At 71.5% G+C, this 230,686-nt stretch carries 196 protein-coding genes, 1 tRNA gene, 1 other RNA gene and 4 pseudogenes (2 of these 202 running past the window's edge); 82 read left to right on the plus strand and 120 right to left on the minus strand.

Annotated elements, in window-relative coordinates; genetic code table 11:
- From ACFYPD_RS21040 to ACFYPD_RS21050, 3 genes are all read left to right on the plus strand, one after another.
- Positions 1-654: the 3' portion of a formylglycine-generating enzyme family protein gene (locus ACFYPD_RS21040; RefSeq protein ID WP_387115934.1), read on the plus strand. Its footprint begins 306 nt before the window's first position; only the last 654 of its 960 coding nucleotides appear in the window; its start codon lies off the left edge, out of view; its stop codon occupies positions 652-654.
- A 165-nt stretch (positions 655-819) separates the two neighbouring features.
- Positions 820-1,833, plus strand: coding sequence for a LacI family DNA-binding transcriptional regulator (locus tag ACFYPD_RS21045; RefSeq protein WP_387115937.1), 1,014 nt, complete (start codon positions 820-822; stop codon positions 1,831-1,833).
- Positions 1,834-1,870: 37 nt separating this feature from the next.
- The gene (locus ACFYPD_RS21050) at positions 1,871-3,424 is read left to right on the plus strand and encodes an ABC transporter substrate-binding protein (RefSeq protein ID WP_387115940.1); all 1,554 of its coding nucleotides are present in this window, start codon (positions 1,871-1,873) and stop codon (positions 3,422-3,424) included.
- Positions 3,425-3,588: 164 nt separating this feature from the next.
- Here ACFYPD_RS21050 and ACFYPD_RS21055 read toward each other — a convergent pair whose 3' ends face one another.
- From ACFYPD_RS21055 to ACFYPD_RS21075, 5 genes are all read right to left on the minus strand, one after another.
- A complete protein-coding gene (locus ACFYPD_RS21055; protein WP_387115942.1) occupies positions 3,589-5,448 on the minus strand; it encodes a sugar-binding domain-containing protein in 1,860 nt (619 codons plus the stop codon).
- Between the two features lie 93 nt (positions 5,449-5,541).
- Entirely contained in the window at positions 5,542-7,008 is a 1,467-nt protein-coding gene (locus ACFYPD_RS21060; RefSeq protein ID WP_387115945.1) for a sulfatase-like hydrolase/transferase, read from the minus strand.
- Positions 7,005-7,892, minus strand: coding sequence for a carbohydrate ABC transporter permease (locus tag ACFYPD_RS21065; RefSeq protein ID WP_387115948.1), 888 nt, complete (start codon positions 7,890-7,892; stop codon positions 7,005-7,007). The genes ACFYPD_RS21060 and ACFYPD_RS21065 overlap by 4 nt, the downstream gene beginning before the upstream one ends.
- A 5-nt stretch (positions 7,893-7,897) precedes the next feature.
- Positions 7,898-8,863, minus strand: coding sequence for a carbohydrate ABC transporter permease (locus ACFYPD_RS21070; RefSeq protein WP_387115951.1), 966 nt, complete (start codon positions 8,861-8,863; stop codon positions 7,898-7,900).
- Positions 8,864-9,281: 418 nt separating this feature from the next.
- Positions 9,282-10,136 (minus strand): helix-turn-helix transcriptional regulator, encoded by an 855-nt coding sequence (locus ACFYPD_RS21075; protein WP_387115954.1) that lies wholly within the window; start codon positions 10,134-10,136, stop codon positions 9,282-9,284.
- Between the two features lie 100 nt (positions 10,137-10,236).
- Between ACFYPD_RS21075 and ACFYPD_RS21080 the strand changes: the two genes are divergently transcribed.
- The 4 genes from ACFYPD_RS21080 (at position 10,237) to ACFYPD_RS21095 (ending at position 14,888) form a co-directional block, all read left to right on the plus strand.
- Positions 10,237-11,001 carry an SDR family oxidoreductase gene (locus ACFYPD_RS21080; protein ID WP_387115957.1) on the plus strand — a complete coding sequence of 255 codons (765 nt, stop codon included), beginning with the start codon at positions 10,237-10,239 and terminating at the stop codon, positions 10,999-11,001.
- Positions 11,002-11,455: 454 nt separating this feature from the next.
- A complete protein-coding gene (locus tag ACFYPD_RS21085) occupies positions 11,456-13,078 on the plus strand; it encodes an alkaline phosphatase D family protein (protein WP_387115960.1) in 1,623 nt (540 codons plus the stop codon).
- A gap of 10 nt (positions 13,079-13,088) precedes the next feature.
- Positions 13,089-13,946: a discoidin domain-containing protein gene (locus tag ACFYPD_RS21090; protein WP_387115963.1), complete on the plus strand. Its 858-nt coding sequence runs from the start codon at positions 13,089-13,091 to the stop codon at positions 13,944-13,946.
- Between the two features lie 72 nt (positions 13,947-14,018).
- Positions 14,019-14,888 carry an endonuclease/exonuclease/phosphatase family protein gene (locus ACFYPD_RS21095; protein WP_387115965.1) on the plus strand — a complete coding sequence of 290 codons (870 nt, stop codon included), beginning with the start codon at positions 14,019-14,021 and terminating at the stop codon, positions 14,886-14,888.
- 49 nt (positions 14,889-14,937) lie between these two features.
- On the opposite strand, the gene ACFYPD_RS21100 is transcribed toward ACFYPD_RS21095, so the two are convergent.
- Positions 14,938-16,260, minus strand: a complete 1,323-nt coding sequence (locus ACFYPD_RS21100) for an AAA family ATPase (RefSeq protein ID WP_387115968.1) — start codon at positions 16,258-16,260, stop codon at positions 14,938-14,940.
- A gap of 130 nt (positions 16,261-16,390) precedes the next feature.
- Complete coding sequence (locus ACFYPD_RS21105; RefSeq protein ID WP_387115972.1) at positions 16,391-16,603, minus strand: EamA family transporter; 213 nt, start codon at positions 16,601-16,603, stop codon at positions 16,391-16,393.
- A 332-nt stretch (positions 16,604-16,935) separates the two neighbouring features.
- Between ACFYPD_RS21105 and ACFYPD_RS21110 the strand changes: the two genes are divergently transcribed.
- Both ACFYPD_RS21110 and ACFYPD_RS21115 read left to right on the plus strand, forming a co-directional pair.
- Complete coding sequence (locus ACFYPD_RS21110) at positions 16,936-17,277, plus strand: hypothetical protein (protein WP_387115975.1); 342 nt, start codon at positions 16,936-16,938, stop codon at positions 17,275-17,277.
- Complete coding sequence (locus ACFYPD_RS21115; RefSeq protein WP_387115978.1) at positions 17,274-18,410, plus strand: hypothetical protein; 1,137 nt, start codon at positions 17,274-17,276, stop codon at positions 18,408-18,410. Before ACFYPD_RS21110 ends, ACFYPD_RS21115 begins: the two co-directional genes overlap by 4 nt.
- A gap of 527 nt (positions 18,411-18,937) precedes the next feature.
- Here ACFYPD_RS21115 and ACFYPD_RS21120 read toward each other — a convergent pair.
- Together ACFYPD_RS21120 and ACFYPD_RS21125 are read right to left on the minus strand one after the other, a co-directional pair.
- Entirely contained in the window at positions 18,938-19,210 is a 273-nt protein-coding gene (locus ACFYPD_RS21120) for a helix-turn-helix domain-containing protein (protein WP_387115981.1), read from the minus strand.
- Positions 19,211-19,242: 32 nt separating this feature from the next.
- Positions 19,243-19,614 carry a type II toxin-antitoxin system RelE/ParE family toxin gene (locus ACFYPD_RS21125; protein WP_387115983.1) on the minus strand — a complete coding sequence of 124 codons (372 nt, stop codon included), beginning with the start codon at positions 19,612-19,614 and terminating at the stop codon, positions 19,243-19,245.
- Positions 19,615-20,193: 579 nt separating this feature from the next.
- Between ACFYPD_RS21125 and ACFYPD_RS21130 the strand changes: the two genes are divergently transcribed.
- On the plus strand, positions 20,194-22,410 hold the full coding sequence (locus tag ACFYPD_RS21130; RefSeq protein WP_387115986.1) for a choice-of-anchor J domain-containing protein: 2,217 nt from the start codon (positions 20,194-20,196) through the stop codon (positions 22,408-22,410).
- A gap of 108 nt (positions 22,411-22,518) precedes the next feature.
- Here ACFYPD_RS21130 and ACFYPD_RS21135 read toward each other — a convergent pair whose 3' ends face one another.
- Positions 22,519-23,067 carry a hypothetical protein gene (locus ACFYPD_RS21135; RefSeq protein ID WP_387115989.1) on the minus strand — a complete coding sequence of 183 codons (549 nt, stop codon included), beginning with the start codon at positions 23,065-23,067 and terminating at the stop codon, positions 22,519-22,521.
- A 205-nt stretch (positions 23,068-23,272) separates the two neighbouring features.
- On the opposite strand from ACFYPD_RS21135, the gene ACFYPD_RS21140 reads away from it, so the two are divergent.
- Genes ACFYPD_RS21140 through ACFYPD_RS21155 form a run of 4 tightly spaced genes read left to right on the plus strand, consistent with a single transcriptional unit; the run spans position 23,273 to position 28,069 of the window.
- Complete coding sequence (locus ACFYPD_RS21140; RefSeq protein WP_387115993.1) at positions 23,273-24,268, plus strand: NAD-dependent epimerase/dehydratase family protein; 996 nt, start codon at positions 23,273-23,275, stop codon at positions 24,266-24,268.
- Positions 24,265-24,879 (plus strand): PadR family transcriptional regulator, encoded by a 615-nt coding sequence (locus ACFYPD_RS21145; RefSeq protein ID WP_387115996.1) that lies wholly within the window; start codon positions 24,265-24,267, stop codon positions 24,877-24,879. Before ACFYPD_RS21140 ends, ACFYPD_RS21145 begins: the two co-directional genes overlap by 4 nt.
- Entirely contained in the window at positions 24,876-25,601 is a 726-nt protein-coding gene (locus tag ACFYPD_RS21150; RefSeq protein WP_387116000.1) for an ABC transporter ATP-binding protein, read from the plus strand. The genes ACFYPD_RS21145 and ACFYPD_RS21150 overlap by 4 nt, the downstream gene beginning before the upstream one ends.
- The gene (locus tag ACFYPD_RS21155) at positions 25,598-28,069 is read left to right on the plus strand and encodes an ABC transporter permease (protein ID WP_387116003.1); all 2,472 of its coding nucleotides are present in this window, start codon (positions 25,598-25,600) and stop codon (positions 28,067-28,069) included. Before ACFYPD_RS21150 ends, ACFYPD_RS21155 begins: the two co-directional genes overlap by 4 nt.
- Positions 28,070-28,107: 38 nt before the next feature.
- On the opposite strand, the gene ACFYPD_RS21160 is transcribed toward ACFYPD_RS21155, so the two are convergent.
- Both ACFYPD_RS21160 and ACFYPD_RS21165 read right to left on the minus strand, forming a co-directional pair.
- The gene (locus ACFYPD_RS21160) at positions 28,108-28,548 is read right to left on the minus strand and encodes a VOC family protein (protein ID WP_387116006.1); all 441 of its coding nucleotides are present in this window, start codon (positions 28,546-28,548) and stop codon (positions 28,108-28,110) included.
- Between the two features lie 76 nt (positions 28,549-28,624).
- The gene (locus ACFYPD_RS21165; protein WP_387116009.1) at positions 28,625-29,488 is read right to left on the minus strand and encodes an aldo/keto reductase family oxidoreductase; all 864 of its coding nucleotides are present in this window, start codon (positions 29,486-29,488) and stop codon (positions 28,625-28,627) included.
- Positions 29,489-29,751: 263 nt separating this feature from the next.
- Between ACFYPD_RS21165 and ACFYPD_RS21170 the strand changes: the two genes are divergently transcribed.
- A complete protein-coding gene (locus ACFYPD_RS21170; protein WP_387116012.1) occupies positions 29,752-30,564 on the plus strand; it encodes a maleylpyruvate isomerase N-terminal domain-containing protein in 813 nt (270 codons plus the stop codon).
- A gap of 30 nt (positions 30,565-30,594) precedes the next feature.
- On the opposite strand, the gene ACFYPD_RS21175 is transcribed toward ACFYPD_RS21170, so the two are convergent.
- Positions 30,595-31,197, minus strand: a complete 603-nt coding sequence (locus ACFYPD_RS21175; RefSeq protein ID WP_387116015.1) for a hypothetical protein — start codon at positions 31,195-31,197, stop codon at positions 30,595-30,597.
- Between the two features lie 209 nt (positions 31,198-31,406).
- On the minus strand, positions 31,407-32,762 hold the full coding sequence (locus ACFYPD_RS21180; RefSeq protein ID WP_387116018.1) for a hypothetical protein: 1,356 nt from the start codon (positions 32,760-32,762) through the stop codon (positions 31,407-31,409).
- A gap of 950 nt (positions 32,763-33,712) precedes the next feature.
- Here ACFYPD_RS21180 and ACFYPD_RS21185 point away from each other — a divergent pair.
- Positions 33,713-34,537 carry a DUF2637 domain-containing protein gene (locus tag ACFYPD_RS21185; protein ID WP_387116502.1) on the plus strand — a complete coding sequence of 275 codons (825 nt, stop codon included), beginning with the start codon at positions 33,713-33,715 and terminating at the stop codon, positions 34,535-34,537.
- 452 nt (positions 34,538-34,989) lie between these two features.
- The gene (locus ACFYPD_RS21190) at positions 34,990-35,928 is read left to right on the plus strand and encodes a replication-relaxation family protein (protein WP_387116021.1); all 939 of its coding nucleotides are present in this window, start codon (positions 34,990-34,992) and stop codon (positions 35,926-35,928) included.
- A gap of 125 nt (positions 35,929-36,053) precedes the next feature.
- Here ACFYPD_RS21190 and ACFYPD_RS21195 read toward each other — a convergent pair whose 3' ends face one another.
- From ACFYPD_RS21195 to ACFYPD_RS21205, 3 genes are read right to left on the minus strand one after another with little or no spacing between them, the layout of a single operon-like run.
- Complete coding sequence (locus ACFYPD_RS21195; protein ID WP_387116024.1) at positions 36,054-36,314, minus strand: hypothetical protein; 261 nt, start codon at positions 36,312-36,314, stop codon at positions 36,054-36,056.
- A complete protein-coding gene (locus tag ACFYPD_RS21200) occupies positions 36,305-37,462 on the minus strand; it encodes an FAD-binding oxidoreductase (protein WP_387116026.1) in 1,158 nt (385 codons plus the stop codon). Before ACFYPD_RS21200 ends, ACFYPD_RS21195 begins: the two co-directional genes overlap by 10 nt.
- The gene (locus ACFYPD_RS21205; RefSeq protein WP_387116029.1) at positions 37,459-37,680 is read right to left on the minus strand and encodes a hypothetical protein; all 222 of its coding nucleotides are present in this window, start codon (positions 37,678-37,680) and stop codon (positions 37,459-37,461) included. The genes ACFYPD_RS21200 and ACFYPD_RS21205 overlap by 4 nt, the downstream gene beginning before the upstream one ends.
- Before the next feature lie 249 nt (positions 37,681-37,929).
- On the opposite strand from ACFYPD_RS21205, the gene ACFYPD_RS21210 reads away from it, so the two are divergent.
- The 5 genes from ACFYPD_RS21210 to ACFYPD_RS21230 all read left to right on the plus strand — a co-directional run bounded on the left by ACFYPD_RS21210 (position 37,930) and on the right by ACFYPD_RS21230 (position 45,256).
- Positions 37,930-39,171, plus strand: coding sequence for a helix-turn-helix transcriptional regulator (locus ACFYPD_RS21210; RefSeq protein WP_387116032.1), 1,242 nt, complete (start codon positions 37,930-37,932; stop codon positions 39,169-39,171).
- Between the two features lie 44 nt (positions 39,172-39,215).
- Positions 39,216-39,692, plus strand: a complete 477-nt coding sequence (locus tag ACFYPD_RS21215; RefSeq protein ID WP_387116035.1) for a flavoprotein — start codon at positions 39,216-39,218, stop codon at positions 39,690-39,692.
- Between the two features lie 297 nt (positions 39,693-39,989).
- Complete coding sequence (locus ACFYPD_RS21220) at positions 39,990-42,296, plus strand: HelD family protein (protein WP_387116038.1); 2,307 nt, start codon at positions 39,990-39,992, stop codon at positions 42,294-42,296.
- Positions 42,293-43,915, plus strand: a complete 1,623-nt coding sequence (locus tag ACFYPD_RS21225) for a DEAD/DEAH box helicase (protein ID WP_387116041.1) — start codon at positions 42,293-42,295, stop codon at positions 43,913-43,915. The genes ACFYPD_RS21220 and ACFYPD_RS21225 overlap by 4 nt, the downstream gene beginning before the upstream one ends.
- A 297-nt stretch (positions 43,916-44,212) precedes the next feature.
- The gene (locus ACFYPD_RS21230) at positions 44,213-45,256 is read left to right on the plus strand and encodes a hypothetical protein (RefSeq protein ID WP_387116044.1); all 1,044 of its coding nucleotides are present in this window, start codon (positions 44,213-44,215) and stop codon (positions 45,254-45,256) included.
- Positions 45,257-45,444: 188 nt separating this feature from the next.
- Here ACFYPD_RS21230 and ACFYPD_RS21235 read toward each other — a convergent pair whose 3' ends face one another.
- Positions 45,445-46,809: an HNH endonuclease gene (locus ACFYPD_RS21235; protein ID WP_387116047.1), complete on the minus strand. Its 1,365-nt coding sequence runs from the start codon at positions 46,807-46,809 to the stop codon at positions 45,445-45,447.
- 230 nt (positions 46,810-47,039) lie between these two features.
- Between ACFYPD_RS21235 and ACFYPD_RS21240 the strand changes: the two genes are divergently transcribed.
- From ACFYPD_RS21240 to ACFYPD_RS21255, 4 genes are all read left to right on the plus strand, one after another.
- Positions 47,040-48,014, plus strand: coding sequence for a DUF4268 domain-containing protein (locus tag ACFYPD_RS21240; protein ID WP_387116049.1), 975 nt, complete (start codon positions 47,040-47,042; stop codon positions 48,012-48,014).
- Between the two features lie 61 nt (positions 48,015-48,075).
- Positions 48,076-49,122: a hypothetical protein gene (locus ACFYPD_RS21245; RefSeq protein WP_387116052.1), complete on the plus strand. Its 1,047-nt coding sequence runs from the start codon at positions 48,076-48,078 to the stop codon at positions 49,120-49,122.
- Positions 49,123-49,638: 516 nt separating this feature from the next.
- Positions 49,639-49,794: a hypothetical protein gene (locus tag ACFYPD_RS21250; RefSeq protein WP_387116054.1), complete on the plus strand. Its 156-nt coding sequence runs from the start codon at positions 49,639-49,641 to the stop codon at positions 49,792-49,794.
- Positions 49,795-49,926: 132 nt separating this feature from the next.
- Complete coding sequence (locus tag ACFYPD_RS21255) at positions 49,927-50,277, plus strand: flavoprotein (RefSeq protein ID WP_387116505.1); 351 nt, start codon at positions 49,927-49,929, stop codon at positions 50,275-50,277.
- 368 nt (positions 50,278-50,645) lie between these two features.
- On the opposite strand, the gene ACFYPD_RS21260 is transcribed toward ACFYPD_RS21255, so the two are convergent.
- The 9 genes from ACFYPD_RS21260 to ACFYPD_RS21300 form a co-directional block, all read right to left on the minus strand.
- Positions 50,646-53,579, minus strand: coding sequence for a type I restriction endonuclease subunit R (locus ACFYPD_RS21260; RefSeq protein WP_387116057.1), 2,934 nt, complete (start codon positions 53,577-53,579; stop codon positions 50,646-50,648).
- A complete protein-coding gene (locus tag ACFYPD_RS21265; protein ID WP_387116060.1) occupies positions 53,576-54,775 on the minus strand; it encodes a restriction endonuclease subunit S in 1,200 nt (399 codons plus the stop codon). Before ACFYPD_RS21265 ends, ACFYPD_RS21260 begins: the two co-directional genes overlap by 4 nt.
- Positions 54,772-56,265: an N-6 DNA methylase gene (locus ACFYPD_RS21270; protein WP_387116063.1), complete on the minus strand. Its 1,494-nt coding sequence runs from the start codon at positions 56,263-56,265 to the stop codon at positions 54,772-54,774. The genes ACFYPD_RS21265 and ACFYPD_RS21270 overlap by 4 nt, the downstream gene beginning before the upstream one ends.
- The gene (locus ACFYPD_RS21275) at positions 56,262-57,821 is read right to left on the minus strand and encodes an N-6 DNA methylase (RefSeq protein ID WP_387116066.1); all 1,560 of its coding nucleotides are present in this window, start codon (positions 57,819-57,821) and stop codon (positions 56,262-56,264) included. The genes ACFYPD_RS21270 and ACFYPD_RS21275 overlap by 4 nt, the downstream gene beginning before the upstream one ends.
- A gap of 215 nt (positions 57,822-58,036) precedes the next feature.
- Positions 58,037-59,383 carry an AAA domain-containing protein gene (locus tag ACFYPD_RS21280; protein WP_387116069.1) on the minus strand — a complete coding sequence of 449 codons (1,347 nt, stop codon included), beginning with the start codon at positions 59,381-59,383 and terminating at the stop codon, positions 58,037-58,039.
- Between the two features lie 5 nt (positions 59,384-59,388).
- The gene (locus ACFYPD_RS21285) at positions 59,389-61,728 is read right to left on the minus strand and encodes a DUF262 domain-containing protein (protein WP_387116071.1); all 2,340 of its coding nucleotides are present in this window, start codon (positions 61,726-61,728) and stop codon (positions 59,389-59,391) included.
- 61 nt (positions 61,729-61,789) lie between these two features.
- The gene (locus ACFYPD_RS21290; protein ID WP_387116073.1) at positions 61,790-63,304 is read right to left on the minus strand and encodes a hypothetical protein; all 1,515 of its coding nucleotides are present in this window, start codon (positions 63,302-63,304) and stop codon (positions 61,790-61,792) included.
- Positions 63,301-64,434, minus strand: coding sequence for a hypothetical protein (locus ACFYPD_RS21295; RefSeq protein WP_387116075.1), 1,134 nt, complete (start codon positions 64,432-64,434; stop codon positions 63,301-63,303). Before ACFYPD_RS21295 ends, ACFYPD_RS21290 begins: the two co-directional genes overlap by 4 nt.
- Positions 64,431-65,240: a hypothetical protein gene (locus ACFYPD_RS21300; protein ID WP_387116077.1), complete on the minus strand. Its 810-nt coding sequence runs from the start codon at positions 65,238-65,240 to the stop codon at positions 64,431-64,433. Before ACFYPD_RS21300 ends, ACFYPD_RS21295 begins: the two co-directional genes overlap by 4 nt.
- A gap of 93 nt (positions 65,241-65,333) precedes the next feature.
- On the opposite strand from ACFYPD_RS21300, the gene ACFYPD_RS21305 reads away from it, so the two are divergent.
- The 7 genes and pseudogenes from ACFYPD_RS21305 to ACFYPD_RS21335 form a co-directional block, all read left to right on the plus strand.
- The gene (locus ACFYPD_RS21305; protein ID WP_387116079.1) at positions 65,334-67,796 is read left to right on the plus strand and encodes an AAA family ATPase; all 2,463 of its coding nucleotides are present in this window, start codon (positions 65,334-65,336) and stop codon (positions 67,794-67,796) included.
- Positions 67,793-68,209 (plus strand): hypothetical protein, encoded by a 417-nt coding sequence (locus ACFYPD_RS21310; protein ID WP_387116081.1) that lies wholly within the window; start codon positions 67,793-67,795, stop codon positions 68,207-68,209. Before ACFYPD_RS21305 ends, ACFYPD_RS21310 begins: the two co-directional genes overlap by 4 nt.
- Before the next feature lie 19 nt (positions 68,210-68,228).
- The gene (locus ACFYPD_RS21315; protein WP_387116083.1) at positions 68,229-72,197 is read left to right on the plus strand and encodes an AAA domain-containing protein; all 3,969 of its coding nucleotides are present in this window, start codon (positions 68,229-68,231) and stop codon (positions 72,195-72,197) included.
- Positions 72,198-72,443: 246 nt separating this feature from the next.
- Positions 72,444-72,908, plus strand: coding sequence for a hypothetical protein (locus ACFYPD_RS21320; RefSeq protein WP_387116086.1), 465 nt, complete (start codon positions 72,444-72,446; stop codon positions 72,906-72,908).
- 1 nt (position 72,909) lies between these two features.
- Positions 72,910-73,578: a hypothetical protein gene (locus ACFYPD_RS21325; protein ID WP_387116088.1), complete on the plus strand. Its 669-nt coding sequence runs from the start codon at positions 72,910-72,912 to the stop codon at positions 73,576-73,578.
- A 103-nt stretch (positions 73,579-73,681) separates the two neighbouring features.
- Entirely contained in the window at positions 73,682-76,762 is a 3,081-nt protein-coding gene (locus ACFYPD_RS21330) for a DUF3427 domain-containing protein (protein ID WP_387116090.1), read from the plus strand.
- Between the two features lie 106 nt (positions 76,763-76,868).
- Positions 76,869-77,426: pseudogene (locus ACFYPD_RS21335) on the plus strand (HNH endonuclease); the annotation flags it as partial.
- A gap of 85 nt (positions 77,427-77,511) precedes the next feature.
- On the opposite strand, the gene ACFYPD_RS21340 reads toward ACFYPD_RS21335, so the two are convergent.
- Positions 77,512-78,219, minus strand: a complete 708-nt coding sequence (locus tag ACFYPD_RS21340) for a DUF6218 family protein (protein WP_387116093.1) — start codon at positions 78,217-78,219, stop codon at positions 77,512-77,514.
- Between the two features lie 210 nt (positions 78,220-78,429).
- Here ACFYPD_RS21340 and ACFYPD_RS21345 point away from each other — a divergent pair, with 210 nt between their 5' ends.
- Positions 78,430-79,392 carry an exonuclease domain-containing protein gene (locus ACFYPD_RS21345; protein WP_387116096.1) on the plus strand — a complete coding sequence of 321 codons (963 nt, stop codon included), beginning with the start codon at positions 78,430-78,432 and terminating at the stop codon, positions 79,390-79,392.
- 133 nt (positions 79,393-79,525) lie between these two features.
- Here ACFYPD_RS21345 and ACFYPD_RS21350 read toward each other — a convergent pair whose 3' ends face one another.
- Positions 79,526-81,967 (minus strand): M14 family zinc carboxypeptidase, encoded by a 2,442-nt coding sequence (locus tag ACFYPD_RS21350; protein WP_387116099.1) that lies wholly within the window; start codon positions 81,965-81,967, stop codon positions 79,526-79,528.
- Between the two features lie 113 nt (positions 81,968-82,080).
- Between ACFYPD_RS21350 and ACFYPD_RS21355 the strand changes: the two genes are divergently transcribed.
- Positions 82,081-82,593, plus strand: a complete 513-nt coding sequence (locus ACFYPD_RS21355) for an IS607 family transposase (protein ID WP_387116102.1) — start codon at positions 82,081-82,083, stop codon at positions 82,591-82,593.
- The gene (gene tnpB / locus ACFYPD_RS21360) at positions 82,590-83,969 is read left to right on the plus strand and encodes an IS607 family element RNA-guided endonuclease TnpB (protein WP_387116105.1); all 1,380 of its coding nucleotides are present in this window, start codon (positions 82,590-82,592) and stop codon (positions 83,967-83,969) included. Before ACFYPD_RS21355 ends, tnpB (ACFYPD_RS21360) begins: the two co-directional genes overlap by 4 nt.
- Before the next feature lie 119 nt (positions 83,970-84,088).
- Here tnpB (ACFYPD_RS21360) and ACFYPD_RS21365 read toward each other — a convergent pair whose 3' ends face one another.
- From ACFYPD_RS21365 to ACFYPD_RS21375, 3 genes are all read right to left on the minus strand, one after another.
- Positions 84,089-86,242 carry an MMPL family transporter gene (locus ACFYPD_RS21365; protein ID WP_387116108.1) on the minus strand — a complete coding sequence of 718 codons (2,154 nt, stop codon included), beginning with the start codon at positions 86,240-86,242 and terminating at the stop codon, positions 84,089-84,091.
- Positions 86,243-86,394: 152 nt separating this feature from the next.
- Complete coding sequence (locus ACFYPD_RS21370) at positions 86,395-87,066, minus strand: hypothetical protein (RefSeq protein WP_387116111.1); 672 nt, start codon at positions 87,064-87,066, stop codon at positions 86,395-86,397.
- A complete protein-coding gene (locus ACFYPD_RS21375; RefSeq protein WP_387116113.1) occupies positions 87,063-88,154 on the minus strand; it encodes an L-histidine N(alpha)-methyltransferase in 1,092 nt (363 codons plus the stop codon). Before ACFYPD_RS21375 ends, ACFYPD_RS21370 begins: the two co-directional genes overlap by 4 nt.
- A 276-nt stretch (positions 88,155-88,430) precedes the next feature.
- Between ACFYPD_RS21375 and ACFYPD_RS21380 the strand changes: the two genes are divergently transcribed.
- Positions 88,431-88,784 (plus strand): nitroreductase/quinone reductase family protein, encoded by a 354-nt coding sequence (locus ACFYPD_RS21380; RefSeq protein WP_387116116.1) that lies wholly within the window; start codon positions 88,431-88,433, stop codon positions 88,782-88,784.
- A gap of 103 nt (positions 88,785-88,887) precedes the next feature.
- Here ACFYPD_RS21380 and ACFYPD_RS21385 read toward each other — a convergent pair whose 3' ends face one another.
- The 12 genes from ACFYPD_RS21385 to ACFYPD_RS21440 form a co-directional block, all read right to left on the minus strand.
- Positions 88,888-95,076, minus strand: coding sequence for a S8 family serine peptidase (locus tag ACFYPD_RS21385; RefSeq protein ID WP_387116119.1), 6,189 nt, complete (start codon positions 95,074-95,076; stop codon positions 88,888-88,890).
- A gap of 14 nt (positions 95,077-95,090) precedes the next feature.
- Positions 95,091-95,252 (minus strand): hypothetical protein, encoded by a 162-nt coding sequence (locus tag ACFYPD_RS21390; RefSeq protein WP_387116122.1) that lies wholly within the window; start codon positions 95,250-95,252, stop codon positions 95,091-95,093.
- Positions 95,253-95,332: 80 nt separating this feature from the next.
- Positions 95,333-98,287 carry an ATP-binding protein gene (locus ACFYPD_RS21395; RefSeq protein WP_387116125.1) on the minus strand — a complete coding sequence of 985 codons (2,955 nt, stop codon included), beginning with the start codon at positions 98,285-98,287 and terminating at the stop codon, positions 95,333-95,335.
- A 73-nt stretch (positions 98,288-98,360) separates the two neighbouring features.
- Positions 98,361-100,613, minus strand: coding sequence for an FtsX-like permease family protein (locus tag ACFYPD_RS21400; protein ID WP_387116128.1), 2,253 nt, complete (start codon positions 100,611-100,613; stop codon positions 98,361-98,363).
- The gene (locus ACFYPD_RS21405) at positions 100,610-101,281 is read right to left on the minus strand and encodes an ABC transporter ATP-binding protein (protein ID WP_387116131.1); all 672 of its coding nucleotides are present in this window, start codon (positions 101,279-101,281) and stop codon (positions 100,610-100,612) included. The genes ACFYPD_RS21400 and ACFYPD_RS21405 overlap by 4 nt, the downstream gene beginning before the upstream one ends.
- On the minus strand, positions 101,278-101,802 hold the full coding sequence (locus ACFYPD_RS21410; protein ID WP_313722872.1) for a PadR family transcriptional regulator: 525 nt from the start codon (positions 101,800-101,802) through the stop codon (positions 101,278-101,280). The genes ACFYPD_RS21405 and ACFYPD_RS21410 overlap by 4 nt, the downstream gene beginning before the upstream one ends.
- 51 nt (positions 101,803-101,853) lie before the next feature.
- The gene (locus tag ACFYPD_RS21415) at positions 101,854-102,678 is read right to left on the minus strand and encodes a PPOX class F420-dependent oxidoreductase (protein ID WP_387116134.1); all 825 of its coding nucleotides are present in this window, start codon (positions 102,676-102,678) and stop codon (positions 101,854-101,856) included.
- Positions 102,679-102,879: 201 nt separating this feature from the next.
- A complete protein-coding gene (locus ACFYPD_RS21420; protein WP_387116137.1) occupies positions 102,880-103,785 on the minus strand; it encodes a replication-relaxation family protein in 906 nt (301 codons plus the stop codon).
- An 888-nt stretch (positions 103,786-104,673) separates the two neighbouring features.
- The gene (locus ACFYPD_RS21425; RefSeq protein ID WP_387116508.1) at positions 104,674-104,832 is read right to left on the minus strand and encodes a helix-turn-helix domain-containing protein; all 159 of its coding nucleotides are present in this window, start codon (positions 104,830-104,832) and stop codon (positions 104,674-104,676) included.
- A 115-nt stretch (positions 104,833-104,947) separates the two neighbouring features.
- Positions 104,948-105,319, minus strand: a complete 372-nt coding sequence (locus tag ACFYPD_RS21430; protein WP_189194201.1) for a YciI family protein — start codon at positions 105,317-105,319, stop codon at positions 104,948-104,950.
- A gap of 1 nt (position 105,320) precedes the next feature.
- A complete protein-coding gene (locus ACFYPD_RS21435) occupies positions 105,321-105,971 on the minus strand; it encodes a DUF998 domain-containing protein (protein ID WP_387116140.1) in 651 nt (216 codons plus the stop codon).
- A gap of 79 nt (positions 105,972-106,050) precedes the next feature.
- Positions 106,051-107,298: an RNA polymerase sigma factor gene (locus ACFYPD_RS21440; RefSeq protein ID WP_387116143.1), complete on the minus strand. Its 1,248-nt coding sequence runs from the start codon at positions 107,296-107,298 to the stop codon at positions 106,051-106,053.
- A gap of 102 nt (positions 107,299-107,400) precedes the next feature.
- On the opposite strand from ACFYPD_RS21440, the gene ACFYPD_RS21445 reads away from it, so the two are divergent.
- The 3 genes from ACFYPD_RS21445 to ACFYPD_RS21455 all read left to right on the plus strand — a co-directional run bounded on the left by ACFYPD_RS21445 (position 107,401) and on the right by ACFYPD_RS21455 (position 109,557).
- A complete protein-coding gene (locus tag ACFYPD_RS21445; protein ID WP_387116146.1) occupies positions 107,401-107,769 on the plus strand; it encodes a VOC family protein in 369 nt (122 codons plus the stop codon).
- 155 nt (positions 107,770-107,924) lie between these two features.
- Complete coding sequence (locus ACFYPD_RS21450; protein ID WP_387116149.1) at positions 107,925-108,797, plus strand: alpha/beta fold hydrolase; 873 nt, start codon at positions 107,925-107,927, stop codon at positions 108,795-108,797.
- A 25-nt stretch (positions 108,798-108,822) separates the two neighbouring features.
- Positions 108,823-109,557, plus strand: a complete 735-nt coding sequence (locus ACFYPD_RS21455; RefSeq protein ID WP_387116152.1) for a YqjF family protein — start codon at positions 108,823-108,825, stop codon at positions 109,555-109,557.
- A 4-nt stretch (positions 109,558-109,561) separates the two neighbouring features.
- On the opposite strand, the gene yidD is transcribed toward ACFYPD_RS21455, so the two are convergent.
- Both yidD and ACFYPD_RS21465 read right to left on the minus strand, forming a co-directional pair.
- A complete protein-coding gene (yidD, locus tag ACFYPD_RS21460; RefSeq protein WP_387116155.1) occupies positions 109,562-109,774 on the minus strand; it encodes a membrane protein insertion efficiency factor YidD in 213 nt (70 codons plus the stop codon).
- A gap of 92 nt (positions 109,775-109,866) precedes the next feature.
- Complete coding sequence (locus tag ACFYPD_RS21465) at positions 109,867-110,325, minus strand: hypothetical protein (protein WP_387116158.1); 459 nt, start codon at positions 110,323-110,325, stop codon at positions 109,867-109,869.
- 99 nt (positions 110,326-110,424) lie between these two features.
- On the opposite strand from ACFYPD_RS21465, the gene sigJ reads away from it, so the two are divergent.
- The 5 genes and pseudogenes from sigJ to ACFYPD_RS21490 all read left to right on the plus strand — a co-directional run.
- On the plus strand, positions 110,425-111,333 hold the full coding sequence (gene sigJ / locus ACFYPD_RS21470) for an RNA polymerase sigma factor SigJ (RefSeq protein WP_387116162.1): 909 nt from the start codon (positions 110,425-110,427) through the stop codon (positions 111,331-111,333).
- Between the two features lie 110 nt (positions 111,334-111,443).
- Positions 111,444-111,680, plus strand: a pseudogene (locus tag ACFYPD_RS21475) (helix-turn-helix domain-containing protein); the annotation flags it as partial.
- Between the two features lie 60 nt (positions 111,681-111,740).
- Positions 111,741-112,316 carry an IS607 family transposase gene (locus ACFYPD_RS21480; RefSeq protein WP_387116165.1) on the plus strand — a complete coding sequence of 192 codons (576 nt, stop codon included), beginning with the start codon at positions 111,741-111,743 and terminating at the stop codon, positions 112,314-112,316.
- Positions 112,313-113,743, plus strand: coding sequence for an IS607 family element RNA-guided endonuclease TnpB (tnpB, locus tag ACFYPD_RS21485; RefSeq protein ID WP_387116168.1), 1,431 nt, complete (start codon positions 112,313-112,315; stop codon positions 113,741-113,743). The genes ACFYPD_RS21480 and tnpB (ACFYPD_RS21485) overlap by 4 nt, the downstream gene beginning before the upstream one ends.
- Before the next feature lie 3 nt (positions 113,744-113,746).
- Positions 113,747-114,196: pseudogene (locus ACFYPD_RS21490) on the plus strand (GyrI-like domain-containing protein); the annotation flags it as partial.
- Here ACFYPD_RS21490 and ACFYPD_RS21495 read toward each other — a convergent pair.
- Positions 114,145-115,314 carry an aminoglycoside phosphotransferase family protein gene (locus ACFYPD_RS21495; RefSeq protein ID WP_387116171.1) on the minus strand — a complete coding sequence of 390 codons (1,170 nt, stop codon included), beginning with the start codon at positions 115,312-115,314 and terminating at the stop codon, positions 114,145-114,147. The pseudogene ACFYPD_RS21490 and the gene ACFYPD_RS21495 overlap by 52 nt on opposite strands.
- Before the next feature lie 106 nt (positions 115,315-115,420).
- Between ACFYPD_RS21495 and ACFYPD_RS21500 the strand changes: the two genes are divergently transcribed.
- A complete protein-coding gene (locus ACFYPD_RS21500) occupies positions 115,421-116,002 on the plus strand; it encodes a hypothetical protein (RefSeq protein ID WP_387116174.1) in 582 nt (193 codons plus the stop codon).
- 29 nt (positions 116,003-116,031) lie between these two features.
- On the opposite strand, the gene ACFYPD_RS21505 is transcribed toward ACFYPD_RS21500, so the two are convergent.
- A complete protein-coding gene (locus ACFYPD_RS21505) occupies positions 116,032-117,195 on the minus strand; it encodes a hypothetical protein (protein ID WP_387116177.1) in 1,164 nt (387 codons plus the stop codon).
- A 254-nt stretch (positions 117,196-117,449) separates the two neighbouring features.
- Here ACFYPD_RS21505 and ACFYPD_RS21510 point away from each other — a divergent pair, with 254 nt between their 5' ends.
- Together ACFYPD_RS21510 and ACFYPD_RS21515 are read left to right on the plus strand one after the other, a co-directional pair.
- The gene (locus ACFYPD_RS21510) at positions 117,450-118,991 is read left to right on the plus strand and encodes a gluconokinase (RefSeq protein WP_387116180.1); all 1,542 of its coding nucleotides are present in this window, start codon (positions 117,450-117,452) and stop codon (positions 118,989-118,991) included.
- Positions 118,992-119,037: 46 nt separating this feature from the next.
- Positions 119,038-120,555 (plus strand): GntP family permease, encoded by a 1,518-nt coding sequence (locus ACFYPD_RS21515; RefSeq protein ID WP_387116183.1) that lies wholly within the window; start codon positions 119,038-119,040, stop codon positions 120,553-120,555.
- A 48-nt stretch (positions 120,556-120,603) separates the two neighbouring features.
- Here ACFYPD_RS21515 and ACFYPD_RS21520 read toward each other — a convergent pair whose 3' ends face one another.
- From ACFYPD_RS21520 to ACFYPD_RS21540, 5 genes are all read right to left on the minus strand, one after another.
- Complete coding sequence (locus ACFYPD_RS21520; RefSeq protein WP_387116185.1) at positions 120,604-120,921, minus strand: putative quinol monooxygenase; 318 nt, start codon at positions 120,919-120,921, stop codon at positions 120,604-120,606.
- Between the two features lie 18 nt (positions 120,922-120,939).
- Positions 120,940-121,698: a MerR family transcriptional regulator gene (locus ACFYPD_RS21525; protein WP_387116188.1), complete on the minus strand. Its 759-nt coding sequence runs from the start codon at positions 121,696-121,698 to the stop codon at positions 120,940-120,942.
- A 156-nt stretch (positions 121,699-121,854) separates the two neighbouring features.
- The gene (locus ACFYPD_RS21530) at positions 121,855-122,487 is read right to left on the minus strand and encodes a hypothetical protein (RefSeq protein ID WP_387116192.1); all 633 of its coding nucleotides are present in this window, start codon (positions 122,485-122,487) and stop codon (positions 121,855-121,857) included.
- Positions 122,488-122,615: 128 nt separating this feature from the next.
- Entirely contained in the window at positions 122,616-124,880 is a 2,265-nt protein-coding gene (locus ACFYPD_RS21535; protein ID WP_387116195.1) for a putative bifunctional diguanylate cyclase/phosphodiesterase, read from the minus strand.
- 150 nt (positions 124,881-125,030) lie between these two features.
- Entirely contained in the window at positions 125,031-125,549 is a 519-nt protein-coding gene (locus tag ACFYPD_RS21540; protein ID WP_387116198.1) for an ArsR/SmtB family transcription factor, read from the minus strand.
- 56 nt (positions 125,550-125,605) lie between these two features.
- On the opposite strand from ACFYPD_RS21540, the gene ACFYPD_RS21545 reads away from it, so the two are divergent.
- The gene (locus ACFYPD_RS21545; protein WP_387116201.1) at positions 125,606-126,559 is read left to right on the plus strand and encodes a S41 family peptidase; all 954 of its coding nucleotides are present in this window, start codon (positions 125,606-125,608) and stop codon (positions 126,557-126,559) included.
- 21 nt (positions 126,560-126,580) lie between these two features.
- Here the strand turns inward: ACFYPD_RS21545 and ACFYPD_RS21550 are convergent, their stop codons facing one another.
- The 3 genes from ACFYPD_RS21550 to ACFYPD_RS21560 form a co-directional block, all read right to left on the minus strand.
- Positions 126,581-128,080 carry a hypothetical protein gene (locus ACFYPD_RS21550; RefSeq protein WP_387116204.1) on the minus strand — a complete coding sequence of 500 codons (1,500 nt, stop codon included), beginning with the start codon at positions 128,078-128,080 and terminating at the stop codon, positions 126,581-126,583.
- A 31-nt stretch (positions 128,081-128,111) separates the two neighbouring features.
- Positions 128,112-129,191 carry a hypothetical protein gene (locus tag ACFYPD_RS21555; RefSeq protein ID WP_387116207.1) on the minus strand — a complete coding sequence of 360 codons (1,080 nt, stop codon included), beginning with the start codon at positions 129,189-129,191 and terminating at the stop codon, positions 128,112-128,114.
- A 224-nt stretch (positions 129,192-129,415) separates the two neighbouring features.
- Positions 129,416-129,649, minus strand: a complete 234-nt coding sequence (locus ACFYPD_RS21560) for a zinc-ribbon domain-containing protein (protein ID WP_151465241.1) — start codon at positions 129,647-129,649, stop codon at positions 129,416-129,418.
- 121 nt (positions 129,650-129,770) lie between these two features.
- Here ACFYPD_RS21560 and ACFYPD_RS21565 point away from each other — a divergent pair, with 121 nt between their 5' ends.
- Positions 129,771-130,100, plus strand: coding sequence for a YciI family protein (locus ACFYPD_RS21565; RefSeq protein WP_091269466.1), 330 nt, complete (start codon positions 129,771-129,773; stop codon positions 130,098-130,100).
- A 64-nt stretch (positions 130,101-130,164) separates the two neighbouring features.
- Here the strand turns inward: ACFYPD_RS21565 and ACFYPD_RS21570 are convergent, their stop codons facing one another.
- Entirely contained in the window at positions 130,165-131,373 is a 1,209-nt protein-coding gene (locus ACFYPD_RS21570) for an RNA-guided endonuclease InsQ/TnpB family protein (RefSeq protein ID WP_387116210.1), read from the minus strand.
- A gap of 155 nt (positions 131,374-131,528) precedes the next feature.
- Here ACFYPD_RS21570 and ACFYPD_RS21575 point away from each other — a divergent pair, with 155 nt between their 5' ends.
- Entirely contained in the window at positions 131,529-132,731 is a 1,203-nt protein-coding gene (locus ACFYPD_RS21575) for an RNA polymerase sigma factor (RefSeq protein ID WP_387116213.1), read from the plus strand.
- A gap of 3 nt (positions 132,732-132,734) precedes the next feature.
- Here ACFYPD_RS21575 and ACFYPD_RS21580 read toward each other — a convergent pair whose 3' ends face one another.
- The 6 genes from ACFYPD_RS21580 to ACFYPD_RS21605 all read right to left on the minus strand — a co-directional run bounded on the left by ACFYPD_RS21580 (position 132,735) and on the right by ACFYPD_RS21605 (position 138,528).
- Entirely contained in the window at positions 132,735-133,586 is an 852-nt protein-coding gene (locus ACFYPD_RS21580) for an SRPBCC domain-containing protein (protein ID WP_387116216.1), read from the minus strand.
- The gene (locus tag ACFYPD_RS21585) at positions 133,579-134,139 is read right to left on the minus strand and encodes a helix-turn-helix domain-containing protein (RefSeq protein ID WP_387116219.1); all 561 of its coding nucleotides are present in this window, start codon (positions 134,137-134,139) and stop codon (positions 133,579-133,581) included. Before ACFYPD_RS21585 ends, ACFYPD_RS21580 begins: the two co-directional genes overlap by 8 nt.
- Before the next feature lie 84 nt (positions 134,140-134,223).
- A complete protein-coding gene (locus ACFYPD_RS21590) occupies positions 134,224-135,162 on the minus strand; it encodes a hypothetical protein (protein ID WP_387116222.1) in 939 nt (312 codons plus the stop codon).
- Positions 135,159-135,680, minus strand: coding sequence for a SigE family RNA polymerase sigma factor (locus tag ACFYPD_RS21595; RefSeq protein ID WP_387116225.1), 522 nt, complete (start codon positions 135,678-135,680; stop codon positions 135,159-135,161). Before ACFYPD_RS21595 ends, ACFYPD_RS21590 begins: the two co-directional genes overlap by 4 nt.
- A 122-nt stretch (positions 135,681-135,802) precedes the next feature.
- Positions 135,803-137,146 carry a class I SAM-dependent methyltransferase gene (locus ACFYPD_RS21600; protein ID WP_387116228.1) on the minus strand — a complete coding sequence of 448 codons (1,344 nt, stop codon included), beginning with the start codon at positions 137,144-137,146 and terminating at the stop codon, positions 135,803-135,805.
- A complete protein-coding gene (locus ACFYPD_RS21605; RefSeq protein ID WP_387116231.1) occupies positions 137,143-138,528 on the minus strand; it encodes an FAD-binding oxidoreductase in 1,386 nt (461 codons plus the stop codon). The genes ACFYPD_RS21600 and ACFYPD_RS21605 overlap by 4 nt, the downstream gene beginning before the upstream one ends.
- A gap of 93 nt (positions 138,529-138,621) precedes the next feature.
- Here ACFYPD_RS21605 and ACFYPD_RS21610 point away from each other — a divergent pair, with 93 nt between their 5' ends.
- From ACFYPD_RS21610 to ACFYPD_RS21620, 3 genes are read left to right on the plus strand one after another with little or no spacing between them, the layout of a single operon-like run.
- On the plus strand, positions 138,622-139,092 hold the full coding sequence (locus tag ACFYPD_RS21610; RefSeq protein WP_387116234.1) for an aminoacyl-tRNA deacylase: 471 nt from the start codon (positions 138,622-138,624) through the stop codon (positions 139,090-139,092).
- A gap of 39 nt (positions 139,093-139,131) precedes the next feature.
- Entirely contained in the window at positions 139,132-139,416 is a 285-nt protein-coding gene (locus tag ACFYPD_RS21615; RefSeq protein ID WP_313722905.1) for a DUF427 domain-containing protein, read from the plus strand.
- Positions 139,417-139,474: 58 nt separating this feature from the next.
- Entirely contained in the window at positions 139,475-140,194 is a 720-nt protein-coding gene (locus ACFYPD_RS21620; protein WP_387116237.1) for an RICIN domain-containing protein, read from the plus strand.
- Positions 140,195-140,198: 4 nt separating this feature from the next.
- Here ACFYPD_RS21620 and ACFYPD_RS21625 read toward each other — a convergent pair whose 3' ends face one another.
- Positions 140,199-141,494, minus strand: a complete 1,296-nt coding sequence (locus ACFYPD_RS21625; protein ID WP_387116240.1) for an MFS transporter — start codon at positions 141,492-141,494, stop codon at positions 140,199-140,201.
- 52 nt (positions 141,495-141,546) lie between these two features.
- Here ACFYPD_RS21625 and ACFYPD_RS21630 point away from each other — a divergent pair, with 52 nt between their 5' ends.
- On the plus strand, positions 141,547-142,536 hold the full coding sequence (locus ACFYPD_RS21630; RefSeq protein ID WP_387116242.1) for a GlxA family transcriptional regulator: 990 nt from the start codon (positions 141,547-141,549) through the stop codon (positions 142,534-142,536).
- Between the two features lie 37 nt (positions 142,537-142,573).
- Here ACFYPD_RS21630 and ACFYPD_RS21635 read toward each other — a convergent pair whose 3' ends face one another.
- The 9 genes from ACFYPD_RS21635 to ACFYPD_RS21675 form a co-directional block, all read right to left on the minus strand.
- Positions 142,574-143,050, minus strand: coding sequence for a hypothetical protein (locus tag ACFYPD_RS21635; protein ID WP_387116510.1), 477 nt, complete (start codon positions 143,048-143,050; stop codon positions 142,574-142,576).
- A 198-nt stretch (positions 143,051-143,248) separates the two neighbouring features.
- A complete protein-coding gene (locus ACFYPD_RS21640) occupies positions 143,249-143,800 on the minus strand; it encodes a hypothetical protein (RefSeq protein WP_387116245.1) in 552 nt (183 codons plus the stop codon).
- Positions 143,801-144,476: 676 nt separating this feature from the next.
- Positions 144,477-146,429, minus strand: coding sequence for a VWA domain-containing protein (locus ACFYPD_RS21645; RefSeq protein WP_387116248.1), 1,953 nt, complete (start codon positions 146,427-146,429; stop codon positions 144,477-144,479).
- 2 nt (positions 146,430-146,431) lie between these two features.
- Positions 146,432-147,877: a magnesium chelatase gene (locus tag ACFYPD_RS21650; RefSeq protein WP_387116250.1), complete on the minus strand. Its 1,446-nt coding sequence runs from the start codon at positions 147,875-147,877 to the stop codon at positions 146,432-146,434.
- Positions 147,878-147,925: 48 nt separating this feature from the next.
- Positions 147,926-149,020 carry a hypothetical protein gene (locus ACFYPD_RS21655; RefSeq protein WP_387116253.1) on the minus strand — a complete coding sequence of 365 codons (1,095 nt, stop codon included), beginning with the start codon at positions 149,018-149,020 and terminating at the stop codon, positions 147,926-147,928.
- 76 nt (positions 149,021-149,096) lie between these two features.
- The gene (locus ACFYPD_RS21660) at positions 149,097-149,747 is read right to left on the minus strand and encodes a response regulator (RefSeq protein ID WP_387116256.1); all 651 of its coding nucleotides are present in this window, start codon (positions 149,745-149,747) and stop codon (positions 149,097-149,099) included.
- A complete protein-coding gene (locus ACFYPD_RS21665) occupies positions 149,744-150,994 on the minus strand; it encodes a sensor histidine kinase (RefSeq protein WP_387116259.1) in 1,251 nt (416 codons plus the stop codon). The genes ACFYPD_RS21660 and ACFYPD_RS21665 overlap by 4 nt, the downstream gene beginning before the upstream one ends.
- A 57-nt stretch (positions 150,995-151,051) precedes the next feature.
- Complete coding sequence (locus ACFYPD_RS21670) at positions 151,052-151,549, minus strand: hemerythrin domain-containing protein (RefSeq protein ID WP_387116262.1); 498 nt, start codon at positions 151,547-151,549, stop codon at positions 151,052-151,054.
- Between the two features lie 5 nt (positions 151,550-151,554).
- Positions 151,555-152,523, minus strand: a complete 969-nt coding sequence (locus ACFYPD_RS21675) for an aldo/keto reductase (RefSeq protein ID WP_387116265.1) — start codon at positions 152,521-152,523, stop codon at positions 151,555-151,557.
- A 108-nt stretch (positions 152,524-152,631) separates the two neighbouring features.
- Here ACFYPD_RS21675 and mgrA point away from each other — a divergent pair, with 108 nt between their 5' ends.
- A complete protein-coding gene (gene mgrA, locus ACFYPD_RS21680) occupies positions 152,632-153,621 on the plus strand; it encodes an L-glyceraldehyde 3-phosphate reductase (RefSeq protein WP_387116268.1) in 990 nt (329 codons plus the stop codon).
- 10 nt (positions 153,622-153,631) lie between these two features.
- On the opposite strand, the gene ACFYPD_RS21685 is transcribed toward mgrA, so the two are convergent.
- Positions 153,632-154,549: a lytic polysaccharide monooxygenase gene (locus ACFYPD_RS21685; protein WP_387116271.1), complete on the minus strand. Its 918-nt coding sequence runs from the start codon at positions 154,547-154,549 to the stop codon at positions 153,632-153,634.
- 175 nt (positions 154,550-154,724) lie between these two features.
- Here ACFYPD_RS21685 and ACFYPD_RS21690 point away from each other — a divergent pair, with 175 nt between their 5' ends.
- Positions 154,725-157,013 carry a DUF4153 domain-containing protein gene (locus ACFYPD_RS21690; RefSeq protein WP_387116273.1) on the plus strand — a complete coding sequence of 763 codons (2,289 nt, stop codon included), beginning with the start codon at positions 154,725-154,727 and terminating at the stop codon, positions 157,011-157,013.
- Positions 157,014-157,170: 157 nt separating this feature from the next.
- Positions 157,171-158,238 (plus strand): glycerophosphodiester phosphodiesterase family protein, encoded by a 1,068-nt coding sequence (locus ACFYPD_RS21695; protein WP_387116276.1) that lies wholly within the window; start codon positions 157,171-157,173, stop codon positions 158,236-158,238.
- A 53-nt stretch (positions 158,239-158,291) separates the two neighbouring features.
- Here the strand turns inward: ACFYPD_RS21695 and ACFYPD_RS21700 are convergent, their stop codons facing one another.
- Positions 158,292-158,633 carry a VOC family protein gene (locus ACFYPD_RS21700; protein WP_387116279.1) on the minus strand — a complete coding sequence of 114 codons (342 nt, stop codon included), beginning with the start codon at positions 158,631-158,633 and terminating at the stop codon, positions 158,292-158,294.
- A 79-nt stretch (positions 158,634-158,712) separates the two neighbouring features.
- Positions 158,713-159,357 (minus strand): dihydrofolate reductase family protein, encoded by a 645-nt coding sequence (locus ACFYPD_RS21705; RefSeq protein ID WP_387116282.1) that lies wholly within the window; start codon positions 159,355-159,357, stop codon positions 158,713-158,715.
- Between the two features lie 73 nt (positions 159,358-159,430).
- Here ACFYPD_RS21705 and ACFYPD_RS21710 point away from each other — a divergent pair, with 73 nt between their 5' ends.
- Positions 159,431-159,964 (plus strand): winged helix-turn-helix transcriptional regulator, encoded by a 534-nt coding sequence (locus tag ACFYPD_RS21710; protein ID WP_387116285.1) that lies wholly within the window; start codon positions 159,431-159,433, stop codon positions 159,962-159,964.
- A 114-nt stretch (positions 159,965-160,078) separates the two neighbouring features.
- Here ACFYPD_RS21710 and ACFYPD_RS21715 read toward each other — a convergent pair whose 3' ends face one another.
- Positions 160,079-162,775 (minus strand): IPT/TIG domain-containing protein, encoded by a 2,697-nt coding sequence (locus ACFYPD_RS21715; protein ID WP_387116288.1) that lies wholly within the window; start codon positions 162,773-162,775, stop codon positions 160,079-160,081.
- Between the two features lie 625 nt (positions 162,776-163,400).
- Between ACFYPD_RS21715 and ACFYPD_RS21720 the strand changes: the two genes are divergently transcribed.
- From ACFYPD_RS21720 to ACFYPD_RS21735, 4 genes are read left to right on the plus strand one after another with little or no spacing between them, the layout of a single operon-like run.
- Positions 163,401-163,757, plus strand: a complete 357-nt coding sequence (locus tag ACFYPD_RS21720; RefSeq protein WP_387116291.1) for a hypothetical protein — start codon at positions 163,401-163,403, stop codon at positions 163,755-163,757.
- Complete coding sequence (locus tag ACFYPD_RS21725) at positions 163,754-164,203, plus strand: MerR family transcriptional regulator (RefSeq protein WP_387116294.1); 450 nt, start codon at positions 163,754-163,756, stop codon at positions 164,201-164,203. Before ACFYPD_RS21720 ends, ACFYPD_RS21725 begins: the two co-directional genes overlap by 4 nt.
- Positions 164,187-164,495, plus strand: a complete 309-nt coding sequence (locus tag ACFYPD_RS21730) for a hypothetical protein (protein WP_387116296.1) — start codon at positions 164,187-164,189, stop codon at positions 164,493-164,495. The genes ACFYPD_RS21725 and ACFYPD_RS21730 overlap by 17 nt, the downstream gene beginning before the upstream one ends.
- Positions 164,492-164,857 carry a hypothetical protein gene (locus ACFYPD_RS21735; RefSeq protein ID WP_387116299.1) on the plus strand — a complete coding sequence of 122 codons (366 nt, stop codon included), beginning with the start codon at positions 164,492-164,494 and terminating at the stop codon, positions 164,855-164,857. Before ACFYPD_RS21730 ends, ACFYPD_RS21735 begins: the two co-directional genes overlap by 4 nt.
- A 95-nt stretch (positions 164,858-164,952) precedes the next feature.
- Here the strand turns inward: ACFYPD_RS21735 and ACFYPD_RS21740 are convergent.
- Positions 164,953-165,025, minus strand: a tRNA-Ala gene (locus ACFYPD_RS21740).
- A gap of 91 nt (positions 165,026-165,116) precedes the next feature.
- Complete coding sequence (locus tag ACFYPD_RS21745; protein WP_091259972.1) at positions 165,117-165,707, minus strand: YqgE/AlgH family protein; 591 nt, start codon at positions 165,705-165,707, stop codon at positions 165,117-165,119.
- Positions 165,708-165,839: 132 nt separating this feature from the next.
- On the opposite strand from ACFYPD_RS21745, the gene ACFYPD_RS21750 reads away from it, so the two are divergent.
- Together ACFYPD_RS21750 and mdlC are read left to right on the plus strand one after the other, a co-directional pair.
- Positions 165,840-166,643, plus strand: a complete 804-nt coding sequence (locus tag ACFYPD_RS21750) for an S-methyl-5'-thioadenosine phosphorylase (protein ID WP_387116302.1) — start codon at positions 165,840-165,842, stop codon at positions 166,641-166,643.
- A 110-nt stretch (positions 166,644-166,753) separates the two neighbouring features.
- Positions 166,754-168,349, plus strand: a complete 1,596-nt coding sequence (gene mdlC, locus ACFYPD_RS21755) for a benzoylformate decarboxylase (RefSeq protein ID WP_387116305.1) — start codon at positions 166,754-166,756, stop codon at positions 168,347-168,349.
- Positions 168,350-168,352: 3 nt separating this feature from the next.
- On the opposite strand, the gene ACFYPD_RS21760 is transcribed toward mdlC, so the two are convergent.
- The 10 genes from ACFYPD_RS21760 to pruA form a co-directional block, all read right to left on the minus strand.
- Positions 168,353-169,336, minus strand: a complete 984-nt coding sequence (locus ACFYPD_RS21760; RefSeq protein WP_387116308.1) for a hypothetical protein — start codon at positions 169,334-169,336, stop codon at positions 168,353-168,355.
- A 39-nt stretch (positions 169,337-169,375) separates the two neighbouring features.
- A complete protein-coding gene (locus ACFYPD_RS21765) occupies positions 169,376-169,828 on the minus strand; it encodes a hypothetical protein (protein ID WP_387116311.1) in 453 nt (150 codons plus the stop codon).
- A 118-nt stretch (positions 169,829-169,946) separates the two neighbouring features.
- Positions 169,947-170,606: a hypothetical protein gene (locus ACFYPD_RS21770; RefSeq protein ID WP_387116314.1), complete on the minus strand. Its 660-nt coding sequence runs from the start codon at positions 170,604-170,606 to the stop codon at positions 169,947-169,949.
- A gap of 84 nt (positions 170,607-170,690) precedes the next feature.
- Positions 170,691-171,066, minus strand: a transfer-messenger RNA (tmRNA) gene (gene ssrA / locus ACFYPD_RS21775).
- Between the two features lie 104 nt (positions 171,067-171,170).
- The gene (smpB, locus tag ACFYPD_RS21780; protein WP_387116316.1) at positions 171,171-171,650 is read right to left on the minus strand and encodes an SsrA-binding protein SmpB; all 480 of its coding nucleotides are present in this window, start codon (positions 171,648-171,650) and stop codon (positions 171,171-171,173) included.
- Between the two features lie 133 nt (positions 171,651-171,783).
- Positions 171,784-172,659 (minus strand): permease-like cell division protein FtsX, encoded by an 876-nt coding sequence (gene ftsX, locus ACFYPD_RS21785; protein ID WP_387116319.1) that lies wholly within the window; start codon positions 172,657-172,659, stop codon positions 171,784-171,786.
- A gap of 64 nt (positions 172,660-172,723) precedes the next feature.
- The gene (gene ftsE / locus ACFYPD_RS21790; RefSeq protein WP_073832794.1) at positions 172,724-173,404 is read right to left on the minus strand and encodes a cell division ATP-binding protein FtsE; all 681 of its coding nucleotides are present in this window, start codon (positions 173,402-173,404) and stop codon (positions 172,724-172,726) included.
- Between the two features lie 118 nt (positions 173,405-173,522).
- A complete protein-coding gene (gene prfB / locus ACFYPD_RS21795) occupies positions 173,523-174,644 on the minus strand; it encodes a peptide chain release factor 2 (RefSeq protein WP_387116322.1) in 1,122 nt (373 codons plus the stop codon).
- A 45-nt stretch (positions 174,645-174,689) separates the two neighbouring features.
- Positions 174,690-175,205 (minus strand): PadR family transcriptional regulator, encoded by a 516-nt coding sequence (locus tag ACFYPD_RS21800; protein ID WP_357947404.1) that lies wholly within the window; start codon positions 175,203-175,205, stop codon positions 174,690-174,692.
- Between the two features lie 176 nt (positions 175,206-175,381).
- Positions 175,382-177,010, minus strand: coding sequence for an L-glutamate gamma-semialdehyde dehydrogenase (gene pruA / locus ACFYPD_RS21805; protein ID WP_387116325.1), 1,629 nt, complete (start codon positions 177,008-177,010; stop codon positions 175,382-175,384).
- A gap of 414 nt (positions 177,011-177,424) precedes the next feature.
- Here pruA and ACFYPD_RS21810 point away from each other — a divergent pair, with 414 nt between their 5' ends.
- Entirely contained in the window at positions 177,425-178,447 is a 1,023-nt protein-coding gene (locus ACFYPD_RS21810; RefSeq protein WP_387116327.1) for a hypothetical protein, read from the plus strand.
- Between the two features lie 12 nt (positions 178,448-178,459).
- Here ACFYPD_RS21810 and ACFYPD_RS21815 read toward each other — a convergent pair whose 3' ends face one another.
- Positions 178,460-178,969 carry a DUF6912 family protein gene (locus ACFYPD_RS21815; protein WP_387116329.1) on the minus strand — a complete coding sequence of 170 codons (510 nt, stop codon included), beginning with the start codon at positions 178,967-178,969 and terminating at the stop codon, positions 178,460-178,462.
- 206 nt (positions 178,970-179,175) lie between these two features.
- On the opposite strand from ACFYPD_RS21815, the gene ACFYPD_RS21820 reads away from it, so the two are divergent.
- Entirely contained in the window at positions 179,176-179,403 is a 228-nt protein-coding gene (locus tag ACFYPD_RS21820; protein WP_355053957.1) for a helix-turn-helix domain-containing protein, read from the plus strand.
- A gap of 102 nt (positions 179,404-179,505) precedes the next feature.
- Positions 179,506-180,117 (plus strand): Rv3235 family protein, encoded by a 612-nt coding sequence (locus ACFYPD_RS21825; protein WP_387116513.1) that lies wholly within the window; start codon positions 179,506-179,508, stop codon positions 180,115-180,117.
- A 76-nt stretch (positions 180,118-180,193) separates the two neighbouring features.
- Here the strand turns inward: ACFYPD_RS21825 and secA are convergent, their stop codons facing one another.
- On the minus strand, positions 180,194-183,097 hold the full coding sequence (secA, locus tag ACFYPD_RS21830) for a preprotein translocase subunit SecA (RefSeq protein WP_387116331.1): 2,904 nt from the start codon (positions 183,095-183,097) through the stop codon (positions 180,194-180,196).
- A gap of 160 nt (positions 183,098-183,257) precedes the next feature.
- On the opposite strand from secA, the gene ACFYPD_RS21835 reads away from it, so the two are divergent.
- Both ACFYPD_RS21835 and ACFYPD_RS21840 read left to right on the plus strand, forming a co-directional pair.
- Positions 183,258-184,421, plus strand: a complete 1,164-nt coding sequence (locus tag ACFYPD_RS21835; RefSeq protein WP_387116334.1) for a GNAT family N-acetyltransferase — start codon at positions 183,258-183,260, stop codon at positions 184,419-184,421.
- Positions 184,421-185,530, plus strand: coding sequence for a GNAT family N-acetyltransferase (locus tag ACFYPD_RS21840; protein WP_387116337.1), 1,110 nt, complete (start codon positions 184,421-184,423; stop codon positions 185,528-185,530). Before ACFYPD_RS21835 ends, ACFYPD_RS21840 begins: the two co-directional genes overlap by 1 nt.
- 66 nt (positions 185,531-185,596) lie before the next feature.
- On the opposite strand, the gene hpf is transcribed toward ACFYPD_RS21840, so the two are convergent.
- The 5 genes and pseudogenes from hpf to mtrA all read right to left on the minus strand — a co-directional run bounded on the left by hpf (position 185,597) and on the right by mtrA (position 191,441).
- Positions 185,597-186,241, minus strand: coding sequence for a ribosome hibernation-promoting factor, HPF/YfiA family (gene hpf, locus ACFYPD_RS21845; RefSeq protein ID WP_387116340.1), 645 nt, complete (start codon positions 186,239-186,241; stop codon positions 185,597-185,599).
- Positions 186,242-186,492: 251 nt separating this feature from the next.
- Positions 186,493-187,186 (minus strand): annotated as a pseudogene (locus tag ACFYPD_RS21850) (ComF family protein).
- A gap of 7 nt (positions 187,187-187,193) precedes the next feature.
- The gene (locus ACFYPD_RS21855; protein ID WP_387116343.1) at positions 187,194-188,993 is read right to left on the minus strand and encodes an LpqB family beta-propeller domain-containing protein; all 1,800 of its coding nucleotides are present in this window, start codon (positions 188,991-188,993) and stop codon (positions 187,194-187,196) included.
- Positions 188,990-190,630 (minus strand): MtrAB system histidine kinase MtrB, encoded by a 1,641-nt coding sequence (gene mtrB, locus ACFYPD_RS21860; RefSeq protein WP_387116516.1) that lies wholly within the window; start codon positions 190,628-190,630, stop codon positions 188,990-188,992. Before mtrB ends, ACFYPD_RS21855 begins: the two co-directional genes overlap by 4 nt.
- 124 nt (positions 190,631-190,754) lie before the next feature.
- On the minus strand, positions 190,755-191,441 hold the full coding sequence (gene mtrA, locus ACFYPD_RS21865) for an MtrAB system response regulator MtrA (RefSeq protein ID WP_387116346.1): 687 nt from the start codon (positions 191,439-191,441) through the stop codon (positions 190,755-190,757).
- 211 nt (positions 191,442-191,652) lie between these two features.
- Between mtrA and ACFYPD_RS21870 the strand changes: the two genes are divergently transcribed.
- From ACFYPD_RS21870 to ACFYPD_RS21890, 5 genes are read left to right on the plus strand one after another with little or no spacing between them, the layout of a single operon-like run.
- On the plus strand, positions 191,653-192,486 hold the full coding sequence (locus ACFYPD_RS21870; RefSeq protein WP_387116349.1) for a hypothetical protein: 834 nt from the start codon (positions 191,653-191,655) through the stop codon (positions 192,484-192,486).
- Positions 192,483-193,106: a DUF4129 domain-containing protein gene (locus ACFYPD_RS21875; protein WP_387116351.1), complete on the plus strand. Its 624-nt coding sequence runs from the start codon at positions 192,483-192,485 to the stop codon at positions 193,104-193,106. Before ACFYPD_RS21870 ends, ACFYPD_RS21875 begins: the two co-directional genes overlap by 4 nt.
- On the plus strand, positions 193,103-194,395 hold the full coding sequence (locus ACFYPD_RS21880) for a DUF4350 domain-containing protein (protein ID WP_387116353.1): 1,293 nt from the start codon (positions 193,103-193,105) through the stop codon (positions 194,393-194,395). Before ACFYPD_RS21875 ends, ACFYPD_RS21880 begins: the two co-directional genes overlap by 4 nt.
- Before the next feature lie 11 nt (positions 194,396-194,406).
- A complete protein-coding gene (locus ACFYPD_RS21885; protein ID WP_387116518.1) occupies positions 194,407-195,381 on the plus strand; it encodes an AAA family ATPase in 975 nt (324 codons plus the stop codon).
- Positions 195,378-196,688 (plus strand): DUF58 domain-containing protein, encoded by a 1,311-nt coding sequence (locus ACFYPD_RS21890; protein ID WP_387116356.1) that lies wholly within the window; start codon positions 195,378-195,380, stop codon positions 196,686-196,688. The genes ACFYPD_RS21885 and ACFYPD_RS21890 overlap by 4 nt, the downstream gene beginning before the upstream one ends.
- Here ACFYPD_RS21890 and ACFYPD_RS21895 read toward each other — a convergent pair.
- Positions 196,666-197,619 (minus strand): stage II sporulation protein M, encoded by a 954-nt coding sequence (locus ACFYPD_RS21895; protein WP_387116359.1) that lies wholly within the window; start codon positions 197,617-197,619, stop codon positions 196,666-196,668. The genes ACFYPD_RS21890 and ACFYPD_RS21895 overlap by 23 nt on opposite strands.
- Positions 197,620-197,660: 41 nt before the next feature.
- Here ACFYPD_RS21895 and ACFYPD_RS21900 point away from each other — a divergent pair, with 41 nt between their 5' ends.
- Positions 197,661-198,629: an RDD family protein gene (locus ACFYPD_RS21900; protein WP_387116361.1), complete on the plus strand. Its 969-nt coding sequence runs from the start codon at positions 197,661-197,663 to the stop codon at positions 198,627-198,629.
- 5 nt (positions 198,630-198,634) lie between these two features.
- On the opposite strand, the gene efeB is transcribed toward ACFYPD_RS21900, so the two are convergent.
- The 16 genes from efeB to ACFYPD_RS21980 all read right to left on the minus strand — a co-directional run bounded on the left by efeB (position 198,635) and on the right by ACFYPD_RS21980 (position 216,348).
- Complete coding sequence (gene efeB, locus ACFYPD_RS21905) at positions 198,635-199,963, minus strand: iron uptake transporter deferrochelatase/peroxidase subunit (protein ID WP_387116364.1); 1,329 nt, start codon at positions 199,961-199,963, stop codon at positions 198,635-198,637.
- Positions 199,960-201,090, minus strand: a complete 1,131-nt coding sequence (gene efeO / locus ACFYPD_RS21910) for an iron uptake system protein EfeO (RefSeq protein ID WP_387116366.1) — start codon at positions 201,088-201,090, stop codon at positions 199,960-199,962. The genes efeB and efeO overlap by 4 nt, the downstream gene beginning before the upstream one ends.
- Positions 201,091-201,118: 28 nt before the next feature.
- A complete protein-coding gene (efeU, locus tag ACFYPD_RS21915; protein WP_387116369.1) occupies positions 201,119-201,988 on the minus strand; it encodes an iron uptake transporter permease EfeU in 870 nt (289 codons plus the stop codon).
- A 211-nt stretch (positions 201,989-202,199) separates the two neighbouring features.
- Positions 202,200-203,699, minus strand: a complete 1,500-nt coding sequence (gene ahcY / locus ACFYPD_RS21920; protein WP_387116372.1) for an adenosylhomocysteinase — start codon at positions 203,697-203,699, stop codon at positions 202,200-202,202.
- A gap of 308 nt (positions 203,700-204,007) precedes the next feature.
- The gene (gene manA, locus ACFYPD_RS21925; RefSeq protein WP_387116375.1) at positions 204,008-205,159 is read right to left on the minus strand and encodes a mannose-6-phosphate isomerase, class I; all 1,152 of its coding nucleotides are present in this window, start codon (positions 205,157-205,159) and stop codon (positions 204,008-204,010) included.
- A 2-nt stretch (positions 205,160-205,161) separates the two neighbouring features.
- Positions 205,162-206,175, minus strand: a complete 1,014-nt coding sequence (locus ACFYPD_RS21930; RefSeq protein WP_387116378.1) for a cation diffusion facilitator family transporter — start codon at positions 206,173-206,175, stop codon at positions 205,162-205,164.
- A gap of 28 nt (positions 206,176-206,203) precedes the next feature.
- Positions 206,204-207,400: an SIS domain-containing protein gene (locus ACFYPD_RS21935; protein WP_387116381.1), complete on the minus strand. Its 1,197-nt coding sequence runs from the start codon at positions 207,398-207,400 to the stop codon at positions 206,204-206,206.
- Positions 207,397-207,609: a Trm112 family protein gene (locus ACFYPD_RS21940; protein ID WP_151465048.1), complete on the minus strand. Its 213-nt coding sequence runs from the start codon at positions 207,607-207,609 to the stop codon at positions 207,397-207,399. The genes ACFYPD_RS21935 and ACFYPD_RS21940 overlap by 4 nt, the downstream gene beginning before the upstream one ends.
- 184 nt (positions 207,610-207,793) lie before the next feature.
- Positions 207,794-208,774 carry a hypothetical protein gene (locus ACFYPD_RS21945; RefSeq protein WP_387116384.1) on the minus strand — a complete coding sequence of 327 codons (981 nt, stop codon included), beginning with the start codon at positions 208,772-208,774 and terminating at the stop codon, positions 207,794-207,796.
- A 374-nt stretch (positions 208,775-209,148) separates the two neighbouring features.
- On the minus strand, positions 209,149-209,832 hold the full coding sequence (nfi, locus tag ACFYPD_RS21950) for a deoxyribonuclease V (RefSeq protein WP_387116387.1): 684 nt from the start codon (positions 209,830-209,832) through the stop codon (positions 209,149-209,151).
- The gene (locus ACFYPD_RS21955; RefSeq protein ID WP_387116390.1) at positions 209,829-210,077 is read right to left on the minus strand and encodes a hypothetical protein; all 249 of its coding nucleotides are present in this window, start codon (positions 210,075-210,077) and stop codon (positions 209,829-209,831) included. Before ACFYPD_RS21955 ends, nfi begins: the two co-directional genes overlap by 4 nt.
- A gap of 87 nt (positions 210,078-210,164) precedes the next feature.
- Positions 210,165-210,749 (minus strand): DinB family protein, encoded by a 585-nt coding sequence (locus ACFYPD_RS21960; protein ID WP_387116393.1) that lies wholly within the window; start codon positions 210,747-210,749, stop codon positions 210,165-210,167.
- Between the two features lie 53 nt (positions 210,750-210,802).
- The gene (locus ACFYPD_RS21965) at positions 210,803-211,249 is read right to left on the minus strand and encodes a hypothetical protein (protein WP_387116396.1); all 447 of its coding nucleotides are present in this window, start codon (positions 211,247-211,249) and stop codon (positions 210,803-210,805) included.
- A complete protein-coding gene (locus ACFYPD_RS21970; RefSeq protein WP_387116399.1) occupies positions 211,246-213,408 on the minus strand; it encodes a toxin glutamine deamidase domain-containing protein in 2,163 nt (720 codons plus the stop codon). The genes ACFYPD_RS21965 and ACFYPD_RS21970 overlap by 4 nt, the downstream gene beginning before the upstream one ends.
- A 2,164-nt stretch (positions 213,409-215,572) precedes the next feature.
- On the minus strand, positions 215,573-215,929 hold the full coding sequence (locus tag ACFYPD_RS21975) for a hypothetical protein (RefSeq protein WP_387116402.1): 357 nt from the start codon (positions 215,927-215,929) through the stop codon (positions 215,573-215,575).
- Between the two features lie 5 nt (positions 215,930-215,934).
- On the minus strand, positions 215,935-216,348 hold the full coding sequence (locus tag ACFYPD_RS21980) for a YbaB/EbfC family nucleoid-associated protein (RefSeq protein WP_387116405.1): 414 nt from the start codon (positions 216,346-216,348) through the stop codon (positions 215,935-215,937).
- Between the two features lie 80 nt (positions 216,349-216,428).
- Between ACFYPD_RS21980 and ACFYPD_RS21985 the strand changes: the two genes are divergently transcribed.
- On the plus strand, positions 216,429-217,661 hold the full coding sequence (locus ACFYPD_RS21985; RefSeq protein ID WP_387116408.1) for an SUKH-3 domain-containing protein: 1,233 nt from the start codon (positions 216,429-216,431) through the stop codon (positions 217,659-217,661).
- 6 nt (positions 217,662-217,667) lie between these two features.
- Here the strand turns inward: ACFYPD_RS21985 and ACFYPD_RS21990 are convergent, their stop codons facing one another.
- Positions 217,668-219,107 carry an aldehyde dehydrogenase family protein gene (locus ACFYPD_RS21990; protein ID WP_387116411.1) on the minus strand — a complete coding sequence of 480 codons (1,440 nt, stop codon included), beginning with the start codon at positions 219,105-219,107 and terminating at the stop codon, positions 217,668-217,670.
- Between the two features lie 140 nt (positions 219,108-219,247).
- Between ACFYPD_RS21990 and ACFYPD_RS21995 the strand changes: the two genes are divergently transcribed.
- Both ACFYPD_RS21995 and gabT read left to right on the plus strand, forming a co-directional pair.
- Positions 219,248-220,684, plus strand: a complete 1,437-nt coding sequence (locus ACFYPD_RS21995) for a gamma-aminobutyraldehyde dehydrogenase (RefSeq protein ID WP_387116414.1) — start codon at positions 219,248-219,250, stop codon at positions 220,682-220,684.
- Between the two features lie 3 nt (positions 220,685-220,687).
- Positions 220,688-221,956, plus strand: coding sequence for a 4-aminobutyrate--2-oxoglutarate transaminase (gene gabT / locus ACFYPD_RS22000; protein ID WP_387116416.1), 1,269 nt, complete (start codon positions 220,688-220,690; stop codon positions 221,954-221,956).
- An 80-nt stretch (positions 221,957-222,036) separates the two neighbouring features.
- On the opposite strand, the gene ACFYPD_RS22005 is transcribed toward gabT, so the two are convergent.
- Positions 222,037-222,474, minus strand: a complete 438-nt coding sequence (locus tag ACFYPD_RS22005) for a hypothetical protein (RefSeq protein ID WP_387116419.1) — start codon at positions 222,472-222,474, stop codon at positions 222,037-222,039.
- Between the two features lie 110 nt (positions 222,475-222,584).
- On the opposite strand from ACFYPD_RS22005, the gene ACFYPD_RS22010 reads away from it, so the two are divergent.
- The 3 genes from ACFYPD_RS22010 to ACFYPD_RS22020 are packed head-to-tail and all read left to right on the plus strand — an operon-like array spanning position 222,585 to position 224,877.
- Positions 222,585-222,989, plus strand: a complete 405-nt coding sequence (locus ACFYPD_RS22010) for a GntR family transcriptional regulator (protein WP_387116422.1) — start codon at positions 222,585-222,587, stop codon at positions 222,987-222,989.
- Positions 222,990-223,000: 11 nt separating this feature from the next.
- Positions 223,001-223,891 carry an ABC transporter ATP-binding protein gene (locus tag ACFYPD_RS22015; protein WP_387116521.1) on the plus strand — a complete coding sequence of 297 codons (891 nt, stop codon included), beginning with the start codon at positions 223,001-223,003 and terminating at the stop codon, positions 223,889-223,891.
- Positions 223,888-224,877, plus strand: coding sequence for an ABC transporter permease (locus ACFYPD_RS22020; RefSeq protein WP_387116424.1), 990 nt, complete (start codon positions 223,888-223,890; stop codon positions 224,875-224,877). The genes ACFYPD_RS22015 and ACFYPD_RS22020 overlap by 4 nt, the downstream gene beginning before the upstream one ends.
- Positions 224,878-224,925: 48 nt before the next feature.
- Here ACFYPD_RS22020 and ACFYPD_RS22025 read toward each other — a convergent pair whose 3' ends face one another.
- From ACFYPD_RS22025 to ACFYPD_RS22045, 5 genes are all read right to left on the minus strand, one after another.
- Positions 224,926-225,609, minus strand: a complete 684-nt coding sequence (locus ACFYPD_RS22025) for a hypothetical protein (RefSeq protein WP_387116427.1) — start codon at positions 225,607-225,609, stop codon at positions 224,926-224,928.
- 81 nt (positions 225,610-225,690) lie between these two features.
- On the minus strand, positions 225,691-226,326 hold the full coding sequence (locus ACFYPD_RS22030; protein ID WP_387116430.1) for a M15 family metallopeptidase: 636 nt from the start codon (positions 226,324-226,326) through the stop codon (positions 225,691-225,693).
- Positions 226,323-227,456 carry a D-alanine--D-alanine ligase family protein gene (locus ACFYPD_RS22035; protein ID WP_387116433.1) on the minus strand — a complete coding sequence of 378 codons (1,134 nt, stop codon included), beginning with the start codon at positions 227,454-227,456 and terminating at the stop codon, positions 226,323-226,325. Before ACFYPD_RS22035 ends, ACFYPD_RS22030 begins: the two co-directional genes overlap by 4 nt.
- On the minus strand, positions 227,453-229,597 hold the full coding sequence (locus ACFYPD_RS22040; protein WP_387116436.1) for a pyridoxal-phosphate dependent enzyme: 2,145 nt from the start codon (positions 229,595-229,597) through the stop codon (positions 227,453-227,455). The genes ACFYPD_RS22035 and ACFYPD_RS22040 overlap by 4 nt, the downstream gene beginning before the upstream one ends.
- Positions 229,598-229,697: 100 nt before the next feature.
- A protein-coding gene (locus ACFYPD_RS22045; protein WP_387116439.1) for a sensor histidine kinase crosses the window boundary here: on the minus strand, positions 229,698-230,686 show its 3' portion. The gene runs 64 nt beyond the window's last position; the window shows 989 of its 1,053 coding nt (coding positions 65-1,053); its start codon lies beyond the right edge, outside the window; its stop codon occupies positions 229,698-229,700.

Raw genomic sequence — 230,686 nt, forward strand, 5'->3', positions numbered from 1 at the left:
GTCGCGCTGACCGACCACCGGCAGTGGTGGAGGTTCGTGCCCGGCGCGGACTGGCGGCACCCGGAGGGCCCGGACAGCGACATCGACCAGCGCCAGGATCATCCGGTGGTGCAGGTCGCCTACGCCGACGCGCTGGCGTACGCGCGGTGGGCGGGCAAGAGCCTGCCGACCGAGGCGCAGTGGGAGTACGCGGCGCGGGGCGGGCTCGAGGGTGCGCCGTACGCGTGGGGTGAGGAGCTCACGCCGGACGGCCGGGTGATGGCCAACACCTGGCACGGCCGCTTCCCGTGGGAGAACCTGGCCCCGGCCGGCTACCGCGGCACGATGCCGGTGACGTCCTTCCCGCCGAACGGGTACGGGCTGTACGAGGTGTGCGGCAACGTGTGGGAGTGGACCCGGGACCTGTACACCGAGCACCACCCGGCGCCCGCACCGTCCTGCTGCGCACCGGTCGATCCGCGGCGCAACCCCCGCGGCGCCAGCCTCGAGAGCAGCCTCGACCGGAGCACCGGCCTGCCCAGGCGGGTCATCAAGGGCGGCTCGTGGCTCTGCGCACCGTCGTACTGCCTGCGGTACCGGCCGGCGGCCCGGCAGCCCCAGTCCGTGGACAGCGCCACCAACCACATAGGGCTGCGCTGCGTGCGTCTGCCCTGATGCCGGATCAGCGGCACGCAGGCCCGCCGGAGAGGGTTCGGGGGCCGTCACGGGAGGGCTACGCTATGTCTACAGCGATGTAGAGGCCCCGGGTTCGTAGGACAGGTACTCCCTGCCGATGCCACGACGGCCTCGGCGCGTTTCAGGTGCGGGAAAGAGGACGGCGTGCGTGCGACGCTCAAGGACGTTGCCAAGCTGGCGAACGTGTCGACCAAGACGGTGTCCAACGTCATCAACGGCTACGCCTACTTGCGCCAGGAGACGCGGGAGAAGGTCGAGCGGGCGATCGAGCAGCTCAACTACCGGCCCAACCTCACCGCCCGCAACCTGCGCCGGGGCAGCACCGGCCTGATCGCACTGGCACTGCCGGAGATCCGCAACAGCTACTTCGCTGAGCTCGCCCAGCTCGTCGTCGAGGAGGCACAGCGCCACGGGCTGACGGTGCTGATCGACTGCACGGGCGGCGTCGCGGAGCGGGAGCAGCTCGTCGCCGACGGGTTCCACGAGCAGGTCATCGACGGGCTGATCCTGCTGCCCCAGACCCTCCGCATCGAGGACCTGCGGCGCCGGCACGGCGACAGCCCGCTGGTCCTGCTCGGTGAGCGGGTCGCCGATTACGCCGACTGCATCGCCATCGACAGCCAGGCCGCGGCCCGCGCCGCGACCGAACACCTCGTCTCGCTCGATCGACACCGGATCGGGATGATCGGCGGCTCCCGCCGGGATCCCACGATGATCCAGCGGCTGCGCACCCAGGGGTACCGGGAGGCGCTCGAGGATGCGGGTCTGAAGGTCGATCCCGCCCTGATCGAGGCACCGGCGGCGTACACGACGTCGGAAGGGGCGAGCGCCATGGCGCGCCTGCTCGACGCAGGCCGGCCGGTGGACGCCGTCTTCTGCCACAACGACCTGCTCGCGTTGGGCGCCATGCGCACGCTCCTCGCTCGTGGGCTGCGGATCCCGGAGGACGTCGCGGTGATCGGCATCGACGACATCGAGGCCAGCCGGTACGCCACTCCGTCACTGTCGACGATCGCTCCGGACAAGACGTACATCGCCCGCACTGCAGTGCGCATGCTCGTCGATCGGTTCAACCCCGAGGGCGACGGGCCGCCGCGACGGATCACGGTCGGCTTCACCCTGGTCGCGCGCGAGAGCACCGTCGGCGTCAGGGGGTAAGACCCGAAGCGTCCGAACGAAATCGGTACGGCAAGGATTGCCCATCATCTCTTTACATGGTTCGTACAACGATGTAGAACCGTCGGAAGGAGCATTCGCCGACCACACGAGAGGCCGGACCATGACGCAGTTGAGCCGCCGTAACGTCCTCCGCGCCGCCGGCCTGCTCGCCGGTGCCGCCGCCCTGGCTGCGTGTGACACCGCCCCCAAGGGTGGGGCAGAGAGCCAAGGCTCCGGCCGGCTGAAGTGGTGGGACCATTTCCAGCCGCTGAGCGACGTCGAGAAGGAACTGTTCGCCACGTTCGCCCGGACCAAGGGCGGCGTGCCCGTGGACTACACCGTCTACAACCCGAACGAACAGGGCAAGGCGCTGCAGCTGGCCAAACAGAGCAACCAGCTACCCGATGTCTTCACCCTGGCCGGCGTAAGCCTTCCCGCGCCCACACTCGTCAACCTGGGCTGGTTCTCCCCCATCGAGCTCTCCGACGAAGCGAAGAAGCGGCTGCCGGACGGGACCCTGCTCGAGGGCGTAACCACCTTCGACGGCAAGATCTACAGCTTCCCGCAGTTCAACTTCCGCCAGTACGCGACGTTGACCTGGTTCAACACCGACCTGTTCGGCAAGGCCGGCCTCGACCCGAACAGCCCGCCGAAGACGTACGACGAGTTCCGCTCGGCTGCCCGGGCCATCAAGCAGAAGGGCGGCGGCGGTGTGTTCGGCTGGATCGCACCGCTGAAGTTCACCGACCGCATGAGCACCCATGTCACCGAACTGGCCCAGGCCGCCGGATACGCCGGCGCCGCCGAACTCAACGAACAAGTCGACTTCCGCACCGGCGCCTACGCCTTCCACACCGACCCGTTCGTCACCGCGATCGAGTTCCTCCTGTCGTTGAAGAAGGACGGCCTGCTGTTCCCCTCCTCGTCCTCACTGGACGCCCGCACCGGCCGTGCTCGTTGGGCCACCGGGACCGCCGGCTTCTTCTTCGACGGCCCGTGGAACATCGGCGTGGTCGTGGACAGCTTCAAGCCCTTCGCGGACAAGGTCGGCGTCGGCCCGGTCCTCGTGCCGAACGGCGGGGCGAAGCCGACGCTGCACCAGGTGCAGCAGCCCCCGACGTTCTGGGTGAGCAAGGACTCCCAACAGGTCGAGGCCGCGTCCAGGCTGCTCTCGATGATCCTGGAGCCCGACTATCAGGCGAAGCTGGCCGAGAACATGGACCAGCCGCCGTTGGATCTGACGGCCGTGGACAGGGCCGACGTGCACGACACCTACCGTAAGGCGTTGCAGATCTACCAAGACGAGGTCTTCCTCGCCCCTAGCCCGGCGGTCAAAAACCCGGGAGTGGCGGCGGTGCGGGCGGAGATGAAGCCCATCCATCCCAACCTCGGCGAGATCGTCCAGGGTGCCTTCAGCGGAGACATCCCGGATGTCCGGGGCGCGCTCAAGCAACTGTCGGACAAGTCGGAGGCAGAGCGCGAACGGGCGATCGGGGTCGTGGGCCAGAAGGGCACCAAGGTCAGCGTGGACGACTGGCGCTTCCCGGCCTGGCAGCCGGGCAAGGACTTCGGCGCGAAGTTGTACAAGTGATCCGGGTGACCCGCGCGGGCGTCACCCGGTAGGCAGGGCTCCGCAGGTGGTCTCCGCGCCCCCGGGCGGCGCGGAGACCACCTGTGCCGGGGTGGGCGTACCCGGTGGTGGCGGTCCAGCGGGTGGGCGGGGCCATCGCGGCGACCCTGGGCTCGGCCAGGTCCTCACTCACCGGCGCCCGCTCGGCGGGCCGCCCGCCGGGAGAGGTCCACCGCCTCCGCCGGTATCGCTCTGCTGGGGCGGGTCAGCACCTCGCGGATCCGCTCGAGGGGCAGCTTGGGCTTCCGGTACTCGTCGACCAGGCCGTTGCGCTCCTGCAGCGTGTCGGTCAACTGCGTGTAGCAGAAGCCGGCCACCTCGGTGGAGTCCAGCAACGCCGAGACGATGTCGGTGAAGGCGGCGAGCAGCTCGTCCGGCGAGGTCACCGTGCCGTAGCCGAACCACTTCTGGCCAGCCTTCGGCGCGTACGACAGGCCGCCGAACTCGGTGATGACGACCGGCTGGCCGCCGTCGTGGGCGGGATCGCCGGGGCCGCGCAGCAGGACCTTCCGGCGGCCGGGGCCGGGGCCGTGCAGCATCCGGCGCACCGCGTCCGGCCCGCCCCAGCGCTCGCGCAGGTCGTCGCCCAGCGGCGAGTAGTCGTGGACGCCGAAGATGTCGGTCTCGACGAGCTCCCAACCGTCGTTGGAGATCGCCGGGCGGCTCGGGTCGAGCGCCTTGGTGAGGTGGTACAGCGCGCTCGCGTAGTGCTGGCGGTCCGGTTCGGTGACGATGTCCGCCACGCCCCAGCTCTCGTTGAGCGGCACCCAGGTGACGATGCACGGGTGGCTCCGGTCGCGCCGCACCACGTCGAGCCACTCGGGCACGAGCCGCTCCATGGCCCGGTGGGAGAACTCGTACGCGTTGGCCATCTCGCCCCAGACCAACAGGCCGAGGCGGTCGCACCAGTACAGGAAGCGGGGGTCCTCGACCTTCTGGTGGATGCGCGCTCCGTTGAAGCCGAGCGCCTTGATCAGCTCGACCTCCGCACGCAGCGCGTCGGCATCGGGGGCGGCGAGGTGCGACTCGGGCCAGTACCCCTGTTCGAGGACCAGACGAAGGTAGTACGGGCGACCGTTGAGCAGGAAGCGGCCGTCGCGGAAACCGGCGCTGCGCAGGCCCAGGTAGCTGGTGACCCGGTCGACCGCACGGCCGTCGCAGTCGGAGACGGTGACCTCGGCGTCGAGGATCGTCGGCGACTCCGGTGACCACAGCAGTGCATCGCGGCTCATCTGGTGCCGCATGGCGGGCACCGCGACGTCGAAGACGGCCACCTCGTCGGTGACGGTCACCCAATGGCGGGCCAGCTCCTCGGCACCGTGGCGCAGGCCCACCTCGACGGTCACCGGACGCCGGACGGGACGGTTCAGGCGCAGCTCCACGCCGACACGGCAGGCCGGCAGGTCGGGGGTCCAGTGCAGTTCGCTGACGTGGGTGTCGGGCACCGGCTCGAGCCAGACGGGCTGCCAGATGCCGGTGGTGCGGTCGTAGAAGATGCCGTGCGGCTCGGCTCGCCAGTCCTGCTTGCCGCGGGGCTGGGAGACGTCGGTGGGCTGGTCCTCGGCGCGCACCACCACCGTCTGGGGTCGGGCGTTTGTCAGCACCCCGGTCAGGTCAAAGGTGAACGGCGTCTGGCCACCCGTGTGACTGCCGACCAGGGCTCCGTTCACCCAAACCGTCGTACGGTAGTCGACCGCGCCGAAGTGCAGGAGCAGGCGCTCGCCCGCGGCCGGTGGCGCGGCGTCGAAGGTCCGCCGGTACCACACCACGGGGTGGAATCCGGTGTCACCGATGCCCGACAGCTTGGACTCCGGCGGGTACGGCACGACGATCGTCTGCGCGAACGCCGCGGCACCGGCGTCGTACCAGCTATCGGCGAGGCCACGGTCGTCGTCGTCGAAGGCGAACTCCCACTCGCCGCACAGATCGGTCCACCGGTCGCGGACCAGTTGCGGTCGAGGGTGCAGGGCCGTCTGGTCGGTCACGTGGGTCCTTCTCTCCGGCCGGCGCGGCGGCCTCGTCCGCTGGGGTCGTCATCCGGGCCGACGTGGTCGGCCGGCGATCGGCGCCGCGGCCGGTCACCAGTACGCGGTGCGCTCTTGGCTGCGGTCCTGGGTGGCCACCAGGACGTCGATCAGCATCTCCTGCAGCTGGACCCGAATCTGGGCGGCCTCCGGGTCCGACCAGAGGTTGTCCAGCTCGCGCGGGTCGGCCTGGAGGTCGTACAGCTCGCCGGTGCGCTCGCGGTCGGTCGCCGGCGACCCGTGGTAGGTGACGAGCTTCCACCGGTCGTGACGCAACATCGTGGTGTGCACGGGCACCTCGTAGGGGTGACCGCTGTTGCGGTATTCGCACAGCGCCCAGTCGCGGGTCCAGCCGCCGGTGCCGCCGCGGGCCAGCGCGAGGAGGCTCTCGCCCTGGCCACGGGGCAGCGTCGGGGCATCGGCCACCTCGAGCAGCGTCGGCGCGAGGTCGATCCACTGGACCAGCTCGCGTCGGCGCTCGCCGACGGGCAGGACCCCGGGCCAGCGCATGATGAGCGGTACGCGGACCGCGCACTCGTACATCATGGGGCCCTTGAGCATGAGCTGATGGTCGCCCAGCATCTCGCCGTGGTCGCTGGTGAAGATGACGAGGGTGTTATCGGCGAGCCCCTGGTCGTCCAGCGTGCGCAGGATCCGGGCCACCTCGTCGTCCACCAGGGTCACCATGGCGTAGTAGGCCGCCTTGATCTCCTGGAGCTGTTCCTCGGTGTACGAGGTGTAGCCGGGGGCGTGGCCGGCGTAGGACTCGTGCGAGGCCTCGGTGAGGATCGGCGGCTTGTTGTCCAGTTCGCCGCCGCGGGTCACCGGTCGAGACAGCCGCTGCGGGTCGTAGCGGTCGGTGTACTCCTTCGGGGCACCGAAGCCGTGGTGCGGGTCGAAGAAGTTAGCCACGAAGAAGAAGGGCTTGTCGGCCTCTCGTCCGGATCGCAGGAACTCCACCGTCTCGTTGCCGATCCAGCGGCTGTAGTGCGCGTCGGTCGGCATGTTGTCGAAGCTGACGGCCGAGTCGGGGTCGCAGGCGGCCTCGTACAGGTCGGGTCGGCTGGCTTTCAGCCAGCGGTGGTACTGGTTCTCCGACGATCCCCGGTAGGGGTCGTGAGCCCAGCGGAACACCCGGAAGCCGTCGTCGGTGCGGCGTTCGGTGCGTCCGCCGAAGCAGGCGTCGAGGTGGAACTTGCCGACCAGGCCGCAGTCGTACCCGGCGTCGGCCAGGTTCCTGCTGACCAGCCGTTCGCCGTCGGGCAGCCGTACCCCGTTGGCCCACAGGCCGTGCGAGTGCACGTACCGGCCGGTCATCAGGCTCGCGCGCGAGGGGCCGCAGACGGGACTCTGCACGTAGCAGTTCTCGAACAGCACGCCCTGGGAGGCGAGCCGGTCCAGGGCGGGCGTGATGATTTCCTGGTTGCCGTACGTCCGCACCGCGTCGAAGCGCTGCTGGTCGGTGCAGATGAGCAGGATGTTCGGCCGGGTGTGGGCAGTCGTGGTGGTGGCATCGGTCATGACTTGACAGCTCCCGCGATTCCCTCGACGAAGTAGCGCTGCAGGAAGATGAAGAGCGCGACGACCGGCAGCAGCGAGATGACGGCGGCGGCGGCCATTCCGGACCAGTCGACGGAGTTCTCGCCCACGAAGGCGAGCATCCCGACCGACAGGGTTCTGAGGTCCGGACGGCTGAAGGTGAAGACCAGGGGCAGGAAGAAGGCGTTCCAGGTGGCCATGAACGTCAGCAGCGTCACCGTCGCGGTCGCCGGGTTGGCGAGCGGAATCATGACCCGGAAGAAGATGGCGAAGAACCCGGCCCCGTCGACGACCGCGGCCTCTTCCAGTTCCTTCGGCAGCCCCCGGAAGTAGCCGGCGTAGAGCAGGATGGCCGCCACGTTCGCGCCGCCGGACAGGGCGATGATCATGCCGGTCAGCGAGTTCAGCAGACCCAGCTGCCGCGAGATGTCGACCACCGGGATGATGGTGTAGCCGGTGGGGACGAACAGGGTGGCGATGAGCACGCCCAGGACGATCTTCTTCCCCCGGAACCCGTAGCGGCCGAGCACGTAGCCGGCCAGGGCGCAGCGCACGACGACGATCACCACGGTCACGAGCGTCACGATCACCGTGTTCAGCAGGTACTTGCCGAACCCGGCGTCGGTCCAGGCGCGCTGGTAGTTCTCCCACATCGGCGATTCGGGGACGAGTTTGAGCCCGGAGGCGAACACCTCCAGCGGGTTTTTCAGAGAGGCGGACACCATCCACAGGAACGGGTAGATCCACAGGAAGGCGCCGACCGCCAGCACCGCGGCGGCGAGCCACCAGGGCAGACGCCGCAGGATCGACGCGGGACGCCAACGGTTTTTCCGTACCGTCCGCGAGGCGGTACCGGTCCTGCTCACGGCGGTCATGTGAGACTCCCTGCCTTCCGGGCCGCGCGTACGCCGAGCAGCTGCAACACGCCGAAGAGGCAGACGAAGAGCCCGAAGATGACGGCCGCCGCCGAGGCGAACCCGAGCTGCGGCACGGTCGCCGCGAACGCCCACCGGTAGATGTAGATCTCGACGACCTCGGTGGAGTAGAAGGGTCCACCGCCGGTCATGGTGAGCATCAGGTCGAAGATCTTGAGGGTGCTCTCCAGCGTCAGCAGCGTGATGATGACGGTGAACGGCTTGAGCAGTGGCAGCGTGATGCGCCGCATCAGGACGAGGCTGGACGCGCCGTCGATGCTGGCCGCCTCGTACAACTCGTCGGGGATGGTCTGCAGCGCCGCCAGCCAGTAGATGAGGGTGATGCCGAACCACTTCCACACGTAGACCCCGACCACGGTCCATAGTGCCGTCGATGAGTCACCGAGGAAGTTGATGCCCTCGTCGACGATTCCGAGCTTCACCAGCAGCAGGTTGACCGGGCCGCTGGCCGGGTCGAAGACCAGTTGCATCACCACCCCGACGATCGCGGTCGTGGTGACGACCGGCAGGAAGAACGCCGTCCGGAACAGTGATCTGAACGGCATCTTCGGCGAGTTGAGCAGGATCGCCACGAGCAGCGTCGAGATCACCTTGATCGGCACCGTCACGACCATGAACAGCAGGGTGATCTTGAAGGTGTTCCAGAACAGCGGGTCGGCCAGTACTTCCCGGTAGTTCCGCAGACCGACGAACGTCTTCTCCGAGTCGAAGCCGTTCCAGTCCAGGAACGAGTACCAGTAGCTCACGATGATCGGGTAGACCGTGTAGAGGCCGTAGAGGACCACGGTCGGTGTCAGGAACAGCCAGATCCAGAGGTTGGTGCGCCGGTGCTCGGGCCGTTTCCTTCGTTGAACGGTCGGCTCGGCACTGGTGGTGCGTTCCGCGAGGTCCGCCACGCTCATGTCCCGGCCTCGCCGTCCGTGGCCGACGCGGCTGGCAGCACGACTACGCGCCGCTGTCTGCCCTGCTCACGCATGCAGCCACCTCCCTTCGTCGGAGCGACCAGCCAACGCTGGCGGCATGCTGGTTTCCGACCGTACAACGTTGTACTAAGCGCGGTAAAGGCTTGCGGTCCGGAGATCCTGGCGCCCCTGACCGGCCACCCGTCGAACGACGCTCGCCGATCGCCGCTCCCGTCGGCGTGCTCCCGGCTGCTCGGGTGTGGACGGCTCTGCGCCAGCTGCGCGGACGGTAACGGTCGCAGCCGCTGCCCTCGCCCTCCTCGGCAGGATGGGGTTGTCCTGGCTCGCGCACAGCATCCGGACCGGCCTGGGCAGGTACCCGCAGGTGTGGCTCTACAGGCGAGAGTGAGGGCAGGGCCTAGCCGCGTGTCGTGTCGGCGGGGAAGCGCTCGTGCCCCAGCACGGCGAGCAACTGGAGCTTCTCGTAGCCCTCGCTGCGCGGCGGCGCGGTGAGCACGAGCAGGGCCTGGGACTGGTCCTCGGTGAACAGCACCTGGCAGTCCAGCTCGATCGGGCCGAGCTCGGGATGGATCAGCGTCTTGTGGTCGGCGAAGCGCTGCGCGACCTCGTGCCGCTCCCACAGCTCGACAAACTCGGGGCTGATCTTCTGCAGCGCCCGCACCAGCTCGCCGGCCCGCGACTGCGGGCCCATCGACCCGTACGCGGCGCGCAGGTTGGCGACCTGGGCCCGACTCTGCCGCTCGCGGTCCTCCTCCGGATACCGGGACCGCTCGGCGGGGTCGGTGAACCACCGGTAGATCTCGCTGCGGGCGAGCCCCGTGTGGCCCGACCTGTCCCCGAACAGGGCTTCGGCCATCCGGTTCTGCACAAGGATCTCGCCGAGGTTGGACAGGATGAGCGCCGGGGTGTCCGCCAGCCGGTCCAGCACCCGCAGCAGCGCCGGGGCGACGTGCGTCGCCGCGGAGACCGACGCCGGGGCGTTGTGCCCCGCCACCCGGAACAGGTAGTCGCGTTCGTCGCGGGTCAGCCGCAGCGCCCGGGCGAGCGAGGCGAGCAGCTGCGGACTCGGCTGCGGGCCGCGCTGCTGCTCCAGCCGGGTGTAGTAGTCGGTCGACATGGTGGCGAGAGCGGCCACCTCCTCGCGCCGCAGGCCGGGGGTGCGTCGGCGGGCGCCGCTGGCCAGCCCGACATCCGCGGGCTGCAGCGCCTCGCGGCGGCGGCGGAGGAAGTCGGCCAGGGCTGCGCGGTCCATGATCCCAGTATCCGCCCGCCGTGCGGGCCAACCAGGGATCGCCGATCCCCCGATAACCGGTCTCTGCCCCCGAACCGCACCGGTGGGCCAGGCTCAAGGCATGAACGTCTCCGGAAACACCATCTTCGTCCCCGGCTCCACGAGCGGGATCGGCCTCGCCCTCGCCCTCGAACTCAAGGCCAGGGGCAACACCGTCATCATCGGCGGCCGGCGCACCGACCTGCTCGAGAAGGTCGCCGCGGAGCACCCCGAGATCGACACCGTCGCGATCGACACGGCGGACCCCGCGAGCATCGCCTCGGCGGCCGCGCAGGTGCTGGCGAAGCACCCGGACCTCAACGTCCTCGTCACGATGGCGGGCATCATGCGCGTCGAGGACTGGCACCGGCCCGAGTCGTTCCTCACCTCGGCCGAGGAGGTCGTGACCACCAACGTGCTCGGCCCGATCCGGCTCATCGCCGCGTTCATCGAACATTTGCGGGCGCAGCCGGACGCGACGATCATGACAGTCTCCTCGGGCCTCGCGTTCGCGCCGCTCAAGGTCACCCCGAGCTACAACGCGTCGAAGGCGGCCATCCACATGCTCAGCGAGTCGCTCCGGCTGCAGCTCGCCGGCACGAGCGTCAAGGTCGTGGAGCTGGAACCGCCGTCGGTGCGTACCGCGCTGATGCCCGGGCAGGAGACCAGCGAGTTCGCCATGCCGCTCGACGAGTTCGTGGCGGAGGTCGTCGCGCTGATCGAGGCCCAGCCCGACGCCCGGGAGATCCAGGTCGAGCGGGTGAAGTTCCTCCGGTACGGCGAGGCGCGCGGCGACTACGACCAGGTCGTCGCGACCCTCAACGCGGCTGACCCGCACGGCAATTAGCTCGGGCAGCCTGGCGGCGGCGCGGGATCGACGGCGCATCGCCGGCCGGGCCAGGCGCCCGGCCGGCGCCGCTTCCCGTGCACGTCTTGCCGGACCGTTTCACCCGGATCCTCGTAACCGGGCGTCGCCCGGCCAGTTCGCCTTCCCGGCACGGCAAACGCTGGTCATGCCGTGCCGGGGTCCGACGTTGACTGCGGCCGCGACTGGCGACGCCAGACGAAGGCCGAGCCCGGGTGATCCCCACATGTGTACGCCGGGGTAGACGCGCCCCCGGGTGCGGTGCCGAATCCCAAGCGCACGACACATTGCAATATCTGGATTTCTATCGCCCTCTATGCCATGGTCAGATCGGAACACGCGCGCTGGAGCCGCCAACATGCATCTTCGTTGCGGCATGCGCATTGCTGATGCAACCGTCCCTGCACGTCTCTGATCAGCAGGAGGGCACGCACGTATGGCAATCAACCCGCCCGACGCTTTCGGCCGCCGCCGGCTGCTGGCGCTCGCCTCGACCAGAAGGCGATTCCTGACCACCGGTGGAGCCGCCGGCGCGGTGGCGCTCAGCACCGCACTGCTGGGCATCACGGCGAGCCAACCGGCGCGCTCAGCGCCACCACGGTTACCCGACTACCCGTTCCGGCTCGGCATCGCCTCCGGTGACCCGCTACCGGACTCCGTCGTCATCTGGACCCGCCTGGTCACTGACCCGTTCGCGTCGTTCGGCGGGATGGACTACCGCCAGTTCCCGGTCCAGTGGCAGGTCGCCACCGACGAACGGTTCAGAAAGGTCGTTCGCGCCGGTGCTGTCATGGCCAAGCCTGAATCGGCGCACGCCGTGCACGTGGATGTTCGGGGCCTCCGGCCGTGGCGGGAGTACTTCTACCGGTTCCGCGTCGGCTCGTACGTCAGCCCGGTCGGTCGTACCAAGACCGCTCCCCCACCTGGCGCAGCCCTGAACGGCATGGTTTTCGCCTTCGCGTCCTGTCAGTCCTGGACCTCCGGCTACTACACCGCATACGCGGACATGGCGAGCCGGCATCACGACGTGGTGGTGCACCTGGGCGACTACATCTACGAGTACGGTGCCCGGCCCGAGGTGGCCCGACAGAGCCCCCTGCCGCCGCACCTGATGTATCCCGGGCTCTCGGAGACCGTGACCCTGGACCAGTACCGCGACCAGTACGCCTTGTTCAAGGCCGACCCCGACCTCCAGGCCGCTCACGCCGCCGCGCCATGGATCGTCACGATCGACGACCACGAGGTCGAGAACGACTGGGCGGGGCAGGTGTCGGAGCACGATGATCCGTGGGAGGAGGTGTTCCTGGTCCGGCGGGCCAACGCGTTCCGAGCCCATTGGGAACATATGCCGGTCCGCCGGCCGATGATGCCCAACGGTCCCGACATGCAGATCTACCGTCGCTACTCGTACGGCGACCTGGCCGAGTTCAACATCCTGGACACCCGCCAGTACCGGTCGCCGCGGGTCGCGCAGGACGACCCGGCCTGGCAGGACCCCAGCCGCACCATCCTGGGTGCGGAGCAGGAAGCCTGGCTACTCGGCGGTCTCGCCAACACCACCCGGCGGTGGAAGATCATCGCTCAGCAGAACACGATGTCCAGGCTGGACAGCCTGGCCGGGGCGGGTGAGCGGTACGGGACGGACCGGTGGGACGGCTACCCCGCCTCGCGGGATCGGATCCTCGCCGGCGCCTACGCGCGCGGGGTGCGAAACCTTGTCTCGATCGGCGGCGACGTGCATCGCAGCATCGTGTCGGACCTGAAGCTGGACTTCGACGATGCGTCCTCGCCGACGGTCGGAATGGAGTTCGGCGGCACGTCCATCGCGTCCGGCGGGGACGGTGTGGACATCGACACCGCCGGCCTCACCACGCTCGCCGAGAATCCGCACGTCAAGTTCGTCAACGTTCAGCGTGGCTACCAGCGCTGCACGCTCACCCACGACCGGTGGGAGACCGACTACCGGGTGGTCGACTTCATCACCCGGCCGGGAGGCACTACGACAACCCGGACCCGGCTCGTGACGCAGGATGGGGTGCCCGGTGTCGAGGTTGCGTAGAGGTTCGAGGATGCGTCGGGTCATCGTGGTCGCGGCGCTCGGCGGGGCGCTGGCCGTTCCGCCGGCGGTCGCCGCCGCCACCGACGACGGCCGCCCCACCGCGCCGGTCACCCTCTCGGCCAGCCCGCAACGGCTGGACATCGTCGCCGGCCTGCCCTGCCTGCCCGCGCCGAAGATCACACTCGGCATGGCGAACACAATCAGCGAACCCAGCTTCGGTGACGCCATGCTGACGGCACAGGCGCCGCTCGCACTCTCCCGCGGGATGTTCTCCAGCTACCTGCCGGTCGGGAGGACGGTGACCGCGCCACTCACGGTCCGCGCTCCGCACGGGACGACCCCTGGCGAGTACACCGTCAGCCTGACCTCGGGCAGATCGGAGCTCACCGTCCCGGTGCACGTGTCGGCACCGCCACCCCAGCAACCGGGCGACAACCTGCTGCGGGGCGCTCAGGCCAACGGCACCTCGACGTACGTGACCTCGTCGACGGAATTCAACCCATGCGGCGGCACCGACGGCGACCGCCGCTGGACCCAGGCGACCGGATGGCAGTCCGCCGGCAGCGGCCAGTTCCCGGTCTACTACACCGTCACACTGCCCGAACCGGAGACGATGAACCGGATCGACCTCTACACGTCGAACTCCACCGCGGCCAAGCCACAAACTCACGGTGTGCGGGACTACGACGTGCAGGTTCTGACCGCCGGCGGCGAGTGGCAGACCGTAGCGCAGGTCCGCGGCAACATCGTGGTGAAGAGTACGTCAAGCTTCCCCGCCGTCCGGACCACCGGGGTACGCATCGCCGTCCTGGCCTCCAACAACGCTGACTACGCGCGGATCGCCGAAGTCGAGGCGTACCTCGACTGAGGCCCACCCCTGGAGCGCCGGCGCCGGGCGGGTGAGAACTTGCCTGTTCACCATCTGATTCCGGAGGACCCGATGAGACTGAGCATTCACCGCCGCACCCTGCTCGGCGCCGCGCTCGCCGCAGCGCTGGCACCGCTGCCGCTCGCCACGCCGGCGGGCGCGGCCGAGCCGCCGGGCTCGGCCGCGCCGCCCGTGGAGCTGCGGGTGGCGACCTACAACATCCACGCCGGGGCCGGCGAGGACAACGTCTTCGACCTGGCCCGGACCGCCGAGGCGATCCGCGCGTTGAACGCCGACGTGGTCGGCCTTCAGGAGGTCGACGTCCACTGGGGAGACCGCAGCAACTTCGTCGACGAGGCCCAGGAGCTGGCCGGCCGGCTGAGCATGCAGGCCTTCTTCGCGCCGATCTACGACTTCGACCCCCTGACCGCCGGTGCCCCCCGTAGGCAGTACGGGGTGGCAGTGCTCAGCCGCTACCCGATCCTCGAGGCGGAGAACCACGAGATCACCCGGCTCTCCACCCAGGTGCCCAACCCGGTACCCGCCCCGGCACCGGGCTTCGCCGAGGTGACCGTCAACGTGCGGGGTGCGCACGTGCACGTGTACTCCACGCACCTCGACTACCGTGCGGACCCGACGGTGCGGCGCATGCAGGTCGCGGACACGCTGGCCATCCTGGCCGCCGACTCTGGGCCGAAGGTGCTGGTCGGTGACCTGAACGCGGAGCCGGGGGCGCCGGAGCTGAGCGTCCTGTGGCAGGACCTGCGGGACACTGCGCCGACCGGCGCCACAACGTACCCGGCGATCAATCCGGTGAAGCGGATCGACGTGATCAGCGTCTCGCCGGACATCACCGTGGTGGGCACCGACACCGTGGCGACCGCGGCGTCGGACCACCGGCCGGTCGTCACCGATCTCCTGCTGCACCAGCGCGGCAACTGATTTAGGCCCGGGGGTGCTTCGGTCGCGGACCGGAGCACCCCCAGCGTCGTCAGCGGGCCCGGTGCGACGCGAGGTGGGCCAGCATCGTCTGGTTGGCTTCCCAGCCGTCCGGAAACTTGACCGGCACGTCCAGGTGCATCCGCTCGGTCGACGGGTGCGCGTCGAGCAACTCGGGAATCCCGGCCCGCGCCACCACCACGCACGCGTGCCGGTGCCGGGACGCCAGCACGCAGAGCCGCCCCGACTCCAGGTGGAACGCCGTCGCGTCCCGCCGGCCCGAGAGTGGGTGCAGCACGATCGTCACGTCGTACTCCCGGCCCTGGAGCCGGTTGGCCGTGTCGACGGTGATGCCCGCGCCGGCCGCGCCGAGGTGCGACCGGATGGCCGCCACCTGGTCGCGGTGGGCGGCCCCGATGGCGATCCGGTCCGCGGTCACCGGGGCGCCGCCGGGCGCCAGCTCGGAGAACCCGACCGGCTTGCGGTGCAGGACCCGCAGGGCGAGGGCGGCGCAGGCGGCTGCGGCCTCGGAATCAGTACGCGGCGTGTGCCGGGCGGGCAGCTCGTGCAGCGCCCAGCCGCCTGAAGCCGCCACCTCGACCGTCGCGTCGAACCGGTCGCCCGGCCCCGGCTCGGTGAGGGCCAGCGCCCGGTCGGCCGGCCCGGTGCCGGCGCGGAACCCGGTGAACGGGTAGAACGCGGCGGCCACCACCGGCGCGGCGGTGGCGGGCAGCCGCCACGACACCGGCAGCCGGTGCACCGGCAACTCTGGGTTGTGCCGCAGCAGGGTCGCCACCGCCGACTGCATCGGATCCCAGGTCAACCCGGTCCACCGCGCGGTCTCCACGGTGGAGAACGGGTCGAGCTGCCCCGGGTCGCCCACGAACAGCGCCCGCTCGAACCTCCCGGCCACGCGCAGCAGCGCGTCCGACCGCATCTGGTACGCCTCGTCGACGATCGCCCACGGCCAGACGCCCTCGGCGACGGTGGCCCACTTGGCCGCCGTACCGATGACGACGGCCGCACCGCCGAGGTCGGCGACCTTGGCGGCGACCCGGACCGTCTCGTGACCCTTCACCCGGTCGGTGGGCCGGTAGTCGGTGGCGGAGAGCCGGCCGATGGGCAGCTCGGGGGCCTTGCGGGCGAGCCGGTCGATGAGGTCGTCGACCTGCTCGTTGGTCTGCGCCACGACGATCAGCGGCTCGCCGGCGGCGGCCAGCTCGACGGCGGCGCGGACCACGAGGGTGGACTTTCCCGCGCCGGGCGGGGAGTCGACCACCACGCCCCGGTGGTCGCCGGAGCGTAGGTCGGCCAGTACGGCGGTGATCACCCGCTCGGCCGCGACGGCCGGCGGCGCTGCCAGTTGCGCGAGCATGGACCACCTCCCCGAGCCGACTGCCACGCCCCGCCACCATACGAGCCGGGTCCGTCAGCGGCGACGCTGCCCGCCTGCTGACACCTGGGGCCCGGGCAGGTCCTGTTGGTCCTGCCCGGGCCCCTCTCTGTCAGCGGTGCCCGCGGGTGTTCAGCACGATGGCGGTGGTGATCAGGCCAGCGCCGATGAGCCCGGCCGAGCTCAGGCGATCGCCGAGGAACAGGGTGGCCAGGAGTGTGGCGACAAGTGGTTCCAGCAGCGCGACCAGCGCTGCCGTACTGGCCGGGGTGGTGCGCAGGCCCGTACCAGTCGCCGAGCAACGTCGTGGACCGCTCGCCCTCATGCGGGGCGGACTGGCCGATGCGTTGGCGCAGCTTCGCGGTTGCGCGCAGGATCAACATCCGCCCATCCTGCCGCCTGCACGCGTCCGCTTCCCGGTGCCGTCTGTGTCACGCGACGGTTTACGGCACGTCGTCCCGCGTGAGTTGGTACCAGGCGTGACCATGCAGGCTGGGGACTGCAGGCGACAAACCGAGCGTCGCTGTGTTGGCCAGGTGGCTCGTGCTGGTGAGCAGCACGTCGCGGCAGCCCTACGGCTGGCCGCCCCTGGGTAGCGATCGGCTCTGTGGACACGGTGGTTCGGGATGGAATGCGGAGCTGTCGTAGGGTGCCGCGGTGGGTTCACTCAGCCGCCGGGCCGAATTGGATGCGTTGGTCGGCGAGGCGACGGTCGACGCCTACGACGCTGATGAGCAGCTGTCCGGACTGTTCACGATGATCGAGGACAATCTGGCGGTGCCGTTCACGACGCAGGTTCTGGGTGTTGAGGTGACGGTGCGGGGGCTGATCTGCGCCACGGCGCAGTGTTCGCGATCTGCTATCGAGGTCGAGTCCGTCAGGCGATCGGGATTCTGGATTTTCCCTTGCCGGAGCCGGCACCGTCCGGCGCAGCGTGGATCGAGGCGTACCGGCACTGGGCGGGCGGGTGATCCTTATGGCGGAGGGGGTCGGCGGTGAGTGAGTATCAGTACTACGAGTTCGTGGCGGTTGATCGGCCGTTGACGTTGACGCAGCAGCGGGAGTTGCGGGCGTTGTCGACACGGGCGCGGATCACCTCGTCGAGCTTCGTCAACGACTACCAGTGGGGTGACCTGAAGGGTGACCCGCGGGAGTGGGTGGAGCGGTACTTCGACGCGTTCCTGTACCTGGCGAACTGGGGCACGCACCGGATCGCCCTGCGGCTACCGGTCGCGGTGCTGGACCCGGCCACCGCCGCGGAGTACTGCGTCGGGGAGTCGGCCTGTTCCTGGGCAACCCGTTCGCACGTGATCGTGGATCTGCACAGCGAGGACGATGACGGCGACGAGGAGTACGACGGCGGTGGCCACCTCGCCGCGATCCTTCCCGCCCGGGCCGAGTTGGCCGCCGGTGATCGGCGGCTGCTGTACCTGGCGTGGCTGCTGTGCGTACAGGGCCGGGAGTTGGACGACGACGAGCCGGAGCCGCCCGTCCCGCCCGGCCTCGGAGACCTGTCCGGGCCGCAGAGCGCCCTGATCGACTTCCTGCGGCTGGACCCCGACCTGCTTGCTGTGGCAGCCGAGACGAGCATGCCGCTCAAGGAGCAGACGCCGTCGGTGGCGGCGCTCTCGAGCTGGGTGAAGGCGCTGCCCGAGCCGGAGAAAGACGCCATTGTCCTACGGCTGCTGCGCGGCGACGACGCACACCTGCGGTCGGAGCTGCTGGCCCGCTTCCACGGCACGACCCCGAACGAGGGCACCGGCGGTCGCCGCACGGTCGGGGAGTTGTTGGCTGCCGCAGAGGAGCGCTGGTTGCGGCGGCAGCGGCTCGCCCGCGAGCGTGAGGCAGGCGAGCGGGAACGCCGGCAGCGGGCGGCTGCAGCCGCCCGCGAGCAACACCTGAACACGCTCGCCGGACGGGAAGAGCAAGCGTGGCAGCAGGTGGCCGCGATGATCGAGACGAAGAGGCCGAAGGAGTACGACGCCGCCGTCGCGCTGCTGTCGGACCTGAAGGCGCTGGCCGATCGAGACGGCGGTGCCGAGGCGTTTCTGCAGCGAGTGCAGCAGTTGCGGGAGCGGCATGCCCGCAAGCCGAGTCTGCTGGACCGCCTCGACCGGGCCAGGCTCGGCTGATGACCCGGCGCAGTCCCGGCCAGCCGCCGCCTGCGGCGATGGCGAAGCCGAGTTGGGTGCAGGAGCGGGATCGTTGCCACCCGGAGGAGGACGTCCGAGCCACCGCGGCGATCAGCCTCGGCCACCTGGCCCGCATCCACCATCGACTCGACACCGACCGGTCATCCCCGCGCTGCGCGCCCGGGTGCACGACCCCGCGATCGGCGGCACGGTAGAAGACGCCATCGCCGACCTCGAGCAGTTCCTCGGCCTACCGCCCCACACCGCCTGAGATCCATCCCCACACGCCAGTGGAGGGCATGCCCGCCTGACGGACACGGTCCGTCAGGCGTTCGTATGCATGAGGCCCAGGGCCAACAGCGCGGCTGGCACGGCATCGCCGTGAGCGGCGGACTCGCAGGCGGTCAGCGAGATTGATGCCGCAGTCAGCTTCCCGGTCAACGGCGAAGCCCCGGCATCAGCCGAGGCTTCGCGACGTGCACGACAAGCATGAGGGCAACGACAGAGGCGCCCTCATGCCCCGAGCATCAACTAAGGGTCACACGTTCGCCATCGAATTCGGCAACGAACTCAGCCTTGCCGCCAAGGGCAGCAATGTACCGGGCAACCGTGCCGACCTCAGCCTTCGGCAGATCGGCGCTCTCGATGGCGGCGACACGCGGCTGCGAAACGTTCATGCGGTCGGCAACCTGCTGCTGAGTCAGGCCACGCTTCTCGCGCATCTCACGCAGTCGCGCTGCGCGTACCTCGCCGCGCATGCGCTCCTTGTGCTGCTCAACCTTGGCCTCGTCGAGGTTCATGCGGGAGCGGACATCCCGCCAGCTACGCGCCATCAGTCCTGTCCCTTCAGCTCTCGCAGATGGTCGGCGAACTTCTTGTCGGCTTCGAGAATGCTGGTTTCGTACCAGCCCTTCCAGTTGCCGCTCTTGTCACCCGCCACCAGCAGGATGGCTTCCCGCTGAGGGTCGAAGGCGAACAGGATACGGATCTCGGTTCCCCCTACCGAGCCTGGCCGCAGCTCCTTCATGTTCTTGTAGTTCGAGCCCTTGACTCGGTCGACGAACGGTCGACCGAGCGCCGGGCCCTCGGCGGCGAGCAGATCAATGGCCGCAGCGACCTGGTCAGCGGAGTCAGGGTCAGACTTGGCCAGGTCGAGCAGCCAGTCCTCGACGTCTTCGGTAAGGCTGACCTCCCACTCGCCCACACACCCACTATAGCCCACAAATAATGCCAGCGTTATAGGGACGTGGAGTGCAGACGGAGGGCGAAAACGGATGTCAGGGACGGAACCCCCGCTTCGCGCCGGCCATTGGGTACCGGGTGGCCCATCAGTGCCAAGGACCCGCGTCGACGCCCCCGTCAACACCGGCTCACAATCGACCAGGCTGCTCGCGGCCGCGCTCGGGGCGCGGCGGCCGTGGCGGATCCCGCTCTGGATGCTGCGGCCCATCCCCTACGCCCCACGCGATGATGAGCACCTCGATGCGCGTCTCCAACGCGGTGGTACGCCTGCGGACCGGATGACCGGAAGCTATCGACGGAGCCCGGCCGCGCGGTGCCCCGAAAGAGCATTGGCGGTATCGGCTCACCGGACGGGTGACGCCGGAACTAACGTCTTTATGGACGGTGGCCTGAGGACTTCCGGTCGCCGCGATGGTCGGCCGCAAAGCATGCGGTAGGCCCATTGCCAAGGGCAACGATTGCCGATACGAACGTAAATGTCGTGCCGGTGAATGGCGGCCCAGACCCCGTCAACCGGCTTCACCACACCCGAGGGGGGCTAATGGCACGCAGCCGCATCGCCGCAGCAGCAGCCATCGCACTCGTCCTACCATTCCTGGGCGTCCTACCCGCGTCAGCCGCGGCGGCCGCCCCCACCCAGCCGACCGCGAACAAGGATCGGCCCAGCGACGTCCGCGAGCTCACGCGCAAGGACTTCACGCTGGACGGTAAGCAGGTCAAGACGCCGGCCCGATACCAGCCGCGCGCGCAGGCGCGGGCGAAGGCCGCCGCCGCGGCGGCGACTCCGCCGGTCGGCACCGTCCGGCAGTGGCTCGGACTGGACGACTTCCAGGGCCGCTACTACCGCAAGGACTACACGCTGCGGGCCGTCGGCAACAACATCGAAGTGTGGGTCGCCAACGACATCGCCTTCCCGGCCGGCGACTGCCGCACCCAGATCCCCTCCACGACGCAGGTCACCGACGCTCAGGTGGCGGACCTCGTCCACGAGTTCGACACCAACATGTACCCGAAGGAGACGGCGGCGTTCAGCAGGCCGCCGGACCGCGACGGCAGCAACGCCCTGCTCAGGGCGGACGCCAACGGCAACGGCGGCGTCTACACCGGCGGCGGCAACAAGACGGTCACGCTGGTCGACAACGTCCGGGACGACAACTTCTACCAGTTCCCGGCGGCCCCGACCTACATCGCCGGCTTCTTCTCGGCCCAGCTCAACGAGCTGTTCGACCGCAATGTCATGACCATCGACGCGTTCGACTGGCTGCACCGCACCGGGGCCAACCCGCCGAACGAACCGACCGACGACCTGTGCACCAGCCGCCCGGCCCGTCCGCACGTCTACGAGGGCACCTTCGCGCACGAGTGGCAGCACCTGGCGCACTACTACACCGACCCGTTCGAGACGAGCTGGGTCAACGAGGGCCTGTCGGACTTCGCTCAGACGCTGGTCGGCTACGTCGACACCAGGGCGACCGTCTTCGACCGGGGCGCCGACAGCCACCTCTACTGCTACCAGGGCTTCGGCACGGTCCAGACGCCGTTCAACACCAACCCGCGGGACTGCGGCGGCCCGGAGAACTCGCTGACGCTGTGGGGCGAGAGCCCCAACCCGAACGCGGTGCTCGCCGACTACGGCAACGCGTACTCGTTCATGCAGTTCATCTACGACCGGTACGGGCAGGACATCATCTCCCGCCTGCACAACGACGGTGAGCGGCAGGGGCTGGCCAGCCTGGAGGCGGCGCTGAAGGCCGAGGGCGCCAGGAACATGTACCAGGTCATCCACGACTACCAGACGATGACGCTGGTCGACAAGATCGTCGGGGACTCCCGCCACGGCATCATGCTCGGCGTACCGAAGAGCCGGGTGACCACGCCCAGCCTGCGCTCCACGGTCAACCTGGCCAACCCGGCCGCCAACGCCACCCCGGGCGCGGCGCCGAACGGGGCCGACTACGTGCCGCTGCAGAAGGCCAACGGGCAGCTCCTGCGCGGCCGTGACCTGCGGTCGCTGTCGTTCCAGGGCGCCAAGACCCTGCCGCCGCTGCCGCTGGCGTGGACCGTCGTGTCCAACGACCCGGACCGCGCCGGGAACCCGGTGCTGTGGTCCGGCAACGCCAGCAACACCGACGCGGCGGCCGTCACCTCGGTCACCGTGCCGGCGGCCGACCCGACGCTGCGATTCCTCGCCAAGTACGGCGCGGAGCAGGGCTTCGACTACGGCTACGTCACCGTCTCCACCGACGGCGGCGCGACCTACACGGCCATCCCGGGTGACAAGACCGTCGACGGGCCGCTCGGCCCGGCGGTCAACGGGACGACCAACGGGTTCGAGGCGCACTCGTACGACCTGTCCACGTACGCCGGCAAGACCATCCTGCTCGGCTTCCGCTACGTCAGCGACGGCGGCGTCAACGAGGGCGGCTGGCGGATCGACGACATCACCGTGGGCGGCACGACGGTCAGCGACGGCAGCAGCCTCGCCCCGTTCGACTCGCCCACCGAGATCAAGCCGACCGCCGTGCACAACTGGAACGTGCGGCTGATCGGCATCGACGAGCGGCACAAGATGGCGCTGCAGGTCCAGTTCGACGGCAAGTCGAGCCTGTCGCTCAGCCGCGGGCAGCTGGCCCTGCTCAGCCCGTTCGAGAAGGTGGTCGCGGTGGTCGCGTACGACGAGCCGACCGAGCAGGTCAATCAGTACGCGCCGTACACCTTGAAGGTCAACGGAGCGCTCCAGCCGGGCGGCGCGTCCTGACCTGAATCCAGCGAGATTGCCAGGGCACCTGTCACCGTTAGTGGTGGCAGGTGCCCTGGTCTATCTGCTCCCGTGCGTGGCGGCATGGGTGCCTGCCTTGCGTGGCGATCAGCGCGCTTCGTTCGCGGTCGGCGGCTGGGCCGTCAGCCGAGGTTCCACGTCCTCCGGCAGCTCAGCACCGCAGAGCGCGCAGACGTAGTCGTCGTCGCGGACGAGGTTGCGCTCGCCGCAGTCGAGGCAGTGCCGGAAGACGACGGCCGCCGTGAAGCCTTCCGGACGGCAGATGCCCGCCTTGTCGAGGGCGCCCGCCACCGCCGCCCAGGAGCTGGGATCGGGGCAGTACCCGGTGGAGTGGTTGCTCACCTCGGCGACCACCCAGCCGCCCCGCTCGCCGGCGAAGGCGATCTCCCCCGCTCCGAGGACCTCTCCACCCCCGGCACAGGCGACGTGCTCGCTGCGTCTCGGCGCGAGCCGCAACGTGCCGCCGAGGTCGATGACGTAGGTGAACGGCTCGTCACGGTCGCGCGGATCTGCGGCCGCCAGGTAGGTGTCGAGATCGACCGGCGATCGGATGGGCGAGCCCTCGGGGGCGTCGGCGACCGACGCCTGCACGTCCGCCGGGCCGACGTAGCGGTATCGACGCCCCGCCCCTACCACGGCACCGACCCTACGCCCGCGCGGCGGCCGCGGTGGACAATCACGCTGGTCCGGCCCGCTGGACCTGTCGCGGGCGCCGCGTCGGTCGTGGGATTGCCTCACCGGAGTTCACGCCGGCTGTGCGGGACAACACACCGCCAGGTCATCACAAGCCCGACCGGTACCCCGTCCACAGAGGTGAGACCCGCAGGAAGGAACCGAAGCCATGAGAGTTCTGATCGCCGGCGCCTCGGGCGCCATCGGTACGCCCCTCACCCGCCAACTCATCGCCGCCGGCCACCAGGTCGTCGGCATCAGCCGCAGCCAGTCCAACGCCGAGCGGCTGCGCGGCGCCGGCGCCGAGGCCGTGGTGGCCGACGTGCTGGACCGGGAGAACCTGCTCGCCGCGGTACGGGGTGTGCGGGCCGACGCGGTCATGCACCAGTTGACCGCGTTGGGCACCACGAACATGCGGGCGGCGCTTCAGGGCACGAACAGCCTGCGTACCACCGGAACCGCCAACCTCCTCGCGGCCGCCCGGGCGGTTGGCGCCCACCGCTTCCTCACCCAGTCGATCGTGCTCGGGTACGGCTATCACGACCACGGCCCGCACGTGATCACCGAGGACGACCCGTTCGCCGAGCCCGTGAGCGGCAAGGTCGGGGAGGCCGTCGCGGCCATCGGCTCCACCGAGGAACAGGTGTTCTCGGCCGACGAGCTGGAGGGCGTCGCGCTGCGCTACGGATTCTTCTACGGGCAGGACAGCATGACCCGCATGATCGTCGACCTGCTGCGCAAGCGCCGGTTGCCGGTGCCCTCGTCCGGCGGCTTCGCCAACTTCATCTACCTGGACGACGCCGCCGCCGCGACCGTGGCCGCCTTGGAGAAGGGGCGCGCCGGGCAGGCGTACAACATCGTCGACGACGAGCCGGTGCGCTGGGGGGACTACCTGGACACGTTCGCGGCCGAGCTCGGGGCACGCCGGCCGTGGCGGGTCCCGAGCTGGATGCTGCGGCCCATCCCGTACGTCCACGCCATGATGACCACGTCGATGCGCGTCTCCAACGCCAAGGCCAAGCGCGAGCTGGGCTGGGCTCCGGCGGCGCCGACGTACCGCGAGGGCATCCCGCTGGCGGCGAGAGCCAACTCCCTGAAGTGGCTGGACAGCGTGAGTATACCGGGTATAATACCCGGTATACTCACGCTGGATGGTGGACCATGAGCATTCGACATGCGTTGCTGGCGCTGCTGACCGAGGGATCGAAGTACGGCCTGCAACTCCGGCAGGAGTTCGAGGCCCGCACGGGTGAGGTCTGGCCGCTCAACGTCGGCCAGGTCTACACGACGCTGCAACGCCTGGAACGCGAAGGGCTCGTCGAGTCGGACGAGCGCGACGGCGCGCAGCGACGGTTCCGGATCACCGCCGGCGGCGAGCGGGAACTGGACACGTGGTTGCGGACCCCACCCGACGCCACGGCGCCACCACGCGACGAACTCGTCATCAAGGTGCAGGTGGCGGTACGCATGCCCGGTGTCGACGTTCGGGAGATCCTCCAGGTCCACCGCCGGCGCCTGGTCGAGGAGATGCAGCGGTACACCCACCTCAAGGCCGAGGCGGACCCCGAGGACATCGCGCTCGGCCTCGTCGTCGACGCGGAGCTGTTCCGGCTCGAGTCGGTCGTCCGCTGGCTCGACGCGGCCGACGCCCGGCTGCGCCGCCTACCGGCCACGCCCACCACCGGCGCGGCGCCGAGCGACCGGGCCAGGCCGGCCGGTCCCGCGACCCACGGCCCGGCGGAGTCGGCGCCGGCACGCGAGGAGGCCCGCCGATGAGCGCCGCGCTGAGCATGCGCCAGGTGTCCAAGGTGTACGGCACGGGCCACGCGGCCGTACCCGCGTTGCGGCAGGTGGACCTCACCATCGACGCGGGTGAGCTGGTGGCGATCATGGGGCCGAGCGGCTCCGGCAAGAGCACCCTGCTGACGATCGCCGGCAGCCTCGAGGAGCCGACCGACGGTGCGGTGCGGGTCTGTGGTGACGACGTGTCGGCCATGTCGGCCGACGCCCGGGCGAGGCTGCGCCGCCGGTCCATCGGCTTCGTCTTCCAGGATTTGAATCTGCTCGCCGGGCTCTCCGCCGTGGAGAACGTGGCGCTGCCGCTGGAACTCGACGGCGTCGGCGCGCGGGCCGCCCGCGCCGCCGGCCTGCGCGTACTCGAGGAACTGGGGCTGGCCGAGCGGGCCGGCCACTTCCCCGACGACCTCTCCGGCGGCGAACGCCAGCGGGTCGCTATCGCCCGCGCGGTGGTCGGCGACCGGCGGCTGCTGCTCGCCGACGAGCCCACCGGCGCGCTGGACTCGACCAACGGCGAGGCGGTCATGCGGATGCTGCGCGCGGCCTGCAAGCGCGGGATCGCCGGGGTGCTGGTGACGCACGACGCGCAGCTCGCGTCCTGGGCCGACCGGGTGGTGTTCCTCCGCGACGGCCGGGTGGTCGACCAGACCGGGCCGTCGGTCGGCCCGGACACCCTGCTCGCCGGGGACGTGGCCTCGTGACCGCGACCGCCACCCCACCGGCCACCGACCGGCCGGCGCCCCGCCGCGCCCCGGGCGGTGGCCTGCCGGCCCGCCGGGCCGTGATCCGCTGGGCGGTACGGCTGTTCCGCCGCGAGTGGCGCCAACAGCTGCTCACCCTCGCGCTGCTCACGGTCGCCGTCATCGGGTCCACCTTCGCCGTCTCGGCGACCTACAACATGGCCTCGTCGAGCGACGCGACGTTCGGCCGCGCCGACCACCTCCTGCGTCTCGACGGCAGCGACCCGGCCACCCTCGACTCCCGGCTCGCCGCCGCCCAGCAGTGGTTCGGCACGATCGACGCGATCGGTCACCGCTACCTGGAAGTGCCGGGCCTGTTCGACCCGGTCGACGTCCGGGCGCAGGACCCGGCCGGCGCGTACGGCGCACCGATGCTGGCGGTGCGGCAGGGGCGGTACCCGGCCGGCGCCGGCGAGGTGGCGGTCACCGACGGGGTGGCGCGGACGCTGCGCACCGGGCTCGGTCGGCGGGTCACCGTCGACGGGCACGACCGCCTCGTGGTCGGGGTGGTGGAGAACCCGAAGGACCTGACCGACGAGTTCGCCCTCGTCGACCCGGCGCACGCCGACCCGCCGAAGACCGTCACCGTCCTCGTCGCCGGGGACCGGGCCTCCCTGGAGGCGTTCCGGGCGACCATCGACGGTCCCCTCGTGCGCGAGTCGCGGCCCGGCACGACCCGTACCGTGATCGCCGCCACCACCCTGGCTCTGGCCACCGTCGGTCTGCTGCTGGTGTCGCTCGTCGCCGCGGCCGGGTTCATCGTGGTGGCGCAGCGCCGGCTGCGGCAGCTCGGCATGCTCGCCGCGATGGGCGCCACCCGACGGCACCTGCGGCTGGTGATGCTGGCCAACGGCACCGTCGTCGGGGCGGTCGCCGCGGTGCTCGGCACCGCCGTCGGCGTCGCCGCCTGGCTGCTCGTCGCCGGGCGGGTGGAGACGGCCGCCGGGCACCGCATCGACCGGTTCGACCTGCCCTGGCCGACACTCGGCGCGGGGATGGTGCTGGCCGTGGCGACCGCCACCGCCGCCGCGTGGTGGCCGGCGCGGGCCATCGCGCGTACCCCGATCATGAGCGCGCTGTCGGCGCGGCCGCCACGGCCCCGACCGGCCCGGCGCACCGCGGTGGTCGCCGTGGTCCTGCTCGCGGCCGGCGTCACCTGCCTGCTGCTGTCGGGCGGAAAGAAGCCGGTGCTGATCTCCACCGGCACCATCGCCACCGCCGTCGGGGTGCTCTTCGTCGGGCCCACGGCGATCCGGTTGCTGGCCGCGGCGCGCGGCGGGATGCCGGTGGCCGTCCGGCTGGCGCTGACCGACCTGGTCCGCTACCAGGCCCGGGCCGGCGCGGCGCTCGCCGCGATCAGTCTCGCCCTGGGGATCTCGGTGGCGGTCGTCGCCGGCTCCGCCGTCGCCGAGTACCAGGCCAAGCAGGCGGCCGGTCTGGGCAACCTGGCCGAGGGCCAGCTCCTGGTCCGCATCGGCCGACCCAGCCCGGTGATCCCGGTACGCACCCCGGAGCAGCTGGCCAGCCTGCAGGCCCAGGTCGACACGATGGCCGGTAACCTCGGCACGCCCACCGTGACCCCGCTCGACATGGCGGTGGTCGCCTCCTACACCGACCCGGGCGAGCCCGGAGGCCAGCCCGGCCATCCCGCCGTCGAGATCGGCAAGCCGGTTGCCGACCGCCAGCAGATGACGACGTACCCCCTCTACGTCGCCACCCCGGAACTGCTCCGGCTCTACCGGCTGGACAGTGCGGCGGTCGCGGCCGACACCGAGGTGCTCACCGTCCGCACCGGCGCGCTCGAACTGGTGAACATCCCCGAACGCCGCGTCTACCCGAAGACCCAGCCGCTCCCGGACACCCGATACACCTCGATGCCGAACTCGATGGTCACCGCGAGCATGATGGCCCGCCACGGCTGGCAGCCCGCGCGGGTCGGTTGGCTCGTCGCCGCGGACCACCCGCTCACCGAGCGGGAGCTGACCACCGCGCGGAACCTCGCCACCAGCGCCGGCTTCACCATCGAGTCCCGCCACGAGCGGGCCTCGCTCGGGTCACTGCGGACCGGGGCGGTCGCCGCCGGCGCGCTGCTCGCCCTCGGCATCCTGGCCATGACCGTCGGCCTGATCCGCGGCGAGGCGGCCGGCGACCTGCGCACCCTGACCGCCACGGGCGCACCCCGGCGGATCCGGCGCACCCTGACCGCCACGACGGCCGGGGCGCTCGCGCTGCTCGGCGCCCTCCTCGGCGTCGTTGGCGCCTATGTCGGGTTGGCCAGCGTGCTACACCGTGACCTCGACGCGCTCACGGACGTACCGGTCGCGCACCTGGCGGTGACGGTCGTCGGGCTGCCGCTGCTCGCCGCGGTCGCCGGGTGGGTGCTCGCCGGCCGCGAACCACAATGGCTGGGCCGCCGCAGGCTCGACTAGCGCGGCATTGGACAACGTTCCTGGTCTCCAGGCGCTCGCTACCAGCTTCCCGTTGGATCGACAGACTCCCCGCCCCAATCCTCGGGGGCGATGTCGGCGAGGGTCTCCGAGAACGTCCAGTGGTGGCCGGCCGGGTCCTCGGCCTGGTACTGCCGTTCGCCGTACTCGAAGTCGGTCGGCTCCATGAGGATCTGGGCGCCGTGCGCCCGTGCCCGTTCGCAATGCGCCCGCGCGTCAGCTACCCGCGCCATGACCGAGTGGGTGACCTCGCCCGGACGGGGCGGGTGCCGATCCCCCCGCACATCGGCGACGATGACGGCCCCGTCACCGAACCGCAGCTGGGCGCGATGGTTCTCGCCGATCCGCACCCGCTCGACCAACCCGAAGGCCGCGGACAGCCAGGAGACCGCCTCGCGCACGTCGGGATAGGTCAGGACGGGGATCACCGTTGCGGCCGGGATGGAGCGGTTGGCCTTCATGGAAGTTCATTGAACACCGTCCGCACGTCTCGGAGCCTGAACCAGACGGCAGAACGGGCAGCGGAGCGTCGGCCCGTCACGCGATGTTGTTCAGCTCGGCCAGCGCGTCGTCGGGAAGGGTCAGCGCAGCAGCGGAGACGTTCTCGCGCAGGTGCGCGACGGATGAGGTGCCCGGGATGAGCAGGAGGTTCGGGGAGCGCTGCAGCAGCCACGCCAGCGCGACCGCCATCGGGGTGACGCCGAGGCGGGTGGCGACGCCGTTCAGCTCCTCGGACTGCAGGGGGCTGAAGCCGCCGAGCGGGAAGTAGGGCACGTAGGCGATGCCCTGCGCGGCGAGGGAGTCGACGAGGGGGTCGTCGTCGCGGTTGGCGATGTTGTAGAAGTTCTGCACGCACACGACCGGCGCGATGGACTGCGCCTCGGCGACCTGCTCGGCGTTGACGGTGCTGAGCCCGAGATGCCTGATCAGCCCCTGCTGCTGCAGCTGCGCGAGGACCGTGAACGGCTCTTCGATGGTGCCGGGGGTGGGGCGGTCGAACCCGCCGACGCGCAGGTTGACCACGTCGAGCACGTCGAGCCCGAGGCGGTCCAGGTTGTCGTGCACGGCCTGGCGCAGTTGCTCCGGAGCGAGGGCCTGCGGCCAGTTGCCCTCGGCGTCGCGCAGCGCCCCGACCTTGGTCACGATGTGCAGCTCGTCGGGGTACGGGTGCAGGGCCTCCCGGATGATCTCGTTGGTGACGTACGGGCCGTAGTAGTCGGCCGTGTCGATGTGGTTGATCCCCAGGTCGACGGCCTCCCGCAGTACGGCGACGGCGGCGTCGCGGTCGGCCGGTGGGCCGAAGACGTGCGGGCCGGCCAGCTGCATCGCGCCGTATCCGATCCGGGCGACCGGCAGATCCCCCAGGCTGAAGGTCCCGCCGGGAAGGCTGGTCAATGTCATGGGAATTCCTCTCCCTGTTGTCGCAAATCCGCAAGCTTCCCACCAACGGGGCCAACAAACCCTCGCGCCGGCCGGGGAACGCCCCGACTTGCTCGGACCGTTGGCAGCCGCCGCCCGGCAAGATCATGCTCGATCCCGGTGGCGGCGGACGGCGGTACCGACCGACCGCGAGGGCATCCCGCTGGTGACGCAGGCGAGCCGCTGAACGCCCGTTGTCCCGGCGCCCTGGACAGGTGGTTCGGGACCGGTCAAGATTCGCGGTCATGACCCAGACGACGGCTGACCCCACCGAGCGCGGCGAACTCCCCGACGAAATCCTTGCCGTGGCGGGGCGGCTGGCCGACCTGATCGGCGCGCTACCCGACGCCGACATCCCCATCCCCGGCGCGGATTGGACCGTCGCCGAGGCGGCGGCACATCTGGCCATGGCCAACGAACTCATGGCGACGATCGCCGCCGGCCGACCGGCGACGCACGGGGATGGGACGAAGGCCGGGCTGGCCGCCGCGAACGCCCAGGCGCTGAGCGCGGACGGCGAGCGCGACCCCAACGTCCTCGCGCAGCGGATCGCCGGACAGGCTGCCGCGTTTCTCGAGGCGGCCCGCGCCCGACCCGCTGCGGAGATCGTCGACACGCCCATGGGCCCGATGCCGCTCGGGGTGTTCGGCTGCTATCTGCTCGCGCACATGCTGAGCCACGGCAGCGCGATCGCCGCCGCCCTCCGGCAGCCGCCGATCGTCCGGCCGCGGCACGTGGAACTGATCCTGCCGTTCATCCACACCACGATGCCTCGCCTCGTCGACCAGGCCGCCGTGCGGGGCCTGAGCGCCTGCTACGAGCTGCGGCTGCGCGGCGTTTCCCGGTTCTGGGTGCACTTCACCGACGGGGTGGCCGAGGTCAGCGACACGGTGCCGGGGCGCATCGACTGCACCATCTCGGTCGACCCGGTGTCGTTCTTCCTGTTGAGTGCGGGCCTGAGCGGCCAGTGGCCGTTGATCGCGCGCGGGAAGCTGCGGGCGTGGGGACGTAAGCCGTGGCTGGCCTTCCGGTTCCTCGGCTTCTTCGCCATCCCGTGACGGCGTGACACAGCCCCTGGCCGGGACCCGTCAGCGGGGTACGGTCACCTGCTGCTCCGGGGTCGGCTTGCCGGCGCCCGGGAAGTGCACCTCGGTGTCGAAGGCGAGCACGCCGTAGTGACCGCCCGAGGTGTATCCGCTGAATCGGATCGTGTAGGCGTCGCTGCCCGTCGTTGCGGTGACCGCGTGCGGCACCAGCCGGCCGCAGGACGCGGTGTGCCCGGGCCCGTTCCCGCTCGGTGAGGTGGCGGTCAGGGAGTAGTCCTGTTCGGCGGCGTGGATGACCCGGCAGGTGATGGTCAGGCTCAGCGGCTCACGCGAATCCGGGAGCCATCGGCCGCCGTCGAGGAAGAACGGCTCGACGAAGACGTACGGGTTCAGGTAGTAGCTGCCCGTGTCGTTCTTGCGCAGCCGTTGGGTGCAGAAGCGGAAATTCCCCTTCGTTTTGCCGCTGCGCGAGACGTACACCTGCTGGCCGACCTGAAGGGCGCAGGTCTGGGAGAGCAGGGTGTAGCCGCGGGGGAATTCCGGGGCCGGAGTGGCCCTGGCGGCCGGGGCCGGCGGCGGGGCGGCGGCCGAGCCGCCCTCCGCTGCCGCCGCCGGGCGCGGTTTCGGCTTGGGGGAGGCGCTCACGGACAGCTTGCTCGGCGTTGGTGTCACCGCCGCGCTCGTCGTCGCCGCAGCGGCACCCCCCGTCGCTGCCGCGGTGGGCGCCGGGGTGGCCCAGGCGGCGCCAGCTCCGGCCGCACCGGTTCGGGCGCAGCCCGCAAGGCCAGCGGCGAGCAGCAGCAGCGTCAGTGCGCCGCAGCGGACGAGCAGACAGCGGCGCCGGATCGGTGCGCTCACCGCTGCAGCACCGCGGTCGCGTAGCCGTCCGGGTAGAACTGGTAGTAGTCGCGGTACCGGACCGTGAAGGTGGTGGTGCCGCGTGGCAGCGAGTAGGTGAGGGTGTATCTGCCGCTGGCGTCCAGCTTGCCGCGCCAGAACTCCCGCTCGGCCCCGCCGTTGGTCGACGCGGTGATCCACCAGTAGTTGTCGTCGCCGATCGGCGAGCTCCAGGTCACGGTGAGCTGCGCGATGCCCTTCTCCTTGCCGGTCCCCACCTGGGCGGTGACGGCCAGGTCGGTAACCGGCGGCCTCGGCGGGTGCGCCGGCCCGAAGGAGTGCAGCAGCTGCGTTTCCTGGTAGGGGTCGGTCGAGCTGACCGCCCAGGCCCGGGTGCCCGCCTGGTTGACCAGCAGCGTGCCCTCCCAGAGGCTGTCGCCGCTGCGGAAGTCGACGGCATACGTCGGGACCGTGCTGCCCTTGCCGTAGAGGTAGACGTCGGCGTCACCGGAGGCGGTCGAGGCGCGGCCGATGGCGACGGTGGAGCCATCCCCGGACCAGGCGGCGTCCTGCGGATAGACACCGCTGGGATAGACGGTGGCGTCGGCGAGATCCGGCAGCCGGTACGAGTGGTGCTCGTACGGGTGGCCGACCGTCTCCACCACCTCGGTGCCGTCCGGGCTCACGGCGTAGTCGATCAGGTTGCTGCCGGTGTTGTCCCGCCGGGCGACGATCGTCGGACTGTCACCGGACACGTCGATGACGTACGTGGTGACGGGCGAATAGCCGGTGTCGCCGGCGACGAGGAGGCCGGGCGCGCCCGCGCTGGCGTCGATGATCGGGTGGTAGTTGGGGCCCGCGGTGTAGACCACCGGCGGGATGCCGGGCGCGGACCAGATCAGCAGGCCGCCAGAGCCGATGCCGGCGTCGATGAACCCGCCGACGACCTTCCCGCCGGTCGGTTCGACCGTGTACAAGTGGGCGCCGACGGGTGCGGGGTAGCTGGCGATCATGGTGAGCGTGGCGGCGTCCAGCGCGATGATCCGGTTGAAGCCCTGCGCTGCGTACAGGATGCGCCCGTCGTCGCTGAGGACGAGGTCGGAGATGTCAGCGACGGCCGTGACCCGGTTCAGCAGCCGGCCGTCGAGGTCGGTCACCACCAGCGGCAGCCCTCCACCGACCCCCTGGGCGATGTAGAGGCGGCCGCGCGCCTCGTCGAGTTCGATCGCCCGCAGGTCGTCCACTGGAAGCTGGACGCCGACGCTTTTCGGCGGGGCCGTCTCGGCGGCGGCCGGTGCTGCTATCAGTAGGTCCGCGGTGCTGAGCCCGATCGCCGTGAACATCCCGGACGCCAGCAGTTGACGACGCCGCATTGACACCTCCCCGTGTCGGCCAGCCGCCGTACCGACGGCCAGACGAGACCCTAGTACCGGGCTCGCGGGGTTTGGAAGCAGCGCGATGACGTGATCTGGCGAAAGGACCAGGGCACCTGTCGTCGGTCTGTCCGCGGCTGCCCTGGCGGGTAGCACTCCACCGGACTGGCGTCAGGGTTCGGTGACTGAGCTGCACGGAAATCGGGGTTGACTCGGCGGGTGTTCCCGGGGCGTACTCGATATACGTTCCCGCACCGTCGGCTGGCGCGGTCGGCCACAAAGAGGCGCGCGGGCACTCTCCGGACGGGGTGCCGGCTGTTGCTCGCGCTGGCGTTGCGGAGGACATCGAGAGATGGGAGGTCCCGCATGAAGGATCACTCGTCGGCGAGTTGAGCCGCACCACTGTGGCGCTTGTCGAGCGCTGCCGGTGGCGAGAGTCGCGACCCCCTGTGGCTCGGCTTGGCCGTCTGCCCCCGATTTCCGCCCGTTGACTTCAGCCTGCAGTACGGGTTGTGGCGACACCTGCTGCCCGGCTGCCTGCCCCTGCGCAGGGCTTGGGCCGTTCGTCGACTCGAGCATAGAAAGGTATTTGCCAACCCCTGCACGCACAAGGCGTCCGCCTTGCCGGGGTGAAGGCCCTGCGCGCGGCACCGTCGGCTTGCCCGGCATCGGCGAGAGGCATCACCCGGCAGGGGTCGCACCTGCCCGGGACTTGGCCTTGTGCGGGTGGGCGCGACCTCGGCGGCATCCGGCATCGCCCGTGAACCCCTACAAATGAAGCTGGAGCACGAACATGGTCTCAACCCTCATCAATACAAATAGGCCGGCGGCTGCCTTCTCGGTCCGCCTGCCCAGGGCGGCGCCAATCGAGGCTCTACCCGGGCGCCGTGTCGACGGGTGGTGGGCCGTTGGCACCACTTGAGCAGCGGCCGCCTGACCTGCACAACGAGATGCGGTCGGGGCGGGAGCGGCTGGAGAACCGGATCCAGGTGCTGATCATGCTGTTGATCGGCGGCGCGGCCGGGGCAGCCTCGTTCCGCCACGTTCATGACGTCGCGGCGGCGCACGGCCAGCCGGGCTGGCTCGCCTGGGCCGACGCGGTCGTGCTGGAACTGGCCTCGATCGCCGCCGGTCTGGAACTGCGCCGCAACCGGCGCCTGGGCAAGAGCGTCGCCTTCCCGGCGACCGTACTGACAGTGGCGGTGTTCCTGTCCCTGGCCGCGCAGGTCGTGGAGGCCGAAGCGTCGGTGATCGGCTGGGTCGCCGCCGCGCTGCCGGCGCTCGGCTTCCTGACGATGGTGAAGATCGCCCTCGGCCGCGCCGACCCCGCCCCACCCGACCACACCGCCCGACCCATACCGGGCCAGCCGGGACCACCGCCGGTCGTGGACGCTGCGGTCCCGGACAGCCGCGAGCCGGTCCCCGGACTGCCGCTGCCGGTCCCCACGAGGGCTGCCACGGTCCGGGACGTCACCACCGCGGTCCCGGCTACGGCGGACCAGGGTCCGGCGGTCCCGGACCGCCGCCGCGGCGGCCCGCCGGTCCGGGACCGGGGCCCGGAGGTCACCGCGCTGGTCCCGGCCGCCCGGACCGCCGCCCACACGCTCGCCACTAACGGGACACCCCTGTCCCGCAAGGAACTCGCCCGGCAGCTGCGGGCGGACGGGCATCACCTGTCCAACGCCACCGCCTCAGCGCTCGTGCGCGTCCTCCGCGCCGAGGCCACCCCACCGGCCCTGGCCTCGCCGCACCTGTCACGTCAGGAGGCCGCGTGACAGAACCACAACCGGCGACTTCTGACAGAGCACACCGCCCCTGTCAGACCAGCGCCTGTCAGGAAGCCCGCCTCCTGACAGAGCCTGACCGGACCTGTCAGAGCGAACACCGCCCCGCCCGCCACGGCGCCCGCAGCCAGTGCATCTACTGCCCCTCACCCGCACTCCGGTCAGTGAAGGAGCGACGAGCATGCTGACCCAGCTCAACGGCCCCCGCCAGCGCCGCCAGCGCTGTCACCGACCCGCAACACGCGCCCTCTCACACCACGATTGCAGCGGTGTGACCGGCCATGCCGGTGTCGGTGTCGATCCCCGTTTCACCGTCCGCCTTGATACCGACCCCCAAATTGACCCCCGAGACTCGCTGGCAGCCCAGGTGAGGTCCGCTCTCGCCGAGCCCGAGCGGTTCCAGACACACCCTCCTGTGTGGGGTGTCCCCCCAGGGGCCGCCCATGCGTAAACCGCTACCGGTGCCGGATCCGCTGCTGCGCCTGCAGGCCAGCATCACCGCCCGCGACGACCGCCTCCTCGGCTGGCTCTACGACCACGGACTGCTGACCACCGACCAGATCGCCACCGCCCTGTTCCCGTCCCTCGATTTCGCGCAACGCCGGCTACGCCGCCTCACCGTTCTTCGCGCGGTGGACCGGTTCCGACCCAACAAACCCGACGGTGGCTCCTACCCGTACCACTACCTGTTGGACCAGCTCGGCTACGAGCATGTCCGCGCCCAACGCGGACTCGGCCCGCCACGCCGGGACCAGGCCCGCCGCCGCAAACGGTCCCTCACGTCACGACCGGACCTACCCCATCTGCTGGGCGGCAACCGGGTCTTCATCGACCTGGCCGCCCACGCCCGCACCCACCCCAACAGCCGTCTGGACCGCTGGCAGCCTGCGTCCGCTTTCCACGACCCGGGCGTGTTCTACCGCAAAGGCGGGAACCCGCAGGTCATGGTCCACGGTCCGAGCGGCTTGCCCCGCCCGGACGGCGCCGGGGTGTGGACCGAGCAGGACCGTTCGGTGCCGTTCTTCCTCGAATACGACACCGGCCGTGAACGCCTCGACGTCCTCACCGAGAAGATCGCCAAGTACGAACGCTTGTACGCGATGAGCACCTGGGCATGGCCGGTTCTGTTTCACCTACCGTCGGCGCGACGGGAGGCGAACCTGCACCACCGCCTCACCGGCACCACGCCACGAGCGGTCATCGCCACCACCACCGCCGACCTACGCGCCGCCACCGGCGCGAGCCCCGCCGAGCAGGTGTGGCACCTGGTTGGTCTCGGCGCCGCCCGTCGCCGCCTCATCGACCTGCCCTACACCGACACCCACCACGACCAAGAGTTCCCCGCCCGCACCGCGCCCGGCCCGCACGGGCGAGCATCCTGATGGCCGTGACGGTGTGAGCAGTCCGGTTGACCGGGCTGCTCACACCGTCTACTCCACAGCGGCGGGTGCGGTAGGACCGGAAGCCGGGCGGGCACCTGCGACCGGGCGGCGAGCCAGCCGTGAGGTCACGGATCTCGGTACGTCCGCTGCTCCGCCTGCCACGCCCGTAGCGCACTCTTGATCCGCTGGTTCTCCGCCCGCACGTCGTCCCGCTCGCGCGTACGCCGCTGCAACTCGAAGGCAAGGCGGTGCAGCAGGGCATCGACCTCGTCGACCTGGTAGCCGCGCCGCCCTCGTCGGGTCAACGGCAACGGCAGCGCGGCGATCCGATCCGGGGTGAGCGGGCCGCGCAGGGTTTGCCGGCTGCGGTAGACGGTCACCGCCACGGGATCCGATCCGGCAGGTGGATCCGCCCGGCGGGCACCCCGGCGGCGAGCAGCCGCAACCGCGACCCGGACAGCATCAGCGGCGGACCGCACACGTAGACCAGCTGCTCACCGCGCAGATGGTCGAGGGCGACGGTCAACGCGTCGCCCCGCTCCCCCGGCTCGGCGAGCGGATCATGGGAGAACGCCGGCACGACCGTCAGCCAGTCATGGGCCTGCTGAAGCTTGTCGAGGGTGACCGCGTCGTACAGGCTCGCCACGTCACGGCTTCCCGCGACCAGGGTTACGTGCCGGCCGTCCGGGGCGGCGGCGACCTGCTCGACGATCGCGCGCAGCGGTGCCAGCCCGGTGCCGCCGGCGATCAGCAGCAGGTCCCCGTCGTGCAGGCTCAGCCCGGTGTCCGCCGGCGGGCCGAGGTGAAGCAGCTCTCCGGGGCGGACCTGATGGACCAGGCTGGTGGAGACGGTACCGCCGCGGACCGCGCGGACGTGCAGCTCGAGGGTGCCGTCCGGGCGCGGCGCGTTCGCCGGGCACAGCCAGCGCCACCGGCCGGGCCGGCGCGGTGTGCAGACCGGCACCGCCTGACCGGGCCGGTAGGGCAGCCGCCGCCACGGCCGCACCGTGAGGATGGCGACCCCGTCGCAGGCCAGATCGTGGTCGAGCACCTCGACCGGCCACCAGGCCGGGCCGTCCCCGGCTCGTGTGGCTGCCCGCTCGACTTCCTGCCAGGGCACGGTGGTCCGTAGCGCGTCGTCGATGACCGTCTGGTGCTCTGGTCGCAGGCCGAAGCGGTGGTACGTGCGGCCCAGGACGCTCAACAGCGCCAGCTTCTCGGGGCGGTCCGGCCGGTCGGTGAGCCGGCGCAGGGCGGCCTCGATCAGCGGGGCGCCCCGCTCAGGCAGGAGGCCTGGGCAGCGGTCCTCGACCTCCTCCCAGAACGAGCGCCGCCGCAGGTAGCTCTCCGCGCGGCGGTGCTCGGCCTCCGACCAACCGAGGTACGGCAGGTCGGTGCCGGTGACCAACGCTCGTGCCACCTGCTCCGTCAGGCGGTCCCGGTCCACGCCGATCAGGTACGGGGACAGCTCCGCGTCCGCCGCGACCAGGCTGAGCCATCGGACGACCGCCTCGGGCGTCTCCGGTTCCGTCACGCCGGCTCCCCGAACTGCTCCTTGGTAAGGCCCCCGGCGTGAATCATGGCGTGGGCCCAGCGGGCCAGGCCGCACGGGTACGGGACGCTTTCGCTGGGGCGCGCCTGGCCCTGCGGCCAAAGCTCCGGGGCGTAGACGCGGACCACGTGGACGGCGAGCGCTAAGTCCTCTTCGGTGACCGGGGTGAGCACGGGTCTCTCGGCGAGTACGGCGGACATCGGTGGGCGCCTCCGGCGGTGGGGTGCGTGGAGTGGCACCGGGGCGGGCGGGGACGGCCACCGCCGTACGGGGGAACGACGCGGCCGGAGCCCGGCACCCGCCCCGGGCCATGCGTCCAGGCTCGGGTTCAGCCTGAGCAGGTACTACAGCGCCAGAGGGGCCTCAGTGACGCAGAAATGAGGCGTCTGCGTGCCCGCCCAATCGATAGACGGTTACTAAAGTGGCAGCAGAACGAAGGGAGATCGGGCGTGGCCCTGAAGCGGCACCGGCTCTGTCAACGGCGCAAGGCACTTGGGTTCAGCCAGGAGCGCCTGGCCGAACTTCTCGGCGTGGAACGGTCGACCGTGGTGCGCTGGGAGAACGCCGAGACAGATCCCCAGCCGTGGCATCGCACGCGAATCGCCTCCGCGTTGGGGGTTACGCTCGAGCTTCTCGACGACATGCTCGTCGACGTGTCGGTGGCAGCACATCGAGGGCAGGCCATGGGAGACGACGCTCGTAGTCCCGCCTCCGGCCCCGCCTGTCATGAACTGCTGAACGGACTTCGAACCTTCCTCACCAGCTACCTTCCGGCGCCCGCCGGGCCACCTCCCTCACTGGTCGTGGTGCGCCGAGCTATCGGCCGAGTCCACAACCTCTACCAGCGGGCGAGCTACACCTCAGCTGCCCGCTTACTGCCAGACGTGCTGAGCCAGGCAACGGCCCTGACCGATGACGCCGCTGGATTGCATCGCAGCAGCGCATTCCGGCTGCTCGCTGCCGCCTACATCGCGGCGTCGAAGCTGGCGGCCAAGGTGGGTGATGGTGACACCGCCCTGCTGACCGCCGACCGGGCCTCCACCGCCGCCCGGCTCGCCGACGACCAAGCGTTGGCGGCCGTCGCGGCCTATCAGGCAGCGTGCGGGCTCATGCAGCTGCCCGGGAGAGCGGCCGAGGCCGAGCACGTTGTGCGCACCAGCATTGACCGCCTCGCTGGCCCTGCTGACGATCCCGATCTGCTCTCGGCGCAAGGGTCGCTGTTGCTTCTGGCTGCCCTGATGGCGGCCGGACAGGGCAGCCGGAAGGAGACGGGCCAGCTCCTTGCGCAGGCCGGTGAGCGGGCGACGGTCCTCGGCTCAGACCGCAACCGGTTGTGGACCGGCTTCGGTCCGACGAATGTCGTCATCCACGCGGTCTCCGCCGCAGTTAGGGCCGGCAATGCGGAACAGGCGCTGGAGGTCGGGTCGCGGCTCGACACGTCACGGTTGCCGGCGGTACTGGTCGGTCGACGGACGCAGGTGCACCTCGACCTAGCGGCGGCGGCGCTGCTGTCGTCCGGCGACAGGTCTGTATCGGTGCTGCACCTGCTTGAAGCCGAGCGGGTGGGCGCCGAGGTGGTCCACGCAAGCGTGCAGGCGCGGTCGCTGCTGCTCGACCTGTTGGCCAAGGAGCGGCGAGCAGCGACGCCGGGGCTGCGGCCGCTGGCGGAGCGGGCTGGGCTGTTGGCATGACTCAGCGAGGAGTACTGGCTCTGGTCGCCTGTGCCGCTCCTCCCGTGCTGCGGATCGGGGAGCTCATCGAGCTACTGCAGGAGGACGGATGGACGGTCTGCCTCACCGCTACGCCGACGGCGGCGACCTGGATCGATCAGGAGGCGTTGGCGCAGTTGACGGGGTATCCGGTGCGGGTGGAGTGGCGCAAGCCAGGTGAGCCGGAGCCGCACCCGCCGGCGGACACCGTTGCCGTGGTGCCGGCTACGTTCAACGTGATCAACAAGTGGGCTCAGGGGATCAACGACACCATGGCGCTCGGCATCTTGAACGAGGCACTTTGCGCCGGCGTCCCTGTGTACGTGCTTCCGAACGTCAAGGCGCAGCTCGCCGCACATCCCAGCTACGAAAGACATCTGCGGCTGCTGTGCAACGCTGGCGTCATCGCGCTACCGCTGCCAGCCGAGCTGGACTGGCGGGCGATCGCATCCCGGCTTTCTACCCCCGCGGGCTGGCCGCGGACATCCAGTGGGGGTAGCTGAGATCGACGCGCCAGACGTGACCAGATGGGCGGCGGCTTTGGCGGTGTCTTCATCCGTCCCCGGCAACAGCATTGACGTTCCCACCCACCGGAGATGCCACACCCGTGCTGAGGAGCCAAGAAACTACGGCCCTGCTAGCCGAAGGTCCAAGTCCAGCAGTCGGTCCGGCCGAGCCACATCCGCCGTAGCGCCTCATATCGTCGGGAGACCTTGCACCGAGACAATGATCGGCGTCCGTCAACCCGACGTCCGTATGTGTCGGACTGCACGGGAACGAGCGGCAACGGGGAGGCCGGGATGGATGTGCTTTCGGAGGAGCTCCGTCGCGAGCAGAAGTACTTCGACGCGGCGTGGGATCATCGGGAACGCATGCGGAGGACCCTGAGCGTTGCAGCAGGCGCCGCCGCCAACAGCGGGGCCGCAGCCCGTATTAGGCAGGACACGCAGGCCCGGCTGGATCGCATCGGCAGCTCGGATGAGCCGGTGGCCTTCGGGCGCATGGACGATGAGAGCGGCGAGCGTTTCTACATCGGCCACCATGCGATCTTCGATGACGACTCGGAGCTCGTCGTCATGAACTGGCAGGCGCCGGCGGCTGCCCGCTACTACGAGTCAAGCCACGCCGACCCCAAGAGCCTGCGGCTGAAGCGCACCTACGACTGTTCCACGAACCGAATCGTCTCGTTCAGCGACACGGTGTTCGCCCAGCTCGCCGAAGCGGTCGAGGAACTGGAGTCGTACGAAGAGATCAGCGATGCGCTGCTCACCGATCTGGAGGCGAACCGGACGGGAACGATGCGGGAGATCGTACGGACGATCCAGGCATCGCAGTTCGACCTGATCCGCGCGGACGCCGACCAGCTGACGGTGATTCAGGGTGGCCCTGGCACAGGTAAGACCGCGATCGCCCTGCACCGGGTGTCTTGGCTGTTGTTCAACAGTCTCGGGAGCCTTGCCGCCGACGACATCCTCATCGTCGGTCCGACGCCGACCTTCACCCGCTACACCCGGCTGGTGCTGCCCAGCCTCGGCGACACGAACGTTGCCCATGTCGACGTGCATCAACTGCATCCGCCGGTGAAGAGGGGCCGCCACGACGAGCCCGTCGTCATCAAGCTCAAGGGTGACGGCCGCATGGCGGGGTTGGTTCGACGAGCGCTCTACGGTCGGGTTGGACCGGCGGAGGGGCAACAGTGGGTCGAGATCCAGATCGGGAATCGCTCGCTGAGCCTCACGGCCGAGGAGCTGAGACCACTGGTGAACCGATGCCGGGCCAGCGCCGGCACGTACTCTGAACGGCGCTACCTGTTCCGAGATCTGTTGACGCAGCTCGTGGGCCCGAAGGTACGCATGGACCATCGGCGCCTGCGCACCGCCCTCGATCCGGCCATGGACAAGCTTTGGCCCTCTTTCACTCCAGCGTCCTTCCTCCGAGAGCTTTACGGCTCTCGGGACCGGCTTATCGCTGCCGCAGGGGACGAGTTCACGGCACGAGAGGTGTCGCTGCTGCATCGGCGCCCCGCCGAGCGTCTTTCCGACGAGACCTGGAGCGACGCCGATCTCGCGGTGCTCGATGAGCTCGACCACTTGATCAACGGCATCGAGCCTCGTTACCTGCACATCGTTGTTGACGAGGCACAAGATCTCTCGCCCATGCAGCTTCGGGCCATCGCTCGCCGCTCCCGTAACGGCTCTATGACGGTAGTGGGAGACATCGCGCAGTCAACAGGCCATTGGGCACGCGACGACTGGGACGACCTGCTCGACCATCTGCCCGCAGACCTTCCCCACATAATGGAGGAGCTCCGCTACGGCTACCGGGTCCCTCGGCAGGTCTTCGACCTCGCAGCCACGCTTCTGCCGGTCGCGGCCCCCGGTATCGAAGCGCCTCAGGTTGTCCGGGAGGGGCCGGCCGATCCTGTCGTGCAACGAGTCCAGGACGAGGATGAGCGTGCGCCGCTCGCGGTTCGGATGGCCATGGATCACGCGTCGCACGGGCGGTCTGTGGCCATCATCTGCCCCGGTTCAGCGCGGACGGAAATTGAGCGGGAGCTCACGGCCAAAGACGTCGCATGGCGAGCCGCCTCAGCCGGCGAGCTCGGCCCGGGGGTGAACGTCGTCAGCCCGCATGAGTCGAAGGGCCTGGAGTTCGACGCGGTTGTGGTCGTCGAGCCGAACGACATCATCGCGGAGGACGATAGAGGGCATCGACTGCTCTACGTCGCTCTCACGCGCGCCACGAGATACCTCGACATCGTCGCTCTTTGCCTCCCGGCAGAACTGGGTCTCGAGGATGTAGGCCCCAGCACAACGCAGCCTTCAGGTGCGACCGAAGTGGTAAGGCTCGAGGGCAAACCATCGGATCTGGCCCTTCTCGGCGACGACGCCCAGGGACGGCATGCCTTGCTCGCCCCGGCCGCCGTTGACGTCGCACGGCAGACACCGACCAACACGTTGCAGTCGCCTCGCCCGGTTTCGCGGCGCTTTATTGATCTGGGTGCTGAGGAGGTTGTGACCCTGCTAAAGGAAACGGTCGCTCCTAATCTTTGGCACGCGGTCTTGTCCAGGGCTGGCGAGCTGCTGGAGGAGGAAACGAGACAGTGAGCAGCTACTCCTCAACCGTCGCTGCAGGCGATGACGTGCAGCGAGAGTTGATGTGGTCGGCGCTACAGCAACTTCTGGCGGAGCAGCCAGGGCAGAACAAGCGGCAGTTGCTTGCGGGGTTGCAGCGCTTGGGCCTGCCCGCGTCTAACACAAGGCAGGTCAACCGGGCTCTGTATGGCAGCAGAGCAAGGTTCGCCCATGATGACGCGACGCCACCGCTCTGGCGTCTGGCTACTGAAGCACGAGACGACTGGGCGGCGCTCCTCGCGGCGGCGGTGCAACTACCACCCCCGTCCTATGGCGGCAATAAGCCGCGTGCCTGGCAGACCGAGGCGTTGGCCGAGTGGCGCGCCCAAGGCCGCCGAGGCGTCGTGGAGGCGGTCACCGGCACCGGTAAGACTGCCGTCGGAGTGTTGGCAGCTGCGGCGGCCCTGGATGCCGGGGAGAAGGTGCTGGTGCTCGTGCCGTCGCGTGAGCTGCTTGACCAGTGGTACGAAGTCCTACAGCGTGATCTCCGTGTCGACCGAGTGGGACGGTTCGGTGACGGGCATAAGGACACGTTGTACGAGCACTCAGTTCTTGTAGCCACCGTCCAGTCCGCCGCCAAGGAATGGATGCTGCCGCCGAGCACCCCTGGCCTGCTGGTCGCGGACGAGGTGCACCGCTACGGGGCACCAAAATATGCCAATGCTCTTGAGCCGGGCTTCGGTGCCCGGCTCGGCCTGACCGCGACCTATGAGCGCAAGGATCACGGCATAATCGCGCACCTTCAGCCATACTTCGGCAGTGTGGTGGCGGGATGCACCTACGAACGTGGCTTGACCGACGAGATCCTGGCTCCGTTTCGCGTCGGCTTCCTAGGGGTCGACTTCACCCCGGATGAACAAGAGAGGCACAACGAGTACGACGAGCGCGCCAGGGCTCTCCGACGCCGGCTTACCTCCGACCATGGATGCCCAGAGGAACCGTTCGGCGAGTTCATGAGTGCCGTCAACCGGCTTCGCCAGGGCAGCTATGCGGATCCCAGTACCAGAGACGCCCGTAGTTATCTGACGGCATTCAGCAAGCGTCGCCAGCTGTTGGCCGAATGCCGCCGCAAGCAGGAAGCCCTTGCCTCGCTGGCGCCGATCTTCGCTACGGCGGACCGTGGGCTCGTCTTCGGCGAGACCAAGGCCAGTGCAGAACAGGCGGCGGCCGTCCTGCGAGCGAACGGTGTGCAGGCAGAAGAGTTCCACAGCGACCTGCACGCCGACGCACGCAAGAACCGCTTAGCAAGGTTCAGGGAGGGACAACTGAAGGTGCTGACCGCCCCACGGGCTCTGGACGAGGGAATCGATGTCCCGCAAGCAGAGGTAGGCGTGATCCTGGCGGCAAGTCGAAGCAAGCGCCAGATGATTCAGCGGATGGGCCGCGTAATCCGCCCCAAGAAGGACGGACGGCCGGCGGCATTCATTGTCCTCTACGTCAGAGGGACCGGAGAGGATCCGGGCAACGGAGCCCACGAGGACTTTATCGAGGAGCTGACCGAGGTCGCTCGGGAGGAACCCCTTGACTTCGGCCGGCAAGCGTCCGTTGTGGATCTCTTTCGCTGGTATTCCAACGGTAGGCGCCGGAGGTGACGCTTGCCCGCTGTCGGTTCTCAGCCCATCAGGACGGCCGCGTCCTGCACTATGACGCGAAGACCGAGAAAGGCTGGTTTAACGTCCCTCGGGCGAGGGCGTCGATCTGGACATCATCCGAGTCCGAAGCGCACGACGACCCAAGGCCAGCCGCGGAATGAGGACCGGAAGGGCCGATAGCGCCCGAGTCGCTCTGTCATCGCGTGCCGACTCGACCCCTATCGGCGGTGGGCAAGCGGCGATGCGGGATCCCTCGCTCCGGCGAACATCTTCCCCGTTCTCGATGAGAGGCACACGATGACTTATACGTCCCTGCTCGCCGCCATCGTGGCCAGTCGCGGCCTCTCCCCGGAAACCGTCGCCACTGAGAGCCTGGTGCACCTACTCGAAACCAGCGAGGCTGCTCGACGTGCGACCGAGGGGATCCTCGTGCAGCTCTGCCCCGGGCTGCCGCCGAATCTGCACTGGATCCGTGAGGTACGCGGTGACGACGACGCACGCCCTGACCTCGTCGGCATGGACGCGTCAGGGGCGCGAGTTGTGTTGGAGGCCAAGTTCGACGCGGGCTTGACCGAAGCCCAGATGGGGCCGCACTATCGCGAGCGCCTGCAGGAAGGGCGACCAGGGCTCCTTGCGTTCCTCATGCCGGCCGAGCGGGTGACCGGCATGTGGCCGACCCTGGTTGCCGGGCCCGGTGGTCTGGACGGCAGCCTCCCGATCGACGCCGCCAGGGCAGGCGACGGCATGCTGGTCCAGGATCTGGGGGACGGGCGTCGGCTCGCCGCGTTCAGCTGGAACCTTCTGCTGCAGACCATTCGGAGCGCCTGCAAAGACACGGACGAGTCCGACCTAAGGCAGCTGGAGGGCCTGGTCACCTGGTACGCCGACCATGAGCAGTGGCTGCCCTTCGCGCCCGGCGATCTCGACCGCAGGGCTGGGAGGCAGTTCCGAGCGGCCCTCAGCGCGGTCAAGGAGGCTGGCACCTTGCTCGCCAACTCAGGATGTCAGCTCAGGGAGGACCGGACGTACAACAACTTCGGCTACTACCTGACCAGTGAGACTGGGACGTACGTATGGGTAGGAATTTGGCTCGGCCAATGGGCGCGCTATGGCATCTCCCCCGTCTGGGTCAACGCAAAACCGCAGCACAGCTGGTCCCAAGCCCAGTTGCGAATCGTGCTCAGCAGCATTGAGAACGATGAACCAGGGCTCTGGCCGACCCGTGGCTCCGGCTGGGCAAGCCCGGTGGTCTTCCCTCCCGGTGGAGATCGGGATGCCGCCGTTCACCAGATCGTCGAGAGCACCAAGCGGATGTTGGCGCTGCTGGACGCGGCACGCTAACGAGACGCCGTCGCACGGGCCAGCAGAGGCGTGCCATACCACCCGGCTGCCATTGGGGTGTTGCCCAAGGCACTGCAGGGTTGCCGGCCGACTCTAGGTGGACGCCAGGCTCCTGGATTAGATGCGGGCCAGGTCCGGCCAAGACCGCCGGTAAGCGCTGGGCCGTTAACAATCTGTCACCGTTTCCCCTAGGCCGTGGGATCGCCCGCGACCTCGCGCCTGTGACGCAGCAGTGCCTCCTTGTCGGGCCGATGCTGCACGGGCGGGAGTTGGATTCGTTGGGCGTCCCATTCGGCGTAGTGATCGAGGCCCTCCACGACCCGCACGCGATACGAGCCGTCGATCCAAATCAGCCCTCGGTCGAAGAGGTTGTGCAGGTCGGCCCGAAGCAGCAGGCCGTTGCTGACCCGGTTCGTCGCGGGTCCGTTGTACGGGTCGATGTGGGCCGCCTGGAGTACCGCCTCGACGTCGCAGCCGCTGATAGCGCAGCGTCCGCCGTACGCCTCGATGAGCCGGCGGCGGAAGTCAGCCTGGCCCTGCCGGGCGGTGACCTCCGCCAGCCGGCGTCGCCGCCCCTCTGGAAGGTTCTGCGGCTCGGGCGCCTGGTGACCGTCCAGCGCCTTTCTCAGGCTGAGCGCCTCCGCGGATCGCATCGACCGAACAGTCTGAACCGACGAGGTCAAGACATCCGCCGCGGCGATGAAGTTCCGGACCAGGAACCGCGTGAGTGGGCGGTCCCACCGGATCTCCAGCCGCCATTGCCTCGCGTCCCCATCAATCTTCTCGTATGAGTCAGACCAGGCGACGCAGGCGCCGACGAGACGGCTCAGAGGCCTCGTGGCGTAGACCCAGATCCGGTCACCGGCTTTGATCTGGTGAAAGCAGGAGGCCAGATCCCAATCGTCCATGTCGCCGTAGGGCAGTGTCTGGAAGAACTCCAGGACACCCAGGTCATCGTCCCACGCACGGCTTTGCTCATTGACCGGATAGATCCACTCTGCGCTGCGGGAGACGCGCTCCAGCACCTGGTCGGCGAGGGGGTAGCTGTGGCCGCGGCTGTGGATGGTTCGAGACCTGAGCAGTGGCCCGACCAGGTCCCGGACCGCCTCGGCGAAGTCCTCGTCCTCGAGCGCCGCCATCAGGTCATCGTGCCGACCCGAGACCCTCACCTGGTCGGAGCCGGCGTCGACATAGTCGGACTCCTCGACGGTCAGCCCCGGGAACCGGCTCGCAAAAGCCCGTGGCGTGGGCCAGTTTCTGTCGAGGATTGACCGGCGAACGACGACAAAGCCTCCGGCTACCCCTTCGCCGAGCGGCTCAACGGGCTCGTACAGGACGAAGGTCTCCATCGTCTTCATGCTGACCGCCGAGAGCCTGCGGGTGATGGTCCTGGTATTCGGCAGGCAGGAAAGAGCCCAGTGCTCTCGTTCCAACTCGGCGGCATCGGGTACGGCGACGTTCAAGTACGACCGGTTCGCAGCCACCACCGCCTCATAGTACGGACTGGCCATGAGACGATCGAGCCTGCTTTGGCTGTCAACATCGGAACTCATCACCGACTCCTTCCATGAGGGCGTTGGAGGGCTCAGGCCGTAGACGGCGGAAGAATGGTGATCCTAATGAATCCGGCCAGGAAGAGCAGCCCGTGGAACCGACCGGACCGGAAAGGACCCAATCGCCTGACCGGTCAGCGCCACTTAGAGCCTGTTGATCATCCGCAAAGGCTGCTGCTCGACCGCCTCGCGGACACCACAACCAGGCTCGGGCCGCTACCGTCGGCGGTATGACCTCAGCCGATGTCGCCGCCAGTCTGCCCACGCTTGGCAAGCTCGAAGCCGTCGACGTACGTGAAGTCTGGAAGCACGAAGCGCATACCTTCACGCCGTGGCTGCTGGCGAACGCCGACGTTCTCGGCGAGGTGCTGGGCATGGACCTTGCACTGTCGGCGGCAGAACATCCCGTGGGCGGATTCTCGCTGGACCTGATCGGCGTCGACGAGGCGACGAATGAGGCGGTGATCATTGAGAACCAGTTGGCGAGGACGGATCACGGCCACCTGGGTCAGCTGCTGACCTACGCCGGTGGGACAGAGCCGGTGAACGTGGTGTGGATCGCGACCGAGTTCCGGGAGGAGCACCGCGCCGCCCTGGACTGGCTGAACACCCGCACGGACGAGAACACTCGGTTTTTTGGGATTGAAATCAGCGCTGTGCGGATTGGCGAGTCAATCCCGGCGCCTCTCATGCGGCTAGTGGTGCAGCCGAACGACTGGGGCAAGAAGGTCAAGGCGATTGCGAAGGGTGACGCTGCGGCGAGCGACCGGGCTATGGCCTATCAGGCGTTCTGGACGAAGTTCCTGGATACCCTCCACGAGCGCGATCTCGGGTGGACGACGTCGAGCAAGGGACTACCGCAGAACTGGCAGTCGCTACCTGCCGGCATGGGCGGGGTGTCTTACGCGTGCACCTTCAGCAAATCGGGGCTTTCAAGCGAGGTCTTCTTTCAGCATCCTGACCCGTCGGTCAACGAGGCACGCTTCGTCGCCGCCCGCGCGAGGCTGGAGCCCATCTTCGGGGGCACCCTGTCCTACGAACCTCTGACAGGCAAGAAGGGCTGCCGCATCGCCGAGTACCGCAAGGGCGACATCGCGAACAGCGACCAGTGGGTGGAATACGTAGACTGGTTCATCGACGCTCAGACCCGACTCCGCAAGGCGATAGCCCAGGTTGGTGGCTTGTCTTCGTTCACCAACCCCTAGGCCTGCCCCGGGGACCCCAGGGCGGACACATAGAGGCGGGATGTATCGGTAAGGAGGAAGTGTGCCACTCTACGAGATCGACGGGGAGGGCCTGCGGCGGCACGACGCCGCGCGGTTCGCGGCCCTCGGGCTCTACGAGCGAAACGATCTCCAACGGCTTCTCCGGGACGACATCGCCGTGCTCAGCCCCGATCTGCTGGTCGTCGCCGAGGAGTTCGGCAACTGGGAGGACTCAAGACGCCGTATCGACCTGCTCGCCGTTGACAAAACAGGGCACCTGGTGGTTATCGAGCTCAAACGCACCGACGACGGTGGGCACATGGAGCTCCAGGCGCTGCGGTACGCGGCGATGGTGTCGGCCATGAGCTTCGACGAGGTCGTTGCCGCCTACGAGGCGCATCTGGCCAAGACACATCCAGAGGACGAGGTCGACGCACGCTCCGAGCTGCTCAACTGGCTGGATGTCAGCGACGGTGACGAAGCCCCAATCGTCTCCTCAGATGTGCGGATCATGCTGGTCTCAGCGGACTTCGGCCGGGAGCTCACCACCGCAGTGCTGTGGCTCAACCGGTTCGAAGGTATGGACGTCCGCTGCGTGCGGCTCATCCCCTACCAGATCGACGGGCGGATCCTGCTCGACATCCAGCAGGTGATTCCGTTGCCTGAGGCGGCGGACTATCAGATCCGCGTCGGTCGCAAGGTCATCGAGCAGGAGCGGCGGAGCAGCGACAACCGGGACTGGACCCGTTATCACATCGTGGTCGACGGTCAGTTACTGCCGGACGAGAACAAGCGCCGGGCAGTGCGTCTCATGCTTGAGAAGTTGGTAGAGCGGGGGGTGCCTGCGGCGGCCATCGGCAAGGTGCTCACCCCAGGTCGCTTCCGGCCCCTCACGGGTGAGCACCACACCGACGAAGAGGTCCGTGCCGCTCTCGCCGAGCAGTACGAGGGCGTGGATGTCAGCCGCTGGTTCACGGAGCTCGCTTTCGTCGAGGACGGCACGACCTGGGTCGTGCGCAAGATCTGGGGTCGCAACACCGAGCCGACGCTGAACTCACTCCGCGATGCATTTCCAGAAGCAGGAGTCAGCTTCCAGCGCGCCAGGTGACGAGGTTCGGTCTACGTCCCGGGCACCGTCGCTTCATCCGCGCGGGCCATCTCCTGAAGGTCGAGGAGATGCTTTTCGGTGTAGCTGACGACCACGGGCGACCCGCAAAGCTGGATGCGCAGACCGGACCAGCATCGAACGATTGACCTCCGCCGCCTCAGCGAATGATCCCGACCTGCTTTCCGCTCAGGGGGCATTGCTGCTACTGGCTGCGGGTGATGACTGCCGGACAGGGCAACCCAAAGGAAGCGGCTCACTTCCTAGCGCAGGCCGGAAGACTGGCAACGGCGCTGGGCTCTGACCGCAACCGGTTGTGAACCGGGTTTGGTCCCACAAACGTCGATATCCAAGCGGTTTCGGCTGCAGTCCGGGCGGGCAACGCCGAACAGGCACTGGCAATTGGCACCAGGCTCGACACGTCTCGGCTGCCGACAATGCTGGTTGGCCGAAGGGCACAGGTGCACGTCGACCTGGCCGCAGCCGGCGATGATGTCGTCCGGCGACAGGTCGGTCTCGGTGCTGCAACTGCTCGAAGCCGAGCGGATAGCCGCAGAGGTGGTCCGCGCCAACGTCCAGGCTCGCGCCCTCCTGCTCGACCTGCTGGCGAAGGAGCGACGAGCGGCGACACCGGGGCTGCGGCCGCTGGCTGGACGGGCCGGATTGGTCGCATGACACCGCGGGGCGTGCTGTCTCTGGTCGCCTGCGCCGCTCCTCCCGTGCTGCGCATCGGCGAGCTGATCGAATTGCTACAACAAGACGGGCTGGACCGTCTGCCTCACCGCTACGCCGACGGCTGCCAACTGGATCGACAGGAAAGCGCTCGCGCGGCAGACCAGGTATCCGGTCCGGGTCAAGTGGCGGACGCCCGGACCCCACCCTCCGGCGACCGCCGTTGCCGTCGTACCGGCCACGTTTAACGTCATCAACAAGTGGGCTCAGGGGATCAACGACACACTCGCGCTCGGCATCCTCAACGAGGCGCCCGGTGCTGAAATCCCGGTGTATGCGTTCCCGAATGTCAAGGCACAGCTTGGCGCCCACCCGAGTTATGACCGGCACCTGCGGTTACTTCATGGGGCGGGTGTCATCGTGTCGCCACTGCCCGCCGAGCTGACCTGGCGGATGGTCGCGGACCAACTCCAAGTGCCCGTGTAGCCCCTGCCGACACGTCCGCTGCCTTCTGCCAACGGCAAGGCCGGATCCGCTACCTCCAAGAGTTCCGCTCAACCGCTCGATCCTCGCCGAGGCGTCCTGACCTGGCGGCGGTGAGGGCGGCGACTGCCGCTACCCTCCCCAGCCGGCAGGTGCCGCGGCTTCGGCACCTGCCGGCTGAAGAAGCGGGGCTGAGGGCCAGGACCAGGGCCTACTGCATACCCTCCGAACCCGCACCGCCGCCACCCGACGCCACCGCGGACACCTCAACTCCGCTCAACTTCGAAGAGCCGACATTCTTGGAACTGCACACCGGCCTATTCAGCGATCGAGCCACCACGCCGCGCCCACTACTGCGCACAAAGCCGCGATCAGTAGTACTCACGGATGTACCCGAGCGCACGCTCGAACACGTCGTTGTCGTGGATCTTGAACTTGATGTAGAGCGTCTTGCGTAGGGACTGCTGTACCAGGCGGTCGCCGTCGCGCGTGTTCTGCCAGCCCTCGAAACGCACCGCACGGACAACCTGGTCGACCTCGTTGACGACGTTCTCAACGATGATGGGGGTCTCGTCGCCCTTGAGTGACTCGAAGAGCTCCGTCAGCGCCGCCCTGCCCCGCTCCTCGCGTGGGACCTCAGCGGCCGCCTTCTCTGCGGCCACGGTGTCGCGTGCAAGGGCGAACAGTTCCTTGAGGAAGTCCAGGCTGGCCTGCTGGGAGTGCGCGTACTTCTCCCGTAGCGCGGCGAGTCGTTTACCGAGTTCGACAAAGACGGGGTTGCCGATGTGCTTGGCGATACGGGCGGTGATCCATTTCTCGACCTCGACCGGGTCAACGTCCTTCGTCTTGCCCGTCATGAGGTCTTCGATCACCTGGGCGTCCAAGATGATCGTCTCAAGGTCGGTGCGTGGCACCTCGACGATGACGTGTTCGTTGATAAGCTCCAGCGTCTTGGCGCCGAGGGTGCGCCACACAAGCCGGCCGGAGACGTCCGCCGGCCGTACCGACTCGTAGACGTCGGTGAGCCACCGGTAGTCGGCCTCGTATGCCGAGAGGATCGAGTCCGGGCTGAGGGTTTCCCACAGCTGGGCCACGACGCTGAAAGCGCCGCCGAAGGCATCGCGGGCCTCGTCGCTGCTGATGGATGCCTGGGCAGTGATAAGCCCTTCATAGCCACCCACCGTCCGGTCGACGCCGGGAAAGAACGCCAGCGCGGCCTCGACGGCCGGACCGAGCTGCTCGCGCAGGACGGCGATGTTGCTGATCACCTGCTGGACGCTCTTCTCATCGAAGGCGAACGCCTTGGCGACGTCATCGAAGATGCCCAGGTAGTCGACGATCAGCCCGTGAGTCTTGCTCGGCGGGTAGACCCGGTTGGTGCGGGTGATGGCTTGGAGCAGGTTGTGTTCCTTGAGCGGCTTGTCGAGGTACTGCGCGTACAGGATCGGCGCATCGAACCCAGTGAGCAGCTTGGCCGTCACAATAATGATCTTGAGCGGATCGGCCGGGTCGGTGAACCTGGCCGTGATCCGCTCCAGCTCGTCGCGGTCAGGGGTGTACTTCTCTTTCCACTCCTGCGGGTCGCGCGCGTTGCGGCTCATCACGACGGTGGACGCGTCGGGTCCGAGGAGCTGGTCGAGTTCCGCCTTGTAGGCGACACAGGTGGGCTTGTCGTAGACGACCACCTGCGCCTTGAGTCCCTGCGGCTCGACCTTCGTCCGGAAATGCTCGGCGATGTCCGCGGCGATCTTGCGGATCCGCTCGGGCGCCTTGATCAGCGCCTCCAGCGAAGCTGCGTTCTTCGACAGCGTGGTCTTGTCCGCTTCGTTGAGCCGATACCGCTCGGCCAGTTCCTCGAAAGCGGCGTCGATCGCGGCGTCGTCGAGGTGGATCTCCGACAGGCGCGGCTCGAAGTGCAGGGGCAGCGTTGCACCATCGCGGATGGAGTCCTGGAAGGAGTACCTCGACAGGTATCCGCCCGCGTCCTCCTCCGACCCGAACCACATGAACGTATTGCGGTCACGCTTGTTGATCGGCGTGCCGGTCAGGCCGAAGAGGAACGCGTTCGGCAGGGCCTCGCGCATCTTTCGCCCATAGTCGCCCTCCTGGGACCGATGGGCCTCATCGACCATCAGGATGATGTTGTCACGGGCATCGAGCACGCCCGGAGCCTCGCCAAACTTGTGCACCGTGGTGATGATGACCTTGCGCGCACCCGCTCTGAGGAGCTCCTGCAGTTCCTTACGGCTCTCGGTCGAAACCAGGTTCGGCACGTCCGAGGCGTTGAACGTGCCGCTGATCTGCATGTCCAGGTCGATGCGGTCGACGACGATGATCACCGTAGGGTTCGTCAACCCCGCCGTAGCGCGCAGCTTCTGCGCGGTGAAAACCATGAGCAACGACTTGCCGGAGCCCTGGAAGTGCCAGATTAGGCCCTGCTTAATCCGCCCGTGCAGCACCCGCTCCACGATGAGATTCGTCGCCTGGAACTGCTGGAACCGCGCGATGATCTTTATCTTGCGATGCTTCTTGTCCGTGGCAAACACGGTAAAGAATCGCAGGAAGCCCAGCACCACCGACGGCGTGAGCACGACTGCGACGGCCTGCCGCACCGCTGCCAGGCCGGTCGGCACGGGCGCGTCATGGTCGGCCTCTTCCCGCCACGGACCCCACAGGTCGACGGGCATACCGACCGACCCGTACCGGAAGTCCTTTCCCTCCGTGGCAAAGTTGAAGACGTTAGGCACGAAGAACGCCGGGACGTTGACCTCGTAGTCCTCGTTGATCTGTGCGGCCGCGTCGATCCACGTGTACGCCGGGCGCACCGGGGACTTGGCTTCGCCGACGACGAGCGGGAAGCCGTTGCACCACAGCACCAGATCGAAGCGACGCTCGACCCGCCCGACTCTGTACGTCACCTCCGTTGAGATGATCCACTGATTAGCGCTCGAGTGAGCGTTGTCGAAATCAATAAGCTGGACCGTGACATGCTCGCCCGTCGGACCGAACGGCATCGATTTCTGTCCGGTCAGCCACGCGGCGAACTCCTCGTTCGCCACCACCGGATTCGGCGACTGCCGACCTGATATGATCACCGCCCGCAGCTGGTAGATCACCTCGTCCGCGAGACGCGGGTCCGCCCCAATCTCCGGGTTCAGCCGGATCAGCGCCTCCCTGACGTGCGCCTCCAACAGGACCTCATCAGTACGTCGCGGCAGGTTGGCGCCGAGGGCTACCTGGATGTTGTTAGACGCGATCACGTCGCGGACAAAGTCGCGTACCGTGTTCGCCTCGTTGAAGATCATTCTCCGCCTCCGAAGATGTCGGCGGATAATGCGGCCGTCAGGGCCGCAGACGCCAGAACCTCATTTATAGCCGCCTCGCTAGTACGCTCTATCCTTTCGATCGTTGCAACCGCGTGCGTCTGCGCCGCGAGCGGCGGTAGGGCGAGCCGGAAGGCCTCGATTCGAGCAGGACTGGTGTGTCGGACGGTCGAGCCAGCAGCTGTTGAAAGGATGTAGCGGCGGTACTCAGCGGTGCGCAGGATCCACGCCAGGAATCGGGCGGACAGTCGCTTCTCATCCAGCATGATGATCTTCCCGATCCGCTGATTGTGTAGATAGACCGAACCATCGTCCGGTACCTCCGCCGAAAAGCCCAGGGTGTCGCCAGCTTTGCTCAGATCCGTCATAGTGACGATCAAGTCGCCGGGCTCAAGGACGTAGGCTGGGTCGACTTGACCTGCGTAGGTCTTGGGAGCAGTTATCCGAAATCCCCCGCCAATGACAAAGTTCCCGGGAGTCACAACGGTTGGCAGGCCAGGGTCCTCCGAAAAGTACTCGCCAGCGAATGCGAAACCGTGCCTGACCTTCGCGACCTCACCGATGGATACCTGCTCGCCATCCGTAGTAGTCTTTTGTAACAGCAAGTCCGGCAGACTGGCCCGAAGAACTTCTTTCGCCCCACTGACACGTAAAGCAACACTTCTTCTGTGCCGCTCAACCGTCCAAAGGAGGCCGGCGAGACGCTTCTGCTGGTCGAGGGGCGGCAGATCGAACTCGTACCGGGCGATGTCGGACCAGTTCACGTACGGATTAACAGAACCCTTTGACTCCTTAATCGCGAAGGCGTGGAACGGCTCCGATGTCATCACGAAAGGCAGGAAGTCCTGCAGCAGACGGCCTGGGTCCTTCGTCTCGACGACGAACGTGGTGTTGGCGGTAACCCCGTCGAACTCCGCGACCGCAACCTTGCGCAAATATGTCCGCCGTGAGCCATAGAGAACCTGACCCGGGTAGAAGCGTCGGTGGAAGGCAGGGCCGAGGTACCCGTCGCCGACTTCGCCCCAGCGATGGATTTCTAGGTCGTCGGTGTCCATGTGCTCGCCAGCGACGTACCGCTCAACCTCGCCCGACTCGGGATCAACCCTCTCCTTGGAGGCTGCCGCCACGTCTCCGAGCGTCACGCGTTTCCAGGCGCTCTTGTCGAGGTTGAGAGTCACTGGGTCACCTCCTGCCGCAGGAGTGCGAGGACGTCGTTGATCGCGGTGTCGGCCTCGGCGGCCGCGGCTCGCCATGCTTTCACCGCCTCGGTCAGGCTCACCGCCGCGGCTCCGTCAATGGAGGCTGTGCGGGTTACGTAGAGCGGGATCGCGAGGTTGTACTGCTTGTCGGCGATCTGGTCGCGTGTGGCGACAGCGGCGAAGCCCTCGTCGGCGGCGAACGCTTCGTACGCCCTGAGGATCTTCTTCTGGTGGCGGTCCCGCAGGAACGACTGTGCTTGTTCGCGGGCGACCTCGTTGATGGCGTTAATGAAGAGGACCTTGCCGCGGTGTTCAGTGACCTTGCTGGCGCGTAGCGTGACGACCACGGCTTCCATGGGGGAGTTGTAGAACAGCCCGGCTCCGAGTCCGATGACGGCTTCGAGCAGGTCGGACTTCACCAACTTCTCGCGGAGCTCTGCTTCTTCCCGCCGGAAGAGCACCCCATGGGGAAACAGGATGGCCGCGCGACCGGACCTCAGGTCGAGGCTAGCGGCGATGTGCTGGAAGAAGGCATAGTCGGCACGTCCCTGCGGTGGGACACCCCATATGTTGCGGCCGTACGGATCCTTGGCGAACCCGGTACGGTTCCACGCCTTGATGGAGTACGGCGGGTTGGCGAGCACAACGTCGAAGGCGCGCAGCCGACCGCTGCGGTCGAGGAAGGCGGGCTTGGCGAGCGTGTCGCCGTGGGCGACGTGGCCGTCAACGATGCCGTGAAGAAACAGGTTCATCCGGGCGATGGCGGACGTCCCGTAGTTGAGCTCCTGGCCGTAGAGCTTGAGGTTGCGCCACTCCTTGCCCTGGCGGCGCAGCTCCGCAACGGTAGAGATGAGCATGCCGCCGGTGCCGCAGGTCGGGTCGTAGACCGACTCTCCCGGTTCAGGCTTGAGCATCATCGTCATCAGATGCACAAGGGTGCGGTTGGTGTAGAACTCCTGGGCGGTGTGGCCGGAGTCGTCGGCGAACTTCTTGATGAGGTACTCGTACCCCTGGCCGAGTTCGTCCTCGGGCAGGTTGGCCACCGAGAGCGTCTTGGTGGAGAAGTGCTCGATGAGGTCGTTGAGGGTGGCGTCGGGCAGCAGGTTCTTGTTGCCCCAGTCGCCGTCGCCGAACACGCCGGGCAGGGTGTCGGGGTTGGCTGACTCGATCGCGCGCATGGCGGCGAGGATCGCCGCGCCGACGTTGCTCGTGACCTTGCGGATGTCGTCCCAGTGGGCGCCGTCTGGGATGGCGAAGCGGTGGTTCTCCGGCAGGTCGGCCAGCTCGTCGTCGCCGTAAATTTTCAGCGCCGCCGCGTGTTCTTCGTCGTAGACGTCTGAGAGTCGCTTGAGGAAGACGAGCGGGAAGATGAACTGCTTGTAGTCGCCGGCATCGATGAGTCCGCGCAGCCGGACGGCGGCGCCCCACAGGTACGACTCAAGTTCGCGTTGGGTAATGCGGGTGCTCATGCGGTCGTCTCCGTCGGGGCGAGGTCCCACTTGGCAAGTTCGGCTTCCAGGGCGGCGCGGGTGTCGCGGGCGGCGGCGTTGGCGGCTTCGAGGTCGGCGAGGGCCTGCTCCAGCGTGCCCTGTTCACCGTCATCAGCGGGGGCTAAGTACAGCGGGATGTTGAGGTTGAAGCCGGTGGCCCTGATGTCGTCGAGCGCGGCGACCGCGGCCAGGCCGGGTTCGTCAGCGAACGCCTGGTAGGCCCGCAGCAGGGTGTCGGCGTGATCGGGCTCGAGGGTGTTCTGGTTACGGCCGCGCCTGAACAACGTCTCGCCGTTGATGAACAACACCTTGTCCTTGCGATCATCGGGCTTGCGTAGGCGCAGGATCAGCACGCACGCCGCCAGGCCGGTGCCGTAGAAGAGATTGGGCGCGAGCCCAATCACGGCCTCGACCAGGTCCGCATTGAGGAAATGCTCCCGGATGCGCCCCTCAGCACCTTGGCGGAACAGCGCGCCCTGCGGCAGAACCACGGCGACGCGGCCGGTCTCGGGTGCGGCAGACGTGATCATGTGCTGGACCCAAGCCCAGTCGGCGTACCCCTTGGGCGGGACGCCCCCGAGCCTGTTGCGGCCCCACCGGTCCGAGGCCCACGCCTCGTCGCCCCAGTTCTTCAGCGAGAACGGCGGGTTGGCGATGACGCAGTCGAACTGAGCGAGTCGCGAGCCGTCGAAGAAGGCTGGTGAGCGCAGGGTATCACCGCGTTCGATGCGGAAGTCCTCGAATCCGTGCAGGAGCAGGTTCATCCGGGCGATGCCGGAGGTGGCGAGCACCTTCTCCTGGCCGTAGAGCTTGCCCAAGACAGCCTGGGGCCGGCCGCCCTGGCGCTTCACATGCTCGATGACCTCGATGAGCATGCCGCCCGTGCCGCAGGCCGGGTCATAGACCGTCTCGCCTTCCTGCGGATCGAGGATGTCGACGAGCAGTTTGACCACCGAGCGCGGGGTGTAGTACTCGCCGGCCTTCTTGTTGGACTGGTCCGCAAATCGCTTGATCAGGTACTCGTACGCCTGCCCGAACACGTCCGGGGTCACAGCCGCGTTACTCAGCGTCTTCGTGGAGAAGTGCTCGATGAGGTCACGCAGCTTGGCATCGGGCAGCTTGTCCTTGTTGGTCCACGCGGCGTTGCCAAAGATCCCGTACAACACGCCCTGGTTGGCCTTTTCTATCGCGCGGAAGGCGGTCACCAGGGCCTGGCCGACGTTCTCAGTACGGGCCCGGACCTCCTCCCACAGGCTGCCGCTGGGGATCCCGAAGCGGTGGTTCTCGGCAAACGACGCGTACTCGTGGTCGCCGTCCGACTCCACCAGCGCCCGCTCATACTCCTCCGCGTAGACGTCACTGATCCGCTTAAAGAACATCAACGGGAAGATGTACGCCTTGAAGTCCGCCTGGTCGATGCTCCCGCGCAACAGATCAGCGGCCCGAGCAAGGTACTGCTCCAACTCTGACAGGCTCATCGGAATGGCGAGGGTGTCATGGCTTGTCGCGGAGGCTCGCGCGTTGCGGTCGCTCATACTGGGCACCGATCAAAGGTCATCATTTGCTGTTGTCTCCTCGCCAACCTGCGTTCCGCCTCCGGGCGGGCCCAACCGTAGCCGCAGCCTCGAAACCCGAAAATTGCCGGGTCGGTCTGCCGCTGCGGCTGCCTGAACACCACCTGCAGCCCATGAGCTGCGTCTCCACCCTTGCCTCTCTTATCGGTCAAAGAGCCCGTGTTAGCCACCGCCACTCAAGGCACCGTCGTGAAGACCCTTACTTTCGATGCCTTCAAGTGCGCCAACACCGACTGGTTCGCCTCCCAGCCGTCGGGGAACTTGACCGGGACGTTGAGGTGCACCGGCTCGACCGAGGGGTGGGCGTCCAGCAGCTCCGCGATACCGGCCCGGGCCACCAAGATGCAAGCCTGTCGGTGCCGGGATGTCAGCACGCAGAGGCGCCCCGACTCCAGGTGGAAGGCGGTCGCGTCCCGCCGCCCCGACAGCGGGTGCAGCACGATCGTCACGTCGTACTCCCGGCCCTGGAGCCGGTTGGCGGTGTCGACGGTGATGTCTGCTCCGGCCGCGCCGAGCTGCGCCCGGATGGCCGCCACCTGGTCGCGGTGCGCGGCTCCGACGGCGATCCGGTCCGCGGTGACCGGCGCGCCGCTCGGTTCGCGCTCCGAAACCGCGACCGCTCCCCGCTCCAGCACCCGCCGTGCCAGGGCCGCACACGCCGCCGCCGCCTCGGCGTCGGTCCGCAGCGTGTGCCGGGCCGGCAGCTCATACAGCGCCCACCCGGTCGCCGCCGCCGTCTCCACGGCCGCATCGACCGGCCCATGCCCAAACCCAGCCGTGGTGAACGACAGCGACCGCTCACCAGCGGTCGTGCCGGCCTGGAACCCGGTGAAGGGGTAGAACGCCTGGGCCACCACCGGCGCCGCCGAGGGAGGCAGTCGCCACGACACCGGCAGCCGGTGCACCGGCAGGTCGGGGTTGTGCCGCAGCAGCGCCGCCACCGCGGACTGCATCGGGTCCCAGGTCAGCCCGGTCCACCGCTCGGTGTCGACGGTGGAGAACGGGTCGAGCTGGCCCGGGTCACCGACGAACAGCGCCCGCTCGAACCGGCCGGCCACGCGCAGCAGGGCGTCCGACCGCATCTGGTACGCCTCGTCGACAATCGCCCACGGCCAGCAGCCCTCGGACACCATGGCCCACTTGGCGGCCGTACCGATGATGACGGACGGACCACCGAGGTCCGCGACCTTGGCGGCGACCCGGACGGTGGGGTACTGCTTGATCCGGTCAGTCGCCGCGTAGTCGGTCGCCGAGAGCCGCCCGATGTGCAGCTCGGGCGCCTTCTGCGCCAGGCGGTCGATCAGGTCGTCGACCTGCTCGTTGGTTTGCGCGATCACGATCAACGGCTCGCCGGCACGGGCCAGCTCGACGGCGGCGCGGACGACGAGGGTTGACTTGCCGGCCCCGGGAGGCGAGTCCACCACGACGCCGCGGTGCAGGCCGGAACGCAGGTCGGTCAGCACCTCGGTGATGACGCGCTCGGCCTGAACCGCCGGCGCGTCCGGCAGGAGCAGGGTGGTCATGGTGCTCACCGTCGTGCCGTGGTGTCGAAGTCGAACTGCCGCAGGCGGTGCCGGGCGATGTCGAGCTCGTGGGGCGTGAAGATCGACTCGTACTCGTCCTTGACCACCAGGGCCTCCACCGTGAGGTCGAGTCGCCCGCGCTCCCACAGCGCCGCGAACCCGTCGGAAACGACCGGGCTGGCGAGCAGCTTCTTGGCGGTGGCGAGCCCCCCGTGCTCGGCGATCATGCCGAGGAAGTAGGTGGCGTTGTAGCCGGCCTCGCGCCGCGCCGCCTCGTACACCCCGCGCATCGCCCGCTCGAAGTCCGCGACCGTCCCCTGATCGCCACCGGCCTGAGCCGGTACGACCGGCGCATCCTCCGAACCGTTGGTCGTCTCGGCGTCGGCGTCCGGTTCCTCGACGAGCGGCTCAGCGTCGGCGAGTCCCGCCGCCTGCTCGTTGCGCCGGGCGACGTAACCGCGCAGGGCGTCGACCGAGGTGAAGACCTCGTAGCCGAGTTCCTCCATCCGAGCCAGCTCGGGGTTGGCGTCCAGCTCCAGCACGACCGGGTTGCCCAGCCCCGGCTGCAGGCCGTCGGGCCAGTACGCCTCCGCCACGCCCAGCAGCCGACCGGTGGCGGGATCGGCGATCTCGCTGTCGAGGGCGGGCTCGGCGCAACCCGCGGCGACCAGTTCCTCGACGAGGGCCTTCACCTGCCCGGCGCGGACGTCGTCGGCCTCCTCCTCGGAGACAACGACCACCGGCCGCAGCGGCTCGGCCGCCGGCTTCGTGCCGTCCCGCAGGCCGGCGAGGAATCCGTTGGCGGCGTTGGCCAGCAGCTCCCGGCGGGCGGCGAGGAAGTCCAGGTAGCGGTCGGGCCGCCAGAGCTGCGGGTCCGTCGGGATCCACTGGGATTCGAGCGCACCCGGGTGCTTCTGCTCGGTCTCGGCGAAGTAGTCCTCCGGCGGCCGCTTGCCGATCGCGAGGTTGGTCTGCTGGGTCAGGAAGGAGAAGTTGGCGACGGCGTTGACCTCGGACCGGCCGTAGCCGTGCTTGTAGAGCAGCGCCTTGGGGAAGATGTGGTGCACCTGGAGGGATGTGAGGTAACCCAGCATCTGGCTCTTGAGTTCCAGGCCCGAGCCGAAGTCACGCGCGCCGAGCACGCGGGTGAGCAGATAGAGCAGGGGGTAGAAGCGGGAGCCGCGGCCGAAGCCCTCGAAGTCCTGGCCATCGATCGTCAGGTTGCCGCCGCGCCAGCGGCTGAGGCTGGCGATCAGTCCGTCGATGCCGCTGCGGGCGACCGTCTCGTAGTCCTGCGTCAGGATGGTCTCCGTCGAGCCCGCGAAACGTCCCCACAGCGCGGCGTGGATGTACCAGAAGAGCATCCGATCCTGCTCGGTGGCATCGGTGAACGAGCCGCCGTTGAGGTGCAGGAAGCGGGAGACCACCGGGAAGGCGTAGCGACCCATCAGCACTCGGTCGTGGTCCAGACCGAGCCGTCCGGAGACCACGTCGAGGAAGCCGCTGATGTAACGCTCACTCGAGTTCAGAGCCTGCGCGAAGTCGGTCGAGCCGACCCCCTCCAGGAACTCGAACTGGGCCCGGCCCGTCGCTACCGCGTTGACGTTGCGCAGCAGCCAGTCGAGGTTGAACTCGAACCCGGCGGTCGACCAGGTGCCCAGGTGCTTGCGCATCGTCGAGCGGGCCTCGGGCCAGTCGGCGCAGATCTTCGCCAGCGCCAGGTCACCCTTGGAGAGCTTGGTGCCGCCCGAGTTGACCCGGTTGAAGATGTCGACGACCACCTCGACGCCCTTGTCCGCACCGGTGATCTTCTCCTGGTGGAACTCGCGCTCGAGGAGATTGCGCAGCCGGCTGAGCCGGGTCATGTACGCCACGATTCGCGGCGCAATGGAAGGGTGCTCGTTCAGCTTCCCGATCTGCGCTTCCAGGCCCTCGACGAAGAGCGCGGTGACGTCGACCCAGGTGGGGTCGTCCCTCATCTTCGCCGGCGCGTAGAACTCGAAGGTCTCCTCCTCGACGTTGAACCGCAGGCCGGTGAACGCAGACGGATCGCCCTCGAAGAAGGCCGGCGGCTTGCCGCGGACCACCCCGTAGAGGGAGGTGATCCGCTGCTGCCCGTCGAGGAGCAGCAGCTTCACGCCACCGCCGACGTGGTCGCTGCCTCGGACCGAGCCATGGTCGGCTTCCGTCTCCCACACCAGCAGCCCGCCGACGGGGAAGCCGAGGTAGAGCGAGCGCATCAGGCCGCGTACCTGATCCCGGTTCCACACGTAGCCGCGCTGGAACTCGGGCAACAGCACAGTGCCCGAGTCAATCTGGTCGAGGATGGTGCCCAACTTGCTCAACTCAGCTCCCCCACGGATCTGAATGGTTGGTCGTTGACTAGCGATGCTGCGGGCCGAAACGTCACGACCACTCTTCGCGGGCGTCTTCGGCGGTTGGTGCGCTGTCCTCGTATGGTGCCGGTGGGCCGCCGTGGGTCCACGGCGTCTCTTCCCGGGACGGGAAGGCGCCCGGCGGCATGAAGGAGTCACTCAGCGTGGTGTAGCAGATTCGCTTCCCCACCTCCGGCACGCTGCCGGGGGCCGGGGTGAGCGAGCGACCCATGCCGCCGGTCAGCTCCAGCACGACCGCGGTCGTGCCGTCGTCCTTCCGCGCCACCGACATCACCCGCGCCTTCTGCCCGTTGGGCTGCTCGGGTGAATACAGCGTCGTGCCCGGCGTGACCAGCACCGTGTCGGCGGTGGTCAGCGCGACCCAGGGGCGAAGGACCGGCTTCTTCCCGCTGGTATCCACCCGCGTCGGGTGGGCGGCCGTCACGTCGCCCACGAACGCCTCGCCGGTGAGCCGGTAGTCGGCCATCACCATCGGGTCGTCGTAGGCCCGCTGCACGTCGTACGAGGTCAGGGCCCGCTCCATGCGGTGCAGCTTCCTGGCCGCGACGACGGCTCCGTCGCGGCGAGGCTGTGGGAACCCGCCCTCGTCGAGATGCTCAGTGAAGCTGGTGAAGGCGCTCCGGTCCTCAGCCCAGCGTTTGGGCACGTGCGCTCCGGCGGGCAGGTCCCGCAGCAGCGAGATGGCTTGCCACATCAGCCCCCAGGTCGGCTCGAGCTGCGAGCGCAGGATGTCCTCCAGCTCGTCACGACGCCGGGCCACCTGTGAGTCGGTGGCCACCGCCCGGTCGTACGCGGCCATGGCCGGGGCCAGCACCTCGTTGTCGAAGGTCGGGTCGGTGGCCGGACCGGCCGGCGGCCAGGTCACGGGATCCTCGGCCGCGGCGGCCGCTTCGGCGCCGGTCATGTCCGACGGGGGTGTGATCCAGGCCAGGAGGGCGGCCAGCTGCGCGTCCTCGAGCGGGCTCTGTCCGGTGGCCCAGTGCATCGAGAGCGCCTGCGTCATCGCCACCAGCGCCGACGAGCCCGGGTGTTCGGCGCGCTCGAAGAAGTACGTGAGCCAGCGTCCGAGCAGTGGCACCGACGGATCCACCGGGTAGTCGCCGTCGGTGCGGCGGAACCGGGTGGATCGGCCGAAGAGCCGGATGAAGCCCACTCCACCGGGATTGGGTACGAGCAGCTGTGGCGCGTCGGCGTACCGGTGGCGGATGTCCTTGCGCTTGTTCGTGGGCACCGCTTCGACGTCGCTGCGGAAGCTATCGACGTAGGGAACGACGACGCCCGCCAGCTCGGCAGCGAACGTGAACCGCTGGTCGCGGTTCCGGGGCTGCGGCACGATCAGCAACGTCGGATCGTCCGGGTCGTCACCCACCATCGCGGCGAGCGATGCGTTGGCCTCCCCCGCCATGCTGAGGGGGATGAAGACCAGGGGCCGGTCGGCGATGTGCACGTGACGGACGGTAGTGATCCGCTGGGCGATGCCCTCCACCACGGCCTCGGCCCGCGCCAAGGTGGTCAGGGTGCTCATCCGGCCACCCCGCTCATCAGCTCAGCCCGCAGCCGGGCAGCAGCGCGCAGCAGTTGGGCCGCCTCCTGCTGGTCCTCCGCCGGCGCGAGCTGGTTGCGTGCGATGGCCAGCGCCGTTTCGACCCTCTCGATGCCGCCCATCTCCTCTCGGGCGGACTTGCCCAGCGCCGCCGTGCAGCCGCGAGCCTCGTGCCGGCAGAAGTACGCCAGCTCGCAGCTCGCCAGGCACTCCGGCGCGTACCGGGCCTCGACGGCCTCAAGGGCGGCGACCAGCGCGGCCGGCGAGCGGGTGGGCACCCCGTTGCCGTCGGGCGCGAAGTCGAAGCTGAGAGTGGCCGGCAGGTCGGCCAGCAGCGCGTCGATCCGGGTCATCCGGGACAGCTGCCGCCGCAGCACGGCGAGCTGCTTGCGGACGTCGATCCGCACCGCCATCGGCTGGTTGGAGAAGTCGCGGGGGCAGACCAGCACGACGTCGTGCGAAACAATCTCCGGGTCGTGCCCAGCCTCACCGAGCAGCTCGCGCATGGCCAGCACGTAGACAGCCGCCTGGATCGCCGCGGCCGCCACCTTGCCCGAGTCGGCCTGCCCGTCGATGACCGCGAACGACTTGATCTCCACCACGTGGAACTGCCCGTCGTGCTGGAACGCGATCAGGTCCGGTTCCAGGTAGGCCTGCTGGCCGGCGACCTCGAGCCGCAGCAGCGGGTGGTCGAAGAGCGTGCCGGCACCCTCGGCCTGGGCGGCGGCCCGAGTGAGCAGGGCACGCGACCGGGCGTACCGGAGGTCCTGGCTCTTATTGTGGCCGGCGACCGACTCCAGGTCGTCGTAGGAGACCTCGGGGATTTCGAGGTCGAGCCGCTCCCGCAGCAGCCGCAGCAGCTCGGCGCAGCCGTTGGCCTTGACCTGCGCCTCGAAGGTATTGCCGCGGGTGATGGCGAACTGCGACTGACCGAAGCGGGCCGGGTAGTCGATGTAGGCGGCCAGTCGCTGCTTGTCCACGCCGGCGCAGTCGAGCACCTCCCGACGGGCGCAGCCCGGGTTCGTGGTCAGGGCGGCGATGGTCCGGGCGTTGTGCCGGCTCGCGACGCCCCCACCTCGAATCGCGGCCAGCCGCTGGCCAACGTTGGTCATGCCGTCCCCCTGAGTACCCGCAGCTTGCTGCCGAAGAGCTGCTCGGCCTCGTCCATCTGCCGGCGGGCACGGTCGGCCGCCGCTTCCCGCTGCGACTGGTCGGCCACCACGTGCACGTCGAGTTCGGCCCGGGCGGCCTTGATAACGGTGGCCGCGTCTACCGCCCCGTGCGGTTGGGCCGCTCCCGGGATGGTGGTGGCGAACCGCCAGAGCAGCCGGATAACGCCGGAATCTTCCTCAAGCATCCTGGCTGCCCGTTCCGCCACCTTGATGGCGGCTGTCAGAAAGTCGACACGGAGGCTCAGCGGCCCGATGATGCGCCGCTCGAGTGGCCAGGTGGAGATCGCGAGCAGGCCCCGGGCCGGGGCCAGGTGCTCGGCGGTGAGCGCAGAGCAGAGGTAGTACGGCCGGGAGTGGCGTGCCGTGCGGAAGGACCTCTCCTCGTCCCGACGCAGGTGGGTGAGCTTGCCCGCCGCGATCCCAGTGGCACCTGCGCCGTAGAACGCGGTGTGGACCTCGGCGATCAGCTTCGGCGCGGCCGGCACCGACAGCAGGGTGAGCGCGTGGTGGACCTGCTCGCGTACCGGCACCAGCGGCGCTTCAGGCTTCGTCGGCTCGGTGTCGCCCCCCGCCTCGTCGGCGAGGTCCGTGAGGGCCTGCTCCCAATTCCGTTCGGCGCTGCGCAGCTCAGCCCGCATCGCTCGGGCTCGGGCGGGGTCGCGGGCGATCACCGCCCGACGGACTGCTGCTCGCAGGTCTTCGATCCGGCGCTCGAGGTTCTCTATGGACTCGGCCACGAGAGGCATGGTACAAGTTCCAGTGTTTCCCAGCAATCCCCCGCAAGCGGGTTGTTTGTTGAGGCAACAATACTTAGCGTCGTGCCTGGAAGGGAGACCCGTATGGCCCCGGACCAGTCCCTACTTGACCAGGTTTTTGACCGGTTGGCCGAGGACAACGTCGCCGACGAGGTCGTAGATCTTGTGCTCGCCGCATATGTCGGGGACGACCAGCTCGTCGCCGTCCTCGCCGGAGAGCCGGTCGACCTGCCGGAGCGGGACCCATCCACTCGACCACGTCCACAGCCGCTCTACTTGGAGTCCATCACCGTCGCCGGCTTCCGGGGCGTCGGTCCACAGCAGAGCCTGCGGTTGCAGCCGCACGCCGGCCTCACCCTCGTGGTGGGCCGGAACGGCTCCGGCAAGTCGAGCTATGCGGAGGCCGTGGAGCTGGCCCTGACCGGCGACAGCGCGCGCTGGGCCGACCGCAACAGCGTGTTCAAAGACGGCTGGCGCAACCTGCACTGCGGCTCGCCGTGTGAAATCGAGGTGCTGCTCCGGGCCGAGGGAGCCGCGAAACCCATTCGAGTACGCCGTTCCTGGCGCGATGACCACACCGAGGCGCACCAGGGGGTCGGCCACGTCCTGGCGGATGACGGGAACCGATACGCGGACACCACGGAACTGGGGTGGCAGGAGCCGCTCGAGGCCTACCGTCCGTTCCTCACCGCGAGCGACCTCGCTCGGCTCGTCACCTCCACGCCCAGCGGGCTCTTCGACGCCATTGCCCCGATCCTCGGCATGGACCCGATCGTTGAGGCCGACAAGCGGCTGATGCGAATGCGCAAGGATCTGAGTGACCAGGTCTCGGCCGTCAAGACCGCGCGCGAGGCGCTGCGTGCCGCGCTCGCCGGCGTCGACGACCAGCGTGCGCAGACCGCGGTCGCGCTCCTCGCGAAGCGGGCTCCCGACCTCGAGGCACTCGACCAGCTGCTCGCCGACGCCGGTAGCGACACCAACGACCCGGTCGCCGTCGCGGCCCGCCGCCTGGTCGCCGTAGCGCTGCCAGACGCGGCATATGCCACCGAGGTGGCCGATGAACTCACCGCTGCGGCGGCGCACGTCGCTGAGCTCTCCGCTACCCACGCTGGCACGGCCGAGCAGGCAGCCCAGTTGCTCCGGATGGCGGTCACCTTTCACGACGAACACGGCGATCGCCCGTGTCCCGTTTGTGGCACCGGCACCCTCGACGCCGCCTGGCGCACCCGTGCGGGCGACACTATCCATCGGATCCAGCGCGAAACCGTCGCTGTCGAGGAGGGGCACCGGCGGCTCCAGGAGGCGCAGGCCCGGGCCGCGCGGCTGCTCGACCTGGACCGGCACATCAGCAGCGACGACCTCGAGGCGTTGGCCAGCTCACTCGACCAGCCTGAGGTGGTGAAGCGGTTCCGCGCGAAATCCGACGAGCTGCGCTCCGCCGCACCCCAGCTCTCCCCCGACCAACTCGCCGCGCACCTCCGGATCGCCTATCCGCCGCTGCTCGAGGCGTTCACCGAGCTGCAGGACGAGACGAGCGCCTGGCTGCGGCAGCGCCACGACGCCTGGCGTGAGCATGCCGTCTCGCTGCAGGACTGGCTGAATCGGGCGCGGGTCGGTGTGCAGAACGACGCGAAGCTCAAGCGGGTCAACGCCGCCCGAGACTGGCTGAAGACCGCAATCACCAAGCTGCGAGACCAGCGGTTCGAACCCTTCGCCCAGCGCTCGCAGGAGATCTGGGACGAACTCCGTCAGGAGAGCAACGTCGAGCTGAGCGGAATGCGGCTCGACGGCGCCAACACCCGCCGCAAGATCTCCTTCCCCGCCAGGGTCGACGGCACCACCACCTCCGCGATGGCGGTCATGAGCCAGGGTGAGCTCCAGGCCCTCGGTTTGTCGGTGTTCCTGCCCCGAGCCTGCGCCGATGACAGCCCGTTCCGGTTCCTCATCATCGACGACCCGGTGCAGAGCATGGACCCATCGAAGGTCGATGGCCTGGCCCAGGTGCTCGCCAGCCTGGCCGATACCCGACAGGTCGTGGTCTTCACCCACGACAACCGGCTGCCCGAGGCGGTACGCCGGCTGCGCATCGAGGCCACCATCTGGGCAGTGACCCGACGCGATGAATCGGTGGTGGAAATCCGGAAGAACAGCGACCCGGTCGAGCGGTACCTCAACGACGCCACCTCGATCCTGAAGGCGGAGGAGCTCGCCGACAATTCCCGCTATCCCCTGGTGTCCGGCTTCTGCCGTTCGGCCCTTGAGGCCGCCTGTCATGAGCGGATCCGGCGGGAGCGGATCGCGCGCGGTGAGCGGCATGGTGAGGTGGAAGAACTCATCGAAAAGGCGCTGACGCTCAACCAGGTGACCGCACTGGCGCTCTTCGGCGACCTGCACCAGGGCGGCAAGGTGCTCCCGAGGATCAACCAGTTCGGCAGGTGGGCCGGTGACGCGTTCCAGGCCTGCAAGCAGGGCATACATGGACCGGGCACGTTCGACCTCGAGGTGCTGGTCCGAGACGCGCGCCGGCTCGCGGAGCACCTGCGATGACCGCCGGCCCGCTGGGAACCATGCCCCAGAGTTGCCTGGACGCCGCCGATCAACTGCTGTCCAGCGTCGTACGGGGCACCCGTGGCGCCTGGCCGCGCGCCTGTGCCTGGTTGCTCCGGCTCGCGCTCGAGGCCGCCATGGACGACTACTGGCGGCGCTGCCACCCCGAGGTGTTGCCGATGCGCGCCCGCTCGCCGCAATTCCTGATCCTCGACCGCTACGCTGGCCGGCGCATCGCCGCCCGGGCCGGATACACGTGGTCGGCGCTGTCCCGCGCCGGCCACCACCACTGCTACGAGCTCGGTCTCACCGCAGGGGAACTGGGCCGACTGCGGGAGATGGTGGCGACAATCATCAGCGACCTCGCTGCCGAGCAGGTCGTGCGGCAACGGGGGGTCGAGGACGATGCTTGACGTAGAGCGCCTGCGGCGTGTGGCAGCGGCCGCGGACCGCTGGGCCAAGTCGCTCATCGACACCTCCGGCAACAACAGGCTGCTGTACTACCGGGATCTCAAGGCAGGGACCCTCGCCCTGGCCGCGGCCGACCCGACGGCGGTCATCCGGCTGCTCTCCGGCAAGCCGCAGACCCTCGGCCAGCTCTTCCCGTTCCCAGAGTCACGTGCGGACGCGCAGCGCCGCCTTCGGAACATCCGGGCCAAGATGCGGGAGCTGTCCGAGGAGCGCGGTCTCGACGCCGGCTACGTAGTCACCGGCATGGCCACCTGGCGCGAGCCGGACCGCACGCCCCGCGCGCCTGTGATCATGCACCCGCTGCAGATCGACGCGACGAGCGCTACCGAAACTGACTTCCGGCTACGGGTCGAAGCCTCACCCATCGTCAACCCGGTGCTGCTGTTCAAGCTGGCCCGCGACTACGGTCTGACCATCACCGAGGACGAGCTGCTGGCCGAACTGCCCGAGGCCGGTTTCGCGCCAGACGCGCTGCTCAACCGACTCAACCGCGCGGCATCGCGGGTGCCGGAGTTCGTCGCCGCATCGACGCAGGTCATCGGCACGTTCCTCTACGAGAAGCTGCCGATGGTGCAGGACATCGAGAAGAACGGCGAGCTGCTGGCCGCCAGCGACGTCATCGCCGCGCTTGCTGGCGACGTCGCGGCCGGCACTTCGTTGGCCTCGCCGGTCTCGGTCACTCCCTCAACACCAGACACCGTCCCGCTCGGCGACGAATTCCTGGTGCTGGATGCCGACTCGTCGCAGAGCTACGCAATCAACGCGGTGGTCGCCGGCCAGCATCTCGTCATCAAGGGTCCGCCCGGCACCGGCAAGAGCCAGACGATCGCGAACATCATCGCCGCGCTCGCCGCGCGCGGCCGTACCACGCTCTTCGTCGCCGAGAAGCGGGCCGCCATCGACGCGGTGCTCAACCGCCTCACGTCGGTCGACCTGGACGACCTTGTCATCAATCTGCACGGCGGTGGAACCAGCCGACGCGAGCTGGCTCAGGCACTGGGCGGCCGACTGCAGCGCATCGCACAGGAGCGGCAGCCGCAGCTGCAGGACCTCGGCCGGCAACTGCTCGCCCGCCGGGAGCAGCTCGTCGCCCACGACAACATGCTGCACCGGCGGCACGCGCCGTGGGACATGTCAGCGTACGAAATCCAGGAGCGGCTGATCGCGCTCGGAGCTGGCGCCCGCACAGCGTTCCGTTGGCGGGCGCCGATGCTCCAGCGGCTGGACCCGGCCGTGGCCGAGCAGCTGTGGCGAGCCGTGGGCGAGTTGGCGCGGCTCGGCGTATTCGACGGCTCCATGCCGTCCAGCCCATGGCAGGCCGCGACCGTCGAGGCGACAGCGGCGGTCCCGCAGGTCATGGCGGCGGCCGGGCAGGCGGCGTACGAGATCCTTCCCGAATCTCAGCAGTTGCTGCGCACGCTGACCAGTGAATGCGGGCTGCGACCGCCGCAGACTCGGACTGCCTGGCGCGACCTGCTCGCCCTCGTCCATGACGTCACCGGGTCGCTGGACCGCTTCGCGCCGGAGGTGTTCGCCGGGGAACTCGACCGCTGGATCGCCGCCACCGCCGACCGGCGCGGCCGGAAGTCGGCCACGGTGTCGCTCGGTTGGCTGGAGCGGCGGGCGGCGGTGAAGGAGGTTCGCGCCTTCTGGGTGGGTCCAGAGAAGCCGGCCCGTAAGGATCTGCACGCCGGGCTGCTCGCCGTGGCCGATCAGCGGAGCCGCTGGCAGCGGTGCTGCCAGGAAGACAGCCAGCCGCGTGGGGCCGACTGCCTGCCCACGGCGCTCGCCAATGCGGATCACCTGGATCGGTCGCTGGCTGTGCTGGAAGCGGTTCTGCCCGCCACGTTCACCGATGCTCCGGAACGGCTTCAGCAACAGCTCTCCGCCCTGGCCAGCGACCAGTTGGGGTTGCAGCGGGTGGCCCGGCACAACGAGCTGCGGGCGGCGTTGCTCGGGTGGAACCTGCACGCGCTACTAGCCGAGCTGGCGGAGCGCCGGGCCGGGGCTACCGAGGCCGAGCACCTGCTGGAGTACGCCTGGCTGCACTCCATCCTCGATCACATCGCCCTCGCTGACGCCCGCTACGCGGGCCTGAACGCCGAGCTGCTCACAGCGGCAGTCACCGACTTCCAACGGGCGGATCACCAGCACATCGAGGCCACCCCTGGTCGGATCCGGCGCGCGGCGGCGGCGCACCTGGTCGCCACGCTCGACGCCAACCCGGAGCAGCAACAGCTCGTCCGCAAGGAGGCTGTCAAGAAGGCCCGGCACCTGCCCGTCCGAGAGCTGTTCCGGGCTGCACCGGAGGTATTGCTCGCCGTCAAGCCCTGCTGGGCGATGAGCCCGCTGCTGGTGAGCCAGGTACTGCCGGCGCAGCGCCTCTTCGACGTCGTAATCTTCGACGAGGCGAGCCAGGTCGAGCCCGTCGACGGCATCACCTCGATCATGCGCGGCCGGCAGATCGTGGTCGCCGGCGACGAGCACCAGCTGCCACCGACCCGGTTCTTCGACAGCGGCGACGACGACTCCGCCGCTGACGAAGATGGCGAGACGGCGCTCACCGACGACGTGGAGTCGCTGCTCCAGGCCTTCGCCACCGCGCTCCCGCTGTCGCAGAACAAGCACCTCGCCTGGCACTACCGCAGCCGGGACGAGCGACTGATCGCCTTCTCCAACCTGCACATCTACGCGCCGAACGGCAACGAGCTGGTCACCTTCCCGGGCGCCGCCACGGAGGGCTGTCTGACACACGTGCTGGTAGACAACAACCCGGTCGGCTACGGGCCGGGCGACCGGGTGAGCGCCGAGGTCGGCCGTGTGGTCGAGCTGATCCTGGAGCACGCGGAGAAGCGCCCAGACGAATCGCTGGGCGTCATCACCATGGGCATCAAGCACGCCGAGCGGATCGAAGCGGCCCTTCGTCGTGCGTTGATCGACCGCGGCGGCTTCGACGAGTTCTTTCAGGAGCGGGGCGAGGAGCCCTTCTTCGTCAAGAGCATCGAGCGGGTGCAGGGCGACGAGCGGGACGCGATCATTCTGTCCGTCGGCTACGGCAAGGGGCCAGACGGCCGGATGCTCTACCGGTTCGGGCCGATCAACAACAACGGCGGCCACCGGCGCCTCAATGTCGCGGTGACTCGGGCACGGCAGCGCGCCACGGTGGTCAGCTCGTTCAGCGCCCGGGACCTGGACCCGAACAAGCTCAACGCCCATGGCGCCAAGCTGCTGCGCAGCTACCTGGAGTACGCCGAGAGCCAGGGCGAGCGGCTCTCCACCGTCGACACCGCGCCCACACTCAACCCGTTGGAGGCGGACGTGCGGGACCGGCTGACGGCGGCCGGGATTCCACTCGTCGCTCAGTACGGCGCCAGTGGCTACCGGATCGACTTCGCCGCCCAGCATCCCGATCGGCCGGGCGAAATGGTGCTGGCGATCGAGGCGGACGGTGCCACCTATCACTCATCGGCGACCGCCCGGGACCGTGACCGGCTGCGACAGGAGCACCTCGAGCGGCTCGGCTGGCGCTTCCACCGCATCTGGTCCACAGCCTGGTTCCGCAACCAGGACCAGGAGGTCGCGCGGGTAAAGGCGGCCTATGACGCAGCCGTCGCCGAGGCGAGCCGACCGGCGGCGGTGAAGCGGCCGGTGGTGCGGCCGCGGCCGGAGAGTGTCCCGCCGTCGTCCACCGAACCAATCCGCAGCATGCCGAAGCCCCAGCTCTACCCGGGCGCCCCCATCACCGAGTACAGCCGGAGGCAGCTCGCCGCCTTGGTGGCGTGGATCAATAGCGACGGCTGTCTACGTACCGAAGAGCAGATCATCACGGAGGCGATGCAGGAGCTGGGCTTCCGCCGGCGGGGTCAGCGCATCAACGCCGCCATTCGGCTCGCGATCCAGGACGTCCGCCAAAGTGGGACACCTCGCTAGCGCTTAGGAGCGACGCGACGAGGTGGTAAGGGGACGGGCATAACCTCCGACCTCGGACAATCACTCTCGCCGGAGGCATCACCGCTGCTACGAGCTGAGGCCAACCCTGGGGGAGCTCCAACGGCCGCGAGACCGGTCGCAGTAGTCATCATGGACCTCGCCGCCGGACATGTGCTGCAATCAAGAGCCGATGCTGAATCTCCAGCCTCCTGATGGGGACGCTGACTCATAGGGAATTACTCAGACATGCAGTGGTTGGTAGGACAGGACCCGTGGTCCGAACGCCTGGCCGTGGTGCCGTTGGCCCAGGCAGTGCAAGACGTTGAGGCGATCGGGACCATCGGCGCCGCTCAAACTCTGGGCGAGATTCGCCAGTCAGCTCCGGCGCTCGCAATCGTGCGCGAGTGGTACGACCCCGACCGCTGGGACGAGCATGCCGAACTGGACTCGTTGCCAGACGACACACCCTTTGACGTTGAGGATTGGCTAGGAGAATGCACGTGGCAGCCCGTCGTGCGTCTTCGAACGGCCGAGCTGGCGCCGCAAGACTTGCTTGAGGAGTACGGCCGCTTGGATGATGGGTTCGGCATCGACTACGAGCCCGCACCCTGGTTGTCAGTAGAAGACCAGCCGGCAATTGAGGCCCGTCTACGCAAGATGGACTACGAGATCGTCCACGATGATGCACTGCTTACGGCATACCTTGGCTGAGGTGCCGCACACGCTGAAGCATCTGAAGTGGGGGAAGGATCAGCACATGAACCCTCCCGATCCGGAGCAAGCCGCCATCTCGTTTGTCACCCTTCTCAGCAAGGCAGCCGCATTAGTAGACAGCCGTTGGTTCCTGCTCCCGGTCGCGCGGAGTGGCATCAGTGAAGCAGTAACCACCTACCGCGAACGCGTGTATTGCTACGAGCTCTACCACCAGATCCGCTCGCTGAACGAAGCAACGACAGGCCCTGCCGCTGCTGGCGCCCCCGACTACGTGCTGTCGGGAGAGATAGACAAGGCGGGCTTGAACACGGTAATCGACGGGGGGCGGCATAAGCCGGACATGGTTTGGCATATCCCTGGCCGCTGGACTCACAACGCCGTCGTACTCGAGGTGAAGGCTGCGGACCATCTGGGATCTGAGCCATTGCGCAAGGACCTAAAGACCCTGGGCGCGTTCCTCGAGGCGCGACGCGGGTACAAACGCGGCGCCTTGCTCGTCTTCGGCGACACAGACAGCAGTGTGCTCCGGCGACGGGCTCTTGAGGCGGCCAACGACGTCGCGTTACCTGAACGGACGCGGCAACGGATCCTGCTACTTTGGCATCCGGCGGCGCGGATGCATATCGAAGACCTGGGAACTCTAGCCCGCATCGCTGAGGAAGAATGATGTCATCGTGATGAGGGATGCCTGCAAGCTCCTGGCTCGACGGGCAACTGCCTTACAACCGCAGGGGCAGCGCAATGGCACGCCAGATGGTTAGCTTCCCCGCGTGACTGATCTTGAGCCGGGCGTCTATCAGCATCTCATCACTCAGCAGCTCGCTGAGCATCTTCAGCACGTTGATTCCGCTCTGGTCCAGCACGACAAGCTCGACCCCGCCGACGCTCACCACGTCCTCAGCAGACACATCGCAGCCCTCGCCCACCGCGTGCTGCTCGCCCTCCCCGGCGGTGAGGACAAGCTGGCACGCCAGGTCCAGGCGGCTAACCGCATCGCCGAGGCGATCGCGGCGGTTGAACCACGTGCCGTCAGCACGAAGGACCAGGTCGCCGACGCGAAGAACCTCCTGCACGCCATCGCCGCCCCACCCACCCCACCGGCGCAACCGTCCTTCCCGCAGCGCCCGACCACTCCGCTCTCCATCGGCGCGCTTCTAGTGAACGGCAAGCACCAGCCGCGGATTGGCCACGAGGTCACGCACGAGATGGCCTCCGCCGAGCACGTCGACCTGCTCTGCGCGTTCATCAAGTGGCACGGCCTGCGCATCGTGGAGCCCGCCATCCGCGACGTGATCCGGCGCGGCGGCCGACTCCGTGTCATCACCACCACGTACATGGGCGCGACTGACCAACGAGCCATTGATCGGCTCGCCGAGTTGGGCGCCGACATCAAGGTCTCCTACGAGACCCGGACGACCCGGCTGCACGCCAAGGCGTGGCTGTTCCGCCGAGGCAACGGGACCACCACTGCGTACGTCGGCTCGTCGAACCTCTCGAAGTCGGCGCTGGTGGACGGGGTGGAGTGGAACGTCCGGATCTCCAACATCGAGCAGCCGCACGTCATCGACACCTTCACCGCGACGTTCGAGGACTACTGGAACGACCCGGCGTTTGAGGACTACGACGCCGCCAAGGACGCGGAGCGGCTCCGACAGGCGCTCAGCGGTGAGCGCGCTGACGATGCACCGACGCAGATCGCGAACCTGGATGTGCGGCCGTACCCGTATCAGGCGGAGATCCTGGCTGACCTGGATGCGGAGCGGCAGGTGCACGGCCGTCACCGCAACCTAGTGGTGATGGCCACGGGCACCGGCAAGACGGTGGTGGCAGCGCTGGACTACCGGCGGCTACATCGGTCAGGCCAAGTCGACTCGCTGCTCTTCGTCGCGCACCAGCAGCAGATCCTCAAGCAGAGCATGTCAACCTTCCGCCAGGTCATGAATGATGGCAGCTTCGGCGAGATGCTGGTCGGGGGCAAGGAGCCGACCCACTGGACCCACGTCTTCGCCTCGATCCAGTCACTGCACCGCCGGGAGATCAACCCCGACGCGTACGACATGGTGATCGTTGACGAGTTCCACCACGCGGAGGCGCCGACGTACGCCCGGTTGCTGGAGCGGCTGCGGCCGCGCGTACTGCTGGGGCTGACGGCGACTCCCGATCGGGCTGACGGCGGTGATGTGCGCCGGTGGTTCGACGGCCACGCGGCGGTGGAACTGCACCTGTGGGATGCCTTGGAGCGGCAGTTGCTGGCGCCGTTCCAGTACTTCGGTGTGCACGACGACGTGGATCTGTCGCACCTGCGGTGGAAGCGCGGGCAAGGGTACGACCCGGCGGAGCTGGACGGCCTCTACACCGGCAACCACGCGCGGGCACGGATGGTGCTGAAAGCGGTACAGGACACGGTCGATGTGGGTCGGATGCGGGCGCTCGGGTTCTGCGTGAGCATCGGGCATGCCGAGTTCATGGCGGACTGGTTCAACCGGCACGGCGTACCGTCGGCCGCGGTGACCTCGCGGGCGGACCGCGCGGGACGGACCCGCGACGGCCTGCTGCGGGAGTTCAAGGCCAGCGAACTCCGTGTGCTGTTCACCGTCGACCTGTTCAACGAGGGTGTCGACCTGCCGATGGTCGACACGATCCTGATGCTGCGGCCCACCGAGAGCGCCACCATCTTCCTGCAGCAGCTCGGCCGTGGGCTACGGCTCGACGACGACAAGCCCTGCCTGACCGTGCTCGACTTCATCGGCGGGCAAAACGCCAACTTCCGCTTCGACCTGCGGTGGCGGGCGCTGACCGGGGTCAACCGACGGGCCGTCGAGGCGGCCGTCCGGGATGACTTCCCGTCGTTGCCGAGTGGCTGCCATGTCCAGCTGGACCGGGTGGCGAAGGAGATCGTGCTCGCCAACCTCAAGTCGGCGCTGCCGACGTCGCGCAACGGACTGGTCGGCGAGCTGCGCCAGCTCGGTGACGTGAGCCTGGCCGACTTCCTGCGGGAGACCGGCCTGGAGATCGAGGACGTCTACCGATCGGCAAGCATTGGCGGGTGGGCCGGGCTGCGGTGCCTGGCGGGCATCGACACCTCGACCGGCGGGCCGGACGACCGCGAGCTTGGCCGAGCCATCGGCCGGATGCTGCACACCGACGACGTCGATCGGCTGAACCTGCTGGCCAAGGTGGCAAGCGGCGAACACCCCGGCGGCGGACGGCTGCTGGACATGCTGCACTTCAGCCTCTGGGGGCCGTCGGTGCCGCTGACCGAGCGCGATGCCCGGCTGAAGCGGCTCTGGGCGGAGCCAGCGCGCTGCACGGAGCTGCGCCAGGTCGCCGAGGTGCTGCGAGACCGCATCCACCGGGTCACGGTGGAGCCGGAGTCGGCGCGGGTGCCGCTGCGGGTGCACGCACGCTACAGCCGCAACGAGGCGTGCGCGGCCTTCGGGATGGCGAACCCAGGGTCGTTGCGCGAGGGGGTGAAGTGGCTGCCGGACGAGCAAGCCGACCTCTTCTTCGTCACCCTGGTCAAGGCCGAAGAGCATTACTCCCCCACAACGATGTACGCCGATCGGGCTATCACCGACCGCCTTTTCCAATGGGAGTCGCAGAGCACCACGTCGTCGGCGTCGGCGACCGGGCAGCGCTACATCCACCACGCCGAGCGCGGGTCGACCGTGCACCTGTTCGTCCGTGAGACCAAGCTCGCCGACCGCGACCTGGGCGCGCCGCCGTACCTGTACGCCGGGCCGATGACGTACCAGGAGCACAGCGGCGACCGGCCGATGCGCATCCTCTGGCGGCTGCACCACCCGCTTCCCGCCGACATGTACGCCGCCGCCCGGGCCATTGCCGCATGAGCACCGGGCAGGAAGTGCTGGAGCGTCTGACCTCGTTGCGCCTGCACCAATAACGTGGTGGGGCGTCTTGATGCTGCACCGCATCTGTCCTACGCCGGGATCCCGGGTGCGGCGGGTCGCTCACGCCCTGGTGGAACAACACTTCCCGCCCACCACCCACGCCAGACGTCCTTACCGCGGCAAGCCTGGACCCGACGACATCCTCCAGGCGACCGGCGTCACACCGAGCTCCACTCGCCATCGGGACGCAGCCTGGCGGGCCGGCGTGGGACCGGCAGTGCGCGTTCTGCGGCTACGACGGTCAGCTTGCCACGCCACCGTGGCGTAGAGACGGCACACGTGCGCCGGTGGGCCGTCAATGGCCCGGATAACCTCGACAATGGACTTGCGTTGTACGTATTGCACCGCAAGCTCTTCGACGTCGGCGCGCTGGGCCTTGATGCAGGCCTGCGCATCAACGTGTCGGCCGCCTTCAACGCGAGAACGAACGTCGGGCGCAGCGTTTACCGACCTGCACGGCCGGATATTGAGGCCGCGTACGGGCACCGCGTTCCCGCCTATCGGCCATGTCTCCTGGCACCGTTACGAGGTGCTTAAGGGAGAGGTGCTTAAGGGAGAGGTGCTTAAGGGAGAGGTGCTTAAGGGAGAGGCGCTGAACACATAGAGGCAACGGCGTTGCCGGCGGGCAGGCGCGCCACGAACGACATCGCCAGTTGATCAGCGCACGCCCATTCCCTTGGCTCCCTGGATCAGGCAGCCTTGCGTTGCTCCGCGCCCTCAACCGCCGCGCGCAGCCTTGCTAGCCACCGCGGGGGTAGCGGCCGCGGGTCCCCAAAAGACCGAAGATGGGGCCTGCGATACCGCACCTGCTCCGTGTCATGCCACAGCTGAACTATCTGTGCTAGCCCTGTGGTCAGGGCCAAAGCACTCGCCGCCACCGGCGAAGCCGCCGACCTCTGCACCCCAACCGCTCGCGACATCAGCTCCGAGTAATCGGGGATTTCGGTCGGCCACACCAGGGGAGCAACCTTTGACTTCGCCGTCTGACGGTATTCCTCTGCAGCCGCGGCGATCAGCGCCCGATGTTCCGCGACCTCTTCAAGAAGGTCAGCCAGCACAAGGACATTCCTTCGCATCGCGGCGGAGAGCCGAGCCGGCATGTGTCCAGCAAGCTTGTCGAGGACCCCGGCCGACGTGTCACTGCTCCAGACGACCAAACACCGGTCCCGCAGCAGCTCCATCAACCTCTGGAAATAAGAGTTGCGCTCGTCGAGCAGATCCAGGCCAAGAACCCATGCCCCTACCGCTTGGCCCGTTACGCCTAGCCGCCAAATAGCCAGCGCATCGGAGCCGGATTCGTCACGTCCGACGGCAAGGACGGCATGACCGCGTGCACCCGGCACGTAGTCCATCTGTGCAGACAGCTCGTCCTCGTGTGCCTCGACAGCTGAGGTCATACCTGATCCTTGATCGTTTGACGATGGGATGACCACCCTAGCGGTACCTGCCGACAACCTGGACTCAGCTGGGTGGCCACCTCAATCGGGATGCCTGCCCAGCCGGCCGTTGCCTCAGACAACCGACCGAACAGCCGACAGGCAAACGCAGGCGAGGTTTGACCGAAAGGTGGACCAGGGGCCCGCAAGGCGACACTAAGGTAATTGATCATGGGTTCATGGGTCGCGATCGATTTTGAGACGGCTAACGAGTACCGAGGTAGCCCATGCGCCGTTGCCATGGTCGCCGTGCAGGACGGCAAGGTTGTCGAGCGCTGCAACACCTACATCCAGCCTCCCCCCGCAGCCGACTACTTCTCCCCCTTCTGCGTAGCACTGCACGGAATCACTGCTCGACACGTGGAGAACGCACCCAGTTGGCCACAAGCGCTCAAGCAAATCGTCGAGTTCGTCGACGGCCGGCCGGTGGTGGCCCACAATGCCGCCTTCGATCTCGGCGTCATCAGGAGCGCCTGCGATCTGATGGACCTGCCGTGGCCGGATCTGACCTACGCCTGCACCCTCGTGATCGCACGTCGCACCTGGCAGCTCATCTCGTACTCGCTCCCCTGGGTAGCCGACGCGGCGGGTCATCAGCTTCTTGACCACCACGACCCCGCAGCTGATGCTCACGCGGCTGCAGCGATCGCCCTTGCGGCACAGCGGATTCACGGCGTTGAGGAGCTACCCGAGCTCCTAAGCGCCACGCGGATCAGGTTCGGCGCACTCTCCGGCGGCGAGTGGAACGGGTGTCGCTACCACGCCCCGTCGCCCTCGGGGGCTCGATCTTCTCTTCCGGGCGCGAACCCAGATGCAGACCCCGACGGCCCCTTCTACGGCCTCTCCGTCTGCTTCACCGGAACGCTGCTCGCCATGAACCGTGATGAAGCACGCCACCTCGTGGCCGAAGTAGGTGGCCAGCCCGTGGCAGGCGTGTCCAAGAAAACGGACGTGCTGGTTATCGGCGAACAAGATCTCAGGCGGTTCAGGCCCGGGGCCAAGACCAGCAGCAAACACCAGAAGGCCGCCGCGCTGCTTGAGGCCGGTCACTCGATCGAGGTCGTATCAGAACTGGACTTCTTGCAGCGACTTGCAGCCACCGAAGGCGTCTCGCTACGAACCACACAAGCGTGAAGCACCAAAGGCTCCGGACCAGCGAGTCACGCCGCCTGGATCCAGGTTCTGATCCACTCCGCCTTTCGCGATCCGGGGCTGGTGGCCGCCGACGCGTAGTCGACGGCCAACAGCGTTCAAGCAGCAAACTGGCCTATTGAACGGCCACCCTCTGCTTGTTGTAGTTCTTCCCCCCACCCTCCGGCTTGTAGTTGCCCTCCACGTTGCCGGCGATGTCGATCGAGAACCAGTTCACCGTCGTGTCCCGGTTCACCGTGATGCTCTGCACTCCCTCACGCATCCCAGCCAGCGCCAGCTTCGGCGAGCTGTACGTCGGCCGGCTCCCATCAAGCGTGTAGTACACGTTCGCCGGCTCACTGGTGCTGAACGTGAACGCCGTAGCCCCCGCCTCCCGCTTGACGACCTTCAGCGACGTCCGAGGCTGGCTCTTGTCCGTCGCGTACGCCCGGGCCACCTCAAGGATCGCGATGTTGCCGTTGGCGAACTCCATCGCCTCCTCGTGCCCCTCGGCGAACGGCGGCTGGAACCCGACCGCGCTGAACCGCCCGGTCGCCGGGTTGTAGATGTCGGCGCCGACCTCGAAGTCCCAGCCGATGATGCCCCGGTTGTACCAGTGCTCGTCGGCGCTGTTGCCGGCCGCCGAGTACAGCACGTCCGTCACGGGTCCGGTGCGGCCCGGCCAGATGGCGGTGCCGCGATATTCCTGCACGCGGGACAAGATGTAGTCCGAGGAGGTCCAGAAGTACGCCTCGGTGCCCTGGTCCACCCGAGGCAGCACCTCACGCCCCTCCGCCTTGTACGCCCCCGGCGGCCACATGAAGTACCCGCCGTAGGAGTGGGTGTTCATCGAGAGCTTGATGTTCGGGAAGTGGTCGACCAGCCAGACCTCGTTGCGCGCCTCCGGCTCGGACAGCTCGTTCGGCCCGGCGAACGTGTCGCTGGTGCAGCTGGTGGCCGACGCGCCGACGTAGCCGTCGAACACGGAACCGACCGAGAAGTTCCGGTTGATGTCGACGCCCCAAGCGTTGCGGCGGCCCGGGTCCGCGTTGGACGCCGGGCAGTAGTTGGTCATGTTCCGCCGCTGCATGTTGTAGTCGTACATGCTGTAGTGCGCGCCGTCGGGGTTGACGACCGGCAGGATGAAGATGTCCAGGCCGTCGACGATCTTGCGGGTGTTCGGGTCCTTCGCGTAGTTGCGCAGCAGCCGCTCGGCCGACTCCACGCAGACCAGCGGGGTCACCCATTCCCGGGCGTGCTCCTGGCAGTAGAGGAAGACGCCGACCTTCGAGCCGTCGCGGTGCTTGCCGATCCGCAGGACCTTCATCTGGAACGGCTCGCGGGACACGCTCGCCGGCCCCTTCAGGTTGTCGGTCAGCGGGGTCACCGGAGCCGCGGCCACGACGCCCGAGCCGGCGTTGCCCCGGTACGTGCTGGCGGTGAGCAGCTTGGCCGCGTCGGCGTTGCCGTTGACTGCGGCGACGACCTGCGCCGCCGTGCTGGTGATCGCGCCGGAGCCGTCGGTGGCCAGGCTCACCGTGACGGCCTTGCCCGACACGCTGACCGTCAGCGGGGCGTTCGCCGTGCCCGGGTTGACGAGCGACACGGTGATGTCGTTGCCGCCCTCGGAGCCGTACGCCGTCGAGGAGACGTAGACGGTGCTGGCCGCGGCGGTGCCGAACTGTGCCTGTGCCTGGCGACGGTAGCCCTTCGTCTTGTGCGGGAGGTCGATCAGCTCGGTCAGCCTCGGGAACTCCGCAGCCAGGCCGGTGAACCGCGCGGTGACCTCGGTCGGGTCCATGTAGTGGTCGACGAAGTCCGACACGTACGGGTGCTTGCCCGGGTTCTTGCGCGGGCTGCCCAGCCACTTGGCGACGTCGACGGTGGCCGAGCCGCCCTTGTTGCTGGTGATGGTGGCCTTCACCGGTGCGGCGGTGATGGGGACCGGGTTGCTGAACCGGTGGTACATGTACTGGCCGGCGTCGGTGAACCGGGACATGGTGGCGGTGCCGCCGGAGCCGATCTCCGTGCCGGGTCCCCCGTCCCAGCTCGCCGTGAGCACCGTCGTCGAGTCGGTGCCGGCGCTCGACTTCACCTCGATGTTGAGGAAGAGCTGGTTGTCGAGGCTGGAGAACCATTCGGCCCGCAGCACGGTCAGGGTGTCGGTGGCAGCGGTCGCCGCAGTCGCGGCGCGGATCGCGGCGGACCGCTCGGCCATGTTCTGCGCGTAGTCGCTCTGGTCGGAGATGGCGTCCTGGACGTCGAAGCCCTTGTCGCGCAGCGCCTGGCTCTCCTCGGGGCTGAGGATGGCGTGCACCTCGATGCCGTTGTCGACGGGCTTGACGTATTCGGCGAGGTCGACGCCGAGGTTGTTGAGGCGGTCGATGCCCGACTTGTCTGCGACGACGATGCGCATCAGGCCGACGCCCTTCTGTTCGCCGGTCGACGACCGGTCGCGGGCCACGGTGCGGTCCGTCGTCGGGCTGGCGAGGCCGGGTGCGCTGACGGCGAGCGCCAGCGGTAGGGCGAGCAGGGCCAGGAAACGGCGCGGCCCGTTGGATCTTCTTGTACTCCTCATGAGCGCCCATCCGGCGAGACAATGCAGAGGGCCGCGCGGTCGAGGCGTCAGGGTTATGAACTGCTGGGGTGCCGGTGGTCGTTAGCAATATGTAGCGCTCTATAGTTGCTGCTGTGAATTTGAAGGAGTGGGCGGCGGCGACTGGTGTCTCGTATGTGACGGCGCGTCGGCAGTACACGGCCGGGAAGCTGCCCGTTCCGACGTATCGGCTCGGCCGGCTCATCATGGTGGGTGAACCGGTGAAGGGCGCGGCCTTGGAGGCCGGGCAGGTCGTTGTGTACGCCCGGGTTTCGTCGGGCGAGCAGAAGGCGGACCTAGACCGGCAGGTCGCTCGGGTCACGATGTGGGCGACCGGGCGGCACCTCGCCGTCGATCGGGTGGTGACCGAGGTCGGTTCGGCGCTCAATGGGCATCGCAAGAAGTTCCTCGCGCTGCTGCGCGACCCGGCGGTGGCCACGATCGTGGTCGAGCACCGAGACCGGTTCGCCCTGTTCGGCGCCGAGTACGTCGAAGCCGCTCTCGCCGCGCATGGCCGCCGCCTGCTCGTGGTCGATCCCCGGGAGGTAGACGACGCCGCGAACCGCGCCCGCCGCGCCATCGAGGTTGCCACCGAGGATCCGGCGTGAGGACGGTCCAGGCGTACCGGTTTGCCCTCGACCTGACCCCCGGTCAGGAACGAGGCGTGCTCGCGCACGCCGGCGCCGCACGGGTCGCGCACAACTGGGCGCTCGCCCGGGTCAAAGCCGTCATGGACCAGCGGGCGGCTGAACGCACTTACGGTATTCCCGATGGCCAGCTCACTCCGGCTATCTCGTGGTCGCTACCCGCGCTGCGCAAGGCGTGGAACGCCGCCAAGCAAGACGTTGCGCCGTGGTGGGCCGAGTGCTCGAAGGAGGCGTTCAACACCGGCCTCGACGCGCTGGCTCGCGCGTTGAAGAACTGGTCCGATTCCCGGACGGGCATGCGGGCCGGCCGGCCGGTCGGATTCCCTCGGTTCAAGTCCCGCCGCCGCACTACGCCTAGCGTGCGGTTCACCACCGGACCGATCCGCGTCGAGCCGGACCGCACGCATGTGGTGCTGCCGCGGCTGGGACGGTTGAGGCTGCACGAGTCGGCCCGCAAGCTGGCCCGCCGCCTCGACAACGGCACCGCCCGGATCATGTCCGCGACCGTCCGGCGCGACGGCAGCCGGTGGCACGTCGCGTTCACCGTCGCAGTCGAGCGAGCCGAGCGCCGACCCACGCGGCCCGACTCGACGATCGGGGTCGACGTCGGCATCACGAACCTTGCCGTGCTGTCCACCGGCGAAACGGAGCCCAACCCGCGCCACCTGAGCGCTGCCCAGCAGCGCCTGCGGCACCTCGGCCGGGCGCTGTCGTGCAAGACCGGCCCGGACCGCGCAACCGGCCGCCGCCCCTCCAACCGGTGGCAGCGCGCCGCGAACAGGCTCGGCCTCGCCCACGCCCGGGTCGCCAACCTGCGCCGCGACGGGCTGCACAAGCTCACCACCCGGCTGGCCCACGAACACGCCACGATCGTGGTCGAAGACCTCAACGTCACTGGCATGCTCGCCAACCGGCGACTCGCCAGGCACATCGCCGACGCCGGACTCGCCGAACTCCGCCGGCAACTCGCCTATAAAACCCAGTGGAACGGCGGCCGGCTGATGGTGGCCGACCGGTGGTACCCGTCCACGAAAACCTGCTCGGGCTGCGGCACCGTGAAAGCCAAGCTGGCCCTGTCCGAGCGCACCTACCACTGCCAGGCGTGCGGCCTGGTCATGGACCGCGACCGCAACGCCTCACTAAACCTCGCCGCCCTGGCGGCCCAGTACGACACCGCCGGGAGTGGCCCGGTGGCAGCACGTGGAGCCGACCAGAAGACCCGCCAACGCGGGCAGGCGGCCGTGAAACGTGAACCCGGCACGGCACCCGCCGGTCAGACCGGGACCGTCCCACCGCAAGGCGGGACTACCAACCATGTGCTCGCTAAAGCACACTGAGAGGTAACGGTAGGTCACCCCCGGCTGCCGTCGCCCCGGCGCCGCAGCTGCGCAGAGTGTGACGCGCGTGTCGCCATCAGGGAAGATCGATGGGGTTGGGCGGCTCGGTGCGCCGCCCCCTACACCCCCGCCACGCTCGCCGGCTCCGGCGGCGTGTGTCGTCCCCTGGCCGGCCGCTCATCTCCATGCCCCGGCCACCAGGCCTTGTGCCCGATCAGCGCCGTCAACGCCGGCACGAAGAACATCGACATCACGAACGCCGACAGCACGATCCCGATCGCCACCGCGAAACCCATCTGCTGCAGGAACGAGATCGGCGCCAACATCAACACCCCAAAGGTCCCGGCCAGGATCAGCCCTGCCGCGGCAACGGTCGGCCCCGCATGCTCCACGCCGATTGCGGCAGCCTGGTGCGGCTCGTTCCCCTCCCGGGCCTCCTCCCGCAGCCGCGCGATCATCAGGATGTTGTAGTCCGTCCCGATCGCCACCACGAACAGATACAGGATGATCGGCAGCTGGAAGGTCACGCCGGGCTTGCCCTGGAGCCCCTGGAAGAGATAGACCGTCGCCCCCAGCGTCGCCCCGAAGTTGAGCAGCACCGCGATCACCAGGTAGATCGGCGCGACGAGGCTGCGCAGCAGCAGCGCGAGGATGAGCGCGATCAGCGCCGCCGCCACCGGCAGGATCACCGACAGGTCGCGGTTGTTGGCCGAGTTGATGTCCGCGAAGATCGCGGTCGTCCCGCCGACCAGCGCCTTGGTGCCGGACGGGGCTGCCTCGTGCAGGGCGGACCGCAGGTCGTCGCGGACGAGCGTGATCGCCTCGTTGGACACCGGGTTCTCGTTCAGCAGCAGGTTGACCCGCGCCACGCTCGGGTCGCTGCTGCGCTCCGGCGGCTGCACCTGCCCCACGCCCGGGGCCTTCGCCGCGGCCGCCGCGAAGTCGGTGACCTGCTGCTCGGTCAGCGGCGTTCCGTTGCCGGTGGTCAGGTAGACCTCCGTCGGGGCCAGGGCGCCGGCGGCGAACCCGCGCTGCAGGTCGGCGGCGGCCTTCGCCGACTCGGTGTCCTGGGGGAAGCCGGAGCTGAAGTCGTAGTCGGCCTTGTAGCCGAGCACCCCTGCGGCGAGCGCGACCAGCAGGGCGCCGGAGGCGGCCGCGACGAGCGCGGGCTTGCGGCCGACGGCGGTGCCGAGGCGCCGAGACAGGGTGGCCTTGGGGGTACGTTGCCACGCCTTTGACGGCCAGAAGACGTACCGCCCGAGAAGCGAGACGACCGCGGGGATGAGGGTGAGCGAGGTGATCAGCATGACGGCGACGGCGATGGCGAGCGCCGGGCCGAGCGAGCCGAAGAAGCCGAGCGAGGCCAGGAGCAGCACGAGGAACGCGACGATGACGGCTCCGGCGGCCGAGGTGATGACCTCGCCGACCCGCTGGACGGAGACGATCATCGCGGTGCGCTTGTCGTCGCCGGCGCGCAGCCGCTCGCGGTAGCGGAAGAGCAGGAAAAGGATGTAGTCGGTGCCGATGCCGAACAGCACGATCAGCAGGATCGTCTGCAGGTCCTGGCTCACGCTGAGGTCGAACACCTTGCCCGCCGCCGCGACGAGCCCGGTGGTGATGGTCAGCACCAGGCTGACGACCACGACGGGCAGCAGCGCCGCGATGGGGCTGCGGAAGATGATCAAGATCAGTCCGATGATCAGGATGATCGTCGCGACGCCGACCACGGCGAAGGCACTGTTGAAGGTGTCCTCGTTGTCGACGAAGCTGGCCACGTCGCCGGCCACGCCGGCGGTCAGCCCACTGCCGGCCAGCTCCGGGCCGAGGGCGGCCCGCAGATCGCGTACGGCCTTGAGCAGCGCCGGGTCGTCGGGGGCGGTGGCCTCGAGCCCGACGTTGACCACCTGCACCGACTTGTCCGGCGCCACGGCCGGCGGGCCGGTCAGGTAGCCGGACGTCTTCGGGATGTTCCTGGCCTTGAGCGACTGGGCGACCTGGCCCACCTTCGCCTCGTCGGCGGGGGTGAGTTTCTGCCCGTCGGCGCGCTTGACGACGATCGTCGCCGTGGCGGCGGCCTGCTGCGGGAACGCCTTCTGCCCGAGCTCCGTGGCCTGCACGGACTCATACGAGCGGGGCAGGAAGCTCTCCTGGTCGGCGGAGGTGATGTCGCTCAGCGACGGTGTGGTGAGGATGATGGCGGCGGCTGCGATCACCCAGCCCGCGATCACCCACCACGCCTTGCCCACGACGAATCTGCCCAGCCGCTCGAACATGGTTTCCCCCGCGTCTTCGGCTCTCCTGATGTCCAGGCCCGACACATTGGTGCCCGCCCGATCGTCACGTTGGCGGCAGCCTTGGCTACCCCTGGTGCATGCTACCGCCGCCCCGCAATCCTTTTCGGACGCCGCACGGATCGCGACGGTGGCTATCGAGGGCTGCCGGCTTCCCCCGGGCCGCGCGCCCGGAGCGTGGCCGTGGCGAGCGGGGAACTGGCCAGCAGGCCGGCGAGGTGTTCCTGCATCCGCTCCAGTGGACCGTCGGCGCTGTGCAGCCCCTGGTAGAGGTCACGGAGCACGTCGTCGGATCCGTTGGTGAAGGCCAGGATCTCGGCGAGGGAGAGCTGGTGGTTGAAGATCTCCGCTTCGTTGCGCCAGTCGTGGAGCATGCCGGCCAGCGACTCGTCGCGGCGCGGGGACAGCACCGCCGAGGAGAGGGCGGCGTTCACCGCCGACAGGTTCATCCGGGGGTAGACCTGCCGGCGTGCCGGCTGTGCGGTTCCCACGGCGAAGGGCGGCGAGGTGAGGATCTTCCGGTTGTCGTGCAACTCCTCGCCGATGGCCTGGAGGGCCTCCGCGCGCCGCTCCCGGCCTGCCGCCCATCGTTCGGCGACGATGCCGGTGATGCCGCCGAGCAGACCCAGGACCTGCACCGCCGGCTCGAAGCGCGACGTGCCGGTCGATCGGCTCCACCAGACGGCGCTGACCACGAAGGCCACCGCCAGGCTGCCCGCGGTGACCGCCATGATCCAGGTGCGCGGTGCCGTCGCCCAGGACGGCAGGGGCGCCGGGCGCGGCCGCCGCCCCGGTCCACTCGTCATGTGCCGGGACGGCGGAAGACATCCCGGGCGGCCGTGTCGTGGCCGTTGCCGGCGTCGCTGCTCGACAGGAGCATCAGGTCCATGCCGAACCGGCGGGTCCTCTCGTACGCCTGGAACTGCGTGAACGCCTCGCTCTCGACGAACAGGCCGGCCTTGCCCAGCGCGGCCGCGAGGGCCTTGAGCTGGTATTTCCGGGTGATGAGGAGGCGGATGGTGTCGCCGCTCGGGAAGTGGACCTCGCTGCGGTTCGGCAGCACGATCTTCAGGTCCTCGGCGGAGCGGTTGCAGTAGATGACCTTGATGACCAGTGACCGCCCCTCCTCGACCACCCCCTCGAAGCGGACATAGTTCATGTTCACCGAGAGGTCGGTGTTCTGGCGCAGGGCGCTGATGACGAACTCGCGGAACACCCAGCTGGTCTCGTACTCCCGGGCTGCCTGCTGCGCCATCCGCTCGTCGAGTTGGGATGCGGTGGCGACCTCCACCATGAGCCGGTCCTGCGGGCGCAGGAGTTGCTTGCTCAGCCGCTCGACGAGCTCGACGTCCTCGTCGAAGTTGGCCATCGTGTTGCCGAGCAGGGAAAACAGCACCGGCTCGTCGCCGATCAGCCGGTCACGCAGTTCGTTCAGCTCGGTCACGTTCTCCTCGACCGAGAAGTCGAGTTGCACCGGAAGCAGTTGATTTCGGAACTGCCGGAAGAAGGGCAGGGCTTTTATCGGCTTCAGGCCCAGGCGCAGCATCTCCGCGCTCATGTCGACGGGCACGTAGTACATTTCCGGGTTCGCCCGCTGGAGGTCGGCCAGCACCACGGCGTCCTTCTCCCCGGTGCCGGGGCCGAGGCTGATGTAGTGGTAGGGCCGGCCGTTGTGCCGCGAGTGCAGGTTCCGCCAGCGCCGGCTGAAGGTCTCGATCCCGTCCCTCATGACGGGATAGTTGGGGTCCGTGCAGGCCCGCTGCCAGTTGACCGCCGGTTCGATTCCCCAGTACGAATAGCCGGACACGATCCTCTTCTCGTCACCGGTGGACGAGAAGGGACGCTGCAGCTCGGCGGCCAGTTCGTTGAGCTTCCGGGACTGGTCCTCACCCACGAGGCACAGTGACCAGGAGAATTCGGTTTCCGAGATGACTTTTTCGAGTCTCCGCAGAAGCTTCAACTGTTCCCTGGCCGGCTGATCCATGTTGTGCCATCCCCCCGGCGAGGTCCGAGCTTCCCCATGTTCCGCCCGCCAACCTTAACAGCGTCAAGGTCTCCTCAGTGGACCGCGAACCAGGGGTGACTGCCTGCATCGGGTGACAAGGTCGCGGAACACACCGCGGTCGGGCGCGGGAGTGCCTAGCCTGACGGTGAGACGCGAGGGGGCATCGTGGCGAACGCGGTCTGGGACGCGCTGGACGGAGTGCGCGAGGTCGAGATCACCGTGACCGGCCGGAGGACCGGCCGGCAGATCACCCACCCGGTGTGGTTCGTGCTGGACGAGGACAGCGTGTTCCTCGTCCCGGTGACCGGCTCGGACAGCCAGTGGTACAAGAACGTCCGGCAGACCCCGATGATCGAGGTGTCGGCGAACGGGACGGCGCTGAGTTCGAGTGCCACTCCGATCATCGAGGCCGACCGGGTGAACCACGTGGTGGAGCTGTTCAAAGCCAAGTACGGCGCCGACACGGTGGAGAGCTTCTACCCGAAGCACGACGTGGCGGTCCAGGTCCCGCTCGGGTAGCCGGCCTAGTCGTTGCGCGCCGTCTCCGGGTCGTGGTCAGAGCCTCCCCGGCGATCCTTTCCGAGGAGGCTCTGACCACTGCTGGCGGACCGGTTCGGCTAGCTCACAGGCGCGGGTCCTGCTGGATCTTCAGGGCGTTGAGGATCGGGTCGCTCTCGCCCTTCTCGCGGCGAAGCTCGATCTTCAGATCGCCACCGGCGTGCTCGACGGTGACCGTGTTCATGTCCGCGGTCAGCGCGCCCACCTTCGCCTGCACGTCGTGGTCGTAGAGCACGACCTTGCCGTCGGCCAGAACATCGAAGGCACGCTTGCCGGCCTTGACCTTCTCGATCTCCGCGAAGTCGAGGCCGATCCGGTACGTCCCGGCCGGGGCGTTCTTGAACACGTAGCTGAACGTCTCGCCGGTCCGCTGGGTGCGGAACAGCGCGTCGTCCTCGGTGCCGGCGATGTCGGCCTTGGTGGTACGCGCCTTGCCGCCGACGTAGCCCCACGGCCGCGAGCCGAGCTCCTGGTCGGGCGACCAGACGAAGCCGTCGGTGCCGATGTACCCGGATCCGCCCACGTCGACGCCCTGCCAGTAGGCCGAGGTCGCCAGGCGGACCGGCTTGAGCTGGACCTCGCCCTTGCTGGCATTGGACGCCACGAGCACGTCCCCGACGAGCACGCCGGGCTCGACGCCGGCGTTGTCGGCCGTCGCCGTGACCGTGGTGGACTCCCCGGCCGCCAGCGTGACCGTGCCGGTTGCGGCCGCGCCCGTGAGGGTCAGCCACGGAAGGTCGGCGGCCTCGTGCCCGCCGTCGCTGGTGCGCTTCTGCTCGCTGAGCCGCACCTCGAGCGGGGCGGAGCCGGTGTTGGTCACGGTCACGTCGGCCGTCGCCTTCTGGCCCTTGTCGAGGAGCCAGTCGAAGTCACCTCCGCTGACGGTGGCGATGCCCGTGGTCAACGCCGTGTCCACCACCTCGGCCTGGTCCTTCTTGGCGATGGTCACGGGGTGGCTGGCGGTGACGTAGTTCGGCGCCTCGACCTGCACGGTGTTCTCGCCGACCAGCGCCTGGGCCTTCCACCGGCCCTTGGCGTCGGCCGTGATGACCCGCTCACCGTTCGGCCCCTTGAGCATGACGATCGCCCCCTCGATCGGCTTGCCGTCGTTCTTGTCGGTGACGGTGCCCTCGATCGTGCCTGCGGCCGGGAGGGTGTACTCCAGCCCCAGGCCGGCCTTCAGGATGGGCTGGTCGAAGGAGTACTGGCCCGCGGGGTTGCGCGTCAGGCTCTCCACGCCGACCGTCGCCGACGACCCCCGGGTGAGGGGGTTGTCGCCGCCGACGCCGTCGCCGTACCCGATCTGGATGCGGCCGTCGGCGATCAGGGTGACTGAGAAGCTCACGCGAGCCGTCTGGTCGTTGTAGAAGGTGGCGTTGCGCCACTCGATGACCTCAGCGGCTTGGCCGTCCACCTCGGTGGTGCCGAAGTAGATGCCCGCCTCGTCGTCGACGACGAGGTCGTCCCAGAGCGGATAGATCGCGTCGAACGCGTATGGCGACGGCAGTTCCGTGTTGTTTCCCACGGCGCTGGCCTGGTCGAAGATCAGTTGGCCGTTCGTCGTCACGCACACGCCGTCCCAGGCCGTGTCGTAGAACGGGAACAGGAAGCTGGAGTCGAACCACAGCACGCCGCAGACGTCATCGCCGTGCCACCCGGACTCCTCCGTGCCCTGGCGGTAGAGCCCGTCGGTCACCTTCATCGAGTACGAGCGACCGGCGGGGGCCACCGGCACGGGGCCCGGCTCCGGCTGCTCGGGCTGGGGCTCCGGCTCCGCCGTGTCTGCGCGCGGGTCGAGCGTCACACGCAGCGCGGCGATGGTCGGGGCCTTCAGGCCCTTCGAGCCCCGCAGCTCCACGGTCAGCGGACCGCCCTCGTGCTTCACGACGGCGGTGCGCCAGTCGGCGGCGTTCGGCCCCACGGCCGCGGCCGGGTCGTACGCGTAGTCCGTCAGCGTTCCGTCCACGAGGACGTCGAACACCCGTTTGCCCTTGGCCACGTTCTCGATCTCGGCGAACCCGAGGTCGATCGCGTAGGTGCCCTTGGGTGCGTCGGGGAAGCGGTAGAACAGCTGCTTGTCCGGCGTGGTGCGCTGCGACTGGAACAGGGCGTCGTCCGTCGTACGTTCGATCCCGGACGTCGTGGAGGCGACCTTCGTCTTCCCCTCGTAGCCCCACTTCCCGTCGCCGGCGGCGTGGTCGGCGGACCAGGTGTAGCCGGAGCCGTCGGTGAACGAGGTTCCGCCGGCGTTGACGCCGACCTGGTACTTCGTGGTCGTGAGCGTCACCGGGACGTAGGTCTTGGACTGGCGTCCGGAGTCGGACCTCACGACGATGTTCGCGCCGATTACCCCTGGCTTGGTGTCCTTCGAGGAGATGGAGACCTTGACGGTCGTCGACTCGCCCGGGGCGAGGGTTCCGCCGGTCGAGGACAGCGACAGCCACGGCAGGTCGGTGAGCAGGTCGTCCTCGACGTCGACCAGCACGACGTCGTCGGCGACCTGGTCCGCCGCCCACAGCGCTCCGGTCGAGTCGGTTTCGAGGCCGCCGCCCTGGGTCGCCTTCTGGCCCGGGAACCACCACGCGTTCACCAGCGAGCAGTCGTCGGGGTCGACCTGCAGCAGGCGGGTGGGCCGGTTCGAGGTGAGGTCGGTGTACCAGATGGTGTTGGACGCCTGGTTGTAGGCCAGGCCCATCACCTCGGGCAGCGGCGGCGCGCAGAACGACAGCAGCGCACCGGCGTTGTCGTGCGACGTGCCGGCGACGGTGCCGATCATGCCGTTCGCCCGGCCGCCGACGTAGAACACGTCCTCCGTCGGGTTGTAGGCGAGGCCGGTCAGCTGCAGCGTGGACCAGTCACCCTTGATCTGCCGGGTCTCCTTCCCGGTCTCCCGGTTGAAGCAGTGGATGTAGCTGGCCGGGCTGTCCTCCATCTGGCACATGTCACCGGTCTTGGTGTCGAGCGCCATGTCGAACGCCCGGTACGCGGGGTTCCACGACGCGTCGAAGACCTTCCCGGTCGGCTTGCCCGTCACCGTGTAGGCGGTGTTGGTCCGCGCGTTGTAGTCGTGGACCCAGACGTCGCCGTCGTACCCGATGCCGGTGGGCTCCTTCTCCTGGATCGTGCCCGGGATGGGGATCCGGGTGATGACGTCGCCGCCGGAGGTGGGGCCGACCTTGGCGGCCGCCTGTGCTTCCGCCTTGGTCGCCGTCGCAGCCTTGCCGTCGGCGTTCGACGGCTTCATGCCGCTCGCACCGGCCTTCCACGCGGTGAGGTCGATCGTGCTGTCCGCACCCGTCCCGGTGCGAGCGGTGGCGCCGGTGGCGTCAAGCTCGGGGTGGCGCGCGGCCTCGCCCAGGTCGTACGTGAGCGGGGCGGAACCGGTGTTGGTCAGCGTCAGCGAGCCCACACCGTTCTGGTCGGTGCCCAACAGCGCGTCGAGGCCGTCGGCCTTCAGGCCGGCGACGCCCGTGGTCAGCCGTGCGTCGATCTTGGCGTTCGCGTAGAGCTTGTCGAGGGAGAAGGGGTATGCCGCGGTCGTGTAGTTCGGCGCGTCGACCGTCATGGTGTAGTCGCCGACCGGAAGCTGACGGTGCACGATGCCCGTCCCGTTGGTCGTGACGGTCTCGACGAGCCCCAACTTGTTCGTGAACGAGACCTTGGCCCCGGCCACCGGCAGCCCGTCGTTCTTGTCGACGACGGTCGCGTCGAGGTAGCCCCAGTCGGGAAGGTCGTAGGTGACGATCATCCCGTCGTGCAGCACCGGGGCGTTGTCGGAGAACCGGATGCCGTCGACGCCGGCCCAGCCCTGGATGCCGGTGATGGTTTTGGCGCCGGCGGTCACCGGGTCGTCGGTGCCGATGCCGTCGCCGTAGGAGAAGATCACCTTGCCCGAGCGGGTGAGCGTGGCCGAGAAGTTGACCGGCTCCGTGTACTCCGACCGGATCGGGTAGGCCCAGATCTTGGCGTTACGGAACTCGACGACGAACGCGTCCTCGCCGTTGACCTTGGTGGCTGCCGTGAAGACGCCCCCGCCGGGGGCGAACTCGACGGGGGTCTGGACGTAGAACGGGAAGACGCCCGCACCGCCGCTGCCGGGTCCGGTGCCCTCGTCCGGGGTGATCACGCCGCGCAGGCTGATACCGAGGGTGTCGTGGCTGCCGTTGTAGAGCGCGATCGGGAACGGCAGCTTCACCGTCGCCCACACGCCGCTGGTGAACGCGACCGAGTCGGTGCCGCGCAGGTACTCGCCGTCGGAGACGGCGCAGCTGTAGCCGCCCTTGTCGACGACGAGCCCGACCGGGATCTCGCGCGACTCATTCTGCGCGCCGACGGTCAGCGGGACCGTCGTGGGCGAGAAGCAGGCGTTGGCCTTGACGGTCAGCGTGTACGCGCCCTCGGGGACAGCGCTGATCGTGAACGCGCCGTTGGCATCCGTGCGTACCGGCTTCAGCGGCGTGTCCTTGACGGAGACGTCGGCGTTCGGGACGGGCCGCTTCTTGTCGTCGACGACCCTGCCGCTGACGTCGTGCCTCGCGGCGGCCGTGAGCGGCAGCTTGACGGAGGCGTCCTGGCCGAGGGAGATCGTGACGTTGGCGGTCGCGGTCAGGTAGCCGAAGACCCTGGTGCTGAGCTGGTAGTCGCCGACCGGGAGGTTCGTCGTGAACCGGCCGTCCTTGTCGGTTCCGATCGACCGGCTGAACGGCCCGCTGATCGTCACCTCGGCGGCGGGGACCGGAGCGCCGTCGGCGGTGACGACACCGGTCAGGGTGCCGCCCTGCCGGGGCGCGAGCTCGAGCAGGCGGACGAGGTCGAGCCGGCCTTCGCCGTACTTGTTGTTGAAATCGGCGGTGCCGCCGCACTCGGTGTCGTCGACGTCGACGGCCGAGTCGGCGAGCAGACGGCGGGTCTGCTCGACCTGCCCGATGAGGGTCGGGTCGTAGCTCCACAGCGCCGCGACGGCGCCGGCGACGTGGGGAGCCGCCATCGACGTACCGGCCATCTCGACGTAACTGTTGTTCGGGTAGGACGAACGGACGGCGACGCCCGGAGCGGAGATCTCGGGCTTGATCCGTCCACCCTCACCCTCGCCCTTGCGGGAGAACGACGCGAGCGTGCCGTCCGACGCGTAGGCGCCGACGGAGTAGGCACTCTCGGCGGAGCCGGGCGAGGAGACGGTGTCGCAGGCCGCGTACGGCGAGGTGTTGCCCGATGACCAGACGCTGAAGATGCCCGCGGCGCTCCAGGCCTCGTCGATGGCCTGGAAGAAGTCGTCGAAGTTGTGCTCGACGGTTTGGCCCCACGAGTTGTTGATGACGTGGGGGCGCTTGGACGGGTCAGGGTTGTTTCCCTGGACGTCGGTCGGGGCGAGCAGCCACCAGCCCGACCGAAGCAGCGACTCGACGCCGCTGCTGTCGCAACAGCCGTTCGTCGCGATCCACTGCGCGTCCGGGGCGACGCCGACGTGCTCGGTGCCGTCGTCGCCGACCATGGTGCCCATCGTGTGCGTGCCGTGTCCGTTGTCGTCGCACGGCGCGCCCGCGCACGTGCCCCGGGTGGCCATCCAGTTGTAGTTGTGGTCGACGGTGCCGTCGGGCTTCGTGCCGCGGTACTGGTGCATCAGGGCGGGGTGGTCGAATTGGACGCCCGAGTCGAGGTTGGACACGGTGATGCCCGCACCGGTGGCGCCCATGGCCCACGCCTGCGGGGCGTGGATGGCGTCCAGGCCCCACGTGGTGGTGCCTGCCTCTGCGGCGGCCTTCGGGGCGGCGGGGCGGGCGGCCTGGTCGGCCGGGGTCTTCTCGTCCACGGGCTCGACCAGCGCGACCTGCGGCGCTGCGTGGATCTCGGCGACCTGCCCGACCGAGGCGACGTCGAGCGCGAGCTTCTGCGTGCCGCCCTTGACGAGCACGGCGTTGACGAGCGGGTAGGACATGTACTTCACGCCCGCCTCGTCGAGCTCGGCGGAGACGGACGCCGCGGAGCTCTTCGCTGCCGCTTTCAGCGCGTCGTAGACGAACTGACCGCGGGCGGTCCAGTTCGTAATCTTCTTGGCGGGGGCGAGATCGGCCATGGTGTCGAACGTGATCCAGAAGTCGGAAGCCGGCTGCGTGCGGAAGCGATCCTTCAGGTTCGACGCGATCTTGTTGGCGGCCGCGCCGGGATCTGGCTCAGCCGCGGACGCCGGTGTGGGCTGGATCATGCTCAGGCCGACCGCTACGGCCAGCGACGCCGCGAGGGCTTTGAGTCTCATGCGGGGTCCTTCGCCTACAGGGGTTGGTAGGGGTCGTGGCTCTCGTGGCCGTCGGCACCGTCGGCGTCGCGGGCGTCGGAGGCGTCGCGGGCGCCGACGCGCGGCTCGCCCGACTGCTGGAGTGGTGGCGGGGGCTCGACGGCGGAGTCGTCACGCGCGACAGGTCGCTCAGCCATGTATTGGCCTACGGCTATGGATCATGCAGTCATGCTCGGCGGACGAGTGACCGCTCGCTATCCAGCGGATACGTCAATTTTCACGACGCGTCGCCGAGGGAGTCCTCTTCTGCGAACACTCCGGCCTCCACCGCCTTGACCGCGAGCGCGGTCCGGGAGGTCACCTTCAACTTGCGCATCGCCGCACGCAGCTGCTGATCCACCGTGGCCGGCGACTTGGCCAGGACCCGGCTGATCTCCCGGTTCGTCTTGCCGGCGACAACCAGTTGGACCACGTCGAGCTCCCGAGGTGAGAGCTGGTCACCGTACCCTCGTCGGCCGCCGCGCCACAGTCGCGGAACCTCGGCACCGTGTTCGCGAAGCCGCTGCGCGACACGGTCCGCATCGCCGCGGGCTCCGAGCCTGAACAGTTGCTCGTACTGCGCGGCCAGCAGCTCTCGGCCCTGCGCGATCTGGCCTTGCGCGATGAGCGCCTCGGATTGGCGCTCGCGGGCGAGCATGGCGTCGTAGGGACGCGGCAACGCGCTCCAGGCGCGCGCCGCCCGACCATAGGCTGTCGCCGCGCGGGCGTGGTCTCCGGCCGCCGCAAGCAGCAGGGCACGGCATACGGTGAGCGCGGCGCGAGGCGCAGGCGCCGTACGGCCACGCAGTCCTCTGGCGAACTGGTCACCCAGGCGTGTCGCGGCCTTCAGGTCACCCGCGGCGAGATACGCCTCGATCCGGGCGGGGACGAGGTCCGTCGCCCAGACCCAGATGCCCTTTCTCCGGACCGTGTCCATCGGCTCGTTCGTGACCTGCAGCGCCCGGGCGCTGTTTCCGTCCGTCAGCCACAGTCTGGCCAGCGCAGCGGCGGCCTCCATCGTGTCGTCGGCCGCGCCGAGACGGGCAGACTCCTCGAGGACGAGCCGGAACTGCTCCTCGGCGGCGCGCCGCCGTCCGGCCGCGGCTGCCAGCCGGGCCGCGAGGCGAATGCTGCCGAGGTAGTGCGCCGGCCGGTCCCGGTCGGCATCGGCGAGTGCCGCGCTTCGCTCCGCGAGACCCTCCCACCGGCCGGTCAGCCACGCCAGGTTGGCCTGTTCGAGTCGAACGTTGTGCTGCAACCGGGACGCCTGCTCGGCCTCGGCAAGGCCCATGGCCACGGCGAGGTGTTTCTCCGCGTCGGCGTACCGACCCCAGATCAGTGCACCGGTCCCGACATTCGCGTGGATGCGGGCCACGTCGAGACGCTCCGCCGAGCTCGCGCCGTCGACGGGCAGGCCGGCGACGACGTCCCAGGCCTCCTCTTCGCCGAGCATGAGCAACGCCGCGGCTCGGTTGCCGGCCAGGTTCAGCCGCTCCGCGGGAGAATCGAATTCGGCGGTGAGCTCGGCGGCGCGATCCAGCCAACGCCGATGTGTCGACGCCGGCCACGGCCCCGCATAGGCCCATCCCAGATAGGTCATGGCCCGAGCCGCCTCGACCGGGTCATGGTCGAGGTTGGCCACCGCCTGCTCCAGCTCGCCGAGTGCGGCCTGCGCCTCACCCCCGGTGATCAGGAGCCGACCCAGGGGGTTGCGGATCTCGGCCTGCTGGCGGGCGGACAGACCGGGGGTCTCCAGCACCGAGCGCAAGGTACGGATCACGCGGTGGTAGACCTCGTCGACCGGTTCGCGACGGCCCAGTGCGGCAACGCCGGCGATGCGCGCGACTCGTGCCCGATCCGCCGGCGGCAACACCGCCCATGACAACAGATCGACCAGCACGTCGACTGCCTTGGTGTGGTCACCCGAGGCCATGGCCAGCTCGGCAACCTGCTCGGCGTACCGCGCCCAGGACTGCGTCTCGCCCGCCTCACGGAAGTGGTGGGCAAGGCGTGCGACAGGCGGCGGATGGATGTCCTCCAAGGCGCGGCCGGCCAGCAGGTGGAAGTGTCTTCGGTCGGTCATCGGGATCGCTTCGTAGACGGCCGTGGCGGCCAGCACGTGCCGGAATCGCCACCGGTCGCGGTCGTCTCCGTCCAGGACGCCGGCGTCGGCAGCCTCCGCGACAGCGTCTCGACAGGCAGTTGGTGTCAGACCGGCGGTCATCGCGATCGTGGCCAGCGACGACCGTTCAGCCAGCGTGGCCGCGGCTCGCAGCACCTGCTGCGCCGTCGGCGACAGACGGCCCACCCGCTCCCGGGTGGAGTCGCGCACCGTTGGCGGCACCTGTAGCTCGCGCAGCTTCAGCCGGACCCACTGCCCGTCGCGGAAGACGAGGTCGGCACGGTCGCACATGAGGCGAACCGACTCCTCCAGCGCCAGCGGAACGCCGCCGGTCCGCTCGTGCATGAACGTCGCGAACTCCTGGGATATCGGGTTGCCGTCCAGCATTGAGGACACCAGCGCTGCCGTGTCGTCGGGTCGCATCGGCGCCAGGGCGATCCTCAGCTGGGTCACGCCAGCGGGCAACCGGGACGTCAGCCGCAGCAACAGCGACCCGACGTCCACCTCCTCCGGCCGATAGGAGATCACGAGGCTTGGCCCGTCCGATTGCTGTCGGGAGGTGACGAACAGCAGGAACTCCAAGGTCACCTCGTCGGCCCAGTGAGCGTCCTCGAGCACGAGAACGTCGACACGCAGAGCCCGCAGCAGCTCGTCCAGGGCGCGGAACAGGCGATGCCGTGCCGCCTTCGCATCGTCCAGGGGCGGCAGTGCGGGCGGCAGGTCCGAGGACCATTCAGGGAACAGGGGCCGTAACGCGCCCGCAAGCTCGCTGAGCCGCAATCGCGACACCGGGCGGTCGATCCCACGGAACGCGTCGACGATCGGCCCCAACGTCAGCGACTCGCGAAGCGGTGGGCACACCGAGACCAAGGCGGTGTGCTGGTCCGGCGCGGCCGACCACTCCCGCAGCAGTCGGCTCTTCCCGATCCCCGCCTCGCCCTCCACCAGCACGATCGCCGGTGGCCGGGCCAGGGCGCCGCGAAGCGCCGTCATCTCCCGATCACGACCCACGAAATGCGGCGTGGAAACCATCGGTGACGTCCGGTCGTCCTCGGGCGAGGGGTCGAGCATGGGTGATGATCTCTCTTTTCCCTGCTCGGGCACAAGTACCATCGCGCCTCGCCCGGCCCCTCCCCGACCGGACTCACTCGTTCCGCGCGGTCTCCGGGCCGGTGATCCGGCGCAGCAGCGGCAGCGTCGAGGCGACGATCCCCAGCGACACGGCCAGCCCACAGGCCACCATCAGGTAGAACGACCCGTGCGGCGCCAGCAGCGTGTAGCCGAGCTGCGCCCGCAGGAACAGGTGCGCCGCCAGGAATCCCATCCCGATCGCCACCGCCGCGACGAGCAGCAGCGGCACGACGGTCTCCAGCGCCACCACCCGCCGCAGCGTGCGCAGCTGCACCCCGGTGAGCCGCAGCATGCTGAACGGCCGCTTCCGGTCGCTCAGCCCGCCGGCCACGCTCACCGCCAGGCTGCAACCCGCGATCGGCAGGCTGGCCAGCATGATCACGTTGGCCAGCTGCTGGAACTGCACCATCAGCCGTGCGGAGTTCGACTCCCACTCGGCGATGCTGGACGGGAAGCCCGTCGCCGGGAACGCGTTGACCAGCATGGTCCGGGCCTGCTCGAACGCGGCACGGCTGGTGGTGTTGACGACGACCGACCGGATCGGTCGCCGGTCGACCTGCGCGGGGTCCATGTCGGCGGCGGGCCAGACGTAGTTGTCGTTGGTCAGGTCCCACGCGCGCTCGCCGATCAGGTCGTCGGCCACGGCCGCGACCCGCGCGCCGGCGGGGCAGGAGCCGAACACCGCCAGGCGGTCCAGCTCGGCGCAGGTGATGACGCTCGGCCACCACCACTGATAGGCGGCGGCTCCCGCCGGCGTCCCGCGCACCTCCAGCGCGGGCGGTTCCTCGACGGGGTTGGCGTGGACCAGGGTCACGCTGCGTACCCCGGGGATCGTCGCGAGACCGGCCGGGATCTGGTCCGCGGTGGGCGCGGGGCCGTCCTCGGGCGGGAACCGCAGGGACAGGGACGTGGCGGCCACCGAGTCGGTGCGCGGCTCGCCCCGGTTGGCCACGTAGGTGGTGATGATGCCGGTCGCGACGCTGGTCACGAAGAGCGCCACGATCAGCCCGCTGACGGACCGGAAGCCGGCCCGGGGGTTGTCGGCGAGGCGCCGCCCGGCGATGAGCGCCGCCGGCCGGCTCGCCCGCCCGGCCAGCACCCGCGCGCCGACCATGGTCAGCCAGGGACCGGCCAGCACCAGCCCGACCAGGATCAGCAGAAATCCCGAGAGGTACGCGGTGAGCTGCCCGTTGGTCGTCGGCGGGCGCCGGCCGACGAAGTACGCCAGCTCGACGAGCCCGGCGACCAGCGGGATCAGCCGCCAGGCGCGCGGCGGTTTCGGGGTGACCCGGCGCGCGACGCCCAGCGGGGAGATCTGCACCCGGCGCAGCGCCAGCCAGGAGGCCACGACGGCGCCGAGCGGGATGCCGAGCGCGACGGCCAGCACGTCGACGGCGGTGAGCGACAGGTCGCTGGTGAAGAACGGCTCGCCGGTGAACGGGATCGCGGCGATGCCGGGCCGGGCCGCGAGGAACAGGCCGAACCCGGTGAGGGTGCCGGCCACGGCGGCGAGGGTCGACTCGACGGCCGAGATGAGGGAGATCTGCCGCGGGGTGGCGCCGATGAGCCGCATGGCGGCGAAGCGCTGTTCCCGCCGGGTCGCGGCCAGCCGGGTCGCGGTGCCGATGAAGATGAGCACCGGGAAGAGCAGCGCGGCGGCGACGATGGACAGCACGAGAGCCATGCCGTCGTGGTTGATGCCGACGTAACAGCCTCGGGGGCAGCTGTCCGGCGAGGTGGTCATGATCTGGGTGACCTTGCGCGCGCCCAGCGGTTCGAGGTCGGCCGGGGTGCGGCCGATGACGATCAGCAGCGAGTCCGGCGAGGGCAGCGCCTCCCGGCCGATGGTGCCGACGTCCCGGCCGGGGAAGCGGTCGCCCAGTTCGGCGGCCGGGGTGGTGCGCAGCAGCTCGCCGAGGGCGGGTGAGACGTAGAACTGGCCCGGCCCGGGCAGCTCCGGGATGCCCGGCGGGACGGGGGCGTCCGGCCCGGTCGCCGCGACCTCGACCCGGCCGATCGACCGGCCGTGGAAGTAGTCCTCCCGGATCAGCCACCACATCGGCTCCGCCGACGGGTCGGCGGCGGGCGGGGCGACGGCGGTGTTGAGCCAGGCGTACCGCTGGTTCTGCGCGTCGACCGCGTTCATGCCGGCCAGCGTGGTGAGGAGCATGCCGACGCCGAGCGCCACGGCGGCGGCGATGACGACGAGCCGGGTGGCGGCCTCCCGCCCGCCGGCCAGGGACAGCCGCACCGCGAACCGGATCATGCCGACACCAGCGCGTTCACCTTGCCGTCGCGCACGATGACTTGCCGGTCGGCGTACGCGGCGACGCGGGCGTCGTGGGTGACGAGGACGACGGTCGTGCCCTCGTCACGGGCCGAGGAGACCAGGAGGTCCATGACCTGCTCGCCGGTCAGCGAGTCGAGGGCGCCGGTCGGCTCGTCGGCGAACAGCGCGCCGGGGCGGGCGACGAGGCCGCGGGCCAGCGCGACCCGTTGCGCCTGGCCGCCGGACAGCTCCCCGGAGCGGCGCCGCTCCAGCCCGGCCAGGTCGAGCCGCTCGAACCAGGGCCGCGCCTCCTTCAGCGCGGCGGCCCGCTTCACGCCGTTCAGCAGCAGCGGCAGCGCGACGTTCTCCTCGGCGGTCAGCTCCGGCACGAGCTGCCCGGACTGGAACACGAAGCCGAACCGGTCCCGGCGCAGGACGCTGCGCTGGTTCTCGTTGAGGGTGTCGATGCGGCGGCCGTCGAAGTGGATCTCGCCGGCGTCCGGCACCAGGATCCCGGCCAGGCAGTGCAGGAGGGTGGACTTCCCGGAGCCGCTCGGGCCCATGATGGCGACGATCTCGCCGGGGGCCACCGCGACGGTCGCCCCGCGCAGCGCCGGAGTCTCCCCGAAGGACAGCACCACGTCGCGCGCCTCGACGGCCGTCATCCCCGCACCTCCTTGGCGAGCGCGTCCAACCGGGCGGCCGTGGTGTCGATCCAGTGCAGGTCGGCTTCGAGGTGGAACAGGCCGTGGTCGGCGAGCATGGCGTCGACCAGCGAGCCGGAGCGCTTGATGTCGGTGAGTTCCTTCATCCGGCCCAGGTGGGCGGCGCGCTGGCGGTCGAGGTACTCCTCGGCGGGCCGGCCGAGCATGAGCGCCAGCACCACCTTGGTGAACAGGACCGTCTGCAGGTTCGGCTCGGCCGGGACCGGCTCGGTCAGCCACGACTCGACCTCGGTGGCGCCCCGTTCGGTGATGACGTAGCGCTTGCGCTCCGGGCCAACGCCGGGCTCGACCTCGCCGATCACGATCTTGCCGTCGCGGGCGAGCCGACTCAGGGTCGCGTAGACCTGCCCGAACGGCAGTGGCTTGCCCCGGCTGAAGAAGGCGTCGTAGTCGCGCTTGAGGTCGTAGCCGTGGCTGGGCTCCCGTTCGAGCAGGCCAAGGAGGGTCATGGGAACGCTCATGCCGAGACTATAACCCGAGGGTATACCTCGCGTATATACCTCGCGCGTATGTCAGCGGGCGGTCCCGCTGTCGGCACCGGCAGCGGCGGGCTGTCCGGTCGCCGCCGGCAAGGCCAGTGCGAAATGGACGGTGCGGCCGGTCCGGGCCCGCCCGAGCCGGTGGGTCAGCGGCACCAGCACCCCGTGCAGCAGCGGATGCTTGCGGGTCAGGGCCCGGCTGGCCGCCCGGTACTCCGCCCCGCTCAACCGCCGCGCCACCGCGTCCACCGCCTCCCCGGTCGGCTTGCCGAGGGCCGTCGACGGGGCGAGCGTCACGTGCGGGTTGTTGCGGATCCGCCGGGTTTTCCACGCCTTCTCGAAGCTGCGCACGTACGCCCGCTCCCCCGCCACCGCAACGCTCACCGCCGTCGGCACGGCGGTCCCGTCCCGCTTGAACGTCGTCAGCACCACGGTCTTCTGCCGCACCAGCGGCGCCCAGCCGGGCGCCGGCGCGGGATCGACGTACCCGACCACCCAGCCCAGCTGCCGCAGCCGGGCCACCAGCGCGGCCAGGGCCAGCAGGGACGACAACAGGACCAGCCAGGTCTGGGCCGCGCTGCCGCCAAGGTCGGCGTCGAGCACGTGCGACAGGGTGTGCGCCGCCGCGCCGACGACGTAGCCGGCCAGGGCGACTGCCAGGGCATCGGCCCAGATGAGCGCCAGCAGCAGGGTCGTCCCGATGCCGAGCTGGAACGCCCCGACGTCGTGCACGAAGTGCTCGTGCGGCGGGAACCCCACCGCAGAGCTGAACGAATCCGCCCGGGCCAGCGCCCACACCCCGACGATCAGCGACGCCGCTGCGAGCAGCGCAACTGTCCCACGTACAAGTCCTCTCATACTGGCGGGACGGGCCGGCGGCCTGGGATGTGACCGCCGCCGGAGCGGCACGCGGTGAGCCGGCCCTTGGCCGTCCCGGAACGCCGGCCGATGAGCCAGGTCAACTCGGTGAGCCGGCGATCAGCGGCCATGCCGCGGAGGCTTCGGATCACCGCGTCGGTGAGATCTGCACCTGGCGCAGGGCCCGTCTGGACGCCGCGCTCACGCCGATCGGGATTCGGAGGCCGGGCCATCCTCTGCCTCCGTGCCACGGGGGCTGGTGGTGGCGAGGTCGGCGAGGGTGAGCAGGCCAGGGCGGCCATGGAGATGCCACAGCGGACCCGCAGGGCCAGTGCGCACAGCCTGGTCACGGCTCGCGGTGGCGACAGGCACGGGCACCGGCGCGCCGGTGAGGTGCTGGTGCAGGTGGCGGGCACGGGCGGCGGAGTGGAGCCAGAACAGCACCGGCCAGCGGGGTCCGCCAGCGGCGGTGAGGCGGGCGTAGCCGATGAGTTTGCGCATGAGTTCGGTCAGCGGTTCGGTGCCCGTGTCGTATTCGAGGAAGAACGGCACCTGTCCGGTGGGGGCGGTCCAGATGCCATGCCCGTCGGGGCGGATCGGCGTGGCCAGGGCGAGGACGTCGACCGGATCCCCCGGGCTCCCGGGACGGGTGAAGGCGCCAGGTTGGGCGCAGCGGCTCTCGGGCCACCAGCGGGTGAGGGCGTGATCAGGGTGGGTGCGGGCGTGGCCCACGAGGTCGGTGAAGAAGCCGTTGACGCCAAGCCGGTGGCCGAAAGTGCGGGCCGCGGTCCAGCGCCGGCGGTTGGCCTTGCCCTGGCCGGGACGTGGTGGGGGCTGTCCGCGTTGGGCGGCGACGACTTCGACGCCGAGCTGGTCGATGACGTAGTGGAAGGGATAGGAGCCCCCGTCAGGACGGAAGGGCCGGAATCGGTCGACGACCCGCAGCGTGGTGAGACGAGTGAGGCGGTGTTGCGCGAAGTCCAGGGACGGGAACAGGGCGTAGGCGAGCTGCGGTGTGGTGAACACGCCGTGGTCGACGAGCCATTGCAGGAGGAGGTGGTCGCGGGCGGTGAGGATGGACTGCAAGCGCAGGACCTGGTCGGGCACGACTGGCATTCCTTCCCGTTGATGAAGATGCGCGGCTGGGCAGAGATGACACGTCTGTGTCTCTGAGCGGTGGGCGGGATCTGTCACACCGGCCGGGAGCTGCGCTGACAGGCCGCGGTGGGGGTCCGTGTGGGCGTCCACCTCAAGGCGGACGGCACGACGGACAGCAGCGAGGACAGCAGCGGGGACAGCAAGCCGACGTCCGCGAAACGTCATGCTGTTCCTGCCGCTGGCACCCGCCGACCAGCTGACTGCCGACGGCATGGCGCGGGTTGGCATGTCACGTCGTTACTGCGCCACCGGGCGCGGTGTATGTGCATCCGCCGCCGCCCCGGGCCCACCCTTCACCCTCAAACCGGGGTCTGTCAGCTGTGACGGACACCCTTTGTGTCTGACACCGGCCTGACAACCGCTGCCCGGTGTCAGACACCGGTCTGACAATCTCGCGCGGTGTCTGACAGCCCAGCCCGCCGGCACTCTGTCAGGGCATCCCGCGCTGCCATTGACAGATGCGGTTCTGCCCGCCGGGTTCTGACAAATGACCTGCTGGCCTGTCAGCCCAGCGCTGTCAGACATCGACAGACATTAGCCCATCACACGGCTGACACCGCGCGCTGCGGACAGAACCCGCAATGAGCTGCGCGTTGACAAGGCCGCGAGGCTCCGCTGACAGGCGAGAGCGCCATCCGCAGGGCGGACACCCACGTCAGACTCCTCGTGTGGGGAATGACAGCGAGGCGTTGTCGGTCCAGCCGGGTCTGCCAATGGCGCCCGCGTCGGCGATGCCACCACCAATGGTTGACACCCGCCGGTCTGACACATCAGCTTCACCGCGGGTGACATGACATCCCTGTCAACGAGTCAAGAACGGCCGTGACTCTCCAGCCTTCAGCCGAGGCGATCCGAGAATGGGCACCTCCGCCACGGTGGCCTGACAGAAGTCCTCGACACCTGGCACCACGTGGCCTCGGCCTGCCCGAACGCCCGCGCCAGCGCCTGCTGCTGGACGGGCGTTGGACAGATGCGGTACCTGTACCGAAGCAGCACGTCGATCCCCAAAAGTTCAGGGCGCCCGTTGCACAACGGGCGGTACCGGAGAGCCAGGTCCGATACCGCCCGCCCCGCGTCTCGCTAGCACCGCTTCAGAACCCTTGAGGTCCTCTCAGCCCTCGTGCGGCCCCTCACTCACCCGCCGCACATCCACCTCGACGTCGAGCCCGCTCTCGGTGAAGACGTCGACGAACCGCTTCGCCCACTCGACCGCCTCCTCCTTCGACCGGACCTCGATCAGCCCAAACCCGGCGATCAGCTCCTTGGTCTCGGTGAACGGCCCGTCGGTGACGGTCTTCTTCCCCTTGGTCGCGGTGATCCGCGCCGACTCCTCGCTGCTCTTGCAGAGCCCCTCGGCGGCCAGCAGGATCCCCGCCCTGGAGACCTCCTCCATGTAGGCGCCCATCCGCTTCATGAACTCCGGCGACGGCTCGAAGTTGCCGGGAACGGCCTCGTCCAGCTTGTGCATCAACATGAATCGCATCTCAGTGCTTCCTCTCGGTGATCGTGTGCAGGGAAACCGCGGTGAGCCAGCCGAAGACCAGGGCCGAGCCGAGCATCATCCGGACGCTCACGCTGCCCTGGTCCGGCCAGGCCATGACGGCGACCGTCGCCAGGGCGACGAGGACCGACGACAGCGCGCCCACCCGCCCAAAGCGGCGGGCGAAGACCAGGCAGGCGACGGTGAGCGAGCCGAAGGAGAGCATCGCCCCGACCCCGTGGCCGTAGGAGTGCCAGCTCATCGTCTCGGGGTTACCCTCCGGCGCGCCGGCCGGCCAGCCCATGCTCGGGTCGGCGCGGAGCACCCCGGCGACGATGAGCCCGACGCCGAGCACCGCGACCAGCGCCGGCCCCCACGTCGCGGCCGGTCCGCCGCGCAGTGCCCGCCGGAAGCCGGCCGCCCCGGCGAGGGCCAGCAGCCCGGAGACGACGAAGTTGGCGATCTGGATCCAGCCGTGCTCGCCGAGGGCGAGCAGGCTGAGCGGCTGCCGGCTCAGGTCGAAGCCGTCCCGGGTGAACGCCTGGGCGAGGCCCAGCCCGAGGAACAGCGGCCCGGCGGCGGCGCCCGCCGTGAGCAGGGTGGCGGTCGAGACACCCCGTGTGGTGCCGGCCTGGGTGAGCGTCGTACTGGTCATCTCGATCTCCTCGTCATCGGTGCTCTCACCGACGCGTCGATCGGGGCGACCCGGATCCGACATGGGTTTCCAAGATTTTTTACGAGCCGCAGGCGGCGGCCCGGTCGAGCAGCAGGGCCCGCTCGCGGCCGTTGCCGGTCAGCGACGCCGCCCGCTCGAACTCGGCCCGTGCCTCCGCGTGCCGGCCCAGCTTGAACAGCAGGTCGCCGACCACGCTGGGCAGCAGGTGGTAGCCGGCCAGCGCCGGCTCGGACTCCAGCTCCCGGGCCAGTTCGAGGCCGGCGGCGGGCCCGTCGGCCTGGGCGACGGCGACGGCCCGGTTCAGCTCCACCACAGGCGAGGGCACGAGCCGGGCCAGCTCCGCGTAGAGGGTCGCGATCCGCGCCCAGTCGGTCTCTTCCGGGGTACGCGCCCGCGCGTGGCAGGCCGCGATCTCGGCCTGGAGGGTGTACGGGCCGGGGTGGTCGGTGCGGGCCCGGTCGAGGGCGGCGAGGCCGCGCCGGATGAGCAGCTGGTCCCAGCGGCTGCGGTCCTGGTCGTTGAGGAGGATCGGCGTGCCGTCGGGGCCGGTGCGGGCGCGGGTACGCGATGCCTGGATCTCCAGCAGCGCGGCCAGCGCGTGCACCTCGGGCTCGTCGGGCATGAGCCCCTGCAGCAGCCGGGCCAGGCGGAGGGCTTCCTGGCAGAGGGCGGGGCGCATCCAGTCGTCGCCGGCGGTGGCCGAGTAGCCCTCGTTGAAGATGAGGTAGACGACTTCGAGGACCGAGTCGAGGCGTTCGGCGGCTTCGGCCGGGCCGGGCACCTCGAAGGGGATCTTGGCGGTGGCGAGGGTCTGCTTGGCCCGGGTGATCCGCTGACCGACGGTGGGTTCGGTGGTGAGGAAGGCGCGGGCGATCTCGCCGGTGGTGAGGCCGCCGAGCAGCCGCAGGGTGAGCGCGGCGCGGGCGATCGGCGACAGGATCGGGTGGCAGGCCACGAAGATCAGCCGCAGCAGGTCGTCCTCGATGTGCTCGTCCAGCGCGGCGTCCAGGTCCGGGGTGACCTGCTCGTCGAGGTCCCGGCCGAGCTCGGCGAGCGTACGCTGCTGGGTCTGCCCGCGGCGCAGCATGTCGACGGCCCGGCGCTTGCCGACGGTCGTCAGCCACGCCCCGGGGTTGGCCGGCACACCGTCGCGCGGCCACTGCTCCAGCGCGGCGACCAGCGCGTCCTGGGCCAGCTCCTCGGCCTGGCCGACGTCGCGGACCAGCGCCGCAATGCCGGCGACCACCCGGCCGGCCTCCATCCGCCACACCGCCTCGACGGTGCGCCGCGCGTCGGACTCCCCCATGGCCACATCACAGCAGCCCGGTCCGACGTTCGCCAGCAGGCGGGGAAGTGTCGTAGGCCGCTCGTAGCCTGGCGCGGTCAACGACGATCGCTGGGAGGCCATGTGCTCGACCACTTCTCCGTCATGGTGCGCGACCTGCCGGCCAGCGCCGCCTTCTACGACGCGGTGCTCGCCCCGCTGGGCGGCAAGCGGATCATGGAGCCCGGCCCGATCGGCTACGGCGTCGACCGTCCCGACTTCTGGCTGGTGCCCGCGCCCGCGGAGGCCGGCGGGCTGCTGGAGTCGCACATCGCCTTCACCGCCCCGGACCGGGCGGCCGTGCAGGCGTTCCACGACGCGGCGGTGGCGGCCGGCGCGGAGGTGCTGCACGCGCCGCGGGTGTGGCCGGAATACCACCCGGGCTACTTCGGGGCGTTCGTCCGCGACCCGGACGGCAACAACGTCGAGGCGGTCTGCCACCGGCCGGAGTGAGGCGTCCCCGCTTCCCGGCCGGCCTCTTGACCCGGTGCGGCAACACCGGTCCGGCGGCGGCCCGGCGCATCGCGCGCCGGGCCGCCGCACTGCCTCCGGGTTCCGGTCGTTGAACCGGGCGGGTCCACGGGGGCCCGACGAGGAGGCGGCATCCCGTGTTCGACGGCTTCGCGGAGCTGGACATCGTCACCAGCGACACGACGATCCACGGGCGGCGGGGTGGTGACGGGCCGCCGGTCCTGCTGCTGCACGGCATGCCCGAGACGCACCTCATGTGGCACCGGGTCGCGCCCCGGCTCGCGGAGCGGTTCACCGTGGTCGCCACGGACCTGCGCGGTTTCGGCGACAGTGGGGCGCCGCCCAGCGCGCCGGACCACGCCCCGTACAGCATGCGGCGGGTGGCCGCCGAGCAGGTGGAGGTTATGCGACTGCCGGGCTACGACCAGTTCGCGGTCGTGGGGCACGACCGGGGCGGGCGGTGCGCGTACCGGATGGCGCTGGACCATCCCGACGCGGTGAGCCGCCTCGCGGTGCTCGACCTCGTGCCCACCGGCGACGCCTTCGACCGGGCCGACATGGCCTTCAGCCTCGGGTTCTGGCTCTGGTCGTTCCTGGCCGCGCCGGAGCCGGTGCCGGAGCGGCTGGTCGCCGGGGCGCCGGAGGTCATCGTCGAGCACATGCTGGACGACCTGTCGGAGGTGCCGGACGCCTTTCCCGCGGCGGTGCGGGCCGAGTACGTGGCGCAGCTGCGCAGGCCGGAGGGCGTCCACGCGATCTGTGAGCAGTACCGGGCGGCGGCGACACTGGACTACGAGCACGACCGGGCCGACCGGGGCCGGCGGCGGATCGGCTGTCCGGTGCTGGCGCTGTGGGGGCACGCCGGCCCGGTGGCGACCTGGTACCGGCCCCTCGAGGTGTGGCGGGCCTGGGCGGACCAGGTCGAGGGCGGGCCGGTCGCGGCCGGGCACTTCCTGCCCGAGGAGGCGCCCGACGAGACCCTGCGGCACCTGCTGGCGTTCCTCGCGTGACCGCCGCACCGGGCACCATGGACCCGTGGACATCGAGCCGGTCGACTGCGCGCCCGTCCGGGCGTTCCCGCGCGCGTGGCTGCGGCAGCGCTGGCAGGACCTCACCTTCCTGCACTGGGCCGTCGAGCCGCAGGTGGTCGCGCCGCTGCTGCCCGCCGGCACCCGCCCCGACATCCTCGACGGGCTCAGCTACGTCGGGCTGATCGGCTTCCGGATGGTCGGGTTGGGCCTCGGCCGGGGACCGGGGGTGCCGTACTTCGGCACGTTCTGGGAGACCAACGTCCGGCTCTACTCGGTCGACGGCACCGGGCGGCGGGCCGTGGTGTTCCGCTCGCTGGACGCCTCCCGGCTGGTGCCGGTGCTGGTCGCGCAGCTGAGCCTGCGACTGCCGTACAAGTGGTCGGCCATGCGGCTGGACCGGGACGGGGACCGCCTCACCTACCGCTGCCGGCGCCGCTGGCCCGGCCCGGCCGGGGCGTCGAGCCGGATGGCCGTCCGGGTCGGTGCGCCGATCGCCGACCCGACCCCGCTGGAGCACTTCCTCACCGCCCGCTGGGGCCTGCACACCCGGGCGTACGGGCGCACCCTGCACCTGCCGAACTGGCATCCCCAGTGGCCGCTGCACCGGGCCGAGCTGCTGCACCTCGACGACGAGCTGGTCAGTGCCGCCGGGTTGCCGCCGCCGGCCGGGCCGCCGGTGAGCGTGCTCTACTCCCCCGGCATCCCGGTCGTGTTCGGCGGCCCCGCGCGACTGGGCTGAGGCGTCAGCGCAGCGGATCGTGGGTGCCGCGCGGGACGCCGGGGCGGCAGCGGCGGACCCGGTCGGCGGCCAGCCGCCCGCCCACCGCGAGGCCGTACCTCTCCACCGCCGCCAGGCCGTACGCGCTGCACGTCGGGATGTAGCGGCACTGCGCGGGCCAGCGGTGCGACAGCCACCGGCGGTAGCCGACGATGGCGGCGCGGCCGGCGCGGTCCACGGCGGGGCCCGCGTACCACGCCGGCGGCCACCGAGCCGAGGGTCAGCAGCAGGGAGAAGAGGCCAAGGTCGCAGCAGCCCGGGCCGTCACAGTCAGGGACGTCGCAGTTGCACCAGTCCCGGTCCTTCTTCTTGTGGCGCCGCTTCCGCATGATCACCAGGCCATGATGCGACACGCGCGCCAGCGACCTGGGCCAGCGCCAGCACGCTCAGGCCGAACATCAGGACACCCAGGGGGAGATGGACCGACGGGACGTGCGCGATGCCCAGGACGACCTGGACCGAGGCGAGCACGAGGAACCCGGACGCGTGCCAGACCGGCGTCAGCGGGCCGCCGCCCGGCTTCCACGCCAGCACGGCCGCGAGCACGTAGAGCATGGACGCCCCGTACATGACACGGGCTCCGACGCTGTGCAGGGTCTCCCCGTAGGACGAGGTCAGCAGCAGTCCGGCGGAGATGGCCTGACCGAAGATGGTCAGGGTCTGGAGGGCGATCGCGATGCGCAGGAACGTGGAGCTGCGTGGTGCCGTCGCCGTCACCTGGATGGCCATGTCACTCCCCTTGTCCGCCCTGGGGCGGTAGGTCGATAAGGTCTCACCAACCCGACGACGCGGGCCTGCGGAAGGTAAGGCGAGGGGGCGGCGGGAAGCGTGGGGACTGTCGCGACCAGCGCGGATGAGACAGCCGGCGAGCGACGCCAACTGATCAACGTCGCCTACCGGTTGCTGGGTTCGGTGACCGAGGCCGAGGACGCCGTGCAGGATGCCTACGCCCGCTGGTACGGGCTGCCGCCACACCGGCGGGAGGAGATCCGGTCCCCCGGCGCGTGGCTGACGACGGTGACCAGCCGCATCTGCCTGGACCTGCTCGGCTCGGCGCGGGCGCGCCGGGAACGCTATGTCGGCGCGTGGCTGCCCGAGCCGCTGCCCGAACGCACCGAGTGGGACGCCGCGGCCTCCGCCGGCCGGGCGGACCCCGCCGACCAGATCGTCCTGGACGAGTCGGTGGCCATGGCCTTCCTCGTCGTCCTGGAGTCGATGACGCCCGCCGAGCGGGTGGCGTTCGTCCTGCACGAGGTCTTCCGGTACCCGTTCGGCGAGATCGCCGGCGTTCTCGAGCGGACCCCTGCGGCCTGCAAGCAACTGGCGGCCTCGGCCCGGCGGCGGGTGACGGTCGCGCCCGCCCCGGTGCCGGCGACCGGGCAGGCCGACGTGGTGCGGCACGTCAAGGAGGCATGGGAGACCAGGGACATCGTCGCCCTCGTCGCTCTCCTCAACCCGGCCGCCGTGATGACCGCCGACGGCGGCGGCATGGTGGGCACCGTCCTGCACCCGGTCGAGGGTGGCGCGCTCATCGCCCGGTACATGGTCGCGATCGCCGAGCGGGCTCCGGGGCTCGAACTCCTGGAGCGGACGGTCAACGGCGTGCCGGGCCTGGTGGCCCGGCGTGCCGGCGTGGTCGAGACCGTGGCCTCGTTCGACGTCGCCGACGGGCGCGTCACCCGGATCTGGGTGGTCCGCAACCCCGAGAAGCTGCGGCCGTGGGCGCGGGAGGGCTGACCAGCGGCGCCGTGCCGGTACGGCTCAACCGATCGGATCGGGTTCGTCGGGGTCGGTTGGGGCGGATCCCGGATCCCTAGCGTCGAGGGTGTCAACGGAAGGAGCACCGGGTGCTGGAGCGGCTCAACCAGGCCATGGACCAGCTCGAACGCCACCTCGACGAACCGCTCGACGTGGCCGGGCTGGCCCGGATCGCCTGCACGTCGGAGCACCACTTCCGGCGGCTCTTCTCGGCCCTGGCCGGGATGCCGCTGTCGGAGTACGTGCGCCGGCGCCGGCTCACCGTGGCCGGCGCGGAGGTGCTGACCGGTGAGGCGTCGCTGCTGGACGTGGCGGTCCGCTGGGGCTGACAACTGCTCACTCTCCGGTGATCAAGCATGCGAATATATGAGTGTTAGTATCGTTGTGTGAAGCTTGCCGAGTGGGCGCGCCGTAACGGTGTGCACCGGCAGACCGCGTACCGCTGGTTCCGCGAGGGGACCATGCCGGTGCCCGCTCGGCGTCTTCCGTCCGGCACGATCATGGTGGAGGTGACCGACGACGCCCGGCAGGGTCAGGTCGTCGTCTACGCCCGGGTGTCGTCGGCCGACCAGCGAGCCGACCTGGATCGGCAGGTCGCCCGGGTGACCGCCTGGGTCACCGGGCGGGACATGGCCGTCGCGCGGGTGGTGACCGAGGTCGGGTCCGCGTTGAGCGGGCGGGGCGAGAAGTTCCTCGGGCTGCTGCGTGACCCGGCGGTGTCGACGATCGTGGTGGAGCACCGGGATCGGTTCGCGCGGTTCGGTGCCGAGTATGTTGAGGCGGCGCTGGCCGCGCAGGGGCGCCGGCTGATGGTGGTCGATCCAGCCGGGGTGGACGACGACCTCGTGCGGGACGTCACGGAGATCCTCGCTAGTCTCTGCGCCCGACTGTACGGCCGCCGCGCAGCGGCGGACCGGGCCAGCCGCGCCGTGGCCGCCGCCACCGGCAAGGACGAGTCGTGAAGCGGTACGAGCCGCCGGCCGGCTGGACCGTGCAGGCGTACCGGTTCGCCCTCGACCCGAGTGACGCCCAGGTTCTCGGTCTGCGCCGGAACACCGGCGCGGCTCGGTTCGCGTACAACCACATGCTGCGGCGGGTCAGCGCGGTGAAGGCGCAGCGCGCTGCCGAGGCCAGCTACGCAGTAGCCGAGGCGGACCTGACGCCATGGCAGGGCTGGTCCCTGCCGGACCTGCGGCGCACCTGGAACGAGATCAAGCAGTGGGTGGCGCCGTGGTGGGCGCAGTGTTCCAAGGAGGCGTTCAACACCGGCCTGGCGAACCTGTCCGCAGCACTGGGCAACTGGCACGCGTCACGCACCGGCACCCGCAAGGGCCGCCGGATGGGCTGGCCCCGCGCCAAGAAGAAAAACGGCCGTAGGTCGGCCCGGTTCACCACCGGCGCGATCCGGGTCGACCCCAGCTACCGGCATGTGATGCTGCCCCGGCTGGGTCGCATCCGCACCCACGAGTCGACCCGCAAGCTGGCCCGCCGGGTACGGGCGGGCACCGCGACGATCCTGTCCGCCACGGTCACCGAGACCGCCGGCAGGTGGTTCTGCTCGTTGCAGGTCGCGGTCCAGCGCACGGTCCGACGGCGGCCGGCGCACGCGCCGAAAGCGGGCCGGGTCGTCGGCGTGGACGCCGGGGTCAAGCACCTGGCGGTGCTGTCCACCGGCGAGATGGTGCCGAACCCGGCGCCGTTCAAGGCCGCGTTGCGCAAACTCGGCAAGGCCCAACGCCGGGCCGCCCGGCGGATCGGCCCCTACGACCCGCAGGCTAGGCGCAAACGGACCGCGTCGAACCGGTGGCAGCGGGCACAGGACGCGGTGGCTCGACTACACGCCACAGTCTCGGCCGTCCGCGCCGACTCGTGGCACCAACTCACCACCCGCCTGGCGCAGCAGTTCACCACGGTCGTGGTCGAGGACCTCCACGTGGCCGGGATGCTCCGCAACCGCAAGCTGGCCCGGTCCCTGACCGACGCCGCCCCGGCGACGCTGCGCCGGCACCTCGGCTACAAGACCGGCTGGTACGGCAGCACCCTGTACGTCGCCGACCGGTGGTACCCCAGCTCCAAGACGTGCTCCGCCTGCAAGACGGTGAAACCCAAACTGTCGCTGGCCGAGCGCATGTTCCACTGCACCGCGTGCGGACTGTCCCTGGACCGGGACATCAACGCAGCACGTAATCTTGCCGCGCTCGTGCGGCACGTCGACCTGGAGTTGCCGGGCGACGCAAAAACAGGACGTGGAGCCCACGTAAGACCCGTAAGACCTGCATCCGCAGGCGGGGCAGCGGGCCGTGAAGCGTCCAGACCGGTTCATCCGGTCAACGTCGCCCGGCAACGGACGACTGCCAATCATGAGCCACGTTCGCTCACTGAAAGGTAACGGATGAACCCGCACATCGTGGCGTTCATCAAGGGCCTGGACCCGGAAACGGTACGCCGGATCGAGGCGCTCTCCGACCAGGAGCCGATCGGCGTGGTGAACGTCAGCGACGACCTGGCCGGCTCCCGGGCCGAGGGCACCGAGCTGGACTACTGGCACGGGGTGGTGACCGGCGCGGACGTGCCGGAGGATCTGGACCGTCTGCCGGTGGCGGCCGGTTCCTGGGCCGTGTTCACCGTGTCGGCCGAGTTCCCGCAGGCGGTGCAGCACCTGTGGCGGGATGTGTTCACCCAGTGGTTCCCGTCCAACCCGTACGAGAGCCGCCCGGGCCCGGAGATCTCAAAGGTGCGGGTGTCGGCGGACGAAAGGACCGCCGACGCCGAGCTGTGGATCCCGGTGCGTCAGGCCGCGGCGACGGCCCGTTCCAGGCAGGCCGGCACGTCGCGCACGTGATAGGTGTGCTCGCTCGGCTCGATGCCGGCGAGGAACATCGCGTACACGGCGGCCATCCGCAGGTGGGCGACGGGGCCGAGAAGCTTCACGGCGCGCTCGGGGTCGCTGCCCGGAACGTCGGCGCGCCAGCGGGCGGCCCAGGCGTCGAGCAGCCGGGCGGCCACGTCGGGATCGAGGGTCTCGGTGAGGCGCAGGATGTCGAAGGCGGGGTGGCCCAGGAACGCGTCACCCCAGTCGATGACGACCCGGCGGACGCCGTCGCCGCGCACGTTGCCCGGGTGCAGGTCGCCGTGCACGAGGGTGTCGGGCAGGCCGCAGTCGCGGACCTGGTCGAGCCGGTCGTCGAGGCCGGCGAGCAGGTCGGCGGCCGCGGCCGCGTCGTGCGGGGCCAGCCGGTCGCGGATCCAGCCGGCCAGGGCCGGCCCGCGCAGGTCGGGTACGCCGGCCGCGACCAGCCCGGCCGTGTCGCCGGCGGCGCGGAGCTGGACGGTGTGGTGCTCGGCGGCGACGGCGGCCCGCTCCGCCTCGTCGGCGCCGTAGCGGTCTTCGCCGGGCACGTGGTCGAGCAGCATCCGGCCGGTGTCGTCGGCGGCGAGCAGGGTGGGGGCGGTCGTGGGCGCGGCGGTGGCCAGCCAGCGCAGCACGGCCGCCTCGTGCCGGAAGAACGGGGGCACCTGCTTGAGCCAGGCGCTGCCGGCCGGGCCGTCGAGCCGCCAGATCGCGGACAGGTTCCAGGTGCGCTGCTGCGCCACGGCGGTCACCGGCCGGCCGAGCCGGCGCAGCTTTCCGGTGGCCCACGCGACGCTGCGGGCCGGGCCGCCGGGTTGGGCGTACGGGGCGCGCAGCGGGTGCGGCGCGAGGTCCACCGGCGCCGGGGTCAGGGGTACGGCGGGCGGGGCGGTGACCTGGCCGAGGTAGGTGACGTGGCCGCCGGGCGGTTCGGGGCGGTCACCGGTGAGCAGCCGCAGCACGGCGACGTCGACGGCGTACCGGCGGTGGGCCTCGTCGACGATGGAGCCGACCTGCTGCCACCACGGCTCCGGCACGTCGTACGGGGGCAGGGCGCCGAGCGGCCGGCCGTCGGCGTCGACCAGGACCAGGGTCACGGTGCGGGACACGTGCGGACGCTAGCCGCGCACCCCTGAGGGGCGCGAACGGTTAATCCGGGGGCCGCTGGGGGTCAGCCCGGATGTCCCCGGCCGGCCGGGCGACGAGGCTGAGGCCATGACCCTCACCGATTCCCGCACGCGTCCCGCGTACCCCTGGTTGCGGCCGGTGGCCGTGACCGCGTCGCTGCTGCTCCTCGGCTACGGCCTGCTCCGCCTCATCGACCGCCTGGACGGGCACAGCGACAAGGGCGCCTGGGCGTGGAACACCGGACACACCCTGTTCCTGCTCGGCATCCTCGGGTTCGCCACGCTGATCGTCGGGCTGCACGGCGTGCTGCGTACCCGCTCGACCCGGCTGCGGGCGGTGGACGACGTGGCCGCGCTGGCCGGCCTGGTCGGCGCGGCCGCGTTCGTCTGGGTGATCCTCGGCGACCTGTTCCCGCGCTTCGCCGACGCGGTGCAGACGCCGGACCTGGTTCTGCTCGGCGGGCCGGCGCTGTTCGAGGTCGGCCTGCTGGTGCTGCTGTACCGGGCCACCGCGGCGCGGCTGCTGCCGGTGTGGGCGCCGGTGCTGGTGCTGGTCGGGTTCGTGGCGCTCGCCGTGAACCTGGACCTGCTGCCGGTCGGCGCGGCCCTGGTCCTCGCCGGCCTGCTCCCGCTGCGGGCGACGGCCCGCTCGCCGCGCCTCGCCGGATAGGGCCCGGGTCGGCCGGACCGGCTGGGTGGTCAGGTCCAGAAGGTCCGGCGGAAGCCCTGGTTGTCGGTGCACGAGTCGCGCCGCCCGCCGGTCAGGCTGATGGTGCCGTCGCGGCACTGCACCAGCCAGCCGCGGCCGGACCAGAAGCCGGGCACGCAGTCGAACCAGTCGCAGACTCCCCGGGCCGGTTTGCGGATGCGGGAGCCGCCGCAGAAGTCGTACCCGTAGGGGTTTGCCGGGGCGCCGCAGCGGCGTTCGGCGGCCGGCTGCGGCGGGGTGCTCCGCGACGGCGCGGTGGTCGGCGCGGGCCGGGTGCGCTGCGGTCTGGGGCCGGGCTTGACCTGCACGGCCGGGGCGATCGGCGGGGGCGCGGCGGTGGCGGTGGCCTCCAGGGTGGCCGCGGCAGCCATGTCCGACCCGGGGCGCACCGGCGGGTCGGACTCGAAGAGCATCGCCGGCACGATCAGGGCGAGGGCCACGCCGACCGCGACGGTCCGCCGGCCGCCGGGGAGCAGACCGGAGACCCGGGCCTGGGCCGGGGTGAGCACGGCCGGCCGGGCCGGCCGCACCGCCTCGTGTTCCGCGATCAGCTCGTCGAGCTGGGCGACGACCGCGGCGCGCTGCTCGATCGCGTCGGCGAAGGCCAGGGTGAGCTTGAACCGGAAGTCGGCCACCGCGCCGGTGGGCAGCAGCAGACCGGAAGTACGCCGCCGGTCGAGCACCTGGATCAGCGTGACAGGCGCCGCCGGGTCGTGGGACAGCCCGGTCATCCGCCCGTACGTCCAGTCCCGCCGGCCGCGCCCGCCGAGCAGGACGAGGCGCCGGTTGGTGAGCACGGCGAGGCCGGCGTCGGCGACCTTGACCCCTTCGGGGCGGCGCGGGCGCAGCACCGGCGGTTCCGGGTCGACGGTCAGCTCGGGGGCCGGCAGCACGGCGGTGTGCCGCACCTCGACCAGTTGCGCGGCCGGCAGCGTCCAGAAGACCACCTCGCCGGGGGCCAGCTCCATGGGCAGGCCGGCGCCGGCCTCGGACGAGCCGTGGAAGGACCCGGCGAGGGTACGTCGTCGCCGCAGCTCGTCGTCGCGGCGTCGCCACGCCTCGTCGGCCGCGCGGAAGGTCCGCTGCCGCCGGTCGTTCTGCCGGTGCGCCCACCGGTAGCGCCAGGTGGAACCCGTCGAATCAGTCATCGCCACGCCGACTCCTCCGCCGCGCGAGCCCACCAATCGGGGTGTCATTCATGTCAACTGTGGCGCGGGGGTGGCAAGACACGCGCAAGTCGCCAAATTGACCGAAAGGGTGATTGCGCGACACGTTAGGCGGAATGTTCCGCGTCCCGTGGCCGTGCCACGTGCGGCGCCGCTTCGCCGTGCGAGGGGGTCGGCGCGTCGGTAACGTCAGCCGCAGGGCGGGACGCGCCGCGACCCCCGGCACGCGAGGAGGTGCACCGGTGGGCGACCCGGCCGTCGTGGTGGGGGTGGACATCGGCACCACCAGCACCAAGGCGGTCGCGTACGACACCGGTGGCCGGCAGCTCGCCACCCATTCCATCGGCTACCCCCTGGAGGAGCCGCACCCCGGGTACGCCGAACAGGACCCGGTGCGGATCTTCGACGCGGTGGTCGGGTCGATCCGGGCGGTGGTCGAGGAGCTGCCCCGGCCGGTCGCCGGCCTGTCCTTCAGCACCGCGATGCACAGCCTCATCGGGCTGGACGCCGACGGCACCCCGCTCACCCCGTCGGTCACCTGGGCCGACTCGCGGGCCAGCGCGCAGGCCGAGCGGCTGCGCGCCGTGCCCTCCGGGCTGGCCATCCACCGGCGCACCGGCACCCCGGTGCACCCGATGGCGCCGCTGCCCAAGCTCGTCTGGTTCGCCGAGCAGCAACCCAAGCTGCACGAGCGGGTCGCGCACTGGGTCGGCATCAAGGAGTACGTGCTGCTGCGGCTGGCCGAGGCGCTGGTCATCGACCACTCGGTCGCCTCCGCCACCGGACTGATGAACATCCACCGGCTGGCCTGGGACGCCGAGGCGCTCCGCATCGCCGGGATCACCGAGGAGCAGCTTCCGCAGCTCGTCCCCACCACCCACGTGCTGCCCGGCCTGGCCGCCGGGGCGGCCCGGGCCACCGGCCTGCCCGCGGACACCCCGCTCGTGGTGGGCGCCGGCGACGGGCCGCTGGCGAACCTGGGCCTCGGCGCGGTTCACCCCGGCGAGGTGGCCTGCTCGATCGGCACCAGCGGCGCCATGCGGGTGATGGTGGAACGACCCGGCGTCGACCCGCTCGGCGGCGTCTTCTGCTACGCCCTGACCGAGCACCGCTGGGTGGTCGGCGGGGCGATCAACAACGGCGGGATCGTGCTCCAGTGGGCCAACGAGGCGCTCGCGCCCGAGCTGGGCGAGCACGCCGAGGAGGAGCTGCTCGATCTGGCCGCCGGGGCGCCGGTCGGCTCCGGCGGGCTGATCATGTTGCCGTACCTGCTCAGCGAGCGGGCGCCGCACTGGAGCGCGCTGCCCCGCGGCGCGTACGTCGGGCTGACCCACGGCCACGGCCGGGCGCACCTGGTCCGGGCCGCGCTGGAGGGCGTCTGCCAGCAGCTGGCCCTGGTCCTCGCCTCGGTGCGGGCGGCCGGCAACGAGGTACGCGAGGTCCGCGCCAGCGGCGGCTTCGCCCGCAGCCCGCTGTGGCGGCAGATCCTCGCCGACGCGCTCGGCATGCCGGTGCGCTTCCCGGCCGGACACGAGGGCTCCAGCTTCGGCGCGGCCCTGCTCGGCATGCAGGCGCTCGGCCTGATCGAGTCGATCGAGGTCGCCGCCGACCTGGTCCGGATCGAGGAGACGGTCCACCCGGACCCCGCCTCCGCCGCCACGTACGCGGCCCTGCTGCCGCTCTTCTCCGAGCTGTACGACGCGCTCGTGCCGACGTTCGCGTCGCTGCGGCGGTTGGCCCCGAGCCTGCCGCCGGAGCCACCACCCACCGCTCCTCCCCAGTGATCGCCCGTCGCGGAGGCACGGACGACTACCGAAGGTCGTGATTGCCGTGGTCACACTGCTCGCCGCACCGGCGCAACCCCTCACCAACGCCGGTGACACCCAGCTCGTCATCGCCGCCCTGCTCGGCATCGCCGCGGTGGTGGTGCTCATCGCCTGGGGCAAGGTGCACCCGTTCCTGGCGCTGATCCTCGGCGCGGCCGTGCTCGGCGTGGTCGCCGGGGTCAGCGCCGACAAGATCGTCACCTCGTTCAGCGGCGGGGTCGGCTCCACCGTCGGCGGCGTCGGCCTGCTGATCGCGCTCGGCGCGATGATCGGCGGCCTGCTCGCCGAGTCCGGCGGCGCGGACAGCATCGTGGAGCGGGTGGTCAGCCGGGTCTCCGGCGGCGCGCTGCCCTGGGCCATGGCCGGGGTGGCCGCGCTGATCGGGCTCCCGCTCTTCTTCGAGGTCGGCGTGGTGCTGCTGGTGCCGATCGTGCTGCTGGTCTCCCGCCGCGTCGACGTGCCGCTGATCAAGATCGGCATCCCGGCGCTGGCCGGCCTGTCGGTGCTGCACGGGCTGGTGCCGCCGCACCCCGGCCCGCTGGTCGCGATCGACGCGCTCGGCGCCAACCTCGGCCAGACCCTGGCCCTCGGCCTACTGGTGGCGATCCCCACCGTGATCATCGCCGGGCCGGTCTTCGGCAACTTCATCGCCCGCTACGTGCCGGCCACCGCCCCGGAGGCGCTGCTGCCCACCCGGCGGCCGCTCGCCGTCGGCGGGGACCGGCGGCCGACCCGCCCCGGCCAGGGCCGGCTCGACGCCGACGGCGACCTGGTGACCGAGGACGACCTGGTCAACCCCGGTGCCGGCCGCCCCGGCGCACCGATCGACGAGCCGGTGGGCCGGCGCGCCCGCCGCGAGCCGGCGCTCTGGGCCGCCGTGGTCACCGTGCTGCTGCCCGTGGTGCTGATGCTGCTGCGCGCGATCGGCGAGCTGACCCTGGCCGAGGACACCGGCGGCCGGAAGACGCTCGACATCATCGGCACCCCGATCGTCGCGCTGCTGGCCGGCGTCATCTTCGCGATGATCTTCCTGGGCTACCGGACGGGGTTCAGCCGCAGCCAGGTCTCCGGCTTCCTGGGCGGCTCGCTGCCGGCGATCGCCGGCATCCTGCTGATCGTCGCCGCCGGCGGCGGTTTCAAGCAGGTGCTGGTCGACGCCGGCGTCGGCAACCTGGTCGCGAACGCCGCCGAGGGCGCGAACCTGTCGCCGCTGCTGCTGGGCTGGCTGGTCGCGGTCGGCATCCGGGTCGCCACCGGCTCGGCCACCGTCGCCACCATCACCGCCGCGGGCATCGTCGCGCCGCTCGCGGCCACCCTCCAGGGCCCCGAGGTGGCGCTGCTGGCGCTGGCCATCGGCTGCGGGTCGCTGTTCTTCTCGCACGTCAACGACGCCGGTTTCTGGCTGGTGAAGGAGTACTTCGGCCTGACCGTCGGGCAGACCATCAAGACCTGGTCGGTGATGGAGACGATCATCTCGGTGGTCGGCTTCGCCGGCGTCCTCCTGCTCGACCTGATCCTCTAGCGGACGCTAGTCGCGCGGGCGCCCGGCCCGGCCGGTCGGGCGCCCGCGTCACGGCGCCTCGACGCCGGAGATGCGGAACCGGTGCACCTCGGCGCCGAGGATCGCCGCCGCCTGCTCCCCGTCCGGGCCGGAGCCGCGGAAGTCGAGCAGCTGCTCGTCGGACTCCCACCGCTCGTAGACGTTGATCCGGCCCGGCTCGACCAGGTCCGCGCTGACCGCGAAGTCCACGCAACCCGGCGCCGAGCGGGCCGCCCGGACGACCTCCGTGCAGGAGGCCAGGTAGGCGTCCCGCTGGGCCGGGTCGACGTAGAGGGTGCCGGCGACGATGAACAACGTGACCTCCCGAGGCTGAGCCGTCCGGCCCATCCTGGCACCCGGGGCGGATCAGGCCCGGCTGATCGCGTTGGCGTGGATCGCCTCGTTCAGGTACGCGGCCAGCCCCGGCCGGATCCTCTCGAAGTACGCGGTGAACCGCGGGTCGGCCACGTACATGTCCGCGAGGCCGGTGTGGATCTCGTACGAGCAGTCGTAGAACCACCGGCTGATGAGCTGCCGGTGCTCCTCGGCCAGCGCCATCGCCTCCGCCGAGTCGGCCGGGGCGCCCGACTCCACCAGCGCGGTGATCCGCCGCGCCCAGTCCTCGTTCTCGGCCTTGTTGCGCAGCCAGTCCTCCTTCGAGTAGCGGCTGACCCGCTCGGTCGACTGCCGGTACGCGTCGGTGCCGCCCCAGCGCCGCTCCGCCTCCTCGGCGTGCTCGTCCGGGTCGAAGTCCCCGAACACCTCGAACCGCTCCTCCGGGGTGAGCTGAATGTCCAACTTTCTCGCCTCCATCGCGAGTTCGATCGCCGCGACCATGTCCCGCAGCGTCCCGATCCGCCCGCTCAGCAGCTCGTGCTGCCGGCGCAGGTGCGGCAGCGGGTCGCCGCCCGGGTCGTCGAGGATCTCGGCGATCTCCTCCAACGGGAACCCCAGCTCCCGGTAGGCCCGGATCAGCTGCAGCCGTTCCAGGTCCGCATCGTCGTAGCGGCGGTAGCCCGCCGCGGTGCGGCCGCTCGGCGAGAGCAGCCCGATCTCGTCGTAGTGGTGCAGCGTCCGGACCGTCACCCGGGCCGCCCGCGCCACCTGACCCACCGTGTATGCCATGGGTTCCCTCCCTTCCGCCACCAAGGCTCCCGCCTCCCGTTGCGTGAGGGTCAAGCCCGATTCTGCGGCCGGCGCGGCCGGGCCGGCGCACGAAACGGCGATCGCCCCCGGCCTCCCGTGGGGGGTGCGGGAGACCGGGGGCGATCGAGGACCGGGTCAGGTGGTGACCCGCTCCCTCTCGGGGGCGGCGAAGGTCTCGCTGGCGGGGGTCCGGAAGGCATGCGCCAGGCCGGCGATCGAGAGCAGCAGGAGCAGTGCCGCGCCGAGGTACATGGCCAGGGCGCCCTGCTCGGCCTTGCGGCCGAACTCGCTGAACCCGTACGAGGTGAGCAGCAGGCCGCGCAGCGTCTCGCCCTTGAACACGGTCTCCCGCTGGGCGCTGACGTCGGCGAGTTGCTTCTGCAGGTCGGCCAGGTTGGCGGCCTTGGCCTGCTCGGCCTGGGCCACCTGCTCGCGCAGCGCGGTCTGCGGCGCCCCCAGGTCGGCGTACGTCTTGCCGCCGCCGATCGACGTCAGGTGCAGGCCGATGTAGGCGTTGGCGTAGCACTCGGCCTGCTTGCCGGTGGTGAGCGGCTGGCCGGCGTACTCGCGCAGGCAGTCCGACTTCTTCTCCTCGTCGCTGAGCCGGTCGGCCGGGGTGAAGCTGATGTGCTGGGCGGCAAGCTGGTCGTGCACGTAGCGGTTGGCGAAGTTGGCGTTCGTCGTCAGGACGACGCCGACGACGAGCAGCAGGACCGCGAGGCCCAGCCCACCGATGCTGAACAACAGGTCGAGCGTCCGTCGCTTCATCTCTGACTCCCGTGTGGATGGTGTCTGACGTGCTTGCCGACACCATCGTGGCGGTGGGCGGGGCACCGCCGGCAGGGCCAAATCCCCTGTCCTGTCCGGGACCTTCGACCCGGCGCCGGGCGGGCCGGTCAGCGGGCCGCGTCGACCGGGGTGAGCGTGCCGAGCAGCTCGGCCAGCGCGACCGGTCGGCCGTAGCGCCAGCCCTGGCCGTGCAGGCAGCCGATCGCGGTCACCGCGGCGTGCTGGCTGCCGGTCTCCACGCCCTCGGCCACCACGGCCAGGTCAAACGCGCCGGCCAGCCGGTTGACCATCTCCACCGTGGCGTACGCCCGCGCGTCGTCGGCGTCGAGGCGGGCCACGAAGGACCGGTCGATCTTCAGCTCGGTGGCCGGGATGCGGTGCAGGTAGCTCAGCGAGGAGTAGCCGGTGCCGAAGTCGTCGATGGCGATGCCGACGCCGAGGTCGCGGAGCTGGGTCAGCCGGTCGAGCACCGCCTCGCTCCCCTCGATGAGCGCCGACTCGGTGAGTTCCAGGGTGAGCGCGCGGGGCGGCAGGCCGGCCGCGCCGACCGCCTCGGTGACCGTGGCGATCAGGTCGGGCCGGCGCAGGTGGGCGGCGGCGATGTTGACCGCCACGGTGACCTCGGGTGCCCGTTCACGCCAGGTGGCTGCCGCCCGGCACGCCTCGTGGATGACCCACCGGTCGATGGCGATGATCAGCCCGGTCTCCTCGGCCAGCGGCAGGAACCGCGCCGGGGCGAGCACCCCGAGCCGGGGGTGCCGCCAGCGCACCAGCGCCTCGGCACTGCGGGTCGCGCCGGTGGACAGGTCGACGATGGGCTGGAGCTCCATGAGCAGTTGCCCCTCGTCGACCGCGCGGCGCAGGTCGGCGATCAGCTCGGCCCGGGTCACCGCCGACTCCCGCAGCTGCGGCGTGCAGGTCCGGTACGCGGACTTGCCGGCCGCCTTCGCCGCGTACATGGCGATGTCGGCGTCGCGGAGCAGGTCGGTGTGGGAGGCGTGCTGCGGTCCGTACTCGGCGATGCCGATGCTGGCCGAGGGGTGCACCCCCAGGTCCTCCTCGCCGGGCAGCGGTTCGAGGGCGGCGAGCAGCCGGACGGCGAGCCGCTCGGGCGGCACCGGCCGGTCCCCGGCGACCAGCACGGCGAACTCGTCGCCGCCGAGCCGCGCGATCATCCCGTCAGGGCCGGTCGCATCCCCCATCCGCTCGGCGATGGTGCGCAGCAGCCGGTCACCGGCGGCGTGCCCGAAGCGGTCGTTGACCTGCTTGAACCCGTCCAGGTCGAGGAGCAGCACGGCGACCGGGCCGCCGTCGCGCAGGGCGCGGCGCAGCCGCCGGGTGAAGGTCAGCCGGTTGGGCAGGCCGGTGAGCTGGTCGGAGTACGCGAGGCGGCGCAGCCGGGCGACCAGCCGCAGGTTCTCGTTGGCGGCCAGCCCCTGGCGCAGCGCGAGCACCCCGAGCAGCATCATCATGCCGATGAAGATCAGGTGCGGGGTCTGCCCGGTGGGCCGGCGGGAGACCACCACGGCGGCGATGGCGCCGCCCACCGGCAGGTAGGGCAGGGCGACCCGCCACCACGGCGGCAGCGGCGACTCGCCGGTCTCCTCCTCCTCCGCGCACGTGGGCGGCGGCGGGTACCGGGTGGCGAGGCCCATCAGCAGGTAGCTCAGCGGCCAGCAGACGTCGATCGGCTGACCGGGCGCGTAGCTGCCGTGCGCGACGAGGGAGACGTAGACGGCGTCGGCGGCGGCCCGGGTGGCCAGGCCGACCCCGATCACGGTGAGCGCCCGCCACATCGGACGGGGTGGCCCGGCGACCGCCACCAGGATGGTGAGCTGCATCAGGTCGAGCATCGGGTAGAGCAGCCCGAAGGTGCGCAGCGGATCGGCCAGGTCGGCGGCGGCGAGGTCGCGGAACACCACCACCCAGCCGATCGGGATGAGGGCCAGCCCGACGATCACCCCGTCGAGCAGGGTGCGGGCCTGCCCGACCAGGCTGCGCGGGGCGGCCACGGAGCAGAGCAGCGCCGCGGTGCCGGTGACGATGCCGGCGGTGAACAGCCCGCCGACCAGCGGGGTGTGCGGCAGGTCGTGCCCGCCGAGCCGCTGCACCGTCCACACCGTCCGGCCGAGCGCCGCGAGGATCATGGTGGCGGCGAGCAACGCCCAGAACCGGCGCAGCGGGGCCGGGTGCCGCCGGGCCACGCCCGTGCAGGCCACCGCCGCCCAGCTCGACACCGCCACCGCGCCGAGGTCGCTGACCAGGGCCGCGCCCGGCAGGCCGGCGACCAGCCACACCGCTTCCCCGAGTACGACGAGGGCGGCCGCGACGAGCCCGACACGGCCGGAGAGCGGGCGACGGGCCGGCGCCACGGCGGCGAGGCTCACGTGCTGCTGGGGGACAACGATTCGCTCCGGCTCTCTCTCGGGCGTGCACCCTCGTCGATGCTGACCGGTTGCGGACGGCGAACGGCGCAAGCCTAGTCAGCGCCTGGTGCCGCCGCCAGAGCCGATCGGCGTCGGTCACCGCCCCGGCGGGCCGGGATGCGCGGGGTCGCCGCGACGGTAGAGGGAGACCAGCACGCCGTAGCGGGGCTGGTCCGGCCCGGCCTCCTCGGCCTCGCCGACGAGCGCGTCCAGGGTGGACCGGAGCCGCTCGGCCTGGGCCGGAGTGAGCCGCAGGTGGCGCAGGTGCAGAAGCGGGTCGGGGTCGCCGGCCAGCTCCTCGGCGACCGCGCCGAACAGCGCGCCGGTGGCGCCGGCGTCGACGGTCTCGCCGACGAGGCGGCGGAAGGCCCGCTCGTGGTACTGCTCGGTGCCGCCGCGGACCTGCCGGGTGTGCGCGATGCGGACCATGCCGGCCTCGGTGAGCACCTTGAGGTGGTGGGCGACGGTGCCCTTGGCCGCGCCGAGCCCGGTGGCGAGCTGGCTGATGGTGGCCGGCCCGGACCCGAGTGCGAAGAGCAGCCGGTGCCGGAACGGGTGGGCCAGCGCCTTGAACTGGGCCGGGGTGCGGACCTCCAGCTCGGTCTCGTGGTTCACCGCTAAAGCGTCTAATTCTCTTGACGCTTTGTCAACCGGCCTGCTCTACTCGGGACATGCGTCAGGATGAGATCACCGACATCGTCGAGCGGGCCGCGAAGCTGGTCGCCGAGCAGTACGTCTTCCCCGAGGTGGCCGGCCGGATCGCCGCCCACCTCGGTGACCGGCTCCGGGAGGGGGCGTACGCGGGAGCGGCCGGCGCCGCGGCCCTCGGCGCGCTGGTCACCACCGACCTCCAGGCGACCAACGGGGACCTGCACCTGCGGCTCAAGCACCACGAGACGCCGCTGGCCGACGTCGCCGGCGACCCGGCCGAGGAGCACTTCGTCCAGCTCGCCGCGCTCACCATGGGTGGCGTGGCCCGGGTGGAGCGGCTGCCCGGCAACGTCGGGCTGCTGGAGATCGCGCCGTACCTCTTCCCGCCGCAGCTCGCCGGCGACCTCATGATCGCCGCGCTGCGGCTGCTCGCCGGCACCGACGCGCTCCTGCTCGACCTGCGCGGCAACCGGGGCGGCAGCCCCGACATGGTGGCCCTGGTCTGCGGCTGGTTCTTCGCCGAGCCGACCCACCTGCACACCATGCACGAGCGGGCCGGGACCACCCACCAGTACTGGAGCGCCGCCTGGCTGCCCGTGCCGCGCTACGCGCCCGACAAGCCGGTGCTCGTGCTGACCGGCCCGGAGACGTTCTCCGGCGGCGAGGAGCTGGCGTACGACCTCCAGCAGCTCGGCCGGGCCACCGTCATCGGCGAGCGGACCCGGGGCGGGGCGCACCCGCGGGTCGGGCACCGGCTGCACCCGCACCTGGAGCTGACCGTGCCGGTGGCCCGGCCGGTCAACGCGGTGAGCGGCACCAACTGGGAGGGCTGCGGGGTCGCCCCCGACGTCGAGACGCCGGCCGGGGCGGCGCGCGACGCCGCGTACCGGAGGGCGCTGGAGAGCCTGCTCGCGGCGGACCCGGAGCGGCCCACGGCGGCCGAGGCCCGCGAGGCCCTGGCCGCGCTCAGCTGACGGCCGCGGCCGGCTCCCGGGTCAGGACCAGTCCTCGGCCGGGGCCTCGGGGGCGGGTGCCACGGCCGGTGGGCCGCCGTGGGTCCACGGGGTCTCCTCCGGGGCGGGGAAGGTCCCGGCCGGCAGGAAGCCGTCCGACAGGGTGGTGAGGCAGAGCCGCTCCCCCACCTCCGGCACGGTGCCCGACGGGGCGGTCAGCCCGCGCCCCATCCCGCCGGAGAGCTCCAGCACCACCTCGGTCTTGCCGTCGGCGGCCGGGGTCACGAAGACCACCTTCGCCTTCTGGCCCGGCCGGGCCGGGGAGTACAGCGTCGCGCCGACCGGCACGAGCACCGGCTCGGTGGTGACCACCTGGATCCGGGGGCGCAGCACCGGGCGCTTGCCGGTGTCGTCGACCCGCTTCGGGTCGGCCAGGGTCACGTCACCGACGAACGCCTCCCCGGTCAGCCGGTGCTCGGCCATCACCAGCGGGTCGTCGTAGGCGCGCTGCACCGCGTAGGAGGCGAGCGCCCGCTCCAGCCGGTGCAGGCGCATCGCCGCGGCCACCGCACCGTCGCGGCGCGGCTGCGGGCCGCCACCGGCGTCGACGTGCTCGGTGTGCGCCGTGAACGCGTCCTTGTCGCCGTCCCAGCGGCCGGCCACCCGCGCCCCGGCCGGCAGCGCGCGCAGCAACCCGACGCCGCGCCACATCAGCTCCCAGGTGGGCGTCAGCTGGTCGCGCAGCAGCCGCTCCAGCTTCGCGTACGCGGTCGCACGAGCGACCGGGTCGTCACCGGCGCGGGTGTACGCCTCGATGGCCGGCGCGAGCCGGTGGTTGTCGAAGTCCGGGTCGGTCGCCGGGCCGGCCGGCGGGCAGCGCGCCGGGTCCTCGGCGCGGGCGGCCGCCTCGGCGCCGCTCAGCCCGGGCGGCGGGTCGAGCCAGCCCAGCAGCGCCGGCAGGTGCAGGTCCTCCACGGCGCTCTGCCCGGTCGCCCAGTGCAGCGTCAGCGCGTCGGTCAGCGCCACCAGCGCCGCCGAGCCGGGATGCTCGGCGCGCTCGGCGAAGAAGGTCAGCCAGCGGCCGAGCAGCGGCACCGACGGGTGCACCGGGTACTCGCCGTCGGGCCGGCGGAACCGGGTGGAGCGGCCGAACAGCCGCAGGAAGGTGATCCCGGCCGGGTTCGGCACCAGCACCTGTGGGGCGTCGACGTAGCGGTGCCGGACGTCCCGGCCCCGGTCGACCGGCACCGCCTCGGTGCGGTCCCGGAACTCGTCCAGGTACGGCAGCACGATCCCGGCCAGCTCGGACGCGAACGCGAAGCGCCGGTCCCGGTTGCGGGGCTGCGGCACGACCAGCAGCCGGGCCTCGTCGGGCGCGGCCCCGACCAGGGCCGCGAGCGGGGCGTTCGCCTCGCCGGCCAGGGCGAGCGGCACCAGCACCAGCGGACGGTCGGACAGGTGCAGGTGCCGGACGGTGGCCACCGGCTGGGCCACCCCGGCGGCGACCGCCTGCGCCTGCGCCAGCGCGCGCAGGGTGCTCACCGGGTCCTCCGGGCGGGGCGTCGGGGCGTACTCATGCGGGGTGCCCGGCCAGGGCGTCGGCGCGCAGGCGCGCGGCGGCGCGCAGCAGGGCGGCGGCCTCCGCCTGCTCCGGTTCGGGGGCGCGAACGCCTTCGGCGAGCGCCAGCACGTCGGCCACCTCGGCGACGCCGCCCAGCGCCTCGCGGACCGGCCGGCCCAGCGCGCCGGTGTGGCCGCGCGCCTCGTGCCGGCAGTGGTAGGCCAGCTCGCAGGCGGCCAGGCAGTCCGGCGCGTAGTTGGCCGGGACGCCGGCGAGCGCGCCGGCCAGCGCGGCCGGGTCGGCGGTCAGGTCGGCGGTGAACCCGGCCGGCACGGCGGCGAGCAGGTCGTCGAGGCGCGCCATCCGGTCGAGCTGGCGGCGCAGCACCAGCAACTGCTTGCGCACGTCGAGCAGGCTGGCCACCGGCCGGTTGGCGAAGTCGCGCGGGCAGACCAGCACCACCTCGTGCGAGACGAGATCCGGGTCCCGGCCCTCGGCGGCGAGCAGCTCACGCAGCGCCAGCACGTAGACGGCGGACTGGATGGCGGCGGCCGCGACCTTGGCGGGATCGGCCTGACCGTCGATGATCGGGAACGACTTGATCTCCACGACGTGGAAGCGGCCGGCGAGCCGGGCGGCCACCAGGTCCGGCTCCAGGTTCACCCGGCGGCCGGCGACGTCCAGGCCGAGCAGCGGATGGTCGAAGAGCGCCGGCCCGTCCCCGGACGCGGTGAGCGCGGCGCGGGAGCGCTCCGGCCGGTCCTCGTCGCCGCCCAGGTCGGTCCAGGTGGCGCCGTCCGGCACCGGCACGCCCAGCCGCTCGGCGACCAGGCGCAGCAGCTCCGCACCGCCGTCGGCCTTCACCTGCGCCTCGAACGCGTTGCCGCGGGTGATGGCGAAGCGGGACTGGCCGAACCGGGCCGGGAAGCCGACCCGCTCGGCCAGCTTCGGCTTGTCGACCCCGGCGCCGTCCAGCGCGGCGCGGCGGGTGCAGCCCGGGTTGCCGGTCAGCGCGGCGATGGTGCGGGCGTTGTGCCGCCGGGGCGGCACGCCGCCCCGGATCTCGGCCAGGCGCTGCGCTGTGTCCGTCATGATCGCCCAGGATAGGCGCTGTGCGCTCCCGGGGCCCGCCGCCGCTCAGCGGCCGGCGGACCGGTTCCAGGGGGAACGGGGGGACCGGGCGCCCGCCGTCGGCCGGCTGCGGCGACGGCGCCGGCGACCGGGCGTGCACGGCGGGCGCGAGACGGTGTGCACCGGCGCGGCCGGCGGGGTGACCGGCTGGCGGCCGATCAGCCAGCAGAGGAAACGCGCCACGGTCAGCCGACCGGGAGGCGCTCGGCCTCGGCCCGGGAGACGTCGTATTGCGCGCCGCAGAACGTGCACTGCTGCGTGTAGCGGGTGCGCACCGGGATCAGCGGGATGAAGAAGAGGGTGAACTTCGTGGCCCGCCGGGTGATGACCTGGGCGGCCCGGTTGCCACAGTTGCGGCAGACCTGGGTGACCACGCCGGACCGGTCGACCTTGGTCCGGAGCCCGAAGATGAAGAACATCGCCCGGCATTACCCCGCCGGGCCCCGGAAATCACCAGCGATATTTTTTTCCCACGGCTGTCCGGAAGCGCGGCGCCCGATCGTCAGGGTGGACAGAAGCACAACCGACAGGAGTGAAGCGATGAAGTACATGATGCTCGTCTGCACCGACACCCAGCCCGACCGGAACCCGGACGCGGCGCCCGACATCGAGAAGTGGGTGGCCGAGCGGGACGCCAACGGCCAGCGGCTGACCGGCAGCCGGTTCGCGCCCCCGTCGGCCGCCACCACCGTCCGGGTCCGCGACGGCGAGCTGCTGCTGAGCGACGGCCCGTTCGCCGAGACCAAGGAGGTGATCGTGGGCTTCGACCTGCTGGAGTGCGCGGACCTGGACGAGGCCGTCGAGGTGGCGCGCGCCCACCCGATGGCGTACGCCGGGCGCATCGAGCTGCGCCCGCTGGTCGAGGACTGATCCGGTTGACTTCCTCCCCCTCCTGAAGGAGGGGGATTCCCACCGGCCGTACGGCCGATCCGGCTTACGCCGGGCGCCTCACGGCGGGGGGTTCCTGTTTCACGGCCGACTGCGGAAGGGAGGGCCCTTGCCGTCTCACGTCAGCTCCACAGGCATCACCGAGGTTGCCCTCGGCTACGGCTCGACCAGCCGCAAGGATGTTCTTCGCCGCGTTCACGTCCCGATCATGGCGGGTGCGGCAGGTGGGGCACGTCCAGTGCCGGGTGGAAAGACCCAGAACGGCGAGCAGATGCCCGCACGCCGAGCAGGTTTTGGAGCTGGGGTACCAGCGGTCGATCACCACGAGGGTACGGCCAGCACGCTCGGCTTTGTACTCCAGCTGGCGGCGGAACTCGCCCCAGCCGCAGTCGGAGATCGCTTTCGCGAGGCTGCGGTTGCGGAGCATGTTCTTGACCGCGAGGTCTTCGATCACGATCGTGTCGGCGGCCCGGACCAGGTTGGTGCTGGTGCGGTGCAGGAAGTCCACGCGAGCGTTACGGACCTTGCGGTGCGCACGGGCGACCTTCGCCTTGGCCTTGCGCCGGTTCGCGCTGCCGCGCTGACACCGGGCCATGCGCCGCTGGTAGCGAGCAAGGTTACGGGCCCGACGGTCCAAGTGCTGGGGGTTGGCGATCCGCTGCCCATCGCTGGTCACCGCGAAGTCCTTGACGCCAAGGTCGACGCCGATCTCGTGCCCGGTCACCTCAAGCGGTTCGGGCGAGTCGGTGTCGACCGCGAACGTCACGTACCAGCGGCCATCCGGATCGCGGGAGATCACGACCATGGTCGGGTTGAGGGTGGCGATGTCGACAGCGCCGAACGACCACGCGAACGGCAGAGGCCCATTCGTCTTCGCTACGTGCAGCGCGCCGCCCTTCATCCGGAACGCCGAACGGGTGTAATGCGCCGACTGGCGAGCGCTGCGGCTCTTGAAGCGCGGGTACCGGGCGCGACCGGCGAAGAAGTTCGCGAACGCGGTGTGCTGGTGCCGCAGGGTCTGTTGCAGCGGCACCGACGACACCTCGGACAGGAACGCCAACTCCGCGGTCCTCTTCCATCCGGTGAGGGCGGCGTCGGTCTGCCTGTACGAGGTCCGCTCGCCCCGCTGGTGGTAGGCGGCGTGGCGTTCGGCGAGGGTCCGGTTCCAGACAAGGCGCACACACCCGAACGTGCGGCTGAACACGGCCGCCTGCTCGGGTGTCGGGTAGGCCCGACACTTGTACGCCGTCCTCATAGGACTGAAGTTACACGATCTGTCCTCCGGTGTAAGAAGGCGGGTTGCGCGTCAGAGGACTTCGTTCTCGAACCGCCCCGGCTCCGCCGGGGCGCTCCTGACGGAGTCCGAATTTTTCCCCGGCCTGAAGGCCGGGGCATCCTCCGGAGGTACAGGTGACCGACGCGGCCGGGGCGGTCGCCGACGCGGGCGCCGAGGCGTATCCGCGGATCGTGGCCGCCCTGATCCGCGTCACCGGCGACTGGACCCTCGCCGAGGACTGCGCCCAGGAGGCCCTCGCGGCGGCGCTGGAGCGCTGGCCCCGCCAGGGCGTGCCGGACAACCCGGGCGGGTGGCTCATGACCACCGCCCGCAACCGCGCCGTGGACGTGCTGCGCCGGGCCACCGTGGAACGCCGCAAGCTGCGCGACCTGGCGCTGCTCACCGACCCCGCACCCGCGCGACCGGAGGGAGACGTGGTGGACGACCGGCTGCGGCTCATCTTCACCTGCTGCCACCCGGCGCTGGCGCTGGAGGCCCGGGTCGCGTTGACCCTGCGCACGGTGGCCGGCGTGCCGACAGCCGACATCGCCCGTGCCTTCCTGGTCACCGAGTCGACCATGACCCGCCGGCTCACCCGGGCCAAGGCCCGGATCGCCGCGGCCGGCGTCCCGTACCGGGTGCCGACCGGGCCCGCGCTGGTCGAGCGCCTGCCGGGCGTGCTGGGAGTGCTCTACCTGCTCTTCACCCGAGGGTACGACGCCGACGGCGAGCCGGCGTTCGCCGCCGAGGCGATCCGGCTGACCCGGCTGCTGCACACGCTGCTGCCGGACCAGCCCGAGGCGGCCGGGCTGCTCGCCCTGTTCCTGCTGCACCACTCCCGCCGGGCGACCCGCCGCGACCCGTCCGGCGACCTGCTCACCCTCGACCAGCAGGACCGCACCCGGTGGGACCGGGCCGCCATCGCCGAGGGCGTCGCGCTGCTGGACCGGGCCGGCGACGGCCCGTACGCCCTCCAGGCCCGGATCGCCGCCGCGCACGCCACCGCCCCGACCGCCGCCGAGACCGACTGGCCGGCCATCGCCGGCTGGTACGACACGCTGGCCCTGGTGCACCCGACCCCGGTGGTGCGGCTCAACCGGGCGGTGGCCCACGGATACGCGTACGGCCCCGCCGCCGGGCTGGCCCTGCTCGCCGAGGCCCGGGAGGGCGGAGCGCTGGACGGCTACCCGCCGGCGATGGCCGCCGAGGCCGAGTTGACCGCCCGCCGCGGCGACCCGGTACGCGCCGCCGCGCTGTTCCGGGCCGCCGCCGACGCGGTCCGCTCCGAGCCGGAGCGGCGGGCACTGCTGCGCCGGGCCGCCGAGCTGTCGCCCTGAGGCTCAGGCGTTGCTCGGCATCTCCACGTCGAGCCAGATCGGCTGCCAGTCGGCCACCTCGTGGAAGCGGCGCAGCTCGGCGAGCCCGGCCACGCTCCCGGTCCAGGCCGCGTACGGCGGGTTGCCCTCGTCGAAGCCGGACTGCACGAAGGTCAGCTTCGTCCGGCCGCCGGACTCGGCCAGCTCCCAGGTGCTGACGCCGGTCGGTCCCCAGTCGACGGAGAGCGCGCGGCCCGGCGTCAGGTCGACCACCTTGGCCGCGTAGCCGGCGTCGAAGCCGCCCATGGCGTAGCGGCCGCCCACCCAGGGCTCGATGCCGATGGGGAAGCCGAACCAGGCGCTGGCCTGCTCCGAGTCGGTCAGCGAGGTCCACACCTTGTCCATCGGCGCGTCGATCAGCAGCTCGCCGCGCAGGTCGGCGGAGGTGAAGTCGGTGCGCGGCAGCAGCGGGCGCCCCTCCAGGTGGGCGTTGAGGTTGGCGATCGCGAGCGCCCAGAAGGTCTGCAGGACGCCGCGGATGCTGCTGCCGCTCATCGCCTCCTCGAAGCTGAAGTGGCTCTGCCGCAGGGTCAGGACGGTGCTCCCGTCCTCCGGCGTCAGCTCGAACTCGGTGGTGGTCTCCACCCCGTCGAGCGTCCAGGCGAAGCGCAGCGTCCGCTCGTCGGCGTGCAGCAGGCGCTGCTGCGGCGCGGCGCCCTCGGGCGTGTGGCGGCCCCAGAACTCGTAGCGCCGGGGCAGGTCGACCTCGGCGTGCTCGGCGAGCCACACGCGCAGCTCGGCCGGGTCGGTCAGCGCGCGGCGCACGGTCTCGACGGGTGCGGCGAGGCGGGCCCGGACGGTCAGCAGGTCACTCATGGTTGTCGCCCTTCGGGTAGCAGGCCACGGCGAGTTTGAAGGCGTCTCCCTCGGCGCCGCCGTAGCGGGTGAAAAGGTCCTGCAGCGTCGACTGCAGGTCGTGCAGGAACTCCTGCCGCCGCTCGGCGGGCACCCGGATCTCGCCGGAGACACCGATCGACGGCAACTCGGGGGCGGTGCGGTCCAGCGCGGCGATGTCGGCCTGGACCTCCTCCATGAGGTCGAGCAGGTAGCCCAGGCTCAGCTCGTCCTGCGCCCGGCGGGCACCGCCGATCCGGCCGACCAGCCGGGGCGAGAGCCAGTAGGACCGGGCGACGGCCTGGTAGATGCCCTCGCTGATGCCGCGCACCCGCCGCTCGGCGACCTGCTCGGCCAGCCCGGCCGCGACCAACTGCTTGACGTGGTAGTAGACGCGCTGCGGCGTCTGCTCGAGCCGGGCCGCGATCTCGGTGCAGGTGCGGGGCTCGGCGAGTTGCCGCAGCACCTCGATCCGCTGCGGCTTGAGCAGGGCTTCGGCCTGCTCGCGCTGTTCCAGGTACAGGACGTCTCTCATGGCAAAATCAGTTTGTACGTACAAAACTTCTTTGTCAATAGGTTCGACGAGAGGCCGCGCGAGTCGCGCGGCCTCTCGTGCTGCCTACTTGCCCAGGACGACGACGTGGGCCGGTGGCTCCACCTTCACCGGCAGGCCGTAGCCGGACAGCTCGATGACCACCTTGAGGCGGACGGTGTAGTCCCTGCTCCGGGCCATCCCGGACTTGCGGTCGTAGGCCACCTTGGCGATCCGGTCGTCGGCACCGACCGTCACCTCGCCGACGAGGCGGTCGGCGACGATCTCCCCGGAGGCATCCGGCACCGAGACCTCGAAGTGGTAGACGCCGTCGGCCTTCTCCGTGACCGTGGCGCCGGCCTGGCGCAACATCCGGAGCAGCCCCACTGGACTCGCGGAAGCCCCCATGCCGCCGCCCATCGCCATGTCGTAGTTGAGGTTGTCCTGCTTCTCCTTGTCCCGGCTCCACACGATCTTCCCGTTGTCGGGATCGGCGCCGTCTCGGGCCCCGACGTACCGGACGCCGTCGATCAGGCGCTCGTGCTCGAAGCCCGCCACGATGGCGGGACGGAGTTGCCCCTTGTACGGCGATTCCAGATAGCCGGTGGCCGTCGCCGGATCGAAGGCTCCGGTGGTGACCCACCGCTCGCTCACCGGCTCCGGCAGCTCACCCTTCGGCGGGGGCTCGTTGAGCGAGGTGGTGGTGACCTTCACCCGGTAACTGATGTTCTCGCTGGCCGCTGCGGCCGCGGCGAGGCGCAGCTGCGGCGACTGCGGGCTCGCCGCGGGCGCCGGCCGCCCGGCGACCGGCCCGGACGCACCGGTGCCGCCGCCCGCGCCGACGGTCAGCGCCGCCGTCAGCGCACCGGCCACCCCGACCACCCCCGCGGCGTACGCGGTGCGGTGCAGGGCGGTGCGCCGCCGGTGCCGGCGGGTGGCCGCGCCGAGCACGTCACGGGTGGGCGTCAGGCCGATCGCCCGGTCCCGCATCCCGGCGACGAGCTGGTCCTCGAGGTCGGTGGTCATCTGCGTGCTCCGTTCATCCCGGCGCCTTCGAGCGCCCAGTCGGCGGTGAGTTCACGTAGCCGGGTGAGCCCCCGGGAGGCGGTCGACTTGACCGTGCCGACCGAGCAACCGAGCAGCTCGGCGGCCTCCGCCTCGCTCAACTGCTCCCAGTAGCGGAGCACGAGCACGGCCCGCTGCCGGGGCGGCAGCAGATTCAGGGCCTGGACGAGCGCCTGCCGCAGGTGCAGCACGTCGGTGCCGTCCGGCTGGCCGGGCGGTTCCACCTCCGCCAGCACCTCCGGCCGGCGCCGGCGCAGTCGCCACCGGTCCACCGCCAGGTGGTACAGGGTGCGGCGCAGGTAGCCCTCCGGGTCGCCGTGCACCCGGTGCCAGTTCCGCATCAGCCGTTCCAGCGCCGCCTGCACCAGGTCCTCCCCGGCGACGCGGCTACCGGTCAGCAGCACCGCCGTCGCGAGCAGGGCCCCACCGCGCTCGGCGACGAGGACGTCCAGCCCTTCGAAGCGCTTCTTCCGCCACACCGGCTCTCCTTCCGTCGCCACCAAGGACGACGAGAAACGCCCGGAGGTTGACCGGCCGGACCGACCAGTTTCACGACGAAAGGCCGCGCGGTCCGCGCGGCCTTTCGTGGAACCAGAACCCGTCAGGGCGTCCAGTCGGGACGCAGCGGGTAGCCGTTCTCCCCCTGCCGGCCGTTGTGCGTGGCGAGCACCTGGTGCAGCTGGATGCCGTTGCGCTCGAAGGCCATCCGGGAGCCGGCCATGTAGAGCCCCCAGACCCGGGCGGTGCCCACGCCCACCTCGCCCACGCAGAAGTCCCAGTGCTCGACGAGGTTGCGGCACCAGCCGGCCAGGGTCAGCGCGTAGTGCTGGCGCAGGTTCTCCTCGTGGTGCACCTCCAGCCCGGCGTCGTGGATCTCGCTGATCAGCCGGCCCGGGCCGGCCAACTCGCCGTCCGGGAAGACGTAGCGGTCGATGAACGCGCCGGAACGGTGCGGGGCCCGGTTGTCCGCCCGGGTGATGCAGTGGTTGAGCAGCCGGCCGCCCGGCTTGAGCCGGCTGCGCAGCGCCCCGAAGTAGGCCGGGTAGTTGCGCACCCCGATGTGCTCGGTCAGCCCGATCGAGGAGATCGCGTCGAACTGCTCACGCGGGGCGTCCCGGTAGTCCAGGTGGCGCACCTCGGCCAGGTCGCCCAGCCCCTCCCGCTCGATCGCCGCCTGCGCCCACTCGGCCTGCGCCCGCGACAGGGTGACACCGAGCGCCTTGACGCCGTATTCGCGCGCCGCGTGCCGCACCATGCCGCCCCAACCGCAGCCGACGTCGAGCAGCCGCATCCCCGGCTTCAGCGCCAGCTTGCCCGCGACCAGGTCGTACTTGGCCCGCTGCGCCTCCTCCAGCGTGTCGGTGGGGCTGCGGAAAACCGCGCAGGTGTACGTCATCGACGGGCCGAGCACCTTCTCGTAGAAGGCGTTCGAGACGTCGTAGTGGTGCGAGATCGCGTTGCTGTCCCGGGTCCGGGAGTGGCGCAGCCCGTTCACCATCCGCTTCCAGCGCGGCGCGGCCTCCTGCGGCGGGGGCGGCGGGGGCAGCAGCCGTTCCCAGCCGAGCCCCTTGACCAGGGCGAGCGCCTCGGCCACCGGCGGCATCCGCAGCGGCATCTCGTCCTTGAGCACCCGTAACGCCTCGTACGGGTCGCCCGGGTGGACGCCCTCCAGCCCGAGGTCGCCGCTCACGTAGGCCCGGGCCATGCCCAGGTCACCCGGTGCGGTGAGCAGGTAGGACAGCCCGCGTTCGGAACGGATCGCCAGGGTCATCCCGGCGTCGGCCGGGCCGACCGCGCTGCCGTCGTATCCGGTGATGCGCACGGGCAGGTCGCCCGTGGTGACCGCACGGATCACGTCCGCCACGGTCGGTCCGCCACGCCGGCCCCCCGCCGGCGGGCCGGCCGGGGCACTCGCCGCCCCGGGTGTTCGGTCGGTCAGACTCATGCTCGCGCTACCGCCTTTTCGTACAGTCCGGTCAGCCGGTGGTCCGGGTCGTAGTGTTCCTTCACGGCGCGCCAGGTCTCCCCGCCGTAGAGCCGGTCGAACGCTGCCCGGTCGTAGTACGCGTCGGAGTAGAGCGACTTGTGGCCGCCCGCCTCCGACACCGCGTGCTCGATCTCCCGGTTGACGTCGCCGTCGGCGGCGCCCTCGGCGATCGGCACGCTCCCCCAGAAACCGATGTTCACATAGGTTTCGCCCGGTTGGAGGGGATACAGCGGCCAGGCCCGGGCGGATCCCGGACCGGCCGGCTCCCGCAGCCGCAGCGGGCAGAGCCACACCGGGGTCATCCCCACCGTCCCGGCGAACCAGCGCAGGAACTCGGCGGTGCCGGCGAGCGGGATCTCCACGTCCTGCACCACCCGCTCCCGGGCCGGCCGGCCCCGCCAGCGGTCGATCCGGGCGGCCACCTGATGCCGGTGCTCCAGCCGCACCAGCCGGTGGTAGAAGTCGCTGCGCCGGTAGCGCTGCGGCCAGAGCCGGCGGACCACCGGGTTCTGCACCCCGAACGCCGCCGAGCACCAGAACCAGTCGGTGTCCCAGCGCCACAGGTAGTCGTAGGTGGTGAGCACGTCCCGGGTGCGCCCGCGCAGCGAGCGGTAGTAGATGTCCTGGCCGGTGTAGTCGCTCGGCGGGCCGTCGGCCTCGTCGGTGAACGTGGCGAGCACCAGGTACGCCTCGCCGGGGCTGAACATCACCCCGTCCATCCCGTCGACCGGCTCACCCTCCCAGGAGCCCTTGGCGACCACCTCGGCGATCGCGTCGGTCAACTCCTCCAGCCGGCTGAACCGGATGTTGCGCAGCGCCACGTGACGGCGGACCGGCTGCAGCTCGATGCGCAGCCGGGTCGAGTAGCCGAGGCTGCCCAGCGAGTTGGGGAAGGCCCGGAAGAGGTCGGCGTGCTCGCCCACCGGCCGGGCGGTGACGAGCTCGCCGGACCCGGTGAGGATGTCCAGTTCGGTCACCGACTCGTGCGGCAGCCCGTTGCGGAACGAGGTGGACTCGATGCCCAGCCCGGTCACCGCGCCGCCGAGGGTGATCGTGCGCAGTTGCGGCACGACCAGCGGCATGAGGTGGTGCGGCAGGGTCGCGTCGACCAGGTCCTCGTAGGTGCACATGCCCTGCACGTCGGCGGTCCGGGCATCCGGGTCGACGGAGAGCACCCCGGTCAGCCCACTTACGTCCAGGCCGGGGGTGCGCGGCGCGGATCGGGGTCGGAAGAGGTTGGAGGTTTGCTTGGCCAGCCGTACGGGTTCTCCGGCGGGCACCGCGGCGTAAGACCGCCGCAGCGCGTCCACCGCCCGCTCATGATCACGGACAGCGTGCATGAGATGACCTTACGCCTGGCTACGACAATTCGTGGGATGTCCACGGTGGCCTTTTGGCGGCCGCCCGGAGATCCACGGGTTACCGTGGCGGACATGCCGTCCCCCGCGTTCACCGCCCTGGACGCCGCCGGCCTGCCCTACCGGGTGATCCGCCACGGCCCGGTGCGCAGCCTCGCCGAGGCGGCGGCGGCGCGCGGCGTCCCGGTCCCCGACGTGGTCAAGACGATCGTGGTCCGGCGCGGGGAGGACGACCACCTGTTCGTGCTCACCCCCGGCGACCGGGTCGTCTCCTGGCCGAAGCTGCGCCACCTGCTCGGGGTCAGCCGCATGTCCATGCCGGACGCGGAGGCCGCCCGGGCGGTCACCGGTTACGAGCGGGGCACCATCACCCCGTTCGGCGCCAGCACCGCCTGGCCCGTGGTCGCCGACGAGCGGCTGCAGGGCCGGGAGATCACCCTCGGCGCGGGCGAGCACGGGGTGGCAGTCGCGCTCGACGCCGACGCCGCCCTGGCCGCGCTCGACGCGACCGTCGCCGACGTCACCGACCCCGCACCGGCCCGCTGAGCGGTGGCCGACGCCCGGCCGCCGGCATAGCGTGGAGACATGCCGAAAGCCGTCTGGAACGACCTGGTCGTCGCGGAGAGCGACGACACCGTGCTGGTCGAGGGCAACCACTACTTTCCCCGTTCGGCCCTGCGCGACGACCTGATCCGCGACTCCGACACCCACACGGTCTGCCCGTGGAAGGGCACCGCCTCCTACTACACGCTCGAACACGCGGGCGCCACCAGCCCGGACGCCGTCTGGTACTACCCGGACCCGAAGCCGGACGCGGAGATGGTGCGCGACCGCGTGGCGTTCTGGAAGGACGTCCGGGTCGTCGACTGAGTCACCCGGCCGCCGGGGCGACTGGCTCTCGACCCTCCCGGTGGGTCAGGATGCCCCCATGGCAGACCCACGCACCGATCCGTCCGGCACGGTCTACGGCGGCCGCCGGCCGGCCCGCCGCGGGCTGCCGCAGGACCCGCTGATGCGGATCGCGCTGGGCGTCGCCGTGGTCGGCGTACTCCTGGGCGTGTTCTTCGCCACCGGCGTGCTCGGCGGCGGCGGCGACCGGCCGGTGGTGCCGGCGGCGGCCGTGCCGACCCCGGCGGCGAGCGAATCGAGCCCGGCCCCGGCCACGACGGCGGCCGCCCCCACCACGGCGGCGCCCTCGCCGAGCGCCGCGCCGACCACCCCGGCGGCCCCCGCGGCCACCCCGAAGGTGATCCGCGGGGTCCCCTCCGGCCTCTGCGTCGGGGTGACCGGCGACGACCCCGAGGGCGCGGACGCGGCGCTGGCCGACTGCACCGGCGGGCCGGAGCAGCAGTGGGTGGTCACCCCGGTGGCCGCCGACACCTACGTCCTGGTCAACGCGACCAGCGGGAAGTGCCTGGACGTGGACGGGCAGCGCGCCGACGACGGGGTGGTCGTGCAGCAGTGGTCCTGCAACGGCCAGGCCAACCAGCAGTGGAAGCTCAACCCGACCGGGTCGGGTCCGGTGCTGCTGGTCGTCGTGCACAGCGGCAAGTGCGCGCAGGTCGACGACGCCGGCACCCAGGCCGGGAGCCCGCTCGAACAGGCCCCCTGCAACGGCGCGCCCGAGCAGCAGTGGGCGGTCGGCTGACCAATCAGCCCCGGTAGCTCCAGGCCCGCCGGCCGACCGCCACGGGGAGCGCGAACGCCGGCTCGTCGCCGCGGCGGCGTAGCAGCAGGGAGAGCCCGGCCGCGCCGATCGACAGGGCGCCGGCGACGTACCAGGCGGCGGCGTAGTCGCCGAGCCGGTCGCGGACCACGCCGGCCCCGGTGGCGGCGAGCGCCGCGCCGACCTGGTGGGCGGCGAACACCCAGCCGAAGACCACGGCGCCGGACGCGCCGAACCACTCCCGGCACAGCGCCACGGTGGGCGGCACGGTGGCCACCCAGTCCAGGCCGTAGAAGACGATGAAGACCAGCATGCTCGGCCGCGCGGAGCCGGCGAAGAGGCTCGGCAGCACCAGCAGCGAGGCGCCGCGCAGCGCGTAGTAGGCGCCGAGCAGCAACCGGCTGTCCACCCGGTCGGTGAGCCAGCCGGAGGCGACCGTGCCGGCGATGTCGAAGAGCCCGACCAGGGCGAGCAGGCCAGCCGCAGTGGTCTCCGGCATGCCGTGGTCGTGCGCGGCCGGCACGAAGTGGGTGCCGACCAGGCCGTTCGTGGTCGCACCACAGATCGCGAAGCCGCCGGCCAGCAGCCAGAACGGCCGGGTCCGCGCGGCGGCGGCCAGCGCACCGACCGCCCGGGCGGCCGCCCCGCCCGCCGGCGGCGTCGGGGCCACCACCTCGGTCGCGCCGTAGGCGGGCAGGTCGAGATCCGCCGGGTGCTCGCGGAGCAACCACACCACCAGGGGTACGACCGCCAGCGCGGCCCCGGCCACGACCAGCGCCGCCGGCCGCCAGCCGTGATCGCGCACCAGCACGGCGACCAGCGGGAGGAAGACCAGCTGGCCCGCCGCCCCGCCCGCGGTGAGCACGCCGGTGACCAGGCCCCGCCGCTTGACGAACCACCGCCCGGTGACCGTCGCCACGAAGGCCAGCGCCATCGAGCCGGTGCCCAGCCCCACCAGTACGCCCCAGCAGAGGATCAGCTGCCAGCTCGCGGTCATCCCCACGGTCAGCGCGCTGCCCAGCGCGACCAGCAGCAGCGCGCCGGCCACCACGCGGCGGATGCCGAACCGGTCCATCAGCGCGGCGGCGAACGGGGCGGTGAGCCCGTAGAGCATGAGGTTGACCGAGACGGCGGCGGAGATGGTGGCCAGCGGCCAGCCGAACTCGGCGTGCAGCGGGTGCAGCAGCACCCCCGGGGTGGCGCGGAAGCCGGCGGCGCCGACCAGGGCGACGAACGAGACGCCGGCCACGAGCCAGGCCGGATGCAGACGGTGTCGGGTCACGCTCCGAGTCTCGGCGGGGCGGGCCGGCACGACGAGTGGCCGGAAAGCCATCATGCGCAATAATCGGGCCATGGCTCCGCACCGCATCGCCGTCCTCGCCCTCGACGGGGTGGTCGGCCTCGACCTCGGCACCCCGGCCCAGGTCTTCGGCACCGCCCGCACCGCCGACCGGAACCCGCCCCTCTACGCCGTCGAGACCTGCACCCCCGGCGGGCGACCGGTCCGCAGCACGGCCGGCTTCCAGGTCCTCCCCGACCACGGCCTGGAGCTGCTGGACTCCGCCGACACGGTGCTCGTCCCCGGCATCCACGACGGCCCGCCCCTGGTCGACGGGACGCTGGACCCGGAGGTGGCGGCGGCGCTCCGCGCCGCCCACGACCGGGGCGCCCGGATCATGTCGATCTGCACGGGCGCGTTCGTGCTGGCCGCGGCCGGCCTGCTCGACGGCCGCCCGGCCACCACCCACTGGGCGTACGCGGACCGGTTCCGCCGCCTGCACCCCGGCGTGGCCCTCGACCCCGACGTGCTCTTCCTCGACGACGGCGAGGTGCTCACCTCGGCCGGGGTGGCCGCCGGCATCGACCTCTGCCTGCACGTCATCCGCACCGACCACGGCAGCGCGGTGGCCAACCGGTCGGCCCGGCGCTGCGTGGTGCCCCCGTGGCGCGACGGCGGCCAGGCCCAGTACATCGAGCGCCCGGTGCCCCGGACCGCGGAGACCGGCACCGCGGCCACCCGGGAGTGGGCCCGGCAGCGGCTGCACGAGCCGGTCGCCCTGCCCGACCTGGCCGCGCACGCCCGGATGAGCGTGCGCACCTTCACCCGGCACTTCCGCTCCGAGACCGGACTCAGCCCGGCGCAGTGGCTGCTCCAGCAGCGCACCGAACACGCCCGGCTGCTGCTGGAGACCACGCACCTGACGGTCGACCAGATCGCCCGGCACGCCGGGTTCGGCACCACCGCCGCCCTGCGGCAGCACTTCCACTCGCGGGTCGGCGTCGCGCCGACGGCCTACCGCCGCACCTTCCGCCCCACCCCCTGACCCGGCCGTTCGTCGGCTCGGTGGCCGACCGCTGCGGTCAGGCCAGGTGGGGTTGCCGGCGGAGGGCGCGGAGCTGGGCCAGGTGCATGGGAAGGTGCACGCGGGTGTGCAGGTCCAGGGCCCGGCCCCAGGGCAGGGACTCGTCCACGTCCAGGTCGAAGCCCTCCCGCAGCACGGTGTCGACCGGGGTCTCGGCGGCCGGACCCAGCCGGTCGGCGAGGGTGCAGAGCTTCTGGCTGGTGGCCCGGAGCAGGGCGGCCAGCCCGTCCAGCCCGCCGCACTCGGAGACCAGCGCGTCGAGCTGCGGCCGGTGGATGGTCTCCAGGTCGTAGTAGGCGAACGGCGAGCCGACCAGCACCGCCTCGGTCGCCTCGCTCATCAGCTCGTCGTTGGCGGCGAGGTGCGCCACGATCTGCTCGGCGCTCAACTCCCCGTCCGGGGGTGGCCCGAACCCGCCCCCGTCCACTTCCGCGAGCACCGACTCGTACGCCCGCCGCAACGCCGCGGCGTCCACCTCGTCCATGCCCGCATCCAACCCCCGCCCCCGGCGCCCGCACCGCGGTTACCCCACCCTCGTCACCCGGACGGGGGCGTTCCCTCCCGATCTTGGTGAGTTTCCGTACGTTGCTGACTGCAACTTGCCGCCAAGGTCCGGATACGCCGCTGGCCGGCACCCCGTTGTTGGGGTGCCGGCCAGCGGTCGTTGTTCGGGTCAGCTGTTCCAGTGCTGGTGGACGATGTCGGTGGCCTGCTGCTCCCACTGCGCGTAGGCGTCCGGGTAGGCCGAGACCTGCACGGTCTGCGCGGCCTCGGTCAGCGGCATGTCCTGCCAACCGTCGACCTGCTTCAAGCCCTTGAGGAACGCCAGCGTCGAGTACTCGGGGTTGGTGATCTGCTCCGGCGTGCCCCAACCCGAGGTCGGGCGCTGCTGGAACAAGCCCAGCGAATCGTGATCGTTGGCGTCACCGAGGTGGCCCAGGTTCTCCAGCTTCGACTCCTGCAGGCTCGTGGCGATCGAGATGACCGCGGCCCGCTCGGGCAGGCCGGCCTTCTTCGTCGCCGCGATGATCGCCTTGGCGTTGGCGGTCTGCTCGTCGTTCAGGTCAATCTTCGACTGGGCGCCCTGCACAGACACGGCGACCGCAGCCGGCTTGCCCTCAACGGGGCGGGCGTCGGCGTGGGCGGCGACCGGACCGGCGAAGACGCCACCGGTGAAGGCCAGACCAGCAATACCCAGCACGCTCTTACGCAGCATCGTGTTCACGGGGGTAGCTCCATTCGGGGGTTGGCGCACACACGCCGACGGGGGTCGACTCAAGGTGGTGTGCGCAAGCACCGTCAGGCGCTCAAGGAAAGTCTTGGGGGGATCATCCAGCGCGCGGGGCGAAGCCACTTCGCGGCGCCGGGACCATGTACAACGACCGCCGGCCCACCAACATTCCGGGGGCTGGGCACCCACCTCGGCGGGCGGCCCCAGGTAGCGGGACACCCCGCGGGGGCGGGAGCGGTCCTCGGTCGTTCACCCGTATACAACGACCCCCACCCGCCGGCCATTCCGCCGCCGGGATGCCGCCGGTCACCCCACGAACCGGACACCCCGCCCAGGGCGGGACGGTCGGTGGAACGCCATGGAGGTATCCCGGCCCGGGAGACACACATGGCGTTCCACTCGCCGCCCGAGCCAGGGCGGCAACCGGACATTCACCCCAGGCCGCCACCAACCAGAGTCGCCCGCCAGCTCGCCAGCCGCGCCGCCGGCCGGTCGGCCACCCGCTCGGCCCCTCTGCTCTGCTGCCCCGAAGCATCCGGGACCTCCGGCGTTGCGTGGGGGGCTGCAGAGCAAAGGGCGGTGGCGGGGCACCTGTCACCCGCGCCGGGACGGTCGGACCTGATCCGTCCCGACCTGGCCTCAGGGCGCGAACAGGGGCAGGACGTCGAGTTCAGCGGCGGCCGTGGCGGGCCCGGAGGTAGTCGGAGACGACGTACTCGCCGAGGTCGTCGAGGTCGGGGGTGAACATCCGGCCCTTGGACCGGCGGGCCACCGCGTCCACGAAGCGGCGCAGGCCCGGGTCGTCGCCGAGCATGAACAGGTTCAGCGTGGCGCCGTACCGGGTCAGCTTGTCCACCTCGCGGATGGTCGCCTCGATGGTCTCCGGCAGCGGCGGCCAGTGGAAGTACGCCTCGCCGCCCTCCGGGTCGAGGTGGGCGGTGGGCTCGCCGTCGGTGACCACGAGCACGACCGGTTCGGCGCCCGGGTGCCGGCGCAGGTGCCGCCCGGCCAGCCGCAGCGCGTGCTGGAGGTTGGTGCCCTGCTCCATGTCCGGCTCGACCGCGGCCAACTCCTGCTGGGTCAGCGGCATGGCCTCCCGGCCGAACCCGACGATCTGCAGGGCGTCCTGCGGGAAGCGGGTCGCCATGAGATGCGACAGGGCCAGCGCGGTCTGCTTCATCGGCCCCCAGCGCCCCTGGGAGATCATCGAATACGACAGGTCGACGCAGAGCGCCACCGCCGCCGACGCCCGCCGCTCGGTCTCCATCACCTCGAAGTCCTCGACCGCGAGCTGCACGGGCACCCCGGGGCCGGCCCGGCGGACCGCGCGGGTGAGGGTGCGCACCACGTCGAGGGGCTGCTCGTCGCCGTACTCCCACTGCCGGGAGGCGCCGCTGACCTCGCCGGCCGCGCCCGCGGAGCGCAGGTCGTGCTGGCCGCGCGGGCCGGCGGTCAGGTCGGCGAAGACCCGTCGCAGGGCGGTGCCGGCGAGCCGGCGCAGCGCCTTCGGGCTCAACGTCAGCCCCTCGGCGTCCCGGGTCACCCAGCCCTGCCGGCGCAGCTCACGCTCCAACTCCTGCAGCCGGCGTACGTCGTCGGCGGCGTCCCGGCCCAGCGTCCGGGCGACCGTCTCGACGTCGACGTCGTCCAGGGTGGCGCCGGGGTGGTCCTGGTCGAGGGAGTCGAGCAGCCCGTCCAGCTCGGCGATCTCGCCGAGCGCGCCGGTGGCCTCGCCGTAGCCGAGGGGCTGGTCGCCCCGGACCCGCTCGCCGCGGCGCCAGTTCAGGTCGGGGCGCAGCGACCGCAGGTGGGCGTCGAGCTGGGACAGTTCCCCGGCCAGCTGCTCGCCGAGGGACTGGCGCATCAGCCCGGCCAGTTCCTCGCGCTGCCGGTCCGACAGCGACCGCATCAGTCGCTCCCCGGCCGCCGACCGGCGGGCCAGCACGTCGATCAGCTCGTCGACGTCCGTCGGGCGCTCCGGGAAGAACTCGCCGTGCCGGCGCATGAACTCGGCGAACGCGTCGGTGGTGTCCTCCGACCGGGCGTGCCGGGCGAGCAGGTCGTTGAGGTCGCGCATCATCTCGGCGAGCTGCCGTTGGGCGGCCGGGTCGGCGGCGGCCCGGGTCGCGTCGCGCAGCCCGGCGAAGCGCTGCTCCAGCACCTCGCCGCGCAGCCCGTCGAGGATCCGCTGGTAGCTGGCGCGCGCGTCGTCGCTGGCCCAGTCGTAGCCGGACAGCTCCTCGACGGCGCGGGCGGTCGAGCGGGGCAGGTTGTCCAGCACCGCCTCGGCGAAGCGGGCGTCGTCGCCGTCCCGCCCGCGCAGCTCCTCCCGCTCGGCGGCGAGGGCCTGGTCGAGCAGGGCTTGCGCGCGGGTCACCGCGCCGTCCAGGTCGCCCCGGCGCAGCGCCTCCCGGCGCAGGCGGCGGGCCCGGGCGGCCAGGTCGTCCAGGCCGCCGCGCCCCTGCGGGCCACGCCGCAGCAGGTCGCGCAGCGCCTCCCGCAGGCTGCCGCCGGCGAGGACCTCCGAGCCGACCGCGTCCACCGCGGCGCGTACGTCGTACGGCGGGGCGAGCGGGTCGGGCCCGCCGCGCCACTGGCCGTATCGGAACCGGTTACCGGCCACAGTCAGCCCCGGCCGCCGTAGACGGTGCGCCCGGACTCGGTGACGTCCTTGCCCAGCCGGCGGGTGAGGTGCAGCCCCTCCAGGACGAACTCGATCCCGGCGGCGGCCTCCTCGGGGGTGGGCGCGTCGCCGAGGCCGAGCCGGTCGAGCACCTTGGCCAGCCCGGGGACGGTGCCGACCTGGCGGAGCAGCTCGGCCGAGGAGACCAGCTCGCCGGTCTCGATCTCGGTGCCCTCGGCGACCAGCGCGGTGAACCCGGAGAGGTCCAGCCCGGCCAGCCGGCCCCGGAACGTCTCGGCGGTGGCGGTCCGCAGCAGGTGGCCGAGGACCTCGATCTCCCGCCCCTCCTCACCGCTCTCGAACTCGACCTTGCCGCGCAGGGTGGAGGTCACCGAGGCGGCGTCGCCGACCCGGGCGACCGGGGCCTCGTTGGCGGAGGCGCCGAGCAGGCCGGCGCGGCGCAGCGCGGCGGCGGCGACGGTCTCGGCGGCGGCGATGGCGAAGCGGGCGGAGACGCCGGAGCGCGGGTCCACGGACGGCGACTCCCGGACGGCGCGGGCGAACCGCGCGAGCACCTCCAGCACGTGCTCGGGAACGGTGGCGACCAGGTCGGCCTCCTGGCGGATCAGGGCCAGCTCCAGCTCCAGCTCCAGCGGGTAGTGGGTGCGGATCTCCGCGCCGAAGCGGTCCTTGAGCGGGGTGATGATCCGGCCCCGGTTGGTGTAGTCCTCCGGGTTGGCGCTGGCCACCAGGAGGAGGTCCAGCGGCAGCCGGAGCTGGTAGCCGCGGACCTGGATGTCCCGTTCCTCCAGCACGTTGAGCAGCGCCACCTGGATGCGTTCGGCCAGGTCGGGCAGCTCGTTGACGGCGAAGACGCCCCGGTTGGTGCGTGGCACCAGTCCGAAGTGGATGGTCTCCGGGTCGCCGAGGGTACGCCCCTGGGCGAGCCGGACCGGGTCGACGTCGCCGATCAGGTCGCCGACGCTGGTGTCCGGGGTGGCGAGCTTCTCGCCGTACCGCATCGAGCGGTGCAGCCAGCCGATCGGCAGGTCGTCACCGCGCTCGGCGACCAGGGCGCGGGACGCCGGGGTGAGCGGGTGCATCGGGTGCTCGTTGAGCACCGAGCCGGGGATCACCGGGGTCCACTCGTCGAGCAGCGCGCCGAGCGAGCGGATGAGCCGGGTCTTGCCCTGGCCGCGCTCGCCGAGCAGCACCATGTCGTGCCCGGCGAGCAGGGCCCGCTCGACCTCGGGCAGCACCGTGTCCTCGTAGCCGACGATGCCGGGGAAGCGCTCCTCGCCGGCGCGCATCCGGGCGAGCAGGTTGTCACGGAGTTCCTGCTTGACCGTGCGGTGGCGATGGCCGGACGCCCGCAGCTCGCCGAGCGTGCCGGGCAGGTCGGCGGGCGGGACCGGGAGAACCTGGTTGGGCGCAGTCACCCGACCCACGCTATCTCGGCCGGGTGACCGCGCGCTTCCTTCCGGACGGCGGGGCCGTCACGGACGGGGGACGGGCCGCCCGCAGCGGGCGCAGGCGCCCCGTCGCCGCAGGTGGTACGCCAGGGTCGCCGCCCCGAGCGCGACGCCCCAGAGCGGCCAGAGCAGCATCGGCGCGGAGGCGAGACTGAACCCGCCGGTCATCCGCCAGAACTCCGAATTGCTCATCAGCCCGAGCGTGGCCGCCGTCACCGACACCGCGACCAGCGTCGCCGGGACGACCGCCAGCCGGATCGGCACCCGCCGGCCGGCCAGCCCGACCATCCAGCGGGGGAACCGCTCGCCCCAGGGGCGGACCAGCCCGAGGGTGAGGATCGCCCCGACGGTGGCGAATCCGCCCAGCCCGGCGCCGGCCCAGACCAGCCCGGTCTCCCGCATCTCGGCGAGGAAGTCCCGGGAGATGCCCAGCGGGATGCCGGCCGCCCAGGCGAACCGGGTGACCGCGTACCCGAACGGGATGACGGCGGCGGTGTACGCGGCCCAGCGGCCCCAGCGGGCGGCCGAGGCGGGCGAGGTCCAGCCCCGCTCGTCGTCGTCCCGGCCGCAGGCCGGGCAGGCGCCGGCGGTCCGGCGCTGCCACAGCAGCAGCGCCCCGGCCAGCAGGACGCCCCCGACGAGGGCGGCGCACCGGGCGCCCAGCGGCCAGTCGAAGACCTGCCCGTAGTCGACCGGCGGCCAGCCGAACGGCGCGCCGACGATCAGGATCGGCAGGTAGCCGAGCACGATCAGCACCCGGGCGTCCGGGACCACCACGGCCAGCGCGAACACGACCGCCCAGCCGTAGCCGAGCAGCAGCGCGCGGGGCAGGCCGGGCCGGCGTACCGCGGCCGAACCGCTCATGGCGAGCGCCGCCACCGCCGCGAGCAGCAGCACCCCGGCGAAGAGCGGCGCGCCGACGTCCACCGGCACGAGCCGGAGCAGGCTGACGTCGCCGCCGTGCGGGTCGTTGGCGCCGAACGGGTAGCCGGCGCCGGTCAGGGTCGAGAGCAGGGCGAGCACGCCCCAGCCGCCGAGCCAGGCGGCGGCGAGCGGGGCGGCCAGGTCGAGCCGCGTCCGGGCGGCCCGACGGGGTGGGGAATCGGTCGTTGTCGTCATGCCCTCAGCGTCGGCCGGCCGACCCTCGGATCCCTCCCGCGCCGGGGTGGACCGCCTCCCCTACGGGAGGGACCGGTCAGCCGGTCGGGACCACGAATCCCGACTCGTACGCGGCGATCACCGCCTGGGTCCGGTCGCGCACCCCGAGCTTGGCCAGCACGTTGCCGACGTGCGTCTTGACCGTCTCCACGCCGACCACCAGCCGGTCGGCGATCTCCGGGTTGGACAGGCCGGCGGCCATGAGCCGCAGCACCTCGCCCTCGCGCTCGGTGAGCCGGGCCCCGCGCAGCCCGTCGCCGCCCCGGCCGCCGTACGCGCCGACGAGCCGGCGGATCGCCGCCGGGAAGAGCAGCGACTCGCCGGCCGCCACCACCCGGATGGCCTCCACCACCTCGTCCGGGCGGGCCCGTTTGAGCAGGAAGCCGCTGGCCCCGGCGCGCAGCGCCTCGTAGACGTACTCATCGTTGGCGAACGTGGTGACGACCAGGACCCGGGGCGGGTCGGCGGAGGCGGCGAGCAGCCGCCGGGTGGCCTGGATGCCGTCGATGGCCGGCATCCGGACGTCCATGAGCACCACCCGGGGGCGCAGCCGGGCCACCAGCGGGGGCACCTCGGCGCCGTCCGCGGCCTCGCCGACCACCCGCAGGTCCGGCTGGGCGTCCACGATCGCCCGCAGGCCGACCCGGATCAGCTCGTCGTCGTCGACGATCAGCACGTCGATGGTCATCCGCTCTCCCCCCTCGGCGCGGGCAGGCTGACCCGGACCCGCCAGCGGTCGCCCTCCGGGCCGGCGGTGAGCTGCCCGCCGAGCAGCAGCACCCGCTCCCGCATGCCGTCCAGGCCGCGCCCGCCGCCACCCGGCCCGGTGGTGCCGCGCAGCGCGTTGACCAGCTCGATCTCCAGACGACCATCGGGTACGGCCACCCGCAGGCGCACCGGCCCCCGGCCGTGCCGGGCCGCGTTGGTCAGTCCCTCCTGCACGATCCGGTACCCCTCCCGGGACACCACGGCGGGCAGCCCACCGAGCGTCCCGCTGACCCGGGACTCCACGGCCAGGCCGGCGGCCCGGGTGTCGGCGACCAGCCGGTCCAGCCCGTCCAGGGTGGCCTGCGGCGCGATGGGCGCGGCCGCCCGCCCGTCCGCCGTCTCCCGGAGCAGCCCGAGCACGTGGTCCAGGTCGTCCATGGCGCGGCGGCTGGTCTCCTCGATGGCACGCAGCGCACGCCGGGTGAACTCCGGGTCGGTGTCGAGCAGCTCCCGGGCGGCCCCGGCCTGGAGGGTCGCCACGGTCAGCGCGTGCCCCACCGAGTCGTGCAGCTCGCGGGCCAGCCGGTTGCGCTCGGCCAGCCGGGCCGACCGGGCCTCCAGGGCGGCGATCCGCTCGGCCTGCGCCGGGCCGAGCAACACCGGCGCCATCGAGGCGGCGAGCGCGCCCAGCCCGGCGACCGCGTACCCGAGCGCGACCAGCAGGGCCAGCCCGGCCAGTCCCGCCGCGACCGGGTGACCCGGGTCGAACGGGCCGAAGCGGTCCTCGGGGGTGGCGCCGGTGTCCACGCCGGCCAGCCCGGCGAGGAAGACCAGCGCCATGGGGAACGCGCTGATCGCCGCGAACAGCACCAGCGCGCCGGTGAGCAGGTGCAGGGCGATCCAGAGCGCGGCGCGCAGCCGGGTTTCCCGGTCGATCCGGTGGCCCGGGGCGGGCTCGGGCAGGTCGACCGCGAGCAGCGCCCGGGCGGCGGCGATCTCCAACGCCCGGCTGCCGGCGAGGAACACCGGCACGGCGGCGAGCCCGGCGGCGACCAGCAGCAGCCCGGCGCCGACCGGACGGGGCACGTCGGCGTTGCCGAGCAGTTGCGCGAACGCCGCCGCGAGCAGCGCGTACGGCAGCGCGAGCACCCCGCCGAGGAGCAGGAACACGGCGCGCCGCCAGGTGCTCCCGCGCACCAGCGGCGCCAGTACCCCCGGGACCGTCACCCGGTCATTCTGCCGTCCGGGAGCAGCCCGCCGACTCCCCCGAGACGGGGAGATCGGTCAGCGGTGGTCCTGGACGTACTTCTCCGGGTCCTTGTCGCGGAAGGGCAGGTTGCGACCGTTCTTGTGCTCGCCGTAGAAGGTCAGCCAGCGCTGCCCCAGCTCGGCCCGCAGTTCGACGCTGGCGTGCCGGCGGAAGTCGGGCAACGCCTCGTCCTCCTCCTCGGCCAGGTGCTCGCTGTTCTCCCGGCGGGCCTGCCACACGGCCGCCCACCAGGCGTCCGAGCCGACCTCGTGGAGCTTGGACTCGGCGATGGCGTCGCGGATCTTGTTGTGGTCGCCGATGGCGTCCTCGGTCTCCTCCGCGCCGTCGTCGCCGTGCTTGACCAGGTGCGGGTAGAGGATGGCCTCCTCCGCCTCGGCGTGGATGTCCAGGTGCAGGGCGAGCGCCTCCCAGACGGCCAGCAGCTCGGGCGGGTCCCTGGTGTCGTCGAGTCGGGCGAAGCCGCGGCGGAAGGCGGCGTGGTCGTCGAGGATCAGTGCGGTGATGTCGTCCATGATGGTCACTTCCGGGTGCGGGCGCGGATCAGCTTGGGTACGGCGGCCAGCCCGGTGACCGGGCGGAACGCGTGGGCGGCGGTGGCCAGGGTGGCGTACTCGTCGTCGGCCAGGTCGATGTCGGCGGCGGCCGCGTTGCGCTCCACCTGCTCCACGCTCGACGCGCCGGGGATGGCCACCACGGTGGGGTGGCGGAGCAGGTAGGCCAGCGCGATCTGGCTGGGCGTGGCGTCGTGCGCGTCGGCCACCTCGCGCAGGGTGGCGATCAGTTCGGTGCCCCGGTCCAGGTTCTCGGGCAGGAAGTACGGGTTGGCCCGCCGGACCGCCCCGGCGGGCGGGTTCCTCGCGTCGTACCGGCCGGAGAGGAAGCCCTGCCCCAGCGGGCTGTACGCGATGACGATCCGGCCGGCCTGCTCCGCGTACGGGATCAGGTCCTTCTCGGGGCCGCGGTCGATCATGCTGTAGCGGACCTGGTTGCTCAGCACCCGGCGGCCCAGCGCGGCCTCGGCGAACCGCCAGCGGCGCAGCGTGTAGTTGCTGACCCCGACCTCGCCGACCAGCCCGACGTCCTGGAGCGCGCGCATGCCGCGCATGGTGGTGGTGTCGGCGACCACCGGGTTGGGCTGGTGCACCTGGTAGAGGTCGATGCCGGTGACGCCGAGCCGCGCGGCGGAGGCGACCGCCCGCTGCTGCACCACCGGGGCGAGCGGCAGCACCGGGAACAGCTTGCTGGCCACCACGACCTTGGCCCGGTCGTCGCCGAGCGCCGCGCCGAGGATGCGCTCGCTGCGGCCGAAGCCGTAGATCTCGGCGGTGTCGAAGAGGGTGACGCCCAGGTCGAGCGCCCGCCGGACGATCTGCGCCGCCCGGCGTTCGTAGTCGGGGCCGTAGCCCCATTCGCGGGAGCCGAACTGCCACGTGCCGAGGCCGATCTTCGAGATGGGCTTGGGGGTGTCGAGCGGGACGTAGCGCATGGACTCGAAGCTACCCAAGCCGGCGCGGCCGCACGCCGGTTCCGGCGGGCACCCGCCGGCCCCACCTCCGCTCCGAGCTGGGCACCGGCCCGGGACTAGGGTCGGAGGGTGACCTACCTCGCCAGCGAAGACCGTTACGACTCGATGATCTACCGGCGCAGTGGCCGGAGCGGCCTGCGCCTGCCCGCCATCTCGCTCGGGCTCTGGCACAACTTCGGGCCGGACCGCCCGTACGAGCGGCAGCGGGACATCGTCCGGCGCGCCTTCGACCTGGGCATCACCCACTTCGACCTGGCCAACAACTACGGCCCGCCGCCCGGCGCGGCCGAGGAGAACTTCGGCCGGCTGCTCGCCACCGACCTCAAGCCGTACCGCGACGAGCTGGTCATCTCCAGCAAGGCCGGCTATCTGATGTGGCCCGGCCCGTACGGGGAGTGGGGTTCGCGCAAGTACCTGATCTCCTCGCTGGACCAGTCGCTGCGCCGGATGGGGCTCGACTACGTCGACATCTTCTACTCCCACCGGTTCGACCCGGACACCCCGCTGGAGGAGACGATGGGCGCGCTGGACGCGATCGTCCGCTCCGGCAAGGCGCTCTACGTCGGCATCTCCAACTACAACTCCGAGCAGACCGCCCGCGCCGCCGAGATCCTCCGCGAGCTGGGCACCCCGCTGCTGATCAACCAGCCGTCGTACTCGATGCTCAACCGCTGGACCGAGGCCGACGGGCTGCTCGACACGCTGGAGCAGGCCGGCGCGGGGTGCATCGCCTACAGCCCGCTGGCACAGGGCCTGCTCACCGACCGCTACCTCGGCGGCATCCCCGCCGACTCCCGGGTGCGCACCAGCGTCTTCCTCAACGAGAGCGACCTCAGCGAGGAGAAGATGGCCACCATCCGCGGGCTCGCCGCGGTCGCCGAGCGGCGCGGCCAGAGCCTGGCCCAGCTCGCGCTGGCCTGGGCGCTGCGCGACCCCCGGATGACCAGCCTGATCATCGGGGCGAGCAGCGTGGCCCAGCTGGAGGGGAACGTGGCCGCGCTGGACAACCTCGACCTCGGCGTCGAGGAGCTGGCCGAGATCGACCGGCACCTGAGCTGACGCCGGGCGGTCACCAGATCCGGCGGCGACCGGCGCGGTGGCTGCGGACCCCGCACGGCCGGCCGGCGGGCACGCTGCCGGCCCGCCGCAACCGCAGCGCCACCAGGGCCGCGAGCAGCACGGTGACCCCGGCCGCCGCGCCGACCACGAGCGGTCGGGGGAACCTGCCGGTGTCGGTCACCGCCGCCACCGGCACCCCCGCCGCCGGGTCGCCGGCCGCGTCGCCGGTCGCGGCCTTCGGCACGGTACGCGGGGCCGCCGCGCTCGCCGACGGCTTGGTACGCGGCGTGGGCGCCGCCTCGCCGGACGGCGACCGGAACACCACGTCGGAGCAGGAGTAGTAGGTGTCCTGGGTGTTGGAGTTCTGCCAGATCGTGTAGATGATGTGCCGCCCGCTGCGGCCCGCCGGCAGCCGCCCCGGCATCTGGTAGGCGCCGTCCCGGATCGGCGGGTCGGTGACCGTCAGGAACGGCTTCTCCTCCAGGTCCGCCCAGGTCAGCCGCCGGGTCGGCGCGTACGAGGCGGTGGTGGCGTAGAACCGGAACGTGCCCTTGTGCGGGATCGTGGTGCGGTAGCGGAAGGTGTGCCGGGCCCCGGCGGTGAGCGTGGTGGCCGGCCAGTCGGTCCGGGGCAGGTCCAGCCCCCGGTACGCCGACAGCCCGCCGCTGCACAGCTCCCCGTCGGGGATGCGCTCCCGGTCCCGCCCGTCGATCCGGGCCACCCGGATGTTGTCCCACTCCCGCACGGCCGCCCCCTCGGCGATCGCGGCCCGGCAGGCCGGCGTGTCCGCCCGTCCACCCTCCGGACCGCAGGCCGCGGCCCGGCTCAACGGGCTGGTGGGGGCGCCGTGCGCGCTCGCCGGCACGCCGGTGAGCAGCAGGGTCGCGGTGACGGCGGCGAGCCCGGCGAGCGTGCGGCGTACGGCCATGTCATCGACCTCCCGCGCACTGGTACGGGCGCGGGGCGGCAAAGGTTCGATCGGCGCGACGGTGTGCCGGACTCCACGGCCGGCTCAGAGCGTGCTGACCGAACGAACGGTCGGGGCGGCGGCGGAGCGGGGTGGGGCCCTACAGTGACGGCACCCCGCGATCAAGGAGCGAGCCGTGTCCGAGCCGCCACAGACGCCAGATGCGCCCCGACCCGCCCCGGCGGCCGGGTCCGCGGCCGGCGACGTCCCCGCCGACGTCACGCCACACCTGCTCGTCGTGCCCGACGTGGCGGGCGCGCCACCCGCGATGCCGTGGCCGGGCCCGGAGGGACAGCCCGCCTGGGCGATCCCGGTGCTCGTGCCGCCCGGCACCCGCGGCTACGCGCTGTTCGTGCCGCTGGTGCCGGCGGCCGAGGGACAGCCGGTAGCCTCCGGGCAGCCGGCCGCCCCGCGGGTGCTGGTCCCCGCGCCGAGCGTGCCCACCCAGGCCACCCCGCCGGCCGTCGAGACCCCGACTCCGAGCGGCGCGGCGCCGGTCCCGGCTGATCCGACGACCGGCGCGGCCGGGTCGACTCCGACCGCGTCGGTGACCGGCGCTGTGCCGGAAGGCACGGCGCGAGCAGCTGAGGACCCGGCGGTGGCGTCCGCGTCCGGTCACGGCGGTACCGGCACGGCGACTGACGGCACCGCCACGCCAGCTCCCGCCGAACCGGCCACCGCCGAGCCCGAGCCGGAGCCCGGGGCCGCGCCCACCCCGGCGACGGCCGTAGCCACGGCTCCGGCCGCCGGAGCGACGGCGACCGGCACGCCGACAGCGCCGCTCACCGCGCCCGCCCCCGACGCCCGGCCGCCCGCCGCCGTCCCCACCCCACCAGCCGCCGCGCCGCCGTATCACGGGCAGGGGATGCAGCCCTGGGGCTACCCGCCCGCGCCCGGCTGGACACCCCGGCCCCGCACGCCCCGCACCTCGTTCCTCGGCGCGCGCTGGCCGGGCCCGAAGCAGGCCACCGGCCGCGCGGTCCCCCTCGCCGTGCTGGCCGGGGCGCTCGGCACCGCGTTCTTCGTGCCGCTGAGCCGGGTCGGCATCGGCTGGTTCCTGGGCTGGCTCACGCTGACCCTCGGCGTGCTGGTCGCGGTGCGCCGGCGTACCGCCGGACTGCCCCGCGCCGAGCGGCTGATCCGCGGCGGGTGGGCGGCGGCGGCGCTGGTCCTGCTCGCCGTGCTGGCGTTCCGCAACGCCTGGTGGTTGGTGACGTTCTGCGTGCTCGGCGCGCTGGGGTGCGCCACCCTGGCGATCGTCGGCGGCCGGCTGGTGCGCTCGATCCTGTTCGGCCTGGCCGCCACGCCGTTCGCGGCGTTCCGTGGCCTGCCCTGGGTGCGGCGGCACGTCACCGCCTCACCGGAGGCCGGGACGGTGCGCAAGGTCACCGGTTCGGTGGTCGCCACCGTGCTGGTGCTGCTGGTCTTCGGCAGCCTGCTCGCCTCGGCCGACGCCGCCTTCTCCGAGGTGCTCAACGCCATCGTTCCCGAGATCAACATCAGTACGGTGTTCCGCTGGATCTTCCTGGCGGCGGTCGGCGGTCTGATCGCCGTCGCGGCGGTCTACACCCTGGCCGCCCCGCCCGACCTGTCCACCGTGGACCGGCCGAGCACCCGCCGGCTCGGCGTGCTGGAGTGGGCACCGGCCATCGGCGCGCTGACACTGCTCTTCGTCGGCTTCGTGATCGTGCAGTTCACCGTGCTCTTCGGCGGCCAGGAGCACGTGCAGAAGGTCGCCGGGCTGAGCTACTCCGAATACGCCCGCAGCGGTTTCTGGCAGCTCCTCTTCGTCACCCTGCTGACCCTGGCCGTGCTGGGCGGGGTGAGCCGCTGGGCCAGCCGCGAGCGGCCGGTCGAGCGCATCCTGTTGCGCGTCCTGCTGGGCCTGCTCAGCGCGCTCAGCGTGGTGATCGTGGTGTCGGCGCTGTCCCGGATGTGGACGTACCAGAAGGTCTACAGCTTCACCGGCGAGCGGATCTTCGTGATGGCGTTCGAGCTGCTGCTCGGCGTGGTCTTCCTGATGATCCTGGCGGCCGGCGTGCGGTGGCGGGGCCGGTGGATCCCGGGCACCACCGTCGCGCTGGCCGTCGCGATGCTGCTGGGCCTGGCCGTGCTGAACCCGGAGGATTACGCGGCGAAGCGCAACATCCTCCGCTACGAGCGGACCGGCAAGATCGACGCGTGGTACCTGCGGGCGCTCTCCGCCGACGCGACGCCCGCGCTGACGCGGCTCCCCGACCCGGTGCGCCGCTGCACGCTGAGCTGGATCGCCGACGACCTGGAGGAATCCGACCCCTGGTACGCCTGGAACCTGGGCCGGCACCGGGCCCGCCAGGCCCTGGACCGGGTCGGGCCGGGCGCGATCGGCGGTCCGAAGGACTGCCGCCGGGCCGACCAGTTCGACCTGCCCAAGTCCCGCCGGTGACGCCCGCCGGCCGGGCCGCGGCGTGCCGCGGCCCGGCCGGCGCACCCGGCGCGTCCGCGAACGTTCACCCCCGCCTCACGTCAGGGCCACGGCGGGCACCGACCCCGCACCTAGCTTCGGCTGCGCAAACGTCAACCGAAGGTAGCGGAGGTTTTCCATGTCCGTCCGTCAGCTCATGACGGTGCTGGCCGCCGGGGCGGTGCTGGCCGCGCCGACGGCCGCCCACGCGGCCCCCGTCGCCGGTCCCGGCGTACTGCCGCAGAAGACCCACTTCGACCTGCAGGCACACCGGGGCGGGATCGGGCTGACCACCGAGGAGACCCTGGCCGGCTTCGCCAAGGCCATGCGCCTCGGCGTCACCACGCTGGAGCTGGACACGCAGGTCACCCGGGACGAGAAGGTGGTCGTCACACACGACCGGCAGGTCAGCGCGCAGAAGTGCCGCGACACCGGCCCCGCGACCCCGGGCGACCCGATGTACCCGTACGTCGGGAAGTACATCAAGGACCTGACCCTGGCCCAGATCAAGACCATGGACTGCGGCTACCAGCAGCTGCCCGGCTTCCCGGAGCAGGAGCAGATCGCCGGGGTCCGGATGGCCGAGCTGCGGGACGTGCTGGGCCTGGTGAAGAGCTGGCGCGCCCACCAGCTCACGCTGAACATCGAGACGAAGGTGGAGGCCGGCGCGCCCGAGCAGACGGCCCCCCGCGAGCTGTTCGTCCGCCGGGTCTTCGAGGGGATCCGCGCCTCGGGCATCGAGGACCAGGTCACCATCCAGTCCTTCGACTGGGGGGCGCTGCGGGTCATGCACCGGCTCGCGCCGCGGTGGCCGCTGGTGGCGCTGACCAACTACGACTTCCTCCAGGTCGGCAAGCCCGGCGCCTCACCCTGGCTGGGCGGCCTGGACGCGGACGACTTCGGTGGCGACTTCGTCCGCACGGCGGCCGCGATCCCCGGCGTGACCGCCCTCTCCCCCAACTACGGCTTCCCGCAGAACGGCACGGTGGCCGACCCGGCCTTCCGCTTCTACCCGGACGCGAAGATGATCGCCGACGCGCACGCCCGCGGCTTGAAGGTCGTGCCGTGGACCTGCGACGACCCGGCCACCGTGGCGGCGCTGATGGACCTGGGCGTCGACGGGATCATCACCAACTACCCGAACCGGGTCCGGCAGCTCATGGCCGAGCGGGGCATGCGCCTGCCGAAGGCGTACCAGCCGCGCTGAGTCCACCGGCGGCGTCCGTCCAATAGGGCGGGCGCCGCCACCGGTCGCCCCGGTCAGCCCGGGCCGCCGCCGAAGCCGATCTCGTTGCCGTCCGGGTCGCGGAAGATGGCCTTGCGGACCCCGTTGTCGTACGTCTCGCGCTCGGCCGGCGTCAGGCCGCGCTCGGCGATCCGCGCGAGGCGGGCGTCGAGGTCGTCGACGAAGACGGTGTGCATGGCGTGGCCGGCGTGCTCGGGCCGCACCTCGATGTACAGGTACCGGTGCTCGGCGAGTTCCCACACCGCCTCGGTGTCGTTCGGCACGAACGAGGGCGGGCCGCCGAGGAGCCGCTCGTACCAGGCCGCCGCCGCCCGGTAGTCGCGGACGGGAAGGCCCGCGAACAGGTCTACGGTCATGTGGCCATGCTAGGGATCCGCAGGCTTCTCCTCCGGGATGCAGGCTTGCCAGCGTGCGCGCGGCCGGCACGGGCGGTGGTCATCGTCGCCAGAACAGCAGGTGGGTGACCCCGCTCGGGCTCGGCACCGACTCGAGGTCGAAGCGGTCGAGAAGCTCGGTGTGGCTCTCCCACAGCCGCTCGCCCCGACCGAGGTCGACGGGCGCGACGGCGACGTGCATCTCGTCGACCAGGTCGGCCTCGATGAACTCGCGGATCGTGGCGACCCCACCACCGAGGCGTACGTCCCGACCGTCGGCGGCCTGCTTGGCGCGTGCCAGCGCCTCGGCCGGGCTCGCGTCGAGGAAGTGGAAGGTGGTGTCGGCCAGGGTGAACGACGGGCGCTCGTGGTGGGTGAGCACGAAGACCGGCACGTGGAACGGCGGGTTGTCCCCCCACCAGCCCTGCCAGTCGTGGTTCTCCCAGGGGCCGCGCTGCGGGCCGAACTTGTTACGACCCATGATCTCCGCGCCGATGTTCCGGTCGTAGTCGCGAACGATGTAGTCGTCCAGGCCGCGGGTGCCCCCGGGCTCGCTGCGGTAGACGAAGCTGGCGGTGGCGGCACGCCAGGAGAACAGGGCGGTGGGGTCCGCGTGGCCGAAGGGGCGCTCCAGGCTCTGCCCCTCGCCCGTGCCGAACCCGTCACGCGACACGTTGAAGCTCTGCACCCTCAACAGCTGTGGCACGAATCCTCCTCGATGCTGACGAGCACCATCTGATTGCAACTGACAACCGGTAGCACCGTACTACACTGGTTGCATGTCGCAACCAGTCGCGGCCGTTCGCCTCCCCGTGCCCGAGGGGAAGTCGGGGTGCCCGATCAATCTGACCGTCGAGCTGCTGGGCGACCGGTGGAGCCTTGTCGTGTTGCGGGACGTCATGTTCGGCGGTCACCGGCACTTCCGTGAACTGCTCACCAACTCGATCGAGGGCATCGCGTCGAACATTCTGGCCAACCGCCTGTCGAGGCTCGTGGACGCCGGCCTGCTCAGTCGGCACGACGACCCGAGCCACCGACAGAAGATCGACTACCGCCTCACCGAGGCCGCGATCGAACTCGTCCCGCTCATGGCGCACCTCGGCGCCTGGGGCTCCCGATGGCTCCCCACCTCGCCCGCGCTGTCGATCCGCGCCCACCTCCTCGCCGAGGGAGGCCCCGAGATGTGGGAGAGGTTCATGGACGAGCTCCGGGCCACGCACCTCGAAGGCCGCCCACAGCCTGCCGACGGCGTCCTGGCCGAACTGACCCTGGCCTACGAACGCGCCGCCGCCGCCCAGAAGCGTCCGGAATGACGAAGGGCGTCCGTCATGTCTGACGAACGCTCGCGTGCCGAGGATGATCAGCGCCAAGCGCCGCCACCTCGCCGTCCTGTGAGACGAGGTGGCGGCGCCTGCCGGTCTGCCGCGCTAGGTGCGTACGGTCACCGGTGCGCTGGTGGCGCGGCCGTCCGTGTAGCCGGCCTTCACCGCGATCACGGTCACGGTGACCGCCTTGCCGCTCATCGCGGCCGTCAGCTTCAGCGTCTTCGTCGTCGTGCCGGTCAGGACACCGCCCACTCGCCACTCGTAGCGGTATGAGTCGGCGGTCGGGGACCAGGTGCCGGCGCTGGCCTGCACCGTCTGGCCGACCCGGGGCGTACCGGTGATCGTCGGTTTGACGGTGGCCGTCGGCGCCGCGCCCTTGGCGACCGGGGCGGTGGCCTTCGACGTCGCCTGCGCAGGCGAGTAGCCGGGCTTGGTCGCGGTGACCGTCACGGTCAGCCGCTTGCCCAACCGGGACGCCGGGATCACGTACGTCGACCCGGTCGCTCCGCTGATCGCGGTCCCGTCGGCGGCCCACTGGTAGGTGTACGCCGCGGCGGTCGGACTCCATTGCCCGGTCGAGGCGCGTACCGTCGCCCCGACGGCCACCGTGCCGGTGATCGTCGGCGCGGTCACCGACCGGATGGCCGGCGCCGCGGTGATCGAGAAGGCGTCGGCGAGCGACACCGCGTCGCTCCAGTCGTCGGGCCGCACCGAGACGGACGCCTTGCCCGCGGCGGCGGAGGTCAGATCCACCTCGGCGGTGAGCGTCCGATGGTCGGCGGAGACGCTCTGCACCGCCGCGCTGAGCGGCGATCCGCCGGCCGGAGTGACCGTGACCTGATCCTCCTGGTGGAAACCGCTGCCGGTGACGGTGATCGTGCGCACGCCGCCCGTCGCGACCGACGCCGGCGACACCGACGTCACGGTCAGCGGGTCGGGTGCCACGTAGAAGGAGTAGTAGGTCTGCAACGACTCGACGCCGTCCACCGTCAGGCTCTTCACGTAGAGCGTGTGGTAGCCGGAGTCCGGCGGCGTCCAGGTGATCGTCGCCGTGCCGTCCGCCTCCGCCCCGACCGTGCCCTCGGCGCCGGCGACCTGGTACACGTACTTCACCGCGCCGGGCTGCCGGGGCTTGAAGGTGAAGGTGCCGGGTGCCATCTTCCCGGAGCCCGACGAGGGGAAGTCCGTCGAGACGACCACGGGGGAGTCGGTGACGGACCAGGAGGTGCCACCCTCCGTGGTCTGCACGCCGGCGGCGTTCCGGGCGACAACGGTGACGTAGGTGTACCCACGCTTCGTGAGCGTGTAGCGGAACGTCACGGTGCCGTCGGCGGCGGCCGGCAGCACCTGCCGGGTGGCCGGGTCCCGGTTGAGGAGCACCTCGTACTCCGCGACGTTCGCCATCTCGGTGCGCGCCGTGAAGGTGGCCGTCGACCCCACCACATCGCCGCCGCTGCGGGTCACCGACGGGCTGGCCCCCCACACGGAGATGGAGATGAACCGCGGCTCCGACAGGGTGCCGTCGGCGCTGCGGCTCTGCACCAGCAGGGCCTGCGTGTCCATGTTCTGGTTGGTGGCGGTCCAGGTCAGGTCGGCGGTGCCGTCCGCGCCGGCGGGCAGGACGGTCTTCTCGTCGGGCTCGTTCCCGCTGCCGTCGCGACGCCAGTAGAGGTAGGACTGGACGTCGGGCATGCGCGGAGCCAGGTGGAACCGCAGGGACGACCCGATGATCACGGCCCGGTCGACGTCGCCGGTGACCCTGGGCGCGTTGTCGACCACGAACGTGTAGGAGCGCTCCGGATGGACCGCGCCGTCCCGGGTGACGCTCCGCACGTACAGGGTCTGCCGGCCGGCCCGCGTCGGGGCGATCATCGCGGTGGCCTTGCCGTCGGCGCCGGCCGCGACCGAGCCGGACGGGCCGTCGCCGTCGATACGCCAGGCGAACGACTCGGTGTCCGGGACGTTGCTGGTGAGTTCGAACGCCCCGGGCACGCCGACGCCGTAGTCCAGGTTGGTGCCCCAGTCCGGGTACGCGGCGGAGAAGACGGAGGGCCGCGTCTCCCGTACCCAGAACTCGTAGACGTTCGGCTCCGACCAGTTCCCGGCGCGGTCGACGGCGTACACGCTGACCGAGTGGTAGCTCGCGGCCTCCGGCGTCCAGGTGACGGTCGCGGGCCCACCGAGGCTGGTCGCCGGCACCGTCAGCCAGTCGTCGCCCCCGCCGGCCTCGCCCGAGTAGAAGCGGTACAGGTAGCTCTCGGTGTCGTCGGAGGCCGAGGTGAAGGTGAAGGTTCCCGGGTCGCCGACCTCGCCGCCGGCGTTCTCCCCACTTCCCGCCGGGTACTTCGTCGAGGCGACGGCCGGCGCCGGACCTCCGGTGCGGTCGAGCGTGAAGTAGCAGGTGTCGCTCCACGGCGAGGCGTCGTCGCCGTCGAGGACGCGGACCCGCCACGCGTACGTGACGCCGTCCAACTGGCGCGCGGGGTCCTCGAGCTGGACGTAGACCCGGTTGTTCTGCTGGTCGACCCCGTCGCGCCACTGCTGCGGCTCGTCCGGCTTGGTGACGTCCCACACCTGGAAGTCGGCCTGCGGGTCGGCGCTCTGGGGCGTGCCGCTGTAGGAGCCCTGGAGCACGACCGCGTGAGCGTCGTTGAGCCGGTCGGGGCTCAGGTAGGGCCCGGGTGTCTCCGTGGCGCAGGCCTGGCCGGCGGTGGTGAGCTCGGTCGGCCCTCCGACATCGGCGGCGGCCGGGGTGGCGCTCGCGCCGACCGCCGTCCCGCAGGCGACCACCATGGTCATGGCAAGTGAGAAAAAGCGCCGCGAAGAGCGCGCGTCGGCACGCATGCCGGTCCTCCCCCGTGATGATGGCGGGCAATACGATGAGCGCCCGCGGAGGAAGGATCGCACGGACAGCCGACATCGACGAGAGCCGGTTCTCCGATCAGGACGGTTGGCTGGCACCGGCGGCCGATCGGGCCAGCAGCGGCTCGGGCACGGCGACGTCACCTTCGCGCTGAAGACCTAGGCGAGGCTGATGTGAAAACGGTGAGACGCCGGGCCGAAAAACGAATCAGCGGCCCAGTCGGTGATCACTCGACCAGGCCGCTGACCTGCTATTTCAAGGGTGGAGCCGAAGGGACTCGAACCCCTGACCCCCACACTGCCAGGAGCGGGCGGCCCTTGGTCAGCTTGGTCCTGCGCTGGTCGGTGGGTCCGCTGACGTCCGGCATCATCCAGCCGAATCCGCCGCGTTGGCTACTTCCGTGGCTACTCGTCAGGCTCCTCCGCTCCGATCTATGAACGATGGAGCCGCGCCGGGAGCGGGCGATCCCGGCCAGCGTCGCTTGGCGCTGCTCAACCAGTCCGCCAAGGTCCACCCTCGGGCTTGCATCTGGTACCTCGGTACAGGCTTACCGTTTGGGGTATGAGTGACCACCACATCACGACGGACGACGCCTGGGTGCCGGATGCCTGCACCCTGCCGACGGCTGAGCGGCCGCTGCGGCTCGCCGAGTTTGATCAGTTCTTCACTGACGCTGTCCGGGGCGTCGACCGGCTGTCGGCACAGCATCTGCGGTTGCAGCTCGACGGCGCTGCGCAGGTCGAGGAGACGGCGCGGGATCTGACGGCCCGGGAGTCGTCCTGCTGCTCGTTCTTTGCTTTTGACCTCTCCCGGCCCGACCCTGACTCGCTGTCGCTGGATGTCCGGGTACCGGCGGCACACGTCGACGTGCTCGACGCCCTCGCCCAGCGGGCTGCGTCTGTCCGGAATCAGGGATGACCGGGTCGGGACTGCGTAGCGGCCAGCTGGCCGACGCGGCCGGGGTCAACCAGCAGACGCTGCGCTACTACGAGCGCCGGGGCCTGCTCGCCTCGCCGCAGCGGTCGCCGGGTGGGCACCGGCTCTACCCGGCCGAGTCGGTCACCCTGCTGCGGGTCATCAAGACCGCGCAACGCCTCGGCTTCACGCTCAACGAGGTTGCCGACCTGCTCGACGCCGGCCGGCGCCAGCACGGCGGTCGACCAGACAGCGGCCTACAGGCACGCGCCAGGGAAAAGCTCATCGAGGTGGAGCAGAAGCTCGCTGACCTGACCGTCATCCGTGACACCCTTCGCGCCGCCATCTCAGCCGGTTGTGACGACCTCGTCGCCTGCGCCGGCAGCTCCTGCTGCCCCCTGCCCTTCGCTGAACTGGTCGAGAGGAACCGTCGTGCCGACACCTGCTAACCGGCTGCGCCGTCTACTGCCCTCCGGCCTGACGGGACTCGCGGGAGCCGCCTGCGCTGCCTGCTGCGTGCTGCCGGCGCTGCTGGCCGCGGGGATCCTCGGCGGTGCCGGCTGGGCCGCGGTCAACCGCTTCCTGCCCGGCGTTGCCGTCGCCCTGGTCGTGCTCGCCGGCCTGTCCTGGTGGTGGGCCACCAAACGCCGGCCCAACAGCGGCTGCGCCGGCGGCAACTGCTCCTGCGGTCACCCGGAGCAGCACGACCGCGAGGTGATCCAGCTACGGTCCGACGCATGATGGTTGCCCGCTCAATCCTGCTGTTCCTGCTCGCCGAGATCGGCGGCGCCTGGCTGGTGTGGCAGGGCTGGCGGGAAAACCGAGGGCTGCTCTGGATCGTGGCCGGAGTCATCGCGCTCGGGTTCTACGTCTTCGTCGCCACCTTCCAACCCGACCCGAACTTCGGCCGCATCCTCGCCGCCTACGGCGGAATCTTCGTCGCCGGCTCCCTCGCCTGGGGCATGGTTGTCGACAACCAGCAGGTGCTCATGGAACTACTTGGCCACTCCCAGATCGGCGTCACCATGAACACCTACAGCCACGTCATGCCCACGGGACTCGTACCGGCTGCCGGTGCGACGGAGGACGCGCGGTGGGGGTGAGGGGAGCCACCCTTGCCTACCCGGCTGCCTGCTTCCGGCTCTGAACACGACGAAGGGCGTCCGTCATGTCTGACGAACGCCCTGATCGTGAAGGGTGGAGCCGAGGGGACTCGAACCCCTGACCCCCACACTGCCAGTGTGGTGCGCTACCAGCTGCGCCACGGCCCCTTGCGGTTGTCCCCGGTCGCCCGGGCACGCAGAGAACTATACACACGCCGGTCGGCATGGTCATCTCGCGGGGGTCCCCCGGCCAGGCCACTCAGTTCAAGGCCACATCCGGGGGGAAATGGGCGACCGCGGCCATCATGCCGCCCTGCCGGCGCAGCACCATCGGCCAGAGGTCGTCCGGGCGGTCGACGAAGGCGTCGCCGGGGAGGGCGTCGAGCACGAACCAGGACCCGTCCTCGATCTCCCGCTCCAACTGACCGGCGCCCCAGCCCGAGTAACCGGCGAAGACCCGGATCCCGCCGACGGCGTCGCGCAGCTTCTCCGGGTCGACCGAGAGGTCGATGGTGCCCACCGCGCCGGAGACCCGGTGGAAGCCCTTCACCGGCTTGATCGGGTGCCGCATCCGGGCCAGGCAGATCGCCGAGTCGGGCTGCACCGGGCCGCCCTCGAAGAGCACCGCGGGGTGTCGGGCCAGGTCGCTCCAGTCGCCCAGGACGTCGGCCACCGGGACCTCCGTGGCCCGGTTCAGCACCACGCCGAGGGCGCCGCCAGGTTCGTGGGCGACCAGCAGCACGACGGTCCGGTCGAAGTTCGGGTCCTTCAGCGCAGGCGTCGCGACCAGCAGCCGCCCGGTCATGGAATCCATGGCTCGGCCACCGATCGCCTGTCCCTCACCCTGCATGTCCGACACCCGTCAGCCGTACGCCGCGACCAGCCGCGCTGTCAACGCCATGCAAGGCACCATAGCCTGCGGTCCGCCCGGTGGCTAAGGTCTGACCGGCGGGTGATCGTGACGGGATCGAGGGAGGGCCGGATGACGGCTACGGCCGAACTGGCGGTGATCGGCGGGTCGGGCCTCTACGCCCTGCTCGACGTCGCCACCGAGCACGTGCTGGAGACGCCGTACGGCGCGCCGTCGGATCCGATCACGATCGCCGAGGTGGCCGGCCGGCGGGTGGCGTTCCTGCCCCGGCACGGGCGCGACCACCGCTATCCGCCGCATCTGATCCCCTACCGGGCCAACCTGTGGGCGCTGCGGTCCCTGGGTGTCCGCCAGGTGCTGGCGCCCTGCGCGGTCGGCGGGCTCCGGCCGGAGCTGGGCCCGGGCACGTTCGTGGTGCCGGACCAGCTCGTCGACCGGACCAGCGGGCGCGCCCAGACCTACTACGACCAGGGCGCGGTGCACGTGTCCTTCGCCGACCCGTACTGCCCGGCGGGGCGGCGGACGCTGCTCGACGCGGCGGCCGGGCGGGGCGTGCCCGCGGTGGACGGCGGCACGGTGGTGGTGGTCGAGGGGCCGCGCTTCTCCACCCGGGCGGAGTCGCGCTGGTTCGCCTCGATCGGCGGCACGGTGGTCAACATGACCGGCCACCCGGAGGCCGTGCTCGCCCGCGAGCTGGCCCTCTGCTATACCTCGATCGCGCTGGTCACCGACCTGGACGCGGGCGTCGAGGCGGGCGAGTCGGTCACCCAGGAGGAGGTCTTCCGGGTCTTCGCGGAGAACACCGACCGGCTGCGCGGGGTGCTGCTGGACGCGGTCGCCGCGCTGCCCGCCGACCGGGACTGCCCCTGCCGTCGGGCGCTCGACGGGATCAAGCTCCCGTTCCCGCTGCCCTGAGCGCCGGGAAGCGCCCGAAAAATCACGCTCGGCCCGATAGATTCGGCTGGTCGGGGGACTGATCACCGGGCCGTCCCCGGCACGCGCGGGGGGACGGGAGGCAGCCGGCGATGGCAACGGTCCGCGACACGACCTACGACCTGCTCCGCACCCTGGGCCTGACCACCGTCTTCGGCAACCCCGGCTCCACCGAGGAGCCGTTCCTGAAGGACTTCCCGGCCGACTTCCGCTACGTGCACGCGCTGCAGGAGGCGTCGGCCATGGCCATGGCCGACGGCTACGCGCAGGCCACGGGCCGTCCCGCGCACGTCAACCTGCACACCGCCCCGGGCTTCGGCAACGGCATGGGCAACCTGGTCACCGCCTGGCACAACCGGACGCCGCTGATCGTCACGGCCGGCCAGCAGACCCGGGAGATGCTGCTCATCGAACCCCGCCTGGCCAACCCCCGGGCGGTCGAGCTGGCCCACCCGTACGTCAAGTGGGCCCACGAGCCGGCGCGCGCGCAGGACATCCCGGCGGCCTTCATGCGGGCGTACGCCTCGGCGGTGCAGCCACCGACCGGGCCGGTCTTCCTCTCCCTGCCCATGGACGACTGGGACCGGCCGGCCGACCCGCCGCCGCAGGTGCGCACGGTGGCGACCCGGATCGCGCCGGACCCGGACCGGCTGCGCGGCTTCGCCACCACGCTGGCCGCCTCCCGCGCTCCGGCGCTGGTGCTCGGCGCGGCGGTCGACCGGGCCGACGCCTGGCCGATCGCCGTGGCGCTGGCCGAGCGGTTGGCCGCGCCGGTCTGGGCCGCCCCGGCGCCGGAGCGGGCCGTCTTCCCCGAGGACCATCCGCACTTCCGGGGCGTCCTGCCGTACGCGATCGGCCCGCTGGCCGAGGCGTTGCGCGGCCACGACACGGTGCTGGTGGTCGGCGCTCCGGTTTTCCGCTACTACCCGCACGTGCCGGGCGACTACCTGCCCGGCGACGCCCGGCTGCTGCACGTCACCGACGACCCGGACGAGGCGGCCCGGGCCCCGGTCGGGGAGAGCCTGCTCGGCGACCCCGGGCTGACCATGGCCGGGCTGGTGGAGCTGCTGCCCCCGACGGACCGGTCCCCGCCGCCGGCCCGGGAGGCCCCGGCGCCGCCCGGGTCGGCCGACCCGCCGAGCGCCGACGCCCTCTTCGCGGCGCTGGCCGCCCAGTGGCCGGCCGACGGGGTGCTCGTGCAGGAGTCACCGTCCAACCTGGCCGCGCTGCGCCGCCGGCTGCGGATCACCCGGCCGCGGTCGTACTTCACCATGGCCAGCGGCGGCCTCGGGTTCGGCCTGCCGGCGGCCGTGGGTATCGCGCTGGCCGAGCGGGACACCGGGCGCGGCCGGCCGGTGGTCGCGGTGGTCGGCGACGGCTCGTTCCACTACTCGGTGCAGGCGTTGTGGACCGCCGCGCGGCTCGGCCTGCCGCTCCCCGTCGTGGTCCCGGTCAACCAGCAGTACGCGATCCTCAAGGCGTTCGCCGAGCTGAAGCACACACCAGGGGTGCCGGCGCTGGATCTGCCGGGGTTGGACGTCACCGCGGTGGCGCGCGGCTACGGCTGTGCGGCGGAGGTGGTGGAGTCGCTGGACGGGCTCGGCCCTGCGCTGGCCGCCGCGCTCGCCGCCGACCGGCCGACCGTGCTGCCGGTGCCGATCAGCACCGACGTGCCGCCGATCCTGTAGCGGTCAGCGGTGCACGGCGAGCGGGGTGCCACTGCCCACGTCGAGCACCGCCCGGCCGCCGAGGGGCGCCTTCAGCGTGACGGTCAGCGGCTTCATCACCAGTTGCATCGTGCAGGGGCCGGTGGAGCGGACCACCCCGCCGCCGAGCACCACCACGTCGTCCCGCTCCAGCACCAGCGGGGTCGGCTGCCCGTCGCAGGCACCGATGCCGACCCGGTAGTCGATCCGGTTCCCGCTCACCGCCCGCAGGTCCGCCGCCGCCACGACACCGTCGTCCGACGGGCGGCTCGGCGCGACCCCCTCCGGCGCGGTCCCGACCGCGCTCGGCGCCACGGCGAGGCGGGCCACCGGCACCCGGAGGCCCTCCACGGTGAACAGCCAGGCCGGCACCGCGGCCTCGCCCCGGCTGGTACGCACCGACGCGCTGCCCAGCGTCACCCCGGTGACCGTCAGCGGCACGCACGGGCTGGGCGCCTGGGTGGCGACCCAACCGTCCGGGCCGGGCTCGATGGTCGGGCCGCCCTTGGGCCGCCCCGGTCCCGGCGTGCTCGGCCGCCCCTCGCAGGGTGGCGGGTCACCCTGGTCCAGCTGGGCGTACGCCTCGGCGGCGCTGACCAGCGGGACCCGCAGCGTGCCGTCCGGGAAGCGGATCGTCCCGTCGGCGGGTCGGGCGCCCGGGAGGTCGATCTGGTCCCGGTACCAGCCGTTGAGGAACGCCTGCTTCGTCTCGTCGTTGAAGTCGGGGTCGCCGGCCAGCACGGTGGCTTCGTCGAGCGGGACGTACCCGCTCCGCCACGCGGGCCCGGGGCGCCACGCCTCGGCCACCTCGGTGGCCCGCTGCGCGAACGCCTCCCAGCGGTGGTCGGGGCCGGAGACCGACGGACCGTTCGAGCCTGCGGCCGGCGGGCCGGCCGGGTCGGCGCCGGGCGCGGCGCAGCCGGCCAGGACCAGGAGCGGTAGCCCGAGCAGGGCGAGAGAGCGACGCATGCCGGTTGGACGCAACCCTCCCCCGGCCGGTTCCCCCGGTCAGTCCTCCCCGCCCAGGTCGGCCTGGTACGCCTCCCAGAGCAGGTCCGCCCCGCGCTGCCGGTGTCGGTCGAGCGCCCGCAGCAGGTTCCGGGCCTGCTCCCGCAGTTCCTCAGCGGGCACCGAGGGGAGCCGCACGGCGTGTTGGAGCGCGGCGATGGCCGCCGTGATGGCGGTGTGCTCGCCGGCCAGGAGGCGTACGCCGCGGTCGAGCCGGGGCGCCTGGTGGAGCAGTTCGGCGTAGAGGCCGGCCGGCCCTTCGGTGAGGCGGACGTGCTCGGCGAAGCCCCGCCGGACCGGGCGGAGCCGGCCGACCATGTGCTCCCGCCAGCGCGGCTCCGCCGGCGCCGTGGCGAGCGCCCGGGCGAGGCGACGCAGGTCGCCCGGGAGTGCGGGCCGGGGATGGGGCATGGCGGTGACGGTGGACGGCTGCTGGATCGGACTGGTGACCATGGCACCTCCCGCGCTGCTTCGCTACCGCGTACAGCGATGGTGAACCCGGGTCACCGAAGCTGTCCAGAAGGGGCGGGAGCCTCATCTGGCCCGTCCGCCCCACCTGTCACAGGGGCCCCTACAGCCCCAGCGGATTCCCCGCCATGGCGCGCAGCTGGCCGGCGAGGGCGTGCGCGTCGGCGTCCCGGCCCTGGTCCGGCCGGCCCGCGGTGATCGCCTCGGCGAGCGCCCGCAGCTCGTACGGGGGCAGGTTGCCCAGCCCCGGGCCCTGCAACGGGATGGTGACCCGCCGGCCGGTGCCCCCGTCCCGGGCGATCAGGCTGGGCACTCGCACCACGCGGTCGTCGCCGACCCGGTGGGCGATCGTGCCGCCGCGCACCTCGGCGGTGGCCAGGTCGACGGTACGGGTGCCGAACGCGCCGCGGACGGAGGCCCGGGTCCCGTCCAGCCAGGCGGCCGTGCGCAGCACCCGCAGCACCAGGTAGAGCCCGAGCAGCACGAACGGGAGCCCACAGAGTCCGGCGTAGCGCAGCGGCGCGGGCGCGGTGGCGCCGCCGTGCAGGTCGGGCGGGAGCAGGTCGGGCGGCAGGTCCCGGACGTCGTCGTACGAGGGGACCGCGTCGCCGAAGCCGGTGACCCGGCGCAGCAGGCCGTCGGCGACCAGCGGCAGCAGCACGAAGGCCGCACCGAAGGCGGTGAACAGGACACCCACCACGGCGGCCATGGCGCGGTGGCCGGATGCCACGCCGACGGAGAGTCGGATCCGCTCGTTCGTCACAGGCGGAAGCCTAGAGCGCCGGCACAAGGCGCCCGGAGACGACTGTGCGCCCCGGTCCGGGTGGACCGGGGCGCACAGGTCAGGTGGTGGAGGTGCCGGGAATCGAACCCGGGTCCTTCGCCGCCTTGTCAGGGCTTCTCCGAGCGCAGCTCGCTGTGCCTCTACTCGGCCCCTCCGATCACGCGAGCGAGTCGGTGTGACGGGCCCAGTCGCTGATTAATCTCGCCGCACGGACCCCGCGACCGGGTCCGGTTGGCCAGCCTTCTAGCTGATGCCGGCTAACTGGGTCGAAGGCGCTCCCAGGCCGACAGACTTGCTACTCGCCTCAGGCGGCGAGAGCGAAGTCAGCGCGATTGTTCTTGGCGCTTATTGGTTTCCGACGAACGATTCTCGAGACGACGTCGGCTTCCTCGGCTCGCTTCCCCTGCCGCAACGTACGAAGTCGAAACCAGTCACCCCCTCGACGGGCTGCCCCTCTCGGCAGCACTACCAAGCCTAACGCCTGGCGCAACCGGATTCATCCCGAGGCCCGCCGGAAGCAGGCACCCGGACAAACCGGATGTTTTACTCAGCCATGCCCTTGCCGCGCCGGCCCACCACCCGGGCGATCTCCCGGTCGGCGTCCCGCTTGGCCAGGTCCTGGCGCTTGTCGTACGACTTCTTACCCCGGGCCAGGCCGATCTCCACCTTCGCCCAGCCGTCGGAGAAGTAGACCTGCAGCGGCACCATGGTGAGACCGCTCTCCTTGGTCTTGCCGATCAGCCGGTCGATCTCCAGCCGCTTGAGCAGCAGCTTCCGGGTCCGCCGGGGCTCGTGGTTGGTCCAGGTGCCCTGGGTGTACTCCGGAATGTGCATGCCGTGCAGGTAGAGCTCGCCGTCGCGTTCCTGGGCGAACGCGTCGACCAGCGACGCCCGCCCGGCCCGCAGCGACTTGACCTCGGTGCCGGTCAGCGACATGCCCGCCTCGTACGTGTCGAGGATGGCGTAGTCGTGCCGTGCCTTCTTGTTGGAGGCGACCACCTTGCGACCCTTTTCCCGTGGCATCGGCGCCACCCCCTTCCCGGTCCGTCCCACGGCCACCGGCCGCGGAGCGAGATCATGCTACCCGAATGACAAGGACCCTCCCGCGCCGTTTATTCCGGCGCGGGAGGGCCCTGGGAGAGCCGTGCGGTGAGAACTAGACCCGCAGGTAGAAGCGGAGCGTGACCCAGGCGGTGACCGCGCTGACCAGGCCACCGACGGCGGCCATCAGCGGGAACGTCAGGAAGATCTCGGACCAGGAGATCGGGGTGATCAGGCCCTCCAGGGCCGCCATCGAACTCCCCGCCGCGAGTGTCTTAAACACGATCAACGCGATGAGGCCGAGGATCGAGCCGATCAGACCGGCGACCACCGCCTCCAGCACGAACGGCGCCTGGATGAACCAGTTGGAGGCGCCGACCAGCTTCATGACCGCGACCTCACGCCGCTTGCTGTACGCGGCCACCTGGATGGTGTTGGCCACCAGCAGCAGGGCGGCCATCGCCATCACGATCGCGATGGCGAGCGCGCCGTTCTGGAAGCCGGTGAGCACGCCGAAGACCTTGTCGAGCAGCTTGCTCTGGTCGACGATCGTGTCGATGCCCTCGGAGGTCTTGTACTCGTCGTAGATGTTCTTGTACTGCTCCGGGTTGTTCAGCGTGAGCCGGAACGACTCGGGCAGCTGATCCGGCTTGACCGCGTTCACCAGGTCGGGCGCGTCGGCGTACATCTGCTGGAAGCGCTTGTACGCCTCGTCCTTGTTGACGTACGTGACTTCCTTGATCAGCGGGTCGGCCTTGAGCTTGGTCTCCAGGTCGGTCCGCTGCTGCTCGTTGACGTCGGTCTTCAGGAAGATCGAGACCTCGACGTTCTCGTAGTAGAGGTCCTTCATGTCACCGACCTTCTGGTACAGAAGGCCGCTGCCGCCCAGCATGAACAGCGACACCGCCATGGTGATGATCATGGCGAGGGTCATGGTGACGTTGCGCCACAGTCCGACCAGTACCTCGGACAGGACGTATTTCATCCGCATCGGGATATTCCTCCGGCTCTCCGGCGTGAGGTTTCGTCGTCAGGGGCTGCGCGTCGTCGGCGGCTCAGCCGTAGACGCCGCGGGCCTGGTCGCGCACGATGCGGCCGCTCTCGATCTCGATGACGCGGCGGCGCATCTGGTTCACGATGTTGGAGTCGTGCGTGACCATCACGACGGTCGTGCCGGTGCGGTTGATCCGGTCCAGCAGGCGCATGATCTCGATCGAGGTGTCCGGGTCCAGGTTTCCGGTCGGCTCGTCCGCGAGCAGGATCAGCGGCCGGTTCACGAACGCCCGGGCCACCGCGACACGCTGCTGCTCACCGCCGGAGAGCTCGTGGGGGTAGCGGTGCTCCTTCCCACCGAGACCGACCAGCTCCAGCACCTCCGGCACGACCCGGCGGGCGACCGCCTTGGTCTTGCCGATCACCTCCAGCGCGAACGCCACGTTCTCATACGCGGTGCGGTTCGGCAGGAGCCGGAAGTCCTGGAAGACGCAGCCGATGGAACGCCGGAAGTGGGGTCGCTTCCAGGAGCGCATCGACGTGACGTCCTTGCCGTTGACGACGACCCGCCCCTTGTTGGGGGTGACCTCGTGCAGCAGCATCTTGATGATCGTGGACTTGCCGGAGCCGGATGGACCGATGAAGAAGACGAACTCGCCCTTCTCGATCGAGACGGACACGTTGTCGAGCGAAGGCCGGGACGCCTTCGGGTACGTCTTCGTCACTTGCTCAAGCTGAATCACGGGTCGAGAGTCTACGCGGTGTAACCGGAGAGCCAAGCCCCCCGCCCCTCCGAAGCGAGTCGCGTCGTCGATTCACCCGGTCAGACAGAGATCGATGACGCGCTGCGTCGAAGATCGATCACGCACCGTCAGCGGCGAGCTGCTGCTGCTTCCGCCAGCGGATACCCGCCTCGATGAAGCCGTCCAGTTCGCCGTCGAAGACCGCGGACGGATTGCCCGTCTCCTGCTCGGTCCGCAGATCCTTCACCATCTGATAAGGGTGCAGAACGTACGAGCGCATCTGGTCGCCCCAGGAGCCGGCGGCGTCGGTCTTCAGGCCCTGCATCTTGGCCTGCTCCTCCTGCCGCTTGCGCTCCAGCAGCCGGGCCTGGAGCACGCGCAGCGCCGAGGCCTTGTTCTGCAGCTGGGACTTCTCGTTCTGGCAGGTGACCACGATGCCGGTGGGGATGTGGGTGATCCGCACCGCCGAGTCGGTGGTGTTGACGCTCTGCCCACCCGGGCCGGAGGAGCGGTAGACGTCGATCCGCATCTCGTTCTCGGGGATCTCGATGTGGTCGGTCTGCTCCACCACCGGCAGCACCTCGACCCCGGCAAAGCTGGTCTGCCTGCGCCCCTGGTTGTCGAACGGGCTGATCCGGACCAGCCGGTGGGTGCCGGACTCCACGCTCAGCGTGCCGAACGCGTAGGGCACCTTGACCGTGAAGGTGGCCGACTTGAGGCCCGCCTCCTCGGCGTACGACGTCTCGTAGACCTCGGTCGGGTAGCCGTGCCGCTCGGCCCAGCGCAGGTACATGCGGAGCAGCATCTCGGCGAAGTCCGCCGCGTCGACGCCGCCGGCGCCGGCCCGGATGGCGACCAGCGCCTCCCGGGAGTCGTACTCGCCGGAGAGCAGGGTGCGGACCTCCATCTCCTGGATGGCCTTGGTCAGCCCCGTGATCTCCGACTCCACCTCGGCGAGGGTGCCGGGGTCGGACTCGGCCTGGGCCAGCTCCAGCAGCACCCCGGCGTCGTCGAGCCCCGAGCGGAGGCTGCCGAGCTTGGAGATCTCGCCGTTGACGTACGACAGCTGCGACGTCACCTGCTGCGCCTTGGCCTGGTCGTCCCACAGGTCCGGCGCGGAGGCCTCCTGCTCCAGGCGGGCCTTCTGCTCGCGCAGCTTGTCGAGGTCGAGCACGGCCTCGATGTTGCGCAGGGTGGCGTCGAGTTCCTTGAGCTGTTCGGCGTAATCGGCAGCGGTCACGACAGACAAGCCTACTGCCTACATCGCCCGAGCTGCGGCAGGTGGTCAGCCGACCGGGGCGCTCTTGAGCCAGGACAGCGCGGCGCGGTGGTAGGCCACGGCGAACTCCAGCGCGCTGGCGTCGTAGTCGTCGCCTTCCTTCTTGGCGTTCTTGACCTGCTCGCGCACCGCCGCCAGGGCCTCGGTGTGGTACTCGTTCGCCGACGCGTAGAGGTTCTTGAGCTGGCTCGCCGAGTGCAGGTTGCCGAAGGCGATCCGTAGCGCTATCGGGTTACGGATGGTGTCCCGGCCCGGGTTCTCCGTGAGCCAGCGGGAGAATGTCCGTTTTCCGGCCGCCGTGATCGCGTACGGCTGGCTCAACCGCGGCCCGGGCTTGCCGAGCCGCACCAGACCCTTCTCGGCCAGGACCGGAAGCTCCCGGTAGACCTGGCTGCGGGTCATCGACCAGTACGGCGCCAGCCGGCGCTCGGCGGCGGCCATCAGTTGGCCGCCTGTCATCGGGCCGTCGTGCAGCAGGCCCAGCAGGGCCGCCGCCGTCGGGTTGACTCCGGATTCCGCCATGCCCTCTAAGCTGCCACTTTGTCGGACCTGGCGTCCAGGATTTGCCGTTTTCGCCACCCGTTGGGTCGTCCGATGTGCACTGTCGGCCGACGACAGTCCGCCGGGGACGTCCGGACCCTCCCCCGGCCGGCCGATCGCCGGTGACGCTGGGTGCGCCACCGGCGACCGCGCGCAGGTCAGCCCATGTGCGGGTAACCGTGCTCGGTCGGCGGGACGAAGGTCTCCTTGATCGTCCGCGGCGACGTCCAACGGACCAGGTTGTGCCAGGAGCCGGCCTTGTCGTTGGTGCCGCTGGCCCGGGCGCCGCCGAACGGCTGCTGCCCGACCACCGCCCCGGTCGGCTTGTCGTTGATGTAGAAGTTGCCGGCCGCGTACCGCATCTTCTCCGCCACCTGGTCGACCACCCGGCGGTCGGTCGCGAAGATCGACCCGGTCAGCGCGTACGGGGCGATCGACTCGGCCTGGTGGACCGCCTCGTCGAAGCGGGCGTCGTCGAAGACGTGCACGCCGAGGATCGGGCCGAAGTATTCGGTGGTGAAGGTCTCGTGCGCGGCGTCCGTGCACTCGAAGAGGGTCGGCCGGACGAAGTAGCCGACCGAGTCGTCGGCGGTGCCTCCGGCCAGGACCGTGCAGCTGTCGTCGCCCTTGATCAGCTCCAGCGCGGCGGCGTGCCGGCCGAACGCCTTGTCGTCGATCACCGCGCCGCCGAAGTTGCTGAAGTCGGTGACGTCGCCGTAGGTGAGCGAGTCCGCGGTGGCGGCCAGCCGGTCGCGCAGCCCGCCCTCCCAGATGGACCGGGGGATGTACGCCCGCGAGGCGGCCGAGCACTTCTGGCCCTGGTACTCGTAGGCGCCCCGGATCAGCGCGGTGTGCAGGGCGTCCACGTCGGCGCTGGTGTGCGCCACCACGAAGTCCTTGCCGCCGGTCTCGCCGACCAGCCGCGGGTAGCCCCGGTAGCGGGCGATGTTGTCGCCGACGGTCTTCCAGAGGTGCTGGAAGACCTTGGTGGACCCGGTGAAGTGGATGCCGGCCAGGTCCGGGTCGGCGAGCACGACGTCGGAGACCTCCTCGCCGCGCCCGGTGACCATGTTGATCACGCCGGGCGGCAGGCCGGCCGCCTCGAACAGCCGCATGGTGAAGTGGGCGGCGAACTGCTGGGTCGGGCCCGGCTTCCAGACCACGGTGTTGCCGAGCAGCGCCGGCGCCGAGGGCAGGTTGCCGGCGATCGCGGTGAAGTTGAACGGGGTGACCGCGTAGACGAAGCCCTCCAGGGGCCGGTGGTCGAAGCGGTTCCACACCCCGGGCGAGGACAGCGGCTGCTCGGCCAGGAGCTTGCGGGCGAAGTAGACGTTGAACCGGAGGAAGTCGATCAGCTCGCAGGCCGCGTCGATCTCGGCCTGGACCACGGTCTTGGACTGGCCCAGCATGGTGGCCGCGTTGAGGGTGTCCCGCCAGGGACCGGAGAGCAGGTCGGCGGCGCGCAGGAAGATCGCGGCACGCTCCTCGAACGGCAGCGCCCGCCACATCGGCGCGGCGTCCTTGGCGGCCTTGACCGCGGCACGGGCGTCGTCGTGGGTGGCGTGGCCGGTCACGCCGAGCACGTGGGCGTGCTTGTGCGGCTGGACCACGTCGATCGGGTCGCCGGCGGCCATCCGCTGCTCGCCGGCGATGGTCATCGGCAGGTCGATCCGCTCGGCGGCCAGGTCGGTCAGCCGCCGTTGGAGCCGCTCCCGCTCGGCGCTGCCGGGCTCGTAGGTGTGGACCGGCTCGTTGCGCGGCTCGGGTACGGAGAACACGGCGTCCATCACAGGCTCCTGTGCGATCTCGACGGCGGTGGCGAAATCGGACCCGCGGGCGCCGGCCGGGTGGCCGGGTTGCCGGACACCGCGCGGCGGACCGGTCGCGGCGGCGGGACCTCGGCCAATTCTTCCATGCGAAGGGGCCGGCCCCGCCTCCACCGCCCCTGTTCGGGCCCCATCGGCCGGCGCACCCGGACGCAACCCCTCACACCGGACCGTAGGCGACAACCCGCCGCCCCCGATGAATCCTCGGCCGGTCCCACCGCTCACCTGTGATCCGTCATCGTCCGGTCGGCCCGGCCAAGATCGGCGGTGCCGGCCAGCCGCGTCCGGAGGAGGCCCGGGAGGGCCGCGTACGCTGGATGACCGGTGACCTGCCCGGCCGTCGCGGCCGATCCGGCGTCCGTCGAGAGGGAGACGATGAGCAAGCAGCCCGGCACCTCCACGGCCGCGGAGCCGGACCAGCCCGCCACCGAGCGGACGGCCGGCACCCCGGCCGGATCCCCCTCGGACGAGACCGTCGAGGCCGTGCCCGCCGGTGGCCGCCTCGCTCACGCGCCCGGCGCCCTGGTGCTGGCCGTGCTGTCGCTCGGCTGGCTGGCCGCCATGCTCTGGTCCACCCGGGCGGCGATCACCTCGGCCGCGGCCGGGGTCACCGCGCTCAGCCTCTCCGCGTACGCCCTGCCCGGCGTGATCACCGCCGCGCTCGTCGCCGGCGCCGCGGTCGCCCTGGCGGCGACCAACCGGCTTGGCCGCGCCACCCTGCGCTTCCTCGCCGCCGTCGGCGCCGGCCTGCTGGTCGGGCTCGCCGCCGCCGTCGCGGTCAACCTGACGTACGCCGACAACGCGACCACCAACACCATCGCCGGCACCACCGTCGCCGCGGCGATCATCGGCGGAGCGGCGGCCGGGGCGCGCAACGCCCGGGTGGTCGGCGCGGTCGCCGCCGCCACGCTGGCCGCGCAGGTCTTCGTGGTGCTGTTCAGCCGCGCCCGCGACCCGCTCTCCGATCTGTTCGGCGCCGGGGACACCCAGCAGTCGATGCTCGACGCCGCGAAGTGGGTGTCCCGGACCGAGTCCCTGCTCGCCGGGCTGATCGCCGGCCTGGTGGCGTACCTCTACCTGGCCTGGGCCCGCCGCCGCGCCGAGCGGCGGGACGGGGTCGCTGCGGAGCTGCGCTGGCCGGCGTACCTCGTGGCCGGGGCCGGCGCGGGCCTGCTCCTGCTGCTCACCGAGGTGATCATCCGGGTCGGCGGCCGCGGGCTGCTCGACCTGGCCGCCGCGCTCAGCGAGGCGGATCAGGTGGCGCAGACCGCGCTCGGCACCTCGCGGGTGGACAACGGCATCTGGGTGCTCTTCGTGGGGGCGCTCACCACGCTCATCGCCTTCGGTCGCACCCTTAACCCGCGCGCCGTGGAGGACGAGGACGAGTCCGGCTCCTGAGGCCTCTCGGCGTCAGGAGACCTCGCGCAGCAGCACGTCCAGCTCGGTCACGTCGTACCACTCCAGCTCATGGTCCTCGGCCCCATCGACGGTGAACTGGGCGTCCGGGTCACCGGCCTGCGCCTCGGCCACCACCTCGGCGGCGGCGGCCACGTCGTCGACCGCGTCCCGGCCGTCCACGTGGAGCGCGGCGACGGACTTCACCGGCACCGGACCGGCGAGCCGGACCACGCTGGAACCCAGCTCGCCGCCGACCCGGCCGACCGCGCGGGCCGGCAGGTCCACCGAGACGACGACCCGCCGGCGGGGCGCGCCCGGATCGGCCCGGAGCAGCAGCAGCGCTTCCTGGGCGGCCCGGGTGAAGGCGACGTACTCCAGTTCCTCCTCGTCGCCCTCGGCGTACCACTCCCGCAGCTCCGGGGTGACCGCGTGCGCCTCCTCGCCGACCAGGCCCTCCTCGCGCAGCCGGGCCAGCATGGGGACGGTCGCCGGCACGTACACCCGGACAAGCTCGTCGGTCACCGGTCTCTCCCCGCCCTCAGCCCGGCCGGCGGACGCCGGCTCCGGGCGCCGATCATGCCGTACGCCGTGACCGTCATACACCCCGCACCCGTCGCGGAGAAGTTCCACGCCGGTGTGTCCCCCGGCCGGATTCGCCGCGCCGGGCCTGGGGTGACCCGGCTCGTGATGGCAAACTGAAGCAAACGTAGCCAACCCCGGGAGTCACCGTGGAGCCGAGGTTCCTGCTGCTGTCCGACGTGGCCGCCGAGCTGAACGTCTCGGACTCGCAGGTCTACCACATGGTGCGCAGCGGAGAGCTGCCCGCCATCAAGATCGGCGGCCGGGGCCAGTGGCGCGTGGAGCGCGCCCAACTGGAGGAGTACATCCAACGGAAGTACGCCGAGACCGCCGAGTGGGTACGCGGCAACCCGCTCACCGACCGCGACGTGGAGTGACCGCCCGATGCCGTACCGGCATTGACGGGTCGCATAGCTCTGCCCGAGAATAGGTAACCATCGAAGGCAAACGCAGGCAAACGCAAGGAACAGGGGTTGAGGATGGTCGACACCCGCCGCCCGCTGGCACCGCGTCCCCCCGTTCGGCTCCGGCCCGCCCCGCCCTGCACCGACCAGGACCCGGCCTGGGGCGACGCCTGGGGCAACGTCGACCAGCTCGCTCTCGACCTCTTCGACCCGCGTCGCCGGGACCCCGACCGTCCCGCCGGCCGGGGCACGGACCGGTTGAGCGGCCGGGGCGCCGACGTCCGGCCGGTGCCGGCCGGGCCGGAGCGCTCGGCCGGCCCTCCACCGGCCGCCCTGGTGACCGCGACCCCCGAGGCGGCCCGGGCGGCGCACCGGTTCGTCCGCACCTTTCTGGAGATCGTCAACGGCTACCGCCCACCCGCGCAGCTCCGGCCGCTGTGCCTGCCCGAGGCCGCCACCCGGGTGACCGCCGAGCTGGCCCGCGCCGCCCGCCGGGTCGGCCCGGCCCGCCGCCGCACCGCCCGGCCCGTCCTCCAACTCCGCCGGCTGCGGGTCTGCGAGCCCCGGACGGGCGCGGTCGAGGCCGCCGCCGTGCTCGCGGGTGCCGGCGGCGCGAGCTGGGCGATCGCCCCGCGCCTGGAACACCGCCGCGGCACCTGGCTCTGCACCGTCCTCGACGCCCTCTGATCCCCTGGAGGTTGGGGTGGAGACGCCGACGGGCCCCGGCCGGTGGCCGGGGCCCGTCGGGCTGGTGCGGGGGCGGTCAGTTGCCGCCGTTGGGGGCGCCGTGGCAGCGCTTGTACTTGCGGCCGGAGCCGCACGGGCAGGGCGCGTTGCGGGACGGGCCCTCGCCGGCGCCGTCGACCTGGCCGGGCGCGGCCCGCCGGGCCGTGCTCGCCGCGACCGCCTGGCCGCTCATCCCGGCCGTCCGGCGCGGAGTGGAGGCGGCGGGGCGTTCCGACGTCTCGGGGCGGCCGATGCCGAGCGCGGGCGCCTGCTCCTCGGCACGTTCCAGCACCGGTGCGCCACGGCCGGCCTCGCCGTCGACGGAGGGCGCCGAATATTGCAGGCCCTGCTGCTGCGGCGTGCGGTTGAGACCCTTGGCCCGGATCTCCACCGGCTTCTCCAGCAGCTGCACCTCCTCGGCCTCCGGCTCGGGCTCCTCGACCTGCACCTCCAGGTTGTAGAGGAAGCCGACCGTCTCCTCCTTGATGCCGTCCATCATGGTGGCGAACATGTCGAAGCCCTCGCGCTGGTACTCGATGACCGGGTCGCGCTGGGCGTACGCCCGCAGGCTGATGCCCTCCTGGAGGTAGTCCATCTCGTAGAGGTGCTCGCGCCACTTGCGGTCGATCACCTGGAGCAGGACCATCCGCTCGAGCTGGCGTGCGGCCTCCTCGCCGAGCTGCTCCTCGCGCCGGTCGTACGCGGCGTTCGCGTCCTCCTTGAGGCGGGCGAGCAGGAAGTCCTGGTCGAGGCCGGCCCGGGAGCCCACCTCCTCCTCCAGCTCGTCGACGGTGATGCCCACCGGGTAGAGCTGCTTGAGGTTGGACCAGAGCTGGTCGAGGTCCCAGTCCTCGGCGTAGCCGTCGCTCGTGGCGCCCACCACGTACGCTCCGACCACGTCGTCGATCATGTTGCGGACCTGCTCGGAGAGGTCCTCGCCGTTGAGCACCCGGAGGCGCTCGGCGTAGATCACCTGGCGCTGCTTGTTGAGCACCTCGTCGTACTTGAGGACGTTCTTGCGGATCTCGGCGTTCTGGCCCTCGATCTGGGCCTGTGCGCTCTTGATCTGGCGGGTGACCATCTTCGACTCGATGGGCACGTCCTCCGGGATGTTGAAGCGGTCCATCACCGCCTCGACGGCACCGGCCCGGAAGCGCTTCATCAGGTCGTCCTGCAGCGACAGGTAGAAGCGGGACTCGCCGGGGTCACCCTGCCGGCCGGCGCGACCGCGCAGCTGGTTGTCGATCCGGCGCGACTCGTGCCGCTCGGTGCCCAGCACGTAGAGGCCACCGGCGGCGGCGACCTCCTCCGCCTCGACGTCGCAGGCCTGCTTCCAGGTGGGCAGGACCTCCTCCATCGCCTTGGCGTACTCCTCGGGCTGCTCGACCGGGTCGAGGCCGCGCTGGCGCAGCTCGTTGGCGGCGAGGAACTCGGGGTTGCCGCCGAGCAGGATGTCCGTGCCGCGGCCGGCCATGTTGGTGGCGACGGTGACCGCGCCCTTGCGCCCGGCCTGGGCGACGATCTCCGCCTCCTTGGCGTGGAACTTGGCGTTCAACACCGAGTGCGGGATGCCGCGGCGGCGCAGCAGGTGGGACAGGATCTCGGAGTTCTCGACGGAGACCGTGCCGACCAGCACCGGCTGGCCCTGCTCGTGCCGCTCGGCGATGTCCTCGACCACGGCGTTGAACTTGGCCTTCTCGGTCTTGTAGATGACGTCCGCCCGGTCGAGGCGGACCATCGGCCGGTGCGTCGGGATGGTCACGACGCCGACCTTGTAGACCTTGTTGAACTCGCTCGCCTCGGTCTGGGCGGTGCCGGTCATGCCGGAGAGCTTTTCGTAGAGGCGGAAGTAGTTCTGGAGGGTGATGGTGGCCAGGGTCTGGTTCTCCTGCTTGATCTCCACCCCCTCCTTGGCCTCGATCGCCTGGTGCATGCCCTCGTTGTAGCGGCGGCCGTGCAGGATGCGGCCGGTGAACTCGTCGACGATGAGGACCTCGCCGTCGCTGACGATGTAGTCCTTGTCGCGCTTGTAGAGCTCCTTGGCCTTGATCGCGTTGTTCATGTAGCCGACGAGCGGGGTGTTCACCGACTCGTAGAGGTTGTCGATGCCGAGCCGGTCCTCGATCTTGGCGACACCGCGCTCGGTGATGGCGATGGTGCGCTTGGCGTGGTCGACCTCGTAGTCGCCCTCGCCGTCGGTGCCGGGCTGGAGGCGGGCCACCACGGAGGCGAACTCCTGGTACCAGCGGGCGGAGTGCTCGGCCGGGCCGGAGATGATCAGCGGGGTCCGGGCCTCGTCGATGAGGATCGAGTCGACCTCGTCGACCACCGCGAAGAAGTGGCCGCGCTGGACCAGCTCCTCCTTCGACCACGCCATGTTGTCGCGCAGGTAGTCGAAGCCGAACTCGTTGTTGGTGCCGTAGGTGATGTCGCACTCGTAGGCCGCGCGGTGCTCGGTGGCCGGCCGGTTGGGCAGCACCACGCCCACGCTGAGGCCGAGGAACTCGTGCACCCGGCCCATCCAGGCGGCGTCGCGCTCGGCCAGGTAGTCGTTCACCGTGATCACATGCACGCCCTTGCCGGCGAGCGCGTTCAGGTAGACCGGCATGACCGAGGTCAGGGTCTTGCCCTCACCGGTCTTCATCTCGGCGATGTTGCCGAAGTGCAGCGCCGCGCCGCCCATCACCTGGACGTCGTAGGGCCGCTGGCCGAGCACACGGGCGGCGGCCTCCCGGCACACCGCGAACGCCTCGGGCAGCAGGTCATCGAGGGTCTCACCGTCGGCGAGCCGCTCTCTGAACTGGTCGGTCATGTCCCGCAGCTCGTCGTCGCTGAGGTTGACGTAGTCGTCCTCGATCGAGTTGACGGCGGCGGCAATGGCCTTGAGCCGGCGCACCATACGGCCCGCGCCCGCGCTAAGGACCTTTTCCAGAATCGACACGGATCAACGCTCCCCTAGACAGTCTCGAACCATCGTAGGCGCTCCGCCGCGGCGATGGTCACTGGTGGCGGCGGTCCGGGGCAGCGAACCCGACATAACGCCGAGCGGGCGCGCTGACCGGCGGTAATCGGGTTACGCCGTACGCGAACGATCCGGCACGATGGCTCTGGTGGAGCCTGTGGAGATCATCGAGGACGGCCTGCTGCTGCGACCCTGGCGGGCGGAGGACGCCGACGCGGTGCACCGCGCCTGCCAGGATCCGGACATCCAGCGCTGGACCACCGTACCTCGCCCGTACCTGCCCGAGCACGCCCTCGGGTTCGTGACCACGATCAGCGGGACAGCCTGGGCGGAGGGCACCGGGGCGCCGTTCGCGGTCTGCGACGCCGACACCGGCGAGCTGCTCGCCTCCTGCGGCCTCGTCTCCGTCGACCGCGGCCTGGACTCCGCCGAGGTGGGCTACTGGACCGCGCCCTGGGCCCGTGGCCGGGGCGTGGCGGTGCGGGCCACCCGGGCCGTCGCCCGCTGGGCGTTCGACGCGCTCAAGCTGCGCCGGGTGACCTGGCAGGCGGAGGTCGGCAACCACGCCTCCCGGCTGGTCGCGCTCCGGGCCGGCTTCCGGGTCGAGGGCGAGCTGCGGCTGGCCCATCCCGCGGTCGACGGGCGCCCGGAGGGCTGGATCGGCTCCCTCCTGCCGCACGAGCTGGGGGCACCGGGCGAACCCTCCCGCTACGGCCCGGACACCCTGGAGGCCCGCCGGGCCGCGGTCTTCGGCCGGCCCCAGCCGGTCCTGTTCGCCACCGCCGGCGCCACCGAGCTGCGGGTGCGCCCGCTGGAGGAGCGCGACATCGACGCGCTCGTGACCACGTGCCGCGACGAGGAGACCATCCGCTGGACCACGGTGCCGCACCCCTACCAGCGGGAGCACGCCGAGGGCTTCCTGCGGGACATCGCGGAGGCGGCCTGGGCCCGGGGCACCGGCGCCTCCTACGCGGTCGCCGACGCCGAGGACCGCTACGTCGCCTCCATCGACCTGCGCATCGCCCCCGGGGCCCCGCTCGTCGCCGACGTGGGCTTCATGACCGCGCCGCACGCCCGGGGCCGGGGCTACCTGCCGGCCGCGCTGGCCGCGCTGTGCGCCTGGGGCTTCACCACGCTCGGCCTGGCCCGGATCGAGTGGCGGGCCAACGTCGGCAACACCGCGTCCCGCCGGGCCGCCGAGAAGGCCGGCTTCACCGTCGAGGGCACCCTCCGCGGCGGCGTCCAGCATCGCGGGGAACGGCAGGACGTCTGGATCGGCGGGTTGCTCCCGGAGGACCTGTGATGACGCCGGAGACCATTGAGGCGTACGGGGTGCGGCTGCGGCCGTTCCGCCCGGCCGACGCGCCGGAGGTGGTGGCCGGCTGCGCCGACCCGGAGACCCGGCGGTTCATCCCCGCCATGCCCGACCCGTACACCGCGCAGAGCGCCCACTGGTGGATCACCGAGGGCGCGCCGGCGGCATGGGCGGCCGGCGGTGCCGCGTACGCCATCGCCGACCGGGACACCGACCGGCTGCTCGGCGGCATCGGGCTGACGTCGATCAGCGCGGAGCGGGGGCACCTCGAGATCGGCTACTGGGTGGTGCCGGCGGCCCGGGGCCGGGGCGTGGCCGGCGCGGCGACCCGGGCCCTGACCGCGGCGGCCTTCACGGCCGGGGCGGCCCGGCTGGAACTGCTCACCCACCAGGAGAACGGGGCGAGCCAGCGGGTGGCGCTGGCCTGCGGCTACCGGCACGAGGGCGTCCGGCGGGCGGCGAGCGCCCCGCGCGACGGCGCCCGGTACGACCTGGTGGCCTGGGTACGCCTCGCTGACGACCCGCCCGGTCCGACCGCTCGGCTGCTGCCGGACCTGCCCGACGGCCGGCTCACCGACGGCGTGGTGACGCTGCGGCGGCTCGGGCCGGAGGACGCCGACCCGATGTACCGGCTGCACACCCGGCCCGAGGTGGTGGCGAGCCGGGTCCCGCCGGTGGCGCCGGACCGGGAGTCGATCGAACGGCGCTGCCGGCTGGCGGAGAGCCACTGGCTGGCCGGCCGCTCGGCCGACCTGGTGATCCTCGACGCGACGACCGGTGCGGTGGCCGGCGGCTGCGCCCTGGTGTACGACGAGCCCGCCACCGGCCAGGCCATGCTCGGCTACAGCATGCTGCCCGAGGCCCGCGGCCGGGGGTTGGCCACCCGGGCGGTGGGCCTCGTCGCCGGCTGGGCGTTCGAGGTCGGGCTGGCCCGGCTCTGGGCCGGCACCCGGCCGGAGAACCTCGCCTCGCAGCGGGTGCTGGCGAAGGCCGGCTTCCGGCGGGAGGGGCTGCTGCGCGGCCGGCTCCCCGGCCCGGACGGGACCCGGGTCGACTCGCTGATCTTCGGCCGGCTGTCGGGCGACCGCACCGGCTGACGGCGGAGGCCGTGGTGGTCTCCCACCACGGCCTCCGGCCGGTGTGTCCCCAGGGGTGGTCAGGGGTCAGGTGTCGAGCGAGATGATCCCGTAGTCGTAGGCGTGCCGGCGGTAGACCACGCTCGGGCGGCCGGACTCCTTGTCCTGGAACAGGTAGAAGTCGTGGCCGACCAGTTCCATCTGGAACAGCGCGTCGTCGACCGTCATCGGCTCGGCGGGGTGCACCTTCGCCCGCGCGATGTGCCACGGCTGGTCGTCGTGTTCCTCGTAGCTGCCCTCGTCGGGCCGTTCCGCGACGGCGGTGGCCGTCGCGTGCCCGTTCAGCGCCGCCAGGCCGGGCCCGTCCAGATCGGCCACCGGCAGGTCGGCGGTGGCGGCGGCGACGGAGAGCGGCGCGTGCCGGCCGCGGTGCACCCGGCGGCGGTCGGCCGCCCGGCGGAAGCGGGTGTCCAGCTTGGCGATGGCGGCATCCAGCGCGCTGTAGAAATCATTCGTGCAGGCCTCGGCCCGGATCACCGGACCGCGCGTCACGCAGGTGATTTCCACCCGCTGGCAATGATCGGCCTGGCGCGGATTGCGCTCGTGGAACAACTCGACGTCCACGCGAATGAGCTTGTGGTCGTAGCGTTCGATCTTCGCGAGCTTTTCGGCTACGTGCACCCGGTAATGGTCCGGCACTTCGACGTTACGGCCCTTGACCACGATGTCCACGTGACCTCCCTTGTTCGGACGGTCGTTCGGTCCGGATCTTCCGGTCGACGCACCCAGGGAGAGCCCCGTTCGGCGTCGACCGATGGTGTACGGCTACGCCTCCTTCCAAGGCCGGGGGAAGGTTGGCAACCCTCCTACCCCCGACACGAAAACGCTAACTCCTGTTCGGCCACCAGTCACCCCCAGTTGCCGGGAGAGGCCGCGAAATTTAACAGCTCATACACCATGGGGTGAAACGGAAACACGAAGCGTCACTGATGGTGCCGCTTTTGCGTTGCGGCGAGCACGGCCGCGACCTTTGGCGTCATTCCCGCCCCGTGCAGGATGCGGCTCACCGCCGCCAGGGTCGCCCCGGTGGTGACGATGTCGTCCAGCAGCACCACGGGCCCGGTCGGTCCGCCGGCCCGGCGCAGCCGGAAGGCCGCCTCGGCCGCGGCGGCGCGGCCGGCGCTGTCCAGCGCCACCGAGTCCGGCCGGGGCAGCGCGCGCAGCGGCCGGAGCACGCGTACCGGCCAGCCGGCCGCGCCCAGCCGCGCCGCCGCGTGGCGGGTCAGCCGGTCCAGGTGGTCGCCGTACCGGGCCCGGGCCGCCTGCGCGGTGTCCGGCACCGCCACCAGGGTCACCGGGCCTCGCGGGCCGACCGCCGCGGCGACCACCTCGGCCAGCAGCGCGCCCAGCGGCCGGGCCAGCCCGTGCCGGCCCTGCTCCTTGTACGCCAGCAGCCCGTTCCGCAGCGCGCCCGCGTACGGCCCGAGGGCGACGCAGGGCGGCAGGCCGGCCGGGGCCGGGTCGGGCCGGGTCGCCGCGGGGGTGAGCGCCGCCAGGTCGTGCACGCAGCCCGGACAGAAGCCCTGCCGCAGGCCCGGCACGCGCTCCCCGCAGCCGGCGCACGGCCGGCAGCACCAGGTCGGTCAGGTCCGACCAGAGTCCGCCCAGGCCCGGCACCGGCGCCTCAGTAGAGGAAGAAGGGTGCGGTCGGATTGGTCGCGCGGCTGCCCGCCGGCACGTCCAGCACCTGTTCCCGCTTGATGGTGTCGAGCGGGTTGTTCCGATAGGCCGTCCGGTTCGCCTCGTACATGTACGACAGCGACGGCAGCCCGCCGACCGCGCCGCCCGGGTACGCGGCCAACTGGGTCACCTCGGCCCCGATGTCCCGCTTGAGCGGGGTCTCCCGGCCGCCGTCGACCGTGATCTGGTGGATGGCCGGCCGCCGGTCCGCCTCGTTGCCGGCGAGGACCAGGTCGTTCTCCGCGACCCAGTCGGCGGCACTGATGCTGGTGAGCAGGGTGACCAGCCGGCGCGGCTGGCCCACACTGACCACGCCGCCGTCGACGCTGACCGCCGCGACGTAGAGGGCACCACCGCTGACCAGGGCGATCCGGTGCCCGTCGAGTGACCCGGCGACCGCGACGACCGGGCCGGGGACCGCCAGCGGAACCAGGCTCATCGCTCCCGTGCCGTCGAACCGGTAGAGCTTGCCGTCGGCCGCCACCAGGCCGGCCGGTTGGTCCTTGTCGAGGGAGCGCAGCCAGGTGGGTCGCCCGATCGCGCCGTACGCCCTGGCGCTGGTGTTGAACACGGCGACCGGCTCCGGGCCCGAGCCGACCCGGAGCCGCTGCTTGCGGTCCGCGTCCGTCACCACCAGCGCGGCCAGCACCTGGTCGCCGACGTGCGCGAGCGCCGCGGAGACCACGTTCCGGTTGGCGGCCGGCGCCAGCGGGACGCCGCTTCTCGGCTCGTTGCCGATGGCCAACGGGCGGATGGCCCCGTCGTAGACGGTGAACCGCGACGGAAGGTCCCCGGCCGGGTACGCGGCGTGCGCCGCGCGTTCCTGCTCCAGGTCGACGGTGCGCCGCTGCTGGTTCTGGATCTTCAGGTCGAGCTGGCCGCTCAGCTCGGGCAGGGCCCAGGCGAGCTGGGTGGCGAGCAGGGCGAGCCGCTCGTCGTTGGCGCCCGGCATGGTGAGGTTGACCTCCCAGTGCCCGTCCGCGCCGGTGGCGTTGTTGATCGGCCGGGTGCCGTCGGGCAGCCCGGTCACGCCCGGGGCCAGCCAGTCGGACGGGCCGCCGGTCAGCCACTTCACCACCTCGGTGACCCGTCGCTCGGCCGGCATCGACAAGGGCAGGTAACGCAGGTCGGGCACCAGCCGCGACTGATCGGAGTTCCAGAAGTAGATGGTGCGCGACGGGTAGTACCGCCGCAGCGCGTCGTCGCTGATCAGCAGCACGTTCGGCAGGTCGGTGATCAGCAGCCCTCCGCCGGCCGGCTCGGCCCGGCGCAGCTTGAACACGTACTCGGTCTCGTTGGCCACCGGCGGCGCCAGGGTGCCGTCGGCACGCAGCACACCGACCTGCTGCACCTTGACGGTCACCTCGCTGGTGCCCTGGTTGTTCGGCGGGGTGACCTCGGGCTTCTCCCGGAGCCGGACCACGGTCAGCTCGATCTCGCTGCTCTGCTGCTTCTCCCGCAGCCGACTCTTCGCCTCCTGCGCGATGAACTCCTTGACCCGGGCGTACGCCTGCTCGCGTTCACCGGCGGCGGCCGCCAGCAGGTAGTTCTCGATGAACGGGCCGGGCTCGGCGCTGTCGGTCGGGGTCGGCGGCCGTGCGGGGCTGCCGTTGAGCGCGCCGGCCTCGGCGGCCGGACCCGAGCCGTCGACCTGGACCTCGCTCTCGTGCGGGATCCCACACCCGGCCAACCCGGCGGGGAGCAGCAGCCCGGCCAGCAGCACCGCCAGCGCCCGCCGCCTCATGACGTCACCTCGGCCCGGTCACCCGACTCCGCCGGCCCGATGGCCAGGGCGCCCGCGCCGCTGCCCGGACCGATGGCGAGCGGGCCGCCGTCGCGCGGACCGCCGAACGGCAGGGTGGCGTCGGCCGGCACCAGCCGCAGCGGTGACGTGGTCAGCCGGTCCCCGGCGCGGGCCGGCAGGGTCAGCCGGAACTGGGCCCCCTGCCCGGGCGCACCCCACGCCTCCAGCCAGCCGCCGTGCAGCCGGGCGTCCTCCAGGCTGATCGACAGGCCCAGCCCGGTGCCGCCGGTCTGCCGGGCCCGGGACGGGTCGGCCCGCCAGAACCGGTTGAAGACGAGCTTCTCCTCGCCCGGCTTGAGCCCGACGCCGTGGTCGCGCACGGTGATCGCCACCGCGCTCTGGTCCACGCCGAGGGTGATCCGCACGGGCTTGGCCTCGCCGTGCTCGACGGCGTTGCCGACCAGGTTGCGCAGCACCCGCTCGACCCGGCGCGGGTCGACCTCGGCGATCACCGGGCTGTCCGGCAGGTCCATCTCGATGGCCACCCCGACCCGCTCGGCCAGCCCGCCCAGCCGCTCGGCCACCCGGTGCACCACCGGCACCAGGTCGGTCGGCTCGCTGTCGAGCATGGCGAAGCCGGCGTCGAAGCGGCTGATCTCCAGCAGATCGGTGAGCAACTCCTCGAACCGGTCCAGCTCGGCCTGGAGCAGCTCGGCGCTGCGCGCCACGGCCGGATCGAAGTCGTCCCGCTCGGCGAAGATCAGGTCGGCCGCCATCCGGACCGTGGTCAGCGGCGTGCGCAGCTCGTGCGAGACGTCGGAGGTGAACCGGCGTTGCAGCCGGGACATCTCCTCCAGCCGGAGGATCTGCCGTTGCAGGTTGGTCGCCATCTGGTTGAACGAGGCGGCGAGGAGGGCCAGGTCGTCCTCGCCGTTGACCACCATCCGCTGGTCGAGGAGGCCGGCGGAGAGCCGCTGGGCGGTCCGGGCGGCCACCCGCACCGGGGTCACCACCAGGCGGGTGACCAGGGCCGCCAGCAGGCCGAGCAGCAGCACCAGGGCCGCGCCGGTGGCGACCACGGTGGCTCGGGCGTCGGCCGCCGTGGCGTCCTGCCGGGCCAGGGGTACGAGGTAGTAGAGCTCCAGTTGCCCGAACCGGGTCGGCACCGGGGAGCCGTAGACCAGGTATTTGGTGCGCTGGCCGCCGAGCGTGCCGGTGCGGATCTGGTGGGCGACGTTGCCGGCCGCCACCGAGGCCCGCAGCTCCCGGCTGATCAGCGGGCGCACCTGCACGTCCGGGGAGGTGCGCGGCTCGATGCTGGTGAAGTTGTCGGCGGTGATCGCCACCACCACGCCGCTGGTCTGCGCCGGGTCACCGCCGGCCAGATAGTTGACCGTGCCGTCGATGGTGTCCTGGAGCTGGGCCTCCTGCGGCTGGCTGTAGAGGTTGAACTGCTTCGAGGCGTAGTCGCTGCCGTTGCGCAGCCGGATCAGGACGTCGGTCTCGGCGTTCTCCAGCAGGATGTTGGTGAGCTTGTCGGCGATCAGGTAGGCGAACCCGCCCACCAGGAGGCTCGACGCCACCAGCGTGATGGTCACCACACGAAGCTGGAGCGACCTCCGCCAGGTCTGGTGCATCCCGGCGGCGAACCGGGCCGTGCGGCCGGCCAGGAAGCGCCACAGCGCCCGCGCGGCGCGGAGCCGGCGGGGCGCGATGGTCGGCGAGGCGGGGGGCGGGGAGGTCACCACAGTGCTGACCAGGCTATCCGGTGCCCGCCTTGTAGCCCACGCCTCGGACGGTGAGGATGATTTCGGGTCGCTCCGGATCCGGCTCGATCTTGGCGCGCAGCCGCTGCACGTGCACGTTGACCAGGCGGGTGTCGGCGGCGTGCCGGTAACCCCAGACCTCCAGCAGCACCTCCCGGGTGAAGACCTGGCGCGGCTTGCGCGCGAGCGCGACCAGCAGGTCGAACTCCAGCGGCGTCAGCTTCACCTCCTCGCCGTCCCGGCTCACCGTGTGCGCCGGCACGTCGATGGTGATCTGGTTGCCGGGCGGGCCGATGGTGAGCAGTTCCGGCGCCACGTCCTCGCCCCGGCGCAGCCGGGCCCGCATCCGGGCCACCAGCTCCTTCGGCTTGAACGGCTTGACCACGTAGTCGTCGGCCCCGGACTCCAGCCCGAGCACCACGTCGACCGTGTCGCTTTTGGCGGTCAGCATCACGATCGGCACGCCGGACTCGCCCCGGATGGCCCGGGCCACGTCGATGCCGCTCATGCCGGGGAGCATCAGGTCGAGCAGGACGATGTCGGGCCGGCTGTCACGGAACGCGGCCAGTGCCCGTTCTCCGTCCGCGACGAAGGAAGGCACGAAACCCTCGCTGCGCAGGACGATGCCGAGCATCTCGGCGAGTGCGGGGTCGTCGTCGACCACCAGTACCCGGGCTCTCATGGGGTTTATCGTTCCATCCCCGTTCGTTAGGAGGGTGCGCCGTCTTCACGGCACGGTAGCGCCGAGGGCCGTCCGGCACCACAGCTGACGGCGTGGCCGCCCGCGTGGCGCGCCCCGGCGGAGGGGTCCACCGGACGCGGACGCGCCGTGCAACCATGATCCCTCGGGCGTGTCGCCGCCCGCCACCTCCCTCCGCCCGCCAGGAGTACCCGTGCCCGACGTCGGCCCGACCGCGGTGCTCCCGCGCCGCCCGCTGACCGTCGGCGAACTGCTCGACTCGGCCGTCCTGCTGCTGCGCGACCAGGCCCGGGGGCTCGTCCCGCTCGCCGTCCTGCTGGCCCTCGGCGAGCAGGCCCTGCTGCACCCGCTGCGGGTGCTGGCCGGCGCCCGGCCGCCCGAGTGGTGGCCCGACCCCGACCGGTTCGGGTGGTACTGGCTGCTGCTCGCCCTCGGCGCCGGCACCGAGGCCATGATCATCGCGCTGCTCGGCAACCCGGCCGGCCGGGCCGCCGGGGCCGCGCTGCTGGGCCGCCGCACCGGGCCACGCGAGCTGCTTCGCGACGCCCGCTGGGGCGCCACCCTGCTGGCCGGGGCCGCGGTCGGGTGCACGGTCCTGCTCGCCGGGCTGGCCGGGCCGGCCTGGTTCGTCGCGTACGGGTTGCTCGGCGCGGTGGTGCCGGTGCTCGTGGTGGACCGGGTGCCGGCGTACCGGGCGCCGGGGCGGGCGCTGCGGCTGGCGGTCCGGGTCGGCGGGCGGGCCGCCGCCATCCGGCTGCTCGGCTACCTGGGCTGGTGGCTGATCCGGCTCGGCATCGGGCTGGGTGTCTACCACGGCCTCGGGCTGCTGGGCCTCTTCGACGTCGCCGCCTGGGCGCTGCCGGTCGCCACCGTCGCCTGGGTGGCCGTGAACGCGGTCGCGTACCCGGCGCTGGCCTGCCTGGACGCGGTGCTGCACCTGGAGACCCGGATGCGCACCGAGGGGCTGGACATCCGGCTCTCCCGCGCCCCGGCCCCGGAACCCGTCCTGCTGGCGGTGCCCCGGTGAGCCGGTGGTGGACCGAGAGGGTCGCCGCGCTGGGGGACGCCGTACCACTGCCGCTGGCCGGCCTGCTCCTGCTGGCCGGGGCGCTGCTGGTCGCGCTGGCCTGGTACTCCTTCCCGGCCTGGGTGCCCCGCCGGCTGCCCCGGATCGGCCGGCCACGGCTACCCCGGCTGCGGCTGCCCCGGCCACGGCTCCCCCGGCTGCGGCTGCCGAAGCTGCGGCTGCCCCGGCGGCGGCGCCGGGCCCGGCCGGACACGGCGGCGGTGCCCGTGCCCGCGCCCCGGTCACCCGAACCGGCGCCTGCCGCCCGGGCCGGCCTCGCCGACCGGCTCGCCGCCGAGGGCCGGTACGCCGAGGCGGTCCGCGAACGGCTGCGCGAAATGGTCCGCCTGCTGGTCGCGCGGCAGCTCGTGGAGCCCCGCCCCGGGCTGACCGTCACCGAACTGACCGCGGCCGTGGCCCGGGTCCGGCCCGAGGTGCGGCCCACCCTGCACACCGCCGCGGCGATCTTCTCCGACCTCTGGTACGCCCAGCGCCCGGCCACCGCCGCACACGACCACCGGATGCGGGACCTCGCCGCCGACCTGCGTCGCGAGCTGTCCGCCGAGGGGGACCGCCGGTGACCGCGACCCTCGACCCGGCCCGGCCGGCGGCCCCGCCCGCGCCCCGCCGCCGGTGGCACCGGCTGCTGGTCCCGATCGGGCTGGCCGTGCTGCTGATCGTGACAACCCTGGTCCTGCACGCCGTGGACCAGCCCGACCCGACCGATCGGGGTTTCCTCGCCCCGGTCGCCACCGGCGACGACGGCGGCAGCCGGCTGGCCGAGGCGCTGCGCGCGCAGGGGGTGCAGATCCGCCGGGAGACCGACACGCTGCACGCCCTGCGGGCCGCCGGAGCAGGTCCGACCACCCTCTTCGTGCCCGCTCCCGGGCTGGTGCACCCGGGCACCCTGGCCGCCCTGACCGTGCTGCCTCCCGGCAGCCGGCTGGTGCTGGTCGAGCCGTCCCGCCGGGTGCTGACCGGCCTGGCCGTGCCGCTCGAACCCACCGACCGCCGGTGGGCGACCCGGGCCGTACCGCCCGACGCCGACGGCGCGCCCTGCCGGCTGCCCGAGGCGCTCCGCGCCGGCACCGCCGCCGTGGACCACCAGCGCTACGCCGGGCCGTCCGGCGCCGACCGGTGCTACGCGGGCGCGCTGCGCCGGATCTCCTGGGGCACCGAGGTGGTGGTGGTCGGGGCCAGCGACCCGTTCCGCAACGACCGGATCGACGAGTGGGGCAACCGGGCCCTCGCCACCGGCCTGCTCGGCGGCGCCCGCCCGCTGGTCTGGCTCGACCTGCCCGGCGCCGCGCCGGCCCCGACCGGGCCGAGCTGGTCGCCGAGCCCCGGCGACGGCGGGACGCCGCTGCCCCGGCGCACCGGCGGCCGCGCGGACGACCGGGCGGACCCGCCGCCGAACTGGCACAACCCGCTCTGGGACGCGTTCCCGCCCTGGTTCTGGGCGGTGCTGGCGCAGCTCGCCGTGGCCGGGCTCCTGCTGGTGCTGTGGCGGGCCCGCCGGCTCGGCCCGCCCGTGCCGGAGCCGCTGCCGGTGACGGTCCGCGCCGCGGAGACGGTGCTCGGCCGGGCCCGCCTCTACCGCCGGGCCGGCGCCCGGGACACCACCGCCGCGACGCTGCGCGCCGCCACGCTGGACCGGCTGCTGCCCCGGCTCAACCTGCCCCCCGACACGCCGCCCGACGAGGTCGCCGCCCGGGTCGCCGCGCACGCCGGGGCCGACCCGGAGCGGGTGGCCGAGCTGCTGCACGGCGCCGCCCCGGAGGACGACCGGGCGCTGCTGGAGCTGGCCCGCGACCTGGACGCCCTGACCCGTACCCTGGCCCCCCACCCGACCGAAGGAGACCTCCGGTGACCGGACCCGTCATCGCCGCCGCGTCGCCCACCGCGCAGCCCGACGCCCGCGCCGCCCTGCATCGGCTGCGGGCCGAGGTGGCCAAGGCCGTCGTCGGCCAGGACGCCGTCGTCACCGGCCTGGTCATCGCGTTGCTCTGCCGGGGGCACGTGCTGCTGGAGGGCGTGCCCGGGGTGGCCAAGACCCTGCTGGTGCGCACCCTGGCCGCCGCGCTGGACCTGGAGTCCAAGCGGGTGCAGTTCACCCCCGACCTGATGCCGGGCGACGTGACCGGGTCGCTGATCTTCGACCCGCGCACCGCCGCCTTCACCTTCCGGGAGGGGCCGGTCTTCACCAACCTGCTCCTCGCCGACGAGATCAACCGCACCCCGCCGAAGACCCAGTCGGCGCTGCTGGAGGTCATGGAGGAGCGGCAGGTCTCCGTCGAAGGGGAGCGCCGCCCGCTGCCCGACCCGTTCATCGTGGCGGCCACCCAGAACCCCGTCGAGTACGAGGGCACCTACCCGCTGCCCGAGGCGCAGCTCGACCGGTTCCTGCTCAAGCTGACCGTGCCGCTGCCCGGCCGGGACGAGGAACTGGGCGTGCTCCGGGCGCACCACGCCGGCTTCGACCCGCGCGACCTGCGCGCCGCCGGCGTACGCCCGGTGGCCACCGCCGCCGACCTGGCCGCCGCCCGGGCGGCGGTGCACGCGGTGCACGTGGCCGAGCCGGTGCTCGGCTACATCGTGGACCTGTGCCGGGCCACCCGGGTCGCCCCGGCGCTGGAGCTGGGCGCCTCGCCCCGGGGCGCCACCGCCCTGCTCGCCACCGCCAAGGCGTGGTCCTGGCTGGCCGGCCGGGACCACGTCACCCCGGACGACGTGAAGTCGGTCGCCCGGCCCACCCTGCGGCACCGGCTCCGGCTGCGCCCGGAGGTGGAGTTGGAGGGCGTCACCGTGGACGCCGTGCTGGACGCGGTGCTGGCCACCGTGCCGACGCCGCGATGACCTGGCGGGCGGGTCTGCTGCTCGCGGCGAGCGCGGCGACCCTGCCGGCCTGGCCGGCGCCGTTCCTCGGCGTCGCCGTGCTGACCGCGGCGGTGCTGCTGCTGGTCGCCCTCGACTGGACGCTCGCGGCGCCGCTGCACGGGCTCGCCGCCACCCGGGCCGGCGACCGCGCGGTCCGGCTCGGCGGGACCGCCACGGTCTCCCTGCACCTGGCCAACACCTCCGCCCGCATCCTGCGCGCCCAGGTACGCGACGCCTGGGTGCCCTCGGCCGGGGCGCGGCCCGACCTTCCCGCCGGGCGGGTGCTCACCGTCGCACCGGGCGCCACGGCCACCCTGCCGGTCCGGCTCACTCCGGCCCGGCGCGGCGACCGGCCCGCGGTGGCGCTGACCGTACGCTCGCTCGGGCCGCTGCGGCTGGCGTTCCGGCAGCGCGCCGGCCACCCCGCCACACCGCCGTGGACGCTGCGCGTGCTGCCCCGCTTCGACTCGCGGCGGCACCTGCCCGAGAAGCTGGCCAGGCTGCGGGTCATCGACGGCGTCCAGGTGACCCGGGGGCGCGGCCACGGCACCGAGTTCGACACCCTCCGCGAGTACGTGGTCGGCGACGACGTCCGCTCCATCGACTGGCGGGCCAGCGCACGTCGCTCCGACGTGCTGGTACGCACCTGGCGGCCGGAGCGGGACCGGCGGCTGGTCTGCGTGCTCGACACCGGCCGCACCTCGGCGGTCCGGCTCGGCGACGAGCCCCGGCTGGACACCGCGATCGACGCGGCGCTGCTGCTGACCGCGCTGGCCGCCCGGGCCGGTGACCGGGTCGACCTGCTCGCCGCCGACACCGCGGTCCGGGCCCGGGTGACCGGCAGCGGCCGGCCCGCGCTGCTCGCCCGGCTGGTGGACGCCGTCGCGCCGCTCCAGCCGGCGCTCGTGGAGACCGACTTCGAGCTGATCGCCGGGGAGGTGCTGCGCCGGCAACGGCAGCGCAGCCTCGTGGTGCTCTTCACCGCCTTGGAGGCCGGCGCGCTCGGCGAGGGCCTGCTGCCGGTGCTGCCCCGGCTGGCCGCCCGGCACCGGGTGGTGCTCGCGGCCACCCACGACCCGGTGCTGGCCGGGCTCACCACCGCCCCGCCCGCGAGCCCCGACGACGCGTACGCCGCCGCGGCCGCCTGGCGGGCCCTCGCCGAGCGGGACCGTGTCCGGGCCGCCCTGTCCCGGCACGGGGTGACCGTGGTGGACGCCCCCGCCGACCGGCTCGCCCCGGCGGTCGCCGACACCTACCTGCGGCTCAAGTCCCTCGGCCAGCTCTGACGGCCCGCCCGCCGAGGAGCAGCGCGTACGCCAGGAAGGCCAGCCAGACCGTCGCGCCGATCGCCACGCGGACGGCGACCGGCAGCGGCGCCGGGGTCACGAACGCCTCCAGCAGCGCGGAGACCGCGAAGAGCCCGACCAGGCCGGCGGCGACCACGATGGCCGAGCGGCCCGCCTCGGCGACGGCCCGGCCCCGGCTCAGGTGGGCCGGCGGCGCGATCCAGGCCCAGGCGGTCCGCAGCCCGACCCCGGCCGCCACGTAGATCCCGGTGAGTTCGAGCAGACCGTGCGGGGTGATCAGGCCGAAGAACACGTCGGCCCGGCCGTAGGAGACCATCACCCCGCCGACCACGCCGATGTTCAGCGCGTTCTGCCAGAGCAGCCAGAACACCGGCACCACCAGCACCCCGGCGGCCAGGCACTGCGCGGCCAGCCAGGCGTTGTGCGTCCACAGGTGGAAGGCGAAGGTCGGCGCGGTGAACTCCGTGTAGTAGCCGGCGAAGCCGGAGTCGACGAGCTGCCGGGCCGCCTCGGCGCCGATGAACGCGGCCGCGGTGTCCGGGTGGCCGGCGACGAACCAGATGAGGAAGGCGGTGAGCGCGCTGAACCCGGTGGCCACCGCGCACCACCAGGGCCACGCCCGGTAGAGGGCGGCCGGCAGGTCGGCGACGAGGAACCGGCCCACCGCCGCCCAGGAGGGCCGGGGGCGGCCGGTGATCCGCGCCCGCGCCGCGAGCACCAGGTGGGAGAGGCGGCCGACCAGCGCCGGTTCCGGGGCCCGGCTGCGCAGCGCGGAGAGGTGCGTGGCGGCCCGCTGGTAGAGCGCGACCAACTCGTCCACCTCGGCCGCATCCAGCCTGCGCCGGCCGGTCAGCTGCTCCAGCCGCCGCCACTCGGCGCCGTGCTCGGCCACGTACGCGTCGAGATCCACTCGCCCTCCCCCGTCCGGCGCCCATAGTGTTCACTGGCGGGGTGGTCGCGCAACCTCCCCCACCGGCACCGTGGGCCGACGCCGGTCTGGTCAGCGGCGAGGCGGTGGAGCTGGACGTCCGGGCGGCCCGGCTCGGCTCCCGGGTGCTCGCACTGCTGATCGACCTGGTGGCCCAGCTCGTGGTGGCGCTGCTGTTGGGCGCGGTGCTGTCGGTGCTGGTGCTCAGCCTGCCGCGGGACATCATGGACGCCGCGCTGGCCGGCGGGATGCAGCTCCTGCTGCTGGTGCTGGTGCTGGTCGGTTACCCGGTGCTGATGGAGCGGTTCGTCGGCGGCCGGACGCTGGGCAAGCTGGCCGTGGGGCTGCGGGTGGTCCGCGCCGACGGCGGCCCGGTCGGGATCGGCCAGTCGCTGACCCGGGCGCTGGTGGGCGTGGCGGTGGAGTGGCCGGGTCTGGTGCTGCCGCTGTTGAGCTGGGCGGCGAGCGTGACGGTGATGCTGACCGACCCGCGCGGGCGGCGGCTGGGCGATCTGGTGGCCGGGACGCTGGTGGTGCACACCCGGGGTGCCGGGGGGTGGCGGCCGGCCCCGCAGCCCGTGCCGCCGCTGTTCGGTTGGGCGGGCACCCTCGACCTGAGCCGGGTGGACGACGGGCTGGCGCTGGCCGTCCGGCAGTACCTGGGCCGGTTGCACCAGCTCGCCCGGCCGGACCGGGTCCGGCTGGGCCGGGAGCTGTGGGCGGAGGTCGCGGCGGTCACCTCGCCGCCCCCGCCGTGGGCCGCGCCCGAGCCGGCGTACCTGGCCGCCGTGCTGGCCGAGCGGGGTCGCCGGGCGGCGTACCGGCTGGGCCGGGCCCGGGCGGTCACCGCCACGCTCTGGCCCGAGCTGATGCCGGCGCCGGCCACCGCGCCGGCACCGGCCGTGCTGCGGCCCGCCGCGCCGTCCCGCGCCGTCCCCACCCAACCCGATCCGGTACGCGGACAGCCCACCTCGGTCGACGCCCGGCGCTGACCCGGTCAGGAAAAGAGCGCCCGGCCCCACCAGTCGGCGGCGTCGCGGACGCCGGGCGGGCAGGCGAACAGGCCGCTGGAGACGTGCCGCAGGTATTCGTTCATCGCGTCGTTGCGGGCGAGCCGGGTCTGGATCGGCACGAACTGCTTGCGCGGGTCCCGCTGGTAGGCGATGAAGAAGAGCCCGGCGTCGAGCCGGCCCAGCCCGTCCGAGCCGTCCACGAAGTTGTAGCCGCGGCGCAGCAGGCGGGCGCCGTCGTTCTGGTCGGGGTGGGCGAGGCGGACGTGCGCGGTCTCGGCGATCACCGGCTCGCCGTCGTCGCCCTTGGCGGCGAAGTCGGGCTCGTCGAACTCGGCGCGCTTGCCGAGCGGCGCGCCGCTGCCCTTGGTCCGGCCGACGATCATCTCCTGCTCGGCCAGCGGGCTGCGGTCCCAGGTCTCGACCAGCATCCGGATCTTGCGGGTGACCAGGTAGGACCCGCCGGTCATCCAGTCGGCGCCGTCGCCGGGCTGGGCCCACAACTGCTCGCGGAGCAGGTCGGCGTCCTCGGCCTTGAGGTTCGCGGTGCCGTCCTTGAAGCCGAACAGGTTGCGCGCCGTGGCCTGCCCCCGCGACGTCGACGAGGTACGCCCGAAGCCGAGCTGGGACCAGCGGACGCTGACCACACCCATGCCGATGCGGGCCAGGTTGCGGATTGCGTGCACCGCCACCTGCGGGTCGTTGGCGCAGGCCTGGACGCAGATGTCGCCGCCGGAGAGCTCCGGCTTGAGCGCGTCACCGGCGAAGTGCGGCAGGTCGGCCAGGGCGGCGGGCCGCTTGTCGGCGATGCCGAACCGGTCCCTGCCCTGGGCGTCGCGGAACAGCGTCGGGCCGAAGCCGACGGTGATGGTGAGCTGCGACGGGGGCAGCCCGAGCGCCTCGCCCGTGTCGTCCGGCGGGGCCTCCGGCATGCCGTCGACCGCGCCGATCAGCCCGGCGTCCTTGCCGGCGGTCATCCGGGCCGCAGCGGCGGTCCACTCCTGGAGCAGCGCGACCAGCCGGGCCCGGTCCTTGGTGATGACGTCGAACGCGACGAAGTGCAGCCGGTCCTGGGCCGGGGTGGTGATGCCGCCCTGGTGCTCGCCGTGGAACGGGACCGCGCCGGCCGCCGTCTCGGTGGCGGACGCCTGGTCGCCGCCGCCGAACAGGGTGCCCGCGCCGACCGCCACCCCGGCGACGCCGGCCACGCCGGCTCCGGCCAGGGTGATGGCCCGGCGCCGGGACATCCCGGTTCCGCGCGTCGCCTCGTCGGTGCTCGGTTCGCTCATCACGTCACCTCCGGACCCGGTCGTCATCGCGCGACGACCGCGGCCACCTTGCTGATCGGCTCGGCCAGGGCGTTGATGCTGTCCGACAGTTCCTTGAGCTCGGCCTTGCTGAGCTGGGTGTGCAGCTTCCAGCCGTCGCCGGCCCGGTGCTTGCCGAGGGCGGACTCGACGGCCGCGAACTCGGTGTCGAGCTGCTTGACCAGGTCGGGCGAGCGCTGCTCCAGGGCGGGGCGCAGCGCGGCGATGGCGGCCTTCGAGCCCTCCAGGTTGGCGTTGAAGTCCCAGAGGTCGGTGTGCGAGTACCGCTCCTCCTCGCCGGTGATCTTGCCGCTGGCGACCTCGTCGAGGAGCGCCTTGGCGCCGTTGGCGAGCTGGAGCGGGGTGAGCTTCTCGGCGTTGGCCTTGGCCACGATCGCCTTGACGTCGACGAGGAGCTGGTCGGCGATGGCGCCGTCCTTGCTGACGTCGCCGGTGGTCCAGAGGTCCTTCTCGATCCGGTGGAAGCCGGTGAACTGCATGCCCTCCTCGACGACCTCCTCGCGGCCGTCGATCTTCGGGTCGAGGTCGCCGAAGCTCTCCGCGACCGGCTCGATCCGCTCCCAGTAGGTGCGGGCCACCGGGTACAGCTCCTTGGCCTTGGCCACGTCGTTAACCTTGACCGCGGCCACGAACTCCTCGGTCTTGGTGAGCAGGGCGGCGGTCTGGCTCTGCACGTAGTGCTGGTAGCTCGCGGTGGCCTGGCCGAGCGCGGCGTCGGGGGCGACGGTCGCGACCGTGCCGCTGACCTTCAGCGCGCCCCGGATGCCGCGGCCGCTCATGCCGGGCTTGCAGGCGGTCTCGTACGTGCCGGCGGGCAGTTCGACGCGTAGTTCGCGGCTCAGCCCCGGGGCGATGTTCTCCACCTCGCCCATCACCCGGTCGCCGGCGGCGTAGACGTAGAACTCGTTGACCTTGGACCCGGAGTTGGTCACCTTGAAGGTCACCTGGCCGGCCTCGATCTCGGTGCTGTCGACCTCGCAGGCGCTGTCGGTGGCCTTGACGGCGATCGGGCCGCCGGCCTTGGCGTCCTGGTCGTCACCGCCCCCGCACCCGGCCAGTCCGGCGACGGCGAGCACCCCGGCGGCGGCGGGCACGACGAATCGAGTGGTACGCATCGGTGGTGTCTCCTCGGAAACGGGCGGGTCAGGCGCGCTGCGGCGCGGTGTCGGGGACGTCGGCAGCCGGCTTGGCCGGGGCGGCCGGCGTCGCCGGCTTGCGCAGGAAGAGCAGGAGCACCGGCACCGCGTACGCCACCCAGGCCACCATCTCCAGCACGCTCGGCGTGGGCGTGATGTTGAACATGCCGCTGAGCAGCGTCGCGTACCAGGTGCTCGGGTCGAGTGCCCCGGAGATGTCGAAGGCGTGCTGGTTGAGGCCGGGCAGCACGCCGGCCTCCTGGAAGTCGTGCACGCCGTACTTGAAGATGCCGGCGGCGACCAGGATCAGCAGCGCGCCGGTCCAGGTGAAGAACTTGCTGAGGTTGAGCTTGAGGGCGCTGCGGTAGAGCAGGAAGCCGAGCACCACGGCGGTGACGATGCCACCGACGAGAGCGAGCATGGCGTCGCGGACTGTGTCGCCGGCCGTGCTCTTCGCGGCGGAGTAGAAGATCAGCGCGGTCTCCAGGCCCTCCCGGATGACCGCGAGGAAGGCCATGCCGGCCACCGCGAACGCGCCGACGGCGAGCGCCTCGGAGAGCTTGCCCCGCAACTCACCGGCGATGCTCCGGGCGGCCTTGCGCATCCAGAAGATCATCCAGGTGACGAAGACGACGGCCGCCACGGAGGTGACGGCGTCGAAGAGCTCCCGCGACTCCGAGGTCTGGAGCAGCGAGGTCGAGGTGTACTCGATCAGCCAGCCGAAGAGCACCGACAGCGCCACGGCCGCGCCGACCCCGAGCCACACGTGTGGCAGCCTGTTGCGGCGGTTCGACTTGACCAGGAAGGCGACCAGGATGCTGACCACCAGGGTCGCTTCCAGGCCCTCCCGCAGGCCGATCAGGTACGTGGCGAACATCGGTACTCCGTAGTCGGTAAGGCACGCCTCAGCTAACTTAGGGCAGCCATACCTTCCTACTGATCGGGCCGGCCGTCAAGTCGTTCATGGCCATGTCACCCGAACCGTCCGCAGCCCGACACGTGCAGATCACCGCGGCTTTCCCCCGCGTACGCGGAGGGGACCGGGACGGCCGCGCGGCGGCCGGCCCCGGTCCCCTCCGGGCAGGAACTCAGTAGCGGTAGTGCTCCGGCTTGAACGGGCCCTCCTGGGACACGCCCAGGTAGGCGGCCTGCTCCTTGGTGAGCGTGCTCAGCTTGGCGCCGAGCGCGCCCAGGTGCAGCCGGGCGACCTTCTCGTCCAGGTGCTTGGGGAGCACGTACACGCCGACCGGGTATTCGTCGGTCTTGGTGTAGAGCTCGATCTGGGCGATGGTCTGGTTGGCGAACGAGTTCGACATCACGAAGCTCGGGTGGCCGGTGGCGTTGCCCAGGTTCAGCAGGCGGCCCTCGGAAAGCACGATGATGGCGTGGCCGTCCTCGAAGCGCCACACGTCGACCTGCGGCTTGATGTTCTCCCGCGTCACGTCGGAGCGCTTCGACAGGCCGGCCATGTCGATCTCGTTGTCGAAGTGGCCGATGTTGCCGACGATGGCCTGGTGCTTCATCCGGGCCATGTGCTCGTGGGTGATGACGCTGAAGCAGCCGGTCGCGGTGATGAAGATGTCGGCCTGCTCGACCACGTCGTCCAGGGTGGCCACCTGGTAGCCGTCCATCGCCGCCTGGAGGGCGCAGATCGGGTCGACCTCGGTCACCACGACCCGGGCGCCCTGGCCGCGCAGCGACTCGGCGCAGCCCTTGCCCACGTCGCCGTAGCCCATGACGACGGCCATCTTGCCGCCGATCAGCACGTCGGTGGCCCGGTTGATGCCGTCGATGAGCGAGTGGCGGCAGCCGTACTTGTTGTCGAACTTGCTCTTGGTCACCGAGTCGTTGACGTTGATGGCCGGGAAGAGCAGGGTGCCGGCCCTGTGCATCTCGTAGAGCCGGTGCACGCCGGTGGTGGTCTCCTCGGTCACGCCCTTGATGCCGGCGGCGATCCGGGTCCAGCGCTGGCCGTCCTCGGCGAGCGAGCGGTGCAGCAGCTGGAGGATGACCGCGTATTCCTCGGAGTCGGCGGACTCGACCGGCGGCACGACGCCGGCCTTCTCGAACTCGGCGCCCTTGTGCACGAGCAGGGTGGCGTCGCCGCCGTCGTCGAGGATCATGTTCGGGCCCTGCCCGTCGGGCCAGGTGAGCACCTGCTCGGTGCACCACCAGTATTCCTCCAGGCTCTCGCCCTTCCAGGCGTAGACCGGGACGCCGGCCGGCGCCTCGGGGGTGCCCTCCGGGCCGACGACGATCGCGGCCGCGGCGTGGTCCTGGGTGGAGAAGATGTTGCAGGACGCCCAGCGGACCTGCGCGCCGAGCGCGACCAGGGTCTCGATCAGGACGGCGGTCTGGATGGTCATGTGCAGCGAGCCGGTGATGCGGGCGCCGGCGAGCGGCTGGGCCTCGGCGAACTCGCGACGGATCGCCATCAGCCCGGGCATCTCGTGCTCGGCGAGCCGGATCTCCTTACGCCCGAACGCGGCGAGCGACAGATCCGCCACCTTGTAGTCGCCCTCGGCGAGGGTGCTCGGCCGGGCTCCGGACGACGCGCCACGGGGGGCCGCCGGGAGGGTGCTGGTCATGGAAGCTCCTGTCGAACGAAGTGCTGCGCAGCCTTCCACCTTACGCGCGTGGACTTCTTCTCCCGTGCCCGGTTGGCCGACGGGGCGCTGACCGGTCGGCGGACAGCGCACGGGGCGGTCGGTCGTGAACGGACTTTCCGCTCACGGCCCGGCCGCCCCGTGCATCCCCCCGGTTTGGTTCCCCGCGCGTTACCGAGACCTTCGTCGCGACAACGCTGCGTACCCATAGAGTCACACCGCGTCACGGGTGCGTCAAGCTATTTCGGGAAAGTCGGACTTGGGATCTCGGACGCGGCCGCGCTGATCGATCAGCGCACGCCAGCCGTGGCGACGAAGCCTTCGCCGTTCCCGCCGAGCACCAGCGGGCCGCCCGCCGCGGCGCCGATCGCCGCCTGACCGGCCGTCAGGGTGACGCGACCCACCCCGTCGTCGACGACGAGCTCGCCGGCGCGGCAGAGCACCACCCGCGGGCCGGGCAGCGCCAGCCGCACCGCCGGGCCGTCGGGCGTCACCTCGACCCGGTGCAGCGCGAAGTCCTCCACCGGCACCGGCCAGGTCACCACCCCGGGCGCCACCGGCTCCGGCCGGACCACCGGATCGTCGAGCACCTCGAAGCGCAGCACCCGCACCAGCTCGTCCACGTCCACCCGCTTCGGGGTGAGCCCACCACGCAGCACGTTGTCGCTGGCCGCCATGATCTCCACGCCCGTGCCCCGCAGGTAGGCGTGCAAGTTGCCGGCCGGCATCCAGATCGCCTCGCCCGGCGCCAGCCGGACGTGGTGCAGCAGCAGCGCCACCACCACGCCCGGGTCCGCCGGGTAGTCGGCCGACAGGGCCCGGGCCAGCTCGGCGTCCGGCCCGGCGACCTCCGCCGCCAGCACGTCCGCCACCAGCCCGGCCCGCTCCGCCGCCGGCCAGCTCAACAGCAGGCGTACGGCCTCCCGCAGCCCCGCCGGCCCGGTGCGCAGCGCCGCCACCACCGGCTCCAGCGCGGGTACGCCGAACGCGGCGATCGCCGTCGCCGACTCGGCCGGGTCGCGGAATCCGCAGAGCGCCTCGAACTCCGACAGCGCGACCAGCAGCTCCGGCTTGTGGTACGGGTCGACGTAGTTCACCCGGTCCGCGTCCGCGGCGTACCCGGCCCGGGCCTGCTCGGCGTCGGGATGGGCCTGGAGGCTCAGCGGGGCGTCCGCCGCCAGCACCTTCAACAGGAACGGCAGCCGGGTGCCGAACCGGCCGACCAGGCGCTCACCCAGCCAGTGCGCCGGCTCGGCGACCAGCAGGTCGGTGAGGCTGGCCGGACTGCCGTCCCGCTCCACGGTGGCCGGGGCACCCGGGTGGGCGCCCAGCCACAGCTCGGCCTCCGGCCCGGCGCTCGGCGCCGGACGCCCCTGCAACTCGGCGATCGCGGTGCGGGAACCCCAGGCGTAGTCCCGGATCCGACCCTGCAGCAGCTCCACGGTCAGCTCCCGGGCCGTCCGGCGACCTCGTCGCCGCCGGTGTCGGCGTCCGGCTGCGGAACCGCGGTGTGCGCCGCCTGCCCGGTGCCCGCCCGGTCCGCCGCCGCGCTGTAGATGTCCGGCTCCAGGTAGATGACCCGGGCGACCGGCACGGCGGCGCGGATCCGCGCCTCGACGGCGTTGATGCCGCGGGCCAGCTCCTCGGCGGACTCGCAGGCCGGCACCCCGATCTTCGCGGCCACCATCAGCTCCTCCGGGCCCAGGTAGAGCGTCTTCATGTGGATGATCCGCTCGACCTCCGGCCCCTCGGTCACGGCCCGCTCGATCTTGGCCAGGTCGTGGCGCTCCGCGCCCTCACCGAGCAGCAGGCTCTTGGTCTCGATGGCCAGCGTGATCGCGATGACCACCAGCAGTACACCGATCATCCCGGTGCCGGCCGCGTCCCACATGCCGTTCCCGGTGATCAGGGTCATCCCCACGCCGAACAGAGCGAAGACCAGACCGATCAGCGCGCCGAAGTCCTCCAGCAGCACCACCGGCAGCTCCGGGGCCTTGGCCCGGCGGATGAACCGAACCCAGGACTGGTTGCCGCGAATGTGGTTGGACTCCTGGATGGCGGTCCGGAACGAGAAGCTCTCCATGCCGATCGCGATCACCAGGACGGCCACCGGAACCCACTGCCACTCGGTGATCGGCTCCGGATGCTGCGCCTTGTGGTACGCCTCGTACAGCGCGAAGAGGCCACCGACGCTGAACAGCACGATCGCCACGATGAACGCGTAGATGTAGCGCTCCCGGCCGTAGCCGAACGGGTGTTCCGGGGTGGCCTCCCGCTTGGCCCGCCGCCCGCCGAGCAGCAGCAGGCCCTGGTTGCCCGAGTCCGCCACCGAGTGGATCGACTCGGCCAGCATCGACGAGGAGCCGGTCAGCAGGAACGCGATGAACTTCGTGACGGCGATGCCGACGTTGGCCGCCAGAGCGGCGACGATCGCCCGCGTTCCACCGTTTGCGCTCATGCCTCTCCCCGCCCGATGCCGCACGTGCTCACTGGTTCGCCAGCTCCTTCATCTCGGTGATGGCCGGCACGGCCATCGGGTCCAGTCCGTGTGCCAGGGCGAGGTAGACCGAGGCGAAGTCCGGGACCGCCATCAGCGAGGCGAGCCGCTCCAGCGCGGACCCGCCCTCCGCGGTCACCACGTCGCAGCGCACCCCGCGCCGCTCGGCGAGGGTCTGCACCGCGTCCGCCCGGCGCTCCTCCACGGCCAGCGGCTCGTCGGTGTCGTCCTCGGCGTTGAGGCCGCCGTCGCGCAGCAGCACCAGCCGCAGCCGGGTGGCGTCGCCGTCGGTCTCCTCGGGGTCGGCGAAGATGTCCCGCTCCCCCTCGACCAGGCCGCCGAAGACGCCGTCGAGCAGGCCGACCCGGCCCCGGCCCGCCTCGCCCAACGCCCCGGTGACCACCGGGTAGCGGGCGTTGGCGGAGAGCGTGTCGCCGAACCGGCGGGCCGCCACGGTCGCCAGCGGCGACGAGCCCCAGACGATCGGGATCGACCCGGACAGGCCCAGGGCCAGCGACTTCGCCGGGTTGACGAAGGACTCGGCGGTGGGCCGGCACCGGTCGGCGTCGGCGTCCAGCCGGGCCGCGGTCTCGGCCAGATCCGCCTCGTTGACCTTCACGAGCCCGAGCGTACGGGCGGCGAGCAGGACCGGCACGGTGAGCGCCCAGAGGCTGGCCCGGGCCGGGGCGCGCCGGGGCACCGGGATGAACGGCGCGCGGGCCCGCTCGGCCACCGACTGGAGCTGCGAGTCCGGGGCGCCGACGGCGACCAGGCGGGCGCCCCGCCGGTGGGCGGCCTCGGCGGCGCCCAGCGCCTCGGGGCTGCGGCCGGAGGCGCTCACCGCGATGACCACGTCCGCCGCGCCCACCCAGCCGGGCACACCGGCGCTGCGGTGCGGGATCACCGGCACCGGGCAGCGCGGCCCGGCCACCGTGGCCAGCACGTCGCCGGTCCGCCCGGCCGTGCCGATGCCCGCGATGACCACCGCCCGCGGGCGGCCCTCGTCGGCGAGCACGGCCAGGTTCGCCTCGGCGGCCAGCGCCGCCGACTCACGGACCTGAGCGCCGCCGGAGGCGGTGAACCGCAGCATTCCACCCGGGTCCTGCTCGGCCAGCCGGTCCGGATTGTCCAGCAATGACTCATCCGCGTGCCGGTGCCCGCTGACCCCGGCCGTACCCTCCATCATCGCGGCGACGCCGAGCCGCCGCGCGCGTCGTCCGCCGCGGGGCCGCCGCGCGCCTCGTCGAGGAGCAGCACCGGGACATCGTCCCGGACCTCGAAGATCCGACCGCACTCGGTGCAGGTCAACGTCTGGGCCTGCGGGTCGTAGTCGAGCGGTGCGTGGTGCGTGTCCGGGCAGGCGAGGATCTCGAGCAACTGCGGGTCCAGGGCCACGGCGCGGCTCCTTCCACGTATGTGGTCTCACCGGTCGGCGGTGCCGTCCGGCGCACGCGATCTTATCGGCGAACCGGCGCGGGCACCGCGCCACATCTCGGCACCCGGCGGCCGGTGCGCGGCGACCCGGTCAGGTCGCCGTCACCCACCGTCACCGTAACCCCGGCGGCCGGCCGGTTCCGGTTCAGCGGGGCACGCGGGGCAGCACGGTCGTGGCGTCGCCGCCCGCGGCAGCCGGCGGCTCGCCGTCCGGCCGGTCGGCCGTGGCCGTGGGGGCGCCGTAGACGCTCCCGGTCGGGCGCGGCGTCGGGGCGGGCGGCTGCTGCGTGTACACCTGACCGGCGGGCGCGCCGGAGCGATAGGTCGTGCTGCTGCGCGGCAGCGGCACCGGCGGGTGACCGACGCCCGGCTGACCGTCCGTCTTCTCCGCGCGGCTGCGGCGGACCAGCAGCACGATCAGCGCGATGCCGACGAGCACCAGTGCGATGCCGAACCACATGATCGGGGAACCTCCGGAGGACGAGTCGTCGGCGGCGGTGCCGGCGGCCGGGTCGAGCGCGGCGGCCACCGCCGAGGTGGTGGCCTCGGCCGGCGTGGTCGCCACGGCGCTCGGGGTAGGGGTCGGCGAAGGCTTGCGGGACGGCGTCGGGCTGGGACTGGCGGTGCGCTCCGCGCCCACCACGCGAGCCGCGGTGGTGGACCGGCCGAGCACCCGGCCGTTCGCGGCGCTCGCCTCGCCGACCACGGCCAGCCGCCCGCCGGTCGCGCCGGCCAGGAAGGCCACCCGGTAGCGGACCGTGATCCCCTTGCCCTTGCACAGCGCCGGGTTGGCGGGCGAGGTCTGCGCGGTGGCGACGGCGCCGCCACCGCCGGACACCGGCACCGGCACCCACCGGCCGCCGCTGGCCACCTGCACCTGGACCTGATCCGCCCGCAGGCCGTCGAGCCGCAGCCCCAGCGCGGTGCGGAGCAGCACACAGCCGTCGGTGCGCTTGCGCACCTCGACCGCCATCGTGCCCGCCGAGCCACCGGCCGTGAAGCTGCTCGCCGAGCGCACCTCCACCCGGTCGTCGGCGGCCAGCGCCGGGGACGCCGCGCCGGCCACCAGGCCGCCCAGCATCACGCCGACCGTGGCCCACCGCGCCGCGTGCCGCCTCACCGACATCTCCACCTCACCGTTTCCGCCCCGGACGGGATCCGCCGGTCAGGTTACTACCGGCCCGGAGGGGCACCCGCCGATCGAGCACCCCGCATGTGTGCCGCGACACCCCGCGGCACCCGCTCCATCCTCGACGTGTCCCGGCCCGTCCGCATGATCAATTCCGGCCGTCGTGGCCCGGGTCGCCCACTGCCGACCGGCGCGGCCCGTGCCGGGTGACCGCACGGCGCGGCGCGCGCCGGGGTGACCTCGCGGACGCAGCCCCGTCGGGTGACCTCGCGGCACGGTCTGCGCCGGGTGACCTCGCTGCACGGTCTGCGCCGGGTGATCTCCTGGCGGTGCGGAGCCGGTGGCGGGACCTCGGCGGGTCCGGTCGGCGGTCAGGCGCCGGCGGCGAGGGCCCCGCGGCAGAGCCGGTCCGCGGTCCGGGTGGTCTCCGGCAGCCGGTACCGGGGCGTCGACGCCAGCACCCGGTCGACCGCGTTGTCCAGACTCATCCGGTGCCCGACGCTGACGAAGACCGGCTTCACCCCGTCGCGGGTCCGCAGCACCCGGCCCACCACCTCACCGCCGTCGCGCAGCGGCGTCCAGGCACCCCGCTGCGGCGCCGGCGCGTCCCAGACCCCGACCAGCGGCGTCTTCCCCACCCCGATCGCGGGCAACCCGGTCACCAGCCCCAGATGGCAGGCCAACCCGAACCGGCGCGGATGCGCCAGCCCGTGGCCGTCGCAGATCAGCAGGTCGGGCCGGACGGTCAACCGCTCCAGGGCCGCCAGCAACGCCGGCAGCTCACGGAAGGCGAACAACCCCGGCACGTAGTCGAACGCCGGCCGGCCCACACTCACCGCCTCGTCCACCACGGCGAGGGTGGCCGCGTCCAGCACCGTGACGGCCGCCGCGAGCCGGTCGCCGCTCTCCGCGTAGGCGACGTCCAGCCCGGCAACCGTCGCGGGCGCGGTCGGCCCCGGCCCGACCAGGTCGACCCGCGACCGCAACTCCTCCTGTACGCGCAGCGCCTCCGCCACATCGGCGGGCGGACGGTACGGCACTCCACCGCCCGTCACTGCCGATCGTCCTGCCGGTCGGCGTCGCGACGGCCAGCCGGCCCGGCGCTCTGGTCGGATTTCGGGCCGCCAGCCGGGTCGGGGTTCGGCTCCACGGCCTGATCGGCGTGCTGATCAGCGGCCTGATCGGGACTCGGGCCGGGGTTGCGGGCGGGGGTGTTGGCCAGGGCGATCGCGAAGGCCACGCCGATGCCGATCCCGACGGCCACGCCTGCGGCGCCGCCGATGGTCAGCAGGCCGATCACCAGCCCGACCAGCAGGCCCGCGACCCAGGAGGCGGCCTGACGTCGTGGCGAACCCGTCATCGGATCACCGTAGCCGCCGGATGCGGGTCACTGGCCGACGCGGCCGTCGATCAGCTCGCGCAGCAGGTCGGCGTGGCCGTTGTGCCGGGCGTACTCCTCGATCATGTGCACTAGCAGCTCCCGCAGCGAGATTTCGCCGTCGCCGTGCCGCCCCTTGACGTCCAGGCTCGGGGCCTCGGCGACGAACCGCTCCGCGTACGCGACCTCCTCCCGCCAGGCCGCCCAAGCCTCCGCGACGACGGTCGGGTCGCCCACCGCGCCGTTGAAGTCGGCGTCCGGGTCCGCCTGGGTCCGCCAGATCCGCGGTGCGTCCTCGCCCGCCATGGTGCGGCGGAACCAGCTCCGCTCCACCTCCGCCAGGTGCCGGACCAGCCCGAGCAGCGACATGGGCGACGGGGGGACGAACCGCCGGGCCAACTGCTCCGCGTCGAGGCCGGCGCCCTTGAGTTCGAGGGTGAGGCGCTGATCCCGCAGGTAGTTGACCAGGACGCTCAACTCGTCGTCGAACCCGCCCTCCGAGCGCGGGTCGTCCGCCGGCTTGACGAACATGTTCGACCAGGCGAACTGAGGAGTGGGTCGATCGGTCCCGGTGCTGGTACCCGCGTCAGACATGCCCGGACCTTCTCGCTTGGGGACGGCGGCCGGCAAGGCATTTTGAAGGAGGGTCAGGACGCGGCGGTGGCGATGCTGGGGTCGGCGCCAGGATCGCCGGCCTGCTGAAGCTGCTCCTCGAACATCACGAACGTCCGCCGCCGGATACCCGTGATCAGCGCCGCCTCCTCGGGTGTGTAAGCACGACCTTCGGCGATGGCCACGTCCTCAATGGCGCTGACCGTTTCGTACAGGGCGAAAACCGGTCCTTCGCCCTTGGTGTAGCGCCCACGCTCCTCTTCCACACGCTGCACAAACCGTTCAGCTGAGCGGACGAAGATGTCCCCGCCGATCGCAGAAATAATCTCGTCGACGATGTCGTTGGCAGGCCGCCAGCCGCCCGTCCTTCGATCCAACCTCCAAGCGGCAAGTCCTCGCTCCTGGGTCGGCACAATCTTGACAGGAGTGTCGTAATAGTCGTAGTAGCCGGTGCGGGTCAAGCCGTCCATCGCTTCCGTCATTCCCGTCCGCCGTTCAAGGTCGATTGGAGCGCAGCCCAGAAGTGCTCACGCTGGCGCTGAATGATGCCATTGCGGATGGCCGACTCCGTGTCCGAGAGACTACGTCCCTGCTCGCCGGGCACCGCTTCGAGGTCGCGCCACACCTCGAACAGCGAGTGCTCCCACTCCGCCACCTGATCGAGGGCCGCGAGTTGAAGCCGGAACTCCCCAATATGCCCGGCTGAAGTTCGCACCAGGAACTGGATATCTCGGTAGCCGCTGTCCTGCGGTTCGCGGAACCGATCCTCGAACCTCGCCACCTGTATCAGGGAGTTGGCGGCAAGGTGCGCAAGCCCGGAGTAAAGGTCATCCAGCGTCTGATAGGAAACCCGGCCGACGGCGAGATCTCGGAGGCGAGAGGCGTTCCCGCCATACTTCGTCACCTTGTCCTCCGCCCGCCTACGCTCCTTCGGCCCGGGTCGTGGTTGATACTCAGCCTCATCCGATGACATCTCAGCCAACTCGCGGCCCAGCGAGTCGATCTCGTGCTGCGCCATCGCTGCGGCTTGGTACAAGTGATCCAGATATTGGGCTCGATACGTCATGTCGCCCGACCGTGCCTCATCGAATCCTGGCTGCAAGGCCGTAGGCCGCTCGCCATCGAAGCGCGCACTCGCCTCTGCCTGCTCCTGACTAAGTGGCGTGGGTTTTACGGGCGGTATCGGCGCCGTGGCCACGACTGATGCTCCCCGCTCAGAAATCTCCTCCAGGACCTCACCCAGGACGTCGATTGCCTTCTGGTGGCTGGCCAGGTGATGGAGGGTGATCGGGCGGGCGGTCAGCGAGTTGGCGAGTTCCGGGGTCGACAGGATCATCCGGACGAGGTCGGGCCGCTGCGCGAGCTGCCGTACCAGGGTTTCGGCCAACAACTCCTCGTGTCGGGGTGGCGCCTCCCACGTGTGGTCGAGCATCTGCCTGACGCGCGGGTCGGCGAGCAGCCGCGTCAGGTCACCGGCCGCCGCCGAACCCAGCTCCGGCACCAGCCGTTGCAGCGTCGGCCCGTCGACGTGTTGCGCCAGCTCGACCGGCGTCACCCCGGCGGCGAAGACCTCGTCCAGGCTTCCGCTCGCGGCCAGCGCATCCCGGACGTACAGCCCGGCGGCGATCCGGTCGGCGTGCGCGTCACGGTGAGCGTTCCGGAGCTGGACGGCCTCCGACTCCGCGCCCGGAGCGGCGCCCGGGAACGAGGTGCCGTCCGGCCGGTGGAAGGTGGTGGATTCGCCGAGCAGGTGGACGCGGTTGAAGTCCGGGGCAGCCCCGTCGTCGGGCAGTGGTGGTGGTTCGAACGGTCGGGGCGGTGCCGGTGGTTCCACCGGGTCGGGCAGGACGTTGTATTCACCCGGCGGCCGGCCCGTGAGCGGCATCGGACGACCGTCGGGACCGAGCACCAGGGCGTCGACGGCCACCACGTTGTGGGGATTGCGGACCCCGCTGTGGGTGTAGAGCGGATGTCTCCTCAACCGGCCCATCTGCGGGTCGAGGTAGAGGACTGTGCCGTTCTGGTTCAGCGCCACCCAGGCGTGTGAGCCACCGCCCTCGTAGGTGGTGATGAGGAAGGCGTAGCTGCCGTGGCCGCCCGCGAGGAGCTGCCCGTGCAGGTCGCGGTAACCGTCCTCGACCATCTCACGTGTCTCGTCGTCCGGCACGCCCGGCAGGGCGGTCGGGCAGGGGTTCTGGAACCGTCCGCCCGTGGTCTCCTCGACCCGGCGAGGTCCGTCCGCCTCGCCGTCCACCGGCTGACGGACGTCCCCGAGCAGGTAGCCGTCGAAGGTACGCGGCGCGGAGACCCGCGGCCGGCCGTGCATCCACGTCTCGAAGAGCGACAACGTGCAGTCCAGGCAGTTGATGCCCCCGGGTGGCGTCCGCGGCGGGTCCACCGTCGTTCGCCAACTGGAACCACCCGCCCTTGCGGGGATCGGCGGTCCGCACCACACTCCCGTCGGGATTACGCGGCATCTGTCGCTCCAGGTCGGTCTGGTGCAGCGCGAGCGGTGGCCGGAGTCCACCCCGCATGCCGTACCGGCGGGAGCGGTCGATCGGCGGTGGATGGCCGCGGCCGGTGAGCGCCGAGTGGTCCGCCGTCTCCACGGCACCCAACGCGAGGTCGGCGACATCGTCATTGATCCGGTAGAAGTCGAGGTCGTCCTCGACCATCACCTCGGCGGGCAGCAGCTCGCCGGCACGTACCGCCTCCGCCGCGTCGACGGCTCGGTAGTGGAGCCGCTCCCTACGCCGCCCCTCCCACACGTGCTGGTCGGCGAGGTCATGTCGCCCCGCCTCGCGCAGCTCGTGTGCCCGCTTGAGAAGCCAGCGCGCGGCTTCATAGTGCTGCTCGGCGACGTCGCGCAGTTCCCTCAGCCGGCCCTGCCGCCTGTTCTCCTCATACAGCTCTCGCTGGTGCTGGAGATAGCCCTGATAGCGGCGCCGGTCGAGGGCTTCCCGGTCCGCCGCGAGGCGTGCGGCGCGTTCCTGGGACGTCATCCCACGCGGCGGCAACGGATCGAACGGGCCGGGAAGCGTCGGCAGCGGGTCTGCTGCCGGACGCTGCGGGGCCAGAGCTTCCAGCTGCGGAAACCGAGGATTCGGGGCAGGTCGGGCATCCAGTCCGTTGACCGGCGCCCCCGTCCCTTGGCCCGCGGCTGGTTGGGCGTGCGGATGCGCCGCCGGCCCGGCCTGCCCGGTCACGGTGCCCACCGGCGTGTGGTTCGACGACATCGACACCGAGCTTTGCGGCTGTGGGGCGATGCTGGCGGGCGGGCCCATCGTGGTCGGCGTGACAGCCGCCTGCGCCGGCGCCACCTGGGTCGACGTACCAACCTCGGGCACTACAGCGCCCTTGACCGGACTGGGCTTGAACTCGGCGGCGTCGGGGCCGGGGGCTGCCGTCACCGGCGTCTCGACGGCCACGGACGAGAGTGTCAAGCTGGCCGGGGTCTCCACCCGCGCTGGGCTGGTCGTCGCCTGCGCGTTCGGAGGGTCGGTCGGCACCTCCACGTCCACGCGATGAACTGGTGTGGCGCCGACACCCGCCGCAGCCTGCCCCACGTCTACGGGCGGAAGGTGCGCCGGAGCCCGCCCGTCGACGAGCGACGACGGAGGGTTCGGCGACGCAGTGGATTCGACCGTCCCAGGATGAGGCACCGGTCCGGGATCCGCGAGGAGCGGGGCCGGGTCCGGCATTCGCTGGGAGGGGATGAGGCCGGCCGCGCCGGCGGACGGCGGAAGCCCCAGGTCCACCGGTTGAGCGGGAAGCCCGGCCAACTTTTCGTCGAGGCGGTGGTGCAGCGCGCTGTCGGCCTGCCCGGTGGCGGAGCCGCTCGCACCGGAGGCCGCAGCCCGGGCGAGGTCCTCCAGCGACAGGTCCTGACCGGTGGCGAGCCCCGCCGCGCTCTCGGCCAAGGTCTCGCCGGCCATCTCCCGCCCGAAGCGATCCCCGATCTGGGCGAACCGCCCGTGCGCGTGCCGCCCGAGACCGGCCAGTGGCGCCGCCGCACCGCCGGCGAAGCCACCGAGTCCCGACATGCCCACGTCGGTCAGGTCCAGGCCGTCTCGCCGACCGGTGGAGTTCTGGTACGCCTGGGTCGCCAGGCTGGTGCCCGCCTCCTGCCCCGCCTCGACCAGTCCGCCCAGCACGGCCCGACGGGCGAGCCCGCGGGCACCGCTCTTGACGACCTCCTTGGCGGCCCGTTCGCCGGCCTCCTTCAGCCCTTCCTTGACGGCCTTGCGGGCCAGCTGGGCCACCAGCCGCTTGAAGATCTGCTGCACGGCGACCCGGCTGGCCGTGATCGCGGCGCCCGCCGCTGGCGAGGCGGCGCCCATGGTCAGCACAGTGGCCACCGCGAGCGAGAGCAGCTCGACGACCAGGAGGCCCAGCTCGATCCAGGCTTCGAGCTTGGCGCCCTCGATGTCGCAGCCGCACGAGTCGACCAGCTTGCCCAGCTCGCCGGTCGCCGCCACCAGGACGTGCAGCGGTGCGTCCTCGCCTTCGGCGACCTTGCCCCAGGCGATGTCGAACGCCTGCGCCACCAGGCCGACGCCGCCATATCCGCTGCGGACCTCGCCGGCAGCGGTGGTGGCGTCGTTCCGCGGGCCGGCCAGGACGTCGGCGACGCCGTACCACTGGTCGGCCAGGTCCCAGACAGCGCGTTCGTCACCCTCCGGCCATTCGACGCCGACGACCCAGTCCAGCGCCTCGTAGATCCAGCCGGGCACGTCCCAGGGGCAGTAGTCGAGCGGATGCGGGATCGGGCTGGGCAGCATGCTCACGCGCGGATCCTCCGGTGGTCAGCGCCAGGGCCGGTGCGGGTTGTGCTGCTGGTGCGGGATATCGCCGAGCTGGCGGGCGTTGGTCAGGTCGGTCTCGACCGTGGCGACGACGGAACGCACCACGTCAGTGCCCAGCCCTTCGAGCGAACGGCCGAGAATCTCCCAGGCCCGCAGCAGGGTCTCCGCGTAGCCCTGGTAGTTCTTGTCGAAGGCGGCGCCGATGTCGTCGCGACCCCACGGACGCTGGGCGCTGGCCGCTGTGATCGGGTCACCCGCCTCTCGCCGGGTGGCGGTGACCGCCTCCCCGGCCAGGGCCAGGTCGGCGCCGCCGCGCCAGGCCCGGTCAGGGTCCAGCCAGATCTCCCCGTCGGCCATGGCCGTCACTCGCCGCGTGACAGGACGGCGTCGGCCCGGCCCAGCAATGCGCCGAAGTCGTGGGTACGCAGGAACTCCACCGACGGCGAGCCGGGCGGCAGGTAGCCGGCGACCAGCTCGCGGGTCGCGGTGACGGCGGCGCGAGATGCCCGCAGCACGGTGTCGGTGATCTTCCGGCTCAAGGCCCTGACGTCCCGGTCGTGGAACACCGAGGGAGCCACCTCGACGCTGATCAGCTCGCCGCGGGCGCCCACGACCGCGGTCACCTGGCCGTCGTCGGAGCGCTCGGTCACCCGCAGCTCCGCGAGCCTGGTCTGCAGTTCGTCCAAGCCGGACCGAAGTCGCTGGTACTGGCCGTACACCTCGTCGAACCGCGCACGTAGCGCGCGGTTCGCATCCCGGTCCGCGCTCTCGGCCACGCCGCTCCCCTTCCGTCACCGTCAGTAGGGCCGACCATACCGGGCGCCACGGAATCCGTGGGGTCCGGTAACTTCAGGCTGTGATCGAACGACAGCAGGCCGAGCAACTCGCCGCCGTCTGGGCTCGACGGGATTCCGAGCGCCTGGGATTCCCGTGCACTCCGGTGGTCGAGGAGTTCGACCTGGGTTACCTGGTCACGTCCACTGTGTCCGTCGACGCCCGGGCGCTCCCCGGCGACCTGCCGACCACGGTCATCGACAAGGAGACCGGCGAGGTGTCGACCTGGCCACGGGTGCCGGCCGCCGCCATCGAGGAGTTGTTCCGGCAGCGCCGGCCGGCCGCACCGCGGGCGCCGCGCACCGTCGACCCGGCCGACCAACTGCTCCGGGAGATCACCCGACTGCCGACGCCCGGCGCTGCGGCGCACCTCACCCTCGACGGCCGCCTGCACGTCGCCCCGGGCGCCAAGGGCGACGTCGAGCTGCGCCATCATCCGCTGGTCCAGTCCTATCTGGACGGCCTGGCCCCCGGTCACCTGGTCCGGGGCGGCGAGCGGCACGCCGAGATGATCGTCGTCTCGGACGTCCTGCACGAGCAGGATCACCGGCGCAGCGTCGAGAGCCTTCCCCCGCTGACGTTCGAGGAGGCCCGAGCGCTCCTGGGCGCCGGCCGGTTCGAGGTCTTCCGGGTCCGGGAACCAGGAGATCCCGCTGGTGGGCCGGCAGAGCTTCCCTGTGACTCGTGCATCACCTTCCTGGTGCGCTTCAACGCCCTCCCGTGGTCCGATCTTGCATACACGAAAGAGTGGCGCCCGGAGCCGCGGCAGATCATCCAGCCCGGCCGGTTCCCCGATGTGGTTGCGCACGCTCTCGTGGACGCGGGCTGGCAGATCAGCATGTTCAACGAGGCGCTCGCGATGGGCGCAATCGCCGAAACCCGCGAGGTCGCGGGACGGCGCCATCGCCATGAGGCGTTCCCGGCCGCCGAACAGGCGCTCACCGCCTTTCCAGCGATCCTCAGCCGCAGGCGGGGGCCGGGCCAGGACGTGTGGATCAGTCGATTCACCACGAATCCGCTACGTGGCGCGCACAGCGCCGACACCCTCGCCGACTTCGGCGCCGTTCTGGGCGTACGGCTCTTCCCGCTCGGCACCGAGCGCCAGGAGAGCATCATCGCGGTCGACGAGCACGGCCGGATCTTCGCGCTCGATCAGGCCGGCGAGTGGTTCCTCGGCCCCGACATCGACGCCGCCCTCACCACCCTGCTGCTCGGCCGCGCCCCCGCCCGGGTCCGCGACGACGGCACCTGGTGAGCCCCGCTACAGCTTCACCCCGGTGAGCACCATGACGCGCGGCTCGGTGTAGTCGTCCATGGCGCTGCGCAGCCCTTCCCGCCCCACGCCCGAGCCCTTCACCCCGCCGTACGGCATCTGGTCGGCCCGGTACGACGGCACGTCCCCGACGATCACTCCGCCGACCTCCAGGGTCCGGGCCGCGAGGAACGCGGTCTGGAGGTTGTGGGTGAAGACGCCGGCCTGCAACCCGTACGCCGAGTCGTTGACCGCGGCGAACGCGGCCTGGGCGTCGGTGACCGGGGCGACCACCAGCACCGGCCCGAACACCTCCTCGGTGCACACCTTGGCCGACGACGGCACCCCGCTGAGCACGGTCGGCGGGTAGGTGGCGCCGTCCCGCCGACCGCCTACCTCGATGGTGGCCCCGGCGGCGACAGCCTCGTCGACCCACGCCTCGACGCGTTCGGCCGCTTCGACGGACACCAGCGGCCCCACGTCGGTCAACTCGGAGGCGGGGTCGCCGGTGCGCAATTCCTCGACGGCCGCGACAAGCCGGGGCAGGAAGCCGTCGTAGAGCCATTCGTGCACGTACACCCGCTGCACCGCGATGCAGGACTGCCCGGCCTGGTAGTTGGAGAAGGTGGCGATCCGATGGGCGGCGAAGGTCAGGTCCCCGTCCGACGACCAGTCCTCGCAGATCACGGCCGCGGCGTTGCCACCGAGTTCGAGGGTGACGTGCTTGTCGGGGGCGGCCCGGCGGATTGCCGCGCCGACCGGCCCGGAGCCGGTGAACGACACGACCGGCAGCCGTGGGTCGGCGACGAGTTCGGCGGCGCGCTCGTTGGGCAGCGGCAGCACCGAGAACATCCCCTCGGGCAGTTCGGTCTCGGCCAGGATCTCGCCGAGCAGCAGCGCGGAGAGCGGGGTGGCCGGGGCCGGCTTGACCACGATGGGGGCGCCGACGGCGATGGCGGGGGCGACCTTGTGCGCGACCAGGTTCAGCGGGAAGTTGAACGGCGCGATCCCCAGGACGGGACCGCGGGGCGCCCGCCGGACCAGCGCGATCCGCCCGGTGGCGGCCGGGTCGGTGTCGAGGCGTTGCAGTTCCCCGGAGAAGCGCCGGGCCTCCTCGGCGGCCCAGCGGAAGGTGGAGACCGCCCGGCTCACCTCGGCCTTCGCCCACTTCACCGGCTTGCCGTTCTCGGCGGTGATCAGCGCGGCGACCTCGTCGGCCCGGTCGGCCAGCCGCCGGGAGACGTGGTCGAGGGCGGCCGCGCGGACGTGGGCGGGCAGGGCCGCGGCCGCCGCGGCCACTCCGGCGGCTGCCGCGACGGCGGCTTCGACCTGGTCGGGCGTGGCGAGGGTGGTACGCCCCACCGTGCGGCCGTCGTACGGGTGGGTGACGGTCAGCTCACCCTCGCCGTGGGCGGGGCGGCCGGCGACATAGAAGGCTCTCGGCTCCACGCTCGGCAGCGTAGACCACGCAAGGCCGCGCGGAAACAGTTGCCCAAACCCTTGTCTGCCTCGGATTCAGTAGCCAAGATGGCAGTCAGATTGCGATAACCTCCGCTGACTTTCCTCCCGGCCCCCCTCGGAGAATTCTGATGAGCGATCAGCAGCAGCTGCGCAACTTCGTCAACGGCGAGTACGTCGACCCGGTGGACGGCGGCTTCGCCGACCTCGTCGACCCGTGCACCGGCGAGGTGTTCGCCCAGGCACCGGTCTCCGGCGCGGCGGACGTGGACGCGGCGATGAAGGCGGCCGCCGCCGCGTTCGAGACTTGGCGGGACGCCACGCCGGGCGAGCGGCAGAAGGCCCTGCTGAAGCTCGCCGACGCGGTGGAGTCCCGGGCGGCCGAGTTGGTCGACGCGGAGGTCCGCAACACCGGCAAGCCCCGCCAGCTCACCGCCGACGAGGAGCTGCCGCCGGCGGTGGACCAGTTCCGGTTCTTCGCGGGCGCCGCCCGCCTGCTGGAGGGGCGCTCAGCCGGCGAGTACATGGCCGGGCACACCTCCTACGTGCGGCGCGAGCCGATCGGCGTCTGCGCCCAGGTCACGCCCTGGAACTACCCGCTCATGATGGCGGTCTGGAAGATCGCCCCGGCCCTGGCGGCGGGCAACACGGTGGTGTTGAAGCCCTCGGACACCACCCCGGTGTCGACGCTGCTGCTGGCCGAGATCGCGTCCGAGTTCCTCCCGCCGGGCGTGTTCAACGTGGTCTGCGGCGACCGGGACACCGGCCGGGCGCTGGTGTCGCACCCGACCCCGCAGTTCGTCTCGATCACGGGTTCGACCCGCGCCGGTATGGAGGTCGCCGCGGCGGCCGCGCCGGACCTCAAGCGGACCCACCTGGAGCTGGGCGGCAAGGCCCCGGTGGTGCTCTTCGACGACGCGGACGTGGCGGCGGCGGCCGAGGCGATCGCGGTGGGCGGCTACTTCAACGCCGGCCAGGACTGCACGGCCGCCACCCGGGTGCTCGCCGGCCCTGGCATTCACGACGACTTCGTGGCCGCCCTCGCCGAGCAGGCGCGGAACACGAAGACCGGCGCGCCGGACGACGAGGACGTGCTCTACGGCCCGCTGAACAACGCCAACCAGCTCAGCCGGGTACGCGGGTTCGTGGACCGGCTGCCGGACCATGCGAACGTCGAGACCGGCGGCTCCCAGGTCGGCGAGCGCGGCTACTTCTACGCACCGACCGTGGTCTCCGGGGTCCGCCAGGCCGACGAGATCATCCAGGACGAGGTGTTCGGGCCGGTCATCACCGTGCAGCGCTTCTCCGACGAGGACGAGGCGGTGCGCTGGGCCAACGGCGTGGACTACGGCCTCTCCGCCTCGGTGTGGACGAAGGACCACGGCCGGGCCATGCGGATGACGCGCCGACTGGACTTCGGCTGCGTCTGGGTGAACACGCACATCCCGTTCGTCTCCGAGATGCCGCACGGCGGCTTCAAGCACTCCGGGCACGGCAAGGACCTCTCGGTCTACAGCCTGGAGGACTACACCCGGATCAAGCACGTCATGCACAACATCGAGGGCTGACCCATGTCGAGCGAGGACCTGCACAAGCGCCGCGGGGCGGCCGTCGCCCGGGGCGTCGGCAGCACGATCACCTCCTACGTCGACCGCGCGGGCGGCGGGACGATCACCGACGTCGACGGGCGGGAGTGGATCGACTTCGCGGCCGGCATCGCGGTCGCCAACGTGGGGAACTCCGCCCCGCGGGTGGTCGAGGCGGTCCGGGCGCAGGTCGAGCGGTTCACGCACACCTGCTTCATGGTCGCGCCCTACGAGTCGTACGTGGCGGTCTGCGAGCAGCTCAACGCGCTGACCCCGGGTGACTTCGAGAAGCGTTCGGCGCTGTTCAACTCGGGCGCCGAGGCGGTCGAGAACGCCGTGAAGATCGCCCGGCACGCCACCGGGCGGCCCGCGGTGGTGGTCTTCGACCACGCGTACCACGGCCGGACCAACCTGACCATGGCGCTGACCGCGAAGAACATGCCGTACAAGCACCGGTTCGGGCCGTTCGCCGGGGAGGTCTACCGGGTGCCGATGTCGTACCCGCTGCGCGACGGCGGTCTCGACGGTGCGACCGCGGCGGCGCGGGCCGTCGAGATGGTGGAGAAGCAGGTCGGCGCGGAGAACGTGGCGGCGCTGCTGATCGAGCCGATCCAGGGCGAGGGCGGCTTCGTGGTGCCGGCCGAGGGGTTCCTGCCGGCGCTGCGCGAGTGGGCGACCGCCGCCGGAGTGGTGTTCGTCGCGGACGAGATCCAGACCGGGTTCTGCCGGACCGGCGACTGGTTCGCCTGCCAGCACGAGGGCGTCGAACCGGACCTGGTCACCCTGGCCAAGGGCATCGCCGGCGGGCTGCCGCTGGCCGCGGTCACCGGCCGGGCCGAGCTGATGGACGCGGTGCACGTCGGCGGCCTGGGCGGGACGTACGGGGGAAACCCGATCGCCTGCGCGGCCGCGCTCGCGGCCATCGAGACCATGCACGAGCTGGACCTGGCGGCCGCCGCCCGGCGGATCGGCACCGTCATGGTCGACCGGCTGCGCGCGATCGCCGCCCGCGACCCGCGCGTCGCCGAGGTACGCGGTCGGGGCGCCATGCTCGCCGTGGAGATCGTCCAGCCGGGCACGCTGACCCCGGACCCGGTCGCCACGGCGGCGATCTCGGCGGCCTGCCACGCCGCCGGTCTGCTCACCCTCACCTGCGGCACCTACGGCAACGTGCTGCGCTTCCTGCCCCCGCTCGTCATCTCCGACGACGAGCTGGCCCGTGGCCTGGACATCCTGGAGGCCGCCTTCGGCTGACCGTGGTCAGCCGCGATCGTGGGACACCACGGGCGTCAATCCCCCCAGGTGCCGCCCGTGGTGTTCCACTCTCCCCCGGCCTAGAGACACATCCAGCAGTAGCCGTCGAGCCCCTCCGCGCCCGCCGCCCGCGCCACCCGGCGCAGCCCGGTGACCAGCTCCGCGAGGGTTTCGGTGTCGGGCGAGCCCAGCCACTCCTCGGCGGTGCGCCACTCGGCCGCGACCGGCCGCAGACGCTCGTCCGGCAGCGCCGCCAGCTCGGCCACGAAGTCCGGCACCAGCCGGATCAGGTACGGCCCCTCGTCGTCGTGGCCGTCGACCCGCTCCCCGCCGGCGTGCAGCCCGGCGCGCGGCGACCCGAGCCGCCCCGCGCGGATCACCTCCCACAGCGCGCCGCCCAGCACGAACGGCTCGACGTTCCTGCATCGCAGCGGATCCAGCTCGTCGCCCGGCCCGGTCCCGGCGGCGGCCCGCGCCCGGGCCGGGGTGGCCGCGAAGTATTCGGTCAGGATGCCCACGGCCGAGACGGTACGGCCGGCCTCCGACACGTCCAACCCTCCACAGGGGCCCCGTCCACCGCCATCCTGTTCTATAGTCCTACTGTCGTAGGACAATAGAAGGGCGTCGCGTGATCGAGTTCGTACTGGACGGCCGGTCCAAGGTGAACACCTATGTGCAGCTGATCCAGCAGGTCAAACAGGCCCTGCGGGTGGGGCTGCTGACGACTGGCGACCAGTTGCCGAAGGTCCGCGATGTCGCGCAGTCGCTGGCCATCAACCCGAACACGGTGCTGAAGGCGTATCGCGAGCTGGAGATCGAAGGTCTGGTCGAGGGACGCCCCGGCGTCGGCACCTTCGTCCGCCGGACCCTCGCCGGCTCGTCGCTGGCCGATCAGGCCGAGCTTCGCGAGGAGCTGGTGGCCTGGCTGCACCGCGCCCGTGCCGCAGGGCTCACCCCGGAAGACGTCACCGCCCTGGTCGAGACCACCATGCGGGCCGGCACGACGCGCGCCGAACCCGCCTCAGCAGGATGAGAGGACAGCTGATGGAGATCGCGCTGGAGGCCGAGCAGCTCGGCAAACGGTACGGAAGAACCTGGGCGCTGCGGGACTGCTCGCTGCGCCTGCCCGCCGGGCGGATCGCCGCCCTCGTCGGCCCCAACGGTGCCGGCAAGAGCACCCTGCTGCACCTCGCGGTCGGCCTGCTGCGGCCGGACGCCGGCGCGGTGCGGATCTTCGGCGAAGCGCCGTACGCCAACCCGTCGGTGCTGCCGGAGATCGGCTTCGTCGCCCAGGACACCCCGCTCTACCGGGACTTCACCGCGGCCGAGCTGGTGGAGCTGGGCCGACGGATGAACAAGCGCTGGGATGCGGCGCTCGCCCGCAACCGGCTGGCCCAGCTCGGCATCCCGCCGAAGCTGCCCGTCGGCAAGCTGTCCGGCGGCCAGCGGGCGCAGGTCGCGCTGGCGCTCGCACTCGCGAAGCGGCCCCGGCTGCTGCTCCTCGACGAACCGGTCGCCAGCCTCGATCCACTGGCGCGCAGGGAATTCCTGCAGTCGCTGATGGGCAGCGTCGCCGACTCCGAGACGACCGTGCTGCTCTCCTCGCACCTGCTGGCCGACCTGGAACGGGTCTGCGACTACCTGGTCGTGCTGCAGGCCGCCCGGGTGCACCTGGTGGGCGCGGTCGACGACCTGGTCGCCGCACACCGGCAGCTGGTCGGGCCCCGGCACGGCGGCGAACCGATCGAGGGGGTCGACGTCGTGGTCCGGGCGAGCCACACCGCCCGGCAGTCAACGCTGCTGGTCCGTACGAGCGGCGAGGTCCTTTCTCCGGAGTGGACGGTGCACGACGTGACGCTGGAAGACCTCGTGCTGGCGTACCTCGCCGAGAGTGAGACCACCACGAGCCACGCAGCCTGGGAGGTGCCGGCATGATCTGGCTGGCCTGGCGGCAGCACCGCAAGCAGCTGCTCTTCACCCTCCTCGGCTTCGCCGCGCTGGCGGCCCTGATGATCCCGATCGGCCTGTCGATGCGGCACAGCTTCACCGAGCTCGGGCTGCCGGACTGCGTCAGTCAGCTGGCGCGTTCGCAGACCGACCCGGTCACCGCGAACGGCTGTGAGTCGGCGTTCCGGCAGTTCACCAACCGGTACCAGAGCCTGAACCTGGTGGCGGTCCTGCTCGTCGTCCTGCCGGTGCTCGTCGGTCTGTTCTGGGGCGCCCCGCTGGTCGCCCGGGAGGTGGAGCACGGCACGCACCGGTTCGCCTGGACGCAGGGCGTCGGCCGGACGCGGTGGTCCCTGGTGAAGTTCGGCCTGGCCGTCGTCGTCACGGTGACCCTGGCAATCGGCTACGGACTGGGCATGGCCTGGTGGGTCAGCCCGCTGACCCAGGCCGCGCACGAGGGCCGCCTCGGCTTCATCGTCTTCGACCTGCAGGGCATCGCCCCGATCGGCTACACCCTCTTCGCGGTGGCGCTCGGCATCTTCGCCGGCACCCTCTGGCGCCGGATGCTGCCCGCCATGGGCGTCACCCTGGCCGCGTTCATCGGGGTCCGGGCGGCGGTGGCGATCCTGGCCAGACCGCACTACCAGCCCGCCCGCACCCTCACTTTCCCGATCGAGGGGACCGAACCGCTGCAGGAGTCCCGGGGCAACTGGGTCCTCGCCAGCGGTGTGCGCAACGCCGACGGGAAGATGGTGGCGGCCGACACCCGGATCATGTGCCCGCCGGGCGGCCAGGGACCGGATGGCCGCCGCTGCGGGGCCGAACTCGGCGCCGGACCGGGCGCCTACAACTGGGAGCTCTACCAGCCCGCAGACCGGTTCTGGCTGTTCCAGTGGATCGAGACCGGCATCTTCGTCGCCCTCGCCGCCCTCCTGCTCTACCTCGCCCTCCGCCGCATCCGCCGGATCGCCTGAGCACTCCGGCAGGGCGGGTGGCCGCGCCACCCACCCTGCCGGGCCGGGTCAGCGCAGCAGCTCCACCACGTTGCGGCGGACCAGGTTCTTGCCCGGCTCCCGGATCAGGTCCATGGCCGCCGCGTTGAGCAGCACGCAACTCCCGGACGGCCCGGTGATGGTCACGGTCGCCGCCTTGCCGTTGTCCAGGTTGGTCACCCGCAGCCGGGTGCCCACCGGGAACTGCCCGCTGGTGGCGGCCGGCGCACCGCCCTCGGCGGAGAAGGTGATCGCCCCGCTGCAGACGCTGGCGGGCGCGCCGCCGGGCTGGGCGTTACCCGGCCGGGCCTCGCCGATCGGGGCGCCACCACCCGGCCCGGCCGCGCCGGTCACCGGGGCGCCGCCGTCGAGGCGTTCGACCAGGTTGCGGCGGATCACGTTCTTGCCCGGCTCGCGGACCAGGTCCATGGCCGCGGCGTTGAGCAGTACGCAGCTGCCCGACGGGCCGGTCACCGTGACCGTCGCGACCTTGCGGTTGTCCAGGTTGGTCACCCGCAGCCGGGTGCCCACCGGGAAGCGGTCGCTGGTGGCAGCCGGCGCCCCGCCCTCCGCCGAGAAGGTCACCGACCCCGCACAGGCCGACTGCCCGGCCGGGGTGGTCTCCGCGAACCCCATCCCCGTGCCCACCGCGACGACCGCCGAGGCGGCCAGTGCCACGGTCGCCGCCAGCACGTGCTTGCGCTGCACCTTCACGTTGTCTCTCCCGTCGTCCGGTGGTCTCGTTCGACGCGTGGTACGGACGGGAGGGCCGGACCGTTCAGTCGGGACGACGGATCACAACGGACCGTAACGGGTGTGTGGCGCGCCGGTGATCAGCGCCCAGTACCGGTCCCCGTAGGACCAGTGCCACCACTCGGTCGGGTAGTTCACCAGCCCTGCCCCGCTCAGCGCCGCCACCAGGACCTGCCGGTTCCGCCACGCGCTCACCGGGATGTGCCGGGCCGCCGTGAAGCAGGCGTCGGCGCTCTCCTCCGGGGTGGCGTCGAGGGCGGTGCCCATGTCCAACTCGATTCCGTCCGCGTCACACAAAGTGAGGTCGACCGCCCCGCCGGTGCTGTGCGGCGCCAACTCGACCGGCGAGACGAACTTCGTGGTCTCCCGGTGCAGCCGGTCCGCCGGCCAGTCCGGGTAGCGCCGGCGCAGCTCGTCCCGGTAGCCGGTGAAGATGTCAAGCTGCGCCCGGTACGGCCGGTACCCCTCGACGACCAGGAGGCGCAGGCCGGCCGGCAGCGCCCGCTGCGCGGCCAGCAACCGGTCCGCGACCCCGCGCCGCACCCGGGCGTACGCCCCGGAGGGGTCGGCGGCCCGGGTGTCCAGCCGCAGCTCGGGCAGTTCCCGCAGATCGATCAGCGGATCGCCGTCGTCCCGGCTGGACACGGCGGCGACCCGGGGATCGGAGAGCAGGATCATGCCGCACCACCCTCGGGACGTACGCCCGGCCGGGCCTCGTGCCGGGTGAAGGCGAGCGCGACCAGCCGGTCCACCACCTCGGGGTAGTCGACGCCGGACTCGGCCCACACCTTCGGGTACATCGAGTGCGCCGTGAAGCCGGGCAGGGTGTTCAGCTCGTTGACGAACAGGTCGCCGGTCGAGGGGTCGTAGAGGAAGTCGACCCGGGCCAAACCCCAGCCGCCGATCGCCGTGAACGCCCGCACGGACAGCTCCCGGATCCGCTCGGTGACCTCGTCGGGCAGCGGCGCCGGGACGATCATCGGGTCGGCGTCGCCGAAGTACTTCTGCCGGTAGTCGAACCAGCCGCCCGCGACCCGGACCTCGCCGACCGCCGACGCCTCCGGGTGCCAGCCGCCGAGCACGCCGCACTCCAGCTCCCGGCCGGTCACACCCTGCTCGACCAGCACCACGTGGTCGTGCCGGAGCGCCTCCTCGACCGCCGCCGCCAGGTCATCGCCCTCGGCCACCCGGGAGATGCCGATGGAGGAGCCCATCCGGGCCGGCTTGACGAACAGCGGCCGGCGCAGCCCGACGACCAGCTTCTCCGGGTCCTCCGCGGCCCGCCAGGTGGGCGCGTCGAACCAGACGTGCGGGGTGGTCGGCACCCCCTCGGCCCGCAGCGCCCGCTTCATCGCCACCTTGTCCATCCCGACGGCGGAGGCGAGGATCCCGCACCCGACGTACGGCACCCCGAGCGATTCGAGCAGCCCCTGCACCACACCGTCCTCCCCGTACGGGCCGTGCAGGACCGGGAAGACCACGTCCAGCTCGGCGTGCACCGCCCCGGGCGCGTCGGCCGCGGTGACCGCCACCGTGCCGGCGCGCGCCCCCGCCCGCAGCTCCACGGCCGGGCCGGTCACCGGCAGCCGGTCGTCGATGGCTCGCCCGGCGCCCACGCTCGCGCAGCGCTCGGCCAGCACCGGCTCCGGCACCAGCCGCAGCCCGCCGGTGCGGGTGATTCCGAGCGCGACCACCTCGTGGCCCCGCTCGACCAGGGCCCGGGCCACGCCGAGCCCCGAGGCGCAGGAGACCTCGTGCTCCGCCGACGGGCCACCGAACAGGACACCGATCCGTACCGCTGCGCTCACGCCGCCACTCCTTCCATCCGAGCCAGGTCGGCGACGGGTCCGCCCGCCAGCCGGGCCACCAGCTCCGCCTCGACATTGCCGCCGGTCAGCACCACGCCGACCGTCCGGTACCGCCCCGGCCGCCCGCCGTCGGGGGCACCCGCCCGCAGCGGCGCGCCGTCGGGGTCGCCCGGCCGGGCCGCGAGCCGCAGCGCGCCGGCCAGCCCGGCCGCTCCGGCCGGCTCGACGAGCACCTTCAGCTCCAGCAGGAGCAGCCGGAACGCGTCGGCGATCGCGTCGTCGTCGACCCGCACGACGCCCCGGACGGCGTCCCGCGCCACCGCGAACGGCAGGTCGCCGACGCAGCTCGGGCGCAGCCCGTCGGCGATGGTGGGCGCCGGGACGACCGGGGTGGGCCGGCCGGCGGCGAGGCTGCGGGCCAGCGAGTCGCAGCCGACCGGCTCGACGCCGTACACCTCGATCGGGGTGCCGGCGGCGGCCAGGCAGGCCCCCGCGACGCCGCCGCCACCGCCCACCGGCACCACCAGCGCGTCCAGCGGGGTGCCGGCGCGCTCCGCCTCCTCGATCAGCTCCAGGCTGGCGCTGCCCTGTCCCGCCACCACGTCCGGGTGGTCGTACGCGTCGACCAGCGGGTGACCGTCGGCGTCGGCGAGCTGCCGGGCGACGGCCAGCCGCTCCTCGACGGTGGTGCCGGCGAGGACGACCCGGGCCCCGGCCGCCCGGGCCCGGGCCACCTTGACCGGCGCCGCGTCGACCGGCAGCACCACGGTTGCGGCCAGCCCGTGCCGGCGGGCGGCCAGCGCCACCGCCACCGCGTGGTTGCCGGTGCTCTGCGCGACCACCCCGGTGTGGCCGTCCGCGGCGAGCCGGCCCACGGCCAGCATCGCACCGCGCATCTTGTACGAGCCCCCGGTCTGGAGGTTCTCCGCCTTGAGCAGGATCCGGGCGCCGGCCAGCCGGTCGATCGCCGGGCAGTTCAGCACGGGGGTACGCACCACCCGGCCGGACAGCCACCAGGCCGCCTCCTCGACGCGGGCCCGGTCCGGCAGGGCCGGGTTGGGGCTGCGGGACATGGTCACTCCTTCTCGGTTGTGGTCGGTGCCGGCGCGGCGCGGCAGGTCGAACAGCCAGCGCGCGCCGGCCGCCGTGAGTCCGCGGTGGACGGCCAGGCTGAGCGCCAGCACCACGGCGGTGAGCAGGACCGGGTAGCCGGCCGCCAGCAGCGCCCGGCCCGGTCGGTTCAGGTCGGCGACCGGGCCGGCGAGGAGACGGTGCAGCAGCGCCAGCACCGGCATGTGGATCACGTAGATCGGCAGCGTCCGGCGGCCGAGCCGGGCGAGCGCCCCGCCGACCACCCGGAGCCGGGCCACCCGGGCCGCCGCCGTGACGCCGAACGCCACCGCGACGACCGACACGAGCAGCCGGACGCCGGGCCAGCCCTCGGTCCCGGCCAGCGCCATGGCGGCCAGCGCGACGGCGTACGCCGTGCCGGTCCCGGCCAGGCGGCGGGCGCTCGCACCGGCTGCCCAGCGCTGCAGGTGCGGTCGCAGGTGCACGCCGGCCAGGAAGAACACCAGGTTCTGGTAGACCTGCCCCCGGTTGCCGGGGCTGTCCAGCAGCCCCGTGGCGGCCACGGCGGACAGCGCGCCCGCGGCCACGAGCAGCACCGCCGGGTGGACCCGGCGCAGCGCCTTGGCCAGCGCGAAGTAGAGCGCCAGCGCGTACAGGTACCAGAGGTTGGAGGGCGTGACGGTGAGCTGGGCCAGCAGGCCGTCGAGGCTGGTGGCCCGGTCGGTCGGGAAGTCCGGCACGAGGGCCAGCAGGGCGGTGTGGATGAGCAGCCAGGTGGCATAGAGGTAGAGGTTCCGGGCGATCCGGGGGCGGCCGGCGACCCGCCACGGCCGGGCGACGGCGTTGGCCGAGAAGATCCCGGAGAGGGTGAAGAAGAGCGGCATCCGCAGCGGGAGCAGTTGCTCGCCGAGCAGCCCCCAGGCTCCGGGCACCGGCAGGTCGATCCGCCAGTCGATCCGCAGGTAGTGCTTGACGATGACGTGCCAGAGCACCACGAGGATGATGCAGGCACCCTTGGCCACGTCGGCCCAGACCACCCGGCCAGCCGGCTGTTCCGTACGGGTCGGCACAGCGGTCTCCTCTCCCGGCGTCGTACGCCGTCGGTCGTTTCAGGGCAGGTGGCATCGCGGGATGCCGCGACGGCGGCTCCCGATGGTCGGAAGGGGTGGGTCAGCGCACGGCGGGTAGCTGGACGTCGACCCGCAGGCCGCCGTCCTCACCGGGCCGGGCGGCGATGATGCCGTCGTGCGCCTGGGTGATCGAGCGGGCGATGGCCAGGCCGAGCCCGGCCCCGCCGCCCTGGTTGGTCCGGTCGCGGGCCAGGCGCCGGAAGGGTTCGAAGAGGCCGGCGACCGCCTCGCCCGGCACGGCCTGGCCGGAGTTGGTGACGGTCAGCGCCGGGTCCCCGCCGACGGTGACGGTGAGCCGGCCGCCCGGCCGGTTGTACTTGATGCCGTTCTCCACCAGGTTGCTGACCAGGCGCTCCAGCAGCACCCGCTCGCCCGGCACGACCCGGGGCGCCAGCCGGCTCTCCACCGCCACCCCGGCCTCGGCCGCCCGGTCCCCGTACGCGGCCAGCACGGTGGTGACGATCTCGTCGAGGCGCTGCGGGGTGGAGGAGCGCAGCCCCTGGTCACTTTCGCTGAGCGCCAGCAGACCCTCGATGAGCCGCTCGTTGCGCTCGTTGGTGGCCAGTAGTTGGGCGGTGAGCAGGTCGAGCTGCTCGCCGGTGAGCGACTGGGCCATGCCGACCTCGATGAGCGTCCGCTGCACCGCCAGCGGCGTACGCAGCTCGTGCGAGGCGTTAGCGGCGAACCGCCGCTGCCCCTCGTAGCCGGCCGTGACCCGGTCCATCATGTCGTCGATGGCGCGGGCCAGCCGGGCCAGCTCGTCGCGGCCGCCGCGGCGGATCCGGTGCCCGAGGTTCTGCGGCCCGAGGTCGGCGATCGGGTCGGCGAGGTCGCGCACCGGGCGCAGGCACCAGCGGGCCGCGGCCCAGATGGCGACCGCGCCGGCCAGCAGCACCAGGAGCTCGGCCAGCCCGGGAAGCAGCGGGACGAACGGGCGGGCGGGGTCGCACACCGCGCCGACCGTCTGCACGTCGCAGAACTCGTGGGCCCGCCACCACACCTGGCCGAGCAGCCACTTGCCGAGGCCGG

Origin of the sequence: Micromonospora sp. NPDC005299 (assembly GCF_042872345.1) — a bacterium.
GTDB lineage: Bacteria > Actinomycetota > Actinomycetes > Mycobacteriales > Micromonosporaceae > Micromonospora.

What these genes read in the sequence shown, in the direction of transcription:
- ACFYPD_RS21060 (WP_387115945.1), bottom strand. Translation starts at nt 7,008, where the DNA reads ATGACCGATGCCACCACCACGACTGCCCACACCCGGCCGAACATCCTG.
- ACFYPD_RS21070 (WP_387115951.1), bottom strand. Translation starts at nt 8,863, where the DNA reads ATGAGCGTGGCGGACCTCGCGGAACGCACCACCAGTGCCGAGCCGACC.
- ACFYPD_RS21075 (WP_387115954.1), bottom strand. Translation starts at nt 10,136, where the DNA reads ATGGACCGCGCAGCCCTGGCCGACTTCCTCCGCCGCCGCCGCGAGGCG.
- ACFYPD_RS21080 (WP_387115957.1), top strand. Translation starts at nt 10,237, where the DNA reads ATGAACGTCTCCGGAAACACCATCTTCGTCCCCGGCTCCACGAGCGGG.
- ACFYPD_RS21085 (WP_387115960.1), top strand. Translation starts at nt 11,456, where the DNA reads ATGGCAATCAACCCGCCCGACGCTTTCGGCCGCCGCCGGCTGCTGGCG.
- ACFYPD_RS21090 (WP_387115963.1), top strand. Translation starts at nt 13,089, where the DNA reads ATGCGTCGGGTCATCGTGGTCGCGGCGCTCGGCGGGGCGCTGGCCGTT.
- ACFYPD_RS21095 (WP_387115965.1), top strand. Translation starts at nt 14,019, where the DNA reads ATGAGACTGAGCATTCACCGCCGCACCCTGCTCGGCGCCGCGCTCGCC.
- ACFYPD_RS21100 (WP_387115968.1), bottom strand. Translation starts at nt 16,260, where the DNA reads ATGCTCGCGCAACTGGCAGCGCCGCCGGCCGTCGCGGCCGAGCGGGTG.
- ACFYPD_RS21105 (WP_387115972.1), bottom strand. Translation starts at nt 16,603, where the DNA reads ATGAGGGCGAGCGGTCCACGACGTTGCTCGGCGACTGGTACGGGCCTG.
- ACFYPD_RS21120 (WP_387115981.1), bottom strand. Translation starts at nt 19,210, where the DNA reads ATGAACCTCGACGAGGCCAAGGTTGAGCAGCACAAGGAGCGCATGCGC.
- ACFYPD_RS21130 (WP_387115986.1), top strand. Translation starts at nt 20,194, where the DNA reads ATGGCACGCAGCCGCATCGCCGCAGCAGCAGCCATCGCACTCGTCCTA.
- ACFYPD_RS21140 (WP_387115993.1), top strand. Translation starts at nt 23,273, where the DNA reads ATGAGAGTTCTGATCGCCGGCGCCTCGGGCGCCATCGGTACGCCCCTC.
- ACFYPD_RS21145 (WP_387115996.1), top strand. Translation starts at nt 24,265, where the DNA reads ATGAGCATTCGACATGCGTTGCTGGCGCTGCTGACCGAGGGATCGAAG.
- ACFYPD_RS21150 (WP_387116000.1), top strand. Translation starts at nt 24,876, where the DNA reads ATGAGCGCCGCGCTGAGCATGCGCCAGGTGTCCAAGGTGTACGGCACG.
- ACFYPD_RS21160 (WP_387116006.1), bottom strand. Translation starts at nt 28,548, where the DNA reads ATGAAGGCCAACCGCTCCATCCCGGCCGCAACGGTGATCCCCGTCCTG.
- ACFYPD_RS21165 (WP_387116009.1), bottom strand. Translation starts at nt 29,488, where the DNA reads ATGACATTGACCAGCCTTCCCGGCGGGACCTTCAGCCTGGGGGATCTG.
- ACFYPD_RS21170 (WP_387116012.1), top strand. Translation starts at nt 29,752, where the DNA reads ATGACCCAGACGACGGCTGACCCCACCGAGCGCGGCGAACTCCCCGAC.
- ACFYPD_RS21180 (WP_387116018.1), bottom strand. Translation starts at nt 32,762, where the DNA reads ATGCGGCGTCGTCAACTGCTGGCGTCCGGGATGTTCACGGCGATCGGG.
- ACFYPD_RS21185 (WP_387116502.1), top strand. Translation starts at nt 33,713, where the DNA reads ATGCGGTCGGGGCGGGAGCGGCTGGAGAACCGGATCCAGGTGCTGATC.
- ACFYPD_RS21190 (WP_387116021.1), top strand. Translation starts at nt 34,990, where the DNA reads ATGCGTAAACCGCTACCGGTGCCGGATCCGCTGCTGCGCCTGCAGGCC.
- ACFYPD_RS21205 (WP_387116029.1), bottom strand. Translation starts at nt 37,680, where the DNA reads ATGTCCGCCGTACTCGCCGAGAGACCCGTGCTCACCCCGGTCACCGAA.
- ACFYPD_RS21220 (WP_387116038.1), top strand. Translation starts at nt 39,990, where the DNA reads ATGGATGTGCTTTCGGAGGAGCTCCGTCGCGAGCAGAAGTACTTCGAC.
- ACFYPD_RS21230 (WP_387116044.1), top strand. Translation starts at nt 44,213, where the DNA reads ATGACTTATACGTCCCTGCTCGCCGCCATCGTGGCCAGTCGCGGCCTC.
- ACFYPD_RS21235 (WP_387116047.1), bottom strand. Translation starts at nt 46,809, where the DNA reads ATGAGTTCCGATGTTGACAGCCAAAGCAGGCTCGATCGTCTCATGGCC.
- ACFYPD_RS21240 (WP_387116049.1), top strand. Translation starts at nt 47,040, where the DNA reads ATGACCTCAGCCGATGTCGCCGCCAGTCTGCCCACGCTTGGCAAGCTC.
- ACFYPD_RS21260 (WP_387116057.1), bottom strand. Translation starts at nt 53,579, where the DNA reads ATGATCTTCAACGAGGCGAACACGGTACGCGACTTTGTCCGCGACGTG.
- ACFYPD_RS21270 (WP_387116063.1), bottom strand. Translation starts at nt 56,265, where the DNA reads ATGAGCACCCGCATTACCCAACGCGAACTTGAGTCGTACCTGTGGGGC.
- ACFYPD_RS21275 (WP_387116066.1), bottom strand. Translation starts at nt 57,821, where the DNA reads ATGAGCGACCGCAACGCGCGAGCCTCCGCGACAAGCCATGACACCCTC.
- ACFYPD_RS21280 (WP_387116069.1), bottom strand. Translation starts at nt 59,383, where the DNA reads ATGACCACCCTGCTCCTGCCGGACGCGCCGGCGGTTCAGGCCGAGCGC.
- ACFYPD_RS21290 (WP_387116073.1), bottom strand. Translation starts at nt 63,304, where the DNA reads ATGAGCACCCTGACCACCTTGGCGCGGGCCGAGGCCGTGGTGGAGGGC.
- ACFYPD_RS21295 (WP_387116075.1), bottom strand. Translation starts at nt 64,434, where the DNA reads ATGACCAACGTTGGCCAGCGGCTGGCCGCGATTCGAGGTGGGGGCGTC.
- ACFYPD_RS21300 (WP_387116077.1), bottom strand. Translation starts at nt 65,240, where the DNA reads ATGCCTCTCGTGGCCGAGTCCATAGAGAACCTCGAGCGCCGGATCGAA.
- ACFYPD_RS21305 (WP_387116079.1), top strand. Translation starts at nt 65,334, where the DNA reads ATGGCCCCGGACCAGTCCCTACTTGACCAGGTTTTTGACCGGTTGGCC.
- ACFYPD_RS21310 (WP_387116081.1), top strand. Translation starts at nt 67,793, where the DNA reads ATGACCGCCGGCCCGCTGGGAACCATGCCCCAGAGTTGCCTGGACGCC.
- ACFYPD_RS21320 (WP_387116086.1), top strand. Translation starts at nt 72,444, where the DNA reads ATGCAGTGGTTGGTAGGACAGGACCCGTGGTCCGAACGCCTGGCCGTG.
- ACFYPD_RS21340 (WP_387116093.1), bottom strand. Translation starts at nt 78,219, where the DNA reads ATGACCTCAGCTGTCGAGGCACACGAGGACGAGCTGTCTGCACAGATG.
- ACFYPD_RS21345 (WP_387116096.1), top strand. Translation starts at nt 78,430, where the DNA reads ATGGGTTCATGGGTCGCGATCGATTTTGAGACGGCTAACGAGTACCGA.
- ACFYPD_RS21350 (WP_387116099.1), bottom strand. Translation starts at nt 81,967, where the DNA reads ATGAGGAGTACAAGAAGATCCAACGGGCCGCGCCGTTTCCTGGCCCTG.
- ACFYPD_RS21365 (WP_387116108.1), bottom strand. Translation starts at nt 86,242, where the DNA reads ATGTTCGAGCGGCTGGGCAGATTCGTCGTGGGCAAGGCGTGGTGGGTG.
- ACFYPD_RS21370 (WP_387116111.1), bottom strand. Translation starts at nt 87,066, where the DNA reads ATGACGAGTGGACCGGGGCGGCGGCCGCGCCCGGCGCCCCTGCCGTCC.
- ACFYPD_RS21385 (WP_387116119.1), bottom strand. Translation starts at nt 95,076, where the DNA reads ATGAGACTCAAAGCCCTCGCGGCGTCGCTGGCCGTAGCGGTCGGCCTG.
- ACFYPD_RS21390 (WP_387116122.1), bottom strand. Translation starts at nt 95,252, where the DNA reads ATGGCTGAGCGACCTGTCGCGCGTGACGACTCCGCCGTCGAGCCCCCG.
- ACFYPD_RS21395 (WP_387116125.1), bottom strand. Translation starts at nt 98,287, where the DNA reads ATGCTCGACCCCTCGCCCGAGGACGACCGGACGTCACCGATGGTTTCC.
- ACFYPD_RS21400 (WP_387116128.1), bottom strand. Translation starts at nt 100,613, where the DNA reads ATGATCCGGTTCGCGGTGCGGCTGTCCCTGGCCGGCGGGCGGGAGGCC.
- ACFYPD_RS21405 (WP_387116131.1), bottom strand. Translation starts at nt 101,281, where the DNA reads ATGACGGCCGTCGAGGCGCGCGACGTGGTGCTGTCCTTCGGGGAGACT.
- ACFYPD_RS21410 (WP_313722872.1), bottom strand. Translation starts at nt 101,802, where the DNA reads ATGAGCGTTCCCATGACCCTCCTTGGCCTGCTCGAACGGGAGCCCAGC.
- ACFYPD_RS21415 (WP_387116134.1), bottom strand. Translation starts at nt 102,678, where the DNA reads ATGAGAGGACTTGTACGTGGGACAGTTGCGCTGCTCGCAGCGGCGTCG.
- ACFYPD_RS21430 (WP_189194201.1), bottom strand. Translation starts at nt 105,319, where the DNA reads ATGCGATTCATGTTGATGCACAAGCTGGACGAGGCCGTTCCCGGCAAC.
- ACFYPD_RS21435 (WP_387116140.1), bottom strand. Translation starts at nt 105,971, where the DNA reads ATGACCAGTACGACGCTCACCCAGGCCGGCACCACACGGGGTGTCTCG.
- ACFYPD_RS21440 (WP_387116143.1), bottom strand. Translation starts at nt 107,298, where the DNA reads ATGGGGGAGTCCGACGCGCGGCGCACCGTCGAGGCGGTGTGGCGGATG.
- ACFYPD_RS21465 (WP_387116158.1), bottom strand. Translation starts at nt 110,325, where the DNA reads ATGGCCATCCAGGTGACGGCGACGGCACCACGCAGCTCCACGTTCCTG.
- ACFYPD_RS21500 (WP_387116174.1), top strand. Translation starts at nt 115,421, where the DNA reads ATGACCCTCACCGATTCCCGCACGCGTCCCGCGTACCCCTGGTTGCGG.
- ACFYPD_RS21520 (WP_387116185.1), bottom strand. Translation starts at nt 120,921, where the DNA reads ATGGGCCGGACGGCTCAGCCTCGGGAGGTCACGTTGTTCATCGTCGCC.
- ACFYPD_RS21525 (WP_387116188.1), bottom strand. Translation starts at nt 121,698, where the DNA reads ATGGCATACACGGTGGGTCAGGTGGCGCGGGCGGCCCGGGTGACGGTC.
- ACFYPD_RS21530 (WP_387116192.1), bottom strand. Translation starts at nt 122,487, where the DNA reads ATGAAGCGACGGACGCTCGACCTGTTGTTCAGCATCGGTGGGCTGGGC.
- ACFYPD_RS21545 (WP_387116201.1), top strand. Translation starts at nt 125,606, where the DNA reads ATGCGTCAGGATGAGATCACCGACATCGTCGAGCGGGCCGCGAAGCTG.
- ACFYPD_RS21555 (WP_387116207.1), bottom strand. Translation starts at nt 129,191, where the DNA reads ATGACGGACACAGCGCAGCGCCTGGCCGAGATCCGGGGCGGCGTGCCG.
- ACFYPD_RS21560 (WP_151465241.1), bottom strand. Translation starts at nt 129,649, where the DNA reads ATGTTCTTCATCTTCGGGCTCCGGACCAAGGTCGACCGGTCCGGCGTG.
- ACFYPD_RS21565 (WP_091269466.1), top strand. Translation starts at nt 129,771, where the DNA reads ATGAAGTACATGATGCTCGTCTGCACCGACACCCAGCCCGACCGGAAC.
- ACFYPD_RS21570 (WP_387116210.1), bottom strand. Translation starts at nt 131,373, where the DNA reads ATGAGGACGGCGTACAAGTGTCGGGCCTACCCGACACCCGAGCAGGCG.
- ACFYPD_RS21580 (WP_387116216.1), bottom strand. Translation starts at nt 133,586, where the DNA reads ATGAGTGACCTGCTGACCGTCCGGGCCCGCCTCGCCGCACCCGTCGAG.
- ACFYPD_RS21585 (WP_387116219.1), bottom strand. Translation starts at nt 134,139, where the DNA reads ATGAGAGACGTCCTGTACCTGGAACAGCGCGAGCAGGCCGAAGCCCTG.
- ACFYPD_RS21590 (WP_387116222.1), bottom strand. Translation starts at nt 135,162, where the DNA reads ATGACCACCGACCTCGAGGACCAGCTCGTCGCCGGGATGCGGGACCGG.
- ACFYPD_RS21600 (WP_387116228.1), bottom strand. Translation starts at nt 137,146, where the DNA reads ATGAGTCTGACCGACCGAACACCCGGGGCGGCGAGTGCCCCGGCCGGC.
- ACFYPD_RS21605 (WP_387116231.1), bottom strand. Translation starts at nt 138,528, where the DNA reads ATGCACGCTGTCCGTGATCATGAGCGGGCGGTGGACGCGCTGCGGCGG.
- ACFYPD_RS21610 (WP_387116234.1), top strand. Translation starts at nt 138,622, where the DNA reads ATGCCGTCCCCCGCGTTCACCGCCCTGGACGCCGCCGGCCTGCCCTAC.
- ACFYPD_RS21615 (WP_313722905.1), top strand. Translation starts at nt 139,132, where the DNA reads ATGCCGAAAGCCGTCTGGAACGACCTGGTCGTCGCGGAGAGCGACGAC.
- ACFYPD_RS21620 (WP_387116237.1), top strand. Translation starts at nt 139,475, where the DNA reads ATGGCAGACCCACGCACCGATCCGTCCGGCACGGTCTACGGCGGCCGC.
- ACFYPD_RS21630 (WP_387116242.1), top strand. Translation starts at nt 141,547, where the DNA reads ATGCGCAATAATCGGGCCATGGCTCCGCACCGCATCGCCGTCCTCGCC.
- ACFYPD_RS21655 (WP_387116253.1), bottom strand. Translation starts at nt 149,020, where the DNA reads ATGACGACAACGACCGATTCCCCACCCCGTCGGGCCGCCCGGACGCGG.
- ACFYPD_RS21660 (WP_387116256.1), bottom strand. Translation starts at nt 149,747, where the DNA reads ATGACCATCGACGTGCTGATCGTCGACGACGACGAGCTGATCCGGGTC.
- ACFYPD_RS21670 (WP_387116262.1), bottom strand. Translation starts at nt 151,549, where the DNA reads ATGGACGACATCACCGCACTGATCCTCGACGACCACGCCGCCTTCCGC.
- ACFYPD_RS21675 (WP_387116265.1), bottom strand. Translation starts at nt 152,523, where the DNA reads ATGCGCTACGTCCCGCTCGACACCCCCAAGCCCATCTCGAAGATCGGC.
- ACFYPD_RS21685 (WP_387116271.1), bottom strand. Translation starts at nt 154,549, where the DNA reads ATGGCCGTACGCCGCACGCTCGCCGGGCTCGCCGCCGTCACCGCGACC.
- ACFYPD_RS21695 (WP_387116276.1), top strand. Translation starts at nt 157,171, where the DNA reads ATGTCCGTCCGTCAGCTCATGACGGTGCTGGCCGCCGGGGCGGTGCTG.
- ACFYPD_RS21700 (WP_387116279.1), bottom strand. Translation starts at nt 158,633, where the DNA reads ATGACCGTAGACCTGTTCGCGGGCCTTCCCGTCCGCGACTACCGGGCG.
- ACFYPD_RS21710 (WP_387116285.1), top strand. Translation starts at nt 159,431, where the DNA reads ATGTCGCAACCAGTCGCGGCCGTTCGCCTCCCCGTGCCCGAGGGGAAG.
- ACFYPD_RS21715 (WP_387116288.1), bottom strand. Translation starts at nt 162,775, where the DNA reads ATGACCATGGTGGTCGCCTGCGGGACGGCGGTCGGCGCGAGCGCCACC.
- ACFYPD_RS21720 (WP_387116291.1), top strand. Translation starts at nt 163,401, where the DNA reads ATGAGTGACCACCACATCACGACGGACGACGCCTGGGTGCCGGATGCC.
- ACFYPD_RS21725 (WP_387116294.1), top strand. Translation starts at nt 163,754, where the DNA reads ATGACCGGGTCGGGACTGCGTAGCGGCCAGCTGGCCGACGCGGCCGGG.
- ACFYPD_RS21735 (WP_387116299.1), top strand. Translation starts at nt 164,492, where the DNA reads ATGATGGTTGCCCGCTCAATCCTGCTGTTCCTGCTCGCCGAGATCGGC.
- ACFYPD_RS21745 (WP_091259972.1), bottom strand. Translation starts at nt 165,707, where the DNA reads ATGCAGGGTGAGGGACAGGCGATCGGTGGCCGAGCCATGGATTCCATG.
- ACFYPD_RS21750 (WP_387116302.1), top strand. Translation starts at nt 165,840, where the DNA reads ATGACGGCTACGGCCGAACTGGCGGTGATCGGCGGGTCGGGCCTCTAC.
- mdlC (WP_387116305.1), top strand. Translation starts at nt 166,754, where the DNA reads ATGGCAACGGTCCGCGACACGACCTACGACCTGCTCCGCACCCTGGGC.
- ACFYPD_RS21760 (WP_387116308.1), bottom strand. Translation starts at nt 169,336, where the DNA reads ATGCGTCGCTCTCTCGCCCTGCTCGGGCTACCGCTCCTGGTCCTGGCC.
- ACFYPD_RS21765 (WP_387116311.1), bottom strand. Translation starts at nt 169,828, where the DNA reads ATGGTCACCAGTCCGATCCAGCAGCCGTCCACCGTCACCGCCATGCCC.
- smpB (WP_387116316.1), bottom strand. Translation starts at nt 171,650, where the DNA reads ATGCCACGGGAAAAGGGTCGCAAGGTGGTCGCCTCCAACAAGAAGGCA.
- ftsX (WP_387116319.1), bottom strand. Translation starts at nt 172,659, where the DNA reads ATGCGGATGAAATACGTCCTGTCCGAGGTACTGGTCGGACTGTGGCGC.
- ACFYPD_RS21800 (WP_357947404.1), bottom strand. Translation starts at nt 175,205, where the DNA reads ATGGCGGAATCCGGAGTCAACCCGACGGCGGCGGCCCTGCTGGGCCTG.
- pruA (WP_387116325.1), bottom strand. Translation starts at nt 177,010, where the DNA reads ATGGACGCCGTGTTCTCCGTACCCGAGCCGCGCAACGAGCCGGTCCAC.
- ACFYPD_RS21810 (WP_387116327.1), top strand. Translation starts at nt 177,425, where the DNA reads ATGAGCAAGCAGCCCGGCACCTCCACGGCCGCGGAGCCGGACCAGCCC.
- ACFYPD_RS21825 (WP_387116513.1), top strand. Translation starts at nt 179,506, where the DNA reads ATGGTCGACACCCGCCGCCCGCTGGCACCGCGTCCCCCCGTTCGGCTC.
- ACFYPD_RS21835 (WP_387116334.1), top strand. Translation starts at nt 183,258, where the DNA reads ATGGCTCTGGTGGAGCCTGTGGAGATCATCGAGGACGGCCTGCTGCTG.
- ACFYPD_RS21840 (WP_387116337.1), top strand. Translation starts at nt 184,421, where the DNA reads ATGACGCCGGAGACCATTGAGGCGTACGGGGTGCGGCTGCGGCCGTTC.
- ACFYPD_RS21855 (WP_387116343.1), bottom strand. Translation starts at nt 188,993, where the DNA reads ATGAGGCGGCGGGCGCTGGCGGTGCTGCTGGCCGGGCTGCTGCTCCCC.
- mtrB (WP_387116516.1), bottom strand. Translation starts at nt 190,630, where the DNA reads ATGCACCAGACCTGGCGGAGGTCGCTCCAGCTTCGTGTGGTGACCATC.
- mtrA (WP_387116346.1), bottom strand. Translation starts at nt 191,441, where the DNA reads ATGAGAGCCCGGGTACTGGTGGTCGACGACGACCCCGCACTCGCCGAG.
- ACFYPD_RS21890 (WP_387116356.1), top strand. Translation starts at nt 195,378, where the DNA reads ATGACCTGGCGGGCGGGTCTGCTGCTCGCGGCGAGCGCGGCGACCCTG.
- efeB (WP_387116364.1), bottom strand. Translation starts at nt 199,963, where the DNA reads ATGACGACCGGGTCCGGAGGTGACGTGATGAGCGAACCGAGCACCGAC.
- efeO (WP_387116366.1), bottom strand. Translation starts at nt 201,090, where the DNA reads ATGCGTACCACTCGATTCGTCGTGCCCGCCGCCGCCGGGGTGCTCGCC.
- efeU (WP_387116369.1), bottom strand. Translation starts at nt 201,988, where the DNA reads ATGTTCGCCACGTACCTGATCGGCCTGCGGGAGGGCCTGGAAGCGACC.
- ahcY (WP_387116372.1), bottom strand. Translation starts at nt 203,699, where the DNA reads ATGACCAGCACCCTCCCGGCGGCCCCCCGTGGCGCGTCGTCCGGAGCC.
- ACFYPD_RS21930 (WP_387116378.1), bottom strand. Translation starts at nt 206,175, where the DNA reads ATGAGCGCAAACGGTGGAACGCGGGCGATCGTCGCCGCTCTGGCGGCC.
- ACFYPD_RS21935 (WP_387116381.1), bottom strand. Translation starts at nt 207,400, where the DNA reads ATGATGGAGGGTACGGCCGGGGTCAGCGGGCACCGGCACGCGGATGAG.
- ACFYPD_RS21945 (WP_387116384.1), bottom strand. Translation starts at nt 208,774, where the DNA reads ATGTCGGTGAGGCGGCACGCGGCGCGGTGGGCCACGGTCGGCGTGATG.
- ACFYPD_RS21960 (WP_387116393.1), bottom strand. Translation starts at nt 210,749, where the DNA reads ATGTCTGACGCGGGTACCAGCACCGGGACCGATCGACCCACTCCTCAG.
- ACFYPD_RS21965 (WP_387116396.1), bottom strand. Translation starts at nt 211,249, where the DNA reads ATGACGGAAGCGATGGACGGCTTGACCCGCACCGGCTACTACGACTAT.
- ACFYPD_RS21970 (WP_387116399.1), bottom strand. Translation starts at nt 213,408, where the DNA reads ATGACGATGTCGCCGACCTCGCGTTGGGTGCCGTGGAGACGGCGGACC.
- ACFYPD_RS21975 (WP_387116402.1), bottom strand. Translation starts at nt 215,929, where the DNA reads ATGGCCGACGGGGAGATCTGGCTGGACCCTGACCGGGCCTGGCGCGGC.
- ACFYPD_RS21995 (WP_387116414.1), top strand. Translation starts at nt 219,248, where the DNA reads ATGAGCGATCAGCAGCAGCTGCGCAACTTCGTCAACGGCGAGTACGTC.
- gabT (WP_387116416.1), top strand. Translation starts at nt 220,688, where the DNA reads ATGTCGAGCGAGGACCTGCACAAGCGCCGCGGGGCGGCCGTCGCCCGG.
- ACFYPD_RS22015 (WP_387116521.1), top strand. Translation starts at nt 223,001, where the DNA reads ATGGAGATCGCGCTGGAGGCCGAGCAGCTCGGCAAACGGTACGGAAGA.
- ACFYPD_RS22020 (WP_387116424.1), top strand. Translation starts at nt 223,888, where the DNA reads ATGATCTGGCTGGCCTGGCGGCAGCACCGCAAGCAGCTGCTCTTCACC.
- ACFYPD_RS22030 (WP_387116430.1), bottom strand. Translation starts at nt 226,326, where the DNA reads ATGATCCTGCTCTCCGATCCCCGGGTCGCCGCCGTGTCCAGCCGGGAC.